Below are 230,686 nucleotides of genomic sequence, written 5' to 3' on the forward strand. Positions count from 1 at the left end.
TATTCTTCAACCACCATCACACCAGCGCCATCACCGATAACAAAACCATCACGGTCTTTGTCCCAAGGACGGCTAGCTTTGGTTGGTTCATCGTTACGGGTAGACAATGCTTTCGCAGCACCAAAACCACCCACACCGAGCGGGCAAGTCACATCTTCAGCACCGCCAGCGACCATGACATCGGCATCGCCGTAAGCAATAGTCCGTGCGGCAAAACCGATGTTGTGCACGCCTGTGGTACAAGCCGTAGTTACCGCAAAGTTAGGGCCGGTCATGCCATACATGATCGACAAATGGCCAGCAATCATGTTGATGATGGTGCTTGGCACAAAGAATGGGCTCACTTTACGTGGGCCGCCGTTCATCAGCGCGGTGTGGTTTTGTTCAATCAACCACATGCCGCCCATACCAGCACCAATAGCGGTACCAACACGGCTTGGGTCTTCTTGCTCCATATCCAAGCCAGAATCAGTGATAGCTTGAATACCAGCGGCCATGCCGTATTGGATAAACAGATCCATTTTGCGAGCATCTTTTTTGCTCAGATACTGTTCAACGTCAAAATCTTTGACAGAACCGCTAAAACGGGTAGTAAATTCACTGGCATCAAATTTGGTAATGGGAGCAATGCCGCTCTTGCCAGATAACAATGCTTTCCAAGTGCTATCGACATCATTACCGACTGGCGTAACCAGGCCAAGCCCGGTGATCACAACTCGACGTTTAGTCACTTTAGTCACCTTTTCGTAGAATAAACCTGCGTCAGCAGCGTGGGTTAGCTCAGAAATAAGTTAAGAGAGGCTGCCGGCGGGGGAACACTATAAAAATAGTGGCGAAACAAAAACAGGCGGCAAAGTTGCCGCCTGTTTTCTAGAATTCAGTATTACTGATTTTTTGAAACGTAATCGATCGCTGCTTGAACAGTAGTGATCTTTTCAGCTTCTTCATCAGGAATTTCGGTGTCAAACTCTTCTTCCAGAGCCATAACCAACTCAACGGTGTCCAGAGAATCTGCACCCAGGTCGTCTACGAAAGAAGCAGATGCTTTAACGTCTTCTTCTTTAACGCCCAGCTGCTCAACGATGATTTTCTTTACACGTTCTTCGATGTTGCTCATTAGTTTTCTTTCCTATTCAAATTACGCACTTGCGTAAGATTGCGAGTAGTTTATTCGATTCGACCAACATTGCAAGTCCAGTTTTCGTGGTCTAACCACGAATTAGACTCCAATGGCTTAGGATTTAGCACAATCCTGACTATATTAATACGCCAATAAGCCCTTAAACCATATACATCCCGCCGTTTACATGCAAGGTTTCCCCTGAAATGTAAGCAGCAGCATCTGAGGCTAAGAACAATACCGCGTTAGCAATCTCTTGTGCCTGTCCCAGACGTTCCATTGGAACCTGCGACATGATGGCCTTTTGCTGATCTTCTGTCAGTTCGTCCGTCATATCAGTCTGGATAAAGCCAGGTGCCACCGCATTGACGGTGATCTGGCGTGATGCAACTTCACGAGCAAGCGATTTGGTAAAACCAATCAAACCGGCTTTAGCCGCTGCGTAGTTCACCTGACCGGCGTTGCCCATAGTACCCACTACAGAACCAATGCTGATAATACGTCCATGACGTTTTTTCATCATGGCACGTAACACTGGCTTAGAGAGGCGGAACAGCGATGTCAGGTTAGTATCAATGATATCTTGCCATTCATCATCTTTCATCCGCATCAACAGGTTATCGCGGGTAATACCAGCATTGTTGACCAGAATATCAACATCACCAGCTTTTTCCTTGATCGATTTAAACAATTCATCGATAGATGCTGGATCTGTGACATTGAGCACTAAACCGTGGCCGTTGTCACCCAAATATTCGCTAATTGCGGCAGCGCCTTTCTCACTGGTCGCAGTACCAAAAACGGTCGCGCCTGCAGCAGCCAAGGTGGTTGCAATTGATTTTCCGATGCCGCGGCTAGCGCCGGTCACCAGCGCTACCTTGCCAGATAAATCGATAGCAATACTCATGTAAACTCCTGTTATTCAGTAATCGCCGTCAGCGATGCAAAATCGTTGACTGACTTAGCGCTCAGCGCTTTGCTGATACGTTTTGTCAGACCAGCCAATACCTTGCCTGGGCCAACTTCGAGTAATTCTGTGACACCATCGGCGGCCATCAGTTCCACAGTTTCCGTCCAACGTACTGGGCTGTATAACTGACGCACCAAGGCATCTTTAATTTCGGCGGCAGTCGTTGGCGCGGCAACGTCCACGTTATTAATCACACGGATGTTTGGAGCGTTAAAGCTGATCTCAGCCAATGCTTGTGCCAACTTATCGGCCGCAGGCTTCATCAGTGCGCAATGCGACGGTACGCTTACAGGCAGTGCTACTGCCATTTTGGCGCCCGCTGCTTTACAGGCTGTTGCGGCACGTTCTGCAGCGGCTTTTTCACCAGCGATAACCACTTGACCTGGGCTGTTATAGTTCACAGGGCTAACCACAGCACCTTGCGCTTGCTCTTCACAAACGTTGGCAATGGTATCGTTATCTAAGCCGATAATCGCGAACATTGCGCCAGTGCCTGCTGGTACAGCAGCTTGCATCAACTGACCACGCAGCTCGACCAGTTTTACCGCATCTTTAAAGGCAATCACACCCGCACACACCAGCGCTGAATACTCGCCCAAACTGTGCCCTGCCATTACTGCTGGTGCAGCTTTACCGCTGGCTTGATACACGCGCCATAAGGCCACGCTTGCCGTCAGCAATGCAGGTTGAGTTTTGTCGGTTTCATTCAATGTTTCGGCTGGGCCATGTTGCACCAATTGCCACAAATCGTAACCCAATACTTCACTGGCTTCAGCGAAGGTGTCAGTCACAATAGAAAAATGTTCCGGCAAATCGGCTAACATGCCTACGGCTTGTGAGCCCTGCCCCGGAAATACGAACGCAGTAGCGGTCATCTTTTTAACCTTATTATTTGAAAATGAAATCTTTTAGAAGCGAACCAATGCACTGCCCCAGGCAAAACCTGCACCGAAGGCTTCTAGCAATAATAGTTGGCCGCGTTGAATTCGTCCGTCACGTACCGCCTCATCAAGTGCAATGGGTACTGACGCTGCTGAAGTGTTACCGTGCTTACCCACAGTGACAACCACTTTATCCATACTCATATCGAGTTTTCTGGCAGTGGCGGCAATGATGCGTAAGTTGGCTTGATGTGGCACTAACCAGTCGAGTTCTGAACGATCGACCTGGTTGTGTTCTAAGGTTTCTGTCACTAGGTGTGATAGCTGTGTTACGGCCACCTTAAACACATCGTTACCTTTCATCGTCATAAAACTCACCGCTTCGGCAGTTTCGCCTACGCGCGGAGGAAAGGCACATTTTAATAGATCACCTTGACGGCCATCCGCATGCAGATGGGTAGAAAGGATACCCGGAGTATCGCTAGCACCAACCACGGCCGCACCGGCACCATCACCAAATAGGATGATAGTACCGCGGTCAGCGGGATCGCACAGACGCGACAGTACATCGGCACCAATCACCAATACTTTTTTCGCGGTACCAGCTTTAACAAACTGATCAGCCACAGACAGCGCATAGACGAAGCCAGAGCAGGCTGCTGCGATGTCAAATGCAGGAATGTTATTCACCCCAAGCATGGCTTGAATTTCACAAGCAGCCGCCGGGAAAGCATTTGTAGCACTGGTTGTGCCGCAAATAATTAAATCGAGTTCAGTAGGATCAATCCCCGCCATCTCAATTGCATTGAGGGCGGCTTTGTGTCCCATAGTGGCGACAGACTCGTCACCACCGGCGATGCGGCGCTCAGAGATACCTGTACGTTCAACAATCCACTGGTCGCTGGTTTCCACCATCTGTTCCAGATCTTGATTGCTACGCACCTGCGCCGGCAAATAACTGCCAGTACCAAGAATTTTTGTGTGCATAAAGAGAAATCAGCTGTTTATGTCTAAGAGAATCGACTCGAGACGAGAACTAATCTGGTCAGGAAGACGACGTGTAGCTTCGGTCACAGCCAGGCTGATTGCCTGCAAGTATGCGGATTGATCCGCATTCCCATGGCTCTTGACAACTATTCCGCGCAATCCTATCAGACTTGCACCATTATAGTGGTCGGGGTTCATTTGTCGCAGTACTCGCGAAATGCTGGGTGCTAATAATTTCGCCAACAATCTGACAAAGAAACCCTGTTTCAACCCTTGCTTTAATTGATGTACCAGCAGTCGGGCTATCCCTTCTGAAGTTTTCAGGGTGATGTTACCAACAAAGCCGTCACAAACAATGACGTCCACTTTGCCAGTGTATAATTCATCGCCTTCAATAAAACCTTGGTAGTTAATTTCAGGTGTGTGTTGCAGTAATTGGGCGGCCTGTTGCACCGGTCCATTACCCTTACACTCTTCACTGCCAACATTAAGCAGCGCCACGCTTGGCCGCTGTTGTTTGTTGACCACCTCACACAATACCGACCCCATCACCGCGAATTGAAATAGAATGTCGGCATCGCAGCTAACATTGGCCCCTAAATCGAGTAGATAAAGCGGTTTGTTATTCACGGTAGGTAAACGGGTTACCAATGCTGGACGTTCAACTCCCGGTAACGTACGCAGCACCACTTTTGACATGGCCATTAACGCACCGGTATTACCCGCGCTGACGCAAGCATCCGCTTCACCGTCTTTGACACATTCCAACGCTAAACGCATCGAACTTTGCTTTTTGCAGCGCAAAGCCACCACTGGACGTTCGTCCATGGTAACGCATTCATTAGTGTGCTTGATGGTAATTCGGCTACGGTAAGAGGCACCGCATTCTGAAAGAAGAGGTGTTATCTGGTGTTCATCGCCAACCAGAACGAGTTTGAGGTGTGGATATAATCGAAGTGCCTGCATTGCAGCAGGCACTGTAACGTGGGGGCCATGATCGCCACCCATCACATCCAACGCAAGCGTCAGATCTGTCATAAGACAATCAACAAATTACTTGTTGATTACCTTTTTGCCACGGTAGTAACCGTCAGCAGTCACACAGTGACGACGATGAATCTCACCGCTGGTCGCATCTACTGACAGCTGAGCAGTGCTCAGAGCATCATGAGAACGACGCATTCCGCGCTTTGAACGTGATTTTTTATTCTGTTGAACAGCCATTGATCTGTCTCCTGGATTACTTGCTCTTCAGTTTTTCTAACACTGCAAACGGATTCGGACGCTCTTGCTGAGCTTCTTCGATCTCGCCTACGGCCATATCTTTTGAACCAAAATGACATTCTGCAACGTCATGAGTTGGTACCAAAGGTACGGCCAGCATTAATTCATCTTCAATCATTCGATGAAGACGAATCTCACCAATCTCATCGCACTCAATAGGATCGTACGCATCCGGGAGCTCATCGATTTCTGCCTGTGTCCGACAAGGACTAAAGCAAAATTCAACCGCAGCCTCAGTGGTAAATAGTGTCATGCAGCGTTGACATAACAGAGTGAGCTCCGTCACAGCCTTCCCTTTCAGGTAGACTATCCCCTGTAAATCTACACCACACTCAAGTGACACTGCCACGTCGGAACAGTTGCCGGCACATAACTCAGCCAATCTTTTCAGCGTTTGCCCCGGGACAACACCTTGATAAACAAGGCGGCTCGTGGCAGCGCGGAGAGGATCAATTGAAACCGGTATCTTTACTGTTTGCATAAGCAGGCGCGCATCTTATAGTTTGACGCCCTTTGAGTCAAAGAAAATCTCGCGTGTCCACTCACAATTATCAGTGAATACGCTGATCCGCGACTTCAAGGGCCGAAATTGACGGAGGCTAATTTTACTCAAGCGAGTAGGCCCATACAAGCGCCAATCGAGCAAAAACAGTGCAATTAATGTTGATCGGACGTCATTTATACTGATGTTTGCATTCAGCTATCACTCAAGCAACAATAGCGACTTTAGCTCATTGCCTTGATTAGCATATGTCAGCCTCACATTCACCTAAGCTCGTATTAGCCTCTACGTCCAAGTTCCGCCAAGCACTATTACAGAAACTGCTACTGCCATTTGAGTGTTGCGCCCCCGATGTGGATGAAACCCCTAAGGCCAATGAATCTGCCGTTGAGTTAGTGACGCGTTTAGCGGCCGCCAAAGCACAAGCCGGTGCCAACCAATATAATGAAGCGGTTTTAGTGATTGGGTCTGATCAAGTGGCGGTGATTGATGGGCAAATTGTTGGCAAGCCGCTGACCGAAGTAAAAGCAGTGGCGCAGTTACAGGCAGCCTCGGGCAAAGCCATCACCTTTTATACTGGCTTGGCGCTATATAATAGTGGCACCAAACAAACCAGCACGCAGGTGGATACATTCACCGTGTATTTCCGCCAGTTAACTGAGGCGCAGATCCGCTATTACGTCGCGACTGAACAACCACTGTACTGCGCTGGTAGCTTTATGTGCGAAGGCTTAGGTATTGCCCTGTTCGAACGTATGGAAGGCAAAGATCCCAATAGTCTGATTGGTCTCCCGCTCATCAGCTTGATTGAGATGCTCGGCCAACAAGGAGTTGATGTGCTCGATCCTGCCAGCTTCCACGCCTAGCCAGCACAACGGGGACGCTATAAAACAATAAAGCGTGCCACAGCACGCTCTATCTCATCAGTCACACAATACGATTAAATGTGTGCCAACAACTCTAACGGTTGATGGATCACCGCTTTGGGTTGGCAGCTCAGTAACTTTTGCTCGCCGTGGGCGCCATACGATACACCAACGGCTGCCAAACCTGCGCTATTAGCCATCGACAAATCAAGCAGTGAATCGCCCACCATCATGCTGTGCTTGGCGGCAATACCGGTCACGCCTAACAATTGCTGCAACATATCTGGATGCGGTTTAGATTGTGCTTCGTCAGCGGTACGGCTATGGCTAAAGAAACGCCCTAACCCCGTTTGCGCCAACATACGGTCTAACCCTGCGCGAGACTTACCAGTAGCAACCGCCAGTTGAATGTCACGCTGCTGCAATTCAGTCAATAACTGCTCTACCCCAGCAAACAGCGGCAACGGCTCATCGGCGCGACGGGCAAAGTGATGGCGATAACGCATCTGCAATGCTTCTTGTGTCGTGGAGCCAACGCGAGGAAACAGCTGATTGACCGCCGTTGACAGCGATAGACCAATTACATCGCGGCACGCTTGTTCACTTGGCGTTTCCAAATCCAAGTCGTGTGACATATCGCGTAGACAATCGATGATACGACCGATGGAATCCATCAGCGTGCCATCCCAATCAAACACAACTAATTGATAGGCGCTTTGACTATTTGAGGCGTACGACACAATCCGCTCCTAACACTTCTTCAATTTATCGAGTAACTGTTGCAACTCATCATCTAATGGCGCTTGCACTTCCATCACCTCTTCGGTGTCTGGATGGGTAAAACGCAACTGCGCCGCATGCAGGAATAAACGGTTCAGTCCTAATGCTCGCATGCTGTCATCAAATGCTTGCTCACTGTATTTCTCGTCGCAAGCAATCGGATGCCCCGCATATTGGCAATGCACCCGAATTTGGTGAGTACGGCCCGTCACTGGGCTGGCTTTAATCAACGTCGCTTGTTCGTATCGTTGCAAAATACGGAAGTGGGTTTCCGACGGCTTACCTTCGGCATTAACTCGTACAATGCGCTCGCCATGTGGCAAGGTGATTTTCAGCAGTGGCGCTTTCACAACGCGATCATGCGCCTGCCAAGCACCACGCACTAATGCTAAATAATCTTTCTGCATCTGTTTATGACGCAGTTGCTCATGCAGATGCCGTAACGCGCTGCGCTTCTTCGCCACCAACAACACGCCAGAGGTTTCTTTGTCGAGGCGATGCACTAGCTCCAGAAACTTCTGTTGTGGTCGCAATGACCGCAGACCTTCAATCAAGCCGTAATCCACGCCGCTACCGCCGTGCACGGCGATACCCGCAGGCTTGTTCATCACAATAAGATGTTTATCTTCAAACAGAATGCGGTCTTCGAGCTGAGCCACACGATGCAAATGCGGTGACGGCGCCGTGCGCGGATCGCTCTCACTCACACGCACTGGCGGTACACGCACCACATCGCCATCCTGCAGCTTGTACTCAGGCTTGATGCGTTTTTTATTGACCCGGACTTCCCCCTTACGCACGATGCGATAGATCATGCTCTTAGGCACGCCTTTTAACTTCGCTAACAGGAAGTTATCGATACGTTGGCCGGTATTGTCTTCGTCGATGGTCAGCATTTGTACTTGCTGAAACTGAGAGTCGTTGTTGGTCATCTTTTTCACTGAGGAACGTAAAGCGCAATATTGTACATGAAGTCGCGTGATTTCATTGCCCTAATTTTCTAATTCGGCTATATTTCAGCAGCAAACAGAAACGCGACTGCTTGATTTTTCAGCATTCTAATCTGTTTTGCGTTGTGAGCAAGAGAAGTAAAGTTTAAAAACTATGGTCGCATGTCATTGATATGCAGGCTGTCGCTGAACACAAATGACATTTATACCTGTGTTGGCAGTCAAACCTGAAAAACAACTAGCATTTCATACTTTTACCTGCGCTTGCTAAGCACTGAAACGAATATATTAATGTTAACCAGTTATCGAACGACACTTATCGCCTTTGGCATTACTGGAACAATTTAACGAATTTATGGGGTTGGTTGACGTTTAACAACGAATTCCTTGTTTTTGTCATTATTGAAAATAAGCCATAAATAGGAAGCTACACGCAGCGACTGCGTCTAACAGCAATGAGCTCCTTAGCCTGGGTTCCAACCGTGAGGTTGCGAGCAGAGTCCCAAGGCCCGTAATGTAGCGCTAAAGTGCCGTTTAGATGACCAAATAGAAGATTATTGTCATCATGAAACGGATGCTTATTAATGCAACTCAATCTGAAGAGTTGCGCGTTGCCCTTGTCGATGGGCAGCAACTATATGATTTGGATATCGAAAGCCCAGGTCACGAACAGAAAAAAGCCAACATCTATAAAGGTAAAATTACCCGCGTAGAACCTTCCCTAGAAGCCGCTTTTGTTGACTATGGCGTTGAACGTCATGGTTTTCTGCCTCTGAAAGAGATCGCCCGCGAATACTTCCCACAAGGTTATAGCTTCCAAGGCCGTCCTAACATCAAAGATGTGGTCAAAGAAGGCCAAGAAGTTATCGTACAGATTGATAAAGAAGAACGTGGCAATAAAGGCGCTGCGTTGACTACCTTTATCAGTTTGGCGGGGTCATATTTGGTGTTGATGCCAAATAACCCACGCGCCGGTGGTATCTCTCGTCGTATCGAAGGCGATGAACGTACCGAACTGAAAGAAGCGTTGTCAGAGCTGGAAATACCTAACGGTATGGGCCTGATTGTGCGCACAGCGGGTGTAGGCAAAGCCTCGAGTGAACTGCAATGGGACTTAAAAGTTCTGCTGCACCATTGGAACGCCATTCAAGAAGCGGCTAACAGCAAATCTGGCGCCTTCTTGATCCACCAAGAAAGTAACGTGATTGTGCGTGCTATCCGCGACTACTTGCGTCGTGATGTGGGCGAAATTCTGATCGATCACCCACGCATTTATGAAGATGCCAAACAACACGTGTCTCTAGTACGCCCTGACTTTGTCGAGCGCGTTAAGCTGTACAAATCCGAAGTGCCGTTGTTCACTCATTATCAGATTGAGTCACAAATTGAGTCAGCCTTCCAACGTGAAGTGCGCCTGCCATCTGGTGGCTCAATCGTTATTGACCCAACTGAAGCATTGACCTCTATCGATATCAACTCCGCCCGCGCCACTAAAGGCGGTGATATTGAAGAAACCGCGCTGAACACTAACTTAGAAGCTGCTGACGAAATCGCACGCCAACTGCGTTTGCGTGACCTCGGTGGTTTGGTGGTTATCGACTTCATCGATATGACGCCTGTGCGCCACCAACGTGAAGTAGAAAACCGTCTGCGTGATGCCGTACGTCATGACCGTGCTCGCGTGCAGATTGGCCGTATCTCACGCTTTGGTTTGATGGAAATGTCACGCCAACGTCTGCGCCCATCGCTGGAAGAATCCGCCGCGCACATCTGCCCCCGCTGTCATGGTCAAGGCACCATTCGTGGTACTGAATCATTAGCGCTGTCGATTTTGCGCTTGATGGAAGAGGAAGCGATCAAAGAAAACACCGCACAAATCGAAGCGATTGTGCCGGTAGATGTTGCCGCATTCCTGTTGAACGAAAAACGTAAAGCGATTCGTATCACTGAAGAACGTCACGAAGTTGAAGTATATATCATCCCAGATCCAAACATGACCACGCCGGATTACCGTGTGGTGCGTCATCGTACTGATGATGAGATTGATGAAGCTAGCTACCAACGTGCGGAAAAACCAGAAGCGAAACTGTACGAGCCACGTAAACTGGAACGTGCTGCGGCACCTACGCCAGCATTGAGTGGTTTTGCAACGCCAGCCAAAGCGGACGTTGAAGCCAGTGCCGCGAAAGCGCCTGTTGCCAACACAGCTAAACCTGCGGCCAAAGCGCCAACTGCTGAAGCCAAACCGGGTCTGTTAGCACGTCTCTTTAGCGCGCTGTCATCTCTCTTCGCTAGCGAAACCAAAGAAGAAGAGCAACCACAAGCTAAACCGCAAAATACCCGCAACAACAATCGTAATCGCAACAACAATGAGCGTAACGATCGTCGTCGCAAGAACAACCGTAACGGCAACAACAAGCAAGCTGCTGACGTTGATAACAACGATAAATCAACCGAAGAAAGCAAAGCGTCAGACAAGCCAAATAACAACAGAAGACGTAATCAGAAAAATGATAACGTCAAAGCTAACCGCAATGAGCGCAAGGCTAAAGTTGCTGAAGTCACTAACACAGATGCAGTAGACAACACTGAAGACAACGCACAACCACAAAAAGAAGTGGTCCGTGAGCGTCGTCAGCGTCGTAACATGCGTCGCAAAGTGCGCTTAGACCAAGATGCACCAGCAAACACTGAAGTATCGGCCGCTGACGTAACACCAGCGAGCAAAGACGACGTCGTTGCTAAAGCACCGGAAAAAGCGACTGAGAAGGCACAAGACAAACCGCGTCGTAACAACCGCCGTAACAACGATGACAAGCGTCAAGAAAAAGCCGCAAGCGCTGATGATGCCAACATCGAAGTCACCGCAGTTGCAAGCGAAGCGCCAGCGACTGAACTTAACGGTGCTGCAAGCGAAGTTGTTAAAGCCCAAGCTGAAGTAGCAACGGCTGTTGAAGATAACAACGCTGCCGTAGTTGACAGCACCGAGACAGCTAACGCCGAAGATGCAGCGGATAACACTGATGAAAACGGCCGTGAAAAACGCGAAGGCCGTCGTAATCGCCGCAGTCCACGCCATCTACGTGCAGCGGGTCAACGTCGCCGTCGTGAAAACGATGAACAACAAGGCGAAGAAACAGCTGAAGCCGCTGCTAAAACGGCTGCTGAAGAAACTGCCGTCACTACTGAAGCAGCACCAGTGGCTGAAACAACTGCACCAGCCAAAGCTGAGGCTGACGTGGTTGCTAAACCTGCCGCAGAAGCAACGCCAGTGGCTGAACCTGTAGCAGCACCTGTTGAAGTAAAAGCCGAAGTTGCCGTGAAAGCAGATGCCGCGGTTGCGACCGCCGAAGTTGTCACCGCTCCAGCGGTCGACACTGCCCCAGTCGCAGCGGAAGTTAAAGCGGAAGCGACAGTTGAAGCCGCGGCACCAGCAGCTAAGCCAGTGGTCGAAGCAGCGCCAACGGTAGAACCTGTTGCAGCAGTTGCTGAAACCCCAGCCGCCGCGCCTGTTGCCGTTACTAACGAAGTGAAGGCCGAAGCACCTGCTGTGGTTGCCAGCGAAGCGAAAGCAGAAGCTGCACCGGCTCCAGCTAAAGCGGAACCGGCTGAGAAATCAGCGAGCAACGCTTCTGCCCCAATGGCTAAACCTGCGCCAGTAGCGGTTGCGAGCAAACCTGCAACGGCAGTCGCTGCGCCCACCGTTGAGCCAGTAGCCAGCGCACCTGTTGCTGCCAAAGCACCACGTGCTAGCCGCTATCAATCAATGATTGGTGCGCAAATGACTAAACCTGAAGTTGAACAACGTGAAAACGTTGCCGTGCCTCAAGGTCATGAATACAGCTCTAGCGGACAACAAGTTGCACCAAAAAGCCCACGAGCTAACAGTGCATCGTCAGATATGGCTAAGCCTGAATAACTGACCCGCTAAACTTGAAAAGCCATGCCTCGCGGCATGGCTTTTTTATTTGATGCTTTTCACACTTTTTAAACATTCGTCAATCTGCTAGTATGCGCGCCCCTAACTTCCCCTTTCAGATTGGAAACCCTATACGGCATGTTTGAGTTAAATCGCCACAAATCTGCGAGCGTACGCGCCGACGTACTCTCTGGCCTTACCGTTGCAATGGCCTTAATCCCAGAAGCAGTCGCTTTCGCTTTTGTCGCCCACCTGGCGCCAATGGTTGGCCTATATGGCGCCTTTATTATGTGTTTGGTGACCGCCGTATTTGGTGGCCGTCCCGGCATGATTTCGGGTGCAACAGGCGCGATGGCGGTCGTGATGGTTGATTTGGTAGACAGCCACGGTCTGAGCTATTTGCTGGCGGCAGTCGCCCTTGCCGGTGTATTCCAGCTGTTAGCCGGTGCATTTAAGTTGGGTAAATTTATTCGCATCGTACCTACGCCGGTGATGATTGGTTTTGTTAACGGCTTAGCGATTGTGATCTTCCTTGCGCAGATTGGCCAATTTAAAACCAAAGGTTTAGACGGCGAGATGCATTGGCTCACCAGTGGTGACGTGCAACTGATGTTGCTGTTGGTGCTGATCACTATGGCGATTGTGCACTTTTTGCCAAAGCTCACCACAGCGGTACCTGCATCACTGGTCGCCATTCTCACCGTCACTGGCATTGTGCATGGATTAGATTTGGATACCCGCACCGTAGTCGATTTCCTGCGTAATATGAGCGGTGATGAAGCCGCCACCATTGCCGGCTCACTGCCGAGCTTTAGTATTCCCGCGATCCCGATGAATTGGGACACCTTGTATGTGGTACTGCCCTACTCGATCATTCTCGCGTCGGTGGGGCTGATTGAATCATTGCTGACCCTGACCGTGGTTGACGAGATGACCCAAACACGTGGTCAAGGTAACCGCGAATGTTTAGCCCAAGGCGCCGGTAACGTTGTTAGTGGTTTCTTTGGTGCCATGGGTGGCTGCGCCATGATTGGTCAATCGATGATCAACGTTAACTCTGGTGGTCGTGGCCGTTTGTCTGGCATCACTGCGGGCTTAATGCTGCTGGTATTTATCCTATTTGCGGCAAGCTTCATCGAGATGATCCCACTGGCTGCCTTGGTCGGCGTGATGATGATGGTAGTACTGGGCACCTTTGAATGGGCCACTTTCAAGATGATGCGCAAAGTGCCTAAACACGATGCGTTTGTGATCGTGTTAGTCACCGTAGTGACCGTATTTACCGACTTGGCGATTGCGGTGTTTACTGGCGTGATTGTGTCAGCGCTGGTGTTTGCTTGGGAGCATGCCAAACACATTGAAGCGAAACGCACTGATACCGATGGCCGCACCTTGTACCAACTGAAAGGTCCGCTGTTTTTCGGTTCTACCTCATCGTTCCTTGAGCTGTTTAGCGCTGAAGACGACAGCGATGATGTGGTGATCGATTTCGGCCGCTCCCGCGTGTGTGACCACTCCGCCTTGGAAGCGATTGATACCCTCGCTGAGCGCTACTTAAAACTCGGTAAAAAGCTGCACCTGCAACATCTGTCGGAAGACTGTAAAAAGCTACTGACCAAAGCCGGTGACTTGGTAGAAATCGATCTGGTGACTGACCCCACCTATCGTGTGGCGGATGATAAACTCGCCTAAGCTGTGCCGATAACGACAAAGGGAAGCCACTGGCTTCCCTTTTTGTTGCGTCGTAAAACTCACGCTTTCAGGTAACTGCGATACTGCTGGCGGATTTTCGCGACTTTCGGATTAATCACCACGGCACAATAAGGTTGTTGCGGATGGCGAGCAAAATAATCGAGATGCTCCTGCTCAGCACGATAAAACGTTTGATAAGCACTAATTTCCGTCACAATCGGTGCATCAAACACCTGCTCGGCGGTGAGGTCGGCAATCACTTTATTGGCAATATCCGCCTGCTCAGCACTATGTACAAAAATCACCGAACGATATTGCGAGCCAATGTCATTGCCTTGGCGATTCAGCGTGGTTGGGTCATGGCTGGTGAAGAAGATGCGTAAGATCTCTTCGTAGCTGATCACCGTATCAATAAACTTAATCTGCACCACTTCGGCATGACCAGTATCGCCGCCACAGACTTGTCGATAATCGGCAGTTTCAGCCGCCCCACCGGCGTAACCCGGCAGCACTTCTAACACGCCGTCGATCTCTTTAAACACCGCTTCGGTACACCAAAAGCAGCCGCCGCCCAAAGTGGCAAGATTGTCGGTCGTGGTGGTTTCATCCGTCAACGCCTCAAACGTCATCGATACAGAATTGACGCAATGACGAATATTTTTATCGGTAAACTGCTCACCTTCAAACACATGGCCTAAATGGCCGCCACAACTGCTGCAAGTGATCTCAACCCGCATTCCGTCAGCATCTGGTGTACGCGTTACCGCACCGGCAATTTCATCATCAAATGCCGGCCAGCCGCAGTGCGCCATAAACTTGTGTTCAGACAAAAACAGCGGCGCACCACATTTACGGCACAGATAACGGCCTTTGGCATTGTGGTGATAATACTCGCCGCTAAATGGTCGTTCCGTGCCTTTTTGCTCAATGACATACTGCTCAAACTCATTTAGAGGTGGCATGGATTTCATGAGGACTCCTGCTATAAAACATTAATTACCGAGCGAAAGTTAACTGACTCACAAGATCAACGCTGCTCGATGTGATGCAGATCACTTTACGTTGCCGCGCAGCGGACATCAAGGTAGACTTGCGCCGCACTCACGCCCCGACTAAACCTTGTTCAGTCGTTGCCCAAGATGGTGGCTTACCACCACAGCCGTGAATGGCACTTTTTAGAAGAGTATGACAATGAAACTAGAAACCATAGATTACCAAGCGGCCGATGCGCCACAGCGTTTTGTTGAGTCACTGCGCAATACGGGCTTTGGCGTACTGAGCAACCATCCGATAGCCCAACCTTTGGTTGAGCAGATTTATCGAGACTGGCAGGCGTTTTTCCTCTCGGAAGAAAAACAGCAATATCAGTTTAATCCGAGCACGCAGGACGGCTTCTTCCCTGCTAGCGTGTCGGAAACCGCCAAAGGCCATAGCCTGAAAGATATTAAAGAATACTTTCACGTGTATCCTTGGGGGCAAATTCCACCACAGCTTAAAGCCAATATTCTGAACTATTACCAGTTGGCCAATGAATTAGCCGCTGAATTGTTGGATTGGGTCGAGCAGTATTCTCCGGCAGAAGTAGCGCAGCACTATCGCGAACCACTGTCGAAGATGATCGCCGACAGCCAAAAAACCTTGCTGCGCATTTTGCATTATCCGCCACTGACTGGCGATGAAGCGCCGGGGGCCATTCGCGCCGCTGCGCACGAAGATATTAACCTGCTCACCGTACTGCCAGCCGCTAATGAGCCCGGCTTACAGGTGAAAGGTCGCGATGGCGAGTGGATTGATGTACCGAGTGATTTCGGCAACCTGATCATCAATATCGGTGACATGCTGCAAGAAGCCTCCAATGGTTACTTCCCGTCGACCACGCATCGAGTGATCAACCCAGAAGGCGCCGATATGAGCAAGTCGCGCATCTCATTGCCGCTGTTCTTACATCCTCGGCCAGAGGTTGAGTTATCGGCACGTTATACCGCCGACAGTTACCTGATGGAGCGCTTGCGCGAACTTGGGGTGATTTAACGCCAAACAGCGCCTGCGGGCGCTTTTTTTTATTAGCTTTGCTAAAATATGGCAGTTAACAGATTTAGTAGGAAAATTAAACAGATGGCGATTCAATGGTATCCGGGTCACATGCATAAAGCCCGTAAAGAGATCGAAAAGGTGATGCCGCAGATCGATCTCGTTATTGAGGTGTTAGATGCCCGCATTCCGTACAGCAGCGAAAACCCGATGGTGGCGCAACTGCGTGGTGATCGTCCCTGCATCAAACTATTAAACAAATCCGACTTGGCCGACCCGGAAATCACCGCACGTTGGATTGAGTATCTTGAACAGGAACAAGGCGTTAAAGCCCAAGCGATTACTACCCTGCAACCGGGTATGGTGAAAAAGCTGCCCGATTTATGTCGCAAGTTAGTGCCGATAGAAGAAGGCAGTGTGAAGAACATTCGCACCATGATCATGGGCATCCCTAACGTGGGCAAATCCACCATCATCAACTTGTTGGCTGGCCGCGTTATTGCTAAAACCGGTAACGAACCGGCAGTCACCAAAACGCAGCAACGCATCAATCTCAATAACGGCATTGTATTGTCGGATACCCCGGGGATTTTGTGGCCGAAAGTGGATAACGAAGCCAGCAGCTACCGTTTGGCCGTCACCGGCGCCATTAAAGATACCGCGATGGAATACGACGAAGTAGCGCTGTTTGCCTGTGAGTATTTCCTCAACGCCTATCCAGAAGCAATGTTAGAACGTTTTAACCTGCCAGAATTACCGCAAAGCGATATTGAACTACTGGAGGAGATTGGCCGTCGCCGTGGCGCATTGCGTGCCGGTGGTCGGGTTGATCTGCATAAAGCCTCCGAAGCCGTACTGCACGACTATCGCTCCGGCAAGATTGGTCAGTTGTCGCTAGAAACCCCAGAGATGGCCGCCGCAGAAAAGATTGAAGTTGCCCAAATGCTCGCGGAAAAAGAAGCGGAAAAAGCGCGCCGTAAAGAAGAGATGAAGCTCAAACACTCCGGCAAACGCCATCAAGGCTAGCCTGACTGAACCACAGTATTGATGTCGTTAATACATGCAAAAAATAGCGGATAAATTCAACGATTAGCGTTTAAATCTTGTGTTAATATCGGGCGGTACACTTTTCAAGGATGAATAAGGAACCGCCATGTCTTCGGACACTCCATCACCACGTATTACACTGCAAGGCATCACCTTTAACTATTGGCTACGCTTCCAATTGATTGCAATCGCCATTGCTGTTGTAAGCTATTGGCTCAGCTATAGTGCGGGCCCCTCCGATAGTGCAGATATCCACAAAAACTATGTCTATGAGTATCCAATACTGTGGGGCATCATCTACCTATTCAACGCACTGTGTTTCCCATTTGGCTACTATGTTTACCAACAAGTCGTGCCGCGAATATTTGACCGTTATAAAATTAAAGTGCAACTGCCGCCAAATATTTTTAAAGTCGCCGCAGTGCTGATGGTACTGGCCTTTTGGAGCCTCTATTGGTTTTTGGCGCTAGCGGGTTATATCTCAGACAAAAGAGCCAAAAAACATCAGGCTGAATCTCGCTTTCAGCAACATCATCACTAGGCGATAAGCAGTTAGCGATTAACGCGCGGCCTGTATCTCCGAGAGCAGGCCGTCAATCGCCTGCTCTAGCAAATCAAGCACCTGCTCAAAGCCATCACCACCGCCGTAGTAGGGATCGGGCACCGCGGTGACATCGTTGTTAGCAAACGCCATGATTAACGCCAACTTGTGTTGCTGCTCCGCAGGACAACGCGCCTGTAAATCCGCCAAATTCTGTTCGTCCGCCGCCAAAATCAGGTCGAATTCAACAAAATCCGCTTGGGTCACTTTGCGGGCGCGAATACCACTAAAATCAACCCCGCGACGTTCACCCGCCGCTTGGGCGCGAATATCGGGTTGCTCACCTTGGTGATAACCAATGGTGCCCGCCGAATCGAACTCCAGAGCCAACCCCGCCACTTGCGCCTTCGCCCGCGCCACCGCTTCCGCAGTGGGTGAACGACAGATATTGCCCATACAAACAAATAAAATACGTTGGGTTGCAGCGGTGATAGGTGGCAGCAAGTTAATTCTCTCCGTCAGCGGGTTTAGCAGGCGAGATAATAGTATCTCGGGACAGTTCGTAGTCAGATCTTACGCGAATGAAACGCGCAAACCTAGGTTTACCACCTGAAGTGTAGCCGTTATGGGCAAAGGTGATCCAACTACCAATAGCGGGAGGATGACTACGCTGTTCGTCTGAAAAACCGGTGCCAATTTTGAAGCGCACACCCTCGCTGGTTTCCACCAGCAACGAGCCCATCATCTCTTGATATTTCCCTTGGCCGGGCAATATCGCCAACACTTTCGCTTCGGCATCATCTATAGGCTTCAGTTTAAACAGGTAAGGACTGCGACCACTAACTAACGGCGCATCACGTCGATGTAACACTAACCCTTCGCCGCCGCGCTGCACCACTCGCGCCAATTGCTCCTGTAGTAGCTCAACACTCTGCCCCACTTGTTGTGGGATCACTTTCAGATACGGTGTCATACCGTCAAAGGTCAGAAAGTGGCGATAGCGCAGCTCGAAATGGCCTTGCGCCGCAGGTGCGTCAAACAACCAATATTGCACGCTGCGCCAGTCAGCTTCATCGCCTAAATCACGCGCCAGCAGTGAGACTTTATCAAAGCTGTTATAACCGCCCCACAACTCACCTTCTAAAGGTTCGTGCGGAAATCCCGCGGTGAACCAAGCTGGCGCGTTAATACGCATACCAGAACGACTAAATAACTGCTCACCGTCCCAGCGAGCGCGTACGCCATCGAGTTTTTCACTGATCAGATATAAGGAAGGATCTTGCGCTTCGTCGCTTGACCACACCTTGGCTAACTCAGGCGCGGTCAAGGTGGTGGGATAACGTTCGGACTCGGCTGCTGTAGCCACAGCAAATAATGTACAGAAAAACAGCAAGCAATAGCATTTGATAAAACAACGCATCGTCGGCCTCCATGCCTTAATAATTTGTTAAGCCAGTCTCGTTGCAATAGCCGCTAACGAGTTGGCTGTGCAGGTGTATATCCATGCGAGTCACCCACACAGCAACAAAGTGCCAAGCGCTAGCGCATACGTCGCCCATCAGTTGGCACTTGCATTCATACTGCACCAAATACAGGTGTTGTGAAAGTGATGCCGGACCTGCATGGCAAACACATGTTGCTAAATCTCGAGCAATGCAGTGACCGCTGCGTTGCGGCTATTTTCAACAAATTATGGTGCTATACTGGCGCGGCTTGGCGCGCTACAGCGTTAATTTCATTACCACAGGATGTCAGCCATTCATTATGAAACCCGCAAATAATTACGGTATTAAACGCGTTTTTCGCGCCACTGGCTTTTCGATAAAAGGCCTTAAAGCCGCCTGGCAGCACGAAGCCGCCTTTCGGCAAGAGAGCGTGTTGGCATTGATCATGTTGCCCATCGCCTTGCTGGTGCCAGTGCCGACCGTGGAGCGATTATTGCTAATCCTCACTGTGTTTATTGTGCTGATTGTAGAACTGCTCAATTCCGCCATCGAAGCTGTAGTTGACCGTGTTGGTGATGAGATCCATCCGCTGTCTGGCCGCGCCAAAGATATCGCGTCGGCCGCGGTATTTTTCAGTCTGGTGCTGTGTGGTTTAACTTGGGTTACCGTGTTGTGGCCATTGCTGTTCTAACTCGCTCACCAACAATAAAGCCACTCACCTAAGTTGAGTGGCTTTATTTTTTGCAACGACTACGACGCTGCTCATTTAAACCTACGACGTACCGCGCCGTAAAAAATCCACCGCGCGACGAATTTCCGATAACCGTTCGTTGTTGGCAAGATAGCTGATGTACACATTGCGGCTGATGCTCGGTGCATTTTTCACCCAATGTAATGTGCCTTTATCGATTTCGGCCTGCACCATATTTTGTGGTAAAAACGCCGAACCGCCATTGTTAATCAGAAAATCGAGCGCAATACGCGCTGAACCGGTGTGCAGCACCGGTAACGGCAATTGGGCAAAATCTCTGGCGTGCTGGATATTAAACGCCGTGCCCCAATCCACCTTAATATATTGCCGCCCACTGAGCTGTTGCAGATTTTCCGCCGGTTCACTGGCCACCAGCGACAACACCACCTCACCAATCTGCAGTAACTCAAACTCTTCCAACTTGGGCGGATCAAACGAAATAGCGATATCGAGCGTACGTTCCATCAGTTGCCGCGTCAGCACCGATTGGGTCAGCACCTCGGTGCGCAGCGAGATGCCCATCATGCCCTTGTGTAGGTTTTGCAAAAACTCTTGTAGGAAGGCATCCCACAAGTTGGGCGCTGCGCCGATTGCTAATTGCACCGACTGATGTTGGCTGAGCGACACATCTTGCTTGGCTCGCTCCCATGCCATCAACACGGCTTCAGCATGCACTAACATACGTTCGCCCGCCGGTGTAGGTTGAATGTTATTGCGCTGGCGCTCGAACAATTCAACCCCGAGGATCGTTTCTAACTGTTTGACTCGAAAAGAAACCGCACTGCGCGTTAGAAATAGATTATCCGCCGCCTTACCAAAATGGCGAGTATGTGACACTTCCAAAAACGTTTTGAGCAGATCGGTATCCATAAAATTCTTTCAACAAGGGGGTAAAATTTTTTTGATTTATTTACGCATAATACTAGCCAATACTCTGCTTGAAAATCTCCTGCTCAGGTAAATTTTACGAGGAATGAGACTATGTTAAGCACAACTTCTACATCCATGAACACAGCAGTTTTGGTGAATGCAGAAACTGCGACTAGTTTTTCATCTGATCGTCCATTTTACGATGATGCTAACTTCCCCCGTGGTTTCAAACGTTCAGGCGACTTTACCAACAAGGAAGCCGAGCTGTTAGAAACCTACGGCGTTGCGCTACGGGATTTAGCTAAACGTAGCCGTACTGCGATTAATGCCGAAGAGCAACACTTTGTTGACGTTGCCACGGGTCAAGCGGACGCGGAAACCACGTTAGAGAAACTGTGGCTGAAATACACCAAACTGGCGATGGGCAAACCTTTTTATGCCGTGGTTGGTACCACGCTCATCAAAAGCAGTAGCCATGTTGCCGACTCGGTAGAAATGTTAGAAACCGATATCGAGTTAGCAGAAGACAGCGATGAAGCTGAAGTCAGTGAAGTAGACTAGACCACACATACGCCACACAGCAAAAAGGAGACCGACGGTCTCCTTTTTCACTTAGGCGATAGGCGCAATGCGACTAACGATCATCTTGCGCACGGCGCTTTTTAAAGTCTGAGTCTTCCAACCATTTGGGCCAATCACGATTATGGGTCAACGCATCAATCACGTCGCTCATGAGTGACAGATCTTGTTTCACGCCATCCAGTGTCCAGTTTGGATCATAATCATCGGCGGCTTGGTGGTATTTATGCGCGATATAGTCTGGATCGGTATCGCCTAAACTCATAAATAACAAGCCCGGCACGCCCTCTTTAGCAAAGGCGAAATGATCTGAGCGGAACATCAAACCATTTTGTGGACGCGGATCAGGCTTCACATGACGTCCCTGCTTGGCTGCAGCATCGGCCATATATTTTTCTAGCTCCGACACGCCATTACCGTAACGCAAAATGTAATCGACGCTTTGGCCCATGTTCATGCCGTCGATATTCAAAAATGCCACCATCTGCTTGGTCGGCATTGGTGGATTTTCGGCAAAATACTGCGCACCGATAAGACCGGTTTCTTCCGCGGTAAAGGCAGCAAACACCACTGAGCGCTCCGGCGCATCTTTACCGGTCAAACTCTTGAAGTGGCGCGCTAAATCCAGCACACCAGCAACGCCAGAGGCATTATCCACGGCGCCGTTATAAATCACCGGTTTGCCATCAACCATCTCTTTGCCAAGATGATCCCAGTGGGCGTGCATCAACACATATTCATCAGGATATTTGCTACCACGCAATACACCCGCAACGTTGTGCGACTCAGCACGTTCGATACCGTTTTTCAGCGTCAGATTGGCTTTCATATTCAATGGAATCGCTTTGAAGCCAGGCTTTTCCGCAGTGTGTTTGATTTGGTCGAAATCAATGCCCGCTTTGGCAAACACTTTTTGTGCCACACCATGCTGGATCCAGCCCATGATGCCCACTTTTGACATATTGTCGTGGTCATCCACCAAGGTGAAACGTGTGGTAGTGCCACCCGCAGCCACTACATTCCAACCGTAAGCGGCTGGGGCAGTTTCGTGCACGATAAACACAGCTTTAGCACCTTGGCGTGCCGCTTCTTCATATTTGTAAGTCCAACGGCCATAGTAAGTCATGGCGTTACCTTTAAATACGTTGGGATCTTGGGTAGCAAAGCCTGGATCGTTCACCAGCACAATCACGGTTTTGCCTTTGACATCGACACCGGCGTAATCATTCCAGCCATATTCTGGCGCGTTGATGCCGTAGCCAACAAACACGACGTCGCTATCTTTTACGTCCACTTCTTGGGCAAGTTGCTCAGTGCGGGCAATAAAGTCATCACCTAATTTAAAGGTCATATCGCCCATGCTGAGTTGCATGTCTTTGTTAAGCGGTGTAATTTTCGCCATCGGCACTTTTTGTAGAAAGTTTTTGCCAAAAGCGGGGGCAAGACCGATATCTTTAAAGGACTTTTCTAGGTAGGTTAGCGTCAACAACTCGCCTTTAGACAGCGGCGCACGACCTTCAAACTGGTCACTGGCAAGGGTTTTAACGTCGTTGCGATAAGCTTGTTCATTAAACTGATATGGCGCGGCTTGAAGCACAGGTGTCAACATCAACCCCGCCATACCTAACAAAGAACGGAATTTCACTGCATGTTCCTTCACATTGTTATAAATAGGTTTTCATTCTAGCAGCGAATATGCTCGCGGCAATCGCAACTTAGGGCTTGAGCACGAGTAACGCTTGAATTTTTATTCAGAATAAATGCGTTATCAACGCTGGTAGGCCGATGAGACCAGCGAATTAAGCCTGCAGAAATCAGGCAGTGGCCGCCAAGGCAGCTACACTAAAAATTGTAATTTGATGTTCCAGCCCTTTCCGATGGACAAAGAATAAACGTTTAGGAATGTTTTATGGCGTTATCTCTGCTGCAACAAGCGGCACAATATTTAAAAAAAGCACTGCCGTTAATGCTCAAGTACCAAATCCCGATAACGCCGACAAACTATGCGCTGTGGTATACCTATGTGAGTGAGCAAAACTCTCAGCTCAATAGCCAGTTGGATGAAATCGTTAATCAATATCAGACTTGCCCACCCTCTGCGGCAGAGCAGCTTTACCGCGAGCATATTGGCAGCGAGCAAGACCTGAACACGCGTGAACTGCGCCAGAGTGTGGAAGCGATGACAGTGGAACTCAGCCAATCGCTGCGCGACACCAGCCTAGATACCACTACTTTTCGTGAACGTTTAGACAAAAACTTCGGCAAGTTAAATCAGTTGGAGCAGCAAGCCACCAGCCTTGAGCAGATCATGGATATGGTGCGTAACTTGGTGCAGGATTCGGGCGAAATTCTCAACAGTACCGACTATTTCCACCAGCAGCTCGAAAAAGCGCAGAAAGAGATCTCACTGCTACAGCAAAAACTGCAAGAAGCAGAAAAGGACGGTCTGTTCGATGCCCTTACCGGCTGCTATAACCGCCGCGCCTTTGATCTTGATGTCAAACTGCTGGTGAAAGAGGTGCCGAATAAGCTTTGCGTCATCATGGCCGATATCGATCACTTCAAACGCGTCAACGATACCTATGGCCATATGTTAGGCGATCAGGTGCTTAAGGCGGTTTCATCGCGACTACGAGAAACCTGCCGCGACGGCATGAAGGTATATCGTTTTGGTGGTGAAGAGTTTGCCATTGTGGTGCCTAATAGCCAACTGCGCATGGCACGGCATGTCGCCGAATCATTCAGACGCAGCATTGAGAAGGTCAGTGTCAAAGACCGCCGCAAAAATGCCACCATCAATAATATCAGCGCCTCGTTTGGCGTGTCGGAATGGCAGAGCAAAGATAGCCCCGCAAAGTTATTGGAACGTGCTGACGCACAACTTTACGAGGCTAAACGTTTAGGACGTAATCGAGTGATGCCAATCAGCAATGATTAGCCGCAGCCTCAGTGACGGCAACATCATCAGCAACGGAGTTAGCCGCAACGGCTGGCGCTTCATGACGTTGATTCACCACAGGTTTAGCGTACATCTGTTGTAACCGTTCAGCGGTGGCGGCGGATAAACCTTGGCTGCGCTGCGCCAACTGCTGCTGCGCCGCTAACAGTTGGCTATCGGTTAAGGTTTGTCCCTGCAGCTGTTGGTGAGCAACGAGGTTGCTTGGGTGCAGATAATAACGTTGCCAAATCTGCTCATTAATCGCGGCGGCGACGGCTTCCGCCGAATCTAACGGCTGCTGTAACGGCGTACCAAATGACAGATGAATATGACCTTTCTGACCAACAAACCCCGCCACAATACTGTTGATATCTTCGCTATCCCGCTTCTCGTAACACCCTGATTCAGCAATACATTGCAACTCTTTCGCCTTGGCAATATCGCATGGGTCCCATTCATACGAGATGGCTACCGGCACGATATTGAGCGAGGTAATATAGTCGCTAAACGCCATGGTTTTAGGGCGATTTAGCCCCAGCATAGAGATCACCGCAGGATTGGTACGATCATCACCATCTTTGGCACGACCTTCGCGCTGAGCAATCCAGATATGTTCGTTGTCACTGGTGAGCGATTGATGAATAAAGGCGGAGAGTTGTTTTGAGGCTTTCAGCTTGTCACGCGGACTTTTAGCTGAGCGCTTCACCACAAAGCTCTTGTTGACGCGGATTAAGTCTTCCACATATTTTTGCGTCATCAAGTTGTCGCCCACGGCAATGCGCAAGGTGCGTTGCCCGTTTTCGTGCAGGGCGTAGTTGACTAATGCGGGATCTAACACGATGTCGCGGTGGTTACTGATAAACAAACAGGCACGGTCTTTGGGCAGATGTTCCAACCCTGACACGGTTAAATTGCTGACACTGCGGTCGATCATCTGCTGCAAATATTGCAGCACCATCAGCTGTACGTCGTGTACGCAGTTCAGCTTAGCCGCTTTACTTTGCAGGCCACGACGAATCAATGGTCGAATAATCCAAGGCAGATATTTGGCCAATTTGGGAAAACGCAGGTGCGCCATCGCGCGAATAAAATCTGGGCTAGCGACTACACGCGCTAACACCTCGTTGACTTCGGAGTCATCGTAAGGACGAATATCGTCAAAGTTATTATTGTTCATTCAACCCGTTCAGTTACGGCGTGATGGCCTACAACTGACCTACTTGGCAATACAAAAAAGACAGGCAATGCTACCACTGCCTGTGTTTATCGCACAACGCCGACAAGTTAACCTCGCGGCGAAGCTAAGCTGAATGTTGCCACAACGGCATGGCGATTTCGTCCGCCTGCACCACAAAACGTAACTCGGCGCCGCCATTGAGCGCATTGAATGGATAACAGGTGAGCAAGGTCAGCATCGGTGCGCCTTGGTCTTGTAACCACTGAGTTTGCGATTGATGCACAATCATGGTGGAACGAATGCGGTAGTAGTAAATATCCCCGGTCATTGATTGCAGACGGATCTCTTGGCCTTTTTTGGCATGGGCCAGCACGGCAAAGTGCGTATCGCGATGACCGGCTATCACAGTATTACCGCCCTTGCCCGCTGCCGCACTCGACAACACTTGTGCCGGACCAAACGCTAAGTTGCGCCCGCTCGCCCCAGCTAACACGTACAGAGGCTGATTATCACCAACCCACAGTTTTCCAATCGGATGGGTATCGGCCCAAAACCATGGTTTGTGCGCGGCACCATCTTTAATGGTTTTATCCCAGGCTTCCTCAATCAGGTATTGAGCAAACATCGCCTTGGCTTGCATATATCCTCCTTTGGCCATTACGGCCGCGCCAACGAACATCAGCATTAGCGCGGCAAGCTGTACCCACTGACGCCGTTTCATGACACACAACGTTGTTGCTTAGGGTGGCGACTCAACCAGCATAGCGCACCACCAAGTAGCAGCATCAGCGCGCCTAACAGTAGTAACAAACGACTGTTGCTGGCGGTTTGTGGCATGTTGCCTGGTGGCTGCCAACCCGCGGGCATTTTGCTGGCAATCTCTGCCTGCGGTGTGTCGGGGGCATTAGGATTTACCGGCGTCACGTCCACCGCCACTAAACTGGTGTACTGACTGACTAAGTGGTACTTCATCGCTAACGCCGTCACTTGCTGCTCGGTGCGGTCACGATTGCTGTCATCTTGTGCCAGTTCCAGCGCGCCAATTTGACCACGCGCCCAAAGCAGATCGAGTCCACTATCACGCAGCTCTGGCGTCAATGTCAGTTGCTGTTGCCAAAATTGCCCAGCAACATTGCCAGAGATCGTCAAACTACTATGCCGTCCACGAGCTTGCTTGATGCTGACTACCACAGGTTCACCTAGGTAAAGATCAGGAATTTGTGCTGGCCAGTAATCGGGCACGGTGCCGTCGGCAAAACGCAGTTGCACATCAGTCACCACCGGCGCGGCAATTTTTTCGAGCAAAGCGACGGTTTTTGTCGATACATCTTCGCCGTAACCGATGTAAGTAAAGGTGCCACGGCCCGCCTGTGCAGCGCGTTTCATAAAGTAAGCATTGGGCGCGCTGCCAATACCCACGGTGAATAGCCGACTGTCGCCCAAACGCTGATGAATAAAGTTAAAAAGTTGTTTTTCATTGCCTACGGCACCGTCGGTCATGAAGATCACTTGGCGCAACACACCTTGTGGCACTTGATAGTTGCTTGGCAATGCCGCATCCAACGCTCTCCCCATTTCGGTGCCACCATTAGCTTGTAGCTGGGCAACAAACTGCTGCGCGCGGCCAATATTACTGGCAGTTGCCGGGAGACTTTGTGGCGCTAATGCCGATACATCGCTGCTGAAAGCCAACACGTTAAAACTGTCTTGTGGTCGTAAGCTGGTCAGTGCAAAACGCACCGCCTCTTTGGCTTGTTGCATGGAAGCACCGCTCATCGACCCGGAAGTATCCACCACTAACACTAAATCGCGCGGCATCGGCTGCTCTGGTTTACTTTGTGGCGGCATCAGCATTAACAAGCTGTAATCCTGCGGCGCAGCGGCTTGGGTGCCGGTTTCGGCCAGCGGATGAGTCTGCCCTTGTTGGCTAAACAGTGCCGCTTGGGGCGCGCTACCATTCGCTGGTTGCCAGCTAAAGATGAAATCACGGTCAGCCACCATGTTGGCAAACTTAAATTGCTGCTGGTCACCATCATCAGCCAACTTAGTTAACGGATGGCTCGGTGATGTGGCGGTGGCGAGTGGCACACCTGCGCGTAAATCTAAGTTGATGCTGACACTGCCATTATCGGTGGCTGCGGTAACTGGCGCGGGATCATAGCTGAAGTCGCCCATGATGTCGGCGGCGTCATCCACATCGGCATAATCCTGCGGCACGTAGCGTGGTGTGTAGGTCATCGGAAAGCGCACTGACAACGCCCCTTCGCGATATTCCACTTGCTGCTGGTAACTAAATTGCACCTTGATGGTTTGCCCGGGGCCAAGGTTGGCTACCTCAGCGGTGAACAGATTCGGCCGTTGCTGGCTCAGCAGCGATGCTTGTTTGCCTTGGGCTTTGGCTTGTTCAAACATCTGTTTGGCTCTCTGTTTCGGTTGGATCTGTCCTTCAATTACGCGCTCACCAATCTGCATGTTGAGTGAATCAACCGCGGCATTTTCTGGCAGCGGGAACAGATAACGCCCGTGCAACCATTGTTCGCTGGCGTTGGTGTAACTTTGGGTGACAGTGACCCGATTGGTCCATCCGTTGATCTGCATATCCACTTGAGTCGTCAGCTTCGGCGGTGCGACTTCACCGGCATCGTTGAACAGCTGCATCGTGCCACTGCCCGGCCAATCGGGATTCAACCGTAATGGGCTATCGGCCGAAGCCATGGCACTGACCGAATTCAGTAGATTGAGCAGCAGTAAACCGAGCAGTAGTAATCCCGCGGTGGCAAGGCTATTGGCCAACCATAATGGCGGCCGAATTAGCGCTGCCAGCGCGCAAGGGCGCTGGCGGGATGGGTAGTTCATTTCCATTGACTTGACCATCAGCTAAGTTCTCCGCCATTAGTTACGATTAGCGGTCATCGCTGCTTCTGGGTTTTGCAAGCGTAACGATACGCGGCGGTCAAAGAAGTTGCCTTCTGCAGATTGCTCAGCCATCAACGGCGCAGTGTCACCATAAGCTTGAGTATTCAAGCGTGATGCATCAACACCGTGGTCAACTAAGTAGCCTTTTACTGCGGCCACACGTTGTTCAGACAAGGCCAAGTTAGTATCTGAGTTACCACTGCGGTCGGCGTAACCTGACAGATCTAAGGTCAACTCTGGTGCCATGCTCATGGCAAAGGCGATATCGTCCAACTGTTTGGCAAAGTGCGGTTCGATATCGTAAGTACCAGTGCGGAATTGCACGTCCATGCCGATGGTCAACTCTTCCAACTTGGCAGAGCGAGCGGTTTGCACTGCTTTCAACTGGCGTTGTGCATCAGCATATTGTGCTTGCAGGGTTTCAAGGGATTGTTGACGTTCATTCAGCGCCACAATCTGTGCTTGTTGCTGCTGTACGGTTTTATCTTGCTCTTTGATGTAATCATCATCCGCCACCGATTTGCCCATCAAGGCACCGGCAAAACCACCGACGATGGCGCCAATTGGCCCACCGACCAACGCACCAGCCGCAATACCACTGCCCAGACCGATGGCGGTTTCTTTATCGCCGTGATTGGCGGCATTTTCGGCGGCCATGGCTGGAGCAACTGACATAACTAAAGTTGAAGCGATTAAAGTAGCGACGATGTGCTTTTTCATATTGAGATTCCTTGTTGTTTAATGTGTTCCGCAGTAGCTGCGTCGTTTCGATGGAGTCATTAAACCGTGCCCAAATGGCAACTAAGGGGAGCAAAAGTGGCACTTCGCCGATGAATTGTGGCAACAAAATGGCAAAGCACCTTGGCCGCTTTTTTCAGACGCAAATTGTTGTATAGTCTGCGCTAACTTATGAATAGGAAGTTGTCACCACTATGAAACGGATTGCCATCGTTGAAGATGAAGCCGCTATTCGCGAGAACTATAAAGACGTATTACAAAATCAAGGCTACAGCGTGCAAGCCTATGCCAATCGCCGACAAGCGATGCAAGCCTTCAATACACGCCTGCCTGATTTAGCCATTATTGATATCGGTCTCGAAGATGAAATCGACGGCGGTTTTACCTTGTGCCAAGCGCTGCGCGCCATGTCGAGCACCCTGCCGATTATCTTTTTAACCGCGCGCGATAGTGACTTTGATACCGTATGTGGCTTGCGTCTGGGTGCCGATGACTATTTGAGTAAAGATGTCAGCTTTCCACATTTGCTGGCGCGTTTAGCGGCACTGTTTCGCCGCAGTGAATTGGCCGCCAACGAAACACCATCGGACACCCAACTGATGGAACGCGGCCCGCTATCGATTGATGTGAACCGCATGCAAGTGAGCTGGAATCGACATCCGATTGAACTGACCGTGACCGAGTTTTGGATGGTACACGCCATGGCAAAACATCCGGGCCATGTGCGTAGTCGCGGCGATTTGATGCAAGAAGCCAAAATCTACGTTGATGATTCCACCATCACCTCACACATCAAACGCATTCGTAAAAAATTCATCGCCACCGATGCCAATTTTGATTGCATCGACACGGTATATGGCATGGGTTATCGCTGGGACGCACACGGGTGAAATTAACTATGTATCATCCGCCTATTGGCCTGCGCACCAAAACGCTGGTGTTGTCGATGTTTCTGCTCGGGCTGCCGTGGTTAGGCTATAAGTATGTGTGGGAGATGGAAAAATACCTGCGCTATGGTCAAGAAAAAACCCTCGAAGGCACCACTCAGGCGGTAGCAACCGCCTTGCACGAACGTCCAAAACTATTTGATAAACAAGCCAGTTTTCTCAAGCAGGTAGAAAAAGGCCGCGACTTATACGCCTACCCGCTCAACGGCCCAATCCAACTCGACGGCAAATTGTCCGACTGGGACGAATACAGCCACAAAGCGATGGAATATGGCAGCGATAACCGGCTATTTTTGGCGCAAAATAGCGATTCAAAACTGCACTTTCGCCATATGGTGGGTAAATATTCCGGCTATCTGTACGCCTTTTTTGAAGTAAGCGATGCCAACGTGGTCTATCGTGGCCGCAACAGCTTGGCGGTTGATCGCAACGACATGTTAGCCATTGCCACGCTAGCACCAGACGGTAAATTCCGCCGCTATGTGATTGCAAACATGCAAGATGGTTGGCTCAGCGCCTTTGAACTGCCTGAAGACCCGGCACTCGATACGCCCGTAAAACCCGAAATTCGCATTCAAGGCCAATGGGTGAAAACCGATGCGGGCTACAACATTGAACTGCGTATGCCGCTGGAGATGGTCGGCTCCAAACTGGGTTTTGCCATTCATGATGTGAATGACAAAAGCACTCGCCAAGTGGAAGCCATCGTCGGCACCTCCGCCACCGATAGCGCCGATAAACTCGGCACGGTACTGCTGCCGTCACCCGAGATTGAAAGCATCATTAAAGGCATGGGCCACAACAACTCACGCATTTGGGTGGTGGATATTCACGGCCGCGTGTTAGCCAAATCTGGCAATTTACATGATGGTGGCGGTGCGTGGTCGGAGCCCGAAAACGAGCCGCAAACCTTTTGGAGCAAGTTGCAGCAAAAGTATCTTAACCCGCTGTATTACAAGATATTGACTCGACCACCGGATGACTTTGTCGATGCGTTGAAAGACTCAACCGAGTTGCAAGGCAGCCATATTCAGCAAGCATTGGCAGGCAAACTGGCGTCTACCTGGCGACTTACGCCAGACAAAAAAGCCGTGGTGTTGGCCGCCGCCAGCCCGATTTGGATTGACGATAAAGTGATGGGCGCGGTTATCGCAGAGGAAACCACCCACGGTATTCGGACGATGCGTAACCGAGCGCTGGAAAAGCTGTTTAACATCATTCTGATAGTGATGAGCATCGGCACTTTGAGCCTGTTTTTCTTCGCCTCCAGCATCTCAAGTCGCGTGCGCAAATTGCGTGACCAAGCAGAGCAATCGATCGACAGCCAAGGCCGCATCCGCAACGCCATCATACCGTCGCCGGTGCGGGATGAAATTGGTGATCTGTCGCGCAGCTTTGCCAACGTGGTCGGCCGCCTCAGCCAATACACCCATTATTTAGAGAACATGTCGTCGCGCTTATCGCACGAGTTGCGCACGCCCGTGGCAGTGGTGCGTAGTTCATTGGAGCACCTGAGTTTGCAGCCGATTGACGGCGATGCGATGAAATATGTTGATCGGGCACAAGAAGGCGTCAAACGGCTCTCGCTGATCCTATCCAACATGAGTGAAGCAACGCGCTTGGAGGAGTCATTGTCCAATGCCGAGGCCGACCAGTTCCCGCTCAGCAAAGTGGTCAGTGGTTGTATCGCCGGTTATCAGATGACCTACCCTAACGAGCAATTCGCCTTTACCGCGCCCAGCGAGCCGATGATGATGCTCGGCGTGCCAGAATATATTGCGCAACTGATGGACAAACTGATCAGCAACGCTATTGAGTTCCACACGCCCGGCAGCATTGTGCAAGTGAGGTTGATCCAGCAGGCCAAGCACGCCATTCTCAGTGTCGAAAACGTCGGGCCGCAGTTGCCAGAGAACATGGCCGAGGAGATCTTTGAATCTATGGTGTCGGTGCGCAGCCAAACTACCCAGCAGAAACCGCACTTAGGTTTGGGGTTGTATATTGCACGGCTGATTGCCGCGTTCCACGGTGGCAGCATTCGCGCCGCCAACCTCGCCGATGGCACCGGCGTGGTGTTTACCGTGACGCTACCGCTACAATCAAGTTGATCGAGCAACACACTCCCAAAGAAAACGGCGAAGCTGCATGCCTCGCCGTTTTTATCAAATGCTATCAAAGAGCAGTGAGTATCACTTAACCAAAAAAGCAGCCCAGCTCGTCTTGGTTAATAACATCGAAAACTTGCTCAATGGTTTTAACTTGGCTATCCGGCTCATAACTATGCCATTTCAAATCTTGGCGCTGCCAGTAAATTTTCCAAACGCGCTGGCTTTGGACATAGGTGGCTTTTGCCACCTCAATATCCTGATATTGCGATGGATCTTGCCAAAGCGGACGCGTCTCAAAGATAAACACCGACTGTTGTTCCAAACGCCAGCCAATATCCCACTTATCCCTGATACTTGGTGCAGGTCGACGCACCGCGAGAAATGCTTCAGCCGCTTTTTCAATCTTCTTTATTTCAAATTCACTTAAAGCCATAGCTCTCTCAATTGGCCTGCCATTGATGGAGCGGCATATTACCCCAACGTGGTATCAAGAATCATCATCAATGCAAAGCCGACCATCAGCCCTTGGGTGGCTAACATCTGGTGACCATTGCGATGGGTTTCGGGGATCACCTCATGCGACACCACAAACAACATTGCCCCGCCTGCCAACCCCAAGCCGATGGGATAAGCCAACATAAATCCACCCGCTAAGCCTACGCCTAACAATGCGCCTAATGGCTCAAGCAATCCGGTAGCGCATGCCACCAGCACCGAAAACAGTGGCGTAAAACCTACCGCACGTAACGTTAACGCTACAGCCAAACCTTCGGGAATATCTTGTAGCGCAATCGCGGTGGTCAACGGCAAGCCGATAGAAACATCCCCCTGCGCAAACCCCACACCTACCGCCATTCCTTCAGGAAAGTTATGCAACGCGATAGCGAATACAAATAACCAAGCACGGCCACAGCGTTCATTTCCGGGGCCACAGGGGCCAATCTGCGCGTGTTCGTGCGGGGTGAAATGATCTAACCCCATCATCAACGCCACACCAACAGCCATGCCCAAAATCACCAAACCACCACCAGCAATGTTACTGCCGGTGATTTCTGTGCCCGCTTCAATCCCCGGCAGCAGCAGTGAAAACGCAGAGGCGGCCAACATCATGCCTGCGGCGAACCCCAGCATGGCATCTTCTAGTTTTTGTGGAATCGCTTTCAACAGCAATGCGGGAATAGCACCAACGCTGGTACCAACAAAACAGGCTAAACCGCCCCACGCCGCATATTGCATAAATTGGCGCTGTTCGGGAGATTCCAGCAGTAATAGACTTTGCACAAATAACGCAATGACCAGCAATAATGAGCCAAGTAGCGCAGTTGCCATCAACGGATGAGCTTTAGCGTGGTCGCGCAAAATTTCCCACCAAGAACCCTTTGATTGAACACTAAAATCCATAAAAATCCTCGTACAGACAGGTGTCATGCGGCTCATAGCAATACGCTGCGAGCCAAAAAATCGGTCAACTATCGCCGCGAATCACTTCTTATTGAGTGTGTTCGCCACATTAGCTCACCAATGGCGGTTGCGTTGTTTTATAGGCGCGACATTATTGCTAGCCACTCTACCTGCAGTATCGCAAACTGTCATATTGAATCGCTCGATTAAGCTAACCGATAAGCAATATTGTGGCTTATCGCCAATCGTCGGCCCCATCTGGCGGCGACACATGAGCATTTTTCATTAACGCATTTGCTGTTTTTGCGCCGACAAATCGCTAAATAAGGTGTTAAGATGCCAATCCACAAGTGAATCCAAGGTGTGTTGTGCATCTTGCTAACAAACCCTCATTCGTTGGTTGCCGTAATAGAGTCTCAAATGAAAAAAGCCACTCAGATCGTCTCACTCGGACGCGATAAAAAATGGAGTAAAGGGGTTGTAAACCCGCCAGTCGTACGCGCTTCTACCGTGATTTTTGATACGTTAGAACAGATGAGCCACGCTGCGGCCAAACGCGGTGAAGGTGAAATGTTTTATGGTCGTCGCGGCACCGATACTCACTTTGCCTTGCAAGCCGCCATTGCCGAACTCGAAGGTGGTGCAGGCACTGCATTGTATCCATCGGGTGCTGCAGCCATTAGTGGCGCACTGCTGTCATTCCTCAAAAGTGGCGATCACCTGTTGATGGTAGACAGCGTGTATGAACCGACCCGCGACCTGTGCGACAAAATCCTTCAAGGTTATGGCGTTGAAACCACCTATTACGACCCGCTGATTGGCGCGGGCATTGAAGCGCTGATCCGCCCAAATACCAAAGTGCTGTTTTTAGAATCGCCAGGTTCCATCACCATGGAAGTGCAAGATGTGCCCACCCTGTGCCGCATCGCCCATCAGCACGGGCTGATCACCATGCTGGATAACACTTGGTCATCCCCAATCAACTGCCGCCCATTTGAACTCGGTATCGATATCTCTATTCAAGCGGCAACCAAATATATTGTCGGCCATTCCGATGTAATGATGGGCACCGCCACCGCCACTGAACAATACTGGCCACAACTGCGCGAAAACAGTTATTTACTCGGGCAATGTGTGTCGGCTGATGATGCGTACCTCGCCCTGCGCGGCTTACGCACGCTAGGCATTCGTTTAGCGCAGCAACAGAAAAATGCATTGGAAATCGCCCACTGGCTCGATGCCCGTGACGATGTTGATCATATTCGCCATCCGGCTTTCCCATCCTGCCCCGGCCATGAATTTTTCAAACGTGATTACCTTGGCAGCAACGGTTTGTTCTCATTTGTGCTGAAACAAGGCGGCAATAAAAAAGCGATGCAAGCGTTTGTCGAAGGCATGGAACACTTCAAAATGGGCTTCTCTTGGGGCGGCTACGAGAGCTTGATCTTGGCCGAATTTGGCATTGAGAGAATTCGCACTGCGACCCAATGGGACAGCAGCAAACCGATGTTCCGCGTGCACATTGGTCTAGAAGACACTGAAGATTTGATTGCCGACTTGGAAGCCGCCTTCGACCGTTACCACGCCGCATTAGGCGCATAATCGCCTACATAAACGTAGTTCCATAAATCTCGCCGCTGATGGTTAGGCTCGCACCAACTGAGCGCCAACCATCAGCGGCGTTGTCGTAACTGACTGTACCTGCGTTGTTATCCCCGCAACATGCTAGCTTTGCCAACGCCAGTTCAAGTATTTTCGTCAGCACATCAGCACATCAGCACATCAGCACATCAGCACATCAGCACATCAGCACATCAGCACATCAGCACATCAGCACATATTAACTGTGCGCCACATAGCAGCATCAACGATTAATCCACCATAGGGCTTTGCAGCCCGCACCAGCGCTGCTACTCTCGAATGACACTCTCGACAAGGAACGGAGAACGCACTATGAGCAGCCATCGCATCAATGAATTACTCGACATGCTAAATCCCGCTTGGCAAAAAGACCCTAACCTCAATCTCGTGCAATTTCTGCAAAAATTAGCTGATGAAGCTGGTTTTAAAGGCAACCTTAGTGAACTGTCCGACGACGTACTGATTTATCAACTAAAAATGCGAGACATGGACAGCAGCGCCCCAATCCCCGGCATTCAGAAAGATTATGTTGCTGATTTCAAAACAGAGATCCTGCGAGCAAGGGGAATGTTGGATGAGTAACAAGTGAGAAAATGGTGGAAACGAGATGACGAACTCAGCGGTGGCGCATTGATAGCTGATGCGGAACCTAATTACGCATTTGACCACATGTCGGATGCGAAAGAAGACTACATTTTTCTTAAAAAGAGATTGGCCGAAATGGCAATCCCCTTTTAGGAAGTTGTTGACTATTTATCACTCGGCAAGATTGATAGTAAAGATACCGTGTATTACGCCATGTACAAATACCATGGTGCCTTTGAAAAAAAAGTAGTAGCCATTGCTAAATATTGAATCACCACTACTTCACTAGAGAAAAGTGAGACTAAAACGTTAGCGCTATAACACAGTAAACGTCTTTTCTGCGAGCAAGGTGCCATCGGTGCTTACTGCGGAGAAATGATATTGCCCGGCAATGAGTTCATCCGCGGTTTCAAAATGCCATCCAAGAAAAATATTCGTGTTGCTGTAGCCATTTTGTTGCCAGGTCGATGTGTGCATTTTTACGGTTTGGCTATGGGCATCAAACACCGGATGCACCACGTGGACATCATGTACCAACACTCGCGGCGCATTGGCGGGTTCGGTAGCGGTAAACCGAAAGCCAAAAAACATACCAAGCAAAGGCGTGATTTCAGTGGTAGCAACAATACATTGCGGTTCTCTCGCGGTCTTTCGGGTTGAACAGCTTTCTGGGTCGGTATTGCCCGCCATTTCATACACACCAAAATCAACAATATGAAAGGCGGAGTCAGAGTAAGATTTCAACCCATGTTGGGTTATCAGCACCTGCACATGCTGGCGCAGTTTTAACGACTCACTCTGTGCCATACTCAGCACAAACGCGCCATAGCTTGGCTGCTGCGCCAATACTGTCAGCATCGTAATTTGATCAGCGATTTTCTCTTGCGGCACCAGTGAGCGAATATCGATGCGTTGAGCGAGCTGCGCCACACAGGCGATATTGTTGTTGGCCAGCAACATTTTGAGGATCGCCTGCTTATCGACATCAACGCGCATCAATAGCTCAAAATATGCGGTTTCGTTTAACGCCAAATCGAGTTGTAGGCATTGATAAGACACCATCCCGAGTAACCGTAGCGTATTGTGCTGTAGCGTTGGGCTGGTGTTCAACAGTACATCACTTAGTTCCACATCGTGATAACTACGCCGCTCAATGAACCCTCGAGGGTTAATGGCATTGCCCAAGAGATGTTGCGCTTGGTCACTGCTTACCGCTCCGCGGATAAAGTCCAACGCCTGCTGGCGCACGTAGTGTGCAAAATCGGCTTCAGATGCCAAGCGCAGTAGTTCGTCGTAATTCGCTTGTGGGCAACTGCTATCGATGATGATGAAATGAATGTTGGCTTGATCTGAACTATGCTCGCACGCACCTTGTTGAATCGCCCACAACAAGGCATTGCCAAACACTGGCACCAGTTGCGCTTGTTGTTTTTGCAGCACAATATATTGATCACGTTGGCGTTCAAGCTGTTGCTGATAATACTCGACTGGACTGGTGAGATTATCTGGTTGGCCAACGGGTGTCTGTTTAAAAATTTGCTCGATAAGCGCGGGATGGCGATCCCACTCATAGCTGGCAATATATTCACAATACAACTGCTGATTAATGAGCCGATTTTTGAAGTAAACCGGCACATCAAACACAGCCCCTTCGCGTTGCAGTGAGCGGCTGACAATATCCAGTAAAATCTGGTCATAATCGCTGCTGAAATCATGCTCCGGGAACAGTTCGGCAGCATCATTTAATAACGTCAGTTGCTGACTTCTAGGCAGCAACTGCGTCGCCGCCTCCAGTGTTTTACGCTTTTTCAGTTTTTGCGTCGATAGGAAGGTGTTTTTCGGCGCGGGTTGATTTCTGGTAATCCAGTCAGTTAACAGTTGTGCGTAACGTGGCTCTTCGTCAACATCCTCGTAGCGCGCATATTGCTCCATGATAAAAGCCCAATACCCCGCCTCTGACAATCCTTGCTGCATGAATAAATCCAGCATTTGCTGCATCTTGTCATGGTCATCAGTGAGGTATTCATCCTCTTGATATACCTTCGCTAACAAAAGACTTACCCGCACTGGTGCCAGCGCGAAAGTAAGTTTTAACAATCGGCTCAGCGACGCAGCACACGCTAGTTGCTGATGCTGTGCAGCAATATGTGCGACATACAGCAGCTTTTGGGTGTTTTCACTGGTGTTACCGAACCAGCGGATTTGTGGTTGCTGAGCGGAAATTTCATGGCTTTTGCAGGTCAAATGCTTCTGCATGGCGCTAAGCGCGGCGTTATCGCTGGCGTCTGAGCTGAGGGACTCACCATTAACAGCATAAATCCCGGTAGCAATGTAATGACATAAGGCCGACTTAACTGGCAATTTTTCAGCAATTTCTTGCTGATGACGTGGGCTAAGCGTGTTAACGCTGTTTGGCTGCAACATGTCGACTAAGTACTGCTGCGGCAAGTCAGTGCTTTGCCATAAATCCTTTAGCAATTGCTCAACAGCACAAGTATCCAGATATACTGCCGCAGCCTTAGCCAAGGCATTGTTGTGAGGTTCGCGTTGCAAAATAAGCGCCGCCAACACGAGGTTAGCCACAATCAGCTTGTCATCTGGCTCGTCGTCATCCGCAATATTCAGCAATGTGGCTGGCACAAGCGTTAGCGCTTCTGCATGGTTGCCGACAATCAGTTGATACCACTCGTTCAAATCATCAGCTTTAACGGTGTCGCCATAAAGGCCAAAGCCTTCAAGTTCTCGAGTTAGCTTTCGTAGCCATTCGTGATGATAGTCCTCACCCAAGCTGATGTTTGGCGCTTCATCCGGCACTAGGTCAGCAACAGGTGCTGTTTTGCGCAACCGAGTTTCGCCTTGCGGAAAGTCCAGCAACCCGCGACCCAGTTGCTGTTCTACGTAAGTTGTTAGCTCAAGCAGCGCCACTTCAGCGGAGCTGTCGATGAATTGCTGAGTCAGGTACAAGTCAGGGTCGAAATCGTCATCCCAAGAGTTGTACGGATAGTGCAGTAACATCATGTCCATCAGCATGTTCTGCAACGGATTGTCGGTAAGAAGATTGCTGGAATATTGCAAAAAGGCTTGCTGTTGAAAACGTTCCACCAGCAAATCTTTAAACAGCTGGTAGTTGCTATCGCTCTCTCTGAAAAAGCTAATTAAATCAAAAGAACGTTCCGCAGCGGCCAGCGGTTTAACCTCTTCACACTCGACGTCATATCCCAACATAGCAGCGCGCGCGTTGCTATTATCACAGTAACAAAAAGCTTTGAGCGTATCGGCGGTGATCCCTAGCGACGCACGCCACTGTTCAAGCAAAGACAATGGCTCGGGCATATGTTCATCATCCCAATAAGGGATCAAATAGCCCGCGAGTAAATAGCCATATTCAGGGTATAACGTGGCGGTGAGTAATAGCGGTGTTAGGCCAAATGGATCTTCGTAGGTTAGCCACATTTCTGCCGAATCGTTGGTTTCTCTCGCAAAACTGACAATGTCTTCACAGGCTTGTTTTACATCATCTTTTAGCTCTGGATGCTGTAACGCACAGGCAAAAAATAGTGTTTCGGTCAACGTTACCTCAATGAGATTAACACCTTTCTTTGCCGTATCATCGCCAAGGCCCTGTGCCAGAAACTGCCAGATGGTGTTTTGCGCTGAAAAAAAATCTAGCGAGATAACATCTACATCAGGCGCAAAAGCCACCAGACAAAAATCGTGTTCAAATCCTTTGCCAGTAGCAATGAGCTCGCCGTATGCACGCAGCGCCGCACGGATAGATGCCACATCAGTGGGAGAGTAAGCAATGGTGTACTTGGCCGCTTTCGCTTCAAATGCCATGACAAGGTCCTTTTTTCAAAATATCCGTATATCTTTCAGGCGCAAGCTCGACAAATAGCTGCCAACCTTATTACTGCCTAACAATAGTGCGTCACGGCAGTAATTTACCTGTGTAATGAGAGAGTTACTAAAAATTTCAGAGGCGCGATGATAACGAATTTTGCCGCAAGGTGCATGCGTTAAAACAGGTAATTGGGAAATAGAAAAACCAATTATCGCGATACTTCACATAGTCGAGGTAGGCTAGTGGCTTCTCGGGCGCCACCATAACCATTAGCGCTACCACTGAAGCCAAAGACCAATAATTTTGTCTCATTCAGCCACAAGCGGTAGTCGACGCTCGAGTGCATTAAACGCCCTATCTTGATAAGCTCAGCTGCCTTATTTAGGAATCCTAAGCACACAATTAACTAGGAGTAATCATGGCGATGGAGAGTCAAACACCCAATGCAACCAGCGAAGACCCTATGGTTGAGGTCTTTGTTCCCGCATTGGTGGCACTACTCACGCGAGCAGAAGAATTAGCCGGACGGCCGCTCACCGAAAACGAAGTGAATAATATCCGTGATAAAGCAACCAAAGTGAGTCAACCGCAAACCTTGATACCTGCGCTGATCCAACAGCGCGGTTACCACGACCTGTATGCGCCCGAAGCTTGGTTGCAATGGCAGCTATATAAAGCAGGACAACTCGATCTGAGTGTTATTCAGACCGACGAGCAGTAAGGGCTCGCCCAACAAAAGTCCAAGAGTCATTGCGAGCGTGAATAGAATGCGACAGCGCCTCCGCCAGTTTGTACTTACCGCCCCAAATAAAGGATTATTTGCCGAGATGAATTACCGAGAGCAGGACTTTAACGCGCTGAATATCGCCGTCAGGTGGTTAGATAAAACGCATGCGAAACACGCTTATGAGTTCGCCTGTCACTACATGGCAACTGGCAGCCATAACCTGCATAGCGATTCTGTTACTAACATCATCGAACATCGCATAACCAGTGATTCGGTAGCAAGTCACAGACTAGCGAGCCATTTCCCTAGCGATGGTACAGTGTAAATCATCTACGGGCCTAGCAGCATTTGTGTAGTGAGCACGCATGATTTTTTACTGCATTGGACTGAGTTATTTATGCCCAGTCGCGATGATGCGATTGTGCTACATAACCCTAGCCGCACGGTAATGTGCTACTGCCACGACCAAATACTCTCCATTGGCGAGCGCATTGAATAACGGCGGTTGCAACATATCGGCCAGCATCTCAAAGAGAGCAGCAACAGAAGGACTCAGCTTTGCAAAAGACAGCAATTATCACTGGCGGCAGTCGCGGCATTGGCGCGGCAACCTGCCAACTATTAGCCAAACAAGGCTACAACGTAGTGGTTAACTATCTCAGCAATCATTCCGCCGCACGCCAAGCTTGCCAAGAGATAAAGGCGCTCGGTGGTCAAGCGATGATGATGCAAGCCGATGTCGCGGTTGAGTCTGAAGTCATGCGCTTATTTGCAACAGCGCAAAACGCGTTTGGGGCGGTAACGCACCTAGTCAATAATGTCGGTATTTTGTTTGAGAAAACGGACCTGAGCCACATCAGTGCCGAACGTTTTATGAAAGTGATGACCGCCAATGTGCTCAGCACCTTTCTGTGCACTCAAGCCTTCGTTAAGCAATGCAGCAATGGCGGTGCTATCGTCAATGTCTCTTCTGCCGCCGCACGTTCCGGCGCGCCGTTTGAATATCTCGACTATGCCGCATCAAAAGGGGCGATGGATTCACTGACTAAAGGGCTGTCACTGGAATTGGCCGCCAAAAATATCAGAGTCAACAGCGTGCGGCCGGGGTTTATTGAAACGGATATTCACGCCGATGGTGGCGAACCAAATCGCGTACAACGTTTGAGCCCACAAATTCCGCTACAACGCGGTGGCACACCAGAGGAAGTCGCCAACGCCATTGCCTTGCTATTATCGGACGAGGCGTCCTATGTCACCGGTTCATTTATTGATATCGCAGGCGGTAAATAGCAGCATCAACCATGACGGGCTGTTGCTGTTTTGTTTTTGTTCAACATCAACGCACTATGAATGGGACACGACCAGTGATGCCTCGTCCACTTTAAAGGCTACAGTCCCTAGTTAGCCCACTCGCAAAAACCTAAGCTAAACCGATGAATGTTGGTACGCCCTTACGCTGATTGCGCGAAGAGAATATGCTAGATTGAATTTTTTGCATTCAGCGTTGTCAGAGCACATAGTCTGTAAGAAAGTCATAAATAACAACCCTATGCCACCCGAACAACTAGAAACAATTAAGATGTCGAACGCAGATTTAATGGCGGCAATGTCCTGCTGTAATACGGTAAGTGCGAGTGATCTCGGTAAACTGATCACCTCGTTACGCAATCAAATGATGGCAAAATTAGATGAGGCGTTAAAACCGTTCGATCTTACCGCCGCCCAGTTCGCTGCCATCAAACTTATCGCCAACGGCCAAGCAGATACCTTGGCAACCCTGTGTGACATAATGCAACACGATAAGGGTGCCATGAGCCGCATGTTATGTCGCATGGAGGTGAAAGATCTTATCGTAAGAAAGCCGTGCCCTCATGATGGCCGCCAGTTTAAGTTGGCCCTTTCAGAAAAAGGCGCAAGCCTGTTTCCGCAGACAATGCCCGTTGCTAATAGCGTATGTGAACTGGCATTTGCCGGTATTTCAGAAGCAAAGCGTACTGAATTTTTAACAATGCTGGTTCATTGTCGTAAGAATCTTGACTAATTAACCCCCAACCAAGCGCCTTCTCACGCCAACATAGTTGCCTAGTCAAGCATATGGGGTATCATGTGTTGCTTAAGCAATTATTAACGAGAGGGCAAAATTGCAAACTGTCATCGATTTCCTCTCTGCAAAGATTCTAGGGCACGATTTTAATCAAGAACATTTGCAGATTCTTCACGAGGGAAGATTCGCCAATGCGGTGGTGTATCGCTATCAGGACGATAGTTACAATTTAGTAATCAAAGACTTTTCCAGTCGAAACTGGCTCGTAAAAAACACTATGGGGCGGTTATCTATTCGACAGGAATATGCCGCTATGTCTGCGCTGCAAGGCATCGAAGGTATCACGCCTGAGTGCTATCTGCTGACAGACTACACCATCGCCTATCGCTACTTTGAAGGGGACACCCTCAAAGGTTATGCCAAAAAAGGCCACCAATTGCAGCCAAGTTTTTTACACAAACTTGAGCAGATGATCCGTGAAATCCATGCCAGAGGCTGGGTACACCTAGATCTACGCAACATGGAAAACATTTTGATCGACGACCATGGCAACCCTGCCATCATCGATTTTCAATCTTGCATGCGCTGGCACAAGTTTCCGATATGGCTGCAAAAATTCATGCGTTATGCCGATATCACCGGTGCTTATAAGGCGTGGACGCGCTATGGTGCCACACAATTGCCACGACATAAGCAAACCTTCCTTACGAAGTACAATGCCACGCGCAAACTCTGGGTGTTCCGCGGTTACCCAATTCACCGCATGAATTTGAAGCTCAAAGCCATGGCCGCGAGTATTTTGAGTATGGATTTGGTGCGTAGTTTTATGGAGCTGTTCTGATAACTCAGTTATCACTATCGTTCCGCTAGGCTGGCTCTCTCCGCTCTTCCTCATTAAATCAATATCGTGACAGTTGCTGCATTGGCATTAACTGCGATGGGCAATGAAGAAAACGGAGTGAGCTTGCCGCGTACCGCCCTCTTTCCATAGCAACCAATGCCCCTCTTCGTTGTCGGCCAACGAACTCTCACCGCGCCGATTATCCAGCAAAGTAAAACGGCTACACCTTGCCAATATTACGCGTTAGAATGCCTGCATCTTGAAATACTCAGCGCTGACTGATTTTCAAATTGCTATTTTTCTCAAAGATATAACTCACATCATGAAAGCAACAGCACGGAATTGGATTATCCAAGCAAAGATCGGTTTACTCACTGAACAGGAACTTATTCAGTTAGCCGATGATTACATCAGAGATCATGACGAGTTCCCCGATTGGATGATTGCAATCGCCGCCAATAAATCTTTGCGTGGTGAAGAGCAACTCGACTTAATCTTAACCCCGGTGACAGAACACGACAGCGTGATAATCGCCAATGAGATGCTAACGTTGCTCAGTAGCGGTAAGCGGAATATCGACCAAATCGCCGTCGCTAGCGAGCAAATGTATCTGTTACTCGATTGGGGCAGCCCAATGTTTAATCAGTTTATCTGGATTAGCGATGAGCACGCCTTAATCAAGCTTGGGGTTAAATCGGCTGATGGCTATCAAGAGCAAGTGATGCAAATACTCAATAACATCGCCACATCGTAAACTCAGCCCACCGCAAATCGGACTGTTGCACTGCAATACAGGTCAAGGACTTACATTATGGAACCGCTGATCCAAATCTTAAAACGGGCCCCAAACGGCTTAGCACAAGGGTGGTTGTATCTTCCGGCCAAGCAACCGTGGCAGCCAGACACGCTTGGGCAAATCATTGACGTCGATACCTTGCCAGATGACCAAATTGATGAAGATGAGGAGCCGCTAATTGCCGCCGAGTTGGGGCTAGTTGCTACGTTAGAGTCAGCTATGATTGAGAGTATTGTGGCATCCGCAAGTCAGTTAGCCGAACCGCTCACTGACGAGCTGCTACTGGAATCTTTTCAGTATTACTACGATTACGATGCCTTTCTGCCCTATTCAGGTTATCAGCCTCCATCACTTGAAACCTGGCAACAACAACGCGACCGCGACTTTTACGACTGTCTCGGGCAAGAACGCATAGATCAGCCATGCAAAAACAGCACTTGCCAACGCGGCGCCATTGAAGGCAGCGTATTTTGCAAAGTTCACCATTTTGAAATGATCCAGCATAAGCCCTGCCCGTTCTCAGATTAGCCCGCCGAATGTGACTTGTGCATATTAGTCATAATCTTAGCCACAAATGCTCCGCCCTAACCCACTGGTGCAACATTTATTGCTATCGCGAACTGTACAAAACGCCACCTTATCACTATGTTGAAATAACAGCAGCATGGATGCCCAAAGCCGTTATCTAAAACAGGATAAGCTAGTCCTCACCGCACCCACCTGCTCGACTATTGCTATCCACTGAACGAGTAAGGAGTGCTCATTCATGAAAACCTTGTCATTCGAAGAAGTGAAGCAAGTACGAGGGAAGGTGCGAACAAGTCTTCGCGACACTCTGGATTCGTAAGCGATTGCAGTTCAAGGCAGCTAACTGCTGACATGCTGGAGCATGGCAAAGTTGGCTAACGAAGAAATGCTTTAGCTTACAAATCCCCGTAGGGCGTGGCATACCACTTCATCTGCTACGTTGCAGTTTTTGCAAAGGGCTCACCATTCGCGGCAAACTGCGCCTTGCATCTGAAAGCGGTATGCCAACGCAGAGCACGCACGGGACTTATTTGCACCTTCCCTAAATATCGTTGAAAACTCTTCACTGGTGCATCAACAATGGTACGATGAATTGGTGCGTATATTACTGTGCCGCCTGCCGATACAGCACAAGTATATTGGCACTAAGTCTCATCAAAGCTGTGAGTTTGGCCGCTGGCTTTACAGTGAAAACAGTAAACATTTACGCAAACTGCCAGCCTTTGTAAAAATGGAACAGCTCCATGCCAAAATGCATGAAAGTGCGCGTGAGATGTGTATGAAAATGCAGGCCACAGGTCTGGTCCAAGAGCAAGATTACGATTACTTCATGCGCAACGTGACCTTTTTCCGCAAAGATTTGAGCGAGTTTAAATTTCGCGTACTATCGACGCTATCCCATGTAGAAAAACAACAATCTACCACGTCGGAATAAGATATCAGCTTGGTTAGGCAACGGCGCCACTTAGTTTTGTATCCTTGGGCGCCGCTGCGCTGACCACCGACAATCCAATCCTTCCCCCTCTATTAGCAAAAAATCGTCACATCACATCCTCATGCAGCAACTTATAATCAGCCGCATACGCATGACTCGATAGCCAATAACCCGCAATGTTAGGCATTGCCTTAGTGCACATTTCCGCCTAAGGTGACGCAATATTTTTCAGCGATAGACACTTGGTAATGAATGGATTGATTGCATTAGACCAGCTCTATTTTCCTCAAGAAGCGATCCACTGGCCAGAACACTGGTGGGTACTTAATGACGACAAAGACCAAGACTTCCGCATGCGGATGCAGCATCTGCTAAACGGTGAATTGAGTGAGCAACACCCGCTGTGGGGCTTGCAACCCGTCGTGCTCGCCAAAGATGACGATGATCTTGTCGTACATCTTAACGATGGACGTTATGCGGTTGTGCACATCGTTGGTAGTGGCAAGATTGATCAATACCCGACACGTTTTCCCAGTTGTTATATTTTTGGCAATGTCACAGAGTTACAGCAGTGGTTGGAAGACCCATTTGGCAGTTAAAACATGTAGGATAAATCAGGTGTCGCTGGCTGTGGTTAGTGAGTCGCGATAGACCAACAGATTAATTTTTAAGGAGATCATCATGAGTTTGCACGGAAGTTGTTTATGCGGCAGTATTCACTATCAGATTGATGGTGAGTTAGGCGATGCTATGTTTTGCCACTGCCAAAAGTGTCGCAAAGCCAACGGTTCAGCGTTTGCCTTTAACGCAGCCGTTACGGCTAGTCACTTCAAACTGCTAAGCGGTGCAGATTTGCTCCAAAGTTATGCGTCATCCCCCGATGCTCAGCGTTATTTTTGTAAGAACTGCGGCTCACCGCTTTATAGCCAACGTAATTCTGCCCCTGAAATATTGCGCTTACGCCTTGGGACCTTGGATGATGATGTTGCCGTCAATAAAACCGCCCATATTTTTGTTGGCAGTAAGGCAACATGGGATGACATTCACGACGACCTACCACAATTTGTCGAACGCCCTGAATAACATTGCGACGGCGTTACACCTAACCACACGCACGCTCAATTACACCATTTATTTATGCGAAAATTCTTAAATCTTAATAAAACGGATAATGCCAAGCTCGCAGCCAAGTTTGGCTTTTTGCTGCGTGGCAACGATGAGTGCAGCAAAGAGGATTGTTGCTGGGCAGCCATCACCATCTTTGACCATTGGTTACATCAAAGCCATTCCTTCCACCGCATCAAAGAAGCCTCAGCGGCGCAGCAAAGCCAATGGACCGACACCATCAAGCAATTTTTACGAGCATTGGTACAGATAGAAGCCCCACTCAAATATCGCTTTAAAGGGCGCCACAGCAAGCAACATTTGCAGTTTGCGCGCTATGTTGGCAATCAAGATATCAGCAATCACTTAGCCAACCAGTTTGACGATATTTACTACCCGAATGTGGTGTTTGAGCAACTGGGGGTTGAGCTGTGGTTTGAAGACTATTGGACGTTGCACTTTAAATACAAAAACCAGCATGATTGCCTACCGTTGCTGCAACTCGCCACTGAGATGGGGCTATATATTTTACCGGTAAGCTGTGCTGACAACCTCAACGACTATCCGCAGCTGTCACAGTTTATGCGCGACCACGGGCTAGCTAAATCACTGTACCGCCCAGTGCATGCGCCCACCGATATCGAATAACTGAGATTCAACATTAACGAATTAATCATCAGCAGTAGGAAACAGCATGAGCAATCTAGTGATACGCGCAGCGCAAATAGAAGATGCGGCAACAATTCTTAAGTTTATCATTGAGTTGGCTAGCTACGAAAAAGCCGCACATGAAGTAACCACCAACATAGCTGCCATTGAACGCAGTTTGTTTTCGCCTGAAGCCACCGCCTATGCTTTGCTGTGCGAAGTTGATGGTCAAGCCATTGGTTTTGCCGTCTACTTCTTCAACTACTCAACTTGGTTAGGCAAAAATGGCCTCTATCTGGAAGATCTCTATATCGCACCAGAACACCGAGGCAGCGGTGCCGGTAAAGCCATTCTAAAATATTTGGCAAAATTGGCTGTCGCCAACAATTGCGGTCGGGTTGAATGGGCCGTACTGAATTGGAATCAACCCGCCATCGACTTCTATCAAGCCATTGGCGCCAAACCGCAAGATGAGTGGACAACTTACCGCCTGACAGGCGAAGCATTAAGTAAATTTGCCGCCGACTAGCGGCTGCTTATCTATATATAATGTTTATTTTTTGTTCAGATTAAATACGTCATGAACGAGGCGCGGTCTACGACGCTTAGTCAACTAAGCAAGCTGGACGCGACAAAGTTTAGGAGCCGTTTAAATGGCCCCTTCGGGCAGCGGCAACACAACCAGCAAAGAGACACAGCCCCTAGCGGCGATGAGTAAACGATGACGACAGTGACAAACAAACTGAACAGCATCCTTGACCGCCATAGCGACAGCTTAGTTTGCGCGGCGGTGATTGATGCCGAGGGCGAAGTTTCCAACAAAACTGGCGATTTCAGCATGCTAGAACATCAAGGTTTAGTGAGTGCAGTGCTCGGCCCTTACGGCTCCCCACTCGCCCACTTTGATGAAGCTACCAAATATCAAAATGACCGCAAGATGCTGCCACGTTCGCTCGCACAAGGCCAACAATTTGCGCTCATTGATAAACCGTGTGACCAATATGCCGTGGTGGTATTTGGTAAGAAACACACCAGCTTTGTACAGCACATTGCCAACTGCCACAAAATTGGCGACACCATACTCGCACTCTTTAGCAAGCCAAACTGAATTCCCCAGCCTCCTATCACGCGAGGCTCGCTTAGCAAGCACCGAAAGTTTAAGGATGAATATGTTTAACTCAACCAATGCGATGCAAACCTTCTGGACTAGCGCCATCCTTATGAGTGCCGCCTACCTGTTTTGGGGTTGGGACGGCCAAACCTCACCCGCGTTTCCAGTATTGCAGATCATTTTAGGTGCCGTTGGCGTTGCTAGAGAGCGCTATCTATCTCGTGCCGAGCGGGAAGTCCCCAACGACGCCGATATCTAGGCAAAACAGCCTCAGATCTAACAGGCAATCAACTGCGCTTCTACCTAGCTCACAAACTGCACCGTTTTCTGGCATATCCCAAAAAAATGGGACTATGCTTTATCACATGTTTAAAGCAACTGTGAGCGGGTAACAATGGACGATACCACCGATCTCCATATTGATTTACGGCAGATGATTTTGGCAATTGAAACTGCGGTTTCATTAGTAGGGATGAACGATACCAATCACGGAAAGCGAGTGGGTTACATCGCCAGTCAACTCGGCCATGAACTAGGGTTTAGCGAGCTGGATATTCAGTATGCGTTTGACTTGGGGCTACTGCATGATTGCGGCGTATCTACCGAGCAGATGCACAGTAACTTAGTCAATCAATTTGACTGGACCGACGCGCAGTTGCACTGTGATATTGGCTATAAGCTGCTAAATTCATTCGCGCCACTTGCCAAATTTGCGACACCAATCCGTTATCACCACACGCCTTGGCAGCAGTTGCAGCAGATGGAGATCAGCCCGCATGATGCCTGTATGGCGAATCTCATTTTCCTCTCTGATCGCATTGATGTGATGGGTGCCAGCCATTACGGCAAAGACATCCTGTTAGCGCGGCAAGATATTCGTCAATCCATCTGCCAACATGCGCCACATTACTTTTCACCAGAGTTAGTCGCGGCCTTTGTCACTATTGAGCAGCACGAGGCGTTTTGGATTGCATTAGAAAACCGCCATGTGACACGCTATACATGGGATATGAGCAACATTGCCAGCCCGCAACAATTGACCTTGCCGCAGATAAAGCAGCTATCACTTATTTTGTCTTACATCGTTGATCAAAAAAGCCCATTTACCGCGCAGCACTCGCTCCTCGTCGCTGATTTAGCCAAGTTTATTGCTAAATGCTACGGTCTGTTTGATGAACAATGCGACAAAGTCGAAATAGCCGCGTTGCTACATGATCTCGGCAAACTGCATACGCCAGATGACATTTTGGAAAAGCCCGGCCCACTTAACAGTGTGGAGCGCGCCATCATGAACCAACACAGCTATGAAACCTATGAGATTTTACGCCACATCAAAGGGCTAGAAGATATCGCCCGCTGGGCAGCGTTCCACCATGAAGGGATTAATGGCGCGGGCTATCCATTCCATCCTAATCAACGGGATTTCAGCATAGAGTCACGCATTATTGCGGTGGCCGACGTGTTTCAGGCGTTAGTGCAAGATCGGCCTTATCGTGACGGCATGCCGCTGGAGCAAGTGTTGCAGATCCTTGACCAAGACGTCACCAAAGGCAAACTGGATGGCGAAATTGTGCAGTTACTGCATCGTCTAGCAAATGACTGTTTCAGTATTGCCAAAGGTTTAGTCGCCAGCGACAACAATTTACGCATGCATCAACTTACCGCTTAAAATAATATGTCACAGAGACATATATAATGTGTTACTATGGCGTTTTACGCGAGTCTGCGCTGGTATTTACGGCAGGCTCGCTGCTTTTAACATGCCTAATCGCAAATGGAATTTGCCCGCACAAGCTACCGTATCCACACTGCGATTGCCGTTAACGAGAGAGGATCTGATGTCGATAACGTCAAACCAACAACTTATTGATTATATGGCCGTAAACCCGGTCAAATTTATTCTATTCTGGGGTCATCAACCGGCTAAGTCTGGCGTCAGCAAAACCTGTTTTAGCCAATGGTATGAAGCGGCATTCACCGACGGCGAACATCAGTTTGCGACCGCAGAACACTACATGATGTACCACAAGGCGATGTTGTTCGATGATATTGACACCGCCAAACAGATTCTTGCCTGCCGTCATCCCAATGAAGCCAAACAATGGGGCCGCAAAGTGCGCCATTTTGATGAGGCAAAGTGGAATGCGGCGCGGTTTGATATCGTGGTACAAGGCAACCTGCTGAAGTTTGCTCAACAGCCAAAGTTACAAGATTTTCTGCTACAAACGGGCGACCGTATTCTGGTAGAAGCCAGCCCAGTCGACAATATCTGGGGCATCGGCTTAGCTGCGGATGATGAACATAGCCAGCAGCCACAACACTGGCGTGGCCTTAATCTGCTCGGTTATGCACTTATGGTGGTGCGAGAACGGCTGCAAGCGCAATAGTCGTCAAATCGAAATATCCGTTAACTATGCCAAGCCCCTAGCATAGTTGACGGCATCTCAGTTTGGCTCAGTGCTCAACCACACCAATATAGACTTCCCCACTACAACAAGTAGTTACCGCATCGCAAAGATTGCTACAGCGATTTTACTTTTACCCGCATATCCGATTAAAGTTGCTTCAGTTCATGGTCGCTTTAATAACAACGACCCGCACCTGTTTTTAAAAAAGCCTGCTGATGTACCACCCAGTTGGCAGAACGTTGGTTAACTGGATGACGCGACAAAATATACTAGTTCAGACACTCCCCGCTTTTTTATTACTACTCCTTGCCAGCATTGCCGCAATGTTTCAGGACAAGCTGCAAGCACAATGGATTACGCCATTAGTGTGGGCGCCATATATTTTAGTGGTGATTGGCGCAGCATTGGCGCTGCAATTTGCCAAACGGCAGTTGCTGCTAAGCGTGCTGCTAACGCTGATTAACTACCTACTCATTCGTCATTATCTACAAGCACCGATAGATCAACCGCTGGTGCGCTATGTGTATACCCTGCTGGTCATCGGTTTACCCTTGATAATGTTACTCAACCAAGGCTTAACTGAACGGGGATTAAGCCATACCAATGCCACCGCGCTTTACGGACTGGCGATAATCGTGTTCGGCCTATCAACGTCGTTTTATATCCTCAATGCCGCATATTGGGTCAATCTGTTAGATAGCTATTTTGCACCGCGCAGCTATGACCTGTTCGTGATCAGCAGTAATGGCCTAATCTGCTCCTTGCTGATACTCACGCTGAGTTTAGCGCTCTATCTATGGCAGCGAACCAGTATTCAAGCGGGGCTGTTTTTTGTCATGCTGGCCAATTTAGTGCCGCTGTACTGCTTAGATGTGCCGTATATCTCCAGTATTTTCTGTACGGCTGCTATTCTCATCGCCTTAGCCACCGGCATAAAAACCTCACACGATTTAGCCTATCGCGATCCACTCACCGGCCTAAATGGCCGCCGTAAACTATTTGAACGCCTTGCGGGACTATCACGCCCTTATGCCTTAGCCATGCTGGATATCGACCACTTTAAAAAGTTTAACGATACCTATGGTCACGATGTGGGTGACGATGTGCTGGCGATGGTGGCGAGTAAAATCGCCGAAGTGCGCGGCGGTGGCGAAGTTTTCCGCTATGGCGGCGAAGAATTCACGCTTATTTTTAGTGCGTTAAACAAGCAAGATGCCAAAGCCTATCTCGATGAAGTGCGCGAGTTAATTGCATCAACGCCGTTTGTGGTGCGCGATCGCAGTAAACGCAAAACCTCGTCTGCACAGCGGCGCAGTAACAGCAAACAAGCACATAAAAAAGTGCAGATTACTGTCAGTATCGGTGTAGCGGAATACGGCGCCGAGCAAACGAAAGCAGAACAGATTATTAAAGCCGCTGATAAAGCGCTGTACCGCGCCAAAGAACAGGGCAGAAACTGCGTTATCGTCGGCTAAGTTTGATGTTAAGCTATTGTCTCTTGTCGAATTTACTCACTTGTTAGCCGCAACGCGCCACTGAGCAGCGTATCGCGCTAACACACTCAGTGATTTCGCCGTTGGCGATGGAGGTTGATGTGTATAGCGAGCAGTTGCAGATGCTACTGGCGGTGCTGGAACGCGCCGCATTAATGTTAATGGCGTTGTTTTTTCTAACCAGAACCAGTCACTTCCAACGTATTTTTCAAAATCAAAATCGCCATCCGTTCGAGTTAGCGGTTATCTCGTTGATGTTCATCCTGTTCGCCGTATTTAGTACCTATACCGGTATCGATGTAGAAGGTTCGCTGGTGAACGTGCGCATCATCGCCATTGTCGCCGGTGGTTTGCTGTTTGGCCCCGCCGTGGGCATCCCTGCGGGAATCGTCTCTGGCGTCCACCGTTATTTGATTGATATTGATGGGCCAACCTCCATCCCCTGCTTAATCACCAGTGTGATCGCCGGTTTACTGTCAACTTGGATGTACTTTCGCTGTCGCCGCGAACGCTTGTGGATTTGGGGCATCGCCTGCGGCATGTTGTGTGAAATGCTCACCATGTTATTGATTGTATTGATGGCCGATAACCGCCAGCTCGGCTGGGAAATTGTCGAAGCGATCGCCTTCCCGATGATTATCGGCACCATCAGCATCGGCCTTATCGTCCAGTTAGTACAAAGCCTAGATAATGAAAACGACCGCATTGCCGGTCAGCAAGCCAAACTAGCACTGGATATCGCCAATAAAACCCTACCCTACTTCCGCGAAAACAGCCGCAGCGCACTCAGCAGTGTATGCAATGTTATTCGTGAGCATATTCAGGCTGATGCCGTAGCCTTTACCGATACCGACAACGTGTTAGCCTATGTTGGTCACGCCGAAGCGGATTATTGGCAACACTATCGCGGTATGAGCAGCGTTACCCGCAAAGTGGTGGAAACTGGAGAGGTGATTATCAGCAACCGCATCGACTACGCCGATTTTCATTCGCTGCTGATCATTCCGCTGCATGAAAACAACAAGATCATCGGCACCCTGAAAATCTACTACATCCACCAGAATCGTATTACCGACTCTTTGAAAGAGATGGCGATTGGTCTGTCACACGTGATCTCTACTCAGATTGGCGTATCGCGCATCGACAACTTGCGCCAGATGGCCGCCAAAGCGGAATTCTCAGCGTTGCAGAACAAAATCAATCCGCACTTTTTGTTTAATAGCCTCAACGCCATTTCTTCGCTGATCCGGCTACGCCCCGATGAAGCCCGCCAGCTGATTTCCAATCTGGCCGACTTTCTACGCTACAACCTCAAGCGCAATGAAGAGCTGATCGACATCCACGAAGAACTGACGCAAGTGCGCGATTATGTTGCCATTGAAAAAGCCCGCTTTGGTCATAAACTGACGGTGAATTTTGATGTGGATGATGTGCACCCGAAAGTGCCAGCACTGCTGCTGCAACCGTTAGTCGAGAATGCCATCTTACACGGTATTCAACCGCTCAAAGGGCCCGGCGAAGTTAACATTGCCGTTAAGCAGCAAACCGATGGCAGCATCGACATTAGCGTCACCGACACGGGTACCGGCATCGACAAACAGGTGATTGATAGCCTCTACAACGACCAAGTGCCGAGCGACCACATCGGCCTGATGAACGTGCATGAACGGGTAAAATTGGTCTACGGTCACGGCCTCAATATTGAGCGGCTCGAACCCGGCACAAGGGTGTCATTTACTATCGCACAGGATAAAGCATGACCATGAAAGCGATTATTGTGGAAGATGAACCTCTAGCGATGGAGGAACTGCTGTACATCATTCAAAAGCACAGTCAGCTTGATGTGGTAGAAACCTTTGAAGATGGTCTCGATGCCTTCAAATACCTGCAAACGCAGCAAGTCGATGTGGTGTTTCTCGATATCAATGTGCCCTCAATCGACGGCATGTTGTTGGCGCGCAATATCCATCAATTTGCGGTGAAACCGCGCGTAGTATTTACTACCGCGCATAAAGACTTTGCCGCCGAAGCCTTTGAAATTGAAGCGTTTGATTACATCCTCAAACCCTTTAATGAACAACGTATCAAAGGTGTACTCAGCAAGCTAGAAGCACTCTCAGCTCCAGCACCAGCAAGTCCTGCAACCGAGCCAACGCCTGCCGCACCCAAAGCGCCCACCAGCAGCAGTAACCCAAAGGTGAATCTCACCAAGGGCGAACGCATCTTTGTTACCGATGTCAGCGCCATTTACTACGTCGCGGCCGATGAAAAGCTAACGCACGTCTACACCAAAGACGACGAGTTTGTACTCAATATGACCATCAGCGAATTTATCGACAAGTTACCCGAAGAGCAGTTCTTCCGTAGCCACCGATCCTACTGCATCAACTTAAATAAAGTGCAAGAGATCATCCCGTGGTACAACAGCACCTATCTGGTAAAACTGTTTGATGTTGATACGCAAATTCCGGTCAGCCGTAGCCGCATTAAAGCGTTTAGAGAGTTGATGCAGTTATAACACTCTGCATTGAGTAAAAGTGAGATTAGGAAATTAGCTGTACTCGCTACCAGCATTAGATGCTAATAAGCTCACTTTTAAGTTCATGATAAAGGTAAGCAAACGCACTGAGCGGTCATCTAGTGGCCTCTGCCGGAACTCGTTGCTGGACAAAAGCGTGTTAGGACATCGGCTTTATCAGGTGAATTTCGGATAAAAATTTCTATGGGTTAACGCCCAAAGCAGCGGACCAAAACCAGAGCGAAGAGGCAGCTTTGAGGTCCGCAGCCTTTGTTTGTTAGTGCTTTTTTCATGACAGTGTGCGGTGGCTGACAGTGAAAAACTGATTTATTGCTCCAAGGTCTTGATTACAATCCTTATCTATATTCCCGTGTAGGTTAAGCATTTCGGAATATGCCCAGTGAGCCATATGGTGATGCTTATTCATGAAGTCTTGAAGAATATCACTTTGAACACGGTTGTCTGTGCAGTGGAAGGAACACTTATTCCTTGCCTTTCTTAAGTCCGATGCAAAATCGGGATCAAGAGATAAAGACACATGGCCATTAGGATCAATTTTTCCAGCTTGAACTAATGCATTGAACCTATTTAAAGATTTCTGCGCCTCAAATTGAATTTCTGGATCCGTGACATCCCACCTTGAGTTTTCAGAGACAAAGTTTTGATCTTCTATTTTGACTAGAGCCAGTAATGACTCATAAAGGTGGCCAACCCATCTTGCATAAGCGTCAAATATCTTTATCTTGGCAAGGACATTAGAGTCATCAAATTTTTCTGTAATAAACCCGCCCGCATAACCAAAGAACTCATCAAAGGCCAGCTTTGCTCTTACGAGTTCGAATTTTATGCTTTTTCTATATTCACTTACTTTGCTCGAATCCATGACGCTCTCCTGAGCACTAACGCCCCGCTTATGGGCAAAAATACGTGGGATATAATAACGAGCGAAGCGAGGACGGCCCACGTGTTTTTGTCCCAGCAAACTCCGCTTTCGTCTACAGCGGTTTGTTATGCATTTATTCTCTCGAAACCAAATTTGTATTCACTACGATGTAATTTAACTAAAAACAGTTTCAGATTATTGTTAGCTACCGCGAATGTCATAATGCTTTGTTTTAACCAGTTGGGCGCATTTTCTGAGACATATATTGCATTTATGGTATCTGCAGAGTATTTATGTTTTCCTGCAGCTGTAGAGATAAACCTTACTTCGTTTTCGTAAACCCAGCTCTGCTCTTTTTTTGTAAATGAATCTATAATCTCGAACGAACTATCTTTACTGTCATCGATAGTTGATTGCATAAAGGTTTTCATATTTACGACGGGGAGTTTACCGTCAGTGGCATACTCAACCTGAGAAGTGCCAAGTTCAAATTCCATGTTAGTTTCTATGCTCTCTTTCAGCTTTTCAAAATCGAACTCTATACAAAAGCCTTTAAATCCATTCGCATAATGCGACCACATGAGCATGTTATTTAATGGCGCGGGAAACTCATGCTGCTCCTTAGCCAATGAAAGAGAAAATATTTTGAAATCATTCTTATGCTCCTCATAGTAGCTATTTATTATCTGAGCAGTTTTTGAGTCCACATATTCAGAAAAGCTATCACCTTGGAATTCTTTTCGAAATTTCGAAGCCTCTTTCTCTGGGGTTATTTCTCTTTTAGGTTCCTTTGAATAGACAGCGGCTAAATATTTCTCTCTGAAATCATCGTCAATATTTTCATTCGAAAGTGAAGCAAAGCCTTCGTAAGGATCATTCAAAGCTGACAATCCAGCAAACCAAACGTAGCTTTCGAAAAGAGCATCAAGGTCATTAGCGTTTCCGGCTCTAAATTTAAAAACTCTATGATTTCTCATTAAACCTCAAAGTTCTGATTAAATGCATAACGATTGAATTCAGCGGCTGCCGTAGGCAGTCCGCTGGAATGATGGGTTAGGCCTTGCCATCGAAGGGATCGATCCAGCCCATGCGAGGCATCTTCGGCATTCTTGGCATAGGAGGCATCGGGGGCATAGGTGGCATTGGCGGCATCTTGGGCATCCGGGCCATCGGTTCCATCTTCATCGAATTCCTCAGGATATACTGTCCTTCGATCAATTCCCCGACATATCGACCATTGCTATCCCACACGGAGCCATCCGGTTCGATCCAGCCCATGTATGTGCTGTCACTGCCAAAGAGATACCCATTATTGATAAAGCCGAGGTGCTGCCCGTCCCACTTGAAGATGTGATTCATTGTTCGATTCCGTTGTTGGTGTACTGAGATCCGGCCCGTGTCCGCTGATTTAACTTGTTAACTGCTTTTGCAGACATCATAAATTCCATTTGTATCAACAGACTTATGCACTTGTGACCAATTCTGTCCATCGTAATAATTAACGACTATTCCATGTTTTTGTACGTAAATCATAATTTTTTCTGATTTATAAAAATACCCAGGAGCCGGAGTTGCTACATAGTTTTTCCAGTTTGAACTATTTAATTTCAACCACTTATTGAGTCGATCATATTCAACTGAGTTCTTGTCAATTTCTCCATCACATGTAACCCAAAAATCGGGTTGATAAACAGCGAAATCTATATCTTGGGAACGGTCAAACCACAAAAGCACAGCGCTAACTAAAACAGCTACAACGATAAGAACACATGCAATGACTTTCAGGAACTTGGCCATGCTACTCCATGCAGTTAACATTTTATTAGTGCGCATGCACATTTACCTCATTAGACCAGCGAAAACGTGCACAGTTAACTATTTGTATGTAATGAACTTATCAGCATTTTGCCGCTTTTCATATAAGTAATACCATCTGGAAAAACGCGCATTCGCGTTTCCCAAACCTACTATCTAACCCATAGGTTTTATAATTGCATGATTTTAATAATATTTATCCACATTAGAATGTGAAAATGCGCACGAAGTTTGGACAAAAATCGTCATGATTTCAATATGACTGTATACCCGTCCAGCTTTTAGGCACTTCAAAGAAGGGCAACATTTGAGTGATATGGATGAAAACTTCTAGCCGAGAAGGTTGCTTTTGAGTGCTCAACAGACAGCTTGCTAACTCACGTTCGGACACAGAACTGAATAGAGCAACATATCAGTGCCACCTTCCGACTTTATTTCCACCTTAATGTTGTTCACATGACTTGCGCACAACCTTTTTGCTGTTTGCTAGCGCGTTAAAGCTCACAATAACTATTGGGGGTTTTCGTACAACGCAAAAAAGCCCCGTGGGGAACGGGGCAAACATTGGCTTAACTGCTGGGGTTTAAGTTCTACAACTTATATTCCTACGCGTGCTGAGTTTGAAGCTGCGGCGCTTTAATGATTAACGAAATCATCAGCGACAGCGCTAGCAGGCCAAAAATCAAGTAAAACGTGGCAGTAAACCCACCGAATGCGGTGGCGACCAACGAGCCGAGTAAACTACCAATACCGAAGCCAAGATAGATAACACCGTAATTTTTAGCCATGTTATTGAGGCCGAAGAAATCACTGACCAACGATGGATACACGGTGATGGTGCCGCCGAAGCTAAAGGCGATACAGGCGACAGCTGCATAGAAGTTGTTCATATTCATTGGCATAAACAGCAGTACTGCAATGCCTAACAAGCTTGCCAGCAGCGCGATTGATACCACGCGGATACGTGCCATTTTATCGGACAACACACCCAGCACTAAACGGCCACTCAAGTTTGCCATGGCAATTACGGCCACCGCGTTGGCGGCAATGGTGAGTGACAAGTCGGCATATTGCTGACCAATATCTTTTGCCACCCCAATCACATACAAACCACTCATACACACGGTGAGGAAGATGACTGCCAGCATCCAAAACTGGGGTTTTCTCATCGCTTCTGCGGTAGTGAAATCTTTATTGTTACTGGCTTGCGCGGCACTGGCTTGTTGCGCTGGTGCGTCTTGCATCAATAAACCACCTACAACCACCATCACTGCCGCCAACGCCCCCCACACCACAAAGGTATGAGTCAGCCCGCTGTTTTCTAGCAATGACATGTTGATGTATTTAAAACCTAAGCTGCCGAGACCATACGCACCGATGGCTAACGCTGAGATGGTGCCTTTGCGTTCAGGGAACCAACGCACACAGTTGCTCATGGTCATCAGGTAACCGGTACCGTCGGCGGCACCGAGTAAGAAGCCAGCGCAGATATACAGCATGGCGATGTTGCTAGTGAATGACGTCAGCAGTAGTGCCAACCCCATCATGATGCCAGCGGCGATAGTGACGCGTCTTACGCCAAAACGTTCTTGCAAACGGCCAGAAACGGATGACGCCAGCGCCAGCGATAAACTTAAAATACCGAATGAGAACGCCACATTATCGACCGGGATATTCAGCTTATCTGCCAGCCCCGCATTAAACAGACTCCAGGTATAAACCGACCCCAGCGCAAACTGGGCGATGATGGTTCCGATCAAAGTTAGAATACGTGTACGTTGAACTGAAGACACACTGCCTGTGTCACTTGCGTAGTTTTCCAGAGAGATTGTGTTATTAACGCTCATGGTTGACACCCCTCAACAGCTTTTAAATGGGTTAATTTCTGTGTTCACAAGGTCAATAAACGCCGATTTAGTTTGTCATACAATAGCTGTCACTAAACATAAAATGAGCTGCAACGCTGCTGGCATGAAATGCAATATGGCGGAATAAAATGCAGCGCTAAATTTGACGCCAAAATGAACTGTGGAGCAGATCACACATTGATTTCACGGCGTTTTCGCCGCCTAGCGACCCCGTAAATACGCCCGCATTGCTGAATGAATTTCGCGCAACCTTCTGACATAAACTGTCATTCCTTGCTGATGTACGTTAAAGTGCGTCGCAGATGTTATGGAAGGGATACCAATGAAAAGTCACGCCATAGTCGCCAGCCTGCTGCTGAGCCTTACTCTCACCAATATCAGTTTCGCCAATACTGATGACGCCACGCTTAAACGCGCGGTGAAGCAGATCCATAAAGACATTTATGATTGGAAATTAGACGAAGCACAGCAACTACTGCACCAGATGATACCGCGCTATCCCAACTCGGCCGAGCTGGCGTTGCAACAGGGCAAGTATTACTACATTAAAGAGCCGCGGCAGTTTGCCAAAGCGATTGCCGAATTTGACCGCGCCGAACAGTTAGGGCTCAAAGATCCTGAGTTGTACTTCTATCGAGCATCGGCCAAATCCCAACCCACTGAATCCTATTTAAAGAAACAGCATCCAGATTATGCTGGCGCATTGGATGATTTTCGCCGAGCCCAGCAACTGCATAGTGAGCGCGACCTGCGCTTCAATATCGTTGGCGTACTTTATGAGGACGGAAAATATCAGCAAGCGTTAGCAGCCGTGGACGATTTGATATACGACAAGCCGAACGCACTGCTAAAGCCTGATTTTTATATGATGCGCGGCAATATTCAGGCGCAACTCGGTCAACATGAAGCCGCGCTAACAAGCTATGACGTTGCCGCGAAGCAATACAGCTATTTAGATCGCTTGTACCAATTTAAAGCGGTCAGCCTGCTAGCCTTAAGGCGCACCGACGAAGCGCTAGCGGCGGTATATACTGGCTTGAGTAAGAACAAAGGACGCAACAAACGGCAACTGTACTTTGTACGCGGCATGATTCATTACCAGCGCCGAGAGTTTAGCGATGCGTTGAGCGATTTCAGTATGAGCTGGCGGTACGACCAACAATGGGCGCTGCCATTGCTGGGCTGCTACAACAGCGTTATGCAATCTGAGTATCCCGCCGAAGCCGACAAGTTTTTAGAACTGGCCCTCACGCTAGACCCCAGCGTGGTGCTCGATTTTAACCAGCAAGATCTGCTCAAACTCTAACAGCTGTTGCCCTTGCTGGTGACTTGCAAAATAGATAAGGCGTGATTTAGGCCGGTGATGCCTCGTGTAGTTATCTCCAGCAACAACGGCTCATCACGCCCCACCACACTCTCTCTGATCAGGCTGGTGCTGGCCCAGCGTCATCGGGACCCACATCATCGGGGGCTTTATCAAAGGTTACCGGTACTGGCGCTTCCACATACAACGACCGCGTTGGATAGGCAAACACTATGTCATGCTCAGCAAACTGGCGCACTAACGCCAAATTTATCGCTTGCTGGGTATCCATATAGACGTTGTAATCTGCCGACTGCACATAATACACCACTTCAAAATCCAATGATGATTCGCCAAAACGGAAAAAGTGCGCGCGGTCGAACGTCGTTAGCTCCAGCCCTTCAATGATCTCACGTACCATAGTAGGAATTTTGGCTAACTGGTCGGCGGTGGTTTGATACAGCACACCAAAGCCAAATACCACCCGCCGCTGCTGCATACGTTTGTAGTTACGCACCCGTGAGGCGAGTAAGTCGCTATTGGAGAACACAATCTGCTCACCGCCCAAACTACTGATGCGGGTTGTTTTCAGGCCAATGTTTGCCACCACGCCCATAAAATCCCCCACCACGATGAAGTCACCAATTTCGAACGGTTTATCAATGATGATCGACAAGCTCGCAAACAGGTCGCCAAGAATATTCTGAATCGCCAACGCCACGGCAATACCGCCGACACCTAAGCCCGCCACCAACGCCGTCACATCAATACCGATGTTATCTAAGGTGAGTAACAGTACGATGGCCCAAATCACCAAGCGGCTCAAAAACGACACTGCCGCCAAACTGGTAGCGGCCGCCGCGTTAGTAGCTAGCGCATGTTGGCGTGAGTGCTGAATAAACGTAGAGGCCGCCGCCGACAGCCAGATCCCCACTTGGATAAAAAACGAGATGGTGGCCAATACGCTCAGGCTTTTTGATAAGGGGGCTGGCAGTTCAAGCCAACTGGCGGCAAACAATAGCCAAGGAAAAAACAGTAAAAACAGATAGGTTTTGTCGAGTGCGACCGAAAGCGCATCTACAAAGGTCAATTTCACCCGTTTAGATAACGCCGCTAGGCGATTCACTAACACCCATTTGACCAGCATTGTCAGCGCCAGCGTGAGCAATAAAATCCCCGCCGCCAAGGTCCATTGTGCCAAGGAGTTTCCCAACAGGGGAAAGCCCAACTGCTCTGTAATCTGCGCCATTGATAGGTTACTTACCATCACGTCGACATCCTCTTCGCTAGCAAATTGAGCTAGTTATGTTGGCACAAAAGCAATGCCAGACGCAAAAAAGCGCTCAAATTAGCAACAAACGCCTAATTGGCTCATGTCACATTTATCAGCCCTGCTACTTAAGTTTTTTATCACACAATTGTAAATGATAATGATTTCCATGTTCACCATGCCCATAATGTCGGCCCTTTGTTAATTGTCTATTTTCTATCACGTCCCCGGGAGAGCACTTGACTATGACTATGCGCCGTTTCCACCTTGCGCCGTTAGCCATCCTTTGCAGCCTAAGTCCACTAGGTTATGCCGCCGAAAAACCGTCGACCGAATCAGCCGATAAGTCTATCGAGCGAATTAAGGTTATCGGCACCAACCCACACCGCTATCAAACCTCGAGTGGCAACAGCTTATTCGGTCAAGAACTCGATTATTTAGAGATGCCGCGCGTCATCGACGTATTGCCAGAGCAGTTGCTGTTAGACCAAAAAGTGACTGAGCTAGAAGATGCACTGCGTAACGTGCCCGGGGTGAGCCTCTCTGACGGCTTTGGTGGCAGCAATAACGATTACTTGATCCGTGGTTTCCGCCGCAACACTATCTATCGTGACGGCTTACGCATCGCCTCTGACTTCCGTGTGAACACCAGTAACCTCGAAAGCATTCGGGTGATCAAAGGCCCCGCCTCGATCACTTATGGTCAAGTAGAGCCAGGTGGTCTGGTGGATGTGATCACTAAAAAGCCGTTGGATGAACGCCGCTTATATACCGAAGTACGTGCAGGCTCTTGGGATAACTACATGTTCCAAGGCGACTTCTCCACGCCGATTGGCGACAAAGCCGCCGTGCGCGCCAACGTATCGCTGCAAGATTCTGGCTACTTCCGCGATAACTTTGACATCAAGCGCAATGTGGTTTCTCTGACAGGCCGTTACGATCTATCCAGCGACACCCGTTTAACCGCGTCCTATGAATACCGCGATGAATTTCGCACGTTTGACCGTGGCACCATGACAGCCCCTACCGCCAATGGCCGCGAAATCGTTAACCGCCTGTTGGATATTCCGCTGTCACGCCGCTTTGGTGATGAAGCTGAAGAGATCGATACTCGCTTTGAGTTTGTTACCGTTGGGCTCAACCACATGTTTGCTAACGGCTGGCAGATAGATTTGCTTGCCGCATGGGAAAACGCCTACTCCAACGATCTACAGTCGCGGCCAGCTGCAGCGGTCATTACCGATGCCTCAGCGCCGATTGTGGATGGTTTCATTACCTCACCAGATTTTGCCGACCACGTTAAAGCGTTCTATGAAGACGGCGACCGCATCTTTTTGGCACGCCGTACCGACGGCAACCGCGAATATCAACGCCATGCCGATTACCAACAGCTGCGCGTGACGGGCGACTGGCAATTTGCGGGTATGAACCACAGATTAGCCTTTGGTGCAGATCGCCGTAGTTACGACGATGCTCGTTATTTTATCGCCACGCCAATCACCCAAGGCACCGCCGCAACTGGCGCGCTATTTGATATCGCCAACCCGATTTACGACATGTTACCTACGGAGCTATCAACCGAAGGTGCAGAGCGTATCAAAGCCGCCACCGATGATTATGGCTTCTTCGCCAATGATTATGTGGAATTGACCGAGCAACTGAGCGTGCTGTTTGGCGGTCGTTGGGACTTTTCCGATGTGGATGGTGATGGCCCAGCAAAAACCGTTAATGAGTTTTCGCCGCAGGTCGCGCTGAATTATCGGGTGCTCGACAATCTGTCTGCCTTTGTCAGTTACTCAGAAGCATTTTCACCGAATACCACCTTTAAACTGGAGCCTAACGGCCAAAGCTCGGACACCGAGCTATTCCCGCCCGAAAACTCTAAGCAGTATGAAGTGGGTGCCAAAGGCCAATTCTTCGAAGGCAAACTCAACAGCAGCTTGGCCTTGTACAAGATTGAAAAAGAAAATGTGTTAACCCAAGTGGATAACGAATTTCAGTTGGTCAAAGGCCAACAATCACAAGGCGTAGAACTGAATATCAATGGTCAACCGCTACCGGGCTGGACCGTAATGGCGGGTTATGCCTACACCGATGCCGAGATCAGCAGCGGCGAAAACGCCGGTAATCGTCCACGCAACGTGGCGGAACACACCGCCAGCCTGTGGACCAGCTATGAGTTCCATGAAGGTACATGGCAAGGCGTTGGTGCGGGTATCGGTGCCTTCTACATGGGCGACCGCTTCGGCGATGACATCAACAGTTGGAGCTTAGGCAGTTACACCACGGTCGATTTGTCGCTGTGGTACACCCTGCCAACGGTTTATGACGGCAACATTCGTCTGCAACTGTCGGCTAAGAACCTGTTTGATGAAGAGTACTACAGCGCCAGCGGTGGTGACTTACGCGTCAGCATTGGTTCGCCACGTAGCCTGTTTGCGTCGATTTCGGCCACCTTCTAAGGAGCAGTTATGCAGTGGCCATCGAAGAAACAATGGCTGGCATGGCACACCTTTATTGGGGTGCTCTCCGGTATGATGTTGTTCATCATCTGCTGGAGTGGCACCTTTGCCACCGTATCCCATGAACTGGATTGGTTAACCAATCCAGCATGGCGCAGCGACGCCAGCAACGTCAGCCACCAGCAGTTGGTTGATGCCTATCGGCAGGTGCAAACCACCATGCCGCAGGCGAAAATCATGCAGCTCGAATCCGCTAGCAGTGCGGGTTACGCCATCAGTGTCATCGTCAAACCGCCGCAAGCCGCGCCAGAATATGTGTTAGTCGATCCGCAAACCATGCACATCAATGGTAGCTATTCTGCGCTGACCATTGCGCGTTTCTTTCGCGACTTTCACATGGCGCTGTTTAATCCACTCGGTATTGGCAAATATCTGGTGTGCATATTTGCCTTACTGCTGCTCACCTCGATTGTTACCGGCCTGATGTTTTATAAACGCTGGTGGCAGAAGTTTTGGAGTTTGCCCTCAGGTAACAGCGCCAGAGCGCGCTGGAGCAGTTGGCATCGCTGGTTAGGTTTATGGTCACTTTGGTTTAGTTTGTTAATTGGTGTGACCGGCACTTGGTATCTGTATGAGCAAACACGCTTCAGCTTGTTTGATGGCCTGTTTTCCTATACCGATAGTGCCGCTGGCGCCGAGCGGCCATTGCCGCAACTCAGCGCACAAAAGGCCACAATCACGCCGGATCAACTCGCGCAAGCTATCGCGATTACTGAGCAAGCGCTGCCGGAATTAACCATTCACCAAATCAGTTTAGATCGTGGTGGCTATCTGTTTATTGCCGGGCAAACCTCATCGCTGTTAGTTCGTCACCGCGCCAACAAGGTCTACATCGACCCAAGCACAATGCAGTTGGCGTACCGCCAAACGGCGGCCGATCTCAGCCCGTATTGGCGTTGGTCCAATATGGCCGACCCGCTGCACTTTGGTGATTTTGGCGGCTTGTACAGCAAGCTAATTTGGGTGGTATTTGGCTTAGCCTTGAGTGTGATGGCGTTTAGCGGTACGTGGATGTACGTCAAACGCCTTGCCGCTAAAGCGTCACCAAGCAGCATCAAAAGTTTACGCTTTGCCGTGTATTTGAGCTGGTTGAGTCTGGTGGCGGCACTGGTCATTGCCGCGCTGCATATTATTGCGCTGGCACAGGGGCCTGATGGATGGCATTGGCTACCGATGCCACTCGGCTCGGCGCTATTTTTATTGGCGTGGAGTGTGACCACATTAGTGGGCTGTATTTGGGGTGGCTATGGATTAATTAAGCGAGTTAACAATGACTTCAGTTTGATTTAATCACCTACTGAGATACTTCGTCTCGGTTAGTTACCAGCCTCTGTTTATTTTATTTTCTTTTTCACAGTCGCTTCATTTGAGCCTGCTTGCAGGCTCTTTTTTTTGCATCAGCTATGCTTAATTGAGTTATCTCAAGGAGAAGAGACTGATGGAAAATCTCGCGTCCCTACCGCCCGAAATATTGCTCGGAATCGTTAACGAAAAACTGCGCCTGTTTTGCGATGATCGCCAAGAGTTGTTTTATGAACTGGATGTCACGCCACAACTATTGGAACGCAAACTGGCTCAGCTTGGCTACCAATACGATCTGGTCAGCAATCAATATAAACGCCTGTAACCGTTAGCTCGATTTCGCCGTGGTTTTGCGGCGCGTACTGCTGCCTTTCGCCGCTTTAGTCGCCGTTGCAGATTTACTGCGGCTGCTACTGCCCGAGGCACTTTTACGTGAACCACTGCTGCGGCGCCGTTTGGCAAATGCTGGCTTATTGGCTTTCACCCCCGCTAATGCGGTAGGTAACTGCTGGCAGGCCTCATGCACCAATTGCTCAATGGTTTGCAGCAGCGGTGACATAAAGTGTTGATAATTAATTTCGCGCTGACAAATCGCCTCTAGGCGGTTTTCCCACTGCGCGGTCATATCTGGCAACGTCGCCGATAATGGCAAGCTGTGGATCAGCCCTTTGCCCGCATCGGTCGCTAGAATGGTTTTACCCTGTCGCTGCAAAAAGCCGCGCTTAAATAGCAGTTCAATAATGCCGGCTCTAGTCGCCTCGGTGCCTAAACCGTCGGTGTCTTTCAAGATTTTACGAATATCACTGTCGCTAACGTAGCGGCTAATGCCGGTCATCGCCGCCAGCAAGGTGGCATCGGTAAAGTGTTTTGGTGGTTGAGTAATCTTCTCCACCACTTCACCGCGATCACACCACAACGCTTGACCAACCGTCAGTTTGGGCAGATTGCCGCTGCTGTCTTCATCGTCGTTATCACTTTCTTCACCGCGATTGCTGCGGAACAGTTGCTTCCAACCGGCTTGCTGCTCGCGTTTACTGCTGGCGTTAAAAATACCGCCAGCAATCTCCACACTAACGCGGGTGTCCCAATACAGATAATGCGGATAAAACTGCGCTAAATATTGCCGCGCCACTTGCAGGTATACCTGCCGTTCACGGTTGGATAGTGCGTTGAGATTAGCCACTTTTTCGGTGGGAATAATGGCGTGGTGCGCATCAACTTTGCTGTCATCCCACGCTTTGGATTTAAGCTTGGCATCGGGTGCATCAACGCCCTGCAATAACTCGGTCGCGCCTTGGCTAATCGCTTGCAGCACTTTGGGGGCATCACTGAACTGTGCTTTGGGCAGATAGCGACTATCAGACCGTGGATAGGTCAGCAGTTTGTGTTTTTCGTACAACGATTGCGCGGTATCCAGCACCTCTTTGGCACTCATGCCAAAGCGTTTGTTGCAATCAATCTGCAACGCCGACAAGTTGTACGGCAGCGGCGGCGCTTGCCGTTTTTGCTTTTCTTCCACGCTGAGCACTTTGGCGGCTTGATTGCTAATGCGCCCCGCAACGTTTTCAGCCAAGCCTTTGGCGAGCACCCGTCCTTCCTCATCCTGCCACTTAGCGCACGCTTCACTCGGTTGCCACTTGGCGGTAAATGCCGAGTTATCTGGCACATTGGGATCATGCAGATGGGCTAACACTTCATAGAACGGCTTGGATTGAAACGCGGCGATCTCTTCATCACGGCGCACCACCAATCCTAATACTGGTGTTTGCACCCGTCCGACCGATAACACACCTTGATAGCCAACTTTACGGCCTTGCAGCGTAAAGGCACGGGTCATGTTCATGCCATAGAGCCAGTCGGCGCGACTGCGCGCCAACGCCGATGTCGACAACGGAATAAACTCGCGGTTACTGCGCAATTGTTTGAGCGCTTTTGTCACCGCACTTGGGTTCAAGTCGTTAATCAGTAACCGTTGTGCACTGGCGAGTTTACTTTGGCTGACTTTGAGGTAGGACAACACTTCATCCACCAGCAGTTGCCCTTCTCTATCGGGGTCGCCCGCATGTACCAGTTGCTGTGCTTGCCCGACGAGCTTTTTCAACACCGTCAGTTGGCTGCGGGTATTGGCTTTAGGTTTGAGTTGCCACTGCTGCGGCACAATCGGCAAGTGCTCTAGCTTCCATGATTTATATTGCGCGTCATAAGCATCCGGCTCAGCTTGCTCCAGCAGATGCCCCACACACCACGAGACACAATCGCCATTGGCGGCCTCAAGGTAACCGTCATGTTTTTTCAGCGGTTTAGGCAACACATCGGCAATGGCACGGCCAAGACTGGGCTTTTCGGCAATATAAAGGATCATAACGCTTGGATACTGTATAGAATTACAGTGAATTTAACGCACGGCTTGGCAAAGTGCAAATACTGCGGCTTGCTGTTGTCATAAATTGCGCGGGCGTCATCAAGCGGCACACTCACTACAATCCGCCGAGCGTAAACGTCATACTCCCATGACGCCTTAGTCAAAATGTTTTTAATTAGTTAAATAATTGCTAAACAAACAAGCGAAATAACGCGTCTATCTCGGCTTGATAGCAAGATTTCACCCCGAATAGCTATACTCCAGCGGTGCCAGCCATGAGGGCTGAGCACGACCAAATGGAACTTGATTCGAGGTGACTGCTATGGCTTTAAAAATTGGTAAATCCATGATCGCCGCCGCATTAGTGAGTGCTGGCGTATCTTCGATGGCTTACGCCGACGTGCCGCCGCTGACGGTAGAGAATGGCCAAATTCTGAGTGGTGGTGAACAGAAAAGCTTTGCTGGTAATAGCTTCTTTTGGAGTAATACTGGCTGGGGCCAAGAGAAAATGTATAACGCCAATGTCGTTTCTTGGCTAAAACAAGATTGGCACAGCACCATTGTTCGGGTGGCATTAGGCGCCGATGAAGGTGGCTCCTATATTGATGATCCCGCCAGTAACTTGGCGCGCATCCGTACGGTGGTTGATGCGGCGATTGCCAATGATATGTATGTGATTATCGATTTCCACTCACACCACGCCCAAGATAAAAAAGCGGCGGCGATTCAATTTTTCACTCAAATGGCCGAGCAGTATGGCGACCATAACAACGTGATCTATGAGATTTATAACGAGCCGCTGCAAGTCAGTTGGTCAAATGTGATCAAACCCTATGCGGTGGATGTGATTAACGCCATTCGTGCCATCGACCCCGACAACTTGATTGTGGTGGGTACACCAACGTGGTCACAAGATGTGGATGTGGCGTCGCAAGACCCAATCGCTGGCAGCAACATCGCCTACGCACTGCACTTTTACGCCGGCAGTCACGGCCAGTTTTTACGTGATAAAGCACTGACAGCGATGAACAATGGTATCGCCTTGATGGTCACCGAATGGGGCGCGGTCAATGCCGATGGCAACGGCAATGTCGCCACTGCTAGCGTCAACGAATGGATGAACTTCCTCGCCACCAACCACTTAAGCCATGTGAACTGGGCGGTGAGTGATAAAGCCGAAGGCGCTTCTATCATCAATCCCGGTGCCAACCCTAACGGCAATTGGTCAGCCAGCGATTTAACCGCCTCAGGCACTTTCGTAAAAGATATCATCAGCAACTGGGGCAGCAGCATTGATGTTCCCGATGATGGCGATGACCAAGGCGACGGCGATAACGGCGGCGGAAGCGGCAATGGAGGCTCACAACCGGGAGATGGCGACACCAATCCGCCGTCAGCGGGCATGGCGCAATGTGAGTATCTGGTCAGCAACCGTTGGCAAGGCGGCTTTCAAGCCACCATCAAAATCACCAACGTGTCGAGCCAGCCGATCAATGGTTGGCAAGTGAACTGGAGTTACGCTGATGGCTCGCACGTCACCAGTTTGTGGAATGCGGTGCTAACCCAACAATACAGCGCCAGTAACCTTGATTGGAACGCTAGCATCGCGCCAAATCAAAGTGTTGAGTTCGGTTTTATTGGCACCGGCAACGGCGCCAGCAGCAACCTCAGCGGCAGCATCTGCCAGTAAGCTAGTGTGAATCCAACCCATGAAAAAGGCGCCAATAACGGCGCCTTTTCTGTTTAACGTGAGCGGTTAGCGATAAAACTTACGCTGCTCGCTCGCCATCAACTCTAACATTGGCGCTGGCGCAAAGCGCTCGCCGAAGTGTTGTTGGTAACCTTTCAAAATGGTCACTAAGTTGGCCGCGCCCAAGCTGTCGATATAACGGAATGGACCACCGAGGAATGGCGGGAAGCCGATACCAAAAATCGCGCCGATATCACCATCACGCGCCGAGCTGATAATGCCCTCTTCCAAGCAGCGCACCGCTTCGTTAAGCATTTGCACCACGCAACGCTCGGCCAGATTGCCGTATTCGCTGCTAGTACCTGGGGTGATCCCCAACACTTTGTACACCGAAGTATCGACTTGCTTCTGCGGCTTACGTTGCAGACGATCCAGCAACTTAGGCTTGCTGTAGAGATAAAAGCCACGGCCATTTTTGCGACCTTTGCGATCATCGCTCAACAGCCGATCAAACGCGGCGGGCGCTTTAAAACGTGGGCCTAATTCCGCTTCTAAAATCGGCGCGATTTTGGCACCCACATCAATGCCAACTTCATCCAGCAAGGTGATTGGCCCGACCGGGAAACCAAACTTCACTAAGCTGCGATCTAACGCTTCCACCTCGTTGCCTTCCAGCAGCAGTTGTGCCGCTTCGTTCATGTACAACGCCAGAATGCGGTTGACATAAAAACCCGCGCCATCTTGCACCACAATCGGTGTTTTGCCTTGCTTGCGGGCAAAGGCCACCGTGGTAGCAATGGTTTCTGGCGAGGTTTTCTGGTGTGCAATCACTTCCACCAGCGGCATTTTTTCTACGGGCGAGAAGTAATGCAGGCCGATAACGTTTTCTGGGCGGCTGGCCACCGAGGCAATCTTACCGATGGGCAGCGATGAAGTGTTTGAGGCAAACACTGTGTGCTCGCTACACTCGCGCTCGATATCTTGCACCATCTGGTGTTTCAAGTTGAGGTCTTCAAATACCGCTTCCACCACGATGTCGGCATCTTTCACGCCAACATAATCTACCGTCGTGCTCATGAGTGACAGCTGCTGATCACGCTGAGTCGGCGTCATATGACGGCGTTGCACGCCCTTGCTGAGCAGCTTGTAAGCATACGATAGCGCGTTCGATAAGCCTTGTTGGCTGATGTCTTTTACCCGCACAGGTATTTTGGCTTTGGACACCGTCACCGAGGCAATACCGCCGCCCATCAACCCACCGCCCAACACCACGGCTTTATTGAGTGCCCGTGGTTTAGCATCAGCGGCGCCGGTTTCTTTCTTCATCTCCGTGGTAGCGAAGAAGATAGAACGCAGCGCGGCAGATTCTGGCGTCATGACCAACTCGCCAAAATAACGCGATTCAGTCGCTAAGCCTGCGGCCATGCCCTCATCGGCACCGATACGCACGGTTTCGATGATCCGCAGCGGCGCGGGATAATTGCCTTTGGTTTTGCGCTCAACTTGTTTGAGTGCTTGGTCGAACAAAATATTGCGGCCGACGTGGCTGGTTTCTAACGCCAGCTCCTGCATATTGCGTTTACGTGGCTTACGGCTTTTGCCAGATTGCACCAGCTTGATGGCCGCTTCTAACAAAATGGTGTTAGGCACTACATCGTCAACTAGCCCCAGTTTCAGCGCCTGTTTCGGGCGTAACTGTTTGCCGGTGAGCATCATGTCTAACGCTTTGGCGATGCCGATCAATTTTGGCAAACGTTGGGTGCCGCCACTGCCGGGCAACAACCCGAGTTGCACTTCGGGCAAGCCCAATTGGGTTTTGGCATCATCGCTACAGACCCGTTTATGGCACGCCAGCGCCAACTCTAAACCGCCGCCCAAGCAGGCACCATGAATCGCCGCCACTACCGGCATCGGCAGTGCTTCTAACTCGGCAAAAACTTTATGGCCTGCGGCTGACAGTTCACTGGCTTTTTCGCTGGTATCACAGGCATCCAGCATGGAGATGTCAGCGCCGGCGACGAACGAGTCTTTTTTGCCGGAGATCACTACCAAGCCTTTAATGCTGCTGTCGTTGCGGATCTCGGCCAGCAGTTCAGTCATCTGTGGCACAAACTCGGCTTTGAGCGTGTTCATGCTCTCGCCGGGCACATCCATCGTCAGCAAGGCGATACCGTCTTCGCGGCGGGTTAAGCTAAATGTGTTGGTTGAGGTCGTCATATTACTCCACCTCCAAAATCATCGCGGTGCCAAGACCACCAGCCGCACAGGCGGTGGTCAGTGCTGTGCCGCCGCCACGGCGTTTCAATTCGTGACACACTTGAGTGATCAGGCGCGTGCCGGTCGCCGCAAATGGATGGCCGTAAGCCAAGGAACCACCGAGCACGTTAAATTTGTCCATATCGATATCGCCAATGGCGCGCGATTGCCCCAGTTGCTCGGCGGCGAATTTTTTCGAGCCGAACATCTTAATATTGGCTAGCGTTTGCGCCGCAAAGGCCTCGTGCATCTCAATCAAGTCGAGATCTTCCAGTTGCATGCCGGCGCGTTTCAGCGCTAATGGCGTGGCGTAAGATGGCCCCATCAGCATGTCTTGCCACACATCGATGGCGGTAAAGGCATAACTTTTGATGTAACCAATCGGCTGATAACCGAGCGCTTTGGCTTTGCCTTCGCTCATCATCAACACCGCTGAGGCACCATCGGTGAGCGGCGTACTGGTCGCGGCGGTAACTGAGCCGTGTTTACGGTCAAACACCGGTTTGAGCTTGGCGTATGATTCCAGCGTGGAGTTGTCACGAATATTGTTATCGCGCTCGATAAACCCTTTGTACGGCGGCACATGCGCCACCATCACTTCCTGCTTGAGCTTGCCTTCGCTCCAGCTTTTGCTCGCCAGCGTGTGCGACCGATGCGCTAATGCATCTTGGTCAGCACGGCTGATGTTGTGGGTTTTCGCCATCTGCTCGGCGGTTTGCCCCATCGACAAGCCAGTGGAGTATTCAGCTACCGCAGGTGGTACGGGCAGCAGATCTTTCGGGCGAATGCTGCTGATAATTTTCAACCGTTGTGACAGGCTGCGCGCCTTGCTCAAATCCAGCAACGCAATCGCCAGCTTTTTACTTACACCTACTGGCAATAACGAAGACGAGTCAGCGCCACCGGCAATGCCGATATCAATATTGCCGCACATGATCGCTTCGGCCACGTTAACGGTCGATTGGAAACTGGTCGCGCAAGCGCGGGTCACGCTGTAAGCATCGGTGCTCACTTGCATGCCGGTGCCGAGCACGATTTCACGCGCAATATTGGGCGCGGCAGGCATCTGCACCACTTGACCATAAACCAGCTGTTCAATCATGGCAGGGTTGAGTTCGCAACGTTGCAGTAGCTCTGCTACCACCATTTTGCCTAAGTCGAGCGCTGACATGCCGTGGTAGGCCGTCGCTTGGCGGGCAAACGGTGTGCGTAAACCGGCCACAATGGCAATACGTTCGCCGCGCGCGTTGGTTACCTGTTGTTTGTCACTCATTCGTTGTCCTTCTCCACTGAGTGTTCCCGGTTTGAGGAACAAGTGAATCTATGCGATGCATCGATGGCCGCGACGCGTCTATAACAGGTCTGACCATCAAACTGTGAGCTGATTCTAGCTTTTTATTAATAGGTTTTAAACAGTCGTTTAGATTTTTTGATGAGCAATTAGTCGACAGTCAGCATAAGTTGATGAAATTAAAAATCACTTAAGCTGTCGAAGCCTACAATGCCCGCCAGTAAAGGCATGTAAAAGCACCCGCTATATGGACGTGATAAGTTTGGCTTTGGTTCCCTTAGACATCTGCGCGCCAGTGCAATATGGTACAGAGTCTGGAATCACAATCACGCCGCGCCTATGTGCTATCTAGCGCCAAAATACAATGGCAATTTGGCGGCCATAGACGGGTGTTAAACCCGACGAGATTCCTGAAAAAAGTTTAACTTTTAATTTAAAGTGTTTTGTACTTCAATCGGCTAACGCAAGGCACAGTAACATGATTTCGAGCTGCGATGCTCGTCCAATGCAAGAGAATAATTCATATGCCACTCAGCAGTTTTCATGCGCTTAGACGCTATCTCGATAAAGTTATTTTGGGGCAACCCACGCTCACCGAAAACCTGTTAATCGCCCTGATTGCCGATGGTCACTTATTAGTGGAAGGCCCTCCAGGTTTAGCAAAAACCCGCGCAGTAAAAGCGCTGTGTGATGGCATTGAAGGTGATTTTCACCGTATCCAATTTACCCCAGACTTGCTGCCCGCCGATTTGACCGGTACCGATATTTACCGTGCGCAAACCGGTACTTTTGAGTTTGAAGCTGGCCCCATATTTCACAACTTGATTCTGGCCGATGAGATCAACCGCGCCCCAGCCAAAGTGCAATCGGCGCTGTTGGAAGCGATGGCCGAAGGCCAAGTCACCGTAGGTAAACACTCCTACAAGTTGCCCGAGCTGTTCTTGGTCATGGCCACACAAAACCCGCTGGAAAACGAAGGCACCTATCCGCTGCCCGAAGCCCAGTTAGACCGTTTCTTAATGCACTTGAACTTGGATTATCCATCGGCAGAAACTGAGCTGGAAATCATGCGCCTGTCGCGCACTGAAGCCAAAACCAAGCAGATTGAACGCATCACGCCCATTCCACAGACAGAAGTATTCTCCGCCCGTAAGCAAGCGTTGGAGATCTATCTGGCCGAGCCGCTGGAACGCTACATTGTTGATATCATCAGCGCCACCCGTCAGCCGCAGCGCGTAAGCGACAAGCTGGCGAAATGGTTGGAATACGGCGTCAGCCCGCGCGCCACCCAATCGATTGAACGCTGCGCCCGCGCCCGTGCTTGGTTGAAGGAACGTGATTTTGTCGCGCCAGAAGATATTCAAGCCGTGGTGCCAAACGTGTTGCGCCATCGTTTACTACTGAGCTATCAAGCACAAGCGGAAGGCATCAGCCGTGATGAAGTGATCAACCATATTCTTAGTCAGGTGGCCGTGCCCTAATGAATGCAGCAATCAATGAACGACTGCCGCAGTTTGCTGATGGTGTTCATCTGACCGAAGCCGAATTGTTAGCCTGCCGCGGCTTAGCGCGCGCCCTGCCCGACCGTAAAGCACGGGCTCGGGCGGCGATGTCTGGCCATCGCAGCAGCTTGATTAAAGGCCGTGGCATGGAGTTTGCCGAAGTGCGGCATTACCAGCAAGGCGATGATATTCGTACCATCGACTGGCGCGTAACCGCCCGTACCGGCAAAGCACACACCAAACTGTTTGTGGAAGAGCGTGAACGGCCGGTATTGCTGTTAGTCGATTTGAAACACAGCCTCTATTTCGGCTCCACCTTATTGCTGCAAGCCGTGCAAGCGGCACACTTAGCCGCCACCTTGGGCTGGAATGCCATTCAACAAGGTGACCGTTTAGGTGCCTTGATTGTGTCCGACAAACAGCAGCGCGAACTCAAACCTCGCGCCCGCGACAACGGCATTCTGGCGCTGATTTCTGCGCTCACCAGTGTGCACAACGCCCAGCTCAACCACCCTAACAGTCAACCGCCTGAGCAGTTGATGGCGCACAGCTGCCGCCAACTGGCCCGTATCGCCAAACCGGGTTCGCTGGTGTGGATTATCACCGACGGTCTCGGCTTTGGTGATGATTGTTTGCAAGCGCTAACCACCATTAAACGCCATAGCGATATTGCCGCCTTTGTGGTGTCTGATCCGCTGCGCACCGGCGAGTTGAGCTTGCCCAAGCGCTTTGCCCTACCAGTGAAAGACAATGGCCAATCGCTGTTATTAGATCGCCACAGCTATGATGCATGGCGCGATCGGCAACAACAGCAGATGCAACAGTTTGAGCTGATGATGCAATCGTTAGGCGCGACAGTACGCCGCATTGATGCGGGTATTAACCTTAATCAACAACTGAATTTGTTACGATGAGTGTGAGTTCTCCCTCTGCTAATCCTGCCCTCAGTGGCATGCAAGATATTCAGCTACCCGCCGACATCGGCTGGTGGCCGTTAGCGCCCGGTTGGTGGGCGTTGATCGTGGTGGCGTTGCTGCTGCTGATTATCGCTATCGTCTGGTCAATCCGAGTTTTACGCCGTCGCCGTCAGCATGCGGCCGCAGCGAAATCGGCGTTGCAGATGCTGCAACAGCTGGACAGCCAAGAGCCACAACTGGCGGTACACGTGAGTGCGCTACTCAAGCGCACCGCCATCAGTTACGGTGACCGCCAACAAGTGGCAGCATTAACTGACGACGCGTGGTATCGCTACTTAGATGCGGTATTGCCCGCCGCCGAACGCGGCCAATTTGCTGAGCTGCTGGCAAACCGCTATCGCCGTCCCGGCAGTGAAGTGGATGGCAGCACACTGATCGCCTTGTGCCACCGCTGGCTCAAACATGCGCCAGCGTATTACCAACAACCGTTGGCACAACGCATGGCGCAGGCGAGCAGTGAGTCAGCCGCGATGAATGCCACCAATCAAGCCAACAGCGATGCTGCCGCTAAGGAGGCCACATGCTGACCTTAGCTTGGCCTTGGTTGCTGATCTTACTGCCGCTGCCGTTGATTATTCGCCGTAAGCCGAAAAAACTGGCGGGCGGCCAACTGCATCTGCCCGGTGTGGCGGGTTACGCCGGTAACGCCAGCCACACACAGCAGAGCAAACGGCCGTGGTTATTGTGGCTGCTGTGGTGTTTGGCGGTTATCGCCATTGCCCGCCCACAATGGTTGGGTGATCCGATTGAGCTGCCGACCAAAGGCCGCGACTTGATGGTGGCGGTGGATCTATCTGGCAGTATGCAGATTGAAGATATGGTGCTAGATAACAAAACCGTGGATCGCTTTACCGTGATCCAAAACGTGGTGAGCGACTTTATCGAGCGCCGCGCCGGTGACCGTATCGGCTTAATCCTGTTTGGCGATGCCGCTTATCTGCAAGCCCCGCTAACGCAAGACCGCCGCTCGGTAGCGCAGTATCTCAAAGAAGCGCAAATCGGCTTAGTCGGTAAACAAACCGCCATCGGTGATGCCATCGCGCTCGGGGTAAAACGCTTTGACCAGATGGAAAAAAGCAATCGCGTGTTGATTTTGCTGACTGACGGCTCAAACAACACCGGCCGTATCTCACCCGATCAAGCCAGTGCCATTGCCGCTAAACGCAATGTCACCATTTACACCATTGGTATTGGTGCCGATGTGATGGAACAACGCACCCTGTTTGGTGTGCAGCGGGTTAACCCATCGGCCGACTTGGACGAAGAGCAACTCAAACGCATTGCCGACACCACCCACGGCCGTTATTTCCGCGCTCGTAATCCAAAAGATTTAGCAGCCATTTACCAAGAGATTGATAAGTTGGAACCTATCAGCCGCGATCCACTCAGCTATCGGCCACAGTCAGAACTGTTCTACTGGCCGCTCGGCATCGCCTTGTTATTGCTGATGTTACAAGGATTAGCCAGCATGCTACCCGCCTCTGCGCGTTTAGGGAGTCGCTCATGAGTTTGCATTTTATGCGCCCTGAATGGTTTTGGGCACTGATCCCGCTGGCACTGCTGCTGTACTTTTTCGCCAAGAAAAACCCAGCACAATCCAGCTGGAACCGGTATATCGCACCGCATCTGGCCGCCAATCTGATTGACGATGGTGTTGCCGAAAAGCGCTCGCATCTGCCGTGGCTGGCCGCCAGCTGTCTGGTCGCTATTGTTGCACTGTCAGGCCCGGCGCTGTTTCAAAAACCGCTGCCCGTATTTGCCAGCAGCGAAGGCCGCGTGTTACTGATGGATATGTCGTTGTCGATGTATGCCACCGATGTCACCCCCAATCGGCTGACCCAAGCGCGCTTTCGTGCCACCGATCTGTTGAAAGGGCTAAAAGATGGTGAAACGGGCCTGATTGCCTACGCCGGAGATGCGTTTGTGATCAGCCCGCTAACTCGTGACAGCAACACCTTACTCAACCTGTTGCCGACCTTAAGCCCTGACATCATGCCAGTGCTCGGCTCTAATCTCCCCAAAGCCATCGACAAAGCCAAAGAGTTGTTGGCGCAAGGCGGCCATATCAAAGGCGACATCATACTGGTCACCGATGGTGTGAATACTGATCAACTTAATGCCGCAGAGTCCGCCTTAGCAGGCAGCCAATACCACTTAGATATTTTGGCAGTTGGCACCGCTCAAGGCGCGCCAATCAAGTTGCCTAACGGCCAACTGATGCGTGACAGCAAAAATGATCTGGTGGTGCCCAACACCGATTTTAGTCAGCTCAACAAACTCGCCAACGCTACTGGCGGCCGCTTATTCCCGTACAGTAATGACGGCAGTGACCTAAACAAACTGCGCACTTGGCTTGAACAAGGCGATAAAGCCGCAGGCGCGGCAGCCACCTCGTTGGCAGGTGATACTTGGATTGATCTGGGACCCTATCTGGCGCTGCTGTTATTGCTACCGCTGTTATTAGCATTTCGTGTCGGCCTACCGCTAATGGCGCTGCTGTTACTGCCATTAACACTAGGGCTGGTCCCCAAACCTGCCCAAGCCAACACTTGGGATGATTTGTGGCAAACCAAAAACCAGCAAGGCGCGCAGGCGTTTAATCAAGGTGATTACAGCAATGCCGCCGAGCAGTTTGAAGATAGTGCATGGCAAGGTGCGGCAAAATATAAAGCCGGTGATTACCAAGGCGCGTTGGATGCGTTTGAGCATGATAAATCCGCCCAAGGTTACTACAACCAAGGCAATGCGTTGATGCAGTTAGGTAAATACGATGAAGCTGCCAAACGCTACAACCAAGCGCTGGCGCAAGACCCGAATATGCCGGAAGCTAAGGTCAACCAAAAACTCGCTGAACAGTTGGCTAAGCAGCAAAAACAACAGCAGCAAAACGGTCAAGATGGCAAGGACGGTGATAAAGGCCAAAATGGCAAAGACAACCAAGACGGCCAAAACAACCAAGACCAGCAGGACAAGGACCAGCAAAACGCTGGTGATGATCAGCAGCAAAACAGCGATCAATCGCAGCAAGGTGATAAACAATCGGGCCAAGATGGACAGCAGAACCAGCAGAACCAGCAGAACCAGCAGAACCAAGATGGTAAAAATGGTCAGCAAGGTCAGCAAGGTCAGCAAGGCGACGATAAATCATCCGAGCAGCAGGACGGTGCTAATCAGCAGCAACAGGCGCAGCAATCAAACGATAGCGCAAACGACGAGTCTCAACAGCAGCAACAAGCCTCAGCGACCAATCAAGCTGATGATGCCACCGGCGATGAGCAACAACCAGCGCCACAGATGCAAGCACAGCCTGAAGCTGGTGAGCAGCAAGCAGCAAACGGCGACGACCAAGCCCAAGCAACCGCCAGCAGCGCAGCAGAGACTAACCCAGCCCCCGACGCTAACGAGCAAAATCCGGATGCGGGTACGGTGCAAGCTAAACAGATTAGCCCTGACGACCTGCCAGAAGATATGCGCCGTGCACTCAAAGCCGTGGTAGACGATCCATCCGCTCTGCTGCGCAATAAAATGGAATTGGAATATCAACAACGCCGTCAACGCGGCCAGTTACCCAAGGAACAACAACAGTGGTAAAAGTCGAACGATACCTTTTACTCATGGCAGTGTTACTGCTGCCATTCAATGCTTTTGCACTTAGCGCGTTACAAGCCTCGGTCGACCGCAATCCGGCCATGGAAAACGAATACTTAGTGCTGACCGTCACGGCGGATGATGAACTGGAAAGCAATGCCTTAGATACTTCGGCGCTGCTGCACGACTTTGTCGTTGGCCGCACCACCGTCAGCCGTAGTACGCAAATTGTTAACTTTGATACCCACAAAGAGACCAATTGGCGCGTGCTGCTCAAAGCCAAACACCAAGGCATAGTGACCATCCCCGCCTTTGAGATTAACGGCGTTAAATCAGAACCGATTGATTTGAAAGTAGTTGATGGTGCCAGCCAACCGGCCACCGAAGAGTCAAACCTGTTTATCAAAGCCAGCATTTCCAACAATGAAGCTTATGTTGGACAACTGCTGACGTACACCATCAAACTTTACTTAGCGGTCGATTTTCAACGCGGTGTGCTCTCCACACCTAAAGCTGATGGCGTGCAGTTCAAACAGATCGGAGATGACAAAGACGGCAACGAAATTGTCAACGGTCGGCGCTTCCGTGTGATTGAACGCAACTACAGCATGGTGGTTGACACTCCAGGCAAGATTGAGATCAACGGCCCCGTATTCTCGGGCGATATTTTGGTGGATGCGCCGACACGCAACAGCATGTTCTCATTCCAACAAAGTCGACCAATGGACGTGCACGGTGAGACCTTGTCGGTCAACATTCTGCCTAAGCCCGCCAGCTACGTGGGCAACTGGCTGGTGGCAGACTTAGTCACGCTGGACGAAAACTGGCAAGATCAGCAAACCTTTGAGGTGGGTCAACCCATCACCCGCACCATTACCCTACTTGCCTCAAACGCCGATGAAACCAGCCTGCCAGATCTGCAGCTTTCACTGCCTGAAAGCATGAAAAGCTACCCAGAAAAACCGCAGCGCAAAACCATGGCGCGCAGCGGGCAATCGGTGGCGCAACTGACGCAGACCGTGGCGGTTGTTCCATCCAAAGCGGGCGAGTTTACGCTGCCCGAAGTCAAAGTGGCTTGGTGGAACCCGCATCTTAAAAAACAAGAAGTGGCCACCCTACCGGCGCGCCATCTCAAAGTGAAAGCGGCAGCCAACGCGCCAGCGCCGATTATCGACGGTGGCCCCCAAACGGCGTCAGCCGACCGCGGTATCTGGCCATGGACCACGGCACTGTTTGCCCTGCTGTGGTTAGGCACTGTGCTACTGTGGTGGCGGGCGCGCCAACGGCCGGCGCACGTGCACGTACACAGCAACGTCAGTGGCGGCGCGCGCAACAAACAACCACACTCGCTCGATAGTGCCATTGCGGCGCAAAATAGCGGTGAAGTGCTCAGTGCGCTACTGCGAGATTTAACCGCGTTTACTGGCCGAGAAGTGACCTTGAACAATCTGCCGCACATTGCCCCTGAGTTGGCGCAAACCGTGAGTGATATTCAAGCCGCGCAATACAGTCGCCAGCAAGTGGATACCGCCGCGCTGTTCCAACAGTTAAAGGCACAACTCGCCAGCTTTAAAAGCGCTAAACAGCAGCAAAAATCCAGCGACTCCTTGATGTCGCTCAATCCCTGATACATTGTGAGTGAAACATAAAAGCCACCTCGTGCAGAGGTGGCTTTTTTATAGAAAACTGCCGTCAATAATGGCTGAGTAATACGGCGTTAAGCAGATGCTAATAGCGCCACGCCTGCCGCTTCCGAGATGGTTTGTGCATCGGTTCGCTCGATGATTTTGACAATCACCGTCTGAATATTTTCATCATGTCTCACATCGGTTTTAGCGTTAAACTTTTGCACTTGCGGTTCTGCCCCCTCTTCCGCCACAAAGGAGATAACCACATGAGTGGCTAACGCTGGCGTGTCACCAAAGTACGCAATCGACACTAACGGGTAACCTTTAAAACCTCGGCTGACCAACTTGGCAATACGCTTTTTTGCTTTATCTAGGTTCATCTATTTCGTTCCTGATAGTGATACTGATTAACGCCTCAAACAGCGGCTGAATTTAGAAAAACTTGCCCGTGATATTTGTGCCACGCTGCGTTGCTGTAAAACGTAGGCCCAGCAGGCGCATAGCGTAAACCCGCTACTCAGCGTCTTGTTTTGGCATCATCTCACGACTATACGCGAGATTGCGCCAAAGTATTGCAGTAACAATGCCGCAAGCCATTTCAATACTGGGAGAGATACGCAGCGAAAGAACAGTGCCAAGCCACTTAGCAGCGAATGGCGAGCCTTCCGCAAAAAGATGAAGCCGTAGTCCACGCCCCACCGAGATGGATAAGCTAAGTGTTGGCCGTGCCGCATCATCCAGTTGACGATCAAAAACTACATTGAATCATCTTCTTTAGCGATAAGTTGCCAACAACTGTCTAGCTGCTGAAATTTATACCGAATTAACACGCCAGTCCCAGCAGTAAAAAACCGGATTGTTAAGGGGTCTTCAATGACATAGAGATACCCCAATTGCGTTCTTGTTGCGTGATTTTCAACAATGGGAAAATCGAGTTGTGCAGCGGTCATCATCTCTTCTGTGGGCGCAATATCTGGATCGCCAGAGCCCTGCACAACCCGCAACGGCAATTGGGTGTAACGTTTTTGAATATCAGCATGTTCCATAAAGTCATAGGCAAAATCTTCAAAATTTTGCGCCGGACATTCTGCGCCGATGGCAGGTAAGCTGAGCGCGGAAATAAACATTAAGGTGCTGTATGCTGTTTTCATATCGCTGCTTTAAGAATTGTTATACAAAGTGCCGAGGCAATACGCCCCGCCTGTTATTTGCCCTGTGTGTCTGGCGGACCAAACAGCGTTAACTCCCAGTCTTCAAAAGGTGGCGACACCACAAATGCGGGGTCGCAATAAGACTTGATATAATCCGTGGCTCGTCTTTGTGCATGAGTGAAGTTGACCACCTGACCTTGCGCATCCATCTCTAACACATTGGCAAAAATGGCAAAAGCCATTTCAATTGCGCTAGGTTCTTCGCCATAAAGATCGAGATATTCAACATCTTTGAGCATGTAGTGGCTGCCGCTTGCCATAAAGTAGGCAAAGGTTCTGAATGCGCCACTAACATCATGACTTAATTTCATTTTTATTTATTACCCTAACATTCGCGCCTTAGTTGCAATCCATTGTTCAGCAACTAAGGCAAGTGCCCAATCGCATATCTACCGCGATGGTATTTTTTGATACGTCATATTGTCAGAAGTGGAAATCAACAAATCGTTTTCCACAGTAAATTCCAGTCGCTCAAATGGCTGCTTGGCGGCCCACTGCGGATCGGTAACCCAAAAGGCGGCCGTTTTCTTGGCAACTTGTCGCTCGGGCACATCAAACCAAGTGTAATCCGCACTATCATTGATCCAACGTAAGCCCACTCGCGCTAATTGCTCGCCGTCGTCTTTAAATACCGTCGCAAGGCCATTGAGTTCAGTGGTTGCTTGATACTGTTTATGGTCGCGAGTCTCCACCACCACCGCAATATCGGCTACACCGCCAACGCCTTTGACAGCCACAACCACTTGCCAAAAATTACTGGGAACTTGCCGTATCCTTTTCATATCATCATCAGTAAACGGCACAAACTCAGGTGAGCCAGTAAGCGCTGGTCGCTCAGGCGTTTTAATCTCCAACACGCCATCGTTAACTGACCAAGTGCCGTTGGCCTTAAGATCCGCACTGCCCACAATCATGCCCCATTGAAAGGTGTGATCTTGCTTGAGCGACAGTTCCGCTGCCGCCTCCATTTGATTCACAAGGCGATAGCGGCCAACGACGTCAGCATCGTCATTCGCCATCGCGGCAGTGGAAGTCATAAGCAGTAAGGCGGTCAATAAGGGTTTAATCATAATGAATACTTTTAGTCAGACTGATGAAAACGCAGCTTGCATGACGAGTGCACATGCAACGCCCGCAGCGGCTTAAACAGCGTTATTACGCATCGAGGTAATGATTGGATTCAGCCCAGCGGCCGCATCCAAAGCAAGCGCCTCATTTGGGCTGAGCGCCGATAGGCCGTGTTGCCACGGAGTCATCACCATCGCGGGGATTCGGGTATCGCATGCGCGGCACTGCTCACACTGCTTAATCTCAGCCCGATTTGACCAAACATGATCTTGCAGTGCTGGTTCAAGCGGTGGCTGTTGTTGGTAGGAAAATCCATTGGGGTTATTCACCGTGTAAAAATCCTTTTTAACTTAAACACATCAAGTTATTGCTATTGAAAGCCGATGTGTAACCGCGTGCTAGACGGGCAATTTAGCAGCTTACTGGCAGATACGCCATCCGCAAACGGTTGCCAACCAGACTCCCATAAACAACAGTGAAGCGATAGCGGCCCGTAGCAATCCCGCAGAGGCAAGATTATCGCTTAATCTGCCTTTCTAAAGTGCCTACTTCAACCGCCACTCATAACGCCTCGACACGCACAGCAAATGTTACAAACCCAGTTGCTTGGTAATACATTTGTTAACAATTCTCTTTATACTCTGCCGCCGCGCTTCTTTAGAATCCACTGATGATCAACAGCCCCTAAGGAAGTCTGAACATGCCAATAAAAACCAACATCAGTATTATTGCACTCGCCCTCTCGACCTTAGCGACCCTGCCAGTTTATGCCGCAGCGCCAACGGCAACCGACAGCCAGCAGTCACTCACCGCCGCGGCGCAAAGTGAGTCAGAAAAAGCCAACGCGTTGTTTGATGCCATCTTTATGGAAGACGTGATGGCCAGCCCAGTGTCACAAACCTATATGGGCATCAAACAGGATTACGACAAATGGGATGATATCGGTGACAGCGCCGATGCCGCCAAGCTGGCGCGCGATAAACAGCACCTTGCACAGGTCAACCAAATCGACGCCAGTAAGCTCGACGCGCAAACGCAGCTCAGCCTGCGGTTAATCAAACAAAGCCTTAATGATGCCATCAGCGACTATCAATGGCGCTATCACAACTATCCGGTAAATCAGATGTTCGGCGGCCACTCAATGATCGCCTCATTCCTGATTAACCAACATCAAATCACTAACGTCAGTGATGCGAAGGCCTATATCAGCCGCTTGAACGGCGTTCCCAAACGCCTGAAACAGTTGCAACAATCACTGGAAGTGCGGGCCGACAAAGGCATCATCGCCCCTAAATTTGTGTTTGCTTACGTGCTTTCCGACAGCCAGAACATCATCACCGGTGCGCCATTTGATGACGGTGAAGACAGCACATTGCTGGCCGATTTCCGCAAAAAAGTCACCGCACTGGATATCAGTGACCAAGAGCAAGCCGCTTTACTCAGCCAAGCCACAGCAGCATTGCAGTCGCAGGTAGCCCCTGCTTATCAAGCACTCATCGCTTACATTAAAACGCTGGAGAGCAAAGCCGATACCCGTGATGGCGCGTGGAAACTGCCAGACGGTGAAGCTTTTTATAACCGCGCACTCGCACGTACCACCACCACTGACATGACCGCCGCAGAGATCCACGCCCTCGGTCTCGCAGAAGTGGCTCGCATCCATGATGAAATGCGCGCCATTATGCACAAAGTGAATTTTAAGGGGTCACTGCAACAATTTTTTGCCTTCATGCGCGATGACCCGCAGTTTTATTACCCCAACACCGCCGAGGGCAAAGCCGAGTATCTTGCCAAAGCCACGTCAATGATTGACGACATGCGCACTCGTTTGGATGAAGTATTTAAGGTCAAACCCAAAGCGGCGATTGAAGTCAAAGCCGTTGAGGCCTTTAGAGAAAAATCCGCTGGCAAAGCCTTCTACAGTCGCCCCGCGCCCGATGGCTCACGCCCCGGCATGTACTACGCCAACCTTTATGACATGGCGGCCATGCCAAAATATCAGATGGAAGCACTGGCCTACCACGAAGGTATTCCGGGGCATCACATGCAGATTGCCATCGCCCAAGAGCTTACTGGCATTCCTAAATTTAGAAAATTCGGCGGCTACACTGCCTACATTGAAGGCTGGGGGTTATATAGCGAAGCATTCCCGAAAGAGATGGGACTGTACGATGATCCCTATTCCGATTTCGGCCGTTTAGCCATGGAACTGTGGCGCGCCTGCCGCCTCGTGGTGGATACCGGTATTCACGCACAAAAATGGACTCGAGAACAAGGCATCGCCTACTACGAAGCAAACACGCCCAACGCCAAATCAGATGCCGTGAAGATGGTTGAACGTCATATCGTTATGCCATCGCAAGCCACCGCTTATAAAGTGGGCATGAACAAAATCATCGAGTTGAAAAACAAGGCCAAAGCCAAGCTGGGCGATAAGTTTGATATTCGTGAATTTCACACCGTGGTGTTAGCCAACGGCGCACTGCCGCTGGATGTCCTAGAAGACCAAGTGAATCAATGGATTACCAGTGTAAATAAGGTGTGAGGCGATAAGTAAGTAACCACAATCTTTCATCAGTGAGTATCACCGCAAAGTCGTCTGCTGTGTCGATGCGGTGATACTGCTTCGTCGACATCAAACACAATCCCGCCGACACCGTTCACTGCATAATTGGGATGGATCATTCCACCAGATGGGTTCGCCGATAACCTCATTTAAAACGTTGGGCAATCGTGCTGCAAACAATACATCGTGGGTAGCAACATATTAGCCACGTTGATATCGCCAAACATACAGATGAACGTTAGCGCCAAAAGCGGTGAAACTGGGTACAGATATCTCAGCATAATGCCGTGGGGTTTAGGCTGGAATAAGGTGCAATTACCGGACAGTTCTGCCGAGCAGATGCCTGCAATAGAACAACGAGAACAATGGTCAATAAAGCTTAGTTAGTCGGTTATTAATGAGAGAAAAAACCACACGTTATTAATAAGTTGACCTAAGAGAATTTATCTTTATTTAATCAAGTTGGTGATCATATTTGCTTAAAATAATGTCCATGGTGCCATCTTGCTGCATCTCGGCCACGATTTTATCAAACTGCTCCACCAGCGGAATATTTTCTGGCTTTCGAGAAAACACAAGATAACTCACCGCAGATTCACTGGGTGGTCCACTAATGGTCACGCGATCAAGTCCATTAAGCTGTTTAAGTATGTGAATACCAACCAAACGGCTACAGATAACCGTGTCCATTCTGCCCGCCAACAATTTTTTAAACGTCAGTTCATAACTTACCGCTACATCTAGGTGTTTAAAGGTGTTTTCTCTAACGGCGGTATCAAATCTATTGCCATAGGAGGTTCTATCAACCACACCAATGCTGGCATTCGCCAGCGAGGCGTAATCGCCATCAAATTTGACTTTAGAGCCTTTTAAGACAAAAAACACATAATCTTGAGTGAGCAACGGGTGCTTGGGAAACAGCATTGTTTGTTCACGCTCGTCGGTCTTTTTTATGGTAAACAAGCCATCAACTTGCTTATTTTCAACAAGATATAAAGACCTAGCCCAAGGGTAAAACCGATATTGAATCGGTTGATTCATTCGAGAGAATATCTCGTTGACCATATCAATGGTGAGCCCTTGCACCGTCGCACCAGTTTGCTGCATATAAGGGGGATACTGCATCGTAGCAAACTCTAACCGAGTTTGACTCCACGTGAGGTTGCTATGCAGCAAAATGAACGTGAAGAGCAGAAGATATCTCAAATTACGCATGCATTTGATTGGTTGAAACTCATGAGCTAAGTCTTACCCGCCGTAGATGCTTTGTCAAAAGCCATTGGTCAAATCAGCCGATTAAACCAAATCCTAATGTCATGCCAAACATACAAGGCGTAATTAACTATCACTGCGTGATTGCAAACTGCGTTTGCGAAAGTCGTGGAACTACTCGTTCCACACCAGAGGACAAGGGGACTGACCAGCCTCGAATGACGTCCATGTCTAACGGCCAGCTCGCCATCCGTGGCTCGCGCTCATAAGCACAATCATCGTAGATGAGTATTCGCCCTTCTAAATCCCCATGCTGCCCCGACGGCGCGAAACACTACGGCGCTTCTGGTTTGCCATTTTCGCAAACCGCTCTGATTCGCGGTCCATCGCTCACCATCGCTGCTCGATATCCATATCTCGCTTGCTCAATGTCTGCCCAACGCACCTTCGTCGCGCCGAGGGGAATTGGTGTTACTCGAAAATTCAGTGCGTTAGCTGGGTTAAATTGGTGAGTGCTCCATTTGATACGGAGTGAATTTTCGAGTATTACCATAGTACCGACTGCTGCACTCATCGTAGCTGATGTCACCTGTTCGATTCCTCGACGAGAGCGTGAGCGGGTGATGTGAGTAGTGCTGAACTTAGCAGAGCGATGGATAGGTAACGACTCATCCCCCAACCATTTAACTTCGTGAAAGATACTTTGCTAATGAGATATAAACCAATTGTTAGTCAAACAGCTACGCGCTATGTTTCCCTACACAGTAGAAGACATTTTGAGCTTTAACCTAGTGGCTCGTTTCGATATAAAAGTAATGGCTCCTCGACTCACGTGATGAAAATTTAAAGTGATTTTTTATGTAATTAAGGAATGGAAAGTTGAACCAAAAAACACCTAGCGAGCAGATTGTGGACTTTCTGAAAGATCCGAGTTTCCCCACTATCGTATTACTTTCAGGAGCTTGGGGAAGTGGCAAAACTTACTTGGCAAAAGAAAAATTAACCCCATTACTAAGAAGATATGACAGTAAGAAAAGGGTCCACTACGTTTCCGCATATGGATTAACTAGCCTAGATGACTTTAGAGATAAAATTTTATCACTATGCTATTCAAACAACTCAAATACCTCTGCATGGGCATCTTCCGCAAAGAGTATAGTCGGTGGCGCGACTCGAATTTTGGGTGACGGCGGCATCACTAATACTGTAATGGGAGCCCTAGCTAAACCTGTAAAACATAAACTTTTGAAAGCGATAAATAATGTAAACATTATTATCGACGATCTCGAAAGAGCATCCAGTGAAAAATTGATAAATGAAATTCTTGGTGAGAGTTTAAACTTTGCAGAGAACAACACAAATGTTTGGATTATTGCCATAGCAAACATTGAACAAATCAAGAACTTACAAACATTAGAAAAAACCTTTTTAAATAGAGTCTCAATCAACCCAACAGCAGTTGACCTAATAAATTTTGTCGATAACAAATATCAAGACCTGTTATGTGATGTGGTGAGAAAAACATTAACCAATACCATCGAAGAACTACAATTAGAAAATTTTCGCGTTGTACAACGCATTTTGCAAGTATATACTACTGTACAGCATTACGTTAATAAAGCAGATTCAATAGATCGCCCCAATGCTCTCGCAGCCCTAATTGGTAATATCACTCGCATTTGCTATGCTCATTTTGTATGCGGGCTTCCAGCAAAAGTTTTGCAAGCTTATGCTGAAAATAAAACAAATCAAGCCGACGATGATGTATATAGCGATCAATCACCTGAAAATAACAGTACCCCTACTGAGTTATTAGATAATGAAAAATCAAATATACTCGTTAGAACAATGAGTCGTACTCCTATTAGTATCACAAAATCTTTAGTGAACTATAGCCTCGGGTTGACAAGATTACCTGAACATTTTATTGAAGAATTCAATATTCCTCTTTTAACAAATCCCATAGACAGCATAATTAATTTTCATTTTATGAATGGGAATATGAGTGCAGAGTACTTTGGTTCCGCAATTGGAAAAACAAAGGAATTTATCGATAACCCTCAGGATAGAACGTACTTCGATTGGATCAGAGCTCTCGACGCATACTGTTATTTGATTAACAATTGCTACATAGATGGAAATATCGAAAAGATAATATCTAACGCCAGAGAGATTGCAGCCAAAAAAGATGACTTTAAAACATTCAACGACGCTGACGAAATAGTACATAGATATTTCATGCGTAACATTGAGGAACGCCTATCGAGCAACGAAGTAAAAAATCTACATAATGAGATATTCCCAATTATCGAAAAATTTGATAAGAAGAATAAATCATCAAAATTAGAAAACATGTTCATTCAGTCATGGGACGCTGTTAGCTCAGATATTTATCGTAATTATGATTACAAGCCTTTTTTAAACACATTTAACTTGGGCAAAGTTTCATCTGGAATCAAAGAGAATTGGTCCATTACTGAATCTATTATTTTTGGGCAACACTTAGCTGAAAGATATAAGGCAAATAATATCTATCAATACCTATCTCCAGAATTCAGCAGCATTAAGAAATTAAGAGTAAAAATAGAAGAAATAACTGATAAAATGGATAGTTCGATAGATAAAGGGAAACTAATGGAATTATTATCCTACATAGAAACAGCCATTAAAGCGATCGAGGAGGCTGAAACTAGGGAGAAGTTAGCTAAGCAAGCTACGGAGTAAACGAGGAAGAGGATTAGATGGAAATGTTACTAAAAAGGTTAATATAAATCTAACACCAATTTAAACTCTTTTATGTATCAATATTAGATCTTTCAATTAAACATCTAACTCAACTCTACACAGAAGTAAAAAATTTAAAAGTATGATTTTCAGACAACACCAATTCCCCTCGGCGCGGCGAAGGAGCGTTGGGCAGACATTGAGCAAGCGAGATATGGATATCGAGCAGCGATGGTGAGTCACGGATGACGAATCAGAGCGATTTGCGAAAATGGCAAACCAGAAGCGCCGTAGCGTTTCGCGACGTCGGGGCGTCCTCGGGGATCCAAGGGGTAAGGGACGAGCATTACCCCTTGGCTCTGGTGTGGAACGAGCAGTTCCACGACTTTAGCAAGCGACAGCTTGCAATCACGCAGTGATAAATCTTTTCAGCCAAGAACTGTGCAACGTTCAAAAACAAACCTGACAGGCAACACCATTCCCCTTGTCCTCTTGCGTGGAACGAGCAGTTCCACGACTTTCCAAACGAAGTTTGGGTATGGCGCCAGCCATAAATCTCTGCAAGCGACAGCTTGCAATCACGCAGTGATAAATCTTGACGCAGTGTGAGCGCGAAAGCTCACGATGTTGGCAAACGCAGTTTGCAAGGCGCAGCCGCAAAAAAAATGCCGGCATAAATGCCGGCATTGCGTTCCAGTTCGCTGAGATTATTTACCCAGGATTTTCTCTGGAGTACGGCCGTCGTCATGACAAGCTTCACAAGTAGGGTGTTGACCTACGTTCATATCGTGTGGAGCGTGACAATCAGCACATTTCAGCATGCCATCGTGTGGTTTATGAACTGCGTCCATATCAGCCAGACCGCCGTGACAACCTTGGCATTGTTCAAATTCGTATTCACCATCTGCAGATGGAGAACCATCTTTGTGGCAAGAATCACAACCGCCGTTCATTTCTACGTGGAACTCAGCCAGTTTTTGTTCTTCTGCGAAAGCACCTGTAGACAGGGCCATTGCAGCTAAACCTGCACCGAACAGAGCGCCAAGAATTTTTTTGCTCACCATATTAATCCTCCGGTAATACAACATGGCGGAGTTCTTTTACTCACGTTGACTCCAGTCCAGTTGTAGTTGAAAGCACGACTTTTACACATTTTTCTTGCCCGCTCGGAGCAAGTAACGAAACTAAATATCAGTCCGCGATACTTTAACAACTTATAAAAAACCAAAATGTGCGCTAAATCAACTTAATGCCGAATTCGATTTGGCATTTACAATAAATTTAGCTGATAAAACAGATAGTAATGCTTTTTTACATGGTTTACTAAATTACAACAAAAAAAGAAGGCCTGGATAGGCCTTCTTCTGGTAAGCATAGCTTAACTTAGTGGTTATGCTGCATTTTTAAGCGCGGCAATACGTTTTTCTAACGGTGGGTGGCTCATTAACAATTCCGCCATTGAACGTTTACCGTTGATACCAAAGGCTGACATGTTCGCTGGCATTTCACCGGTTTCAGGGCCATTACGCAGGCGTTCCAGTGCGGCAATCATTTTGCTGCGTCCAGCGAGTGTAGCGGCGCCAGCATCGGCACGGTATTCACGAATGCGTGAGAAGTACGCCACGATGATAGAGGCCAGAATACCGAACAGAATTTCCAGTACGATCACTACCGCAAAGTAAGCCAAGCCGCCTAAACCTTCGCCCTCTTCCTCGTCATTTGACAGGAAGTTGCTGATGATATTTGCCACCACGCGCGCCATGAAGATCACGAAGGTGTTTACCACGCCTTGGATCAAGGTCAGGGTCACCATGTCACCGTTCGCCACGTGGCTCATTTCATGCGCTAGCACCGCTTCTACTTCATCGGCATTCATGCCGTAAAGCAGACCAGAGCTGACAGCCACTAATGAGTTGTTTTTACTCGGGCCGGTCGCAAAAGCGTTCATTTCTGGCGATTGGTAAATAGCCACTTCTGGCATCTTCACCCCAGCTTGCTGCGCTTGACGTGCCACGGTTTCCAACAACCAACGTTCAGTGTTATCACGTGGGTTGGTGATAACCTCTAACCCCATGGAGCGTTTTGCCATCCATTTGGACATTGCCAAACTGATAAAAGCACCACCAAAACCAAAAATTGCTGCGAACACCAGTAAACCACCGGTAGTACGCGTATTGACCCCAAGTACTGACATAACAATCGACAGTACCACCATCACGGCCAAGTTAGTTATCAGAAATAGCACTACACGTTTCATATAAACTCCTATGGAGAATATTCACCACGACTTAATCGCCTTGAAAGACATAATATGTCTAAATTGCAGTAATTCAAGGTGTGTTTAATTAAATATTATTTAAGCGGGGTGATGCTCAGAATTAGGCGCAAGTCTAGGGTGTACAACTTAATCCAAGCTTAATGCTAACCGCCTGAACCGCAAGTGAAGATTGAGCCTGATGGCCGCTGTTTGTTAGTATGGTTCGACCTTTTGACCAGCAAGGAAATTAGCATGACAACTAATGCGCTTTTATTGAGTAGTTCTCGCGCTGGCGCGACTCCCTATTTGGAACATGCGCTGCCGTTTATTGCACCTATGACGAATCTAACCAAGAAGTGGTTATTCATTCCTTATGCCGGTGTAAGTAAACCCTATGAACAGTATTTAGAAACCGTTGCCGCAGGCTTAGCACCGCTGCAATTGGATATTTCGTCGATTCACCAATACGGTGACCCAAAACAAGCAATTAAAGATGCTGGTGGCATTTTGGTGGGAGGAGGCAATACTTTCCACCTGCTGCATGAGCTGTATCGCTATGATTTACTGCATCTTATCCGCGAAGAAGTCGCAGCAGGCAAACCCTATATTGGCTGGAGCGCGGGTGCTAACATCGCCGGACAAAGTATTCGTACCACCAACGATATGCCAATTATCGAGCCACCATCGTTTACCGCTTTGGGATTGGTACCGTTTCAAATCAATCCGCACTACAGTAATGCGACCATTGCCGGCCACAATGGTGAATCGCGTGCGCAACGCATTTTAGAGTTCACTTGTGTTGATCCGAGCACCCCAGTGATTGGTTTACAAGAAGGTACGGCGTTGCAGTTACAGGGCGATAAGCTGACATTGTTGGGTGAGCTGCCTGCCTATCTATTTAGTGGACAAGAGCAGGAGATCCCCGTGCCAGCGGGCAGCGATTTGTCCAAGTTATTGAACAACTAATCCAGCACTGCCGTAGAAAATGCCACTCGCTTTGAGTGGCATTTTAGTTTGCATTAACTTACTAGCCGCGACTTTGCAGCAATGGCGTAAGATCCAAATATTCAGCGATGGCTGCGGGTGTCGGCTTCGCGAGATGTGGCACCTCCCCAAGAAACGGCACTTCCATCATCTGTTTGAGACTGGCGAGGTTTTCATCATAACGCGCCATCTGCTCACCGGCGGTATTGGCCACCCAGCCCGCCACTTCAAGGCCATCCATCCGAATCACATCACGCGTTAGCAGTGCATGGTTTAGGGCACCTAAGCGCATGTTAACCACGATGATCACCGGTAACCCTAATGCGGCCACGACCTCGGACAGATAACGGTTATTACCCAACGGCAAACGCCAGCCACCAGCGCCTTCCATTAAGCAGAAGTCCGCCATGGCGTATTGGGTAAAATCTAACGCCGAGATCACCGTTTCCGGGCTGATATCAACCCCGGCATCGGCCGCGGCGATATGTGGCGCAATGGCTGGCTCAAAGGTGAATGGGTTGACGCGATCATACTCGAGCGTCAGCGTGGATTCGCTCATTAACAATTTGGCGTCGCTGTTGCGCCAACCATCCGCCGTGTGCTCACAACCAGAAGCGATAGGTTTAAGCCCAAGTGTGCGCCATTTTTCCACGGTGCGCGCTTTATGTAACAGCGCTGCGGCGATGTGTGATTTACCGCTATCGGTATCCGTACCCGTTACAAAAAAAATCATCTAGTCACCTTCAGCAATTAACGAAATCGTTATTTCATCGCGCGCAGGTAAGCCACGCGATAACTTAGCGGAATGCCTGCCGCTTGACGTAACGCCTCTGCGCGCGCCTGCAACGCTAACCAATGTTGTTTGCCCTTGAGTCCCTGCTGTTGCGCCGTGAGTGATGCCCCCACCCCTTTGATGGAATAAAGCAGTTGCCGCAGATCGGCAAAATGGCATTGGTGGCGAATGGTCTCACAGTGCAGTTGTTGCCACGGCAGCGCGGCAAACGCTGCTTGCAGCTGGTGTTCATCAATAAATTGGCGCTTGTTAAGCGCTAAATCGTCCAGCTCGGGCAAGCTGCCTGCCACCACTAGCGCAATCAACAGTTGTCCTTGGGGACGCAGCACGCGATACGCCTCGTGAGCTACCAGCGACATGTCAGCGCACCACTGTAATGCCAAATTAGAATAGTAACTATCGACGCTCGCGCTTGATAGTGGCAGTTGCTGCGCATCGGCACACATCACTTGGTAATCAGCATATTGCTGCTGTAGTTGCTGCAACATACCGCTGGCAATATCCACTGCAATCACCTGTTGCGGCTGATATTGGCTAAAATCGGTGCCCGGCCCAGCACCCACATCGAGTAAGCGCGCTACCGCCGTTGGCAACGATTGCAGCAGTTGCTGCTGCGTCTGCCGTTGGATCACATTGTGTTGCTGATAATGGCTGGCGGCATGAGAAAAACGCTGCGCCACCGCGTGGTCAGTGTTTAGTTCAGCCCGCATCAGCAAGCACCTCAACTAAGGCGGCAATCAGGGCAGAGATTTGGGTTGTGCTATGCGCCGCACTCAAGGTAATGCGTAAGCGGCTACTGCCCTGCGGTACGGTGGGGGGGCGAATCGCTCCGACTAAAAAACCACGTTCACGCAGTTGTTGCGCCACCTGCATCACTTGCTCACTGGCACAAATCAGCAGCGGTTGAATGGCGCTAGCAGACGCCAACAACGGCAATTTGGCTTGCTGCGCGAGTTGCCGAAACAAGGCAATATTTTGTTGCAGTTGGGCCACTAAAGGAGGTTCAGTGGCTAATTGCAACGCTTGTTGCGCCGCTACGCAACAGGCCGGTGACAGCGCGGTGGAATAGATATATTCGCGGCAATTAGCCACCAAAAAATCAATCAGCTGTTGACTGCCGACAATCGCAGCGCCTTGGCAGCCCAAGGTTTTGCCAAAGGTGATCAAGCGCGCGAACGGCACAACTTGCAGAGTATCGGCTAACAAAAAGCCGTGGGCATCATCGACAATTAACGGGCAATCGTATTGCTGGCACAACGCCGCCAGCTCATGCAGCGGTGCGCAATCGCCATCCATACTAAAGATGGTTTCGGTCAGCAGCGCGGTAACCTTGCCCTGACTTAATAAACGTTCCGCCGCCGCTAGATCGTTGTGTTGATAGCGTTTGAGTTTGACCTTGGCATCGCGCAGACCATCGATCATCGAGGCGTGAACCAGCTTATCGGCAACCACGGTGTCATCGCCGTTAAACAAAGTTTTAATTAATGCACTATTGGCGCTAAAGCCCGAGCTGAACAGCAGTGCGGCTTCGGCGCCGGTTGCTGCACACAAGGCGTGCTCTAACTGCTGATGCGCCGAGCTATAACCACACACCAACGGCGATGCGGTGCTGCCAACGCCATATTGCTGCGCACCAGCAAACAAGGCGGCGGCTACTTGCGGCGCTCGACTCAAACCGAGGTAATCATTACTGGCAAAGTTGTGCAGATTAGCGTTATCGGCCGTGACCGTCGCCGCAGTCGCGGCATCCATCAACCGCCGCTGCCGCAGCAAACCGCTATCGTGCAACTGCTGCTGACGGGCGGTTATTCGTGCCAATAAAGGGAGTTCGCCCAATTACAGCGCACCTGCATCGTAAAACGCGCCAGCAGCTTTGGCTTGTTTCGCTTGCTGATGTTGTACTGCTTGCTTCAGTGCGTCGCCCTCTTGTTCCAACACGGCCGCTTGCCCTTGCTCTGGGTTCAAGCCCAGCCGTTGGAACAGCGCCATATCAGTGTTTTCCTTCGGGTTGGCCGTGGTCAGCAATTTGCAGCCGTAGAAAATCGAGTTCGCACCGGCAAAGAAACACATGGCTTGCAGCTCATCGGTCATGTTCTCGCGGCCAGCAGACAAACGTACCCGCGACAACGGCATGATAATACGCGCCACCGCGATGGTGCGGACAAACTCCAATGGGTCCAGATCTTCCTGCTCGGCCAGCGGCGTACCGGCGACTTTGACCAACATGTTGATCGGTACCGAATCTGGGTGTTTTGGCATATTTGCCAGTTGTTGCAATAAGCCCGCACGGTCAGTAGCGGTTTCGCCCATGCCAACAATCCCGCCAGAGCAGACTTTCATGCCTGCGGCACGCACGTGATCCAGCGTATTTAAACGGTCTGCATACGTGCGGGTGGTGATGATGTCACCGTAAAATTCTGGCGAGGTGTCGAGGTTATGGTTGTAGTAATCCAGCCCCGCAGCCGCTAGCTCGTTGGCTTGTTGCTGATCCAGCATACCGAGCGTCATGCAGGTTTCCATGCCAAGCGCTTTAACCTCTTTCACCATGTCGGTGAGATACGGCATATCGCGCGCTTTTGGATTACGCCACGCAGCGCCCATACAAAAACGGGTCGCGCCAGCGGCTTTGGCGCTACGTGCTTCGGTGAGCACTTTTTCAATCTCAAGCAGCCGTTCTTTTTCAAGGCCAGTATCGTAACGGGCGCTTTGCGGACAGTATTTGCAATCCTCTGGGCAGGCGCCGGTCTTGATCGACAGTAAGCGACTTACCTGCACTTCGTTGGGATTAAAATGTTGGCGATGAATAGTATGTGCTTGAAACAGCAGATCATTCATCGGCAGCGCAAACAGCGCTTCAATCTCTTGTCGTTGCCAGTCGTGACGCACTTGCGTGTCAACCATAATATGTCCTGTAAAAGCTCTGTAGCTGCGTTCCACCAAGTCAGCTTGCTCACTGCGCCTTGATGCGGTTTTTAATTTTGGCTAGCATACCCGTGCCCAAGCCGCTGTCAACACAGTGAGCTACAACAAGTTTACCTTTGGTTATTATATGAGCAATTTAGACTACTCGTTCGACCAGCAGCATATCTGGCACCCTTATAGTTCTATGCGTTTTCCGACACCAACCTTTGGCGTGACGGCGGCGAACGGAGTGAGACTGACACTGGATAGCGGCGAACAGCTGGTGGATGGTACTAGCTCTTGGTGGGCGTGTATTCATGGTTACGGCCATGCCGACATCGTGGCGGCAATGCAGCAACAGCTACAGCAACTGAGTCATGTGATGTTTGGTGGCATTACCCATCAGCCTGCTATCGACCTGTGCAAACAGCTGTTGGCGTTGGCACCAAATAATCTCACCAAAGTATTTCTGGCCGATTCTGGCTCCATCGCGGTAGAAGTCGCCATGAAGATGGCGCTGCAATATTGGCAAGGCCGCAGCGCTAACACTAAAAGTAAAATCCTCACCGTGCGCCGTGGTTATCATGGCGATACCTTTGCAGCGATGAGCGTGTGCGATCCCACCGAAGGGATGCACAGCATGTTCGGTGCTAACGTGGCCCAGCAACTGTTTGCCCCAGCACCGAAAACGCCATTTGGTGAGCAACTGATTGCCGATGACACTGCGGAGCTAGAACAAATGCTAGCCGAGCAGCATCAGCAGATCGCCGCGCTGATTATTGAACCCATCATGCAGGGCGCAGGCGCGATGTGGTTTTATAGCGCGGCCTACCTCAAGCGGGTGCGTGAGCTGTGCGATAAGTACCAAGTGCTGCTGATCTTAGATGAAATCGCGACCGGTTTTGGCCGCACTGGTAAGTTGTTTGCGTGTGAACACGCCGATATTCAGCCCGATATTATGTGCGTGGGTAAAGCGCTGACTGGCGGTTATATCAGCCTAGCGGCAACGCTATGTAGCGATGAAGTTGCCAGCGGCATCAGTGATTCGCCTGCCGGAGTATTCATGCACGGGCCGACCTTTATGGCCAATCCCCTCGCCTGCGCGGCGGCCAATGCCAGCTTAACCCTGATCAGCCAAGGCACATGGCAACAACAAGTGGCGGCGATTGAAACACAAATGCAGCGGGAATTGGCGCCAGCAGCAGCGTTTGAGCAGGTAGTTGCAGTACGGGTGCTTGGTGCCGTGGGGGTTATCGAACTTAATCACACGGTCGATACCGGCAAACTGCAGCAGGAGTTTGTTAAACGCGGCGTGTGGGTGCGGCCATTTAGCCGCTTTATCTACATCATGCCGCCGTACGTGATTAACAGTGAAGATCTCAGCCAGCTCACCGCCGCCATGGTAGAAGTTGCCAAGCTGACGCGAGCGCCGACCACATCGCAGTTTATCAGCCACGGCTAATCAGGTTTTGCCCCAACAAATAACGCGCCACAGCATCAAGCTAACGGCGCGTTATTTATCTAATCGCGTTAATTTTATGGCGCACTTACAAGGTGTCGCCTGCTAGAATCCGCTGCACCAACGCAGGCAGCGTCACGCTAGCACTGCCTTGGTAATGCGCTTTAAACATACTGTGTTCATCGGCTTCGGCAAGGTTTACCTCAATGGTCATCGCACCATGGTGATTGGCGATATCGACAAAACCAGCCGCCGGATAAACCGTGCCAGACGTACCGATAGCGATGAACAGATCGCACTCTTCCAACGCATCGTGAATGCGGTCCATGCCGATAGGGATTTCACCAAACCAGACGATATGTGGCCGCAGCCGTTGTGCTGGAATACAGCAAGTACAACCGTTATCGGGACCGAAGGGTTCATGTAGCGAGAAAGTTTGCCCAGAACGTGGGCAACGGCCTTTATTGAGTTCGCCGTGCATATGTAGCAGCTTTTTGCTGCCAGCACGTTCATGCAGGTTATCGACGTTTTGGGTCACGAGCAGCAATTTGCCAGTAAATGCTTGTTCAAGCTGGGCTAACGCCTCGTGGGCGGCATTAGGCGTTACGGCAGGATTTTTGAGTTGTTGCCAACGTTCGTTGTAGAAGTTTTCCACCAATGCTGGATTACGGGCATAACCTTCTGGCGTCGCCACATCTTCAATACGATGATCTTCCCACAGTCCATTTTGATCGCGAAACGTGCGTAATCCCGACTCTGCTGAAATGCCCGCGCCAGTGAGCACCACTATGTGCTGATACATGCACAACCCCTATGATTTTTTGCCCATACTGCCCAGCGGCAGTTATTTGAACAATAGTTCCTTGGTATAACCCTACAAAAAATAATGCCAATCCATTTGTTTTCATTGGGATATGCTTCAATAAAATACATTTACGTACAAGATAGAGTCAAAAACACTGACTAAGGTTTAAGTTTACCAAAACTGCTCATATAATGAGTTCCAACACCCACTGATGAGCCCATGATCTGCGTAATGGGTTCTGCAATCAAGAGATTCACCATGACCGATGGAAATCAAGCACTAAAGAAAGCGGGTTTAAAAGTTACCCTGCCACGAATCAAGATTCTGGAATTGATGCAAGAACCAGAAAATCAGCATATCAGCGCGGAAGACTTATATAAGAAACTGCTAGATATTGGCGAAGAGATTGGTTTGGCGACCGTGTATCGCGTACTGAACCAATTTGACGACGCTGGCATTGTGTCACGTCATCACTTCGAAAGCGGTAAAGCAGTATTTGAGCTTTCTACCCAAGATCACCATGACCACCTCGTTTGTCTTACTTGCGGTAAAGTGATCGAGTTTACCGATGAAGTGATTGAACGCCGCCAACATGAAATTGCGGTAAAACATAATATCAAACTGACCAACCACAGCTTGTACCTGTATGGTACTAGCGCTGATGGTAAATGCGATCACGGTGACGAAGAAGCATAAGCAGCCACAGTGATAATAAAGCCGACTTAGGTCGGTTTTTTATTGCCTAATCACAGGCAACCGTGACAAAAAAGGCGCCATCAGGCGCCTTTTGCATCATGAACAGAATGGCTTACCAGCCAGTCTTTTCACGCAGTGCTTTACCGATGTCTGCCAGAGAGCGCACGGTAGTGACTCCGGCAGCTTCCAGTGCGGCAAACTTGTCAGCCGCAGTACCTTTACCACCAGCAATGATAGCGCCAGCGTGGCCCATACGTTTGCCCGGAGGTGCAGTCACACCGGCGATGTAAGACACCACAGGTTTAGTAACGTTGGCTTTGATATAAGCCGCGGCTTCTTCTTCTGCAGTACCACCGATTTCACCGATCATCACGATAGCTTCAGTCGCAGGGTCGTTCTGGAACATTTCCAGTACGTCGATGAAGTTAGTGCCTGGGATTGGGTCACCACCGATACCAACACAAGTAGATTGGCCGAAACCTTCGTCAGTAGTTTGTTTTACCGCTTCATAAGTCAGTGTACCTGAACGTGAAACGATACCCACTTTACCCGGTTTGTGGATGTGACCAGGCATGATACCAATCTTACATTCACCCGGAGTGATAACACCTGGGCAGTTAGGACCGATCATGCGAACGCCAGTTTGCTCCAGCTTCACTTTGACCTGCAGCATATCCAGTGTTGGGATACCTTCAGTGATACATACAACCAACTGAATGCCGCTGTCGATCGCTTCCAGAATCGCATCTTTACAGAAAGGTGCTGGCACATAGATAACAGATGCAGTCGCACCAGTTTCAGCTACGGCGTCTTTTACAGTGTTAAACACTGGCAGACCTAAGTGAGTGGTACCGCCTTTACCTGGCGATACACCGCCAACCAGTTGTGTACCGTAAGCCAAAGCTTGCTCGGAGTGGAATGTACCTTGTCCGCCAGTAAAACCCTGACAGATGACCTTGGTATCTTTATTGATTAATACAGACATTATTTGCCCTCCGCAGCTTTTACTACTTGCTGCGCTGCGTCAGTCAAGCTGCTCGCAGCAATGATATCCAGACCAGACTCCGCCAGTACTTTTGCGCCCAGTTCGGCGTTAGTACCTTCCAGACGTACCACTACTGGTACCGCCACACCCACTTCTTTCACAGCACCGATGATACCTTCAGCGATCATATCACAACGCACGATACCACCGAAAATGTTCACCAATACCGCTTTTACATTCTTGTCAGACAGAATGATTTTGAACGCTTCAGATACACGCTCTTTAGTCGCGCCGCCGCCTACGTCCAAGAAGTTAGCTGGTTTGCCACCATGCAGGTTTACGATGTCCATAGTACCCATCGCCAGACCAGCACCGTTCACCATACAACCTACGTTACCGTCCAGCGCAACGTAGTTCAGTTCGAACTTAGCCGCGTGCGCTTCACGTGGGTCATCTTGTGAAGGATCGTGCATGTCTTTGATTTTTGGCTGACGGAACAAGGCGTTGCTATCAACACCAATTTTGCCGTCCAAGCAATGCAGGTTGCCTTCAGTGGTGATCACTAATGGGTTGATTTCCAATAGAGCAAAATCATGTTCGAGGAACATGTTAGCTAAGCCCATGAAGATCTTAGTGAACTGTTTGATTTGGTTAGCGTTCAAACCCAGTTTGAAACCGAGGTCACGACCTTGGAAAGGTTGTGGGCCGGTGATTGGGTCGATAATCGCTTTGTGGATCAGCTCTGGGGTTTCTTCGGCGACTTTCTCAATCTCAACGCCACCTTCGGTAGATGCCATAAACACTACGCGACGGCTACCACGGTCTACAACAGCGCCCAGATACAGTTCGTTAGCGATATCGGTGCAGCTTTCTACCAAAATTTTAGCAACTGGTTGGCCTTTTTCGTCAGTCTGGTAAGTCACCAGATTTTTGCCTAACCATTTTTCAGCGAAAGCGCGGATCTCTTCTTTATCACTGGTTACTTTAACGCCACCGGCTTTACCGCGGCCACCAGCGTGTACCTGACACTTAACAACCCAAGTGTCGCCACCGATGCGGCCAGCCGCTTCTACAGCTTCTTGAGCTGTGTCGCAAGCGTAGCCTTCTGAAACTGGCAAACCGTATTCTGCAAATAAGGCTTTTGCCTGATACTCATGCAAATTCATGATTGATTATCCGTAAACTACGTTTTTGGACAAACTGGCCCTCACCCGAAGGCCAGTCACGAGGAATAGCTTGCTGCCCTTACAGGTCCAGCAGCAAGCGAGTTGGGTCTTCAAGTAGATCACGAATGGTCACCAAGAAGCCCACTGATTCACGACCATCAATAATGCGGTGATCGTATGACAGAGCTAAATACATCATTGGCTGGATTTCGACCTGGCCGTTGACCGCCATTGGACGATCTTTAATGGCGTGCATGCCTAAAATGGCACTTTGTGGCAGGTTGAGAATCGGAGTGGACATCAAAGAGCCAAACACCCCGCCGTTGGTTACTGTGAAGTTACCGCCAGTCATGTCTTCCACGGTCAGCTTGCCATCACGGCCTTTGATGGCCAGTTCGCGAATGGCTTTTTCCATGTCCGCTAATGTCATGGTATCGGTGTCACGCAGTACTGGAGTTACCAGACCACGTGGAGTAGATACGGCGATACTTACGTCGAAATAGTTGTGGTAAACCAGATCGTTACCATCAAGAGAAGCGTTCACTTCTGGGTAGCGTTTCAACGCTTCAGTCACGGCTTTCACGTAGAAAGACATGAAGCCCAAACGGATGCCGTGTTTCTTCTCAAACTCATCTTGATACTTCTTACGAATGTCCATGATTGGTTTCATGTTCACTTCGTTGAAAGTGGTCAACATCGCGGTTGAGTTTTTCGCTTCCAACAGCCGGGTAGCAATGGTTTTACGCAGACGAGTCATTGGAACGCGTTTTTCACTACGTTCACCGCTCAGCGCCACTGGCGCAGGAGCCGCTGAGGCTGCTGGTTTTCCGGCAGATTTTACAAACGCTTCCACGTCTTCTTTAGTGATGCGGCCACCTACGCCAGTGCCTTTGATTTTGCTGGCATCAACGTTGTGCTCTGCCACCAAACGGCGCACTGATGGGCTTAAAGCATCGTTGCTTTCAGTCGATGCTTCGGCAGCTTCCGCTTTAGGTGCGGCGGCTTCTGCTTGCTCTTTAGAGACTTCTTGTCCTACAACGGCACCAGCAACAAAATGAGCAATCACTTGCTCGCCCAAGACGGTATCACCTTCTTGGAACAGCAGTTCGCTGATTGAGCCATCTTCTGGCGCAACCACTTCCAACACCACTTTGTCAGTTTCAATATCCACCAGGTTCTGATCGCGTGTAACAGCCTCTCCTGGCTTAACATGCCAAGTGGCGATAGTTGCATCCGCTACCGATTCTGGCAGTACAGGTACCTTGATTTCGATACTCATGGAAAGCTTTCCTTTTATAAAAATTTATTACTACAGTTTTAATGCGCTTGCGATCAGAGATTCCTGTTGGCGCGCGTGTAATTCTGGATACCCACAAGCTGGTGCGGCAGAGGCTTCTCTACCGGCATAACTCAGTTGGGCACCTTGAGGAATAGAGCTCCAGAAATGGTGTTGGCTGCAATACCAAGCGCCTTGGTTCTGAGGTTCTTCCTGACACCAAACGAAATCAGTTACATGCTGATAATCAGCGAGCACTGCGTTTAATTCCTCATGTGGGAATGGATACAGTTGCTCAATACGCACAATGGCTACGTTGTCGATATTTTCTTTGCGGCGGCGATCTAACAGGTCGTAGTAAACCTTACCGCTACAGAACACCACGCGATCCACTTTGCTAGCATCGAGTGTGTCCACTTCACCAATCACATTACGGAATCCACCTTCTGCCAGCTCTTCCAGTGAAGACACTGCCATTGGATGGCGCAGCAACGATTTAGGTGACATCACCACCAGCGGACGACGCATAGGACGCACCACTTGGCGGCGCAGCATGTGGTAAACCTGTGCAGGTGTTGAAGGAATACACACTTGCATATTGTGGTTAGCACACAGTTGTAGGAAACGTTCCAAACGCGCCGATGAGTGTTCTGGGCCTTGGCCTTCATAGCCATGAGGCAGCAACATGGTCAAACCGCACAAACGGCCCCATTTCTGCTCACCTGATGACAAGAATTGGTCAATCACGACTTGGGCGCAGTTAGCAAAGTCACCAAATTGCGCTTCCCAAATGGTTAAACCGGCTGGCTCGGCGGTAGCGTAACCATATTCAAAAGCCAATACTGACGCTTCAGACAATACTGAGTCATTGATATCAAATGGCCCTTCTTTGTCGGCCACATGGCGCAATGGCAAGTAGGTAGTGCCATCTTTTTGGTTATGCAATACCGCGTGACGGTGGAAGAAAGTGCCGCGACCAGAGTCTTGACCAGTGATACGCACCCGTTTTTTGGTTTCCAAAATCGTGGCGTAAGCCAGCATTTCAGCAAAGCCCCAGTCGAGCAGTTTCTCGCCTTTGGCCATAGCATCACGGTCGTTGTAAATCTTGGCAACACGGCTTTGCAACTGATGAGTTTCTGGGACATAACTGACTTTAGCCGCCAACTCTTTCAGATGGTCTAAGCCAATTGCAGACTCATATTGCTCATCCCACTCGCGGTTGAGATACGGGGTCCAATCCACGGTGTGCAGCGTCATTGGACGCCACTCTTTCACTACGCAATCACCTTTATCTAAAGCATCGCGGTAGTCGTTGACCATGCCAGTAATATCTTCAGCAGACAGCGATTGCTCTGCAACCAAACGATCAGCGTAGATTTTACGAGTGGTCGGATGTTTTTTGATTTTGCCGTACATCACTGGCTGAGTTGCACTTGGCTCGTCAGCTTCGTTATGGCCGTGACGGCGATAACATACCAGCTCAACAACAACATCACGTTTGAAGGTGTTGCGATAGTCCACCGCCAGTTGCGAGATAAAGGCAACCGCTTCAGGATCATCACCATTCACGTGGAAGATAGGCGCCTGTACCATCTTGGCGATATCGGTACAGTATTCTGTTGAACGGGTATCATGATGATTTGAGGTAGTGAAACCAACTTGGTTGTTCACTACGATACGAATCGAACCGCCCACTTTAAAGGCGCGGGTTTGTGACATGTTGAAGGTTTCTTGCACGATACCTTGACCAGCAATGGCCGAGTCACCATGAATGGTAATTGGCATTACCTGCAAGCCATCATCACTGCCACGGCGGTCAAGACGAGCACGTACAGAGCCCATCACCACAGGGTTAACAATCTCAAGGTGTGATGGGTTAAAGGCGAGTGCCAGATGCACATTGCCGCCTGGTGTTTCGAAATCTGAGGAGAAACCTTGGTGGTATTTAACGTCGCCAGAGCCTAAACCGTCTTCGTGGTGTTTACCGGCGAATTCGTCAAACAGCTCTGCTGGGCGTTTACCAAGGACGTTGACCAGTACGTTCAAGCGACCACGGTGGGCCATACCAATCACAATCTCTTTAGTACCGGCTTCACCACTGCGATAGATGATTTCGCGCAGCATAGGTACTAGAGAATCACCACCTTCGAGGGAGAAACGTTTCGCACCGGGAAACTTTGCACCAAGATATTTTTCCATCCCTTCAGCGGCGTTAAGGCCTTCCAGCAAGCGGCTTTTCACGTCCTTGCTATAAGCTGCGCGCCCCAAAGTGGGTTCTAATCTTTGTTGGATCCAGCGCTTCTCTTCAGTGTCGGTAATGTGCATATACTCGGCACCGATAGATTCGGTATAGGTGGCTTTCAGCGCTTTGACCAACTCTTTGAGTTTCATGGTGCCGTTGCCATAAGCAAACGACCCCGTATTAAACTCACGATCCATATCTTCAGCGGTTAAGCCGTGGAACGCTGGGTCCAACTCGGCCACTGCATCACGCTTCCACAGTGCCAATGGATCCAGATTAGCATTTTGATGACCACGGAAACGATACGCATTGATCAGCTGCAATACTTTAACTTGCTTAGCGTCAAGCTCTGGGTCACTTACGCGCCCTGTCGTCTTAGTACGACTGTCCTGCGCCAAAGAACGAAAATAATCGCGGATCTTTGAATGAGCGGGCTCTGGAGAGTGGGTATCGTTACCATCTACTGGAGGGAGATTATCAAAGACGGCACGCCAGTCGTCAGAGACTGCACTGGGGTCTTCTTGATAGGCTTCATACATCTCTTCTACATAGGTCGAGTTCGCGCCACTTAAGTGGGACGATTCGAGCCAAGCTTTCATGATGCCTTGGTGCATGTTTATTCCTTTCAATCTTGGTATATGTGCATCACTACTTCAACGTTACGTTGAATCTTGACCACATGAATTTAATTCCATTTCCTGCGGTCAGTATGTCGTCCGTTACACACGAAAGAGAGTCACTTTCTGCACATGAGAAAGTGACTCTCGCACGAGCTAGTTCATTATGTATGATTGCTCGCCGTCTTGCATTTATACCGCCCGATTCAACAGCATAGATTTGATGTGACCAATAGCCTTGGTAGGGTTAAGACCTTTAGGACATACATCTACGCAGTTCATAATGCCGTGGCAGCGGAATACGCTGTAGGCATCATCCAGTCCATCCAAACGCTCTTCTGTAGCGGTATCGCGGCTATCAATCAAGAAGCGATACGCATGCAACAAGCCGCTAGGACCGACGAATTTATCGGGATTCCACCAAAATGATGGACAAGCAGTTGAACAACAAGCACACATAATACATTCGTAAAGACCGTCTAAATGAGCCCGTTCTTCTGGCGACTGTAAGTGTTCGCGCGCTGGTTGCTTGTCATCATTGATCAAGTAAGGTTTGATTTTTTCGTACTGTTTGTAGAACTGTGACAGATCCACAATCAAGTCGCGTACTACTGGCATCCCAGGCAATGGGCGAATTTCGAGCTTTTTGCCTTTAAAAGTCGATACCGGCGTAATACAAGCCAAACCGTTTTTACCGTTCATGTTCATACCGTCGGAACCACACACACCTTCGCGACATGAGCGACGGAATGCAAGCGACGGATCTTGTTCTTTCAATCTGATGAGAACATCAAGCATCATCATGTCAGAACCGTCAGGAATTTCCAGTTGGTAATCCTTCATGTACGGCTTTTTGTCTACATCAGGATTATAGCGATATATCGCAATATCTAGTTTCATGTCGCAGCTCCTTAGTAGGTACGTTTCTTAGGTGGAAACGCTTCACGTGATTTCGGTGCCATGTTAACGGCACGGCGATCCATTGACTCAGAGTTAGGATCAAACAAGCTGTGGCACAGCCAGTTTTCGTCATCACGTTCAGGATAGTCTTCACGACTATGTGCACCACGACTTTCGGTACGGAAATTGGCCGCATATGCTGACGCAATTGCAGTTGCCATGAGGTTGTCCAACTCTAGGCATTCAATACGTTGAGTGTTGAACTCTTTAGAGTTATCAGACAGCTTAGCATTAGCTAAACGGGCACGAATGGCTTTCAGTTCTTCCAAGCCTTCTGCCATAGCTTCACCGCTACGGAATACCGAGAAGTGCAGTTGCATACACATCTGCATATCTTTACGGATCTGTACTGGGTCTTCACCTTCTTTGGTGTTTTCCCAACGGTTGAGGCGTTCTAGCGACTTAGCAATCTCGGCTTCAGAGGCTGGTTTTGGCGTTGACATCTGTTCCAGCGCGGCACCTAAATGCTGACCCGCTGCACGGCCGAATACCACCAAGTCGAGCAGTGAGTTACCGCCCAAACGGTTAGCACCGTGTACCGATACACAAGCAATCTCACCTACCGCGAACAAACCAACTACGTCAGTTTCAGTACCGTCAGCGTCTTTATGAATCACCTGACCAGTTACGCGAGTTGGCAAACCACCCATCATATAGTGGCAGGTTGGGATCACTGGGATTGGACCATCGGCTGGATCAATGTGCGCGAAAGTACGTGACAGTTCACATACACCCGGCAGACGTGCTTCTAGGGTTTCTTTACCTAAGTGATCCAGTTTCAGCTTGATGTGTGGCGGTAAGCCACCATCAGTGCAACCGCGACCTTCACGGATCTCAGTCATCATTGAACGTGCTACCACGTCACGTGATGCCAAATCTTTCGCGTTTGGCGCATAACGCTCCATGAAGCGTTCGCCATCTTTGTTCAGCAGGTAACCGCCTTCACCGCGGCAACCTTCAGTAACCAGTACACCAGCACCCGCAATACCGGTTGGGTGGAACTGCCACATTTCCATGTCTTGCAGTTGCACGCCAGCGCGTGATGCCATGCCAACGCCGTCGCCGGTGTTGATGTGTGCGTTGGTGGTAGAAGCGAAGATACGACCGGCACCGCCAGTAGCGAGCACAGTTGCTTTAGCTTTGAAATAAACGATGTCACCGGTTTCAATTTCCAGTGCGGTACAGCCCACAATGGCGCCGTCTTCGTTTTTCACTAAATCCAGTGCATACCACTCAGAGAACACTTGGGTTTTGTTTTTAACGTTCTGTTGGTAGAGACAGTGCAACAGTGCGTGACCGGTACGGTCTGCCGCAGCAGCGGTACGAGCAGCTTGCTCTCCGCCAAAGTTTTTTGACTGACCACCAAAAGGACGTTGATAAATTTTACCGTCATCGAAACGTGAGAATGGCAATCCCATGTGCTCAAGTTCGATAATGGCTTCAGGGCCCGTTTGACACATATATTCGATGGCGTCTTGGTCACCGATGAAGTCAGAACCTTTTACGGTGTCATACATGTGGTATTCCCAGTTGTCTTCATGGGCATTGCCCAGCGCAACAGTGATACCACCTTGGGCAGACACAGTATGAGAACGGGTCGGAAATACTTTAGACAGAAGCGCACAGCTTTTGCCTTCCTTAGATATTTGCAGTGCAGCGCGCATACCGGCGCCACCAGCGCCAATCACTACTGCATCAAACTCTCTTACCTGAATATCCACTTATACCCCCCACACGATCAAAATGCCGCTCGCCAGATATGCAAAGGCGGTCACGACAAACACAAACTGAAGCACACCACGCAGTGACACACACTTGACGTAGTCAGTCAGTACCTGCCAAATACCAATCCAAGCGTGGATCAGCAGCGCAATCAGCGCCAGCAAGGTAAACACTTTCATTGGCAGTGCGGCAAAAAGGCCGTGCCAAGCTTCATAAGTGAGGGGAGTACTGAATGCGGCGAACGCCACGAGGAATACTGTATAACAGGCTAAAACGACTGCACTGGCGCGCAGCATAATAAAATCATGTACACCGCTTCGGCCAAACGATGCTGCATTAGTTACCATACCCAAACCCCCGCCAGAATCGAAAAGATGATGGCAAGTACAAACACTGCCTTGGCTGACGCTTTACCTGACGCCAACTCTTCCCAACGACCGGTATCCATTACTAGGTGACGTAAGCCGCCCAATAAGTGATAACCTAACGCGGTGAGAATTCCCCATACGACAAACTTCAATAGGAAGCTATCTAACAGCGATTGAACATACTGAAAACTTTCTGGCGACTTGAGGGATGCGTTCAGCAACCACAAAAGCACGCCAACGGCAAACAGCATAATGACACCGGATACCCGGTGGAGAATGGACACGATTGCAGTCGCAGGAAAGCGAATCGTCTGCAAGTCTAGATGGACAGGTCTTTGCTTTTTCACGTTCTGCTCACTCAGCTCCATTGAGCATTATTGTTGTGCGAACCGTATTTTGGAATACGGCTTGTGACTTTAGTCACATTTTATTTTTGGCAATCGGACTAGATGTTGCAATCAGGTAACTGATTGACTGACTTAGTAATTCATCAGCAGATCACAGGCAATTTTGACCACCTGAATGCAGCCCTTTTGAACCCGAGCAAGTATACGCGCCGCAAAAGTCAAATACAAACATCACATTATGAGAAATTTATTTTTATTGGAAACTTTTGAACGTAAGTATAAGTAGATACAGGGAAATTGGTCAGACCTATACCATTGTCTAACAAGTTCAAACGGGTATTTAAATTGAAATGTGATCTAGATTACTTGTAAAGTAAGGCGTTTTTGTTATGCCGCACTCACAAATAAAATCAAGTAAGGAGAACGGGTTATGGCTGAAAAAATAGCCAAATTGGAACTTCCAGGAAATGACTCGATCGAGCTGCCAGTTAAACAAGGAACCGCTGGTTACGATGTAATTGATATCAGCAAACTTGGCAGCAAAGGGTACTTTACCTTCGACCCAGGTTTTCTTGCCACCGCATCATGTGAATCGGCCATCACCTATATTGATGGCGACAAAGGTATTCTGCTTCACCGTGGATATCCGATTGATCAACTTGCAGTAGATTCTAGCTATCTCGATCTTTGTTATCTGCTGCTGTACGGCGAGCTGCCTTCTAAAGCGCAATACGACAAATTCGTTAGCACAGTACGCAACCACACCATGGTGCATCAACAAGTCGAATTTTTCTTCCGTGGCTTCCGTCGCGACGCGCACCCAATGGCAATGCTATGTGGTGTAACTGGCGCCCTTGCCTCTTTCTACCAAGATTCGTTAGATGTTGCCGATCCAAAGCACCGTGAAATCGCAGCGTTCCGCTTAGTGTCTAAAATGCCAACACTGGCAGCAATGTGTTACAAGTATTCTGTTGGTCAGCCATTCCAATATCCACGCAACGACTTGAACTACGCTGGTAACTTCCTGTCGATGATGTTTGGTGTACCATGTGAACCATACGTGGTAAACCCAATCATCGAACGCGCGATGGAGCGTATCTTTATTCTACACGCTGACCATGAGCAAAACGCTTCGACTTCTACTGTGCGTTTGGCGGGTTCATCTGGCGCTAACCCATTTGCCTGTATCGCTGCGGGTATTGCTTCGCTGTGGGGACCAGCTCACGGTGGTGCTAACGAAGCCTGCTTGAAGATGTTGGAAGAGATTGGTTCGGTTGACCGTATCCCTGAATACATCGAAAAAGCCAAAGACAAGAACGATCCATTCCGTCTGATGGGCTTTGGTCACCGCGTGTATAAGAACTTTGACCCACGTGCCAAAGTGATGCGCGAAACTTGCCATGAAGTATTGAGCGAGCTGAAAGTGGATGACCCATTGTTAGATGTAGCGATGGAACTGGAACGCATTGCACTGGAAGATGAATACTTCATCTCTAAGAAACTGTATCCAAACGTCGATTTCTACTCAGGCATCATCATGAAAGCCATCGGCATTCCAACCAGTATGTTCACCGTGATCTTCGCGCTGTCACGTACTGTCGGCTGGATTGCGCATTGGAAAGAGATGCTGGATCAACCAGGCCACAAAATTAGCCGTCCACGTCAGCTTTATACTGGCGAAGCGGAACGCAATTTTGTCAAACTACAAGATCGTTAATCGAGGTTACTCGAACTCTAAAGGCGCCGCTGGCGCCTTTTTTATTGCCTGTACAACCCGCACGCCGCATTTAACCATCAGTTCGCCCGCCGAGAGTGATGCTGCGTATTTGTTTCAACACACTGTAACCCCCCCATTCTCACAGCCGCCAATTAACGCCAGCAACTTTATACGCCACAAAGACTAGACTTACTAAAATTTAACCAATAAGTCGCAAAATAGTAAAAAACACTAACAACTATAAAAGTTCACTATTATGAAGTGGTGAATAACACCACTCAACAAACAAAAAAATAAAGCAACCAACTGAATTTAATGAAATTTTAAAATTGGCATCGCATTTGCTTTAAGCGGTTAACGAGTTTAAAAGGGACTATCTCATGAAACGCTACACCGCAATATTAAAACCACTTACTAGCGCCATGTTACTCACTGCCATGTTAACGGCCTGTAGCCAACCGCAATTAGCCAAACAGGATGAAGTGTTTGCGATTCCCGTGGAGACCACCCACGTCGCTCAAGGTCATATCTCATCGTTCTACAACACCACGGCAACGCTAGAAGCCCCAGAAGAAGCTGGCGTATCCACCCGCATTGCTGGCGTCATCCAAACTATTTATGTGGAAGAAGGCGACCATGTTGAAAAAGGCCAACTGCTCGCCAAAATCGACGCCCGTCGACAACAGTTTGAGCTGGAACGCTCTATCGCCGAGGTGAACATCATCGAACAGGAACTGAATCGCCTCAATAAAATGAGCAACCGTGAGTTTGTCAGTGCCGATAGCTTGGCGAAACTCGAATACAACTTACAAGCGGCACGCGCGCAACGCGATCTCGCCCAGTTACAAGTGACCGAAAGCGAAATCCGCTCGCCTATCACTGGGGTGATTGCCACTCGTCACGTTAAACAAGGCAACATGGCCAAAGAGTTTGACCAACTGTTTTATGTGGTCAGCCAAGATGAGCTGTATGGCATTGTGCATCTACCAGAGCAACAACTCAGCAGCTTGCGTCTCGGACAAGAAGCGCTGGTAAAAACCGATAAACGTAGCGATGTATTTGCCGCTACCGTATTGCGTATCAGCCCTGTCATCGACAGTGCCAGTGGTACTTTCAAGGTGACCTTAACAATTCCTAACAAAGCGCAGCGTTTAAAAGCTGGCATGTACACCAACGTGCAGCTGAAATACGACACGCATACCGATGTGGCCGTGGTGCCATTTAACGCCATTGTTAACCAAGACGATGTGCAAACCTTATATGTGGTTGAGGAAGGCAAAGCGCTGCGTAAAGAGGTGGCTCTCGGCTATCGCGAAAACAACCGTGTCGAAGTGATCTCTGGCATCAAGGTAGGTGAGCAGATTGTGGTGCGCGGCCAACACAATCTGAAAGACCAATCGGTAGTGGAAGTGCTCAGTCCGTTAAATCTGACCGCTGCCAAATAACTGCTAAGGAATAGCTCACATGTCATTGATTAACGTATCGGTGCGCCGTCCCGTCACCGTGTGGATGTTTATGCTCGCAATCATGCTATTTGGCATGGTGGGCTTTGCCAGACTCGCGGTGACCTTGCTGCCCGATCTCAGCTATCCAACTTTAACGATTCGCACCCAATACGATGGCGCCGCACCAGCAGAAGTGGAGCAACTGGTCAGCAAACCGATTGAAGAAGCGGTCGGCATTGTCAAAGGCTTGCGCAAACTCAGCTCGGTCTCACGCTCTGGTATGTCAGACGTGGTAATGGAATTTGAATGGGGCACGCAGATGGACATGGCGGGCCTCGAAGTGCGCGAGAAACTGGATACCATCGAACTGCCGCTCGATATTGATAAACCGCTGCTACTGCGGTTTAACCCTAATTTAGACCCCATCATGCGCCTCGCTTTACCCGCCAAATCAGCGGGTGAAGATGAGTTAAAGCAACTGCGTACCTACGCCGAAGAGGAACTCAAGCGCGAATTAGAATCGCTGCCCGGTGTGGCATCGGTCAGGCTATCCGGTGGTTTAGAGCAAGAAGTACACATTCTGATGAACCAGCAAAAACTGGCGCAGCTTAATATCTCATCCGATGATATTCGCCGTCGCATTGCGGCTGAAAACATCAACTTATCGGCTGGTAAAGTGGTACAAAGCGGCCGTGAATATTTAGTGCGTACCGTTAACCAGTTTCAGTCACTGGCTGAAGTGGCCGATATCATCATCTATAAAGATGGCAACACCTTGGTACGTTTGGGTGACATTGCCACGGTGACCGACGGCTTTAAAGAGCGCAGCGATATCACCCGCATCAACGGCAAAGAATCCATCGAACTGGCGATCTACAAAGAAGGCGATGCCAATACTGTCGCCGTAGCCGAGCAAGTGCGTAACCGACTAGCCAAAATGAACGCCGATGCCAACAGCGACCGCCATCTGCAACCGCAAGTCATTTACGACCAATCGGAGTTCATTCAAAGCGCAGTGAGTGAAGTCACCTCCTCCGCCTTGATTGGTAGCATCTTAGCCATGCTGGTGATCTACCTGTTCCTCCGCGATATTATCCCGACGCTGATCATCTCTATCTCGATTCCGTTTTCGGTTATCGCCACCTTTAACATGATGTATTTTGCTGGCATTAGCCTCAACATCATGTCGCTCGGCGGTATTGCCCTCGCCGTCGGCTTATTGGTGGATAACGCCATTGTGGTGCTCGAAAACATCGACCGCTGCAAAAGCGAAGGCATGAACCGCGTCGATGCCGCGATTAAAGGCACCAGTGAAGTGGCGGGCGCGATCACTGCCTCCACCCTAACCACCCTTGCGGTGTTTGTGCCGCTGATCTTTGTCGATGGCATTGCGGGCGCACTGTTCGCCGACCAAGCATTAACCGTTACCTTCGCACTGCTGGCGTCGTTAATTGTGGCGATGACCTCGATTCCGATGTTGGCGTCACGCCAAGGCTTTCAAGGCCAAGCAGAGGTTGAAATGCCAGCTACGATGACTCCGCCAACAACTCGTTGGGGCAAGCTGCGTTATTACAGCGCGAAAATATTCGGCTGGCCGTTCTACTTACTGTTTAAATTGCTACCGCAGTTGCTGACCACGCTCATCGTCAGCTTAACCCGCATCATCGCATGGCTGGCCTCATGGGTGATGAAACCACTCACCAGCGGTTTCAACTTAGCGTATCGCGCAGTAGCAGCGTTGTACCGTCCACTACTCGAAGGCGCACTGCAACGCCAAGGGCTAACGCTTGCCATCGCTATTGTATTTACCGCCTCAGCCGGATTACTGCTCTCGCGTTTAGGCACTGGCCTGATCCCACCGATGAACCAAGGCGAATTTTACGTGGAAGTGCTGCTGCCACCGGGGACTGAAGTGTCACAAACCGATGCCATATTGCAGCAACTCGCCAGTGATATTGCGGAAAACAGTGCAGTAAAACATGCCTACACTCAGGCTGGCAGTGGCGGCTTGATGACGTCCGACACCAATCGTGGCGGCGAAAACTGGGGCCGTTTGCAAGTGGTGTTGGCCGACCCGCAGGCGTTCGATAGCGTCGCGCAGCAATTGCGCGACAAAGCCCGCACCATTCCCGAACTGGAAGCCAAAGTGAAGTTTCCTGAACTATTCACGTTCAAAACGCCATTGGAGATTGAACTCAGTGGCTATGAGCTGGATCTGCTAAAACAGAGTGCCGACCGCTTAGTGGATGTGCTAAGTGCCGATCCGCTGTACACCGACGTCAACACCTCACTAAAAGACGGCCAACCGGAGATCAGCATTCGCTTTGATCATGCGCGTATTGCCGCTTTAGGCCTAGATGCGCCAACCATTGCCAACAGTATTGCGCAACGCGTTGGCGGCACAGTGGCCAGCAAATACACCCTGCGCGAACGTAAGATTGATATTCTGGTACGCAGTGAAGAGAGCGAACGCAGCAGCATTACCGATATCGATTCGATGCTGATCAATCCCAATAGCGCCCACCCGATCTCATTGGCAGCGGTCGCCGAAGTGAAATTGACCATTGGTCCATCCGCCATTAACCGCATCAGCCAACAACGGGTTGCCATTGTCTCGGCTGATATCACCGGCGGCGACTTAGATGCGGCGGTGGTCAAAGCGCAACAGCTCGTGGCGCAGATGGGTTTACCTAGCTCAATCCATGCGCAATTTGGCGGGCAAAATGAAGAGATGCAAAGCTCATTTGACTCACTAAAAATCGCCTTGGTGTTGGCGGTATTTCTGGTGTATTTGGTGATGGCGAGCCAGTTTGAGTCGCTACTGCATCCGTTGCTGATTTTGATGGCGGTGCCAATTGCGGTGTCTGGCAGTATTTATGGTTTGTACCTCACTGGCAGCCAGCTATCGGTGATTGTGTTTATCGGCCTGATCATGCTGGCGGGGATTGTGGTCAACAACGCCATCGTGTTGGTGGACCGCATTAACCAACAACGCGCCAACGGCATGGAAAAACTGCAAGCAATTAAAGAAGCGGGTGCCTCACGCCTGCGGCCGATTTTAATGACCACCTTAACCACCAATCTTGGTTTGTTGCCGATGGCCTTAGGTTTAGGCGATGGTGCCGAGGTGCGCGCGCCAATGGCGATTACCGTGATATTTGGCTTGTCGCTATCGACCTTACTGACCTTAGTGGTGATCCCGGTGCTTTACGCCCTGTTCGATAAAAAGCAGTTCGCGCCAGCGCCACAACAACATAGCAACGCAGCGGTGGAGGCAAACGTATGAACCTCACCCGTTTAGCGCTCAAGCGCCCGGTCACTACCAGCATGTTTTTCACCGCCATCTTGCTGTTTGGCATGGCGGCATCACGGCTGTTGCCGCTGGAGATGTTTCCCGGCATTGATATTCCCGAAATCTACGTGCAAGTGCCGTACAAAGGTTCATCACCCGCCGAAGTAGAACGGGATATTACCAACGTACTGGAAGAATCACTGGCGACCATGGGCGGCATCGAAACCCTCAAATCCTCCTCCAATCAGAACGGCAGTGAAATTGAGATTGAGATGAAATGGGGCGAAAACGTTGCCACTCGCAGTTTAGAGGCGCGCGAGAAAATCGACCAAGTGCGCCATCTGCTGCCCGATGATGTCGAGCGGGTATTGATCATGCAGTTTTCTACCGCCGATATGCCGGTGCTGAATATTCGCATCGCCAGCGACCGCGAGCTGTCCAACGCTTTTGACCTATTAGATAAACAATTGCGGGTGCCACTGGAGCGGATTAACGGTGTATCCAAAGTAACCCTGTACGGTGTTGACCAAAAACAGATTGAGATCCGCATTGATGCCGACAAACTCAACGCCAGCGGCATCGACTTAGTCACCCTACGTCAGCAATTACTGCGGGAAAACTTCACCATCAGCGGTGGCACCTTGCGCGATAACGGCACCGTGTACCAAGTGTCGCCCAAGGGGGAGTTTCGCGACTTAGACGAAATTCGCGCCTTTAACATCACGCCGTCGCTGCATATCGGCGACATCGCCGAAGTGCGCTATGCCCTGCCGGAGCGCACCGAAGGCCGTCATCTGGATCAGAAATATGCGGTCGGTTTGGATGTGTATAAAGAATCGGGCGCCAACTTAGTCGACGTATCCAACCGCGTGTTAAAAGTGATTGAGCAAGTAAAACAAGATCCGCAATTTCAAGGGATCAAGTTGTTCATCATGGATAACCAAGGCCAGAGCGTAAAAAGCTCACTCAATGATCTGCTGATGTCAGGGCTTATCGGTGCGCTGCTGTCGTTTGCGGTGCTGTATCTGTTCTTGCGGAATCTGCCGATGACGCTGATTGTGGTGTCGTCGGTGCCGATCTCCATCGGCTTAACGCTGGCGGGCATGTATCTGCTCGGCTACACCCTCAACGTGCTGTCGATGATGGGCTTGCTACTTGCGGTGGGGATGCTGATTGATAACGCGGTGGTGGTCTCAGAAAGCGTGTTGCAAGAACAGCAAATTGCCGATCATGGCGATGACACTGTGCTGCTCGGCGTCGATAAAGTCTCGCTCGCCGTGATGGCGGGCACCTTGACCACGGCGATTGTATTTTTGCCGAATATCTTCGGCGTTAAAGTCGAATTAACCATTTTCTTGGAACACGTGGCGGTGGCGATTTGTATCTCGCTGGCGGCCAGTTTACTGGTGGCTAAAACCTTAATCCCGCTGCTGCTGTCGCGCATTCACGGCAAAATCAAACTGCAACAGCCTAAGGCCAGCCGCATGCAGCACGGTTATCAGCGCTCACTCAGTTGGGTGCTGCGCCATCCGAAGATCTCTGGTCTGCTAGCGCTGCTGATTTTACTCTCCACTGCGCTGCCGTTATCGCAAGTGTCACAAGATAATCAGGACAGCCAAAGCACTGAGCGTATGTATATCGATTATCAAGTCGAAGGGCGCCACAGTTTGGTCGAAACTGAGGCCATGGTGAATCGCTTGGAGGCTTATCTTTACGCCCATAAAGCCGAGTTTCATATCGATTCCGTCTACAGCTTTTACTCTGCGGAAGAGGCCAGTTCTACCGTGTTACTGCTGCCGGAGTTACCGATGCCAGTTGCCGAGCTGAAAAAGAAAATTCGTGACGGTTTTCCTAAATTTGCTGCGGCAAAACCCCAGTTTGGCTGGGGCGATGATAACTCTGGTGTACGCGTTACCCTCACCGGCCGCTCTACCAATGAGTTGATCCGCTTGAGTGAACAAGTCATTCCGCTGCTATCTCACATTGAGGGGCTGCAAGACGTACGCTCAGAGTTAAACGGCGAACAGCAAGAAGTGGTCATCAGCTTTGACCGTGATTCAATGGCGCGCCTTGGCCTGAACATTACCGACGTTGCTAGCACGGTCGCCACCGCCTTAAGAGGCTCGCCGCTACGCTCGTTCCGTCACGATGCTAGCGGTGAGCTGCGCTTGGAGCTGCTGTTTGAGAAATCGTGGCAACAATCATTACAGCATCTACGCGAACTGCCGGTTGCCCAGCAAGATGGCCGCATCTATTCATTGTCGCAACTCGCCAGTATCACCATTCAGCCGCGCTTTGATGCTATCCGCCATTACAACCGCGAGACCGCCCTGTCCATTGGCGCCAACCTCGAAGAGTTGACGATGGAACAGGCGCAGCAGCAGATCAAACAAGTGATGCAGCATGTTAACTTTCCTGCGGGATACGGTTATTCACTGCGTGGTGGCTTTGAAAAACAAGATGAAGAGCAAGCCGTAATGCTCGTCAATATGGCGCTAGCGGTGGCGATGATTTACATCGTCATGGCAGCGTTGTTTGAATCGCTGCTGCTACCGAGCGCCATCATCACCAGCATTTTATTCTCCATCACTGGGGTGTTTTGGGCGCTGCTATTAACGGGCACGCCGATGTCAGTGATGGCGATGATCGGTATTCTGGTATTATTGGGGATTGTGGTGAACAACGGCATTGTGTTGGTGGATCAGATTAACCAGATGACACCGGCGTTAGCGGAACTCTCCAGCACCATTACCGCCGTCTGCGCCACCCGTTTGCGGCCAGTATTGATGACGGTAGGCACCACCATTTTAGGTTTAGTGCCGCTGGCGATGGGCGATACCCAATTAGCTGGCGGTGGCCCGCCCTACTCGCCAATGGCGATTGCGATTATTGGCGGCCTAGCCTTTTCGACGTTGACCAGCCTCTACTTAGTGCCGCTGTGTTACCAAGCCTTCTTCCGTTTGCGTCATCGCTCGGCGGTAGGCTATCAGCGGGCACTCAATCAAAGCCAACGGTTATTACCGTGGCTGAGCCGATAACCCCTTGATGATGAAACACAAAGAGCAAAGCCAGTGGCTTTGCTCTTTCATTTCCAGCACCCGCTTAGGCGAAAAGATATAAATCTTTAGGTGCTTGGCGGAAATGATGCAGTAGCCAAAAAATCGGTTTGATATCGCTACCACCGCGATGACGCAACGGTTTCAGCAAATAATACAACCACTGCCAACTGCTTAAAAAAGTCCGACACTGCTGCCAGATGTGCTCGCCGCCGCATTGGCGATACTTCGCAATAACTTCGGCAATCAACGCATTTTTAGGCCCAAGATAACGATACAAACTGTGCATATACACCAGCAGATCCCGCATGTGTTGGTACGGCAGCCCTTTGCCCGTGGCGGTAGCTTCAAAGTCGATAAACTTGATCTGCCCATGCTGCCAACTGATATCACGTAACGCTGGGCGCCCATGTGCTAATCCCAATTGATGCAGATTGGCCAGCGCTTCGGCACTGTCGAGTAAAATCTGCCGCCGCATGGCGATGGAAATATCCCGCCGAGCAATCCACTGTTTGAGCGTTGGTCCCACATCTTCTAACACCAAACAACCTTGCTGCTCGAAGACAATTTTTGGCACTGGTGCATGTTGTTGCGCTAGCCGCTGTAGGCAGTGTTTTTCTTGCTCAAATGAAGATTCGGGGTGGGCTTTTAGCAAACGCATGCGGCCATGCAATTGCTCGGGTTGTTTTAGCCAGTATTTTCGTCCTGAAAAATCAAAGCTGATAATCCTTTCGCCTCGATGTTCAACAAGCAGTTGCTCAATCTTTTGCTGGAGTGAGATATCCATCTTGTTACTCCGTGGTCGTTCAGTGCAATTATTATCCGCCCCCCGCCATAGCCACTCAAATAAATTATAGTTAACCTTATGATTGCCAACTTGTTTTTAAACTTTTATGCAACAAGAATAACAATTTGTTTCGGCGTTAATTCGCTATACCCGCTACCAATAAAACGCAAAAAAAATGCCGCCTCTTGGCAGCACTCTTTAATTTAACCAGCGGTTATTCAGCCGTTTGCTGTAAGTTTTCCGCACGTTCAGCCAACAATACTGGAATACCATCAACAATCGGATAAACCAGACGATCAGCTTTACAGACCAACTGTTGCTGCTCTTTGTTGTACTCCAGCTTACTTTTGCATACTGGGCAAGCTACGATATCGAGAAGTTTTTTATCAAACGCCATTGGTCCGTCCTTCAATTTTTAGCAATCTGTTTTTGAGCAACTGCTTCGGCCACTTTCGCCAGCAATTGCGCTGAAAAGGTAGCTGATAACTTAGCATCGACTGGCAAGTACCAACAGTTAGCAGCTGTAAATGTGCGACACTTGATCGCATCTTTTTCGGTCATGATGATCGGTAATCCTGCAGCGGCATCGCTAAAATCGGCGGCGCTATACGGATGATGATCAGCAAAACACTGAGTCTGTGCCACATCATACCCCAATTGCTGCAGGGTATCGAAAAAGCGTTGTGGATTACCAATACCGGCAACCGCTTTAACTTGTGTCGCCGTGAGTTCGACTTGCCCGTGCAATGGCTGCGGTTTAGCCGCCTGCAACTGCATGGCAAAACGTTGCGCACTGTCTTGCTGGGCGCCATTTTCCACCACAAAGTCCACACTCTCCAAGCGCCAAGCGCCTTCACGTAATGGTCCAGCTGGCAGCAGCATGCCATTACCAAGCTGGCGCTGTCCGTCAATGACCACCAGCTCAATGTCACGACCTAAGCGATAATGCTGCAAACCATCATCGCTAATAATGATGTCAACTTGATGCTCAGCTAATAACAGTTTGGCGGTGGCGATGCGGTCTTGCCCGACGGCCATCGGCACTTGCGTGCGCTGTACGATCATGGCGGGTTCGTCGCCAACATCGCTGGCTGAACTGCCCACCTTGACCAAGCGCGGATGCAGCTGTTGGCTACCATAACCCCGACTAATCACGCCGGGGTGATAACCGTGTTGCCGCAGCAGTTCCACCAGATAGATAACCATCGGCGTTTTGCCACTGCCACCAACGGTAATATTGCCCACCAGCAGCACTGGCACGGGCAACTGCTCAACCGGTTTTATGCCATGTCGAAACAGCTGACGCCGCACAGCGCTGATCAGCGCAAATAACCATGACAACGGCCACAGTAACCATTTAGCCCAGTGATTCTGGTACCAAATGCGGTTAACCAGCGCTTCCACTTAGCCCCCAAACTGCATCTGATACAGCTTGGCATACATGCCATCGCGTTGCAGCAGTTGGTGATGGTCGCCCCGTTCAACAATACGGCCTTGATCGATAACCAAGATTTCATCGGCGTTTTCAATGGTCGATAAACGGTGCGCAATCACAATCGAGGTGCGGTTACGGCGCAGGTTGTCTAAGCCTTTTTGAATCGCTTTTTCGGATTCGGTATCGAGTGCGGAAGTAGCTTCATCGAGAATCAATACTGGCGCATCACGCAAAATGGCGCGAGCAATGGCGATACGTTGACGTTGCCCACCAGAAAGCATCACGCCATTTTCACCAATTTCGGTGTCCAAACCTTCTGGCAGACGTTCAATAAACTCCATGGCATACGCCAAACGGGCGGCTTCTTCCACTTGTTCACGGGTCACTTTACCGGGATAAGCATAAGCGATGTTATTGGCGATAGTGTCGTTAAACAGCGTCACTTGCTGAGACACCAACGCCACTTGGCTACGCAAACTCTTCAAGGTGTAATCTTGAAGATCGATGCCGTCGAGGGTGATTTTGCCTTGCTCTAACTCACTATAAAAACGAGTAATTAGGCTGGCGATGGTTGATTTACCCGAACCTGAGCGGCCAACCAAGGCCAAGGTTTTGCCTTGTTCCACCGATAAAGAGATACGGTCGAGAGCCAATTTTTTATGGTCAGGATAGTGGAAACTGACGTTATCAAAACGCAAATCGCCTTTAACGCGTTCCACTTCCACTGTACCTGTGTCTTTTTCAGCAGGTGTATCAATCAGTTCAAACACGGTGGCGCACGCTGTCATACCGCGTTGGAACTCGGCATTTAGACGGGTCAAGCTTTTAATCGGCCCTTGCATCGCAATCATGGTGCTCAAAATCGTGGCAAAGATACCGGCGGTCAGTTCGTTGTGTAAGCTTTCAAAGCTGGCGGTATAAATCACTCCGCCTAATGCTAGCGAGCTAATCACCATCACCACCGGTTGGCTAATCGCCTGTACCGTTGCCAACTTCATATTTTGGTAACGGTTGTATTTATTCACCTTCGCGAAACGCTCTGATTCGGTTTTTTGACCACCAAACACCAACACGTTTTTATGGCCTTTAATCATCTGCTCAGATGCGGATGTAACGGTGCCCATGGCATTTTGGATCTGACGCGACACTTTACGCAGACGACGGTTAACCGTGGCAATCACAATACTGATCAACGGTACGATGATCAGAATACACAGCGACAGTTTCCATGAGTAATAGAACATCACACTCAGGTAAGCGATCACCGCCACCCCATCACGGATCAACGACACCAAGGTGTTGCCGGAGGCGCGCGCAATCTGCTCGGTATCGTAAGTGACTTTAGAGATCAGCTCACCGGGGCTGACTTTATCCATGTAGCGCACTGGCAGCGCCAAAATATGGTCAAACACTTGTTGACGCATAGTTTGCACTACATGGGCACTCATATAGGACACGCCATAAGTGGCGATAAAGTTGAATGTGCCACGCATGGCAAACAGTCCAATCACGATAAATGGGGCAATTTTTAGCACATCACTACCGGACTGAAATCCTTTCGAACTGGCAATTTCGATACCGCCAACCGACGAAGGATGCGGCGTGCTGGCAAAGCCTTCGTCAATAAAGGGTTTAATAAGATACAAAAAAGTGGCATCGACCAAGGCATAGGCCACCAGCGCAAGGGCTGAAATGATGAAGATGCCTTTCAGGTGAGAAACGTAGGTTAGTAATCGCTTAAAAATGTCGCGATTTCGCGTAGTCGGCTGTGGCGTCATTGATGCAGGCATATTTTTAGTAACAAAACAAAGATGGCATTCTACTCTGGATTGGCGGTGTAACCAAATGCTATCAAGCGGTTATACCAATAGGGGGCAATTTGCTGTCGATAACTACGCACTTCGGCTCGCTTTGGCCCAATCTCAATGCTGATCTGACCAACCTCGCCGGTCGTTAACGTGCTGATGTGCCGCTGCTGGTATTTCTGTAGCACTTGAGTTTTAGGAAAGCCCCAACGATTCGCCGTCCCTGCGGCAAATATCGCCCATTGAGGCTTAACCGCATCGAGCAAGTCTTGTGTTGATGAGGTCGCACTGCCGTGATGGGGCGCAAGTAACAACTCACTTTGCAGCAATGGCCGCCCATTATTGCGCTGCTCAGCGTACTGCTTGGTCAGCATGATTTCCCCCGCCAGCTCAATGTCTCCGGGTAACAAGGCGCTAAACGTTGCATCACTAATTTGTACCACGCAAGAACCGTTGTTGCCCGCCGAGGCTTGATTCGGCCCGAGTATACGCACCGTCAACTCGCGCCAGATAAACTGATGCGGTCGGCAGTTATCAACCGCAGGCAGCGTGGGAATATCGGAGATCAACTTAGTAGCGGGAAACTGCTGTAAGATTACCGCCGCGCCACCAGCATGATCATTATCGCCGTGGCTGACAATAAAGTAATCCAGTTGGCGAATCCCCTGATAACTCAGCAGCGGCAGAATGGCTTGTTTGGCATAACTGAAATCGTCAAACTGAGCGCCAGTATCATATAACAGGCCGTGACTTCCTTGCTGTACTACCACCGCTAAGCCCTGCCCCACATCCACCACGTGAATTTGCCACTTGGCAGGAGCCACCAACTCCAACAACAACGCCAGTTGCCACAGCAGTGGCATACACGGTAGCACTAACCAGCAGCGTTGCCGACCACGCAACAAATAGCGGCCCAACAAGGTGGCGGCTAACGCCAAAGCGCCAGCCAGCAACATTGGCGCAGCGATTGGCAACCATGCGCCCGGCAAGCTATCGCTGCGCTGCCACAACTGCTCGGCAGGCCATAGTAACCCGCCGACAAGGTGCCACAGAGAGGTCGCAAGCTGGATAAAACCAGCCATATCCAACAACATGCCAACCACAAATGCCAGCATGGTCACAGGGATCACCACCAGCGAGAACCACGGCACCAGCAATAAGTTAATCCAAAAGCTGTGCAGCGTTAGTCCACCAAACAGCATGCCCTGCAACAAACTCATGCCCAAACATAAACGCCATTGGATCTGCCACAAACTGCTAAACCAATGACGCAGTTGTTGCCCGCGCGTTTCGGCCTGCAGCTGGGTGGAGTGACTTTGCCAACTGAGTAAAATCAGTGCCAAAGCAAAAAACGATAACCAAAAGCCGTTGCTCAGCGGCGCCAGCGGATCGAGCAATAACACCAAGGCAAGCGCCCATAGCAGCCGTTCCCAAGGCGAAGCAAAGCGCATCGTCGCTAGGCTCAGCACTAACACCAACAACATCAGTAACGCGCGCTGTACCGGAATACCAAACCCTGCCAACCATGCATAAGCGGCGGCGCCAATAATTGCAGCGCCGTATGCCAGCAATAGATTGCGCCGTGACTGACTCGGCAACAGCCGATTGAGCAGCCAATTGACGATGGCAAACAGATAGAGCGAAATCACTGACAGGTGCAAACCTGAAATCGCTACTAAATGCGCGGTACCGCTATTACGCAACTGTTGCCAACGCGCGGCGCTAATATCGCTGCGTTGCCCCATCGCCAGCGCCATCAGGATGTCACGTTGGTCCACATCTTCCAGTTGCTGACGCAAGTGCTGCAGCAGTTGTGCTCTAATGCCGCTGGCTAGCGCAACACGCTGCGCCTGATTGACTCGCGCTCTAGCACTGATATGTTGACTCAATAGATAGCGTTGCTGGTTAAAACCACCTTGATTCACAATCGAAGAAAATGCGCGCGGCGTTAGCTCAAACTGCCAGATTTCACCTACCTGCGGCAGCGCAATAATCGAGGGGGTTTTGGCAAGCTCCCAACTCAAGCGCCACTTGTCACCACCGTGCCAATTGGGAGACCTGTGCAATTGCTGTACATCCACACTAATCCAGTCGCCGTTTCTAGAAACTAGTGTTATGATTTCAGCCCTCACTGTGAGGGGTGTAGTGTTTCCCCGGTCAACGGATTGCTGTGACGCTGCGATATTTGGCAGTAATAAGTGGCAATATGCAGTTACCCACATGACTCCCGCCAGCACGCCAGATAGTCCAACGACCACCTTTTGTAAGCGCTGCTGTCGGTATACCAAAACACATATGAGTAAAGCGCCTGCAATAATTGGCAACGATAATAGCGGTAGCAAACTGGGCCAACAGAGCGCGGAGATAATCGCGCCACTGAAGCCGAATAGAAAAAGATTCATATTATTAGTTAAGACAGCAGTTGAATCCTATGCCAAAAAAACTTCTCAAACGTCTCACTCCGAAACCGGAAACGCTAAGAGACCATAAATATTTACGCATCTTTGGTGGATTGCTGAACAATCCAAATATTTGGGCGTTAAGCCGCCGTTCGACGCCTGGGGCTTTTGCTGTAGGTATGTTTGCCGCGTGGGTGCCGATGCCGTTTCAGATGGTGCTAGCCGCCGCATTAGCTATTGTTTTTAATGTGAATCTACCAGTAGCCGTGGCGCTAGTATGGATCACCAACCCCATCACTATGCCACCGATGTTTTATTTGGCCTATCGCCTTGGTGCAAAAATACTCAGTGTGCCACCACAGCATTTTCATTTTGAGTTGAGCTGGAGCTGGTTGGAGAGTTCGTTCACCACCATCGCCCCGCCGTTCCTACTCGGCTGTTTTGTGATTGGTTGTTTCAGTGCCGCCCTCGGCTATTTTATTGTGCAAGGCGCGTGGAAATACTCCATCTACCGCCACTGGAAGAAAAAACGCCAGCACCGCATCAACAAATAGAACCTTAAAAAGACCGCTAACCAGCGGTTTTTTATTAGCTAAATTCTGGAAAGGTCATGTAAGCAGCGATGCGTCACATATTTGCCAAAGGTTGAGGTGTCAGCCTCGAAAGGCATTGCGGAAGTGGTAAACTTGGGCTTTGGCTTGTTTTTTCATAGGCTAAAGCAGATGGGTTTCGGCCAAAAAAGTTCTATGGGTTAACGCCTGTCACACTGGCTACGCGTAGCGAGATCCAGCCAGTTTTTCTGGCGATGCTGCACGGCCTTGTTATGTAATTTATAAATCAATTTTTCCGACATTGTTCATTGGTGGCTTTAACTGTCTTATGAGAAATACTTCAAGAGCAGCAGCTAGGTATGAATCGCTATAATCGAATCCTATCGCCCCAATACCCGACACTGATGCCCATTTTTTTCTGGGCGCATAGGTTCTTTTTTTAGTTGGATCTTTTTTAATAACATGAGAAAGAAGACGGCGTGACACTCCATGTTCTTGATATTTAACCGAGCGAACTGAGGCACCAAGTCCAATATAAAGCAACCTGCCAGACTCATCGAAAAGAGCATAGACACCGGCCTTGTTGTGATACGGGACCGAGCTTGACCAATCCCACCTATTCTTCCATGCAGGATAATTTTTTTCGTCATTCCAGTGCTTATGGAAAAACTCTTCTGTTTTAACTATAAGCTCATTGATATACCATAAACGCCGCAAGCAAAGGCACACGTTAGCGCGTCCAGCCCGCAGGGCGAATTTTCCTTGCCTTGTTAAATTTAAGGCCTGCATTCTAGCCATACCCTTTCATTAGGATGATGCTCTGCAATTGTTGCGAGAGCATCATCTAGCTCTTCGTTATTTGCAGGATCTATCTCGTAGCTGAAATTTGTAATGTCGAGGTCCATTTTCCTATAGCTAGCAAGTTCAGATTCACTCAAAACGTTACTACCTATCCAAACAGGGTACTTGCCTGTTGTAATTACTGACTCAAGCTCTAGAAACCCTTTTTTTGTAACTGCGAATATGATCATAAGAATTTAACGCCTCAAACACCAGTTTGACCAAGTCAGAGTGCTTTGATTTGTTAGAACTTTCACTTGCCCAATAACTCAAGAGCATATGTTCTTGCCGCACCATCATCGACCTTTATGACTCTTTTCAATGCTAGGCGATCCAAAAAACCGAGCTTATTAAGCTTTTTTAGTGCCAATACTGCGTAGGTTCTTGTTGTATAATATTCATCCAGCATTAATTCTCTAATAACTTTTATATCCTCACCATATTCTAGTGGCATGTTCTCTAGCACCAATGCAACGCGCCAGCGCACCTGCGCATCTGCATGTTTTGATAGCGTCTTAATCTGTTGTTTATTATTTATAAATTTTGACGAGTTTTGCCACATGTAATACAAAAGTGTTGGCAAGTACTTGCAGTTTTGCGTAAGTGAATTAGCCACTATGGCTACCACTTCTTCACTTTCAATTAACGCCTCCGCTAATACTTGCAGAATCCATTCTTTTACTTTCTCGCTTTTTGTCGAGTAGAAAGTATCTATAAGTTCCTTTTCTCTCTCGTGAATAAACTTTTGACTTATTGGGTGATCTTCAAAATGGCCTAAATCGAGAGCGTCAAGTTCTTCACATGTAGCAATTCTTTCTGCCTCGTCATTTGAAATAAGTTTTTCGATTTTTAGTTTATCGGCGTTGAGCATGATTGAGTTCTAACAACTTATTAGCGCTGCGCATTTACCTTGTGAGACAAGTGAAAAGCGCACAGTTAACTATCTGTATGTAGAGAACTTATCAGCATTCTGCTGAATACACCATCAGGCAAAAGGTGCATATTCGTTTCCCAAACCTATTATCTAACCCATAAATCATATAAATTTATGATTTTAAATATATTTATTCACATTTAAATGTAAGAACACGCACGAGGTTGGGATAAAAATCGTCATAATTTGAATATAACTGTATGCCGTCCCGCTTTTAGGAATCGCGGGAATAGCAACATTTGAGTTATGTGGATGAAGATTTGTAGACGAGAAAGTCTGCTTGTGACGGCTTCGCGGACAACGAGTCAACTCACGTTGGTACATTGCCGCTGATACAAGATGGCAGCGTTGGTGCGGAACGCTGCCTCTAACATAGAACGGAGAGACTAGATTCGTGAACTAACGCCCAGCCAATGCTTCTGCTGGGGCGATACGGCTGGCGCGATATGCGGGGTAAATGGTTGATAACAAGCTCATGACCAATGCAGTGGTGATCACTAGCACGATATCGTGCACTTCGATGCGCGATGGCAGAAAGTCGATAAAGTACACATCGGCAGACAAGAACTGATGCCCGGTAAGTTGCTCGATTTTACGTGCCAGCACCGACAAGTTATCTGCTAACAGCACGCCAGCCACACCGCCGATGAAGGCGCCAACCACACCATTCATGGCGCCTTGCACAATAAACACTAACATCACGGCACGGCGCTTTAGCCCCATGGTCATGAGGATAGCAATCTCCGCGGCTTTATCGCGTACCGCCATCACTAAGGTCGACACAATATTAAAGCACGCGACCGCAATCACCAGTGCCAATACCAGATACATCAGGGTGCGTACCATTTGAATATCTTGATAAAGATGGCCTTGAGTACGGGTCCAATCACTGACGTACATCAGTTGCTGTTGTTGGCGACCGAATAAACGGATGAGCGATGGTGCTTCAAATACGCGAGCGACACGAATACGCACGGTGTTAACCGCATCACCTAGTTCCATCAATGATTGGGCATACTTCAGCGGCACGTAGGCGTTGCCATAATCCAACTCGCCACCGATGCTAAAACTGCCTGTGATAGTTAACGTGTGGCTGCGAGCGCGACCAATTTGCCCAAGCCCTTGCGACTTAGGCGGCGGCAGATAAAAGGTTACCGCATCGCCGACTTTGAGCCCCATCTTGTCGAGCACGCCCTGCCCCATCACAATATTGGCTTGGTCGCCCTGCAAACTTTGCCACGCTTCGTCTGACATAAACTGTGGCAGGCGCGAGACTTTGGCTTCTAAATCAGGATCGATACCTGTGATCTGCACACCTGCAAAACCACCCGGTTTTTGCAGCAAACCCTGAATTTTGACGTTAGGCGCGGCGGCAACAATGCCTTCAATGCCGCTGGCTTGTTCTACCATCTGCGGCCAGGTGGTGAATGGCGTATCGGCAGCTAATAATTCACCATGCGGCACCACGCCTAACAGACGTTTTTCCAATTCAGTTTCAAAGCCGTTCATGGCTGACAGCACCAGAATCAGCACCGCCACGCCCAGAGCGATCCCCGAGGTGGAGGCAAAAGAGATAAAACTGACAAAGCCACTGCGCTCGCGAGCGCGATAAAAACGCCAGCCAATGGTTAACGGTAACGGCCAAGACATCAGTTTTGCTCCAGCGCGCCAACAGGCTGCAGATGACCATCAACCATATGCAGTTGCCGATCCATCCGTGCCGCCAACGTTTGATCGTGAGTCACCACCACAAACGCGGTGTTGTATTGTTTGGCTAGCTCTTGCACCAGTTGGTATACCGCTTCGCCGCTGGTTGCATCCAGGTTACCGGTCGGCTCATCAGCCAACACTAAACGTGGTTGATTGATCAACGCTCTGGCAATGGCAACGCGCTGACGCTCGCCGCCCGATAGTTCAGACGGCAGGTGCTTTAAGCGGTGGCTCAATCCGACGCGATCTAATAATTCCGCAGCGCGCTCAGCCACCCGCTTTTTGTTTTCTCCGGCAATCCAGCCCGGCATAGATACGTTTTCCAGCGCGGAAAACTCAGGCAATAGATGGTGGAATTGATAGATAAAGCCCAACTGCTCGTTACGCATTTTGGCTTGTTTGGTCACTGAGAGGCGATACAGATCCTCACCATCCAACAACACTTTGCCAGCGGTGGGTTTATCGAGCGTACCCATAATATGCAATAAAGTACTTTTACCTGAGCCAGAGCTACCGACAATCGCCAGCTGCTCACCAGCATTCACGGTAAGTGACACTTCATGCAGTACCGGTGTACTGACTTTGCCTTCTTGATAGCTTTTGCTTACGCCTATCACTTGCAACAACGGCGGCTTTTCCATGTAACTTTCTCTTTTTATTCGTAACGTAACGCATTAGCAGGTTGAACTGCCGCAGCTCGCACAGCGGGATATAACGTCGCCAGCAAGGTCAGCACTACCGTGCCAACCGCAATTAAGCCCAGTTGGCCGAGATCTAACATCACTGGCAACTGCTGCCCTGCGCCCAAAATATGCAGTCCAAAAGCACTCATGATCGGATTGATATACAGTGTGGCAGACACGCCGACCACCAGCCCTAAAATCAGCCCAACTAACGCATTCATCGACCCTTGGCTGATAAACACTAACATGACGGCGGCCGGACTCAGCCCTTGCGTTTTTAGCACGGCAACATCGGCAGTTTTGTCCACCACCATCATCACCAGCGCCGACACAATATTAAACGCTGCCACGGCGATGATCAGGCTCAGCAGCAGTGACATCATGTTCTTTTCCATCTTCACCGCGGCGAACAGGTGCCCATAGCTATCACGCCAATCGCTCACTTTGGCATCAATGCCTTGATCTTGCAGTAATTGTTCAACTGGCTGCGCCAGCTCCGGCGCTAAAAATGGGTCGGTGAGGAACACACGTAAATCTTCAATATCCGCGCTAGTCTTGCGCATCAAGCGGCGCGCATCACTGTAGTGCAGATAAGCGACGTTGGCATCCACCTGCGAGCCCATTTCAAACACCCCCGCCACGGTAAATGTGCGTTGGCTCGGCACTGGGCCAAATGGCGAGTACACCACGCCTTCACCACTGAGCAAGCGTACTTTATCGCCGGGCACGACGCTAAGCCGCTGGGCCAGTTCGTTGCCCAGCAGCACGTAATAGCCACTGTCCTTTAACAACTTAAACGCTTCATTAAAGGTATGTGCCGCGAGTGGAGAGAGCGACTTATCGGTTTCAGGAAATACGCCATACACCGCTACCGCCTGAATATTGCTGGCGGACTGCACCATGGCTTGGGTAAAAATAGACGGCTCGACGCCTTTCACTCCGGGCAATGCATTAAGGCGTGTTTCTAGTTGATGCCAATCGCTCAGCGGCGCGGCGGTATGGATCGTCAACTGAGGAATAGCACCGAGAATACGTTGTTTGAGTTGGCCTTCGAGGCCGTTCATCACCGAGCTGACAACAATCAGTGCCGCCACCCCGAGAAAGATACCGCTCACGGCAAAAAAAGTGATAAATGAGGCAAAAGCGTTGGACTTACGCGCGCGCCAGTAGCGATAGCCTATAAAACAGGACAGGGCAGGATTCATGTGAAGCGCCGCATCTCCCTTGCTAAATCATTGAAGTGGGCACGATAATAGGTGGATTACCCCGTTAATTACAAGAGGCATCGCCCTTGAATACCGACACTAACGCTTATTTCAGTGTATTGCACCCGTTTGATGCCTATTTGTCGCTCTGGCCTGCAGGTAAACCACTGCCTAGTGAAGCTGAGTTGCACCGACTGAAATCAAAAGGCATGCAGCTGATCAGTGAAGTCAAAGCGCTTGAAGGCAGCTACATTTTGCAGTTGCGTCATCTCGGTGACGATGCTCGCGCGATTGCCGACTACATGAAGTTGCAATCACGCAAAATCGATTTGGTATTGCAGCATCTGCTGGAGCAAGAAACCAAAGACGGTGTGCACTGTAGCGGCTTGCAGTTTGGTGGCAGCAATTGCCAAGTGCACAGCGAGCAACCGTTTGACGTGCACCAACTGGTTAAACTCACGCTGTTTATCCGCGAAGAAGTGCTGAGCATTCTATGTTTTGCCGAGGTGATTGATTGCCGCCCCGATCCCGATAACCAAGCCGCCTATTTAGTGGATTTGGCCTATCGCGTCATCAACGATGCGGAAGTCGAGCAATTGGTGAAGGCCAGTCTCAACGTGCAGCAAAAACAGCTACAAAGTCGCAAAGCCAATCGCTAATTCTGCCGTCGGCTGACATGCGCCACACTGGCACTGTGTGGCACAACTCTCTACAATGATGCGCAATTTATTGGCGAGCAGTTGAATACCTCAGTTAATGACCGTTTTTTCCGTTATGGCGCCACCGAGCGCCAGTAAAGCCGGCGACGTCCGCTACCTTAATACACCCGATGGCGTTGCTAGAGCGCTGACATTGGCGCAATTAGCCAAAAGCCACGAGGGTATTTCGGTACTGATCACGCCAGATACGCCGAGCGCCATGACGCTGGAAGCTGAACTCAGCTACTTGCTGGCAGACAGCTTACCAGTGTGGTTATTCCCTGACCGTGAAACCTTACCGTTTGATAGTTTTTCGCCGCACCAAGATCTGATTTCACAGCGATTAGAAACCCTATCGCGGCTGCCAACGGCGCAAAAAGGGCTGTTGATTGTGCCCATCAGTACCTTGATGGTGCGCCTGCCGCCAAAGTCTTTCCTATCCGCCAATGTGATGTTGCTAAAAAAAGGCGACAACTACCCGCTAGAGCAGATGCGCCAATATCTGGTCGATGCTGGTTATCACAACGTTGGTCAGGTTTATGAGCACGGCGAGTTTGCCATTCGCGGTTCCATCATCGATATCTTCCCGATGGGTTCCGCCGAGCCGCTGCGTATCGAACTATTTGATGATGAAGTGGAATCGATCCGCTTTTTCGAAGCCGACAGCCAGTTGTCGAAAGCGCCAGTCAATGAAATCCGCATGCTGCCAGCGCGCGAGTTTCCCACCGATGATGCCGCCATCGAGGGCTTTCGCCAACGCTACCGCCGCTACTTTGAAGTGGTGGTCAAAGAGCCGGAATCGGTCTATCAACAGGTAAGTCGCCACTTACTTCCAGCCGGCATTGAAAACTATCTGCCGCTGTTTTTTGATGAAACCGCCACGCTGTTTGATTACCTCACCCCAGCGGTGCAACTGCTAACTGTTGGTGATTTAGCGACCGCGGCCGATGAACATCTCAAACAAATTCAACAACGGTATGAAGACCGCCGCGTTGACCCGCTGCGGCCACTGTTAGCGCCGCAAGATCTGTATCTGCTCACCGACCAACTTTTTGCGGAACTCAAATCTCGGCCACGGGTACAACTGGCGCAGACGGAGCAGAAGCATCAACTTATTGCCGAATTAACCCCGCTGCCAGAACTCACGGTTAACCATAAATTACGCCAACCGCTGGCGGCACTGGCCGATTACCTGCCAAATGCTGGCCGCGTATTGTTTAGCGCCGAGTCAGAAGGCCGCCGCGAAGCCTTGTTAGAGCTGCTAAGCAAAATCAACGTTAAGCCGAATCGCTTTAACAATGTGGCAGAATTCATTAACGCCAAAGACAACGTCGGGTTAATTGTGTCGCCGCTGTCGCAAGGTTGCCGGTTAACTCAGCCAGATATCAGCATCATCTGCGAAACAGAGCTGTTTGGCGCGCGCATTTCGCAGCAACGCCGCCGCGATAAACAACGCCAAGTGAGCCAAGATGCGCTTATTCGCGACTTAGCCGAGCTAAAAGTCGGCCAAGCGATTGTGCATATCGAGCACGGCGTGGCGCTGTATCAAGGCTTAGAGACCTTAGATACCGGCGGCATGGTGGCCGAATACCTCAAGCTGGAATACGCCGGTGGCGACAAGCTGTACGTGCCGGTGTCATCACTGCACCTAATCAGCCGCTACACCACTGGGCCAGAAGAGGAACCGTCACTCAACAAGCTAGGCAATGAAAGCTGGGCGAAAGCACGTAAGAAAGCGATTGAACGCATTCGCGATGTGGCCGCCGAGCTGCTAGATGTGTACGCTCGCCGTGAAGCGCGCCCCGGGTTTGCCTGTGAATTGGATGACACCGAATACGCGCAATTTGCGCAAAGTTTTCCGTTTGAAGAAACCGTCGACCAAGAAAACGCCATCGACGCGGTACTGCACGACATGCAAGCGCCTAACGCGATGGATCGTTTGGTGTGTGGTGACGTCGGTTTTGGTAAAACCGAAGTAGCGATGCGCGCCGCCTTTGTGGCAGTGAACGCCGGTAAACAAGTGGTGGTGTTAGTGCCCACTACCCTGCTGGCGCAGCAACACTTTGAAAACTTTAAAGACCGTTTCGCCGATTGGCCGGTACGCATTGAAGTGATGTCACGCTTCCGCACCGCCAAAGAGCAAAACCAAGTCATCGATGCGCTGGCCGAAGGTAAAGTCGATATCGTTATCGGTACGCATAAGCTGCTCAACACCGAAGTGAAGTTTGAAGACTTGGGCTTGCTGATCATCGACGAAGAACACCGCTTTGGTGTACGCCAAAAAGAGAAAATCAAAGCACTGCGTGCCAACGTCGATATTCTTACCCTCACCGCCACGCCGATCCCACGTACGCTGAATATGGCGATGTCAGGCATGCGCGATCTATCGATTATCGCCACCCCGCCAGCCAAGCGCTTAGCGGTAAAAACCTTTGTGCGTGAGTACGATAAAACCACAGTACGCGAAGCGGTGCAGCGTGAAATTCTGCGTGGTGGACAAGTGTATTACTTGCACAACAACGTCGAGAGCATTGAGAAAACCGCCGAAGAGTTGCGTGAGTTAGTGCCTGAAGCACGCGTAGTGGTGGCGCACGGCCAAATGCGCGAGCGAGAACTGGAGCGGGTGATGTCAGACTTTTACCATCGCCGCTACAACGTGTTGGTGTGTACCACCATCATTGAAACCGGTATTGACGTACCGAGCGCCAACACCATTGTGATTGAGCGCGCCGATAACTTTGGTTTAGCGCAGTTACACCAACTGCGTGGTCGTGTCGGCCGTTCGCATCACCAAGCCTATGCTTATTTGATGACCCCACATCCCAAACGGATGACCACCGATGCGCGCAAACGCTTAGAAGCGATTGATGCACTGGAAGACTTGGGCGCAGGCTTTATGCTGGCGACCCAAGACTTAGAGATCCGCGGCGCCGGTGAACTGCTGGGCGAAGAACAAAGCGGCCACATCTCCAAAATCGGCTTTAGCCTGTATATGGAGATGCTGGAATCGGCCGTTAAAGCGCTTAAACAAGGCAAGGAGCCATCATTAGCACAGATGCTGAACGAGCAGTGCGAAATGGAACTGCGCATTCCAGCGTTGCTGCCAGAGGATTATGTCGGCGATGTGAATATTCGTTTGTCACTGTACAAACGTATTGCCAACTGCCATACCGAAGCCTCATTAGATGAACTCAAAGTTGAGTTGATTGACCGCTTCGGCCTGTTGCCTGAGCCGACCAAAAACCTGATGGCGATGACGCTTTTGAAACATCAAGCCACCGTGCTGGGCATCAAAAAGTTGGAGATGCACAGCCGTGGCGGCAGCCTGGAATTTAACGACGACCATGTAGTTGATCCGGGCTTTATCATTGGCTTACTGCAATCACAGCCACAAATCTATCGAATGGATGGACCGAATAAGTTAAAGTTCGCCATGACGATGGAAAGCAGCAAAGAGCGACTAGACACCGCACAACTGCTACTACAGCAGTTAACGCAACACCGGGTGGGAGACCGAGCGTGATAAAACATCTATTGTTAGCAACCGTAGCAAGCCTGAGCACTATGTCAGCACAGGCCGCTAATTATCCTTGGTATGAAGTTGAGGTGTATCTGTTTGAACGCCCAACCAACGTGACCGAGCAATGGCCCTCCACCCCACTGACGCTGAAAACCGACAACGCCATTGATTTGATCACGCCGCAAGTCGCTAACGACATTACTGGCGTGGCGATGGCGCTGAGTGATTGCAATCAAAATAGTTGGGGCGGCAACAGCTTTGGCCTAAACAGCAGCGGTGATAGCAACGCGCAAGCACCGTGCCAAAACCTCAATGGCGGCAGCAAGTTGGTGTTGCCAAAGCAGATCCCAGTCAACATTGTACCCAACGCAGGCAAGCCAGCAGCACAGCCATCAGCCGTGTTGCTCGGTGCCGACAGAGCACGATTTAATGATGAGATCAGCAAGTTAAGACGTTTAGGCATTGAGCCACTGCTGCATATGACTTGGCAGCAAGAGATGCGCCCACGCCGAGCAGCACAACCGGTGCATCTGTTTGCTGGTAAAAATTATGCTGAGCAGTTTCAAGCCAATGGTATGCCAGTGTCAATGGAAGCTAAAAATAACCAATACGGTTATGGGCAGCTCACCGAGCAAACTACCTCAGCGCCAGTCTGGCAGTTTGACGGATTGCTGACGATTTACCTGAGCCATTATCTCTACGTGGAAACCCAGTTTAATTTGCGTGAACCAGAGCAAAAAACGCTGCAAGCCGATGAATCAACGCAAACCGCCGCGACGGTCATCCCTTACCTTGGGGTGATCCCGATGGAGCAGAATCGCCGCATTCGCAGCACTGAGCTGCATTATTTTGATCACCCACGTTTAGGTATGTTGTTACAAGTAAGAAAGATGCAGCAGCCTGTGGCGGGGCCGCTAGAAGATGATGAAGCGCCAGAAGAGGCTGACGAACCAGCAGCCACTAACGAGAATAACCAGTAATGATTACCGAGGCTGAAGTCGTGACACGCGGCTTCAGCCTGTTACTGAGAAGTCGAGGTAGATTTCATCGCCGTCGTCTTCCTCCACCAGCACATCACGCACATCCGCATAAGGAGGGCCGACTTCGCATTCAGCAATCAGTTGATCGACTGCGGGATAAGCGCCCTGCACCAGCAACTCCACACTGCCATTATCCAAGTTACAAACGTAACCCGTTAGCCCCAACGCACGCGCCCGATGCATAGCATAGCGACGAAACCCCACACCTTGCACTTTTCCCGTTATCGTTAACAGCACACGTTTCATGGTTTGCCCCTTGCTCAATAACTAACGTTAAATCAAGCACTCTTGCTGCTAAAAAGCAATGTTCGTCGCAAAATACCTTACGCTTGTTTGAATTGTTTAATCGCCACCATGTGGCTAGAGAGTGAGGGGAACTTGTGCGGTTGCTGCCGATCGATGATCACTTGGTAATATTGCCCAAGTAATGCCTCACTGCGACTACTGTCGAGCAACTCATCTTCGGCAGACAATAAACACAACGCTCGTTGCCGATTCTTAGTTCGAAAGTCAGTCACGCATTTGTGGGCGATGTCAGCGTATTCTTCTGGGCGATCAATTTTATCGCCCATGTTCTCTTCTGGCCACAGGTTGGGGTTAACCAACACAGTACGAATACCCGCTAAAAAGCCGATGCGTTCCGCCCAAAAGCCACCCAGCCCCACGCCTAACAGCAACGGCTGCGGATCATCGGTCAGCCTGAGTTGTTTGTGCACCTCATTGAGCAGATGTTGCATATCGTACTTGGGATAGAGTGTGCTGTAGCTCACCAAGCGCACATCGTCGTCAATAAACTGCAATTGGCGAATTTTTTCATGATTGCCGGGGCTGGTTGCATCAAATCCATGTAGATAAAGAATCATCTGTGCTGTCCTTTTCTGGTTGCCGTCACCATCCAAGCTAACCAAGTTAACGGCTAATTAGCTTGTGCCAAATCAAGTTAACTTTATGCTGCGCTGATTTTCTGGGCAATTTCCATCGCCGCTTGCCAGCGAGTCTCATCCTGCAATGCTTGCATCACTTGCTTGCTATCGGGCTTCAACGCCGCAAATAACGCTGCATCCTTTTGGGGCCAAGTGAAATCATGCAACAAACTACGCGCGCCTTCAGGGTCGTTACAGACTAGCACCATATTACAACCGGCCGCTAATGCCGCTTGCGCACGGGCACGATAATCCCCCGCCACTGCCGCGCCTTTCATGCCCAAATCGTCGGAAAAAATCACCCCGTTAAAGGCCAAGTCTTGCCGTAGTACCTGCTGTAACCAATGTTGGCTGAAGCCCGCTGGCTGCGGATCGACCGCCGAGTAAATCACATGCGCCGGCATCACGCCTTGCAAACGGCCTTCGGCAATCAGTGTTTTAAATGGTGGCATATCGTTGGCTTCAATCTCGGCAAAGCTGCGTGGGTCAACCGCACTGGCAAGATGGGTGTCCACCGCGACACTGCCGTGGCCGGGGAAATGTTTGCCCACTGCGGCCATACCCGCTTGCTGCATACCATTGATAAAGGCACGGGCAAGTTCACTCACTTCCGCGGCTTTGGGTGAAAAACTGCGAGTGCCAATCACTTGGCTCACACCGTTAAGGTCGAGCACTGGCGCAAAACTTAAATCGATATCGCAGGCTAGCAGTTCAACCGCCATCAAAAAGCCTAACTCCTGCGCCCATGCTTTTGCCTCGGCCAGTGAACTCGCCGCCGGCAGAATATCGCCCATGGCAGGAATCGCGGTAAAACCTTCACGAAAGCGCTGCACTCGGCCACCTTCGTGGTCGACAGCGATAAGCAGGTCTGGTCGCACGGCTCTGATAGATTTAATCAGGCTTTGCAGCTGTGCCCGATGCTGATAATTACGGCTAAACAAAATCAAACCGCCCACGGCGGCATGTTGCAGCACCTGCGCTTCTTCTGGCTGAAGTTGCACACCTTCAATATCAAGCATCAGATAACTCATGCAGTTTCCTTATCAGATAAAAATTAGTGAGGCCATCAAGCGCAGCACAATCCCCACGATTGACTATAATGAATGCCCCGCCGACGCCTTGTTTTAGTCAGGCTAATGCGATGAGTTATTGATAAAAATAACTAATGCAAACTCGGGGCATTTTTGTGGGATACTGGCGCGCAAAGCACTTGGATATCGCCACATCCTAACGATATTTAACTGGCGGTAACAGCCCTTTAAAGGCTACCAAGCACCAGACGCATAATAATAAAGCTGAAATCAAGGTTGCATGATGATTAGCGTTTTCGACATGTTCAAAATTGGTATTGGTCCCTCCAGCTCCCACACGGTTGGACCAATGAAAGCGGGCAAATTCTTTATTGAGCGCTTAGCTGAGCAACAACTACTCACGGAAGTAGACGAGTTGCAAGCGGAGCTATTTGGCTCGCTAGGGCAAACAGGTAAAGGCCACGGCACCGGTAAAGCGGTAATCCTCGGCTTAATGGGCGCATCCCCTGAAACGGTAGATACCGATAGCATTGACGCCACGTTGGCTGAGGTGGAGCAACAGCAGCAGTTGTGCTTAGCCAATCAGCAGCGAGTCAAGTTCACTCGTGAACACGGCATCACTTTTCATCGCCGTAAAACGCTGCCTGCACACGCTAACGCCATGACCTTATATGCACTCAAAGCGGGTCAAGTTATCGCACAGCGGACTTACTACTCTGTCGGCGGCGGTTTTATTTTGGATGAAGAAGAGATCCTCGCCAAAAACGCCTCCCCCGCCACCCCGATGAAACGTGCGCCGTATGACTTTGATAGCGCGGCCGAACTGGTCAGTTTATGCAACGACAACGGGCTAAGCATTGCGGCACTGATGATGGCGAATGAAACCAGCCAACAACCCGAAGCCAAAGTACGCGAACAGTTGTGGCACATCTGGCAAACCATGAAGCAGTGCGTGGATAAAGGCTGCAAAAAAGAAGGTATTCTGCCCGGCGGCTTAAAACTGCGCCGTCGTGCCGCCGCGCTGCATCGCCGTTTAAAAGCTGAAAGTAAAAATAACGTCGATCCGCTCAACACCATGGATTGGGTGAATCTGTTTGCTATGGCAGTCAACGAGCAAAACGCTGCGGGTGAGCGCGTCGTCACGGCACCAACTAACGGCGCGGCGGGGATTATTCCGGCCGTGCTGTGTTACTACGACACCTTTGTAGAAAAAGTGGATGAAGACACGTGCTGTCGCTTCCTGCTTACTGCCGCAGCGATTGGTATTTTGTACAAGAAAAATGCCTCGATTTCTGGTGCAGAAGTTGGCTGCCAAGGTGAAGTGGGCGTGGCCTGCTCGATGGCAGCTGCGGCGTTAGCGGAAATTATGGGCGGCACAGTATCCCATGTAGAGAACGCCGCAGAGATCGGCATGGAGCACAACCTCGGCCTGACTTGCGACCCGGTTGGCGGCTTAGTACAAGTACCGTGTATTGAACGTAATGCCATGGGCGCAGTAAAAGCGATCAACGCCTCACGCCTCGCGCTACGTGGCGACGGTAACCATAAGGTATCGCTCGATAAAGTGATCAAAACCATGATGGATACCGGCAAAGACATGCGCAGCAAATATAAAGAAACCGCCAAAGGCGGGCTGGCGGTTAATATCGTCGAGTGTTAAACAGCAAAAAGCCTGCTTCGAGCAGGCTTTTTATTGCACCACTGTCCACCTTAGCGGATAGGCAGCTCAATGTTAGAAAACATCTCTTCAATCAACATCGAATCTTTAATCGCTTCGGCTTTTTCTACCACATCGCGGGTCAGATGTGGCGCAAAGCGTTCGATAAAGTCATACATGTAGCCACGCAGGAAGTTGCCCTTACGGAAACCAATTTTAGTGGTACTGTGAGCAAACAGATGGCTAGCATCAATTGCCACTAAATCGGTATCAACTTCAGGATTGATCGCCATAGAAGCGATAATGCCAACACCAAGGCCGAGGCGTACATAGGTTTTCAGCACATCGGCACTGGTGGCACTGAATACCACTCGTGGCTCAACGCCAGCGCGTTTAAAGCCCTTTTCAATCTCTGACGCTTTATCAAAGCCAAACACGTAAGTGACTAGCGGAAATTTAGCTAACTCTTCAATGCTGATCTGGCTACGTCCCGCCAGTGGATGATTTTTTTGCACCACCACCGAACGGTTCCAGTGATAACACGGCAACATGATCAAATCGCTGTAGAGGTGCATCGCTTCAGTCGCAATGGCAAAATCGGCATCACCTCGCGCGGCGACTTCACTGATCTGCGCCGGGCTGCCCTGATGCATATGCAGGTTCACTTTGGGATAGCGATGAATAAACTGCTGAATGATAGGCGGCAATGCATAACGCGCTTGGGTGTCGGTCGTGGCGATATTTAGGTCACCCTGATCTGGCTTGGTATACTCTTCCGCCACCTTTTTGATACTCTCTACTTTGCCGAGAATATCGTTGGCGATACGGATGACTTGCTGACCAGCAGGGGTAACATGGGTTAAATGCTTGCCGCTACGACCAAAAATCTGAATACCCAGCTCATCTTCGAGCATGCGGACCTGTTTACTGATCCCCGGCTGTGACGTATATAGGTTCTCAGCGGTAGTCGAAACGTTGAGGTTGTGGTTGACCACTTCGGCAATATATCGCAATTGCTGCAGTTTCATGTGTTAGTCCTTGATCGCTAAGTAACAAATTTTTAGCTGTCGATGGCGCGATACTATAATCATTGGTTATAGTGTATAGCAATCAATAAATCAATCTGGAATATAAATCACGCCAGATATTGGTATGCTTGCTTGTTCGCAAAAAAGCGGCGAAAAGATGTCTATTTCACCAATCCGATTTATTATATTATTAACAAAATTATAAAATTAGTAGGACGACTATGGCCTTTTGGTTGGTACTGTTGCTCATCGGTGCTTTGCTGCTAATGGTGATCGGCTTTAATGCTATGCAGCAGCAAAGAGAGCGAACTGAAGCGCTACGCCGTACAGAATTGACACGGCAGCGCGCCATTATCGAAGAAACCGAAGAAGTCCTTGCCAATACGGGCATGTTTCCCTGCTCTCCGAATGTCAGCATTGTGCTGTATCGCCGTATTCGTGAGGCGGCCAAACAGGCGCTGCAACTCGCAGCACCGCAACAACGCGGTGACTATGAGCGCCGTATTCTCGATCTCGATAGCATCATCAATAATCAAAAAGCGGTGGGTGGGCAAGCCCCTTCACTCGAGTCCTTCAAACTGCCTGATAATGATCGCCAAGTGCTGGTGTTGGTACAAACGCTGAAAAAACTCAGAGCGATCATTCGCGACGAACACAATAAAGGCAAAATAGACCCAACAGCATTCGCTAACGAAGAAAGCCGCATCAACAACCTGCAATTGCGCATCAACGTTGACAGCATGCTGTCACGCGCTCGTAGCAGCTGTTACATGAAACAATATGGCTCCGCCCGCCAAATGGTGACCAAGGCACTGAGTACGCTCAATGCGATTAAGGCGCAAACACCGAATGACCCGTTTATCTCCAAGAAAGTCGAAGAAGCAAAGGCGTTACTGGATGAGATTAACGGCGCGGTGAAAAGCAACGCGCCAAGCGCACCCAAACCTAAAGAAGAAAACGATATCGACGTTATCTTCCAGCCAAAGAAGAAGTGGTAATCAGCCACCGACTCTTTCAAACCAAAGGTCAGCGCTTGCTGACCTTTTTAGTCTGTGTGAACGACATAAGGTGAGCATTGCGCAGCATCCAGCAGAAGCGGCGCAATGCTCGCTCTTAAACGCCCTCTCTGGCAACCTCTGGCTACCCTAGCTACCGATAAAACAAAAGCCCCGATATTGGGGCTTTTGCTGTAAACGTTGGTTGATACGCTGTAATTACGCTTTCGCTTTCTTCTTAGCGCTACCAGCTTGCTGCCATTTACCGTCTTGGTAATGGGCCGACCAACCACTGGCTTTGCCATTGACTTCACTAGCAACATACTGCTCTTTAGTCTTACGGCTAAATTTTACCAACGTTGGATTACCGTCATCGTCTTGCTCTGGCGCATCGGCCAGATATTGGTATTTAGACCATAACTGATCGCGGTATTGCTTCAGCTCAGATACCAACGGCGCACGCGTTTCCCGTGAACGTGGGAAGGTACTAGCCGCCAAGAAGATACCGGCAGCGCCGTCACGCAACACGAAGTAAGCGTCTGACTTGGTACACTTCAACTCTGGCAGATGAATCGGGTCCTCTTTCGGAGGTGCCGCTTCACCGTTTTTCAGCAGTTTACGTGTGTTCTTACATTCAATGTTGGTACAACCGAAATATTTACCAAAGCGGCCGTTCTTCAGCTCCATGTCACTACCACAGCGATCACACTCAATCACTGGGCCGTCGTAGCCTTTGATTTTGAACTGCCCGACTTCGACTTCGTAACCATCACAAGCGGGGTTGTTACCACACACATGCAGTTTGCGTGTTTCATCGAGCAGATAGCTGTCCATCGCGGTGCCGCATTTCGCACAGCGGTGTTTCGCGCGCAGCGCTTCCGTTTCGGCATCTTCGCCATCGGCAATGGCTTCTTCGCCTGGCACCAAGTTCATGGTGGTTTTGCAGCGCTCTTTTGGCGGCAGTGCATAACCTGAACAGCCGAGGAACACCCCAGTCGTGCCAGTGCGAATCCCCATTGGGCGGCCGCACGTTGGGCAAGCAATGTCGGTCAGCACCATCTGGTTAGGACGCATACCGCCCTCTTCTGGTGCCTGCTCAGCCTTTTCCAACTGTTGGGTGAAGTCTTGGTAGAAGTTATTCAGCACTTGCTTCCACTGCAACTCACCGTGGGCCACGTCATCGAGGGTTTGCTCCATGCCGGCAGTAAAATCGTAGCTCATCAGTTCACTGAAGTTTTCCAACAAACGTTCACTGACAATCTCACCCATTTTTTCGGCGAAGAAACGGCGGTTTTCCACGCGCACGTAACCACGGTCTTGAATGGTAGAGATAATCGCCGCATAAGTTGATGGGCGACCAATGCCACGTTTTTCCAACTCTTTGACCAATGACGCTTCGCTATAACGCGCTGGCGGTTTGGTAAAGTGTTGCTTCGGCAGCAGTTCATTCAGATTGAGCACATCACCTTCCGCTACAAACGGCAGGGTGACATCCTCTTCATTCTTTTTCTTCAGTGCCGGTTGTACACGGGTCCAACCATCAAATTTCAGCACACGGCCGTTCGCACGCAGTTCATAATCACCGGCGGTCACGGTTAAGCGTGTTGCATCATATTGTGCTGGTGTCATCTGACATGACACAAATTGACGCCAAATCAGCTCGTATAAACGTTGCGCATCGCGTTCCATATCTGACAGCGACGCTGACGAAACTTGCACGTTTGAAGGACGAATCGCTTCATGCGCTTCTTGGGCATTTTCTTTATTGCCGTAACGCAGTGGCTCAGCTGGCAGATACGCGGCACCAAATTCGCTGCCGATCATCTCACGCACACTGTCGAGCGCTTCTTGGCTCAAGTTGGTGGAGTCGGTACGCATATAAGTGATGTGGCCCGCTTCATAGAGGCGCTGTGCCAACATCATGGTTTTCTTCACGCCAAAGCCCAAACGGGTACTGGCCGCTTGTTGCAGCGTGGAGGTAATAAATGGTGCGCTTGGCTTGCTTTGGGTGGCCTTAGTTTCTTTGGCGGTGACGATATACTTTTGCTGCTGCAGCTCGGCAACGGCCGCCATGGCTTGTTGCTCGTTCTTCGGCTCAAAGGCATCGCCCGCATGACGGACCACTTCCATCTGCAATGCCGCTTCTGACGCTTGCAGTGCTGCGTGTACGTCCCAGAACTCTTCTGGCACAAACGCTTTAATTTCCGCTTCGCGTTCTACCACCAAACGTACCGCCACGGACTGCACTCGACCAGCAGACAAACCGCGAGCAACTTTCTTCCACAACAGTGGCGAGACCATAAAGCCCACCACGCGGTCAAGGAAACGCCGCGCTTGCTGCGCGTTGACCATGTTGTTGTTCAGGTCGCCTGGACGACTAAACGCGTCTTGGATAGCGGTTTTGGTGATCTCGTTGAACACCACGCGCTTAAAGCGAGTTTCGTCACCACCAATCACTTGCTGTAAGTGCCACGCGATGGCTTCCCCTTCGCGGTCCAAATCCGTTGCGAGATAGATTTGGTCGGCTGACTCCGCTAAAGACTGTAACTCTTTAACCACCTTTTCTTTGCCTGGCAAAATTTGGTAGTTAGCCTTCCAGTCATGCTCAGGGTCAATGCCCATACGAGACACCAAGCCTTGGCGCTCTTTTTGCTTTTTGTAGGCTGCTTTTTCTTCAGGCGACATCTTGCGCACTTCGGCTGCGGAAACGCTTTTGCCGTTAGACTCGGCAGAGGAAGAGGTTGGCAGATCACGGATGTGACCAACGCTCGATTTAACAATAAATTCTTTACCAAGATACTTGTTGATAGTCTTGGCTTTGGCCGGCGATTCGACAATAACTAGCGATTTTCCCATTATTCAGTGCGCCAAAATTCTCGGAAAGGTAAAATTTGCCACCATATATAGAGGGTTGTTGACTCACTTTCAAGTCAATCCCTCTTTTATGTGGCCTAGGGACTCAATTTTTAAACACAGAAAAATATTAATAAAAATAATTTTGCAGCTAAAAAAATTAATATTTCATAATTTGGCTTTGCGCAAGTCATAGTTATGCACTTAAGTGTGTTTACTATATTCACGCCTACTAATTGAGGGGTTGTCGCCCTCGTTTTCTTCCCTATACTGGATTGCAAAATTTGCGCAGTTATCCACATCTTAGGAGACGGGATGAAACATTTCGAAGCCAACTTCGATGGCCTAGTCGGGCCCACCCACAATTATGCGGGCCTCTCATTTGGCAATGTGGCGTCAAGCCAAAATGCATCCATGCCATCCAACCCGAAGGCCGCCGCCCTCCAAGGCTTAGCTAAAGCTAAAGCACTGGCTGATTTAGGTTTAGTACAAGGTGTTATCGCTCCGCAAGAGCGGCCAGACATTTATACGCTACGCCAAATGGGATTTAGCGGTACTGACATGCAAGTACTAAACAAAGTCGCTAAAACTGCGCCACAGTGGCTCTATGCCTGTGCGAGTGCATCAAGCATGTGGACCGCCAACGCCGCTACAGTGTCACCCAGCGCCGATACTGCTGACGGGAAAGTCCATTTCACCCCGGCTAACCTTATCGACAAGTTTCATCGCAGTATCGAATCAGACACCACCGGCAAAATCCTCAAAGCGATGTTTGCTGATACCCGTTACTTTAAACATCATCACGCGCTACCGCTGCACACGCATTTAGGCGATGAAGGCGCCGCCAACCATACCCGCTTATGTCAGCAATATGGTGCAGCGGGAGTTGAGTTATTTGTTTACGGCCAATCGGTATTCGACCAAGAAAAACCGAAACCACAGAAATATCCAGCACGGCAAACCCTAGAAGCCTCGCAAGCCATCGCACGCTTACATGGCTTAGATGATGACAGCTGCGTATTCCTGCAACAAAACCCGTTAGTGATAGACCAAGGCGTGTTTCACAACGATGTGATTGCCGTAGGCAACCAAAATGTGCTGTTTTACCACCAGCAGGCGTTTTTTAACGGCGCGGAAAAACTGGCCGAGTTACAACAAAAGCTGGGCGGGGAACTGCACTTGATTGAAGTGCCGACCGCGCAAGTATCCGTTAAAGATGCGGTACAAACCTATCTGTTTAATACCCAGATTGTCACGCTGCCTTCTGGCGAAATGGCGATTATCGCGCCTACCGATTGTGAGGAAAATCCCGCCGTTAAGCAGTATTTGGATGAATTGCTTACGCTGGGGACACCGATCAAACAAGTGCGCTATTTTGATGTTAAGCAAAGTATGCAAAATGGCGGTGGCCCGGCCTGCCTGCGGTTACGGGTAGCGCTTAACGACCAAGAGCTGGCGGCGGTTAACCCACAAGTGCTGCTGACCGATGAGAAATATAAAAAACTGACCAAGTGGGTGGAACGGCACTATCGCGACCGCCTCACCCCAGCAGATTTAGCCGACCCAGAACTGTTAAAAGAAACCCGCACAGCGTTAGATGAACTGACGCAACTCCTTAAACTTGGCAGTATCTATCCATTCCAGCGTTGATAGATTGGCATGAAATAGCAAAAGCCCGCGATAACACGGGCTTTTTCATGGTGTGATTAGTAAATATTCACTGCAATATTGACCACTTCGGTGACTAAGCCATTAGGTGAGGTTACCGTCACTGAGAACGTGCCCGAATCGGGCTGATCGGCACCACCAATCGTCACACTGAACTGACGCCCACCGTTATAGTTGGAACTTGGCCAAGTATAACTAGGTGCACTATCGATAGAGCCCGCAGAAGTAGCAAAACTTACCACTGAACCCGCGGGCATCTGCTGATTATGTACGTCAGAGATAGTGAATTGCACCGTCGCCGTGCCGTTGCCATTAATATCTATACTGCCGCCTAAGTTATCGCCATCTCGGTCAATAATGCGAATATCACTTGGATTAGTCGCATAGGCCTCACTGCTCGCCATTACCATCACCAAGCTGCCGCGAACATACACGGATTTAGATTGATTCACCCCATCAGCACAGCCAGCATGACTGGGGATCGCACACAGCACGCCGTTGTATACGCCGTCAGCAGTATCGAAGACACCATTACTGTTGAAGTCGATGAGCACTTCGTTGTCACCGCCAGATTGGCCACCCGCCTGTTGCGGATTAAATATGCCATCTTCGTTGTAATCTCTGAATGCATCAGCCAAATCATACGGCTGACCAGCCACATCGGTGGCCGCAAACGCGGTACGCTCAGACTCATCAAAGCGACCATTGCCATTCAAATCGGGGAACGATTCTTCGCCAATCGCATACGCGGTGATGGTTGCCCGACCGCCAAAGGATTGACCATAGAAGTTGCCACCATTCACCAACTCAGCCCGTGGGTTACGATAAGTGCCATCATTATTTAATAATGACTGTCCGGCTGGGCGGACGTTCTGGCTGGTCCACGTCACGCTACAAGCACCATTTACCGTGACGCACGATGCGCCAATTGCCCCACCCTCAGTAACAAATGAAACTGCAGTGCCATTTCGTACGGGGTTGTTGAAGGCATCTGCCAGCCGCGCGGTAACAACCACTTGGGTGCCGTCAACATTCCACCCTTCCGCATTGACGATTACCGCAGATAAGGAGAATGAATCTTGGTCGGGTATGCCAGTAGAGATGACTAATTGGCTTGATTGGCTAGCGATCAGTGGCACAGAGCCATCCACCGAAGCCGTTACACGGATGGAGGTTGCGACCGTACCCGAGTTGACCACGGTTTGCGCCACACCTTGATCGTCAGTGGTCGCCGTTGTCGGTGCAACAGACAAGCCACCGACGGAAGTATTCAAACTGAATGAGACATTTCGGCCAGCCACAGCATTACCATTGGTATCCAGCACTTGGAACCGCACCACCGAGGTTTCTTGCACTCCGGTACCTAAAATATCGATCTGTGTTGGTGACGCATCAAGAAACACAATACTCCCAGCCGCGGCGGCAAGTACCTCGATGCTGCCTGTCGCCGATAACGTACGACCACCGACATTGGCTGTCACCGAGATCGGATCTGAACCGACACAACCTTGTGCTAAATAGGTGCTACTGGCTACGCCATTGACTGCCGTAACTGGCGAACTCATGCGAGCCTGTGGCGAAGTTTGCGCGGCGCAGCGTGAAGAGAATCTAACTTCGACAGGCTCGGTAAATAGATTGCCATCAGCATCTTGCAACTGCACCGACACCGTTGCTGTACCACCGGCAGATATCGTGGCGGCACTGACTGATGCTTGCTCCGCCGTAAACGGCGTGCCACTTCCCATCAAAATATCGGTCGCTCCCACAACAAAAACGCGTTCGGCAGACTCGCCTGTCGCAATGGTCGCGGTTGCCGTACCGGCACCGGGGTTGCTGCCAGCATAGATAGTCACTGACGCAGCACCATTCGCATCCGTCACGGCAGTTTTAACTGGCAAGTCACCAATATCCGCAGCAAAGGTGACGATGACGGCACGGGAAATACCGGAGACATGCGCAGTCAAGGTGCCCGGCGACGTTGAGTCAATCGTTGAGACCTCATCGCCATTGGCATCAGTCAGCGTGAGTGTCATCTGCGCACCACCGCCAGTTGCCGGGCCACCATCCCCCACCATAGTGAAACCGACAGAAGCCGACTCACCGCTATTGATGGCGGCGGTCACTTGTCCAGCGCCAGCGATATTGGACGTTGCCAGCGACACGGTGGCAACGCCGTTTGCATCGGTGAGTGCGGTGCCGATAGCGGGAACAAAGGTGCCTAAATCGGCATTGTTCAGTTCGAAAGTGACCAGCGCACCAGAAATTGTGCCAGAAATACTATTGCGCACCGTTGCGGTTAAGGTTGCTGGCGTCGCTGCGGAGATAGTGCTGTTAGAAATGGTTAACGTGACTGAAGTGGTACCACTGGGATTTGAGCCATTGCCATTATCAGTCCCCTGATCGAGATTACCGCCACCACCGCAGGCTGACAGCAACAAACACAAAAACGCCCCGAATAAACGCATTGCTGACTGCATTGTCAGCCTCCTTGTTGTCGTAAATCAATCAGAAAATGGTTCTGCTAAAGCTTAGGACACAGCCAAGGATTTCACATAAAAATTACATGATTAACATCTTTATTTTTATGCATTAACGTCAAAAACTCACTCGGCTAACAGTTCCCTCAAATGGGCTTTCTTGCTAGGCTTAGGGAATTTTGCAGAAAATATAAAAATAATAGGAAATATAATGCCGACAAACACTCGGAAGCTCGGGCTGACAGGTAAAATTCTTATCGCCATGTGTTTAGGAATTATCTTTGGCTTCATCGTGAGATATTTTGCCCCCGAGAGCCAATTTGTGAATGATTACGTTACTGACGGCGTACTTAACGTTGTCGGCACCATTTTCGTTAACTGTTTGAAAATGCTTGTTGTGCCGCTGGTGTTTGTGTCACTGGTCTGCGGCACCTGTTCACTCAGTGATCCCTCCAAGCTCGGCAAGTTGGGTGGCAAAACACTAGCGTTCTATCTATTTACTACCGCGATTGCCCTTACCATTGCCATCAGCGCGGCGGTGTTATTCCAACCAGGCGATAGCGGTCAACTAACGACCAACCTCTCCTACGATGCCAAAGAAGCGCCCGGCCTTGCTGATGTGCTCATCGGCATGGTGCCAACTAATCCCATCAAGGCGATGACTGACGGCAATATGCTGCAAATCATTATTTTTGCGGTGATTTTTGGTTTTGCGGTTTCCCATATTGGTGAACGTGGCCGCCGAGTGGCTTCCCTGTTTGAAGACCTCAACGAAGTGATTATGAAAGTGGTCACGCTGGTGATGAGCCTTGCTCCGTATGGGGTATTTGCGCTGATTGCCAAGCTCACCTTGACGCTCGGCATGGATAAACTCGAAGGCGTAGTCAAATATTTTGGATTGGTATTGGCGGTGCTGATTTTCCACGGCATGGTGGTCTATCCAGTGCTGTTGAAACTGTTTTCTGGCCTCAGCCCACTGATGTTCATCCGTAAAATGCGCGATGTGCAACTGTTCGCCTTTAGCACCGCCAGCTCCAACGCGACCTTGCCGGTAACAATGGAAACCGCCGAACACCGTATGGGCGTTAATAACCGCGTAGCGTCATTCACCTTGCCGCTAGGTGCCACCATCAACATGGACGGCACCGCGATTATGCAAGGCGTGGCAACCGTGTTTATTGCGCAGGTGTATAACGTGCCACTGGGAATTACTGACTACGTGAGTGTTGTTATCACCGCCACACTGGCGTCTATCGGCACCGCTGGTGTACCGGGCGTGGGACTGATTATGCTTGCCATGGTGCTAAAACAAGTCGGCTTGCCGGTTGAAGGGATTGCCATGATTATCGGTGTCGACCGTCTGCTAGATATGGTGCGTACGGCGGTCAACGTTACTGGCGATATGGTGGCGACGGTTATCGTGGGTAAATCAGAAAAAGACTTTAATATTGAGATCTTTAATGATTCTGAAGCCGGTAAAACTAAAGGCTTGGATGAACAGTTGAGCAACGCGACAAAGCAACTGTAATAACAACAATAAAGGCGTCCACTGGACGCCTTTATTTATGCAAACCACACGGTTATCTTTCCCAGTACGACTCTTCCAGACTGTCTTCACGCTCAGGCAAACCACGGGACAAACGTGGACTATTTTGCGCCAGCACTTCATACGCTACACGGTTGGCATACTTACAGATTTGTGAAAACGACGAGTAGCACAAACCGCCTTTAGAATGCTTGATAGAACCGGGAACGTTGGTTTTATGGAAGGTATTGGCCGCAAGATCATGCAGCAAGGCGGCTAACGCGCCATCACCTGCACCATTGGTATTGAGGATCTGCTCAGGGCCGCCCATATACGGTGAAATATGGGCATAAACTTTAATCGGCGCATCACAATCGCGGCGGCGTTTCGGACGCGAGAACTCGTAACGGTTAAACTCAGGGATTGCGCCCGGCAACAGCAGATGTGCGGTTTCCCGTTTTTCACTATCTTCAGCAAAACCCGCAGTATACAACCCTGTTGCGCCCGCAGTGGTCAACACCATATCACACCACTCCAGCGCCGCTTCACTGGCTAATAACGGATCTTCAAACCCAGTGAGCGCCAAGCCTTCCTCTTCATTCATGGCGAGTACCGTGACGTTGTCACAAATAAAATCGCGCCAGAATTGTGGATCTTGCTCAATCAGAAAACGCGTGCCTAGGGTCAGTACCACTGGCACATCGGCGGCTTTGGCATATTGAATCGCGGTCATGGCCGCTTCAGTGATGCCATCGCCTTCAGCAGCGCGCATCAGATAAGCAGAAATCACCAAAGCCGAACTGCCTTGCACCAACTCTTTACTGATATATTCGGCACCGAGTTGGTCCATGGCGCCTTTGCTAATGGCGAACGTGCGTTCACCATTTTCAGAGATCAGCGTGAAACAACGTCCCAGCGGCCCGGCAACCGGTTGCAGATGGTTCAAATCCACCTTTGATGAGGTGTCGCACAGATAGCGGTAAGCGTAGCTACCCACTTCGATTTGATGACTCATCACCCCAAATAACACCGAGCGGTCGTCGGCCAGAATCGAGTAGTTGTGCACCGTATTACCAATGGTGCCGCCAGCATATTGGCCGCAGATCATGTTACGTGAACGCAACTCCTCGTACAGCGCCTCAGCTAGGGTTTCCTCCAGCAGCGTAGAGTTGCCTTTAGGCAAGCGATAACGCGCCAATAGCTCATCTTCAACCTTGGCTTCAATATCCACCAAAGTTTGGTCAATACCACAAATCCACGTCCCCGTCGGTCTTGGCTGTTGGATCAGTTGTGCCAACAGCGGATCGCGGTTTTTTACAGGAAAATAGTGTTTGGACTTACGCTGTCCGGGGAATTTCATAGCTGCATCTCATCGGGGCACCGCGAATATCACCGCAACAAACCTTTCGTTGCTCAAGGCAATATTCGCGTCAAACTCAAAGGCGGCAGATTCTATCACACCTTGCACGCCTTGCCAGCGTTGGTTAATGCCAACCTTGAGCGTGCTGTAACGCTAGTTCAGCAAGGAACGCCATATGCTGTTCATCATCATTCAAACAAGGCACAAAACGATAGGATTCGCCACCAGCATGCAGGAAGGTTTCCTTACCGCCAATAGAGATCTCCTCCAACGTTTCCAAACAGTCGGCGGCAAACGCTGGGCTGATAATATCTACCGATTTCACCCCTTGCTGAGGCAAACGCTCGAGGGTTTCATCAGTATATGGCGTCAACCACGGCTCTTTACCAAAACGGGATTGGAAGCACACCATCCACTGCTCTGGCGTTAACTCGAGCGTTTGGGCCAACAGTTCAGCGGTTTTATAACAATGGTCGCGATAGGGATCGCCCTCATTGACATAGCGCTCAGGCACGCCATGGAACGACAACAGTAACTTTTGCGCTTGCCCATGTTGTTGCCAGTGTTGGCGTACACTGTGGGCTAAGGCATCGATATAGCCTTTTTTATCGTGATAATCACGCACAAACCGCAGTTCGGGAATATTTCGACGAGACTTCAGCAGCGCTGCTACCCCATCAACCACACTCGCCACGGTGGAGCAGGAATACTGTGGATACAGCGGCAGCACCAGCACATTTTTCACGCCTTTCGCTTCCAACGCTTTTAAGCCGGTGTCCAACGACGGTTCACCGTAGCTCATGCCCAGCTCCACTGGAATATCTAACCCAGTGCGGCTCAGCAGTTGATTTTGCAGCGCTTGCTGTTGCTTACGACTGATCACCATCAATGGCGAACCGTCTTTCCACCAAATTGATTGATACAATTTGGCAACCTTACCGGGGCGCACATTCAAAATAATACCGTTAAGAATGCACCACCACAGCAGCGGATTAACGTCCACCACACGAGGATCGCTCAAGAATTGTTTAAGAAACGCCCGTACCGCGGCTTTAGTTGGTGCGGCTGGCGTGCCAAGATTGACTAGCAAGACACCAAAAGGAGGTTGGTTAGTTTGCACGTGGGTAAATCCTGTATTTAATCAATGGCGCTAAGTTATCAAAGCGTTAGCCATAAAAAAAGCCTGCTGGCGCAGGCTTTTTCGATTATGAGAATCGTCTCATTATGCTAAGGCGTTAACGATGGCTTCGCTCACAGCGGCAACGGCTTGAGTACCGTCGAATTTGCTGTACTTAACTTCGTTACTCGCGGCCATTTTACCGTAGTATTCTACCAATGGCTCAGTTTGCTCATGATAGATGTTCAAGCGCTTACGCACAGTCGCTTCTTCATCATCAGGGCGGATGACCAGCTCGTCACCAGTCACATCATCTTTGCCTGCCACTTTTGGTGGATTAAATACTACGTGGTATACGCGACCAGAACCTGGATGTACGCGACGACCGCTCATACGTTTAACGATCTCTTCATCTGGCACATCAATTTCAATCACGTGATCAATCTTGATACCGTTCGCTACCATCGCATCCGCTTGTGGGATAGTGCGAGGGAAACCGTCCAGCAGAAATCCGTTAGCGCAATCGTCTTGGGCGATACGTTCTTTGACTAAGCCGATAATCAGATCATCAGATACCAGTTGACCAGCATCCATCACTTTTTTGGCTTCCAGACCCAGGGGAGTGCCTGCTTTCACTGCTGCACGCAGCATATCACCAGTAGAAATTTGCGGAATACCGTATTTTTCCATGATGAATTGAGCTTGAGTGCCTTTACCGGCACCTGGGGCACCCAGAAGGATAATGCGCATACAAGAGTCCTCTTTTCGCATTGGTTTACATAATCAGGGGCGGAATCTTCGCATATTAGGCCGAAATAGAGAAGCCTCTCAGCTTCGACTTTAGCCGACAAAGTCGATTATTGCGTAAAGTGCAAATGCCACTTATCTATTAACCGCGCCAGAGTAATGCTAATTAATACAATAAGCTGTATAACTTACGACGATATTGACTCGCTAACGGATTGCCCTGCCCTAACGCCGACAGAATGGTAAGCAACTGTTGCTTTAATGCACCGTTAGCCGCATTCAAATCTTGCTTTAATGGCGTAAATAGTAGCTCTAACGCTTCCTCATTACGCTGCGCTTGGTGTAGTGCAGAGGCCAGCTTAGCCAACACGTCTAAGTCTTCTGGGTGTTGCTCATAGGCTTGCTGCAGATTACGAATTTCCGGCGTATCTGCAGCTTGCTCCGCCAGTTTGACGCGCGACATGAGTGATTCATAATCACCGCGTTGATCTTCCAGTTTTACCGTGGCAAGTAAGGTTTTGGCAGCTTCCACATCGCCGAGTGCCAATGAGATATCGGCGTACGCCAAAGTGACGTCACCGTTGGGTTGTTCACTATGCGCTTGTTTAATCAGCGGTAATGCGGCGGCCGCGTTGCCCTCAGCCAGCAGAGCTTTGGCTTCGTTTAATGCCAGCTCCCACGCCGCGGGCAGATGTTTAGCCAACATTTCGCGAATTTTTGGCTCTTCTAACGCGCCAGCAAAACCATCAATCGGCTGGCCTTGGCTCAACAGCAACGTGGTTGGCAAGCTCTGAATGCGGAAATAAGACGCCAATTCCATCTGTGTTTCGCAGTTAACCGAGGCCAACTGCAGCAGCCCTTGATAGGAAGCGGCAATCTGTTCCATCTGTGCCAGCAGCGCTTTGGTTTCCGGCATCTGCTCGGCCCAAAACACCAGCGCCACTAACTTCTCTTGGGAGATATCCACCAGCTGTTGGATGTTATCTCGGTTCAATTCCATTGCAGTCATAAAAATCGGCACCTGTTGCTATGGCGAAAAACAAGAAAAGGGCCAAACGGCCCTTTTCGGCATGTTTACTTGAAGCTGTTAAGCAGCAACTTGTTCATCAGACTGACAAATTGCGATGGGTCTGACAAGCTGCCTTTTTCAGAAAGCAGCGCTTGTTGCAATAACAACTCGCTCCATTCTGCAAAGGCGGCCTCATCTTGCAAGTCGTTCAAACGTGCCACCAACGGATGGGTTGGGTTCACCTCAAAAATCGGCTTAACTTCTGGTACCGGTTGACCAGCTGCTTGCATCAATTTGATCATCTGTGATGACATTTCGCCTTCGCCCACCACCACACAAGCTGGAGTGTCGGTCAAACGCATGGTCACTTTCACTTCTTTAACTTTGTCACCCAGCGCGTTTTGTACGCGTTTAACTAAGTCTTCTGCTTCGCTAGCAATCTTTTCTTGCTCAGCTTTTTCAGCCGCATCTTCCAGATCGCCTAGCTCTAAGTCACCGCGAGTGACAGAATGCAGTTGTTTCTCTTTGTACTCGGTCAGGTGGCTAATCAACCACTCGTCGATACGGTCAGACAACAGCAGCACTTCAATGCCTTTTTTACGCAGCAGCTCCAAGTGTGGGCTGTGTGCCGCGGCAGCGTAACTGTCAGCCACAATGTAATAGATGTGCTTTTGGCCATCTTTCATGCGGCTGATGTAATCATCCAGTGATACGTTTTGTGCCGCTGAATCATTGTGCGTCGAGGCAAAGCGCAGCAAACCAGCAATACGTTCTTTGTTGGCAAAGTCTTCTGCTGGGCCTTCTTTCAGCACTTGACCGAACTCGCTCCAGAACTGTTGGTATTTATCGCTATCGTCTTTCGCCAGTTTTTCCAGCATACCCAGTACACGTTTGGTCAGACCGGCACGCATCGCTTGGGTGATTTTGTTATCTTGCAGAATTTCACGCGATACGTTCAGTGGCAGATCGTTGGAGTCGATCAAGCCTTTAACGAAACGCAGATACGATGGCATAAACTGCTCAGCGTCATCCATGATGAATACGCGTTGTACAAACAGCTTGAGGCCGTGTTTGTAATCGCGGTTCCACAAATCCCACGGCGCTTTGGCAGGAATATACAGCAAGCTGGTGTATTCGTTTTTACCTTCAACACGGTTGTGACTCCAGCTCAGTGGATCGCCATAATCGTGGGAGATATGACGATAGAACTCTTTATATTCATCGTCAGTGACTTCAGCTTTGTTACGGTTCCACAAAGCGGTCGCTTTGTTCATCACCTTCCACGCGCCTTCAGTGGCAGGGATTTTTTCACCGTCTTCGCCATCACGCTCTGGCTCGCCCTCTTCCCACATCTCTACGGGTACAGAGATATGATCTGAGTATTTGGTGATGATAGAGCGCAGTCGCCAATCGTCAGCAAACTCTTTTTCATCGTCACGCAGATGCAGCACGATTTCAGTACCGCGGTTTTCTTTAACGATGTCAGTCACGGTGAAGCTACCTTCACCTTCTGATTCCCATTGCACCGCTTTATCCGCCGCTTCACCCGCAGCGCGGGTGCGTACTGTCACTTTATCGGCCACAATAAAGGCAGAGTAGAAACCCACACCAAACTGACCAATCAGTTGTGAATCGCGAGCCGCGTCACCAGACAGATTTTTGAAGAATTCAGCAGTACCAGATTTGGCGATAGTCCCCAGATGTTCGATTACGCCTTCGCGAGTCATCCCCACGCCGTTATCTTCAATGGTGACGGTGCCTTTATCTTTGTCCGCACTAACGCGTACACGCAGCTCACCATCACCTTCATAGAGGGCATCGTTGGTCAGCGCTAAGTAACGCAGTTTATCTGCAGCATCAGCGGCGTTTGACACCAGCTCACGTAAGAAAATCTCCTTGTTGGAGTACAAAGAGTGGATCATCAAATGCAAAAGTTGTTTTACTTCAGTTTGAAAACCATGAGTTTCTTGTTGAGACATGAATTTCTTCCTTAGTTCATCCCGTTGGACAATCAAAAAAACAGTGTGAAACTTGATTGCAAAATAAGATGGGGGTCATTCGGCGCTTTTCAAGCGACAAAGGTGGCAGAATGCACAAAAAGCCAACAATCGGCCAACAAAAAGCCCCGCGAATGCGAGGCTCTTGAAATTAACAACATGATTTTTACGCAGTTACAGCGGAATACGGCCGTTAAACGACAACGCCAAGGTGGTGCTATCCACATATTCCAGCTCACCACCGACAGGGACACCGTGAGCGATACGACTGACTTTAACCTGATAACGGCGTGCAATATCGGCGATGTAATGTGCAGTGGCATCACCCTCAACCGTTGGATTGGTTGCCAAAATCAGCTCGGTAACTTCACCCGCTTGCAGATGTTGCTCAAGTAAGCTCAAGCCCAACTCTTCCGGGCCGACGCCGTCAAGTGGTGACAGATGCCCCAGCAGCACAAAGTAACGACCAGAGAAGTGACCACCCGCCTCAATCGCCAATACATCTGCAGGCGTTTCTACCACGCAGATAGTGTCTGATTGGCCGCGACGGGCGCTGGCGCAAATCGGACATAAACTTTCTTCAGTGAAGGTGCGGCAACTTTGACAATGGCCGACATCACTCATGGCTTTGGTCAGCGCATCAGCCAATTTAAAGCCAGCTTTACGCTCCCGCTCTAACAATTGAAACGCCATGCGTTGCGCTGATTTAGGGCCCACGCCCGGTAAACAACGCAACGACTGGATCAGCTCGTCAACTAACGGACTAAATTTCATGTTGGTAATCGCAACTCAATTAGAATGGCATTTTCATGCCTGGTGGCAATTGCATGCCGCCAGTGACTGCTGCCATTTTTTCTTTTTGCGTTTCTTCAACACGACGCGCTGCATCGTTACAAGCTGCTGCGATCAAATCTTCCAGCATCTCTTTATCATCTTCGAGCAGGCTTGGGTCGATTTCGACTTTACGAACGTTGTGACTGCCAGTCATGGTCACTTTTACCAGACCCGCACCAGACTCACCGGTGACTTCCATGCGGGCGATCTCTTCCTGCACTTTGGTCATACGCTCTTGCATTTGCTGGGCCTGTTTCATCAGGTTGCCCATACCGCCTTTTCCAAACATATTCAGCTCTCTTCGTTAACTTATAGGTGATAGCGAAAACTCGCCCATCTTACCCAAATATTCCCTGTTGGCAATTCTAAAGCCGCTAGCATTGGCTGAAATGCCAATTCGCATCACTTAACTGGCAATCTGCGCTGTTTTTTCCGCCAGCATTTCAGCCGGATAGCTCAAAGAGTCCTCATCCAACTGCGCGCCCATCTGCGCCATCAACCAGCGTACGTTTTGATCCCGTATCAACTCATCTTTGGCGTGAGCTAATAATTCACGATTGAAGCGACGGCGAATTTCGCGTGGCGTTTCACGCTGTTCATCTTGACCCACTTCAATCACCGCATGGCAGCTAACGCCGAGCACGTCGCTCATCGCGGCTTCCATTTGCGCCACCGCGGTTTTGGCCGCTAGGTGTTTTTGATCGGGTTTAAGCAGCAATTTCAGCTCTTCGCCCAATGCGTAACATACGGAGTTGGCCGCCAATTGCCGCACTCGGCCACCTATATCGACACTTGCCACCAGTTTGTACCAACGCAGGTCATCTTGGTGGCCGGTGGGTGCGGCTTGCAAAGCCGTTGGTAGCGCTTCCACCTCGGAAACCGCCGCTGGAGCTGGTTCAGCAACCGGAATGTTCGCTGCCGTGGCCGTGACTGTCGGTGCAACTGCCTGTTGCGCTGCATGCGCGGCGTCATTGGTCGCTACAGGCGCTATAACTGCAGTAGCCATTTCTGGCTCAGATGCACTTTCTGTCTCAGCAACTATGGTTGGCGCTGGTGCTGTCTTAGGCTCAGCAACTGCCGCAGTGTGGTTTGATGGTGGAGGAGACTGCGGCGGTGATGGCTCAGGAAGGGCTCCTCGGGGTTCCTGGGCCACTTTTTTTGGGCCAAGTCCGGGGGAACTCACCACCGAGTCATCATCGCTACTTAACTCTTCAATCTCTTTTAGTAAGCTATCTCGGCTGGCTAGCACCATATCCAGCACATCGTCGCCAAAGCTATCTTCTTTTATCGTTGGCGCGGCTGGCTGGCTTACCGTTGGTGGCGGGACGGCTTCAGCCTGCGCTGGCGCAGTTGGTGCACCAAACATATCGCCGGTTAAATCGTCATGGAACGGCGCTGGCGGCTCTACATCATCATCGGTGATATAACGTTTGGCTTCGCCGACTGGCGCAACGGGTTGGTCAGCTTGCGGTTGATAGCCCATGCTGTCCGCTTGTGACATGATCAAGCTCTGCTCAGCTTGCATCTGTGCCAGTTCATCGTCACTCGCTTGCTGATAATCGCCATCATAGCTGTCGCTATCATCGTCTTCGTCATCGGTGCTAACGGCAATCCCGGCACTCATTCTGGGCTCTGGTGCGGCGGGTTCACCCACAGGCGTTGCCGCTACAGGCTGACTTACTGGCGCAGCAACATGAGTTGGCGTGGTTGATGTGCTAGGAGCGGCTGGCGCAATAGCTGTCGATTGTCCTAATGGTGCCGCTTCACCACCTTGCCAACGTTGTGGCGTGGTGCTGGGCTCAAATGCTACGGCCCGCAACAGCGCCATTTCCAAACCAGATTTAGGATCGGGCGCAAACGGTAAGTCTTTACGGCCATGCAACAGCAGTTGGTAATAGAGCTGCACTTGCTCAGGAGCCAGACTTGCCGCAAAGTGATTAATCTGTTCGGCATACAGCGACAACTGCGCCGCCGCTGGGGCAAATTGTGCCAGCGTAATTTGGTGCAGCAGTTCTAACAAACTACGCAGCACTTCATCGGCATCCGCGCCAAACGCCAGCACTTTATCGGCCTGTGTCATCAACGCAGCGACATCACCATTTACCAGTGCCTCTAACAGTGAGATCACTTGGCGTTCATCCACTGATCCCAGCATCGTTTGCACTTGTGACAACATCACTTGACCAGCGCCAAAGGCTATCGCTTGATCGGTTAAGCTCAGCGCATCACGCATACTGCCGTTAGCCGCTTTAGCTAACAACTGCAATGCTGGCGCCTCGTTCGGCACTTGCTCTTGGGTGAGAATATGGCTGAGTTGCTGGCCAATCTCTTGCTGGCTCAAACTCTTTAAGTTGAACTGCAAACAACGCGACAACACAGTAATAGGGAGTTTTTGCGGATCGGTGGTCGCCAGCAGGAACTTCACATGCTCAGGCGGCTCTTCCAACGTTTTCAGCAACGCGTTAAAGCTGCTGCGCGATAGCATGTGTACTTCGTCAATCAGGTAGACTTTAAAACGGCCACGAGTGGGCCGATATTGCACGTTGTCCAATAGCTCGCGGGTGTCATCGACTTTAGTGCGCGATGCCGCATCCACTTCAATCAAGTCGACAAAACGGCCTTGAGCAATCTCTACACAGCTAGCGCATTTGCCACATGGGGTTGCGGTAATGCCTTGTTCACAGTTGAGGCCCTTAGCAAATAGCCGGGCAAGACTGGTTTTACCCACGCCGCGCGTGCCGGTAAAAAGATAAGCGTGATGCAGGCGCTGCTGACTGAGCGCATTGGTTAATGCATGCAGGACGTGAGATTGACCCACAACCTGTTCAAAACTGGCAGGTCGCCATTTTCTGGCTAATACCTGATATGACATGAAACTCCCCAAATAACATTGGCTTGATATTGCGGGAGCAAGCTCCGCGGATCGTCAAACAATACCATGCAGCTTAGCGACATGCTATTGCTACGATCCGAGGCGTGAGTAATTGCGGAATTAATCCCCTTCGAACTCACATAATTTGGCGATTTCTAAGCCCATATTGACCAAGCGCTGCTCGCCGCCCAAATCAGGCAATGAGATAACAAACGCGGCATGGGCCACTTCACCACCCAAACGGCGGATCAGTTTCACGGTCGCTTCAATAGTCCCGCCGGTGGCTAGCAGGTCATCAACCACCAACACTTTGTCACCGGGTACGATAGCATCTTGATGCATTTCCAGGGTGTCGTGACCGTATTCCAGCTCATAGCTTTCGGCAATAGTGGCACGCGGCAGTTTGCCCGGTTTGCGTACTGGTACAAAACCGACGCCCATTTCCAACGCCAGTGGCGCACCAAACAGGAAGCCGCGGGCTTCAGTGCCCACCACTTTGGTGAAACCAAGATCTTTATACAGATCCACGAATGCTTGAATCGTTACTTGGTAAGCAACCGGATCTTCCAACAGACTGGTGACATCGCGAAACATGATGCCGGGCTTCGGATAATCAGGAATGGTTTTGATACTCTGCTTGATTAGCGCCAACTGCTCGGTATTTGTAGCCATAATTCAATACTTAATTTGACGGGGTTACCGTGTATTCACCAACAAAAAGGCCCACCCAAAAGATGGACCTCGTCTAAAATTCGGCTAAAGCTTAAGCCCCTTTGATTGTGGTTGCAACCGCATTCGGGCGATTGTGCGGCAACGGTTGTTTATTTGGCCGACACCGAACCGGGGGCTACTGTGGTCGCGGAGGTTTCATTTTGACGCCACAAGAACACCATCAAAGCGATAAACATACAAAGCAACAGCAACTTAACCCACCACAGCGGCACAATAAAAATACTAAAAGCAAAGCTTAACCCGGCCACAATCGAGGCACGGATTTTCAACGGCCGACGGATCACTCGATTTTGGTTCCAATCCGCTAACGGCACCTTAAACCAAGGATGCTCATGCAACCAGCGGTGCAATCGCGGGCTGGAACGGGCAAAACAAAAGCCAGCAAGCAGCAGAAAAGGCACCGTAGGTAACAGTGGCAAAAACATGCCCAACACACCTAAAGCGACAGCTAACAAACCGGACAGAAGAAAGAAACCGCGTTTAATCATCGACAACCACCAAATGAAAACTATTCTCAATTGGGGATTCTAACCAACTTGACAGATATACCCAAGTAAAAAGCTCAGATTAACCCCATCGAGCCACACTATCATCCCTTTGGCAATCTTCCCGTTTAGGGTAGAATGCGCGGCCTTTAATTGCTAAACCACCAAGAGTAGTGCCCACGTGAGAGTGATTCTTGCCCCGATGGAAGGGGTTGTCGACCATCTTATGCGCGAGCTGTTATCCAGTATCAATCACTATGATTTGCTGGTGACCGAATTCGTGCGTGTTGTTGACCAACTGCTGCCAGAAAAAGTGTTTTACCGCCTATGCCCTGAGCTACAGCAACAAGGTAAGACCTTAGCAGGCACTCCCGTGCGCGTACAACTGCTGGGACAAGACCCGAGTTGTATGGCCGACAATGCTGTCACCGCGATTAATCTCGGTTCGCATGGCGTGGATGCCAACTTTGGCTGCCCTGCCAAAATGGTCAATCGCAGTAATGGTGGCGCCATCATGCTGCGCTGCCCAGAGCAAGTACACGACGTGGTTAAAGCGATGCGTCAAGCGGTGCCGAGTGATCAGCCTGTTACCGCGAAAATACGCTTGGGCTTTGATGATCGTTCACTCTATATGGAAAACGCCTTAGCAGTGTATGAAGCCGGTGCCAGTGAACTCGCGGTACATGCTCGCAGCAAAGCGGACGGTTACCGTCCACCGGCCTACTGGGAATATATTGCCGATATCAGGCAGAAGCTGCCAATCCCGGTGATTGCCAATGGCGAGATCTGGAATAAAGCCGATGCTGACCGCTGTCGTGAAGTGACCGGTTGTACTGATGTGATGATTGGCCGAGGCGCCATCGCCCTACCCAACCTCGCTAATGCCATTAAAGGCATTGATACACCCTATACGTGGCCGCAAACCTTACAACTGTTACTGCAATACACTGAATACGAACATGAGAAAAACCTCTATTTTCCTGCTCGTATCAAACAGTGGTTTAGTTACCTGAACCGCCAATACACTGAGGCCGATGAGCTGTTCCGCCAGTTACGTTTATTGAAAACCCGTGAAGAGATTGTGGCACTATTACAAGCCACCGCCGCACAGTTAAATTAGCGCGACTTGATCAATGTCATAGTGAGCTTTCATCAGCTCACTAGACTATCGTCTATACGGATGACTTATAGGCGGCCAACGTGAATACTCAACCACTTAGACAAAAATTGTCAGCCATTGAGACGGAACTCAGGCAAGAGTTGACAGCCATCGCACCCAAACTCACCGATTTGTCACTCAGTGATGTTGTCGAACAACTGGCGGCTAGCCCGTTGTGCCAGCAAAGCATTTATCAACGTATCGTCCGCTTAGACGCCGCCATCTGCCAATTAGAGTTGGGATTGTATGGTTTGTGTGCCGACTGCGAAGCCAACATCGAACCGGAAAGATTACGGGCAGATCCCACCGAGCAGCGCTGTCGTGTATGCGACGAGCATTTTCGGCATCAGCATCGCCAAGAGTTGCGATTGAGCCACTGAACTAACATCTGAATGGGTAAATCGCAGGCAATAAAAAAGGCGCATTCAATGCGCCTTTTTTGTGCCTAAGCCTCGAATTAACGAGTACGTGGGCAGATTTCGCCAGCTGCGAAGAAGTAAGCAATTTCACGTTCTGCAGAAGCCAGAGCGTCTGAACCGTGTACTGCGTTTTCGTCGATGCTGTCAGCGTAGTCAGCGCGCAGAGTACCGCGAGCAGCTTGAGCTGGGTTAGTAGCGCCCATGATTTCACGGTTAGCCAGAACAGCGTTTTCGCCTTCCAGAACTTGAACCATGATAGGACCAGAAGTCATGAAGCTAACCAAAGCGCCGAAGAAAGGACGTTCGCTGTGTTCAGCGTAGAAGCCTTCAGCTTGTTCTTTAGTCAGGTGAACCATTTTAGAGGCGATGATTTTCAGGCCAGCGCTTTCGAAACGGTTATAGATTGCGCCGATGTGGTTTTTTGCAACAGCATCAGGCTTGATGATAGAAAAAGTACGTTCAATCGCCATGTTAAAGGTTCCTAAATCAGCGAATTTAAATTTCGCGCGGATTATACGAAATTACTAACGGAAATCCTAATCGAATATCACAAATCCACCGATTTTAGCGTGCTAACGCAGTTTTCTTGGCTAACAGTTTGAGAACATTGACACATTCTCTAGTGCGTCTGCTATTTTTCGTCCAGCCAGCACTGCAAAATCGCCTCTAAAATCTGTTCATTACAGCGCGCGGGATCGTCTTCAAACTCATCCAACGCCAAAATCCATTCATACAAGTCGGTAAAACGAATGGTCTCTGGTGCAACATCGGGATATTCATCCAACAACGCCAACGCTACCTCTAATGAATCGGTCCATTTTAGTGCCATAACCGCCTCCCTATGATTCGGTAAAAATTATTCAGTACAGGCACGCCTATTTAATCACCGCCTAAATAGGCTGATAAAAAAGGCCAGCTTGCGCTGGCCTCTCAATTAACCTTCACTGACCATATTGACAGTGTATTTTGGAATTTCAACCACGAGGTCTTCATCTTCCACTTTGGCTTGGCACGACAAGCGGCTTTCTGGTTCCAAGCCCCATGCTTTATCGAGCATGTCGTCTTCCAAATCATCGCTTGGTTCTAGGTCGTTAAACCCTTCACGCACAATCACATGGCAAGTTGTACAAGCACATGATTTTTCACAAGCATGTTCAATCTCAATACCGTTACGCAGCGCAACGTTCAAAATTGATTCGCCTTTTTCCGCTTCTACTACCGCGCCATCTGGGCAAAGTTCAGCGTGAGGTAAAAATACGATTTGTGGCATTTTTCCACCTATATTTTATCGACCGACTGACCTTTCAGTGCGGCTCTAATTGAATTGTCCATTCGTTTCGCGGCAAATGTCTGCGTCGCAGCATCAACAGCTTCGATGGCGGCTTTGATAGCATCGGTGTTGTTGCCATCAGCAGCTTGTGCCAGTGCTTGCATGGCGCTATCAACAGTTTGACGCTCATCGGCGGCTAACAGATCACCGTCGGCAGCTAAGGCGGCATTGAGTGACTCAAGCACGCGCGCAGCTTCCACTTTTTGCTCGGTTAACATCCGCAGTTCGATATCTTCTTTAGCGTATTTCATCGAGTCTTTGATCATGCCAGCGATTTCGGTATCTGACAGGCCAAACGATGGTTTCACTTGAATGCTCGACTGTACGCCAGTCGATTTTTCCATGGCGGTAACACTCAACAAACCATCAGCATCCACTTGGAACGTCACCCGAATATGTGCCGCACCCGCCGCCAATGCGGGGATGCCACGCAGCGTAAAGCGCGCCAATGAACGGCAGTCAGCCACCAGTTCACGTTCGCCCTGCACCACATGGAATGCCATGGCGGTTTGCCCATCTTTAAAAGTAGTAAATTCTTGCGCACGTGCGACCGGAATGGTGGTGTTACGTGGAATCACTTTTTCCACTAAACCGCCCATGGTTTCAATGCCGAGCGACAATGGGATCACATCAAGCAACAGCAGTTCTGAATCGGGTTTGTTACCCGCCAGAATGTCAGCTTGAATGGCAGCGCCAATGGCGACTACGCGATCAGGGTCGATGCTGGTCAGCGGTGTACGGCCGAAGAATTCGCCCACTAACTCACGTACTAATGGCACGCGGGTTGAACCACCCACCATCACCACTTCTAACACTTCTTCCGCTTCAACAGCGGCATCACGCAGTGCTTTACGGCAGCTTTGAATGGTTTTCTTCACCAGCTTGTTGATCAGTTCATTGAACTGCTCAACGCCAGTGTCACAAGTCACTTCACGACCCTCTACCGTCAGCACAGTCGTGGCAGTGGCATCGTTCGACAGCGCTTCTTTCACGCGACGCGCTTCCATCAACAGTTGCCGCTCTTGCTGCGGCGCTAACTCGCCAAGACCCAAGCGCGTGCGTAGGTCTTCCGCCAGCAGGTGATCAAAATCGTCACCACCGAGTTGAGAATCACCGCCGGTCGCTAATACTTCAAACACACCGCGGTTAAGACGCAGAATAGAGATATCGAACGTGCCGCCGCCGAGATCATAAACGGCGATAACGCCCTCTTGCCCTGAATCCAAACCATAAGCGATAGCCGCTGCGGTTGGTTCATTCAGCAAGCGCAATACTTTTACACCCAGCAAGCTGGCAGCATCTTTGGTGCCTTGGCGCTGCGCGTCATCAAAATAGGCAGGTACAGTAATCACCACGCCTTCGAGCGAGCCGCCTAACGTGGCTTCAGCACGGGCAATCAGCGGCCGTAGAATTTCAGCAGACACTTGCACCGGGTTGAACTTACCGGCATCAGTCACAAATACTGGTAAGCCGTTTTCACTGGCTTCGAATTGGTAAGGAAAACGCTGTGCGCCTTGCTGCACATCGGCCAGTGAACGGCCCATAAAACGTTTGACCGAGACAATGGTGTTCTGTGGGTCAAGGGCGGATTGGGTCAACGCGACTTGACCAACGGTGATGTTGTCTGCGGCAAAATGCACCACAGAAGGCAGAGAATGCACGCCAGCTTCGTCGGCTAAGGTTTCTGCCTTACCGCTACGCACAGATGCCACCAGAGAATTGGTAGTGCCCAAATCGATACCAGCGGCGAGACGATGCTGGTGAGGAGCAGCCATTTGGCCGGGTTCAGCAATTTGCAAAAGTGCCATAAATATCCATTCTTCATTAAAAATTTGGCTCAACCTAAGTGAGCCAAATTGTTAACCGAGTAAGAGACGCTTCACTCAGTATGCTTATTCAAACAACGCATCCTGAATGCGCACCAGTTCATCCTGCAATTTTGCCATAAACTTTAGCTTTCTGACGTGATCTGCTGCATTTTGTATGACAGAAGCATCATCACTTGCTAATAAATGCTGCAATTGTTCAGTGATGGCGGCGCGATATTGCTTAAACGTCTGCTCAAGCTCGTCGGCGGCGTCAGCATCGCGACTGTGCGAGATGTCTTCCAGCGCTTCACGCCATTCCATCTGCTGCATCAGGAAACTGGTGTCTTTTACCGTTTGGGTTTCATTTTTAATATCCACCCCTTTGAGTTCCAGCAGATGTTCGGCACGGCGAATTGGTTCTTTTAAGGTTTGAAAACCATCGTTAATTTGCGCAGTGCGAGAAACGGCTAGCATTTTTTGCTGTTCGCTAGCGTTGGCGAATCTGTCCGGATGAGTTGCTTTTTGCAGCTCACGGTAGCGGGTAGATAGGTCAGCTACGTCGACATCGAACGTAGCTGGCAAGTCAAACAACTCGAAGTAGTTCATACAGCGCTCTATTGCGAGGTAAGTGGGTTATACAGTGAAGCTTTCACCGCAACCACACTCGCCTTTAGCATTAGGATTATTGAACTGAAAGCCTTCGTTAAGGCCTTCTTTGACGAAATCAAGTTCAATGCCCTCGAGGTAAATCAAGCTTTTGGCGTCAATGATGATGTTGACGCCATCGATTGCAAATACCTCGTCGTCTTCGTTAAGTTCATCAACAAATTCGAGGACATAAGCCATACCACTACAACCGGAAGTTTTCAGTCCTAAGCGCAGACCTAAACCTTTGCCTCGATTATCGAGAAAAGATTTGACGCGTTCTGCTGCTGCAGGTGTCATAGAAATTGACATGTTAACTCCCGGCGTTGATTAGGCTTTTTTAGACTTATATTCTTCCAGAGCAGCTTTGATAGCGTCCTCGGCCAGAATTGAACAGTGAATTTTCACTGGTGGCAAGGCCAACTCTTCAGCAATGTCAGTATTTTTGATCGAGGCCGCTTCTTCAACGCTTTTACCTTTCACCCACTCAGTAACCAGTGAGCTTGAAGCGATAGCGCTACCACAACCGTAGGTTTTGAAGCGCGCGTCTTCGATGATACCTGCTTCGTTGATTTTCAACTGCAGCTTCATTACGTCGCCACATGCAGGTGCACCCACCATACCCGTTACCACTGACGGATCGTCTTTTTCAAACGAGCCCACATTGCGAGGATTCTCGTAGTGGTCAATTACTTTTTCACTATATGCCATGATATTGCTCCAAATTTAATACGTCTGCGGGAAATTAGTGGGCTGCCCACTTCACCTGATTGAGGTCAATACCATCCTTGAACATCTCCCACAATGGAGACATCTCCCTGAGTTTACCGATTGAATCCTTGATGGTTGCAATCGCGTAATCAATCTCTTCTTCAGTCGTGAAACGACCGATGGTGAAACGGATCGAGCTGTGTGCCATTTCATCATTAAGACCTAATGCACGCAGAACGTAGCTAGGTTCCAAGCTGGCAGAAGTACAAGCAGAACCTGAAGATACCGCCAAGTCTTTCAGCGCCATCATCAATGATTCGCCTTCTACATAAGCAAAGCTTACGTTCAAGCTACCGCAGAACCGATGTTCCATATCACCGTTAATATAGGTTTCTTCGATATCTTTGATACCGTTCCACAAGCGGTCACGCAACGCACGAATGCGTTCGTTGTCTTTTGCCATATCGGTTTTAGCGATGGCAGCAGCTTCACCCATGCCCACGATTTGATGCGTTGGCAAAGTACCACTGCGCATACCACGCTCATGACCACCACCGTGCATTTGCGCTTCTAAGCGAATGCGTGGTTTACGACGAACATACAGCGCGCCGATACCTTTAGGGCCATACATCTTGTGAGCAGAGATAGACATCAGATCCACTTTGGTGGCTTGTACGTCGATGTCGACTTTGCCAGCGCCTTGCGCCGCGTCAACATGGAACACAATGCCTTTGCTACGGCACAATTCGCCGATAGCGTTGATATCTTGGATCACGCCAATTTCGTTGTTGACCAGCATGATGCTTACCAAGGTGGTGTCATCACGCATCGCATTCTCAATACGCTCCAACGGGATTAGACCGTTGCTGTCTGGATCAAGGTAAGTCACTTCAAAACCATCACGCTCAAGATGACGGCAAGTATCGAGCACCGCTTTGTGTTCGGTCTTGCAAGTGATGATGTGCTTGCCTTTTTTCTGATAGAAGTTAGCTACGCCTTTGATAGCCAAGTTATCAGACTCAGTCGCGCCAGACGTAAACACAATCTCACGAGGATCGGCGTTGATGAAATCAGCGATTTGGTTACGAGCAATATCGACAGCTTCTTCAGCCTGCCAGCCGTAACGGTGAGAACGGGACGCTGGATTGCCAAAAACGCCATCCATTGTCATGTACTGTGCCATTTTCTGAGCAACGCGAGGGTCAACCGGCGTTGTTGCGGCATAATCCAAATAAATAGGAAGTTTCATTACACACTCCGTACTTAGCAGTCTCCGCCGAGGCTACATACCACGTACTTTTATATTAATTTTTAACAGCGGATCAGGCGCTGATCCGTTGCTGTTCCTGATGCATCTTGTCTTGCTTAACCGAGATGTATTGAACATCGCGCTTTTGCATTAATGCAGCAAGGCTGATGCCGTTTAAAAATTCTGAAATCTGCTTACTTAAATCGCCCCACAATGAATGGGTCAGGCAACGCGAACCACTTTGGCAATTAGATTGCCCTTGGCAACGGGTTGCATCAACCGATTCATCCACAGCGTTGACCACCATGGCAACTGAGATATCTGCTGCATCTTTGCCCAGACGATAGCCACCACCTGGCCCACGCACACTGGCAACCAAACCATTTTTGCGTAGTTTGGCAAACAGTTGCTCAAGATAAGAAAGAGAAATTCCCTGACGCTCAGAGATATCTGCCAGCGGTACCGGCCCATTAGCCGAATGAATCGCAACATCAAGCATTGCGGTTACCGCGTAGCGACCTTTAGATGTCAACTTCATACATACACCATGGCGATAAATAAGTGAGTTGAATTGCAACATATCCCACTATTTTAGTCAAGTATAAAACCCAGTAACTTAGTAGGTTATTTTCTCGCCAATTTGTTAAATACCCATACTCATTAGTTGGGTATTAGACGCTTTTGTGCCATCGCTTTCAACGAAAAACAGCCAGATTTAGTTACAAAATGGGCTAGATCTCAGGATCAAACGATTCCATCGCTTGGCGGCGCTTCTCTGCTGCTGCAGTTTCGGCATCGCCAAAGTCACCCACGTCGATTTCTGGCAACTTTTCGGTACAGACCGCACCGCCCATACTTTGAATAACTTTGCACAAATCTTGTACTTTCGAGTCCATCAGATGCATATGGTCGAGCATTTGCCCAATGGCGTTCGCCACAGGGTCAGGATTATCTGGTGACACCGCATAGGCATCAAAGCCATATTTTTTCGCCATCGCGGTACGGCGTTCCGACTTCTCTTTCGATTGCGGTGTTTGTACCGTCACAGCACGGCCGGGAATGCCCACCACTGTGGTATTTTCTGGTACATCTTTTACCACCACCGAGTTAGAACCAACGCGCGCACCACTGTGCATGGTGATAGGCCCCAACACTTTGGCGCCAGCACCAATAACCACGTTATTTTCCAATGTTGGGTGGCGTTTGCCCGCCTGCCACGTGGTTCCACCTAAGGTGACGCCGTGGTACAGCGTGCAATCATCGCCAATTTCAGCCGTTTCGCCGATAACAATGCCCATGCCGTGGTCGATAAAAAAGCGGCGACCAATAGTCGCGCCGGGATGGATCTCGACGCCGGTTAACCAGCGAGAAAAGGTGGACAGGCTACGCGCTAAGAAAAACCATTTGGCTTTCCACAACCTATGGCTAACACGGTGTAACCAAATCGCTTGCATTCCTGGATAATTAAACAGGATTTCGATAGCGCTGCGTGCAGCAGGATCGCGGTGATAGATTGACTGAATGTCTTCTTTAAGCCTGGATATCACACCCATTTACTCGCCTCAAACTACTCTATTTTATTTTTATCAACGGCTTTATCTACGGAGGTCAAAATGCCACGCAGAATATTCATCTCTGGCGCTTCGATACGTGCCTTACTAAATAGGCGACGTAACTTTTGCATAATATGGCCAGGATGGTTTTTGATAATAAAGCCGGTATTGAGCAACGTGCTATGCAGATGTTCATAGAAGCGTTCTTGATCTTCGACTGATGGATATTCTACCGCTGCGTCTTCGGCATGGGTTTCACCACCTTGGGCATCAAGATAGGCCATACGGGTTTCATAGCAAACAATCTGTACCGCTTGCGCCAAGTTCAATGAGCTGTACTCACTGTTGGCGGGAATAGCCAAATGATAATGGCACATCTGCAACTCTTCGTTGCTCAAACCATTACGCTCACGCCCAAATACAATAGCAACTTTTCCGTGTTCACTTTGTTCGACAAGTTTCTTGGCCGCCTCGCGCGGCTCCAGCACTGGCCACTCCAAGGTACGGCTTCTGGCACTGGTGGCAATCACTAACGAACAATCTTTAATGGCTTCTTCCATGCTCTCTACGGTCACGGCATCTTTAAGGATGTCAGAAGCACCCGCTGCAAGTGCGATAGACTGCCCATCAGGCGTCACTTGTGGCTCGGCTAAATAAAGAGAAGACAGGCCCATGGTTTTCATCGCTCGCGCCACCGAGCCAATATTACCTGAGTGAGTAGTGCCCACCAGCACAACACGAATATTGCTAAGCATTTAACGACTTATCACTTGGTTTAGAATTTGGTGGCAGATCGTACCACAGACAGTATCGAATGCTCATACAAAAATCGACATTTGATATAACGAAAAGCTCATGTATAATGCGCACGTTTTTTCGACCGTTCTTTCACATCCAGGGGATTGCAATGCATCCGATGCTTACTATCGGTGTGCGCGCTGCGCGCGCCGCGGGCCAAATTATCATGCGTGGTTTCAGCGAATTGGACCGCGTCCAAGTTGACACCAAAGGCTTAAACGATTTCGTATCAAATATCGATAAAGAAGCAGAAGCTGCTATTGTTCAGCAAATCCGCAAATCTTATCCAGACCACAGCATTGTGGGCGAAGAAGGTGGTGAGAGCAAAGGCTCTAACTCAGATTACTTGTGGATTGTCGATCCTCTAGATGGCACCAACAACTTTGTTAATGGTGTACCTCATTTCGCCGTTTCTATCGCCTTACAAGTAAAAGGCAAAACTGAAGTGGCTATCGTTTATGACCCAGTACGTGAAGAGCTGTTCTCTGCAGTACGTGGTCAAGGCGCAAAACTTAACGATTTCCGTATCCGTGCTAACAACCCAGCTGATCTGAGCCAAAGCTTGGTCGCTACTGGTTTCCCATTTAAAGCACGTCAACACACTGAAACCTACATGAAGCTGTTCGCGGAAGCGTTTGCTAGCTGCACCGATATTCGTCGTGCTGGTTCAGCAGCGTTGGATCTGGCTTATGTGGCTGCTGGCCGTGTTGATGCCTTCTTTGAAATTGGCCTGAAACCATGGGATATCGCTGCGGGTGATCTGATTGTGCGTGAAGCAGGCGGTACTGTTGCTGAATTGTCAGGTGGTCATAACTACCTGCTGAGCGGTAACATCATTGCCGGTGGTCCAAAAGCGACTATCCAGTTAGTGAAGAAATTCCGTCCACTGTTGAGCGAATCACTGAAGAAGTAATTTGCTTAAATGTGTCAAAACCGCCTACGGGCGGTTTTTTTATGCCTGTTTAGCGCTTCCTTGCATAAACTTATCTTCATATATCTGTGATTGTTGTCACGTAAAATTGCCTGCCAGTTCATTGCTGAATTGTTGATAATGAACGGAAAAATAATGTAGGGAGTTCCAATGGAAATCTATCGAAAGTATGGTGCCAAATCGCTCAAAGCGGTCGAGCATATTGTGTTGTTGTTGATCGCTATCGCCACCATAGTGGCCATTGGGCAAGAGGGGCTACACATTTTTGACGCGGGTGAAGTGCAATTAGCCGATCTACTGCTGCTCTTCATCTATCTTGAAGTGCTGGCAATGGTCGCCAACTATGCCGAGTCCGGTAAGCTACCCGTGCGTATGCCGCTGTATATTGCCATTGTGGCATTAGCGCGGTATCTGATCCTTGATATGAAGGCGATGGAAGATTGGCGCGTATTAGCCATATCGCTTTCCACGCTGGTGCTGGCGTCCACCGTCATCGTCATACGTTGGGGCCAACTAAAAATGCCCTACCCACGTAATCAAGAGTACGACAACTAAGTGATGGATAAACCGCGGCGGAGAGACAAAAGCCTTGTGCCAAGACCAGCACTATCTGGTTTATTCGCTGTTTCCTAAAATATATCGCCCAGCTTTTATGCTGGGCTTTTTATATAGACGAACAATTAGCGGCGAGCACCTAAGCATTCTATGCTTGGTTAAGGTTACGCATAATCAGCACGTTATATGTAGGAGCATCTATGAGCGAGGAACTCGATTTATTTAGTGAACGCCGTAAATCGTTGAGGGTCGATTTGGAATTTGAAGCGGTCAGACTCAGTTGGCAAGACGCTAGCGGTGAACGGCGAGCTGCCGATGCTCTGTGTATCGACCTGTCCCGCCGTGGCATCCAGCTAGAATATCGTCAGCCGTTTAAGCTAGGCGAACTGATTGAGGTAACCTTTAATGCAGGCACTGATGCACAAAATACCATTCGCGGCCAGGTATGCCGTTGTAGCCCAATCAATGACGTTTATCGCATCGCCATGCAGCTGTTTTAAGTGGCACAGTGAACCTAACAGAGTGTTCTATACTTGGTGAAACTAAGTAGCTCATGCTGAGGGAGAATTTCTATGATACTGCTCGTCGGTGGCGAGAAAGGCGGAAGTGGTAAGAGCTGCCTCGCACAAAATATTGCGGTGCATGTTACGCAAAAGTATGCCGCGAAGGTGCTGATGGTGGACTGCGACCCGCAACGCACCACGTCAGATTGGATCCAAGCCCGTAATACAGATGAATCACTCCCTGCCATTAACTGTATTCAGCTCTACGGCAAAATCCGCAACGATCTGCTGAGTCTTGATGAGCGTTATGACTACGTGATTGTTGATTGCGGCGGCCAAGATAACCTCGCCATGCGTGCCGCCATGTCGGTAGCAACCTATGTCATGATCCCGCTGCGGCCGAAACGGCGCGATTTAAAAACCCTGCCGCACATGGAAGATATGCTTAGCACCTGTAAAATGGTCAATCCGAAGATGGTTGCCACCATAGTGCTGACCCAATGCCCAGCACTCCCCACCCAAGTAAAACGCATTTTGGAAGCAAAAGAAGTGGTGGAATCATTTGGCTTGCGGGTGCTTAACTCGGTCACCTTCAGCCGTAATATCTACGATGATAGCGAAGAGAAAGGCTCATCAGTCATTGAGCTTGATCCCAGCGGGAAAGCAGCTGAGGAGATCCGCGCCATCGCCGATGAGTTGTTTGCGATACCACCGGAAAACTCTTATGAGCTTAACTGATTTAAAGCGACAACAGATTAAGAAGAAACCTGCTAGCGTCTCCATTGATGATTTTATTGAAGACGCTAACAACTATGCCCAAGGCAAACCCAGTAAAGTGGCGACTGAGACTGCTGAGTCTAAGGCTGAAGCGGCAGAAACCGCCAAAGAAAAAGCCGTGAAGCAGTTTCGTCATGCCACGTTTACCCTTACCGAGCAAAGTATCAGCCAACTAGACGATCTATCGCTGCAAACCGGCATCGCCAAATCGAAACTGTTGCGCATCTTCATCGCTAACTTCGCACAGTTATCGGCAGCCGAGCAAGCGCACCTGCTGGAACTCTGCGAGCAACAGCAGCCCTAGGGGCTGCCTATCTTTAGTGTTTAATTTTTGTCCAAATTAAACACGTTATGAACGAGACGCCGCCTGCGACACTTAGTCAACTAAGCAAACTGGAGGCAACAAAGTTCAGGATGCGTTTAAATGAACCCTTCAGGCACCAGCGATTAATCTTCTGTTAGCAAACGATGCAAACCGCCAACAACGCTGTTGTTGGCAGGCATTAACCGCGTTATATCTCAGTGCTGGCAGATTTTGTCCGCTTGTGTGGTAATACCGGCGCTGGCATCCACAAACTTGCCGCGAGCGGCTAAAAAGGCGATCAGAGCCTCCGCATCCATGTCGCTGGCACTACAGGTATGGTAACGGGCATCAACGCCAAACCGTTGCTGCATCTGCGCTTTGAGTTCAGCTTTGCTGATCCCCTCTGGCTGCGCTAACAACATCTCCAACACTGCGTGCCCATGAACTGATTCGGTCATTTTGCTATCCACCATCAATTAGAATTTGCTGATTTATAGCGGCTTTCGTCAAGGAATACTCTGATTTGACGCAAAAATTCTGGCAATATAACGCGATAATAAAATATTCGCGGTCCTATCGCTCAAGGTGAAATGCAGATGGCGCTGATCCTCGCCCTTACCCAACAGATGTGTCTCTACATGGTAATTGTTTACCTTGTCAGCAAAACACCGATGTTTAAGCTGTTTGCCGAAGCCTCTACCCGCCTACCGCACAAAGTGTATATCTATCTGGTGTTTTCCAGTTTCTGCATCATGGCAACCTATTTTGGGGAACAAGCCCACGGCGCTATCGCCAATACCCGCGCGATGGGCGCCGTGCTCGGCGGTTTGCTCGGCGGCCCCACCACCGGATTACTCGTTGGCCTCACTGGCGGTATTCATCGTTATAGCTTGGGCGGTTTTACCGATCTCAGTTGTGCTATCTCCACCACGTTGGAGGGATTTTCTGCCGGCATGATGAGCTACTACCTGCGCAAACAGGGCCGTAGCGAACTGGTGTACCATCCGTTTCTGGTCGGTTTAGTCACCTTTTACGCCGAGATGATGCAGATGTGCATTATTCTGCTGGTCGCGCGGCCGTTTGATGATGCACTGGCATTGGTTCGGCAGATTGCGCCGCCAATGCTAATGGTCAACTCCATCGGCGCGGCGCTGTTTATGAGCATTATTCGCGACCAAAAAACCATGTTTGATAAGTTGTCGTCGAGCTTTTCTACCAAAGCACTGAAGATCGCCGAACGCAGTGTGGGATTGCTCAGTAAAGGCTTTAACGAAAAGGCCAGTACCCAAGTCGCCAAAATCGTCATTGAAGAAACGGCGGTGGGCGCGGTGGCGATTACCGACCGCGAGAAGCTGCTGGCCTTTATCGGCATTGGCGCCGACCATCATATTCCCGGCACCCCGATATCCTCCAAAATCACCATGGATGCGATTCATCAAAACAAGGTGATGTTTGCTGACGGGGTGGAAACGCCCTACGCCTGCTCCATATCAAGTAGCTGTAAATTGGGGTCGAGCTTAGTGATCCCGCTACGTGCCGACAACGAAGTGATCGGCACCATCAAACTGTATGAGCCGAAGAATAAGCTGTTTCTCAACATCAACAGAACGCTGGGTGAAGGGATTGCCCGGTTGCTGTCCAACCAGATCCTCTATGGCCGTTTTGAGCAGCAGCAAACTATGTTGACGCAAGCGGAGTTAAAACTGTTACAAGCACAGGTCAATCCGCACTTTTTGTTTAATGCGCTCAATACCATCAGCGCCATTGTGCGGCGCGATCCCGCACAAGCGCGGCAACTGCTGCAACAGTTGAGTCAGTTTTTGCGCATCAATCTAAAACGCACCACCGGCGTGGTCACCTTGGGCGACGAGCTGGAACATATCGACTCCTACCTCGCCATCGAGCGGGCGCGTTTTGTCGATAAGCTACAAGTGAATATAGCGATAGATAGCGCGCTGTACGGTATGGAAATGCCCGCTTTTACCCTGCAACCGATTATTGAAAATGCGGTAAAACACGGCACGTCACACCTGCTCGAACAGGGGATTATTAACGTCTCCGCCGAGCGCGATAAACGCAGTGTCACCTTAGTGGTGGAAGATAATGCCGGTTTATACCAAGCGAAAAAAACCAGTGATGGTTTGGGGATGAATCTGGTACATAAACGTATTCAGAATCAATATGGCACGCGATATGGCGTTAACGTCAGTTGTGAGCCTGATGTCTACACTCGGGTAACGATCACGCTACCTTACCGGAACGATTAACATGATAAGTTGCTTAATTGTCGACGACGAACCATATGCCCGCGAGGCACTGGCAGAATTATTAGAACAACAAGCCGACATTGACATTATTGGCCAATGTGGCAATGCCGTGGACGCAATGCAAACCATCAACCGCGAGCAACCCGATTTAGTGTTTCTCGACATCCAAATGCCGCGTATCAGCGGCATGGAACTGATCGCTATGCTCGATCCAGAGCGGATGCCACGGATTGTGTTTGTCACCGCTTATGATGAATTTGCCATTAAAGCGTTTGATAATCATGCCTTTGACTACCTACTCAAACCGTTGGACGAGCAACGGTTACAGCAAACTCTCAGCAAAGTTCGCCGCGATTTAACCCCGCAAATTCTCACGCCTGTGATGCCCGTGCACCTAGAGCACCTGCCCTGCTACAGCGGCAATAAGCTGAAAATTATCGCAGTCAATGAAGTGGAATATGCCTTTAGTGATTTGACTGGCGTGCATATCGCCACCGCCAAAGAGCAAGTGCATACCGAGCTAACACTGAAAGTGCTGGAAGAAAAAACGCCACTGCTGCGCTGCCATCGTCAGTATTTAGTGGCGCCATCGGCGATTGCGGAGATAGAAGTGCTGGAAACTGGCGGCGAAGTAACGACTCACAGCGAAGCGAAAATTCCAGTCTCTCGCCGTTATTTAAAGGTGCTTAAGCAAGCCTTTGGCTTTAACTAAATTAGCGCGATAACCAAGCCAATCAGGCTTGGTTGGCTTGGTTAGCTGATGCCAGAGTGATGGATGTCTGCTAGCATGATGCCTGATGAGCGGATGCCGCTGCTGGCGCTAAATCCCCAGTTACAGCGTTTTGGTTTTCTCCCAAGATACCAGCGCCCAATCCCGTGATGGCGGCATAATCGGCTCACCACTGGCTTGTTTTTGTAGGTAAAACTGCTGCAGTTTTTGCTGCTCGTCATCGGTCAATTTACCTAACGACCAATTAACTGACTCCAAAAACTCCTCAAAGGTTGCGGTTTTATTCTGGCAATTCGGTCCGCGAATATAGTCCACGTTTGGGTGGATCCCGAGTTGGTAAAGAATATTCACCGCAAAGATGTAGTTGGGCAATTCGACCACTGGACGCCCCACCGCCCGCTGAATATTCACATCCACAAATGAGGTGGCGACCGTGTGAGTGGTGTACACCCGCAACTTGGCTTTATTGTTGAGCTTAATCATCGCTTGGCGCAAATCAGCCACCAAGGTTGAGCGGGAAGCGACAGCAATATCGCATTCGGGGATCTCTTGCCAATCATCTTCCCAAGAGTAATTCATCAAGGTGACGTTCTGCAGGCCCATATATTCCGCGCGCCGTGCCGCCACTTGCAACATGCCACGGCTGTAATCAACGCCGTAAACGTGTTTGAGTGAGTCGGCCAAACTTAAACATACGGAACCTGGACCGCAGCCCATATCAAACAGCGTGGTTGCACCGGATAAGTCGATCTTTTGTTTCAGTTGCAACAGATACGGGTCAAGCGGATTGGCACAGGATTCGGCCATCTGCTCCGCGCGTGCATCCCAATGTTCTGGCGCTTTGGTGGTGCGTCCCGCCTGCGCCATCTGTTGTTGATACAGTTCGGCAAAATTTAATTCGTCCAACACCATGACTGAGTTCTCCCTTAGCTTTTACCCATCTATTCCGAGATGATGCCGAATATCGGCTTCTCGCACCTTATACAATGCCGCCAAACGTTGTCCGGTGAGCATCTCTGCGGCAGTGCCCTGCTGCACGCCGGTTTGGGGTGACATCAATACCACCCGATCAGCAATCGCCCGTGCGTGTAGCGGATGGTGAGTAGACATCAACACTGTCATGCCCGCCTGTTTTAACTGCCTAACTTGCTCTAACAAACCAATCTGATGACCAAAATCTAAACTTGCTGCTGGCTCATCCATAATCAACAACTGCGGCTGCTGCTGCAAGGCTCGTGCAATTAATACCAGTTGCCGCTCACCGCCGCTAAGAGAGGGATACAACCGCTGCGCTAAGTGAGCAATACCTAACTGCTCAAGCAGCGCCAATGCTTGCTGCCGTTCTTGCTGAGATGGCGAGGCAAACACGCTTAAGTGCGCACTGCGCCCCATCAACACCATATCTAACACGCTAAACGCAAACGGGCCATCATGCGCCTGTGGCACATAGGCCAACCATTTAGCCAATTCACGTTGGCTCCAAGCGCTAATCGAACGTTGCTGCAACAGAATATCGCCGCCCAACAGCGGCAAATGTCCGAGCAAACTGCGGATCAACGTGGTTTTGCCACAACCATTGGCACCGAGCAGGCAACAGACTTCACCGATAGCGATATCAAAGGTCAGCTGTTGCTGTACCAAATGTTCAGCATAGCCTATGGCAACGCTTTCAAACGCTACTAAGCTCACAAGCGCTCCCTTCGCATCAACAGCAACAAGAAAAATGGCGCCCCAATCATGGCGGTGAGAATGCCCAGCGGCAGTTCAACGTGGCTGATGGTACGCGCCATGGTATCGGTGACTAGCAGCAAAATGGCACCAACCGCCATAGCACAGGGCAATAGCCGCACGTTGTTCGCTCCGGTCATGATGCGGCAGATATGCGGCACCACTAATCCAACCCAACCGATGATGCCGGCAATAGACACCGCACTGGCGGTAACTAACGTGGCCGCCACAATCAACACCCAGCGCAGTTGCGTAACATTAACCCCCATCGCTCGCGCTTCGTCATCGGGTAAGCTCAGCAAATTCATGCGCCAGCGTAACAGCCACAGCGGTAAAATGCCGATAAGCAGCAATGGTGCTGCGGTAGAGAGATCCGCCACGGTAATGGTATTGAGGCCACCGAGCAGCCAAAAGGTAATCGACGGCAGCTCAGTGTAAGGATCGGCCAGCACTTTGATCAGCGAAATAAACGCACCACATAAGGTGCCCACAGCAATACCTATCAGCACCAGCGATAACACCGGATCTTGTCGCCGCGTAAATTGGGCAATCACGCACACTAACGCGACCACCATTAATCCGCCGGCGAAGGCAAATAGCTGAATGCCCGCCATCGACAAGCCGAGTAAAATCGCCAAGCTCGCTCCCGCGCCTGCCCCCGCGGAAACACCAAGAATGTCGGGGGACACCAGCGGATTACGAAACATACCTTGATAAGCCGTGCCCGCCGCTGCTAACGCAGCGCCAATCAATAACGCAGCTAACACCCGCGGCAAGCGGATTTGCCAAAATACTACGGAGGCACTGTGGTTAACGCTGGTCGCATCGCCCCACAATAACTGGCTCAAATCTGTGAGGGATAATGGGAATTTGCCCACGGAGATTGCTAGCAGCAGGCTCGCAAGCAGTAATCCAACTAAGGTGATGGTGGTCGCACGCAGTGTCATCAAGCATTCACCAACTGCGGTTCCACCAGTTGCTGATAGTGCGCATCGCTCAGCTCACTGTGATAAAACGCAGCAAAGAACTGCTGCATTTCCGCTTTAAAACCTGCTTGCAAACTCGGGTCAAGATAAGCTTGTAAACGCCTAATGCCGAGTAAACGGTTGATCCCTGGAGGCGAGTCAAACCAACCGAACGGGAATCTTGCCAGCAACAATACCTGTTGCTGCTGTACCGCCTTTAACCCTTGCCACTGTGGCGAAGTCTGTATGTGCTGCCACGTTGATGGCTCTTGGGTAATGATGATATCGGGCTGCCACAACAACAGTTGTTCCATGGATACTGGCGCCAAACCGCGTTGATGTTCCGCGCTAGCCACATTGCGTAAACCAAGCAACTCTATCGCTTCAGTGTGCAATGAACCCGCAACACCAGTTTCCAAGCCACGAGCGCCACGCGCTGCATAAAAGCTAAGTTGTCGGCCACGAGCATCAGCAAAGTGCGCCGCCTCAGCCAAAATATGCTCGGCGATCTGCGCTAACTGTTCAGCGCGCGCGTCAGCCCCCAGCACTGCGCCGGTTTGGCGTAATTGTGCGGCAGAATCTGCCAGCTTACCGCTGACCAATAGATAAGGAATGCCTGTTTGCGCGACAATACGCTCGGCGGTGGAACGGAAGGTATCGTTGACAGTGCCACAGTCGATAATCAGATCGGGTTTTAACGCCAGTAACTGTTCGAGTGACAGCGTGCTAGAGCGTCCAGCCAAGCGGCCAAGTTTAGGTAAGGCGGTGAGTTTATTGCTCAGCCACGGATAATCGCCGCCAAGGTCGAAGCTAGCAAGGCCCAACAGTCGTTCTGGCGCCAACGCCAGTAGCAACATGTCGGCCGGTGCGCCAGCGCTAATGAGTCGTTGCGCCTTAGCGGCGGACGGCACCTGACCAAACATTGATAGCTGTGATGCTGTGCTCGCCATAGTGAGATTAGGCCACAGGCTGCTGCCCAATAAGCCGCCCAGGCCTTGTAAAATCCGTCGACGCGTTACATCCATCTCAGCTTGTGCTCCCTTAAAAACGCTATATAACCTACTACATAGCGATATTAAATTAAACGTTTACTGATATGCGTTTGCTAAAAACATGACCTCGGTCGACATGTTGCCCTAAAGCTAACGGCAGCCAACCTTTGTCGCTTGTTTTGTCATCACAAAGGGCGAGATTCAGGCAACGCGGATGATGTGCGGTGTAGTTATGCTCCAGCAACAGCACCTAACGCTGAATAAATTCTGCCCCCTATGGATAGATGTCCAGCCGCGCAATAGTGAACTCCACCGCCCCGGTTAAGTAGGTTGCGCCGAACTCGATGCAAAAGCCGTTGACGGAGACTAAGCCGTCCGCACTATCAATCACAGTGCTGCGGCCGCGGTAACGATAAGCGCCGAGCGATTGCAGCTCATCGGCGCCGTCAACCTCCGGCCCATCCGCCAACGCCGCGGCGCACAGTTCGCCATCGAGGATCTGCAAGCGATTATCGACCTTATCGCCCACTTGATAGTTGCCTAAATGGCAAAACACGTCCACCGTGGCTTCGCCGCTATCTAGGGTGAGCGTGGCACTTTCCTCACCAAACCACGCAACCTGACGTACCATTAACTGAGCTTGCATGTCGCACTTATATCCTTATTGTGTTCAGTTGATGCTGCATCATAACAGCGCTGAGTCACTTTACTGAAACGCAACACTCGTCAGGGTTCACCTTGTAGCCGCGGTGTAACATCTCAGCACACCAACCACAAGACAAACTTAAATTAGTAACCGTTGAATCATCCTGTCAGCCGCTCAGGACGCCTAATTACCGCTTACCCTCGTCAACCAACCGCTCACCTAAACTCCCCTTGGCGCTGTTAATAAAACGTTTAAGCTGACCCCAACGCTAACCTGGAGAGCACAAATATGTTGTGGTTTTTACTCTGTGTGGGGCTGCTAATCGGCGGCTATTTCATCTACGGAACCTTTGTCGAAAAAATCTTTGGCATCAATAAAAAACGTCAAACACCGGCGTACGCGCAAAACGATGGTGTCGACTACGTGCCAATGTCTAAATCCAAAGTTTATTTAATCCAGTTGCTCAACATCGCGGGTGTTGGCCCTATCTTTGGCCCCATCCTCGGTGCGATGTACGGTCCTTCAGCCATGCTGTGGATTGTGATTGGTTGTATCTTTGCTGGCGGTGTGCATGACTATTTCTCTGGCATGTTGTCAGTGCGTAACAATGGTCAGTCGGTACCTAACTTAGCGGGCAAATATCTTGGCAAAAACGCTAAGAATTTTATGAACATCTTTGCCATCGTACTGTTGCTGTTGGTCGGCGTAGTGTTTATCTCCGCCCCTGCGGGGCTGCTGGGCAAACTGACTGGCATGAGCGTCGCGATGTTTGTTGGCGTCATCTTTTTGTATTACCTGTTGGCAACTGTGGTACCGGTGGACAAAATCATCGGTCGTTTGTATCCATTCTTTGGCGCCTTGCTACTGTTTATGTCTATCAGCTTGACCATTGCCATCGCAATATCAGATGAACACAGCTTGTTGGCGGGTTTTGGTCCAGCAGATTTCCTGAAAAACCTCAATCCTAACGATGCGCCACTGTGGCCTGCCCTGTTTATCACCATCGCTTGTGGCGCGGTTTCAGGCTTCCACGCGACCCAATCACCATTAATGGCACGCTGTGTGGAAAATGAATCTAATGGTCGCTTTGTGTTCTACGGTGCGATGATTGGTGAAGGGGTTATTGCGCTGATCTGGTGTGCTGTCGCGCTGTCATTCTTTGACGGTGTTGAAGGACTGAACCAAGGTATGGCGGGCAATCCTGCTAACGTAGTGTATAGCGCCTCAACCGGTTTGCTGGGCACTATCGGTGGTTTCATGGCGGTGTTGGGCGTTATCGTACTGCCAATCACCTCAGGTGACACTGCATTCCGCTCTGCGCGTTTGATTTTGGCTGAATACTTCAACATGCCACAAACCAAAATCAGCAAACGTCTGCTGTTGGCGCTGCCACTGTTTGTTATCGGCGGTATTCTGACTCAGGTAGATTTTGGCATCATCTGGCGTTACTTCGGTGTGGCTAACCAAGCCACTGCGGTAATGATGTTGTGGACAGCGGCGGCGTATCTGATGCGTCATAACAAGCTGCACTGGATTTGTACCATCCCAGCCATGTTTATGACCGCCGTAGTGTTTACCTTCCTGCTCAACTCAGCCACGCTGGGCGCAGGGTTACCGATGACCGTGTCCACCATTGCGGGGATCGTGATTACTCTCCTGACCACCGCGCTGGTGTTCTATATCAGCAAAGGTAAAGAAGCGATTAAAGCTGCTGAAATCGAAAAAGCTGAACAAGCATAAACTTCAGCGCAACCGCAACAAAGCCAGTGAATTCACTGGCTTTTTTATTGCTCAAATGGCGCCTGGCCGCAGATGTTTGGCAAAGGGAAACGCGGCTTTTAGGCGGCCAAGTTCCACATCGTCCACCACCAATAATACTCGTTGCCCAGCTTGCCATGCGCTAACTAATTCGCTGTCGGCCATTGGTGCGGCGCGCTCGGCGTCACGGCGCAGCAACTCCTGAAGCTCTGGGGAGATATCAGCCACGGCAACCACTCGATCAATGCGCTGCAACAGCGGCAGTGCGGCGAGTGGTAACAGCTGTGCGGCCGTGGTTTCTGCAATCAACAGCAACTCACCTTGGCTGCTCGCTTCAGTAAAACTCTGCTGATAACGTTGCGGCGTGTTGCTATCAAATCGCTCGCCATTGATGCTAAAAAACCTTTCCCAAAAACGGCGTCGCTCGGCACCGGATGGCAAGCGTTGCTGCACTTCTTCCCGTTTTTCGGCAATAAAATCAAACAGCGGTGCTAATGAATTAGGCAACATAGCTTCTAGCTTGCCGCGTAAGTCGCGAGCGAAAATGGGCGCCGCACCAGCGGTACTGATGGCGATGACTAACCGGTCTCGGTCAACAATTGAGGGAGTAATAAAATCGCAAGCTGCCGGGGTATCGACCACATTCACCCAAACGCCAAGCTCTTTAGCTTTGGCAGCCAAGCTGAGGTTAAGTGTGTGATTAGCGGTAGCGATGTAGATAAGATCGCGTTGTTGCAGATCATCAGTTTCGACCGCGCGTTGCGCCAAAGCAATGCGCCCCTCATCGGCATAACGCTGCACTTCATAGGTGACGTCAGGTGCAATCACTTCAATCGTCGCTTGCGTGCGGCTCAATAGGTCCAACTTACGACAAGCCACCTCGCCAGCGCCGATGATCAGCACTTTGACGGTGCGAGTATCAAGATAAATGGGGAAATATTGCATCTGTCTGCTACCTGCTTGCCGCTAAACTGAAATCACCAAGAATAATACCTTGATAATCAGGCTAATTTGAAGCACTAAGGTTTGTGACATGCCATGAGATGAAACGGCGCCAGCAGACTCCAACTGAAAATAGCAACCTATTAGCGTTAACCAACTAACGCTAACGATTAACCTTTTTGACCCTGGCAGTGCTAACAGCGGGTTGATGCTGCTTTACTACTCATCATCAACCCTTTATTGATGCGTTTCACAACGCTCCGAACTGCAATTCCAACATAGCTCGAAACTGGCTTCATTGTATTCATGGCACTGTAAACATTGCCACTGTGGCCGTTCAACCTGCATGGCCGCGAGCATTTGCTGCGCCTTATCACATTGGCAGTCGGCCACCCACAACTCCACATTTTGCATATCAACGGGCAACTCTCCGACACCGCCCATTAATGCCTCACCACGCAACTCCACTTCAATCCCACTGGTTTCTAGCATTCCCTTCCATGTATGGGCCTGTAATAAATTACCACCCGCCACTAACACTTTTCTCTGTTCCATCTGTGTTCCTACCGCATTCGTCTTGAACCATTAGAGCACGCTAGATTTCTCTGGCGCTATTGGCGTTAGCCAACGACATGCTACCGTCAAAAAATGAGCAGTGTCGAGCGCTCGACCGCAAAAATTTACCTTTTATCAACAAATATTAATAGACTTTAGCCTAATGCAGAGACAAAAAAGCCACTCGTATGGAGTGGCTCTTTATCCAAGCGAGTTAACGCTTAAGGCATGATGTTCGGTTGATCAGCGCCTTCTTTTTCCACTTGTGTTGGCATCATGTGTTCACGATTGATACCTAAGCGAATCGCCAAGAAGCTGGCAACGTAGATAGATGAATAAGTACCTACCACGATCCCCATCAACAGCGCCGTAGCAAACCCGTGGATCATCGTACCGCCTTTAAGAAACAAGGCAATAACAGTGATCAGCGTCGTACCGGTGGTGATCACCGTACGGCTCATGGTTTGCGTAATTGACGCGTTAACCACTTCTTTTGGTTCTGCTTTACGCATCTTGAGGAAGTTTTCACGGATACGGTCAAACACTACGATAGTATCGTTCAGTGAGTAACCTACCACAGTCAACACACCCGCCAATACGGTCAAGTCGAACTCTAACTGCAGCACAGAGAACAGCCCTAACGTCACAATCACGTCGTGAGCCAATGCCGCTACTGCACCTACAGACAAACGCCATTCAAAGCGGAAGGCAACATACAGCAGAATACAGATCAATGCGACCAGTACCGCCATACCGCCCTGCTCTGCCAGCTCTTGGCCTACTTGTGGACCAACGAACTCAACGCTTTTTTGCTCAACGTTAGCATCTTGCTTTTGCGCTTCGGCCATCACAATTTTGACTTGCTCATCGCTCTTGGCACCGTGTGGCGCTTGCAAACGTACCACCACGTCGCGGCTAGAACCGAAGTTCTGTACCACTGCGTTGTCTAATTTGCTATCCAGCGCGTCGCGCAGCGAGGTCAAATTAGCGGGTTGGCTAAAGTTCAGTACCACTGAGGTACCACCAGTAAAGTCCAAACCCCAGTTGATACCTTTAGTGCCCAAAGACACCAGCGAGCCAATCACCAGAATCAACGACATGATGCTGATAGGCGCCGCATGACGCAGGAAGTTTACCGAACTCTTAAAATTGAAAATCTGAAACATCGTCGGTATTCCCCTAAATTGATAACTTCTTGAGACGTTTGCCGCCCCACAATGCGTTCACGATTGAACGTGTACCCACGATCGAGGTAAACATTGAAGTGGCAATACCAATCATCAGGGTTACGGCGAAGCCTTTAATGGCCCCCGTACCAACGGCGAACAGAATCAACGCGGTGATAAAGGTCGTAATGTTAGCGTCAGCAATGGTTGAAAATGCGTTGGCATAACCTTCGTGAATCGCTTGTTGAATTGAGCGACCAGCGCGCAACTCTTCACGAATACGTTCGTTAATCAACACGTTACCATCTACCGCCATACCAACGGTCAACACCATACCGGCAATACCCGGTAACGTCAGCACCGCACCAGGGATCATTGACATCACGCCAACCACCATCACCAAGTTGAATGACAGTGCGAAGTTGGCAATCAAACCAAACGCTCGGTAGTAAACCAGCATGAACAGCAATACCACTGCCATACCCCAGATCATCGCTTGCAGACCGTTTTGAACGTTCTCAGCACCCATGCTTGGGCCGATAGTACGTTCTTCAACAATCGATACTGGTGCAATCAAGGCACCGGCACGCAGCAACAGCGCCAAGTTTTGGGCTTCGCCCGGGCTTAAGCCTGTGATAACAAAGTTACGGCCCAAACGCGCTTGAATGGTAGCAACCGAAATCACCTCTTCCACTTTGTTCATTTTGACTGAGCCATCAGGATTGCGTTGACCGCTGTCCTTATACTCAATGAACAAGGTCGCCATTGGATTACCAATGTTGTCCTTAGTAACATTAGAGAAGATGTTACCGCCTTTGGCATCCAAGTTGATGCTAACTTGCGGGCGGCTGTATTGGTCAAAAGAGGGTTGCGCGCCAGTGATATGATCACCAGTCAGCATCACTTCTTTTTGCAATACTACTTCACCGCCTTCACGACGTTTATACACTTGTGAAGTTGCCGGTAAACGGCCAGCTAACGCATTTTGCAGGTCGGTTTTCTGATCCACCATGTGGAATTCGATAGATGCGGTAGCACCGAGAATTTCCTTGGCGCGAGCAGTATCTTGCACCCCTGGCAATTCAACGATAATACGCTCAGCGCCTTGACGTTGTACCACAGGCTCGGCCACACCCAACTCGTTAACACGGTTACGAATAGTGGTGATGTTCTGTGTCAGTGCGTCTTCCTTAATCTGTTTCAGATAAGGCTCGCTCATCGTCGCCAACAACTTGAAGTTATCGCCTTGGCTAATATCAGAGAACACCATTTCGTTGTTGGAACGTGTTTTGAGGAAAGACTCAGCTTGCGATACGCTTTCTGCATCACGGAAGTTGATCTCAAGTCCTCTTGAGGTGACTTTGATACCTGAGTAGCGAATACGCTCTTCACGCAGCTGTGCACGGAAATCGGCCACTTTGGCTTCTTCCATTTTGCGAATCGCTTCGCTCATGTCCACTTCCATCAAGAAGTGCACACCGCCACGTAAGTCCAGGCCCAATTTCATGGGCGAACCACCAACCTCAGCTAACCATTTCGGTACTGCGGGTGCCAAGTTCAGCGCTACTGAATAACCTTCTCCTAGCTCAGCAGCCACCGCTTCTTTCGCTAACAACTGGTCTTCAGCATTTGTTACACGTACCAATAACTGGCCATTTTCCAGCTCAGAACGTTTAACTTGAATGCCTTTACTCGCCAACAGATCAGTGACTTGTTGTTGAGTCGTTGCTGTGACGGCTACGCCACGAGTACCCACAACTTGTACTGCATGATCCTCACCAAAAAGGTTAGGCAGGGCATAGAAAGCCCCGACGGCGAGAATCACAATCACCATCAGGTTTTTCCACATAGGATATTTATTTAACACGCCTTAAGCCCCCTTGGCTTACAGCGACTGAATAGAGCCTTTTGGCAATACCGCCGCAATATAATCTTTCTTGATAGTGATCTGAGTGGTGTCGTTCAAGTTGAGCAACACGTACTCGCTGTCGTCAGCGATTTTAGCAATCTTACCCACCAAACCACCGTTGGTAAGGATTTCATCGCCTTTAGACAGAGATGACATCAGATTTTTGTGTTCTTTTACCCGTTTAGATTGCGGACGGAAAATCATGAAATAGAACACTAAGCCCATCAGAATGAGCATCATCATCAACTGGAACGTACCACCTGATTGAGGTGCGCCACCGGCGCTGGCGTAGGCATTTGCGATAAACATACTTTCTCTCTTCTTATTTCAGTAGATTTAGTCAAGTAATTCGGGCACTTCACGGCCCTGACGAGTGTAAAAGTCCCTAACAAAGGCGTCTAATGTACCTGTCTCGATGGCACCGCGCAAACCTTGCATCAATCTTTGGTAGTAACGCAGATTGTGGATGGTGTTTAAACGCGCACCGAGCATTTCATTACAACGGTCTAAGTGGTGTAAGTAAGCGCGAGAATAGTGCTTACAGGTGTAGCAATCACAGCCTTGTTCCAGCGGTGAAGTATCATCACGATGACGTGCGTTGCGGATCTTAATCACGCCATCAGCGGTAAACAGGTGGCCGTTACGGGCGTTACGGGTTGGCATCACGCAATCGAACATATCCACACCACGGCGCACGCCTTCGACCAAATCCTCCGGTTTACCCACGCCCATCAGGTAACGTGGTTTGTCTTCCGGAATTTTGGGACAAACATGTTCCAAAATGCGGTGCATATCTTCTTTCGGTTCGCCTACCGCCAAACCACCGATAGCGTAGCCATCAAAGCCGATGTTAACTAAGCCGTCGAGGCTTTCATCACGCAGGTGTTCATACACGCTGCCCTGAATAATGCCAAACAAGGCATTGGGGTTTTTCAGGCGGTCAAATTCGTCGCGAGAACGCTGCGCCCAACGCAGTGACATCTGCATTGATTTACGCGCTTCATCAACAGTGGCTGGGTATGGGGTACATTCGTCAAAAATCATAACTACATCAGAACCAAGCGAGTGCTGAATTTGCATCGATTTTTCTGGGTCGAGGAAGATTTTTTCACCGTTGATTGGTGAGCGGAAATGTACACCTTCTTCGGTGATTTTACGGATATCACCGAGGCTGAATACTTGGAAACCGCCTGAGTCAGTCAAAATAGGACGTTGCCAGTTCATAAAGTCATGCAGATCACCATGCTTTTGCATCACTTCTTCACCGGGACGCAACCATAAATGAAAGGTATTGCCGAGCAGGATATCGGCGCCTGTTTCTCTCACTTCTTCAGGGGTCATACCTTTAACGGTACCGTAAGTCCCCACCGGCATAAATGCTGGGGTTTCTACCGTGCCGCGTTCAAAAACTAAACGTCCGCGACGGGCGCGGCCATCTTTGGTTTGGAGTTCAAACTTCATGTGTTACCTCGTCAGAGAAACAGTCTGACTTGTTGTGGGGCCTCGCCCCGCTAGATTCAAGGGGAAGACAGCGCTCCCCCACATATAATCGCTAAATTATGTGACCGAAATTGTATGCCACTCAGTCTTGCGCCGCCGTTTGACGGGTCACAAACATGGCATCGCCATAACTGAAGAAGCGATAACGCTCATCCACCGCATGGTGATACGCGTTAATCACATGCTCATAACCGGCGAAGGCTGATACCAACATGATTAAGGTCGATTCAGGCAAGTGGAAGTTAGTGACTAACGCATCAATCACTTTCCATTGATAACCGGGATAGATAAAGATGTCGGTATCGCCGCAGAACGGTTTCAGCACACCATCATTAAAGGTCGCCGCACTTTCCAGTGAACGTACCGAAGTGGTGCCTACCGCAATCACTCGCTTACCGGCCGCTTTGGTGGCATTGATGGCATCAACCACCTCTGCCGGCACATTGGCCCATTCAGAGTGCATGTGATGCTGTAGAATGTCGTCCACGCGCACGGGCTGGAACGTACCCGCGCCAACGTGCAGCGTCACAAACGCAGTTTGCACACCTTTGGCTTTTAATGCCGCGAGGATTCGCTCGTCAAAATGTAACCCTGCAGTGGGAGCCGCAACAGCACCGGGCGTTTGGTTATAGACGGTTTGGTAACGTTCTTTGTCGGCATCGTCATCTGGACGGTCAATATAAGGCGGCAAAGGCATATGCCCTACATCGTCTAACATCGCCAGAATTGTGCCTTCAGATTGCAGTTCTAGCTCAAACAGGGCGTCATGACGCGCTACCATTTTCAGTTGATAGCCACCATCTAAAATGATGTCACTGCCCTCTTTCGGGGATTTGGAACTGCGCACATGCGCCAGCATGCGCTTCTCGTCCAGCATACGCTCGAGCAAAATTTCCAGTTTGCCACCAGAAGCCTTTTGACCAAATACACGCGCAGGCACCACTCGCGTGTTGTTAAACACCATCAGGTCGCCTTCGTTGACTAGGTCGAGAATATCTTTGAAATGTTTGTCCTGCAGCGTACCGCTATTTCCGTCTAGGGTTAACAGTCTAGACGCGCTACGTTCAGGCGTAGGAAATTTCGCGATCAACTCTTCCGGAAGATCGAACGCAAAATCTGCAACTCGCATGGGAATGCCTCAGAATAGCTTAAATCGGCGGCTAGTCTATGGGCTTGTTACGGGAAATTCAAGAATCCTTGAGATCGGGAGCTTTGTTATCTTTTGCTGGCGGCATCTCAAACTTTAGTGGTCGAGTGTCAATCTGCTCAAATGGAATATCTATCGGCACCCGTTTCCGTGTTGGCTGCGATGATTTTTGACAAAGTTTTTCAATCCAATTCCACATCATCCATGATCCTTCATGTCGTACTACAACTTACTACAATCGAGTTTAGTGAAGAAAAACACCCCCGTCTGTGGTATTTTTCAAAACTTCGGTGGCAAATAATAGCCACATTTCGCCTTCTGACAAGTACAAATTATGAACTTTTTAGCCCATCTCCACCTCGCCGACATCAGTAACACCTCTTTGGCAGGTAATATCGCGGGCGACTTTTGTCGTGGCAATATTGCAGACCACCCCAAGCATCTTCAGCAAGGGATCTGGCTGCACCGTAAAATAGACACGCTCACCGACCAAGATGAAAGCGTAGTAGCGCTGAAACAACAATTCCCGGCACCACTGCGACGGGTAGCGCCCATATTAATCGACCTCGCCTTCGACCACATGCTGGCGCGTTATTGGGATGAATATCATCACCAATCGTTAGCGCAATTTAGCCAACGCTGTTATCAACAGCTGACCACGACAGCGCAACTGCCGGAAACGCTCAACACGCTGGCGGTGAAAATGCAGCAAGGCGATTGGCTTGGCAGTTATGCCGACACGGATGGCTTTCACCAAGCGGTTAACGGTGTAAGTAAGCGCTTATCTAAGCCTGAGTTATTCCGTGGTGCCACCAAGGCGCTAAGCAAGTTGGATGTGGATATCGAAATCGCCTTTCGCACATTTTATCCGCAATTAATGGCGTATAGCCGCCTATGGACACGGCAAACGCCAGAGCAATATCTGTAGATGACCGGCAGAATTTGGTCTCAGGCCGCGCTTTGTATACAATACGGCGCGGACCGCAGGAGACAATATGCAAATCTTTGAATACCATCCACCTAAACTGCCTTGGCTCGATATTCGTTACATTGACCGCGATGTCATTGTGATCAACAAACCCTCTGGCTTATTGTCTAATCCTGGCCGCGCTGAGGTCACCCATGACTGTGCCCTAACGCGTTTGCAGCAGTTATATCCTGAAACGATTTTGGTGCACCGTTTAGACTGTGACACTTCTGGCATTATGGTGTTTGCCCGTAGCAAGAAAGCCGAATCGCATCTGAAAACTCAGTTTCAAGAACGGCATAACGATAAGTTATATATTGCGGAAGTAGATGGCTGGCTAGAGCAAGACCAAGGCAGCATTAATCTGCCGCTGGCGCCAAATCGTGATAATCCACCGCTGCAAAAAGTGGATAGTGAAGGGAAAAAAGCCATCACCCATTACAGCGTGTTGCAACGCCGTGAAGATGCACAAGGCAAGTCTACGCTGGTATCGCTGCAACCCGAGACCGGCCGTACTCACCAACTGCGGGTACATATGCTGGCGCTGGGCCATGTGATTTTGGGTGATGATTTTTATGGCGATGAACGTGTGCGGCGCGCTAGGCCACGACTGTGCCTACATGCGGCCAGTTTGCTGTTCAGCCACCCTTGGTCAAACAAAGAGATGCACTTTGTCAGCATGGCGGGTTTCTAACGCTTAAGGGCTGTTTATCTTTCAAATTAACCAGTAAAGGTAAACTGCGCCTAAGGGCTGTGTTGAGCCAAGGTTACTTGGCTCAACAGTAAAACTGTGTTAAGCGGCATTCACCTGCGTTGCGGTATAAAAGCAGCCATCATCACGGCAAAATACCAAGGCGCCATTGGCTTTTAACACGAAAAATTCACCAAAAAAGTTACCGCCCTGCTCTTCTAAACGCACACCATCTTCGGTTTCTTGCGCATGCATTTCATCGCAACTATGGCTGCCATCGTTAAACCACGTTTCCATGATCCATTTATCCGCTTCACGGTATAGCAAGATTTCATCGTCAAGGTTTGGCCGTTGATCGCGCCAACTTCCGACTAACTCACCATGCTGATGTTGTTCTCGCACCAACTTACGGCGTTTTTCCGCAGCAGAAACCCCGGATAATTTGCAACAACCCTGCAGTTGCAATGGCAAGTTTTGCTGAATATTCAATAACAAACCCATGGTACTTTTGCCCCCAAAACGCAAAAAGTAAACACTTGGTAAACTTAAACAATCTGATTACATAACAACGGTTTAGCCGCTGCGACAAATTCGGTGACAAGTGTAACGAAGATTAATTATCAAAACGAGATCTAGATCACTTTCAATGACGAACTTTACTTATTAATCCGTAAAGATCATGTTTTGCATTGAAATGTGATCGTGTTTAAAAAACCAGCAGAGGTTAGTCGAGTTGCAACGTCAGGCCCGTTGCAGTGTCGGCCGCTAAGGCGTGTTGCTCGATAAAGACGGACGCCGCCGCAATGAGCTGACCATCGGCATAGAGCAACGGAATGTGTGGCCGCAACCAAGGTGGCACCTTGGCCTCTTGCCACACTTTTTTGAGTTCACGTCCTTGTGCGCGCCAGTGGGGATGACAGCGTTGGCTTCCGACCACACCGTAGCGAATTTCCAGCTTGCCACGCAGTTTAGCCAACGCAATGCGCGGGCCATCGGTAGTCAAGCTGGTGATGAGTTGCTGCCACGGCGCAGCTTGCGGCAGTCGCCAGCAGCCAGCCAGCAGTGCTTGCTGTTGCAGCGCATCCAATACCATGTTGTTTGGTGTTGCGGTTGGTGCGGCGGCGTCGATATACAACGCACCATCAAAACGACGAAACCACACATGACCAAAGTTAAGCGCCACGCTGGCATCAACTTGTGCGCTAAACAGTTGCTGCTGTAACTGCTGTAGTTGCACTTGCGATGGTGGCGGCAATTGCTGCTGTAAACAGAATTGCCGCAGCAATTGCCGTTGCCACGCCGGGCTAACTTGCTGCAAGGCGGCAATATTCAGTGTCGCTTGTTGGGTCAGCGCACAACGCGCCAGTAGTGGCGTTAGTTTCTGCGCTGCCACCTCTTCCAGCAAGGCTTGCTGTTCAGCGCATAACGCCGCACTTCTGGCAGCGGTTTCTGCCACCGACGGCCAACGCTGCTTTAATTCGGGGATGATCAGTTGCCGCAGAAAGTTGCGGTCGTAGCGAGTATCAAGATTGCTATCATCATCAACATAATCGAGATCGAGCTGGTCGACCGCCTGCTCTATCTGTTCGCGACTGATGTTGAGCATCGGCCGCAGTTGCCAACAGTGCTGCGCAAACGACTGTAAAGCGCCCATGGCTGCCAACCCTTTGGGGCCTTGACCACGTTTAAGCGCTAATAATACGGTTTCTAATTGGTCGTCTTGATGATGCGCCGTCAGCAGCACATCGCCCGCTTGCATGAGCCCTGCCAGCACTTGATAGCGCTGTTGCCGCGCCTCGGCTTCAACACTAATCCGAGCGCCACGCTTGAGCGTTACTCGCAGCACGCGGCCATCCAGTTGATATTCGCTAGCGATGGCTAGACAATGCGCCGCCCAGTCGTCAGCGTGGGGATTAAGGCCATGATGAATGTGCACTAAATGCACCCACGGCCGTAATTCAGGCTGCTGGCGTACCAGTAGATTTAACGCATACGCCAGTAAGGCTGAATCCATGCCGCCACTGAATCCGAGCCACAGGTGCCGCGATGGCACCGCCCCTGCTGGCGTTAACTCAGCCAGCAGTTGCTGTAGGCGATGAATAATGGCGTCGGTTAGCGCGCGGCTCATTCAAATAGAATCCTCACCCGATCACTGCCCAGCATGCTTTCCAACGCTAACATCAGCTCATCTGATGGATTGATGCGCCAATCGTCGCTCATGCGGAAGCGTGCTTGGGCATGAGATTGCTGATATTCAATCACCAACGGCACGGCGCCATTACGCCACGGCGCGACAGTTTGCTGCAAATTTTCCAGCCAAGCTGGTGACACTTTGGCAGCGTCCAGTTTCAACTCCACTGCTGAGGCAAAGTGGTTACGCGCTTCACTCATGTCGATAATATTGCGCGCTGTCATGCGGTTACCGCCGGAGAAATCATCGAAGCTCACTTCCCCTTCGCAGATCAAAATGCGGTCTTGCTCCAGCAGATGATTAAATTTCTCAAACGCTTCAGTGAACAGCATCACCTCTAGTCGAGCACTCTTATCATCTAGCGTCACCAGCCCCATTTTTGAGCCGCGCTTGGTGGTCATCACCCGCGTAGCCACCACTAATCCGGCCACTTTGACACTTTTGCCGCGCTCGGTTGGATGCACGTCTTTGAGGCGCGCACTGGTGTATTGCTTCAGCTCGGTCAGGTACTGGTTGATTGGGTGACCAGTGAGGTACAAGCCCAGCGTTTCGCGCTCGCCTTCGAGCCAGATTTTATCTGGCCACGGTGCACAATCGACAAACTGCTGCTTCACATCGGTTGGGTCATCGTTGAGCAAACCGAACATATCGTCTTGCCCCAAGGCTTCGGCCTTCGCGTGCTGATCCGCCGCTTTCAAGGCTTCCGGTAAGCTGGCCATCATCGACGCACGATGTGGGCCAAGGCCATCCAGCGCACCGGCGCTAATCAGTCGTTCAATCACCCGCTTGTTGAGCTTTTTCAAGTCGACACGGGCGCAGAAGTCGAACATATCTTTGAACGGGCCAGATTGACGCGCTTCAATAATCGCATCGACGGGCCCCTCACCCACGCCTTTAATAGCACCGATACCGTAAACGATATTCTGCTCCATATCGACGGTGAACTTGAACAAGCCTTTATTGACATCGGGCGGAATAATCTTCAGCCCCATGCGATCACACTCATCCACCAAGGTCACAATCTTGTCGGTGTTGTCCATATCGGCCGACATTACCGCCGCCATAAACTCAGACGGATAGTGGGTTTTCAGCCACAGCGTTTGATAAGACACCAAGGCGTAGGCGGCAGAGTGCGATTTGTTAAAACCATAACCGGCGAACTTTTCCACCAAGTCGAAGATTTTCATTGCTAGTTCAGGGTCAACGCCCTGACTTTCAGCACCGGCGCGGAAGGTACCCCGCTGCTTGGCCATCTCTTCTGGCTTTTTCTTACCCATCGCACGACGCAACATGTCCGCGCCACCCAAGGTGTAACCAGCCAGCGCCTGCGCAATCTGCATTACCTGTTCTTGGTAAACGATAACGCCGTAAGTGGGCTCCAGAATCTCTTTCAAACACTCGTGTTCAAAGTCTGGATGCGGATAAGCGACCTTGGCTTGACCGTGTTTACGGGCAATAAAGTCGTCCACCATGCCGGATTCCAGCGGCCCCGGGCGGAACAGCGCCACCAGTGCGATCATATCTTCAATGTTGTCGGGCTGCAGACGCTTAATCAGGTCTTTCATGCCGCGCGATTCAAGCTGGAATACCGCGGTGGTTTCGTAGCGCTTCAACATGCGGAACGATGCTTGGTCAGCCAAATCAATCGCCGCGATATCGATAGGATCTTTGCCTTCGCGTTTCTGGCGCGGGTTGATCATATCCAGCGCCCACTCGATGATAGTGAGCGTACGCAAACCCAAGAAGTCAAACTTCACCAGACCGGCGTATTCCACGTCACCTTTGTCGAACTGAGTTACCGGGTTTTTACCTTCCGAGTCACACAGTAGCGGGCTAAAGTCGGTGATGGTGGTGGGCGAAATTACCACGCCCCCAGCGTGTTTACCGGAGTTACGCGTCACCCCTTCGAGTTTGCGACACATATCGATAAGGTCGCGCACCTCTTCGTCGGCCTCATACGCCTCAGGCAGCGCGGGTTCGGCGGCAAACGCCTTTTCCAGCGTCATGCCGGGCTCGGCCGGGATCATCTTCGAGATGCGATCGACAAAGCCGTATGGATGACCGAGCACACGGCCCACGTCGCGAATAACCGCTTTGGCCGCCATAGTACCGAAAGTGATAATCTGCGATACCGCATCACGGCCATACATCTCGGCCACGTGGTCAATTACCTCATCGCGGCGGTCCATACAAAAGTCGACGTCGAAGTCGGGCATCGATACCCGTTCAGGGTTCAAGAAACGTTCAAACAGCAAGTCATATTCAAGCGGATCAAGGTCGGTAATTTTTAGCGCGTACGCCACCAACGAACCCGCACCAGAACCACGCCCTGGCCCGACCGGAATGCCGTTATCTTTACCCCACTGAATAAACTCCATCACGATGAGGAAGTAACCGGGGAAGCCCATCTGGTTAATTACGCCGAGTTCGCGATCCAGCCGCGCATCATATTCTGGGCGTCGTTCTAGCCGTACCGCTTCATCGGGATACAAAAACGCTAAGCGCTCTTCCAAACCGATTTTAGAGCGATGCACCAGATAGTCTTCGGTAGACATATCACCTGTCGGGAAGTTTGGCAGGAAGTATTCATGCAAGCGCACGGTCACGTTACAACGTTTAGCAATCTCGACCGTGTTTTGCAGCGCTTCGGGAATATCCTCAAATAGCGCGCACATCTCCTCTTCCGACTTAAAATACTGCTCGGCGCTGTATTTTTTCGGCCTGCGCGGATCGGCAAGGGTAAAACCATCATGGATCGCCACGCGGATTTCATGCGCGTCAAAATCCTCTTTGCGCATAAACACCACTTGGTTGGTTGCCACCACCGGCAAACCGTGGCGCTCGGCTAAATCAACCGCAAGGTGCAGATAGCGCTCTTCATCAGGGCGGCCTGTGCGGAGTAATTCGAGATAATAACGGTCTTTAAAATGCTGCTGGTAAAAACTCAACAGCTCTTCGGCTTGTTGATTGTTACCTTTAAGCAGCGCACGGCCAACATCACCGTCTTTACCGCCAGAAAGCAACAACACCCCTTCGTTGTGCTCAATCAACCAATCACGGTCGATGGCCGCACGATCGCGCACATAACCGCGCAGATAAGATTTACTGGTGAGCTGCGTGAGGTTTTGATAGCCAGCATTATTCATTGCCAGCGCAGTTAAACAGTAGAACTCGTCTTCAAGCCCCGGTACCACCACCCACAAATCGATGCCGATGATTGGCTTCAGCCCATTATCTTGCGCGCCGCTATAAAACTTCACCAAACCACACATGTTGTTTTGGTCAGTGATAGCCACTGCTGGCATATTTTCGCTAACAGTCTTAGAGATGATAGGTTTCACCTTCGCCAGACCATCGGTCATGGAGAAATCACTGTGTACCCGAAGGTGAATAAAACGAGGTTCGGTCATTCGAATATCTGCTTGTTTTTGAATGAATGATGATTTGCTACTGCGGCCAATTATGGCGGCTAACTAGGCCGCGATGCAACAGCTCTCAGGCTGAGTTTTAGGCTGGTACAAATAGGTCGCTGGCGTATTGAACATCGGCATAAATGCCTGCGCGATAAGCGTTCGGCAGCGACCTAGGGCGCGCGCCGTCTAGCTATGGTGGCAAGCGCCAGCTACTCGCAGTCACTTGCGAGTAGCGCGTATCGGCCTCAGGCCAAACCCAGCGCTTGGCGCACAGGTTTAAAACTGCGGCGATGTTCGGCAAGTACGCCATGAGCAGCAATTGCGTCAAAATGCGCCTTGGTGGGATAGCCTTTATGTTTGGCAAAACCAAATTCAGGATGCAACTTGTCCAGCGCCTCCATTTCGCGATCACGGGTGACTTTGGCAATAATTGATGCTGCGCTAATCGCTGCCACCAGTCCATCACCTTTGACCACCGCATCGGCGGCAATGCCACCAAAATCTGGAGTGCGATTACCGTCAACTAACACGCGCTGAGGGCGCAGCGACAACCCTGCCACGGCGCGCTGCATCGCCACCATAGTGGCATGCAAAATATTCAGTTGATCAATTTCAGCAGGTGATGCGCGGCCCACACTCACCGCCAAGGCGTTAGCCATAATGACGTCATACAAGGCATCACGCTTTTTATCGCTGAGTTTTTTAGAATCGTTGAGGCCAGCAATCGGCTTGGTTGGATCAAGGATCACCGCCGCGGTCACTACGTCGCCCACTAACGGGCCACGGCCTACTTCATCCACGCCTGCAACAACGCCCTGCTGCAACAGCACGAGTTGCTCAGGCGTTATCTGTTTATAAATCGCCATGTCGATTAAACGTCCTTTGATGACTCTTGTTGCAACAGCGCCACCACGGCATCGGCCGCTTTCTCGCTGGCGTTTTGTTTCAGCAGTTGGTGCAACTCGGTAAAGGTTTGCTCCAAGGCACGCGGATCACTATTAAGCTGTTTGGTCACTTCATCTGCCAAGCGCTGTGGATTGCACTCGTGTTGGATAAGCTCTGGCACCAGTTCCCGTCCCGCCAGTAGATTTGGCAGCGAGAAATGGCGAATTTTGATCATCAACTTAGCGATTTGATAGGTGATTGGGCTAACGCGATAACCGACCACCATCGGCCGTTTAACCAACATCGCCTCCAACGTCGCCGTGCCTGAGGCGAGTAGGATGCAATCGGCTGCGGCCATCACTTCTCGTGACTGACCGTCAATCAAACTGATTTCGAGATCTGGCGCGTACTGCTTTAACGCGGCTAAGTATTGTTCACGGCGCTTGGCATTCACCAACGGCGTAACAAACTTAATATCGGGGAAACGCTGCTTGATCAGTTTGGCCGCTTCAAGAAACGGCTCTGCCAACATGCCCATTTCACCACCACGGGAGCCAGGCAGAATCGCCAGATACTCGGCATCGACATCTAGGCCGAGCGTTTGCCTTGCAGCGGCTTGGTCTGACACTAACGGAATATCATCCGCCAAGGTGTGGCCGACAAAGGTACAAGGCACGTGATGTTGATCGTAAAACGCTTTTTCAAACGGTAATAACGCCAGCACCATATTGGTGGCCTTGGCAATTTTGAAAATACGTTTCTGGCGCCATGCCCAGACGGACGGGCTGACGTAATGCACGGTTTTAATGCCCTGCGCTTTGAGCTTTAGCTCAAGGCCAATGTTGAAGTCCGGCGCATCGATACCGATAAAACAATCTGGCTGCAGTGCGGTGATTTGCTCAACCAGCGAGGCACGGATCTTAAACAGGCGTGGCAGATGGGCTAACACTTCGGCAATGCCCATCAGTGACAGCTCTTCCATCGCAAATAGCGACTCAAAGCCGAGCGCTTCCATACGCGGGCCGCCAATACCAACAAAGCGCGCATCTGGATAACGCTGCTTAAGCTGGGCAACTAAACCGGCACCTAAAATATCGCCGGAGACTTCTCCGGCGACTAGGGCAAATACTTTTGGCTGGATTGACTGGGTCATATCAGCGAATAATGCCTCGTTTTGATGAAGTGACGAAATCGATAAACATTTTAACTTGTTCATCGTTAGCGATGTCATCTTGCAGTGCGGCAACGGCTTCTTCTACCGTCATGCTGCTGCGATATAGGGTTTTATACGCACGGCGCAGTGCTTGTTGGCTCTCTTTAGAGAAACCACGGCGCTTCATGCCTTCAAAGTTCAAACCACGTGGTGAGGCTGCTTGACCCGACGCCATCACAAATGGCGGTACGTCTTGCAATACTAAGCTACAACCTGCGGTAAATGCATGCGGACCAATGTGCACGAATTGATGCACACCTGTCATGCCACCGAGGATTGCCCAGTCATCTACGCGGCAGTGACCGGCGATAGAGGCATTGTTAGCCATGATGACATTGTTACCTACCACGCAATCATGTGCCACGTGGACATAGGCCATCAGCAGGTTGTTAGAACCAATTTTGGTTAAACCTTCATCCTGCACAGTACCACGGTGAATAGTCACAGATTCACGAATGACGTTGTTGTCGCCAATCTCCAACCGAGTTGGTTCACCAGCGTATTTTTTGTCCTGACAGTCTTCACCGACAGAGGCAAATTGGTAGATTTTATTGCCTTTACCGATCACGGTTGGGCCTTTTACTACCACGTGGGAGCTAATCCAACAATCGTCACCAATCACCACATCAGGGCCAATGTAGGTCCAAGGGCCAATGGTAACGTTATTTCCTATTTGAGCATCCGGATGGACAATAGCAGTTTCATGAATCACGAACGAATCTCTCTACGGGCACACATGATTTCGGCGGAGCAAGCCAATTCACCATCGACAGTTGCTTCACCATAAAACACGCCAATCCCTCGGCGTTCCTTGATCATTTTCACGTCGAAACGTAATTGATCGCCAGGACCAACGACACGCTTGAAGCGTGCATTGTCGATACCTGCAAAATAATACAGCACATTTGGCGATGGCTTATCGCTCATGGTCTTAAATGCCAACAAGCCAGTAGCTTGCGCCATGGCTTCCATGATCAATACACCCGGCATCACAGGTTGGATGGGGAAGTGACCTTGGAAAAAAGGCTCGTTAATGGTGACATTTTTGATTGCTGTTAACGTTTCACCTGGTGTGAAGTCCAACACCCGGTCGATCAGCAAAAATGGATATCGGTGTGGCAAAAACGCCATAATTTCCTGAATATCCATCGTGTTTAATTCATTCGACATGAATCATCCTCGAGCCGTTGAGTTCGGCGTTATTATTCTTTCGGAGTGACCGACTTTTCCAGTTTACGCACACGGGTGAACAGTTCGTCCAGTTGACGGAACCGCACTGTGTTTTTGCGCCATAGTCGGTTATCCATCGCCACTGTTGCAGATGAGTATAGCCCAGGCTCTTTCACATCATTAGTGATGTTAGTGGCGCCAGACAGATGTACACCGTCAGCAATAGTAAGATGGCCAGAAATTGCACAACTACCGCCAATAATACAGTGGCGGCCAATAGTCACGCTGCCGGCTAAAACAGTGCAGCCAGCAATCGCGGTATTTTCCCCAATAATATCGTTGTGAGCAATCTGTACTTGGTTATCAATGATGCAACCGTCATGAATTTCGGTATGTTCTAACGCACCACGGTCTACCGTTGTGCCAGAACCGATTTCAACACGATTGCCAATGCGTACGCCGCCGGTCTGCGGGATCTTAATCCACTTGCCGCGTTCGTTGGCATAACCGAAACCGTCTGAGCCCAACACCGCACCAGCGTGAATAATACACGCTTGGCCCATATGGACGTTATGATACAAGGTGACGTTGGCCCATAGAATCGACTCAGAACCGATAATACAGTCTTGACCAATCACGGTGCCGGGACCAATCTGGACTTTCTCGCCCAACACCACATTGGCACCAATCACCACGTTAGCGCCTATCGCTACGCCCTCGCCTAATTTGGCGCTGGGGTCGATAATAGCCGACGGATGGATGCTATCTGCCGCTTTTGGCGTGGTATCTAACAGTTGCGCAGTACGTGCAAAACCGACATAAGGGTCGGCTAATACCAGCGCATTACCTTGATAATCATCAGCCATATCGGCTTTCAAAATCACGGCAGATGCTTGCGTAACTTCCAGCTGCTGCTTCAACTTGGGATTAGACAAAAACGCCACCTGTCCGGCGGCGGCTTTTTCTAGTGGAGCCACGGAGGAAACAGTAACGTCACCGTCTCCCCGTAGCTCAGCACCAAGATGCTCAGCTAGCTGTTTTAACGAAACAGCTTTCATCAATTATTGACCTTTGCTCAGTGCTTCAACAACTTTGCTGCTGATGTCTGCGTCAGGTTTTACATAGATCACCGCACCGCGCTGCAATACCATGTCGAATTGCTCTTTTTTAGCAATGTCGTTGATAGCTTTTTGCACTTTCACCAGCAGTTTATTTTGTTCTTCACCTTGGCGACGACGCAGGTCTTCATCCAAAGCTTTGCCTTTCAACTGTAGGTCTGCTTTCGCTTGATCCATCTTACGACCCAGCTCAGTTTTCTGTGCTTCGGTCATCAGTGCGGCATCACGTTGTTCCTTTTCCATGAAGCCTTTCAATTCGTCCTGCAGTTTTTGCACTTCAGCCATACGATCACCAAACTCGCTTTTCAGAGAGTTAGAGATCTGCTCGCGTTGTGGGATCTGCTGGAATACGGTGTTCATATCAACTACAGCCAGTTTCTCAGCTTGAGCAGCTAGAGGAGCACCCGCCAATAATAGGGATACTAGGGCGCCGTTCACTATCTTTTTCAAAGTCAAACTCCTTGTTCGGATTCAGCAATGCTGCCGAGTTTATGTGTTTTTAGAATGTTTTGCCAATATTGAACGAGAAGATCTCCATATCGTCATCATCTTCGCTCTTAATTGGCCATGCGAGGCTGAATACCATTGGTCCCATAGGTGAAAGCCACTGGACACTCATCCCCCAAGACGCCCTAATCCGACTTGCATCACTGTAGTCTGCAAGTTCTGCATAGCGATCGGCAGGCAAATACTTGTATAGGTCGTAGTTAAACTCAGTATCCCAAACGTTACCCGCATCGACGAAGAAGCTGGTACGAACTGAGTTGCTGTATGCTTCATCCAAGAATGGCGTAGGGACAATCAACTCGGCACTGGCGGTTGCCAAGGCGTTACCACCAATGGAACGGTTACTACGCACATACACTTGGTTTACGTCACCTGGCAGAGAGCAGCTGTCGCCTGATGCATCTGGCGAGCAGGATTCGCTACCGCGATAGACGTAGAATGCACGCGGACCAACCGAGTTCGATTTGAAGCCACGCAGGTAACTACTACCACCGGTGTAATAGTTTTCCCAGAACGGCAGGATCTGATCGTTATCGTGGTACTTACCGTAACCGTTGGCGTAGGCCAGACGCGCACGAGTCAAGAACACAAAACTGTGCGAGCGGTTAAGTGGGAAGTAGAAACTGGTTTCGAAGTCCGTTTTGAAGAACTGCAAATCTGAACCTGGCACCGTCATACGACCATTAAGACGCTGTGAGTTACCCGCTGTAGGGAAGGTACCACGGTCCAAGGTGCTGCGGCTCCAGCCTAAGCTCAACTCGAAGTTATCAAAACTCAGGCTATCGTTAGGGTCGGCACCGTTACGGTACAAGTTATAGAAGCGAATCGCTTGCTGATAGCTCGATACGTCAGAAATTTCGTTGTGGCGATAACCGACACCGACGTTGATACGGTTGTATTCGTTGATAGGGAAACCGAGCGACGTTGAAACACCATAGGAGTTGTTTTTATAACGTTCCAAGTATGCGTTGTTCGCATCGAACGCACTCCAGTAGATGGAGCCCCCCAAACTTACCCCATCTTTAGTGAAGTATGGGTCGGTATAGGACAAGTTCACGCTCTTTTGATAACGGTTGGTGTTCAGCGTGATACCGGCTTGGTTACCCGTACCTAAGAAGTTAGATTGCTGGATACCAAACTGCAGGCTCATACCTGAGTAGCTACCATAACCGATACCGGCGTTGAACGAGCCTGATGGTTGCTCTTTCACTTTGAATTGCACGTCCACCAAATCGTCAGCGCCTTGAACTGGCACAGTTTCAGTATCAACGGTTTCAAAGTAGCCCAGACGGTTCAAACGGGCTTTTGATACTTCAATCAAAGCATCATTCAACCAAGCGCCTTCCATCTGACGCAGCTCGCGACGCATCACTTCGTCGGCAGTCACGGTGTTACCAGTGAAATTAATGCCACGCACGTAGACGCGTTTACCCGGTTTAATATTGATGTTCAAGGTCACTTCTTTGTTCTTGTCATCAATTTCTGGGTAGGTTTTGACTTCTGGATTGGCGTAACCGAAACGGCCGAGGTACTTACTGTACATCTCTTCAGTAAAGGTCACATCGGCACCGTTGTACTGTACACCGGTTTTCAATGGCAGAATGGTTTTCAGCACTTGCTCACGGCCCATCAGGTCGCCAGTCAAGTTAACTTCTTTGACCTTATACTGCTCACCTTCTTTGACGTTAATGGTGATGTACAAACCTTTACGGTCTGGCGTCATAGACACTTGGGTGGAAGTGACTTCAAAACGGATATAACCGTTATTGTGATAGAAGGTCTCCAAGCTTTCTAAATCAGCTTGCAGTTTTTGCTTCTGGTAACGGCGTTCACCAAACAGGTTCCACCAAGCAACAAAGTCTTTCAGCTCTAGCAGCTTAGCCAGCTCTTCGTCGCTGTAATGCTCGTTACCAACAAAGTTGATTTGACGAATTTCCGCCGCCAAACCTTCTGTAAATTTGAACTTAAGTTCAACGCGGTTACGCGGCAAGTTGATGATTTGCGCTTCGACTTTTGCGCCGTATTTACCTACGCCGTAGTAGAAGTCTTGCAGGCCTTTTTCGATATCTGACAGCATGGTGCGATCGAGGGATTCGCCCACTTTTACGCCGCTGCTGTTCAAGCTTTCTTGCAGTTGCTCGTCTTTAATATCTTTGTTGCCATCAAAGCTTACCGCACTGATGGTTGGGCGCTCGCGTACTTCAACAACCAGCACATCGCCGTCACGTGCCACCTGCACGTTTTCGAAGTTGCCTGATGCATACAAGCTTTTAATTGCCTGCTGAAGTTTCACTTGGTCAATGGTGTCACCAACTTTAATTGGCAAGTTCAGCAAGGCGGCCCCAAGGGCGACTCGCTGTAATCCTTCGACCTGAATATCCGCCACTTTAAACGGTTGGAAAGTGTCGGCCCATCCATTCCCTGAAAAAGCGGCGCCGACCAGTAACATAGAGGCAAAAAGTTTATTTAATCGCATAGAGCACTTCTAATTATTTGTCAGTCCTTGCTCAGAGTCGGGCAAAATCATTGAACAGCGAGATGCTCATTATCACAATCAGCAACGCCGCCCCGAATCTGAATCCAATTTCCTGAATCCGCTCGGAAACAGGTTTACGGGTGATCACTTCCACGAAGTAATACAACAGGTGTCCACCGTCTAACACAGGTAAAGGCAACAGGTTAATAATCCCGAGGTTTACACTGATTAGCGCAAGAAAACCCAAAAAATATACTAGGCCGATATCGGCACTGCTGCCCGCACCCTGGGCAATTGATATCGGGCCGCTAAGACTTTTAACAGAAACATCACCAGTAAACAATTTGCCAATCATCTTCACGCTGACGACGGCAAGTTGCCAAGTTTTGTCTGCAGCCATAGCCACTGCATTTACAGGTCCATATTGCAGATCGACTTTCATGTCTTCTGGCCACTCAGGCAATTTTGGTGCAACACCAATAAAACCTTCAAGCGTACCGTTATCACTCTCGCGCGCACTGGGCGTAACGGTTAAGTCAACCGCATGCCCATTGCGCAACACCGTCAAAGCAATCGCTTGGTTTGGCGATGCTTTAACTTGCTCAACAAAGGTTTTCCAATCCGTAAATGACTCACCAGCAACCCGTTGGATCACATCGCCTACTTGTAGCCCGGCCGCAGCGGCAGCGCTGTCTTTATTAATCACTGCCAGCTCAGGCACCATATCTGGACGATACGGTTCTAGCCCTAAGGTGGTGATAGGCGATTGTTTGTCTGGATCGAAAGTCCAGCGGCTGATATCGAGTTGGTAAGTCTTGCCTTGCACTGCATCGGCGTCATCAGGTGTCGATAACTGCGATACCGGTGCTAAGGTTAAACTCAAAGAGGCGTCGCCGATGTGACTCACTAAGGCGAGATTCACCTCTTCCCAATTGCGTACACGTTGACCGGAGACAGCAATGATTTGTTGTGGCTGCGACACATTCAACACGGCCGCGGGCGAGTTAGGCAGCACACTTTGCAGTACCGGCTTAACGGCTGGCAGGCCAAGCAGATACATGAAATACAGCGCGATACCGGCGAAAATGAAGTTAGCAATAGGTCCTGCCGCAACCACGGCAATACGTTGCCATACGGATTTGCGATTGAAGGCTTGGTCCAACTGATCTTCGGGAACTTCGTCAACGCGCTCATCGAGCATCTGCACATAGCCACCCAGCGGGATCATACCGATGACATATTCAGTGCCATCTTTGCCGACACGACGCCATAGCGCTTTGCCGAACCCCACAGAAAAACGTAATACCTTTACGCCGCAACGTCGTGCGATATAAAAATGGCCGAACTCATGGGCGGTGATCAAAATGCCCAGCAGTACAACAAAAGCGGCGATATTGCGTAAAAGTTCGATCATCTGTGGTTGTAATTCCTCAATTTAAGCCTTGTAGGCGCTCTGTCGCATATCGGCGGCTCATTTCATCCAGCGCCAGAATATCAGTAATCGAATCCAGAGGCGATTGCGGCACATTATTCAAACAATATTCGTTAACACGCACAATATCGGTATAACGAATTTTTCCTGCTAAAAATGCGGCCACAGCAATTTCGTTGGCGGCATTCACCACCGTTGTCGCCTCTTGACCGCGACGACTGGCTTCCATCGCTAATGCCAAGCAGGGAAAACGATTGAAATCAGGCTCAAAGAAGCTCAATTGTCCGACTTTGAAAAAGTCTAAAGGTTCCACGCCGGAGCGAATTCTTGTCGGATAGGCCATACAATGAGCAATTGGGGTACGCATATCGGGATTTCCGAGCTGCGCCAGCACGCTGCCATCGCAATATTGCACCATTGAATGAATCACGCTTTGGGGATGAATCACCACTTGGATCTGCTCGGCGCTGGCATTAAATAACCAACGGGCTTCGATGTATTCCAAGCCTTTATTCATCATGGTGGCCGAATCGACGGAGATTTTTGGCCCCATCGACCAGTTAGGATGTTTAATCGCTTGTGCGGGGGATACGTCAGGTAAGGAATGAATATCCGCCGTTAAGAATGGGCCACCGGAGCCAGTCAGCAAAATCTTGCTAATGCCAGCAGCGGCTAAATCGCACTTACCGAGATGTTGCTGTGCTTCGGTAGAGAGACATTGATAAATGGCATTGTGCTCACTATCGACTGGCAGCAGCGTGGCGCCAAACTGCGCCACGGCATCAATGAACAGCCGACCCGACATCACCAAGGCTTCTTTGTTGGCGAGTAACACCCGTTTACCCGCTTTAACAGCCGCCAGTGTTGGCTGCATGCCCGCTGCACCAACAATCGCCGCCATCACGGTATCTACCGCGTCACTCATCACTAGCGCTTCGAGTTCATCGGCGCCAGAGGTCACTTCCACCGGCAGATGCGCCACTTGCTGCGCTAACGCTGTCGCCGCCGCTTTATCCACCATGTGTGCAATGGTTGGCTGGTATTGCTCGCACAATGCCACCATTTTATCGACGTTGGTGTTAGCAACCAGCGCATAGATTTTATATTGCTCGGGATTATGTTCGACCACACTAAGGGTGCTGGCGCCGATAGAACCGGTGGCGCCGAGAATAACCAAAGACTGCATGTATTACATCCAGAATATGAGATAGAGCAGCGCAAACACTGGCAGCGCCGCGGTGAGACTATCTATTCTGTCGAGAACACCACCGTGTCCTGGCAAGATAGAGCCGGAATCTTTAATGTTGGCCACCCGTTTGAACATGCTTTCTGACAAGTCACCTAGCGCCGACGCCAGTGCAGTGACCAAGGTAACTATCGCCACCAAGCGCCATTCTTGCTCTGGTGAGCAATACATCACCCCGGCTACCACAATCAAGGTGGTCAACAGTCCACCCAGTAGCCCTTCAACGGTTTTGCCCGGGCTAACGCGGGCAATTAACTTATGGCGACCAAAAGACTTACCCGCGAAATAGGCGCCAGAGTCAGCCGCCCATACCACCAACATCACCAGCAGCAGTAGCGTGCCACCGAGATAGGGATTAGCCAGCGAGTCTTGCGACTTAATCGTGATTAATGCCGCAAAACATGGCAGTAGCGTTAATTGACCAAACATCGATTTGAGCATCGGGCTGTGCTTCCACCAGTTGCTGCTCTTGGGAAAAAACAGCACCAGCAGCAAAGTAAAACACCACCACAGCACGCCAAGGATGATCAATGCCAACATCACTGGATGCAATTGACCACGCATCCAAATTTCATCCGCTGGCACGATAAAGTTGATGGCAACCAGTACCACGGCAACGGTACAGGTAAAACTCCATTTGGTGATATCGCAGCTGGGGTCAATAATCCGCCCCCACTCACGCGCAGCAATAGCAAAAACAGGGACCAAGGCCCAAGCGAAATAGACTGGAGGCAGATAGAAAATAGCGCCTAAAACCAGTGGGATTAACCAGAGTGCTGTAATAATGCGTTGCTTTAGCAAAAGATTTCCTCTTAACGGCCTTGCTTGTGTTTTATTGATTCGATTTGTTTTCCGGTAAGACCAAAACGACGTTGCCGACTATTGAAACTTTCAATTGCCTCGGCAAAGGCCTGTTCGTCAAAATCCGGCCACAAGGTATCTGTGAAGACTAACTCGGCATAGGCAACTTGCCACAGCACAAAGTTACTGATTCTGAAATCCCCACCCGTGCGGATCATTAAATCAACTTCGGGTTGGTTTTGCATGCTTAAATGCTGACTTAAGCGTTCTTCGGTGAACTGTTCGCTGTCAATTTCACCAGCACACAGTTGATCGGCCATCTGTTTGGCCGCTTGTAGGATATCCCAACGCCCACCGTAGTTGGCGGCAACGTTCAAGACCAACCCCTGATTTTCAGCGGTTTGCTCTTCAGCTTTGCGGATTTGACGCTGTAGACGTTCAGAGAATCGACTGGTGTCGCCAATAATATTCAGCCGTACACCGTTTTTCTGCAGCATTTTGATGTCACGCTGCAGCACTGTCATAAACAGTTCCATCAGCAGGCTGACTTCTTTATCTGGACGACGCCAGTTTTCACTTGAGAATGCAAATAAGGTAAGCGACTTAACGCCAATCTTACGCGCCATACTGACCGTGCGCCGTACCGCTTTTACACCGGCATTGTGTCCAAATACACGTGGTTTTCCGCGCGACTGCGCCCAACGACCATTGCCATCCATAATGATGGCCACATGCGACGGGATCGTTTGATTGACCAGATTCGCGAGATGCGCTGGTAACGGTTCAGATGTCTCACTGTCCGAGCTTGATAACACCAAGTGTTCGACAATATCCATGTTGGATGACATCGAATTTAAATCCCTCAAAAAAGAAAAACGCCGCGTAGTATAACGCTACACGGCGCTTTAAAACCAGCTTAACAAGGCAATATCAGACTTCCATCAATTCTGCTTCTTTTGCCGCCAGCAGATCGTCCACTTTCTTAATGAACTGATCGGTCATTTTTTGGATCTCGTCTTCGCTGCGACGAACATCATCTTCAGTACACTCTTTTTCTTTCTCGAGTTTTTTCACTTCAGAGTTAGCGTCACGACGTACGTTGCGTACCGCAATACGGCCGTTTTCAGCTTCAGCGCGAACCACTTTAACGAGGTCTTTGCGACGCTCTTCTGTCAGCGGTGGCAATGGAATGCGGATAGTCGCGCCAGCAGACATTGGGTTCAGGCCCAAGTCAGCGCTCATGATGGCTTTTTCTACCGCTTGGATCATCGTGCGGTCAAACACGTTTACCGCCAGCGTACGGCTATCTTCAACAGAGACGTTGCCCACTTGTTTAAGCGGCGTCATGCTGCCGTAGTAAGAAACCTGAATGGAATCCAACAATGCAGGATGTGCACGACCAGTGCGAACTTTAGACATTTGCGCCTTAGTTGCATCTACACATTTTTCCATGCGGGTTTTCGCATCTTTTTGAATGGTTTCAATCACGTTAGATTTCCTTTTAATTAATATCTATTAGCCTGCTTTAACCAGTGTTCCTTCGGCGGTATCGCCCATGATGACTCGGCGTAATGAGCCTGGTTTGTTCATGTTGAACACCAGAATTGGCATGTTATGGTCACGCGCCATAGTGAATGCCGCCAAATCCATCACTTTTAATTCTTTATCGAGCACTTCGTCGTAGCTCAGCGTTTCATACTTAGTTGCATCAGGGTCTTTCATTGGGTCTGCCGTGTAAACCCCGTCTACCTTGGTGCCTTTTAGCACGACTTCCGCTTCAATTTCAATGCCACGTAAGCACGCTGCGGTGTCGGTAGTGAAAAATGGGTTGCCCGTTCCGGCAGAGAAAATCACTACGCGGCCAGATTTCAGCAAGCTGATAGCTTCGGCCCAGTTGTATGCATCACACACGCCGTTCAGCGGGATGGCAGACATCAAACGAGCGTTAACGTAGGCACGGTGCAACGCGTCGCGCATTGCTAAGCCGTTCATCACGGTTGCCAGCATACCCATATGGTCACCAACAACGCGATTCATACCAGCTTTCGCCAAGCCTTCGCCACGGAATAAGTTACCGCCACCGATAACCACCCCAACCTGAATACCGAGCTCCACCAGCTCTTTAATTTCCTGAGCCATGCGATCCAGTACTTTTGGATCGATGCCGAAACCTTCTTCGCCCATTAGGGCTTCACCACTTAATTTTAATAGGATACGTCGAAAGGCTGGTTTGGGATTGGTACTCATATTTTTCGTTCCTAGTGATAATATAAGACCGCAGCAATTGCCGCGGTCTTGAATGTTGAAGAAAAGCCTTTATTAAGCCTTTTTAGAAGCTGCGATTTGAGCAGCAACTTCAGCTGCGAAATCTTCTTCTTTCTTCTCAATACCTTCACCCACTTCTAAGCGGATGAAGTTAGTGACAGAAGCGCCTTTCTCTTTCAGGAATTCACCAACAGTCTTTTTAGGCTCCATGATGAATGGCTGACCGGTCAAAGATACTTCACCGGTGAATTTCTTCATACGGCCTTCAACCATCTTCTCAGCGATTTCTTTTGGCTTGCCTTCGTTCATGGCGATTTCAACCTGAACTTCACGCTCTTTAGCAACCACTTCAGCTGGTACGTCTTCTGGGTTGATGAACTCTGGCTTAGAAGCAGCTACGTGCATAGCCAGATGTTTCAGAGTTTCTTCGTCAGCGTTACCAGTTACCACAACACCGATACGGTCGCCATGGCGATAAGAAGCAACGTTTTCACCGTCGATGTATTCAACACGACGTACGTTGATGTTTTCACCGATCTTAGCAACCAGTGCAACACGCGCTTCTTCAAACTGTGCTTTCAGGTCTTCAACAGTCACTTTAGCTGCAGCAGCCACTTCCAGAACTTGGTTAGCGAAAGCCAGGAAGTTAGTGTCTTTAGCTACGAAGTCAGTTTGACAGTTAACTTCCAGCAGAGTGGTGAAACCAGCACCTTGCTTGATCAGGATAGTACCTTCAGCAGCGATGTTACCAGCTTTCTTGGCAGCTTTAGCAGCACCACTTTTACGCATGTTTTCGATTGCCAGCTCGATGTCGCCGTCAGTTTCGGTCAACGCTTTTTTGCAATCCATCATACCTGCGCCGGTACGGTCGCGCAGTTCTTTAACTTGGGCAGCAGTAATTGCCATTGTTAAATCCTCAATTGATAATTCGAAAAAGTTACCATAAATACTTATAAAACAGGGGCCAATATGGCCCCTGTTAACCAAAGCATTTTGGTTAATAAGGGAGATGTATTACATCAACCTTATTATTCAGCTTCGATGAAAGCTTCTTCAGCTTGAACAGCTAAGTTTTGGCCACGGCCAGAGTTAACTGCTGCAGCAACAGAGTCTGCGTACAGACGGATAGCACGCATTGCGTCATCGTTACCTGGGATTACATAATCAACGCCAGCTGGAGTTGCGTTAGTATCCACTACAGCAACAACTGGGATACCCAGGTTGTTAGCTTCTTTGATAGCGATGTGTTCATGGTCAGCACCGATTACGAAAATCGCATCAGGCAAACCGCCCATGTTTTTGATACCGCCCAGAGATTTTTCCAGCTTTTCCAATTCGCGGCTGCGCATCAGAGCTTCTTTCTTGGTCAGCTTGTCAAAAGTACCGTCTACAGATTGAGTTTCCAGATCTTTCAGACGTTTGATTGACTGACGAACGGTTTTCCAGTTAGTCAGCATGCCGCCCAACCAACGTTTATCAACGTAGAACTGTTCGCAAGAAATAGCAGCTTCTTTAACAGCTTCGCTTGCAGCACGTTTAGTACCAACAAACAAAACTTTGCCTTTTTTAGAAGCGGTGTTGCTCAAGAAAGCCAAAGCTTCGTTGAACATTGGCACAGTGTGCTCCAGGTTGATGATGTGTACACCGTTGCGAGCGCCGAAGATGAAAGGTTTCATCTTAGGGTTCCAGTAACGGGTTTGGTGACCGAAGTGTACACCGGCCTGCAGCATATCGCGCATAGAAACTGTAGTCATTTTCAATACCTTAAAGTAAAGGGGTTATACCTCCACGTATCCCATGCATCCGACCAATTAAGGCACCCCGGAACATGTGTCGACACGTGTGTGATTTCGTATTTAATTCATTTGCCATATAATGGCCGCCATCTTTTACTCAGTTTAGGTTCAACCCAAGGAAATTTCCTGAGGGAGAACGACAAAACACCGAGTCAAATCTAACGGCGCGCTTTATACCATAACTCGCCTAAAAAGACAAACTGAAACACCGGTTGTTCTTGCCGGACTTTTGGTTGCTCGGATACGGGAAGCACAAAGTTAATCTATTCTAAAGAAAGGCAAAATTTGCCTTTGGCACTATTGAGAGTCGTTATGAGTATCACTATTAAAACAGCGGAAGAAATTGAAAAAATGCGCGCAGCCGGTAAGTTGGCGGCCGATGTGCTTGAAATGATCGCGCCTTTTGTTAAGCCCGGCGTAACGACCAATGAATTGGACGAACGCTGCGCCAAATTCACCGCGGCTGCAGGCGCAATTTCTGCGCCATTGAACTACCACGGTTTTCCAAAATCTATCTGCACCTCAATCAACGAAGTGGTATGCCACGGCATTCCGTCCGAGCGCCAATTGAAAGATGGCGACATCATCAACATGGATATCACCGTGATTCTCGATGGTTACCACGGTGATACTTCAGCGATGTTTTTAGTCGGTGATGTCACCCCCAAAGACAAACGTTTATGTCTGCTGGCACAAGAAAGCTTGTATGCCGCCATTCGTAAAGTCCGTCCGGGTATGCAACTGGGTGAAATCGGCACCACCATTGAAAAGTACGTGAAGAACAGTAAGAGCGGCTTAGAGAAGTTCTCTATCGTACGCGATTATTGCGGCCACGGCATCGGTGCAGGTTTCCATGAAGAGCCGCAAGTGGTGCATTATCGCAACAATGACCGCACTATTTTGCGTCCCGGTATGTGTTTTACCATTGAGCCAATGATCAACGCTGGCCGCTATCAAACCAAGTTAGATCAAGATGATGGCTGGACTGTCTACACTGTCGATGGTAAAAAATCAGCTCAGTGGGAACATACCTTACTGATGACCGAAACTGGCGTAGAAGTATTGACCTTGCGCAGCGATGAGGACTTCCCACGGGTCATCAACCACAAATAGTTTACAAGGATAACAATGAGTAACGCACAAGCGGTTAAAGCTGCTCTGAATGAGCATTTACAGGCTCTGAGTCAGCGTTTTGTGGCCAGAGAAAAAATTAATCACCTCGTGCATGAACGAACCGCCTTTGTTGACGCGTTACTCATTGAACATTGGCAGCAAGCTGGGCTAGCAAATCACGCTATCGCCCTTATCGCCGTTGGTGGCTATGGCCGCGGCGAGTTGCTGCCGCAGTCAGACATCGATCTGCTGTTTCTGGTGCCTCCGGTACTCACTGCGGATGAAGAAACTAAGCTCACAGACTTTATCGCATTTCTGTGGGATACCGGTTTAGAGATTGGCCACAGCGTGCGCACGTTGGAGCAGACGTTAGAACACGGCCGCGGCGATATCACCATCGCCACCAATTTGTTAGAAGCGCGGCTACTGGCTGGCCCTAAGTCCGTGTTTGATGTCCTCTATGACAAAATTCGTGAAAACGATTTTTGGCCGTCAAGTCTGTTTTTCAAAGCCAAGCGCGAAGAACAAAACCAACGTCACGCCAAAGCTAACGCCTTTGATTTAGAGCCGAATATCAAAACCTGCCCTGGTGGGTTACGCGATATCCATACCGTTGCTTGGGTCGCTATTCGCCATTTCAACGCTGCCAATCTGCATGAGTTGGTCGCCCACCACTTTTTAGAACCCGAAGAGTTGGAAGAGCTGCTTGAAAGCCAAAGCTTTCTATGGGAATTACGCTTTTCACTACACATGATTGCCGGCCGCGACGAAAACCGTTTGCTGTTTGATTTGCAGCGGCAAGTCGCCGAGATGATGGGCTACAAAGATGCCACTCAGCTAGCGGTCGAGCAGATGATGAAGCGCTATTACCGCACCGTTCGGCGCATCATGGAACTGAACGAGATGCTATTGCAGCTGTTTAAGCGGGCAACGCTCGGTGAGACCCAAGCGTTAGAAATTCAACCCATTGATGATCTCTACCAACGCCGCGGCCGTTTCCTTGAGGCATTAAAACCCGATATTTTTAACGAACCGCAGCAGATTGTACGTTTGTTTCTCTACGTGGCGCGTAACTCCAATATTCAAGGAATCTACGCCCCCACCTTACGCGCGCTGCGCAACGCTCGCCGTTTGCTGGTTGAGCCGCTAATGGAAAACGTTGAATGTCGCAAAGTCTTAATGGAGATCCTCAAGCATCCACGCGGCATTCAAGCCTTTTCCTTAATGCACAAACACGGCATTCTGTCAGCTTACCTGCCCGCATGGCGCAGCATTGAAGGCCAAATGCAGTTTGATCTGTTCCACGCCTACACGGTGGATGAACACACTCATCGCCTGCTGCTCAATATCGACAAGTTCTCGCAGCAAGAACAACGCGATGAATTTCCACTTGGCGCAATCCTGATCAACCAACTGCCGAAAAAAGGCTTGCTGGTGCTGGCGGCGATTTTCCACGACATCGCCAAAGGTCGTGGCGGTGACCACAGTAAATTGGGCGCGGTGGACGCATTAGAGTTTTGTCGGCTACATGGGCTCAACAGCCATGATGGTCGTTTAGTCAGTTGGCTGGTAGAAAACCACCTCGTGATGTCGATTACCGCACAGCGGCGTGATATTTCCGATCCTGAAGTTGTGGGGACTTTTGCTGAGAAAGTCCGCGATGTTTCGCACCTCAGCTATCTCTATTGTCTAACGGTCGCCGATATCTGCGCCACCAACGAACACACCTGGAATAGCTGGAAAGGTTCGCTGCTGCGCGATCTGTTTTACTCTGCGCAGCGCGTGTTGGCGCGCGGTCAGGAGAAAACCGTCGATATTCGTGGCCGCGTGCGTGAGCATCAAGCTAAAGCCAAAAAAGAACTGCTGCGTAGAGGCATCAAAGAGAAAGTGTTGGATGACTTATGGCACCGCTTTAAGGCGGATTACTTCTTACGCTATCAACCCAATCAGATTGCGTGGCACGCCGAAGCGATTATCAAACACCGCGAAGACGCGCCACTGGTGCTGATCTCTAAGCACATGACCCGTGGCGGCACCGAATTGTTTATCTACTGCAAAGACCGACCCAAACTGTTTGCTACCGTGATGGCGGTGCTCGATAACAAGAACATCAACGTGCACGATGCGGGCATTATGAACTCAAAAGACAATTTTGCGCTGGACAGTTTCGTCATCCTCGAACAAGATGGCGAACCCGTGGCACAGCTATCGCGCATCCAGAGCATCCGTAAAGCGCTGGAAAAGGCGCTAGCCGACGTACCTAAACTGCCAAAATTCCGCAAAATGTCGCGAATTATGAAGCCGTTTAGCGTACCAACACAGGTGGCGTTTTTGCCAAGCAATCGCCAACGTACCAGCATGATGGAGCTAATTGCCCTTGATGCGCCGGGTCTGCTAGCGCGCGTGGGGGAAACCTTTTACCGCTGCGGGGTAACATTACAATCAGCCAAAATCACCACTATTGGTGAACGAGCTGAGGACTTTTTCATTCTGCAAACCGAGGAAGGTAAAGCGCTGAACGAACAACAACAGCAGCAACTGCAGGATGCTTTAATTGCGACTTTGTCCAATCAACCAAATTCTTAACACTAGGGGAGAACACCATGGAGGCTTTACGCCAACGTATTGAGGCGGCTTTTGAAGCCCGCGCGACCATCAGTCCTGCTACTGTAGATGCAGCCCTTAAAGCTGATGTCGAGAAAGTTATTGATATGCTAGATCGCGGCGAAGTCCGCGTTGCCGAGAAAGTTGACGGCGCATGGCAAGTCAATCAATGGCTCAAGAAGGCGGTATTGCTTTCATTCCGTATTTTTGAAAACGGCGTAGTTGAAGGTGCTGAAACTAAGTACTTCGATAAAGTGCCAATGAAGTTTGCTGATTATGATGAAGCACGCTTCCGTGAAGAAGCTATCCGTGTTGTGCCACCAGCAGCGGCACGTAAAGGCTCTTTCATCGCCAAAAACACGGTACTGATGCCATCTTATGTAAACTTGGGTGCCTACGTTGATGAAGGCACCATGGTAGATACTTGGGCCACCGTAGGTTCATGTGCGCAAATCGGTAAAAACGTCCACCTGTCAGGCGGTGTTGGCATTGGTGGCGTTCTGGAGCCACTGCAAGCTGGCCCAACCATCATTGAAGATAACTGCTTTATTGGCGCACGCTCAGAAATCGTTGAAGGCGTGATTGTTGAAGAAGGTTCAGTGATCTCTATGGGCGTTTACATCGGTCAAAGCACCAAGATCTATGACCGCGAAACTGGCGAAATCCACTACGGCCGCGTACCTGCCGGCTCAGTCGTGGTATCAGGTAACTTGCCATCTAAATGTGGTAAATACAGCCTGTACGCCGCAATCATCGTCAAGAAAGTTGACGCAAAAACTCGTGGTAAAGTAGGAATCAACGAGCTGCTGCGCATCGTTGACTAAGCGTAAGTTGCCGTCTTAGCGACTGCGCCACCAGCCACAAAAAACCGCCGACATCGGCGGTTTTTTTATGGTGCTAATTCACCCGTTAACGTAGCACTATTTAAACACCAGCGTCTTATTCCCGTTAACAACCACTTGGTTATTCACCACCAAGGCTAAAGCACGCGATAGTACGCTCTTTTCCACGTCCCTGCCCGCTTTTGCCATATCTTCCGCACTGTAGTTGTGATCTACTGGGATCACGTCTTGCTTGATAATCGGGCCCTCATCGAGGCTATCATTAACAAAGTGCGCCGTAGCACCAATGATCTTCACCCCACGTTCCCATGCTTGGCGATACGGATTGGCACCGATAAAGGCCGGCAAAAATGAATGGTGAATGTTGATAATGCGATTAGGAAAGCGGCTGACAAAGCCACTGGTGAGCACCCGCATAAACTTGGCTAACACCACATAGTCAGGCGTGTACGATTCAACGATTTTCAGGATTTCCTGCTCGTGTGCTTCACGGCTTAAACCTTCATGGCTGACGAAATGAAACGGCACATCAAACTTACCCGCCAATGGCGCCAGCACATCATAGTTGCCGACCACCGCCGCAATCTCAACATCCAGTGCACCATAATAGGCTTTCATTAACAGGTCGCCCAAACAATGCGCCTCTTTAGTGACTAAAATCACCACGCGTTTGCGACCAGCATCAACCAGACGGGTACGGTTTTGTGCGGGCAAGACTTCGGCAAGATCAGCCAAAAAGCTTGCGCTATCCAGTGCACCATCAAATTCAGTGCGCATGAAAAAGCGTTGCTGTTGATTATCAACAAACTCGCTATTTTTGATGATATTTAATTGATGTTTGAAACAGACACCGGTGATTTTGGCAATTAATCCCGGCTCATCAACGCAGTCTGTCAGTAAAACTTTATGTGCCATATTTTTCCCCAAACAACGATTTGGTTGAAGAATATGCCATAAAATTGCCAGTTAAGCTGCATAAACATCAAATTTCGTTGGATGGGCAAAAACATGGACAGAGACTAATTGGCGTTATTTTCTCGAATAACGCTAGGGGCTGTTTATCTTTGTTGGTTGTTTTTGCAGCAGGCAGAGCGTGATTTAGGCAAGGCAGGTGATGTGCCGTGTCGTCATTCTCCACAAACAGCACCTAACGCTGAATAAATTGCGCGCTCTGCCCGAAGGGTTCATTTAAACGCGTCCTGAACTTTGTTGCGCCCAGCTTGCTTAGTTGACTATGCGTCGCAGGCCGCGCCTCGTTCATAACGCGTTCAGCTTGAACAAAAATTAAACACTAAAAAAAGCCCCTAGACCGTACTGCCATCCATGTAGGACTGCATTTGCTGGCGCATATTTTCGGCTTGTGTGCCCAATACAACTTGCACGCCATGGCCGACCACAATCACTCCTTTCGCCCCTAGAGCCAGTAGTTTGGTTTTATCAACATGGTCAGGCGTATACACACTCAAACGCAGCCGAGTCATACACGCTTTCAGTTGTTCGATATTAGCTGCACCGCCGAGCGCATTAATCAATAGCGCTGGTCGCTCAGTGGCGCTGGTGACCGGTGTACTAAAATCCTCAATGCGCCCCGGTGTTTTTAAGTTAAACACGCGGATAGACGAGGTAAACAAGGCGTAGTAAATCAGTGCGGTCATTGGCCCCAAGATCAGGAACCAACTGCTATTGGTGGAGTTATGCCACAACAAGACTAAGTCGATAGCGCCCTGCGAAAACGTCACGCCATAGTGAATATTAAGCAACACACAAATCATGTATGCCAAACCGCACATCAAGGCATGCACAAAGTACAGCACCGGTGCGACAAACAAAAAGGCAAACTCAATCGGTTCTGTCACCCCGGTGAGCCAACTGGTGGCGGCGGCAGACAACATCACCCCGGCAATGCGGTTGCGTTCAGACGGTGACGCACTGCGAATAATCGCCAGCGCGGCCGCTGGTAGCCCCCACATTTTGATCAGATAGCCACCCGCAAGATTACCAGAGGTAGGATCACCCGCCAGATAACGTGCCACTTCACCGCGAACCACATCACCTTGGGTTTGATATTGACCAAACTCCAAGAAAAACGGCGTATTCCAGATATGGTGTAAACCAATGGGCAGCAGTAACCGTTCCACCGTTCCATAGAGTGCAAACGCCCATTCGGGCCGCTGATATACCGCCCAATTGGCAACTCTATCGATGTGCTCCGCCAAACTTGGCCAGATGAACGAAAAGCCCCACGCCACCAACATGGCTAACGGCATAATCAATAACAACGCGCTGCGTCGTCCTTCAAAGAACGACAGCATCTGCGGCAACTTCATAAATTGGCTTAGATACATCGCCAAGCAGCTGACTAAACCCATCAACATGCCACCGGCGATGCCCGTATCTAGCACTTGAAACTCAATAATGGCAGGTTGCAGTGTCGTCTGGGCGTTGGTTAATACCGTCAGAGATGAAGTGAAAACACCAAACCCCAATACGGCTGACAACGCCGCGGTGGCAGGCTCTTTACAGAATCCCGCACTGATAGCCACGGCAAACAGCATTGGCATAATGACAAAGGCAAAATTGCCCACTTGCCACATCAGTGCAGCTAATTGTTCAGGAAGGTAAGGTTTAAGCGAGCTGGAGAGCCCTAGCATCAGCCCTGCGGCGGGCAAAATTGCGATTGGTGATAGCAAGGTTTGGCTTAAGTTTTGCGCAAACTTAAACCACTGGACGGACCACCAAGCAAATGTGCTTCTCATTTAATTAATTTGGACCACTTTTTTAGCCAAGACAGTGCTTCCTTTTCAGGTTCCATCGTTTCACATGCGTCGATTTCAAATACATCACCGAGCCGCTTGGCCCCTAATTCCGTCATGAGTTCATCGAGTTGGTGACCAGCGCCACAGAAATTATCATAACTAGAATCACCTAATGCCACCACCGCATAATTTAGATCAGGCAAATACGGCGCTTGTTGCTTCATAGCGTAAAACCAAGGGAACAGGTTTTCAGGAAGATCACCTTGACCTGTGGTCGAACTGACCAGTAACAGTAGCTCTTGTTGGTTGGGAATATAACCACTTAATGTCTCAGGCCGATGTAATTCAACGCTAACCCCTTGTTGGCTCAAGGCTTGCGCTAACGTACGCGCGACAGATTCAGCACTGCCATAGACTGATCCGAACACTAAGTTGATTTTTTTCATGCTATACTCGGCACCCACAAAATTTGAAGAGACGTTCTTCAACATACTTTATCCCCTGTGCAGCCTGCAACTAGACCAAAGCAGTCGATAAAATCCAAGCTATTCAAGGACGCAAGCCAATGCGACAAAGTAGTCGACAAAAATTGCTCAGACAACACCAACGTATCACTCACGTGCGCCGCGTGTGCTACTTTCGAGCAAATCAGCAGGAAACTCACCATTACCACTATCCATTAGCGGCCTATCAGCCACTGATGGATATGATGGTACGTCTCGCTGATGAAAGCGAACACATTAACAAATAAGCGTCGACGGCTGAGTGGCTAACGCGTCATCTTGCCAACCCAACTCAGCAAATACCGTAGACCACTCCGCTTCTGGTTCAGTGACTATCGACAATGGCGCACCTGTCACCGGGTGAGTCAAGGTCATTTTCTGCGCTAACAACCACAGGCGGTTAATGCCGAAATGCTCGCGGAAAAAACGATTCTGCTTACCATCGCCATGAGTGGTGTCGCCAATAATCGGATGACGCAAGTGCGCCATATGGCGGCGTAATTGATGTTTACGCCCCGTCAACGGCGCTAAGCGCACTAAACAAAAACGACTGGTCGCGTAACGCCCAGAGGGATATGGGATTTCACTATTAAGCAACGGCGCGTACTGGGTTACCGCGTCTTGGGCCTCTTTATCTTTACGTGCATGTTTATCGGCAATGTCATCCAACTCCTCTCTGAGTGGATAATCGAGTTCCCCCGCTTCAGCCATATTGCCGCGCACCAACGCAAGATAATGTTTATGCACATCTCGCCCTTCAAACTGTTGGCACAGCGTCCGGGCGACATCACTGCTTTTAGCAAACAGTAATACGCCAGACGTCGGCCGATCTAACCGGTGTACCGGAAACACATGGCATCCCACCAAATCACGCGTCAGTTGCATGGCAAAGAAACGCTCTTTACGCGCCAAATAAGTCTTATGCACTAACAAACCGGCCGGTTTGTGAATTGCCACGATATGTTCATCTTCGTAGAGGATCTCAATCGTTGGCGCAATTTCTGGCTCATCTAGCTCGGGATTATCGACTGAGTAAGGCATCCACCTGCTCCAAAATAAGGACTATAGCTTCACGTTCTGGCTGCTCAGCCCAAACATATTGCGCCATCGGGGCGATAGCTATATTGCTTGGCAATGCTGCCTGCGCTGCAATCAACTGCTGCATCTTCGGCATGAAAATAAACTGCAACCACTGCTCAAACGGCAACGTATCACAAGCAAACGGTGCGGTACTTGCCAACGCCGCGGCGGAGGGCGCGGTTTCGGCCCATAAATTCTGAGAGATTAGTTGAAATTCAAGCAATTGCAATAATTCTTGAGTCTGTTGATAGCGCATTTGTACTGAACATGACGATTTTTAAGGGGGCGTATCATACCATCTGGCGTCAGATATCCCTATAATTGCGCCCCTTAGCGAATTATGAGAAGTAGGGTTATGAGCAACATCAACACTTTGGGCGAACTGTTAAACGCGGCAAACACACAATATTGGGTGTTTGATTTAGGTCGGCGCGTGCAACCGATCAGCAACAGCGAGTTTGACGCCTTTGAAACACTCACTACCCCCTACCCTTATCCGATTCAAGGCCATGCCCAATTTGCGTTGGTATTTGGCGAAGATCCTCAGCAACCGTTTATTTGGTTTTTGAAATTTCCGCTCGATGAACGCGGCCTACTCAATCCTGCCGCCCGCAGCCAATTTATGCAGATGTTGTCGGATGCCATTGGCCAAGACATCACTAAACCGCTGACAGAGGACGAGCAGCAGCGCATGGCAAGCCACCCATTCCATGCCAAGCCGTCACAAGAGAAGCTTGCTATCTTCAATGCACAGCTGCGCAAATCGCTCAAACAGCCAGCGTCAAGCCAGTATGAATTTGCCTGCCAATATTTGGCGGGGACTGCGGGGGCCGAGATGTGGCAAAGCGTGGGCTTACAAGGTCTGGCAGATATCTGTGCGCGCGCTGGTGATTTTGAACATGCGCAGCTGTTGAGTAATGCGCTAGCCTCCAGCGTTGCTGAGATCCAAATTGCCACCTGCCAGTTGTTAGAACATGTCGTCGCGCCAAGCTCGGTGCAACAGACAATTGCTAAGCTATTTGCAACTATCAACGATGAACGCCGCAGCTACCTACTGCGAGCCAGTGCCTCTGCTGAAGAGGTCACCACGCAATTGCTGCAACAACTTGCTGATCAGCAACAACCTCTGGATGAACAGCAGTTGATTGCCGTCGCCGCACGCTGCTGGCCAGTATTAAAGCGCGACGCCATTCGCAAGTTTTATCTTGAGTCGTTAGCGGCTCAACCTCAGCCCTTTTTTAATCAAATCTTTGCTGATATTGTGGCGATTCCCGAGATCCGTATGCCAATGTTGAGTGAATTGCGTAACCCGGAACGCAGTGCGCAACTCTCAGCCGCTATTGGCGGACTATTTAAGGCCATGACTCAATGATGACCGATTTTTTAATGATTGCGGCACTCGTGTTGATTGCCGCCTTCTTTTGGCAACTGCGCCAAATGGCAGAAATTGCCAAACGTTTTATCGAGCGCGAATGCAGCCGACAACGGGTGCAATTTCTGGCCGTTGCCATGGATAACGCTCGGCCATCATTTGGTGGTACCACCGGTATAGGTTGGCGTGCCAGCTTTATGTTTGAATTCAGCACTGACGGGATTAACCAGTTTAAAGGCACTGTCAGAATGCGGGGGAATCAGGTACAAAAAATTGAGTGGCCTATTTTTCCGGAGCCTGATTGGCAGCAAGCGCCATCTGCGCGAGGTAAATTTGGTGGTGGTTGTGGCGGCAGTAGCTGTGGCTCAGGCGGCTGTCATTAACGCATAAGTGCAACGGCAATTTGGCTAAGGTGCATGAAAATCGCCTGAGGCCAAAAGAGAAAGGGCGCGACAACTAGTCGCGCCCTTCTATTTTTTTGCTAAGCCATCCAGCTATAACTTGTGCTTCCCTGCACCATCCATGCGAATGAATCGATCCTTCACGGTCCTTCTCGTTCCCTGATAATCCCTGTACCTAAGTACACGTCCCTCAAACTGGAGATTCCTTCTACCAGTCTTGCCTCGTCCTGAAGCGTGTCCACATCATCCTTGAAATTCCTTTTCCGATTTCCTTGGTCATCCTGACATCCCAGTCCTCGGGAAACTTTCCATGCTCAGCTAACTTCCTGCTAGCTTACTTTCCATGTATCATCATCGGATTGTGTCCCTACAAGTTCATCTTCCTGATGAATCGTCGTCCTGACGAGTCCCTGTGTGTCCAATCCTTCGATGAGTTAAATATTACTCTAAAGGGGTAATAAACCAAGTATGGCTCACAAAACAAAAATATCGTCTCACACTGTCCCACACCGTTGCCCGACTAAATTATTAATTAATTTTCATTAAGTTATGTAAATCTTTAAGATTTAAACGACGCATTTAAACAATCAATGTCTCACATCCTTGTAAGATATGTCTCACACGACGACAGGGGAAAACGGTAGACCTATATATAACGCAGGTAATATCGGTTGCGGGAAACTTAACCACTGAGCTGTTAACCGCATAGTCAGTTGCTTCGCGCTATACTTAGCGCACCATTAACGGTACAGAAATCAACCAAGGAGCCAGCATGGATACAGTAAACCCGGCGTTCTCGTCATTGTTTTCGCAACTTGGATTAGATAATGATGAGGAGGCGATGCAACAGTTCATTGCCAGTCACCAACTGCCGCCTCATGTCAGGATAGCCGATGCGCCCTATTGGAATGCGGCACAACGTGCTTTTATAGAAGAAGCCATTCTAGAAGATGCCCAATGGGCCGAGGTCATCGGGCATCTCGATAGTTCATTGCATCAATAACATCACAGCTGGCTGTAGGGTTTGTCGCCCCAGCCAGTTAATGTTCCTTCACTAAAAATGAGTGGCGTACATTCATCCCGCGTAGTTTTACCATCACTGTGTTGGTGCTGAGTACGATAAAACAGCACTTGCACCGTCTTCCCTTGCGACTCAAACGCTTCATTGAAACTCGGTGTCCCCATCAGTGCTTGTACTTGGTCAATACTCATACCGAGCTTTAATGAGGCTATCATTTGTTGATTTTGACGCTGTACTTGCTCCCAAGATTCTCTATCATTGGCGGAATCTCCGTGGCCAACGCTGACAACACAGCCCGTTAAACTTAAGCTAGCAATGGCCAGTATAGGCAACAACTTATTCATAACACTTCCTTTGATTGTTATTAGACATCCTGCGAGATATTACAAAAGTTGTGCCAATTAAATTTTCATTACATTTCAATGAATTAATATTTTTCATATACGATTCATTTTCAAAATCATCACTTTTTAAGGAATTTCGCTACATGTCTTCGGTGATTGACCAGATTATTCATACGGCGGCAAAACTGTCGCTGGCAGGTATTACGCCCTCAACCGCTATTGTCAGGGCCAAGCTGGGGGGCAAAGTCCCAATGCCGCAATTGATTGAAGGCATTGCCCGCTTTAAAGCCCTGTCGAGTGATGAAATCGTCCAAGCCGCGCAAGTGATGAGCAGCAGCGTTAGCACGGTTTCAGCGCCACAAACAAGCGAACAAACCGCCGATTTACAGCAACAATTGAAGCAACTACAGCAAGCATATGATGCCTTGAATGCTCGCGTAGCCGCGCTCGAAGCAAGATTGGATGGACATGCCTGATGTACGTTACCGAAGTGAGTTTTGAATGTTTTGCCGATACCACCATCAGCGAAGCAGAACGTGCGATTAATCAACTGTTAGAAGCGTGGCGACAGAATGGGCAAATTCTCGGTCGCGAGTTTGCGGTGGCACTTAAAGACGGCGTGTTCAAAGTGCGCTTGCTGTTACCGGAACAACAAAGTTTAGCGAATCGTTTCAACAGCCCGTGGGCAAAGCAGGCAGTTGATGGCTTAAAAGCCGCTAAATTGCTGCATCCACGTGAAAAACTTATCGGTTTAGATATCAACTCAGAAACCAGTAACAGTGAGCCGCCAAGTTGGCAGTTGTTGTATACCAGCTACGTGCATATGTGTTCACCGCTGCGCAGTGGCGACACGTTGCAACCGATCCCGCTCTACCGCATTCCCGCCACCTTTAATGGTGACCATAAACAGTTAATCCGCTGGCAAACCGAGTGGCAAGCATGTGATGAAATTCAGATGGCATCCGCCTCTGCGGCGGAATTTGCTGCGGTAAATGAATTAGCCAACGTTAATAGTGATCTCTTTCGCCGTGGCTGGGATTTACGTGGGCGAATCGAGTATTTAACCAAGATCCCGACTTATTATTATCTCTACCGTATCGGCGGACATGATAAGCAAGAAGAGTTAAGCCGTTGCTGCCCGCGCTGTGGTAATACTCACTGGCGGCAATCGGAGCCGTTACTGGATCTGTTCCACTTCAAGTGCGACCAGTGCCGCATTGTGTCTAATTTATCGTGGGATTTTCAGTAACGGCTGAAGCACTTATTTACGGCCAAATAGGTTGTGCCACATCCGTTTGAGTGAGGCGAATATGCCCGGATGGTCCACCGAGCTTGCCTCTTGTTCCACATACTCAACGGCGGGCGCCACGCGTGGTTGGATCTGTTGCAAAAAAGCCTCGATAGATGGAGCCAATAAGGTTGATGGCTCCTGCCCTGGCCGTTCAAGCCAAACGCTGCCCTCTTCATTTTTGACACAAATCATGTCGTCGCTGTCAGTCACGCCGATAAACCAGCTTGGCGCTTGTTTGAGTTTGCGCTTCATCATCAGGTGACCAATCAGATTTTGCTGCAAGCGGGCAAAATCGTCCTCGTTCCACACTTGTAGCAACTCGCCGACACCCCACGGAGCATCAAAATGCAGCGGTCCAGCCCAGTGACTGCCATAAAATGCTTCAATATCTTGGTGTAATTCAATCTCGAGCGCTTGACGTACATTGTCAAACGAGCCCGCCTCCGTGCGCGCCACATGGCACCACTGTACTGGCTCGGCATAGTCTTGTTGACGACACAAAGATGGTTCCCCTTGGCTATAATGACGAGGGCATTCGTGAAGTGTTTGTTGATAACGCTGTTGGTATTGAGCTAACCACTGCGACAATGCGACTGCGCAAGACACCTGATCTTTCCTTTATTTACGATATAATCAGGCCCTATTTTGCATGGAATAACTTGAGATGTCACAAAATCCACACACTGATCCTTATCAGCAATCGCCAGCACTAGCCGGGTTAACCCTCGGGAAATCGGTATCTTATCAGCAGCATTATGCTCCAGAGTTGTTGCAGGCGGTTCCTCGTAAGCTCAATCGTGATGCTATTGCTTTAGCAGCGCCTTTGCCATTTCACGGCGGAGATCTGTGGACCGCTTATGAACTGTCTTGGCTTAACAGTAAAGGCAAACCTATGGTTGCTATGGCTGAAGTGCAATTGGACGCCAACAGTGAAAACCTGATTGAATCCAAATCATTTAAGCTGTACTTGAACAGTTTGAATCAGAGTAAGTTCGACAGTGTTGAGGCGCTGCAACAAACATTGAGCCAAGACTTAGCCAAGTGCGCCAATGGTGCAGTGAAGGTGGCGCTTATTGAACCGAAACAGTTTGGCTTGCAACGTATTGTGGAACTGCCGGGCAACAATATCGATGAGTTAGACATTGAAGTGACCGATTATCAATTTTCTACCGCATGGCTGGAAAACAGTACCGATGACAAGCAGATGGTGGCGGAAACACTTAACTCTAACTTGCTAAAATCTAACTGCTTAATTACTTCTCAGCCCGATTGGGGCAGCGTGATGATCCGCTACCAAGGACCTAAGATTAACCGTGAGCAACTGCTGCGCTATTTGATTTCCTTCCGCCAACATAATGAGTTTCACGAGCAGTGTGTTGAGCGGATTTTTACCGATCTCAAGCAGTTCTGTCATTGCACTAAGTTGACCGTCTATGCGCGCTACACCCGTCGTGGCGGCTTAGATATCAATCCGTTCCGTAGCGATTTTGAGCAGGTGCCAGAGAGTCATCGTCTGGCGCGCCAATAATCCGCTAAGGTGCTGGATGGCACCAACTGCCATGAAACAGGAGTTTGTGCGGTGGCTAGCGTCACCGCCAATAACAGTTGCGGTGTCGGTGCCATCAACCAACTCTGCCACACTTGTGTTGTGGTTTCTCGCCAACGATGTACTGACTGTAATCTTGTTGCGCTGACAGCATGTAACTCGGCGCCACTAAAATCATAATCGGCTAACGGTGCGGTCAATCCTACGCCTTTAGCTTTGAGTAACGCCTCTTTTAACACCCACAAGCGATAGAACATCGCCGCTTGCTCGGTGCTTGGTTGTGCCTGCAATAACTGTAATTCTGACGCCGTAAAATATTGCTCCGCAATTTCCTGCCAGCGTCGCTGTGGTTTGATCTGCTCGATATCGATACCTACCGCATCATTACCACTTGCAATGACAATCGCCAGATAATTACCACTGTGGCTAACGTTAAACTGAATCGGTGCACCTTGGTACAAACAGGATAACAGCGGCTTGCCGTGAACATCGGCCTCAATTGGCCAAGCATGTGCCGCCAGCTCAGCATGCTGCAAGCTTAAACACTGGCGCAACCACCAACGGCTTTGCAGCAATTTATCGCGCACTCGCGCTGAGCGAGACAGCGCGATACGCTCTCGCTCTGCCGCACTGAGATCTGCCAACATCGCCATGCGCAGTTCTTCATCCAATGGCTCAAATTGGCGTATATAGACCTGATGACGCGCGTTGGAATTCACCTTAGCCAATCCGATAATCCTTCATAAAAATCTGTTAGTTAGCGATATTGCCACTATCCAACGCCATGAAACCAGCAACTAAAAAGCAACATATGTAAACATGATACAGTCGTGATTCAGCTACAATTGTTAAGGTAATGCTGCAAAATGGAGCTAATGGGAGAGCCCTATGAAACGCCAATATTCATTACCAAGTGCGCTGCTGACAAGCGCTACGATACTGTTACTCACCGGCTGTGGTGGTAGCGACAGCCCCGCCGAACCTGAAGTCGCCATGTCACGGGTATCATTCGCCGTATCCGATGCGCCGGTTGACAGTGCCGAACAAGTCGTGGTCGCTTTTGACCAAATTGAACTCATCAGAAACGGTGAAGAGAATATTGTACTTGATGTGCAAGGTGAAAACGGTGCGACTTTCCGCCAAATTGACTTACTGCAATATCAGGGCAGTGATAGTACGTTAATCGTCAGTAACGAGCCAATTCCAACGGGTAGCTATGACAATCTCATTCTGCATGTGTTGGATGAATCATCTGGCTCAGATCTAAGTTATGTGGTCAACGACAACGGCCAACAGATTCCCCTAAAACAACCCAGCAATCGCTTGCGACTCGGTGGTTTTACCGTTGCCGCTGATAGCGTGCAGCAATTTACTATTGAGTTTAATCTGCGTCAGTCGTTGGTGGAGAATCAAAATGGTCAGCGCTATAACCTCAAGCCGCACGGCGTTACCATCGTCAACAATGCCGAAGTTGCCAGTATTAGTGGTACGGTTGATGTCAGTTTATTCAATACTGAAGGCTGTAGTTTCGAGCAAGGGAACTTCGTCTATCTTTACCCCGGGCATGGGCTAACGAACACCTTAGCCGATCTGTATGATCCAGAGGTCAACACCACTGAGATCGTCGTGCCAGCCGTCATGGCGTACACATCCGCTCCGGTGACTTACGCCGAAGGCAACTTTGCTGATTACCAGTTTGGTTTTATTCCTGCGGGCGATTACACCATTGCCTTCAGTTGCTCACCGATAGCAGATGATCCCGAGCAATTCGATGGTATCAGCATTCCGAATCCTGCGGGTCAAGTGCATGAAATCACCGTAACAGCGGGTCAAACTACCACGCAAAACTTCACACCGATCCTCTAAGCCCTCCAGCGTGCGCAAGATAAGGCCGGTCGTTGTCTTATCTTGCGCTAAGTACAATTTAGCCTCAGCTCAAGCGCATTTTGCCCAACTCAAAGCAGGTAACGATTGCTCAAAATAGTCGCAATCGATAAGCTATGGGGCAGATTTTCCGCAGGTTTACACACGACTTGAGCAAACTTAGCTACTATTAATCTTAAGTCATAAAGTGAGGATTATCAGTTGGATAGCACAGCACTCATGTTAGGTGGCGGTGGCGCGCGAGCAGCTTATCAAGTCGGCGTGCTCAAAGCCTTAGTCCAGCATTATCCGCGCAATCATGCTATTCCATTCAATATCATTTGTGGCACCTCAGCCGGTGCCATTAATGGCACTGCCATGGCAACACACGCCTCTTGCTTTCACTTGGGCGTAAAAAAGCTGGAATGGATTTGGCGCCATATCGACACTGGTCGAGTGTACCAATCATCACTTGCACAAGTGTTAGCACAATTGGCAGGCATTTTTTTAAGAAGCTTACAAAGTGACCGAGCCAATACAACCGCCGGTAGTTTGCTCGACAATGATCCACTGCGGCAGTTATTGAATGAGCTGATCAACTTTGAGCGCATTGACCGTAATATTCAGCGCGGTCATCTCACCGCCTTAAGCATCGATACCTCGTGCTACAACAGCTCCCATTCGGTGAGTTTTTTCCAAGCCAGCGACGAGATTGCCAATTGGAAACGGGCACGTCGCAGCGGTGAACGTTGCCGCCTAAATACTGAACATCTGATGGCCAGCGCCGCCATTCCGTTAGTGTTTCCCTCGATAAAACTCGGTAAATGGTATTACGGTGATGGCTCGGTGCATCAGCTAGCGCCATTGTCTTGTCCCATCCATTTAGGCGCAAATAAGATTTTGGTGGTCAATTTGGAAAGCCCGCATAAACATCGACCCAAAGAGCTGGAGTACCACCCCAAGACTGCAACCGTGGCTGGTCATCTGCTGGATACCATCTTTTCCGACACGCTGAACAGCGATCTGGAGC

The 230,686-nt window shown here is 49.7% G+C and carries 214 protein-coding genes (2 of these 214 running past the window's edge); 85 read left to right on the forward strand and 129 right to left on the reverse strand.

Translation table 11 applies throughout. From position 1 onward, the window contains the following. The 8 genes from fabF to yceD all read right to left on the reverse strand — a co-directional run. Nucleotides 1-731, reverse strand: the 5' portion of a protein-coding gene (gene fabF / locus L9G74_RS09475) for a beta-ketoacyl-ACP synthase II (RefSeq protein ID WP_238896069.1). Its footprint begins 508 nt before the window's first position; only the first 731 of its 1,239 coding nucleotides appear in the window; it begins with the start codon at nt 729-731; the stop codon falls past the left edge of the window. A 152-nt stretch (nt 732-883) separates the two neighbouring features. Then, entirely contained in the window at nt 884-1,117 is a 234-nt protein-coding gene (gene acpP, locus L9G74_RS09480; protein WP_037440015.1) for an acyl carrier protein, read from the reverse strand. 163 nt (nt 1,118-1,280) lie between these two features. Continuing rightward, nucleotides 1,281-2,027 carry a 3-oxoacyl-ACP reductase FabG gene (gene fabG / locus L9G74_RS09485; protein ID WP_238896070.1) on the reverse strand — a complete coding sequence of 249 codons (747 nt, stop codon included), beginning with the start codon at nt 2,025-2,027 and terminating at the stop codon, nt 1,281-1,283. A gap of 11 nt (nt 2,028-2,038) precedes the next feature. Next, complete coding sequence (gene fabD, locus L9G74_RS09490) at nt 2,039-2,965, reverse strand: ACP S-malonyltransferase (protein WP_238896071.1); 927 nt, start codon at nt 2,963-2,965, stop codon at nt 2,039-2,041. Between the two features lie 33 nt (nt 2,966-2,998). Beyond that, nucleotides 2,999-3,958 (reverse strand): beta-ketoacyl-ACP synthase III, encoded by a 960-nt coding sequence (locus tag L9G74_RS09495; protein WP_238896072.1) that lies wholly within the window; start codon nt 3,956-3,958, stop codon nt 2,999-3,001. A gap of 9 nt (nt 3,959-3,967) precedes the next feature. Continuing rightward, the gene (plsX, locus tag L9G74_RS09500) at nt 3,968-4,996 is read right to left on the reverse strand and encodes a phosphate acyltransferase PlsX (protein WP_238896073.1); all 1,029 of its coding nucleotides are present in this window, start codon (nt 4,994-4,996) and stop codon (nt 3,968-3,970) included. A gap of 15 nt (nt 4,997-5,011) precedes the next feature. Further along, nucleotides 5,012-5,182, reverse strand: a complete 171-nt coding sequence (gene rpmF / locus L9G74_RS09505; protein ID WP_238896074.1) for a 50S ribosomal protein L32 — start codon at nt 5,180-5,182, stop codon at nt 5,012-5,014. Nucleotides 5,183-5,198: 16 nt separating this feature from the next. Further along, nucleotides 5,199-5,723, reverse strand: coding sequence for a 23S rRNA accumulation protein YceD (gene yceD, locus L9G74_RS09510; RefSeq protein WP_238896075.1), 525 nt, complete (start codon nt 5,721-5,723; stop codon nt 5,199-5,201). A 269-nt stretch (nt 5,724-5,992) separates the two neighbouring features. On the opposite strand from yceD, the gene L9G74_RS09515 reads away from it, so the two are divergent. After that, nucleotides 5,993-6,610, forward strand: a complete 618-nt coding sequence (locus L9G74_RS09515; protein WP_238896076.1) for a Maf family protein — start codon at nt 5,993-5,995, stop codon at nt 6,608-6,610. 74 nt (nt 6,611-6,684) lie between these two features. On the opposite strand, the gene L9G74_RS09520 is transcribed toward L9G74_RS09515, so the two are convergent. Beyond that, nucleotides 6,685-7,350 carry an HAD-IA family hydrolase gene (locus L9G74_RS09520; RefSeq protein WP_238896077.1) on the reverse strand — a complete coding sequence of 222 codons (666 nt, stop codon included), beginning with the start codon at nt 7,348-7,350 and terminating at the stop codon, nt 6,685-6,687. A 9-nt stretch (nt 7,351-7,359) separates the two neighbouring features. After that, nucleotides 7,360-8,322, reverse strand: a complete 963-nt coding sequence (gene rluC / locus L9G74_RS09525; protein WP_238896078.1) for a 23S rRNA pseudouridine(955/2504/2580) synthase RluC — start codon at nt 8,320-8,322, stop codon at nt 7,360-7,362. Between the two features lie 583 nt (nt 8,323-8,905). Here rluC and rne point away from each other — a divergent pair. Continuing rightward, nucleotides 8,906-12,259: a ribonuclease E gene (gene rne, locus L9G74_RS09530; protein WP_238896079.1), complete on the forward strand. Its 3,354-nt coding sequence runs from the start codon at nt 8,906-8,908 to the stop codon at nt 12,257-12,259. A 138-nt stretch (nt 12,260-12,397) separates the two neighbouring features. Continuing rightward, nucleotides 12,398-13,951: a SulP family inorganic anion transporter gene (locus tag L9G74_RS09535; protein ID WP_238896080.1), complete on the forward strand. Its 1,554-nt coding sequence runs from the start codon at nt 12,398-12,400 to the stop codon at nt 13,949-13,951. 59 nt (nt 13,952-14,010) lie between these two features. Here the strand turns inward: L9G74_RS09535 and L9G74_RS09540 are convergent, their stop codons facing one another. Next, nucleotides 14,011-14,913, reverse strand: a complete 903-nt coding sequence (locus L9G74_RS09540; RefSeq protein ID WP_238896278.1) for a bifunctional methionine sulfoxide reductase B/A protein — start codon at nt 14,911-14,913, stop codon at nt 14,011-14,013. A 229-nt stretch (nt 14,914-15,142) separates the two neighbouring features. Here L9G74_RS09540 and L9G74_RS09545 point away from each other — a divergent pair, with 229 nt between their 5' ends. From L9G74_RS09545 to L9G74_RS09555, 3 genes are all read left to right on the forward strand, one after another. Next, nucleotides 15,143-15,982: an isopenicillin N synthase family dioxygenase gene (locus tag L9G74_RS09545; protein WP_238896081.1), complete on the forward strand. Its 840-nt coding sequence runs from the start codon at nt 15,143-15,145 to the stop codon at nt 15,980-15,982. An 84-nt stretch (nt 15,983-16,066) separates the two neighbouring features. Further along, nucleotides 16,067-17,008: a ribosome biogenesis GTPase YlqF gene (ylqF, locus tag L9G74_RS09550; RefSeq protein WP_238896082.1), complete on the forward strand. Its 942-nt coding sequence runs from the start codon at nt 16,067-16,069 to the stop codon at nt 17,006-17,008. A gap of 127 nt (nt 17,009-17,135) precedes the next feature. Continuing rightward, nucleotides 17,136-17,570 carry a hypothetical protein gene (locus L9G74_RS09555; RefSeq protein ID WP_238896083.1) on the forward strand — a complete coding sequence of 145 codons (435 nt, stop codon included), beginning with the start codon at nt 17,136-17,138 and terminating at the stop codon, nt 17,568-17,570. A gap of 18 nt (nt 17,571-17,588) precedes the next feature. Here the strand turns inward: L9G74_RS09555 and L9G74_RS09560 are convergent, their stop codons facing one another. Then, the gene (locus tag L9G74_RS09560) at nt 17,589-18,074 is read right to left on the reverse strand and encodes a low molecular weight protein-tyrosine-phosphatase (protein WP_275297338.1); all 486 of its coding nucleotides are present in this window, start codon (nt 18,072-18,074) and stop codon (nt 17,589-17,591) included. Between the two features lies 1 nt (nt 18,075). After that, on the reverse strand, nt 18,076-18,990 hold the full coding sequence (locus L9G74_RS09565) for a DNA ligase (protein ID WP_238896084.1): 915 nt from the start codon (nt 18,988-18,990) through the stop codon (nt 18,076-18,078). Between the two features lie 344 nt (nt 18,991-19,334). On the opposite strand from L9G74_RS09565, the gene L9G74_RS09570 reads away from it, so the two are divergent. Next, nucleotides 19,335-19,706, forward strand: coding sequence for a diacylglycerol kinase (locus L9G74_RS09570; RefSeq protein WP_238896085.1), 372 nt, complete (start codon nt 19,335-19,337; stop codon nt 19,704-19,706). 81 nt (nt 19,707-19,787) lie between these two features. On the opposite strand, the gene hdfR is transcribed toward L9G74_RS09570, so the two are convergent. Further along, nucleotides 19,788-20,636, reverse strand: coding sequence for an HTH-type transcriptional regulator HdfR (hdfR, locus tag L9G74_RS09575; RefSeq protein ID WP_238896086.1), 849 nt, complete (start codon nt 20,634-20,636; stop codon nt 19,788-19,790). A gap of 135 nt (nt 20,637-20,771) precedes the next feature. Between hdfR and L9G74_RS09580 the strand changes: the two genes are divergently transcribed. After that, the gene (locus L9G74_RS09580) at nt 20,772-21,197 is read left to right on the forward strand and encodes a MaoP family protein (protein ID WP_238896087.1); all 426 of its coding nucleotides are present in this window, start codon (nt 20,772-20,774) and stop codon (nt 21,195-21,197) included. A 73-nt stretch (nt 21,198-21,270) separates the two neighbouring features. Here L9G74_RS09580 and L9G74_RS09585 read toward each other — a convergent pair whose 3' ends face one another. After that, entirely contained in the window at nt 21,271-22,824 is a 1,554-nt protein-coding gene (locus L9G74_RS09585) for a M28 family metallopeptidase (protein ID WP_238896280.1), read from the reverse strand. Nucleotides 22,825-23,124: 300 nt separating this feature from the next. Between L9G74_RS09585 and L9G74_RS09590 the strand changes: the two genes are divergently transcribed. Then, nucleotides 23,125-24,153, forward strand: coding sequence for a GGDEF domain-containing protein (locus L9G74_RS09590; protein ID WP_238896088.1), 1,029 nt, complete (start codon nt 23,125-23,127; stop codon nt 24,151-24,153). On the opposite strand, the gene L9G74_RS09595 is transcribed toward L9G74_RS09590, so the two are convergent. The 4 genes from L9G74_RS09595 to pdsO all read right to left on the reverse strand — a co-directional run bounded on the left by L9G74_RS09595 (nt 24,140) and on the right by pdsO (nt 28,966). Then, complete coding sequence (locus L9G74_RS09595; RefSeq protein WP_238896089.1) at nt 24,140-25,330, reverse strand: 1-acyl-sn-glycerol-3-phosphate acyltransferase; 1,191 nt, start codon at nt 25,328-25,330, stop codon at nt 24,140-24,142. The genes L9G74_RS09590 and L9G74_RS09595 overlap by 14 nt on opposite strands. Nucleotides 25,331-25,454: 124 nt before the next feature. Continuing rightward, the gene (locus L9G74_RS09600; protein WP_238896090.1) at nt 25,455-26,051 is read right to left on the reverse strand and encodes a class GN sortase; all 597 of its coding nucleotides are present in this window, start codon (nt 26,049-26,051) and stop codon (nt 25,455-25,457) included. After that, nucleotides 26,048-28,186, reverse strand: a complete 2,139-nt coding sequence (locus L9G74_RS09605; RefSeq protein ID WP_238896091.1) for a marine proteobacterial sortase target protein — start codon at nt 28,184-28,186, stop codon at nt 26,048-26,050. The genes L9G74_RS09600 and L9G74_RS09605 overlap by 4 nt, the downstream gene beginning before the upstream one ends. A 36-nt stretch (nt 28,187-28,222) precedes the next feature. Continuing rightward, nucleotides 28,223-28,966 (reverse strand): sortase-associated OmpA-like protein PdsO, encoded by a 744-nt coding sequence (pdsO, locus tag L9G74_RS09610; RefSeq protein WP_238896092.1) that lies wholly within the window; start codon nt 28,964-28,966, stop codon nt 28,223-28,225. A 212-nt stretch (nt 28,967-29,178) separates the two neighbouring features. On the opposite strand from pdsO, the gene pdsR reads away from it, so the two are divergent. Further along, nucleotides 29,179-29,874 carry a proteobacterial dedicated sortase system response regulator gene (gene pdsR / locus L9G74_RS09615; protein WP_238896093.1) on the forward strand — a complete coding sequence of 232 codons (696 nt, stop codon included), beginning with the start codon at nt 29,179-29,181 and terminating at the stop codon, nt 29,872-29,874. An 8-nt stretch (nt 29,875-29,882) separates the two neighbouring features. Further along, on the forward strand, nt 29,883-32,039 hold the full coding sequence (gene pdsS, locus L9G74_RS09620) for a proteobacterial dedicated sortase system histidine kinase (RefSeq protein WP_238896094.1): 2,157 nt from the start codon (nt 29,883-29,885) through the stop codon (nt 32,037-32,039). Between the two features lie 85 nt (nt 32,040-32,124). Here pdsS and L9G74_RS09625 read toward each other — a convergent pair whose 3' ends face one another. After that, a complete protein-coding gene (locus L9G74_RS09625) occupies nt 32,125-32,472 on the reverse strand; it encodes a DUF3024 domain-containing protein (RefSeq protein ID WP_238896095.1) in 348 nt (115 codons plus the stop codon). 38 nt (nt 32,473-32,510) lie between these two features. After that, nucleotides 32,511-33,440 carry a ZIP family metal transporter gene (locus L9G74_RS09630; RefSeq protein WP_238896096.1) on the reverse strand — a complete coding sequence of 310 codons (930 nt, stop codon included), beginning with the start codon at nt 33,438-33,440 and terminating at the stop codon, nt 32,511-32,513. Between the two features lie 420 nt (nt 33,441-33,860). Here L9G74_RS09630 and L9G74_RS09635 point away from each other — a divergent pair, with 420 nt between their 5' ends. From L9G74_RS09635 to L9G74_RS09645, 3 genes are all read left to right on the forward strand, one after another. After that, a complete protein-coding gene (locus L9G74_RS09635) occupies nt 33,861-35,042 on the forward strand; it encodes a cystathionine beta-lyase (protein ID WP_238896097.1) in 1,182 nt (393 codons plus the stop codon). A 351-nt stretch (nt 35,043-35,393) separates the two neighbouring features. Beyond that, complete coding sequence (locus tag L9G74_RS09640) at nt 35,394-35,663, forward strand: YihD family protein (protein ID WP_238896098.1); 270 nt, start codon at nt 35,394-35,396, stop codon at nt 35,661-35,663. Nucleotides 35,664-35,666: 3 nt separating this feature from the next. Then, on the forward strand, nt 35,667-35,819 hold the full coding sequence (locus tag L9G74_RS09645; RefSeq protein ID WP_238896099.1) for a hypothetical protein: 153 nt from the start codon (nt 35,667-35,669) through the stop codon (nt 35,817-35,819). Between the two features lie 162 nt (nt 35,820-35,981). Here the strand turns inward: L9G74_RS09645 and L9G74_RS09650 are convergent, their stop codons facing one another. Next, on the reverse strand, nt 35,982-39,503 hold the full coding sequence (locus L9G74_RS09650) for a DUF3859 domain-containing protein (protein WP_238896100.1): 3,522 nt from the start codon (nt 39,501-39,503) through the stop codon (nt 35,982-35,984). Nucleotides 39,504-39,925: 422 nt separating this feature from the next. Here L9G74_RS09650 and L9G74_RS09655 point away from each other — a divergent pair, with 422 nt between their 5' ends. From L9G74_RS09655 to L9G74_RS09745, 19 genes are all read left to right on the forward strand, one after another. Next, complete coding sequence (locus tag L9G74_RS09655) at nt 39,926-40,228, forward strand: hypothetical protein (protein WP_238896101.1); 303 nt, start codon at nt 39,926-39,928, stop codon at nt 40,226-40,228. Nucleotides 40,229-40,274: 46 nt separating this feature from the next. After that, nucleotides 40,275-40,559, forward strand: coding sequence for a hypothetical protein (locus tag L9G74_RS09660; protein WP_238896102.1), 285 nt, complete (start codon nt 40,275-40,277; stop codon nt 40,557-40,559). 233 nt (nt 40,560-40,792) lie between these two features. Next, the gene (locus L9G74_RS09665) at nt 40,793-41,524 is read left to right on the forward strand and encodes a glucose 1-dehydrogenase (RefSeq protein ID WP_238896103.1); all 732 of its coding nucleotides are present in this window, start codon (nt 40,793-40,795) and stop codon (nt 41,522-41,524) included. A 193-nt stretch (nt 41,525-41,717) separates the two neighbouring features. Then, nucleotides 41,718-42,275, forward strand: a complete 558-nt coding sequence (locus L9G74_RS09670) for a MarR family winged helix-turn-helix transcriptional regulator (protein WP_238896104.1) — start codon at nt 41,718-41,720, stop codon at nt 42,273-42,275. 202 nt (nt 42,276-42,477) lie between these two features. Next, complete coding sequence (locus L9G74_RS09675) at nt 42,478-43,119, forward strand: RIO1 family regulatory kinase/ATPase domain-containing protein (protein WP_326521514.1); 642 nt, start codon at nt 42,478-42,480, stop codon at nt 43,117-43,119. 322 nt (nt 43,120-43,441) lie between these two features. Next, on the forward strand, nt 43,442-43,873 hold the full coding sequence (locus tag L9G74_RS09680) for a hypothetical protein (RefSeq protein WP_238896106.1): 432 nt from the start codon (nt 43,442-43,444) through the stop codon (nt 43,871-43,873). Between the two features lie 57 nt (nt 43,874-43,930). Beyond that, complete coding sequence (locus L9G74_RS09685) at nt 43,931-44,443, forward strand: DUF7716 domain-containing protein (protein ID WP_238896107.1); 513 nt, start codon at nt 43,931-43,933, stop codon at nt 44,441-44,443. A 568-nt stretch (nt 44,444-45,011) separates the two neighbouring features. After that, nucleotides 45,012-45,377 carry a CZB domain-containing protein gene (locus L9G74_RS09690; RefSeq protein WP_326521511.1) on the forward strand — a complete coding sequence of 122 codons (366 nt, stop codon included), beginning with the start codon at nt 45,012-45,014 and terminating at the stop codon, nt 45,375-45,377. A 248-nt stretch (nt 45,378-45,625) separates the two neighbouring features. Beyond that, complete coding sequence (locus tag L9G74_RS09695) at nt 45,626-45,976, forward strand: hypothetical protein (protein WP_238896108.1); 351 nt, start codon at nt 45,626-45,628, stop codon at nt 45,974-45,976. A gap of 82 nt (nt 45,977-46,058) precedes the next feature. Beyond that, nucleotides 46,059-46,460, forward strand: a complete 402-nt coding sequence (locus L9G74_RS09700) for a GFA family protein (RefSeq protein WP_238896109.1) — start codon at nt 46,059-46,061, stop codon at nt 46,458-46,460. 54 nt (nt 46,461-46,514) lie between these two features. Continuing rightward, nucleotides 46,515-47,129 carry a hypothetical protein gene (locus tag L9G74_RS09705; RefSeq protein WP_238896110.1) on the forward strand — a complete coding sequence of 205 codons (615 nt, stop codon included), beginning with the start codon at nt 46,515-46,517 and terminating at the stop codon, nt 47,127-47,129. Between the two features lie 46 nt (nt 47,130-47,175). Continuing rightward, nucleotides 47,176-47,658, forward strand: a complete 483-nt coding sequence (locus tag L9G74_RS09710) for a GNAT family N-acetyltransferase (RefSeq protein WP_238896111.1) — start codon at nt 47,176-47,178, stop codon at nt 47,656-47,658. A gap of 192 nt (nt 47,659-47,850) precedes the next feature. Continuing rightward, a complete protein-coding gene (locus L9G74_RS09715; RefSeq protein ID WP_238896112.1) occupies nt 47,851-48,237 on the forward strand; it encodes a hypothetical protein in 387 nt (128 codons plus the stop codon). A gap of 61 nt (nt 48,238-48,298) precedes the next feature. Beyond that, nucleotides 48,299-48,499 (forward strand): hypothetical protein, encoded by a 201-nt coding sequence (locus tag L9G74_RS09720; protein ID WP_238896113.1) that lies wholly within the window; start codon nt 48,299-48,301, stop codon nt 48,497-48,499. 135 nt (nt 48,500-48,634) lie between these two features. Then, entirely contained in the window at nt 48,635-49,909 is a 1,275-nt protein-coding gene (locus L9G74_RS09725) for an HD-GYP domain-containing protein (protein WP_238896114.1), read from the forward strand. A gap of 169 nt (nt 49,910-50,078) precedes the next feature. After that, entirely contained in the window at nt 50,079-50,627 is a 549-nt protein-coding gene (gene ybiA, locus L9G74_RS09730) for a riboflavin biosynthesis intermediates N-glycosidase (RefSeq protein ID WP_238896115.1), read from the forward strand. 344 nt (nt 50,628-50,971) lie between these two features. After that, nucleotides 50,972-52,123 carry a GGDEF domain-containing protein gene (locus tag L9G74_RS09735; protein ID WP_238896116.1) on the forward strand — a complete coding sequence of 384 codons (1,152 nt, stop codon included), beginning with the start codon at nt 50,972-50,974 and terminating at the stop codon, nt 52,121-52,123. Between the two features lie 119 nt (nt 52,124-52,242). Further along, nucleotides 52,243-53,901, forward strand: a complete 1,659-nt coding sequence (locus tag L9G74_RS09740; RefSeq protein ID WP_326521512.1) for a LytS/YhcK type 5TM receptor domain-containing protein — start codon at nt 52,243-52,245, stop codon at nt 53,899-53,901. Beyond that, nucleotides 53,898-54,659, forward strand: a complete 762-nt coding sequence (locus L9G74_RS09745; RefSeq protein WP_275297340.1) for a LytR/AlgR family response regulator transcription factor — start codon at nt 53,898-53,900, stop codon at nt 54,657-54,659. Before L9G74_RS09740 ends, L9G74_RS09745 begins: the two co-directional genes overlap by 4 nt. A 289-nt stretch (nt 54,660-54,948) precedes the next feature. Here the strand turns inward: L9G74_RS09745 and L9G74_RS09750 are convergent, their stop codons facing one another. From L9G74_RS09750 to L9G74_RS09770, 5 genes are all read right to left on the reverse strand, one after another. Further along, nucleotides 54,949-55,542 carry a hypothetical protein gene (locus L9G74_RS09750; RefSeq protein WP_238896117.1) on the reverse strand — a complete coding sequence of 198 codons (594 nt, stop codon included), beginning with the start codon at nt 55,540-55,542 and terminating at the stop codon, nt 54,949-54,951. A 125-nt stretch (nt 55,543-55,667) separates the two neighbouring features. Beyond that, nucleotides 55,668-56,519: a DUF2971 domain-containing protein gene (locus L9G74_RS09755; RefSeq protein ID WP_238896118.1), complete on the reverse strand. Its 852-nt coding sequence runs from the start codon at nt 56,517-56,519 to the stop codon at nt 55,668-55,670. Between the two features lie 76 nt (nt 56,520-56,595). Continuing rightward, entirely contained in the window at nt 56,596-56,901 is a 306-nt protein-coding gene (locus L9G74_RS09760) for a 4-fold beta flower protein (RefSeq protein WP_238896119.1), read from the reverse strand. 57 nt (nt 56,902-56,958) lie between these two features. Beyond that, nucleotides 56,959-57,339: a hypothetical protein gene (locus L9G74_RS09765; RefSeq protein WP_238896120.1), complete on the reverse strand. Its 381-nt coding sequence runs from the start codon at nt 57,337-57,339 to the stop codon at nt 56,959-56,961. Between the two features lie 623 nt (nt 57,340-57,962). Continuing rightward, nucleotides 57,963-59,204, reverse strand: a complete 1,242-nt coding sequence (locus L9G74_RS09770) for an L-lactate MFS transporter (RefSeq protein ID WP_238896121.1) — start codon at nt 59,202-59,204, stop codon at nt 57,963-57,965. Nucleotides 59,205-59,547: 343 nt separating this feature from the next. Here L9G74_RS09770 and L9G74_RS09775 point away from each other — a divergent pair, with 343 nt between their 5' ends. Continuing rightward, nucleotides 59,548-60,531: a tetratricopeptide repeat protein gene (locus L9G74_RS09775; RefSeq protein ID WP_238896122.1), complete on the forward strand. Its 984-nt coding sequence runs from the start codon at nt 59,548-59,550 to the stop codon at nt 60,529-60,531. Between the two features lie 118 nt (nt 60,532-60,649). Here the strand turns inward: L9G74_RS09775 and L9G74_RS09780 are convergent, their stop codons facing one another. Further along, on the reverse strand, nt 60,650-61,777 hold the full coding sequence (locus L9G74_RS09780; protein ID WP_238896123.1) for a mechanosensitive ion channel family protein: 1,128 nt from the start codon (nt 61,775-61,777) through the stop codon (nt 60,650-60,652). 266 nt (nt 61,778-62,043) lie between these two features. On the opposite strand from L9G74_RS09780, the gene L9G74_RS09785 reads away from it, so the two are divergent. From L9G74_RS09785 to L9G74_RS09795, 3 genes are all read left to right on the forward strand, one after another. Continuing rightward, nucleotides 62,044-64,260 carry a TonB-dependent siderophore receptor gene (locus tag L9G74_RS09785; protein ID WP_238896284.1) on the forward strand — a complete coding sequence of 739 codons (2,217 nt, stop codon included), beginning with the start codon at nt 62,044-62,046 and terminating at the stop codon, nt 64,258-64,260. A 9-nt stretch (nt 64,261-64,269) separates the two neighbouring features. Further along, nucleotides 64,270-65,610 carry a PepSY-associated TM helix domain-containing protein gene (locus tag L9G74_RS09790; RefSeq protein WP_238896124.1) on the forward strand — a complete coding sequence of 447 codons (1,341 nt, stop codon included), beginning with the start codon at nt 64,270-64,272 and terminating at the stop codon, nt 65,608-65,610. 148 nt (nt 65,611-65,758) lie between these two features. After that, nucleotides 65,759-65,947 (forward strand): DUF4250 domain-containing protein, encoded by a 189-nt coding sequence (locus L9G74_RS09795; RefSeq protein WP_238896125.1) that lies wholly within the window; start codon nt 65,759-65,761, stop codon nt 65,945-65,947. Nucleotides 65,948-65,950: 3 nt separating this feature from the next. Here the strand turns inward: L9G74_RS09795 and L9G74_RS09800 are convergent, their stop codons facing one another. After that, nucleotides 65,951-67,984 (reverse strand): DNA topoisomerase III, encoded by a 2,034-nt coding sequence (locus L9G74_RS09800; protein ID WP_238896126.1) that lies wholly within the window; start codon nt 67,982-67,984, stop codon nt 65,951-65,953. Between the two features lie 322 nt (nt 67,985-68,306). Between L9G74_RS09800 and L9G74_RS09805 the strand changes: the two genes are divergently transcribed. Further along, complete coding sequence (locus L9G74_RS09805; protein WP_238896127.1) at nt 68,307-69,674, forward strand: cellulase family glycosylhydrolase; 1,368 nt, start codon at nt 68,307-68,309, stop codon at nt 69,672-69,674. Between the two features lie 66 nt (nt 69,675-69,740). On the opposite strand, the gene fadJ is transcribed toward L9G74_RS09805, so the two are convergent. Together fadJ and fadI are read right to left on the reverse strand one after the other, a co-directional pair. Then, complete coding sequence (fadJ, locus tag L9G74_RS09810; protein WP_238896128.1) at nt 69,741-71,891, reverse strand: fatty acid oxidation complex subunit alpha FadJ; 2,151 nt, start codon at nt 71,889-71,891, stop codon at nt 69,741-69,743. 1 nt (nt 71,892) lies between these two features. Continuing rightward, nucleotides 71,893-73,203 carry an acetyl-CoA C-acyltransferase FadI gene (fadI, locus tag L9G74_RS09815; protein ID WP_238896129.1) on the reverse strand — a complete coding sequence of 437 codons (1,311 nt, stop codon included), beginning with the start codon at nt 73,201-73,203 and terminating at the stop codon, nt 71,893-71,895. 542 nt (nt 73,204-73,745) lie between these two features. Between fadI and L9G74_RS09820 the strand changes: the two genes are divergently transcribed. From L9G74_RS09820 to L9G74_RS09845, 6 genes are read left to right on the forward strand one after another with little or no spacing between them, the layout of a single operon-like run. Continuing rightward, nucleotides 73,746-74,702, forward strand: coding sequence for an AAA family ATPase (locus tag L9G74_RS09820; protein ID WP_238896130.1), 957 nt, complete (start codon nt 73,746-73,748; stop codon nt 74,700-74,702). After that, the gene (locus tag L9G74_RS09825; RefSeq protein WP_238896131.1) at nt 74,702-75,637 is read left to right on the forward strand and encodes a DUF58 domain-containing protein; all 936 of its coding nucleotides are present in this window, start codon (nt 74,702-74,704) and stop codon (nt 75,635-75,637) included. Before L9G74_RS09820 ends, L9G74_RS09825 begins: the two co-directional genes overlap by 1 nt. Before the next feature lie 2 nt (nt 75,638-75,639). Next, entirely contained in the window at nt 75,640-76,227 is a 588-nt protein-coding gene (locus L9G74_RS09830; RefSeq protein WP_238896132.1) for a DUF4381 domain-containing protein, read from the forward strand. Beyond that, nucleotides 76,221-77,207, forward strand: a complete 987-nt coding sequence (locus L9G74_RS09835; protein ID WP_238896133.1) for a vWA domain-containing protein — start codon at nt 76,221-76,223, stop codon at nt 77,205-77,207. Before L9G74_RS09830 ends, L9G74_RS09835 begins: the two co-directional genes overlap by 7 nt. Beyond that, nucleotides 77,204-79,291 carry a vWA domain-containing protein gene (locus L9G74_RS09840; protein ID WP_238896134.1) on the forward strand — a complete coding sequence of 696 codons (2,088 nt, stop codon included), beginning with the start codon at nt 77,204-77,206 and terminating at the stop codon, nt 79,289-79,291. The genes L9G74_RS09835 and L9G74_RS09840 overlap by 4 nt, the downstream gene beginning before the upstream one ends. Nucleotides 79,292-79,314: 23 nt before the next feature. After that, nucleotides 79,315-80,916: a BatD family protein gene (locus L9G74_RS09845; protein WP_238896135.1), complete on the forward strand. Its 1,602-nt coding sequence runs from the start codon at nt 79,315-79,317 to the stop codon at nt 80,914-80,916. Between the two features lie 89 nt (nt 80,917-81,005). Here the strand turns inward: L9G74_RS09845 and L9G74_RS09850 are convergent, their stop codons facing one another. From L9G74_RS09850 to L9G74_RS09870, 5 genes are all read right to left on the reverse strand, one after another. Continuing rightward, nucleotides 81,006-81,296 (reverse strand): hypothetical protein, encoded by a 291-nt coding sequence (locus L9G74_RS09850; protein ID WP_238896136.1) that lies wholly within the window; start codon nt 81,294-81,296, stop codon nt 81,006-81,008. Between the two features lie 375 nt (nt 81,297-81,671). Further along, complete coding sequence (locus L9G74_RS09855) at nt 81,672-82,067, reverse strand: hypothetical protein (protein ID WP_238896137.1); 396 nt, start codon at nt 82,065-82,067, stop codon at nt 81,672-81,674. Nucleotides 82,068-82,120: 53 nt separating this feature from the next. Then, on the reverse strand, nt 82,121-82,438 hold the full coding sequence (locus L9G74_RS09860) for a DUF7677 family protein (protein WP_238896138.1): 318 nt from the start codon (nt 82,436-82,438) through the stop codon (nt 82,121-82,123). A gap of 78 nt (nt 82,439-82,516) precedes the next feature. Continuing rightward, the gene (locus L9G74_RS09865; protein ID WP_238896139.1) at nt 82,517-83,197 is read right to left on the reverse strand and encodes a hypothetical protein; all 681 of its coding nucleotides are present in this window, start codon (nt 83,195-83,197) and stop codon (nt 82,517-82,519) included. 72 nt (nt 83,198-83,269) lie between these two features. Beyond that, a complete protein-coding gene (locus tag L9G74_RS09870; RefSeq protein ID WP_238896140.1) occupies nt 83,270-83,524 on the reverse strand; it encodes a hypothetical protein in 255 nt (84 codons plus the stop codon). Nucleotides 83,525-83,895: 371 nt separating this feature from the next. Between L9G74_RS09870 and L9G74_RS09875 the strand changes: the two genes are divergently transcribed. Beyond that, nucleotides 83,896-85,740: a DUF885 domain-containing protein gene (locus L9G74_RS09875; RefSeq protein WP_238896141.1), complete on the forward strand. Its 1,845-nt coding sequence runs from the start codon at nt 83,896-83,898 to the stop codon at nt 85,738-85,740. 474 nt (nt 85,741-86,214) lie between these two features. Here the strand turns inward: L9G74_RS09875 and L9G74_RS09880 are convergent, their stop codons facing one another. Next, entirely contained in the window at nt 86,215-86,976 is a 762-nt protein-coding gene (locus tag L9G74_RS09880; RefSeq protein ID WP_326521513.1) for a substrate-binding periplasmic protein, read from the reverse strand. A gap of 876 nt (nt 86,977-87,852) precedes the next feature. Between L9G74_RS09880 and L9G74_RS09885 the strand changes: the two genes are divergently transcribed. Continuing rightward, nucleotides 87,853-89,697, forward strand: coding sequence for an AAA family ATPase (locus L9G74_RS09885; protein WP_238896143.1), 1,845 nt, complete (start codon nt 87,853-87,855; stop codon nt 89,695-89,697). Nucleotides 89,698-90,404: 707 nt separating this feature from the next. Here L9G74_RS09885 and cctA read toward each other — a convergent pair. Together cctA and htpX are read right to left on the reverse strand one after the other, a co-directional pair. Further along, entirely contained in the window at nt 90,405-90,758 is a 354-nt protein-coding gene (gene cctA, locus L9G74_RS09890; protein ID WP_238896285.1) for a tetraheme c-type cytochrome CctA, read from the reverse strand. A gap of 329 nt (nt 90,759-91,087) precedes the next feature. Next, on the reverse strand, nt 91,088-91,954 hold the full coding sequence (gene htpX, locus L9G74_RS09895; RefSeq protein ID WP_238896144.1) for a protease HtpX: 867 nt from the start codon (nt 91,952-91,954) through the stop codon (nt 91,088-91,090). 252 nt (nt 91,955-92,206) lie between these two features. Between htpX and pepE the strand changes: the two genes are divergently transcribed. Next, on the forward strand, nt 92,207-92,920 hold the full coding sequence (gene pepE, locus L9G74_RS09900) for a dipeptidase PepE (RefSeq protein WP_238896145.1): 714 nt from the start codon (nt 92,207-92,209) through the stop codon (nt 92,918-92,920). A 61-nt stretch (nt 92,921-92,981) separates the two neighbouring features. On the opposite strand, the gene bioD is transcribed toward pepE, so the two are convergent. From bioD to bioB, 4 genes are read right to left on the reverse strand one after another with little or no spacing between them, the layout of a single operon-like run. Next, a complete protein-coding gene (gene bioD / locus L9G74_RS09905; RefSeq protein WP_238896286.1) occupies nt 92,982-93,668 on the reverse strand; it encodes a dethiobiotin synthase in 687 nt (228 codons plus the stop codon). Between the two features lie 32 nt (nt 93,669-93,700). Continuing rightward, a complete protein-coding gene (bioC, locus tag L9G74_RS09910) occupies nt 93,701-94,441 on the reverse strand; it encodes a malonyl-ACP O-methyltransferase BioC (protein WP_238896146.1) in 741 nt (246 codons plus the stop codon). Continuing rightward, nucleotides 94,431-95,567 carry an aminotransferase class I/II-fold pyridoxal phosphate-dependent enzyme gene (locus L9G74_RS09915; RefSeq protein WP_238896147.1) on the reverse strand — a complete coding sequence of 379 codons (1,137 nt, stop codon included), beginning with the start codon at nt 95,565-95,567 and terminating at the stop codon, nt 94,431-94,433. Before L9G74_RS09915 ends, bioC begins: the two co-directional genes overlap by 11 nt. Then, the gene (gene bioB / locus L9G74_RS09920; protein ID WP_238896148.1) at nt 95,568-96,632 is read right to left on the reverse strand and encodes a biotin synthase BioB; all 1,065 of its coding nucleotides are present in this window, start codon (nt 96,630-96,632) and stop codon (nt 95,568-95,570) included. Nucleotides 96,633-96,780: 148 nt separating this feature from the next. Between bioB and bioA the strand changes: the two genes are divergently transcribed. Beyond that, nucleotides 96,781-98,094, forward strand: coding sequence for an adenosylmethionine--8-amino-7-oxononanoate transaminase (bioA, locus tag L9G74_RS09925; RefSeq protein ID WP_238896149.1), 1,314 nt, complete (start codon nt 96,781-96,783; stop codon nt 98,092-98,094). An 85-nt stretch (nt 98,095-98,179) separates the two neighbouring features. On the opposite strand, the gene cobB is transcribed toward bioA, so the two are convergent. Continuing rightward, nucleotides 98,180-98,893: a Sir2 family NAD+-dependent deacetylase gene (gene cobB, locus L9G74_RS09930; protein WP_238896150.1), complete on the reverse strand. Its 714-nt coding sequence runs from the start codon at nt 98,891-98,893 to the stop codon at nt 98,180-98,182. Between the two features lie 261 nt (nt 98,894-99,154). Between cobB and fur the strand changes: the two genes are divergently transcribed. Further along, on the forward strand, nt 99,155-99,592 hold the full coding sequence (gene fur / locus L9G74_RS09935) for a ferric iron uptake transcriptional regulator (RefSeq protein WP_238896151.1): 438 nt from the start codon (nt 99,155-99,157) through the stop codon (nt 99,590-99,592). 112 nt (nt 99,593-99,704) lie between these two features. Here fur and sucD read toward each other — a convergent pair whose 3' ends face one another. The 8 genes from sucD to sdhC form a co-directional block, all read right to left on the reverse strand. After that, entirely contained in the window at nt 99,705-100,577 is an 873-nt protein-coding gene (sucD, locus tag L9G74_RS09940) for a succinate--CoA ligase subunit alpha (RefSeq protein WP_238896152.1), read from the reverse strand. Further along, nucleotides 100,577-101,743, reverse strand: coding sequence for an ADP-forming succinate--CoA ligase subunit beta (sucC, locus tag L9G74_RS09945; protein WP_238896153.1), 1,167 nt, complete (start codon nt 101,741-101,743; stop codon nt 100,577-100,579). The genes sucD and sucC overlap by 1 nt, the downstream gene beginning before the upstream one ends. 79 nt (nt 101,744-101,822) lie before the next feature. Further along, on the reverse strand, nt 101,823-103,022 hold the full coding sequence (gene odhB / locus L9G74_RS09950) for a 2-oxoglutarate dehydrogenase complex dihydrolipoyllysine-residue succinyltransferase (RefSeq protein WP_238896154.1): 1,200 nt from the start codon (nt 103,020-103,022) through the stop codon (nt 101,823-101,825). Nucleotides 103,023-103,052: 30 nt separating this feature from the next. Then, nucleotides 103,053-105,875: a 2-oxoglutarate dehydrogenase E1 component gene (gene sucA, locus L9G74_RS09955; RefSeq protein WP_238896155.1), complete on the reverse strand. Its 2,823-nt coding sequence runs from the start codon at nt 105,873-105,875 to the stop codon at nt 103,053-103,055. Nucleotides 105,876-106,070: 195 nt separating this feature from the next. Then, a complete protein-coding gene (locus tag L9G74_RS09960) occupies nt 106,071-106,778 on the reverse strand; it encodes a succinate dehydrogenase iron-sulfur subunit (RefSeq protein WP_238896156.1) in 708 nt (235 codons plus the stop codon). Between the two features lie 11 nt (nt 106,779-106,789). Continuing rightward, on the reverse strand, nt 106,790-108,559 hold the full coding sequence (gene sdhA / locus L9G74_RS09965; protein WP_238896157.1) for a succinate dehydrogenase flavoprotein subunit: 1,770 nt from the start codon (nt 108,557-108,559) through the stop codon (nt 106,790-106,792). After that, nucleotides 108,560-108,907 carry a succinate dehydrogenase, hydrophobic membrane anchor protein gene (sdhD, locus tag L9G74_RS09970; RefSeq protein WP_238896158.1) on the reverse strand — a complete coding sequence of 116 codons (348 nt, stop codon included), beginning with the start codon at nt 108,905-108,907 and terminating at the stop codon, nt 108,560-108,562. After that, complete coding sequence (sdhC, locus tag L9G74_RS09975; RefSeq protein ID WP_238896159.1) at nt 108,901-109,296, reverse strand: succinate dehydrogenase cytochrome b556 subunit; 396 nt, start codon at nt 109,294-109,296, stop codon at nt 108,901-108,903. The genes sdhD and sdhC overlap by 7 nt, the downstream gene beginning before the upstream one ends. Nucleotides 109,297-109,705: 409 nt before the next feature. On the opposite strand from sdhC, the gene L9G74_RS09980 reads away from it, so the two are divergent. From L9G74_RS09980 to L9G74_RS09995, 4 genes are all read left to right on the forward strand, one after another. Next, nucleotides 109,706-110,992: a citrate synthase gene (locus tag L9G74_RS09980; RefSeq protein WP_238896160.1), complete on the forward strand. Its 1,287-nt coding sequence runs from the start codon at nt 109,706-109,708 to the stop codon at nt 110,990-110,992. A gap of 380 nt (nt 110,993-111,372) precedes the next feature. Further along, nucleotides 111,373-112,437: an efflux RND transporter periplasmic adaptor subunit gene (locus L9G74_RS09985; protein ID WP_238896161.1), complete on the forward strand. Its 1,065-nt coding sequence runs from the start codon at nt 111,373-111,375 to the stop codon at nt 112,435-112,437. A gap of 19 nt (nt 112,438-112,456) precedes the next feature. Beyond that, nucleotides 112,457-115,723 (forward strand): efflux RND transporter permease subunit, encoded by a 3,267-nt coding sequence (locus L9G74_RS09990; protein WP_238896162.1) that lies wholly within the window; start codon nt 112,457-112,459, stop codon nt 115,721-115,723. Continuing rightward, on the forward strand, nt 115,720-118,767 hold the full coding sequence (locus tag L9G74_RS09995) for an efflux RND transporter permease subunit (RefSeq protein ID WP_238896163.1): 3,048 nt from the start codon (nt 115,720-115,722) through the stop codon (nt 118,765-118,767). The genes L9G74_RS09990 and L9G74_RS09995 overlap by 4 nt, the downstream gene beginning before the upstream one ends. Before the next feature lie 64 nt (nt 118,768-118,831). Here L9G74_RS09995 and L9G74_RS10000 read toward each other — a convergent pair whose 3' ends face one another. The 5 genes from L9G74_RS10000 to L9G74_RS10020 form a co-directional block, all read right to left on the reverse strand. Continuing rightward, nucleotides 118,832-119,572: a lipopolysaccharide kinase InaA family protein gene (locus L9G74_RS10000; RefSeq protein ID WP_238896164.1), complete on the reverse strand. Its 741-nt coding sequence runs from the start codon at nt 119,570-119,572 to the stop codon at nt 118,832-118,834. 214 nt (nt 119,573-119,786) lie between these two features. Continuing rightward, a complete protein-coding gene (locus L9G74_RS10005; RefSeq protein ID WP_238896165.1) occupies nt 119,787-119,969 on the reverse strand; it encodes a Trm112 family protein in 183 nt (60 codons plus the stop codon). Between the two features lie 11 nt (nt 119,970-119,980). Further along, entirely contained in the window at nt 119,981-120,976 is a 996-nt protein-coding gene (gene lpxK, locus L9G74_RS10010; RefSeq protein WP_238896166.1) for a tetraacyldisaccharide 4'-kinase, read from the reverse strand. Beyond that, nucleotides 120,977-122,785, reverse strand: coding sequence for a lipid A export permease/ATP-binding protein MsbA (msbA, locus tag L9G74_RS10015; protein WP_238896167.1), 1,809 nt, complete (start codon nt 122,783-122,785; stop codon nt 120,977-120,979). 41 nt (nt 122,786-122,826) lie between these two features. Next, the gene (locus L9G74_RS10020) at nt 122,827-125,214 is read right to left on the reverse strand and encodes a DNA internalization-related competence protein ComEC/Rec2 (protein ID WP_238896168.1); all 2,388 of its coding nucleotides are present in this window, start codon (nt 125,212-125,214) and stop codon (nt 122,827-122,829) included. A 29-nt stretch (nt 125,215-125,243) separates the two neighbouring features. On the opposite strand from L9G74_RS10020, the gene L9G74_RS10025 reads away from it, so the two are divergent. Further along, nucleotides 125,244-125,765, forward strand: a complete 522-nt coding sequence (locus tag L9G74_RS10025; RefSeq protein ID WP_238896169.1) for a DUF2062 domain-containing protein — start codon at nt 125,244-125,246, stop codon at nt 125,763-125,765. Between the two features lie 276 nt (nt 125,766-126,041). On the opposite strand, the gene L9G74_RS10030 is transcribed toward L9G74_RS10025, so the two are convergent. The 6 genes from L9G74_RS10030 to L9G74_RS10055 all read right to left on the reverse strand — a co-directional run bounded on the left by L9G74_RS10030 (nt 126,042) and on the right by L9G74_RS10055 (nt 131,134). Next, nucleotides 126,042-126,560, reverse strand: a complete 519-nt coding sequence (locus L9G74_RS10030) for a GIY-YIG nuclease family protein (RefSeq protein ID WP_238896170.1) — start codon at nt 126,558-126,560, stop codon at nt 126,042-126,044. Then, nucleotides 126,539-126,793, reverse strand: coding sequence for a hypothetical protein (locus L9G74_RS10035; protein ID WP_238896171.1), 255 nt, complete (start codon nt 126,791-126,793; stop codon nt 126,539-126,541). Before L9G74_RS10035 ends, L9G74_RS10030 begins: the two co-directional genes overlap by 22 nt. Nucleotides 126,794-126,855: 62 nt before the next feature. Then, nucleotides 126,856-127,473, reverse strand: a complete 618-nt coding sequence (locus L9G74_RS10040) for a hypothetical protein (protein WP_238896172.1) — start codon at nt 127,471-127,473, stop codon at nt 126,856-126,858. Nucleotides 127,474-127,935: 462 nt separating this feature from the next. After that, a complete protein-coding gene (gene lolE / locus L9G74_RS10045; protein ID WP_238896173.1) occupies nt 127,936-129,186 on the reverse strand; it encodes a lipoprotein-releasing ABC transporter permease subunit LolE in 1,251 nt (416 codons plus the stop codon). After that, nucleotides 129,186-129,887, reverse strand: coding sequence for a lipoprotein-releasing ABC transporter ATP-binding protein LolD (gene lolD / locus L9G74_RS10050; protein ID WP_238896174.1), 702 nt, complete (start codon nt 129,885-129,887; stop codon nt 129,186-129,188). Before lolD ends, lolE begins: the two co-directional genes overlap by 1 nt. Before the next feature lie 14 nt (nt 129,888-129,901). Next, nucleotides 129,902-131,134 carry a lipoprotein-releasing ABC transporter permease subunit gene (locus L9G74_RS10055; protein ID WP_238896175.1) on the reverse strand — a complete coding sequence of 411 codons (1,233 nt, stop codon included), beginning with the start codon at nt 131,132-131,134 and terminating at the stop codon, nt 129,902-129,904. 86 nt (nt 131,135-131,220) lie between these two features. Here L9G74_RS10055 and L9G74_RS10060 point away from each other — a divergent pair, with 86 nt between their 5' ends. The 3 genes from L9G74_RS10060 (at nt 131,221) to L9G74_RS10070 (ending at nt 136,332) form a co-directional block, all read left to right on the forward strand. Then, complete coding sequence (locus L9G74_RS10060; protein ID WP_238896176.1) at nt 131,221-131,793, forward strand: hypothetical protein; 573 nt, start codon at nt 131,221-131,223, stop codon at nt 131,791-131,793. 97 nt (nt 131,794-131,890) lie between these two features. Then, entirely contained in the window at nt 131,891-135,355 is a 3,465-nt protein-coding gene (mfd, locus tag L9G74_RS10065) for a transcription-repair coupling factor (protein WP_238896177.1), read from the forward strand. After that, on the forward strand, nt 135,352-136,332 hold the full coding sequence (locus L9G74_RS10070) for a peptidoglycan binding protein CsiV (protein WP_238896178.1): 981 nt from the start codon (nt 135,352-135,354) through the stop codon (nt 136,330-136,332). The genes mfd and L9G74_RS10070 overlap by 4 nt, the downstream gene beginning before the upstream one ends. 33 nt (nt 136,333-136,365) lie before the next feature. Here L9G74_RS10070 and L9G74_RS10075 read toward each other — a convergent pair whose 3' ends face one another. The 3 genes from L9G74_RS10075 to nagZ all read right to left on the reverse strand — a co-directional run bounded on the left by L9G74_RS10075 (nt 136,366) and on the right by nagZ (nt 138,346). Continuing rightward, nucleotides 136,366-136,638, reverse strand: coding sequence for an acylphosphatase (locus L9G74_RS10075; RefSeq protein ID WP_238896179.1), 273 nt, complete (start codon nt 136,636-136,638; stop codon nt 136,366-136,368). Nucleotides 136,639-136,715: 77 nt separating this feature from the next. Next, nucleotides 136,716-137,255: an alpha/beta hydrolase YcfP gene (gene ycfP / locus L9G74_RS10080; RefSeq protein WP_238896180.1), complete on the reverse strand. Its 540-nt coding sequence runs from the start codon at nt 137,253-137,255 to the stop codon at nt 136,716-136,718. Nucleotides 137,256-137,338: 83 nt separating this feature from the next. Further along, nucleotides 137,339-138,346: a beta-N-acetylhexosaminidase gene (gene nagZ, locus L9G74_RS10085; protein ID WP_238896181.1), complete on the reverse strand. Its 1,008-nt coding sequence runs from the start codon at nt 138,344-138,346 to the stop codon at nt 137,339-137,341. Between the two features lie 283 nt (nt 138,347-138,629). Here nagZ and L9G74_RS10090 point away from each other — a divergent pair, with 283 nt between their 5' ends. After that, nucleotides 138,630-140,006, forward strand: coding sequence for an L-serine ammonia-lyase (locus L9G74_RS10090; RefSeq protein ID WP_238896287.1), 1,377 nt, complete (start codon nt 138,630-138,632; stop codon nt 140,004-140,006). 50 nt (nt 140,007-140,056) lie between these two features. On the opposite strand, the gene cysB is transcribed toward L9G74_RS10090, so the two are convergent. Further along, nucleotides 140,057-141,031 carry an HTH-type transcriptional regulator CysB gene (cysB, locus tag L9G74_RS10095; RefSeq protein ID WP_238896182.1) on the reverse strand — a complete coding sequence of 325 codons (975 nt, stop codon included), beginning with the start codon at nt 141,029-141,031 and terminating at the stop codon, nt 140,057-140,059. 221 nt (nt 141,032-141,252) lie between these two features. Between cysB and L9G74_RS10100 the strand changes: the two genes are divergently transcribed. Then, nucleotides 141,253-142,029, forward strand: coding sequence for a hypothetical protein (locus tag L9G74_RS10100; RefSeq protein WP_238896183.1), 777 nt, complete (start codon nt 141,253-141,255; stop codon nt 142,027-142,029). Between the two features lie 216 nt (nt 142,030-142,245). Here the strand turns inward: L9G74_RS10100 and topA are convergent, their stop codons facing one another. Next, the gene (topA, locus tag L9G74_RS10105) at nt 142,246-144,882 is read right to left on the reverse strand and encodes a type I DNA topoisomerase (protein WP_238896184.1); all 2,637 of its coding nucleotides are present in this window, start codon (nt 144,880-144,882) and stop codon (nt 142,246-142,248) included. A gap of 312 nt (nt 144,883-145,194) precedes the next feature. On the opposite strand from topA, the gene astB reads away from it, so the two are divergent. Then, nucleotides 145,195-146,529 (forward strand): N-succinylarginine dihydrolase, encoded by a 1,335-nt coding sequence (astB, locus tag L9G74_RS10110; protein WP_238896185.1) that lies wholly within the window; start codon nt 145,195-145,197, stop codon nt 146,527-146,529. A 56-nt stretch (nt 146,530-146,585) separates the two neighbouring features. On the opposite strand, the gene L9G74_RS10115 is transcribed toward astB, so the two are convergent. Then, the gene (locus L9G74_RS10115; RefSeq protein ID WP_238896186.1) at nt 146,586-149,024 is read right to left on the reverse strand and encodes an Ig-like domain-containing protein; all 2,439 of its coding nucleotides are present in this window, start codon (nt 149,022-149,024) and stop codon (nt 146,586-146,588) included. Between the two features lie 211 nt (nt 149,025-149,235). On the opposite strand from L9G74_RS10115, the gene L9G74_RS10120 reads away from it, so the two are divergent. Further along, complete coding sequence (locus L9G74_RS10120; protein ID WP_238896187.1) at nt 149,236-150,552, forward strand: dicarboxylate/amino acid:cation symporter; 1,317 nt, start codon at nt 149,236-149,238, stop codon at nt 150,550-150,552. Between the two features lie 52 nt (nt 150,553-150,604). Here L9G74_RS10120 and L9G74_RS10125 read toward each other — a convergent pair whose 3' ends face one another. From L9G74_RS10125 to L9G74_RS10170, 10 genes are all read right to left on the reverse strand, one after another. Then, nucleotides 150,605-151,909: an inosine/guanosine kinase gene (locus tag L9G74_RS10125; protein WP_238896188.1), complete on the reverse strand. Its 1,305-nt coding sequence runs from the start codon at nt 151,907-151,909 to the stop codon at nt 150,605-150,607. Nucleotides 151,910-152,033: 124 nt separating this feature from the next. Next, nucleotides 152,034-153,029, reverse strand: a complete 996-nt coding sequence (hemH, locus tag L9G74_RS10130; RefSeq protein WP_238896189.1) for a ferrochelatase — start codon at nt 153,027-153,029, stop codon at nt 152,034-152,036. A gap of 102 nt (nt 153,030-153,131) precedes the next feature. Continuing rightward, on the reverse strand, nt 153,132-153,776 hold the full coding sequence (gene adk, locus L9G74_RS10135) for an adenylate kinase (protein ID WP_238896190.1): 645 nt from the start codon (nt 153,774-153,776) through the stop codon (nt 153,132-153,134). A gap of 163 nt (nt 153,777-153,939) precedes the next feature. After that, nucleotides 153,940-154,782: a tetratricopeptide repeat protein gene (locus tag L9G74_RS10140; protein ID WP_238896191.1), complete on the reverse strand. Its 843-nt coding sequence runs from the start codon at nt 154,780-154,782 to the stop codon at nt 153,940-153,942. A 65-nt stretch (nt 154,783-154,847) separates the two neighbouring features. Beyond that, nucleotides 154,848-156,761: a molecular chaperone HtpG gene (htpG, locus tag L9G74_RS10145; RefSeq protein ID WP_238896192.1), complete on the reverse strand. Its 1,914-nt coding sequence runs from the start codon at nt 156,759-156,761 to the stop codon at nt 154,848-154,850. A gap of 192 nt (nt 156,762-156,953) precedes the next feature. Then, entirely contained in the window at nt 156,954-157,553 is a 600-nt protein-coding gene (gene recR, locus L9G74_RS10150; RefSeq protein WP_238896193.1) for a recombination mediator RecR, read from the reverse strand. Between the two features lie 19 nt (nt 157,554-157,572). Further along, nucleotides 157,573-157,902 (reverse strand): YbaB/EbfC family nucleoid-associated protein, encoded by a 330-nt coding sequence (locus L9G74_RS10155; protein WP_238896194.1) that lies wholly within the window; start codon nt 157,900-157,902, stop codon nt 157,573-157,575. A 117-nt stretch (nt 157,903-158,019) separates the two neighbouring features. Next, nucleotides 158,020-160,485 (reverse strand): DNA polymerase III subunit gamma/tau, encoded by a 2,466-nt coding sequence (gene dnaX / locus L9G74_RS10160; RefSeq protein ID WP_238896195.1) that lies wholly within the window; start codon nt 160,483-160,485, stop codon nt 158,020-158,022. 120 nt (nt 160,486-160,605) lie between these two features. Further along, nucleotides 160,606-161,157, reverse strand: coding sequence for an adenine phosphoribosyltransferase (apt, locus tag L9G74_RS10165; RefSeq protein WP_238896196.1), 552 nt, complete (start codon nt 161,155-161,157; stop codon nt 160,606-160,608). A gap of 149 nt (nt 161,158-161,306) precedes the next feature. Next, entirely contained in the window at nt 161,307-161,705 is a 399-nt protein-coding gene (locus L9G74_RS10170) for a YbaN family protein (RefSeq protein WP_238896197.1), read from the reverse strand. A 178-nt stretch (nt 161,706-161,883) separates the two neighbouring features. On the opposite strand from L9G74_RS10170, the gene dusC reads away from it, so the two are divergent. Together dusC and L9G74_RS10180 are read left to right on the forward strand one after the other, a co-directional pair. Continuing rightward, nucleotides 161,884-162,822 (forward strand): tRNA dihydrouridine(16) synthase DusC, encoded by a 939-nt coding sequence (dusC, locus tag L9G74_RS10175; RefSeq protein WP_238896198.1) that lies wholly within the window; start codon nt 161,884-161,886, stop codon nt 162,820-162,822. An 80-nt stretch (nt 162,823-162,902) separates the two neighbouring features. Beyond that, the gene (locus L9G74_RS10180; protein ID WP_238896199.1) at nt 162,903-163,241 is read left to right on the forward strand and encodes a TraR/DksA family transcriptional regulator; all 339 of its coding nucleotides are present in this window, start codon (nt 162,903-162,905) and stop codon (nt 163,239-163,241) included. Between the two features lie 77 nt (nt 163,242-163,318). Here L9G74_RS10180 and ndk read toward each other — a convergent pair whose 3' ends face one another. The 11 genes from ndk to trmJ form a co-directional block, all read right to left on the reverse strand. Continuing rightward, a complete protein-coding gene (gene ndk / locus L9G74_RS10185) occupies nt 163,319-163,750 on the reverse strand; it encodes a nucleoside-diphosphate kinase (protein WP_238896200.1) in 432 nt (143 codons plus the stop codon). Between the two features lie 161 nt (nt 163,751-163,911). Further along, complete coding sequence (iscX, locus tag L9G74_RS10190; protein WP_238896201.1) at nt 163,912-164,109, reverse strand: Fe-S cluster assembly protein IscX; 198 nt, start codon at nt 164,107-164,109, stop codon at nt 163,912-163,914. A gap of 105 nt (nt 164,110-164,214) precedes the next feature. Further along, nucleotides 164,215-164,550 carry an ISC system 2Fe-2S type ferredoxin gene (gene fdx, locus L9G74_RS10195; protein ID WP_238896202.1) on the reverse strand — a complete coding sequence of 112 codons (336 nt, stop codon included), beginning with the start codon at nt 164,548-164,550 and terminating at the stop codon, nt 164,215-164,217. 8 nt (nt 164,551-164,558) lie between these two features. Next, a complete protein-coding gene (hscA, locus tag L9G74_RS10200; RefSeq protein ID WP_238896203.1) occupies nt 164,559-166,418 on the reverse strand; it encodes a Fe-S protein assembly chaperone HscA in 1,860 nt (619 codons plus the stop codon). A gap of 84 nt (nt 166,419-166,502) precedes the next feature. Beyond that, a complete protein-coding gene (hscB, locus tag L9G74_RS10205) occupies nt 166,503-167,024 on the reverse strand; it encodes a co-chaperone HscB (RefSeq protein ID WP_238896204.1) in 522 nt (173 codons plus the stop codon). A gap of 27 nt (nt 167,025-167,051) precedes the next feature. Next, nucleotides 167,052-167,375, reverse strand: a complete 324-nt coding sequence (gene iscA / locus L9G74_RS10210; RefSeq protein WP_238896205.1) for an iron-sulfur cluster assembly protein IscA — start codon at nt 167,373-167,375, stop codon at nt 167,052-167,054. A gap of 18 nt (nt 167,376-167,393) precedes the next feature. Further along, on the reverse strand, nt 167,394-167,774 hold the full coding sequence (iscU, locus tag L9G74_RS10215) for a Fe-S cluster assembly scaffold IscU (protein WP_238896206.1): 381 nt from the start codon (nt 167,772-167,774) through the stop codon (nt 167,394-167,396). A 34-nt stretch (nt 167,775-167,808) separates the two neighbouring features. Further along, nucleotides 167,809-169,023: an IscS subfamily cysteine desulfurase gene (locus L9G74_RS10220; protein WP_238896207.1), complete on the reverse strand. Its 1,215-nt coding sequence runs from the start codon at nt 169,021-169,023 to the stop codon at nt 167,809-167,811. 73 nt (nt 169,024-169,096) lie between these two features. After that, nucleotides 169,097-169,561 (reverse strand): Fe-S cluster assembly transcriptional regulator IscR, encoded by a 465-nt coding sequence (iscR, locus tag L9G74_RS10225; protein ID WP_238896208.1) that lies wholly within the window; start codon nt 169,559-169,561, stop codon nt 169,097-169,099. Nucleotides 169,562-169,754: 193 nt separating this feature from the next. Next, nucleotides 169,755-170,576, reverse strand: coding sequence for a serine O-acetyltransferase (cysE, locus tag L9G74_RS10230; RefSeq protein ID WP_238896209.1), 822 nt, complete (start codon nt 170,574-170,576; stop codon nt 169,755-169,757). 14 nt (nt 170,577-170,590) lie between these two features. Further along, nucleotides 170,591-171,331 carry a tRNA (cytosine(32)/uridine(32)-2'-O)-methyltransferase TrmJ gene (gene trmJ / locus L9G74_RS10235; RefSeq protein ID WP_238896210.1) on the reverse strand — a complete coding sequence of 247 codons (741 nt, stop codon included), beginning with the start codon at nt 171,329-171,331 and terminating at the stop codon, nt 170,591-170,593. 152 nt (nt 171,332-171,483) lie between these two features. Here trmJ and suhB point away from each other — a divergent pair, with 152 nt between their 5' ends. From suhB to L9G74_RS10260, 5 genes are all read left to right on the forward strand, one after another. Next, the gene (gene suhB, locus L9G74_RS10240; protein WP_238896211.1) at nt 171,484-172,287 is read left to right on the forward strand and encodes an inositol-1-monophosphatase; all 804 of its coding nucleotides are present in this window, start codon (nt 171,484-171,486) and stop codon (nt 172,285-172,287) included. Between the two features lie 168 nt (nt 172,288-172,455). Next, the gene (locus tag L9G74_RS10245; protein WP_238896212.1) at nt 172,456-172,860 is read left to right on the forward strand and encodes a phosphate-starvation-inducible protein PsiE; all 405 of its coding nucleotides are present in this window, start codon (nt 172,456-172,458) and stop codon (nt 172,858-172,860) included. A gap of 200 nt (nt 172,861-173,060) precedes the next feature. Next, a complete protein-coding gene (locus L9G74_RS10250; RefSeq protein ID WP_238896213.1) occupies nt 173,061-173,360 on the forward strand; it encodes a PilZ domain-containing protein in 300 nt (99 codons plus the stop codon). A 72-nt stretch (nt 173,361-173,432) separates the two neighbouring features. Continuing rightward, nucleotides 173,433-174,101 carry an AAA family ATPase gene (locus tag L9G74_RS10255; RefSeq protein WP_238896214.1) on the forward strand — a complete coding sequence of 223 codons (669 nt, stop codon included), beginning with the start codon at nt 173,433-173,435 and terminating at the stop codon, nt 174,099-174,101. Further along, nucleotides 174,088-174,444 (forward strand): replication protein RepA, encoded by a 357-nt coding sequence (locus tag L9G74_RS10260; RefSeq protein ID WP_238896215.1) that lies wholly within the window; start codon nt 174,088-174,090, stop codon nt 174,442-174,444. Before L9G74_RS10255 ends, L9G74_RS10260 begins: the two co-directional genes overlap by 14 nt. Before the next feature lie 215 nt (nt 174,445-174,659). On the opposite strand, the gene L9G74_RS10265 is transcribed toward L9G74_RS10260, so the two are convergent. Further along, nucleotides 174,660-174,902 carry a YecH family metal-binding protein gene (locus tag L9G74_RS10265; RefSeq protein ID WP_238896216.1) on the reverse strand — a complete coding sequence of 81 codons (243 nt, stop codon included), beginning with the start codon at nt 174,900-174,902 and terminating at the stop codon, nt 174,660-174,662. A 138-nt stretch (nt 174,903-175,040) separates the two neighbouring features. Between L9G74_RS10265 and L9G74_RS10270 the strand changes: the two genes are divergently transcribed. Beyond that, on the forward strand, nt 175,041-176,711 hold the full coding sequence (locus tag L9G74_RS10270; RefSeq protein WP_238896217.1) for a LytS/YhcK type 5TM receptor domain-containing protein: 1,671 nt from the start codon (nt 175,041-175,043) through the stop codon (nt 176,709-176,711). Between the two features lies 1 nt (nt 176,712). Further along, entirely contained in the window at nt 176,713-177,423 is a 711-nt protein-coding gene (btsR, locus tag L9G74_RS10275; protein WP_238896218.1) for a two-component system response regulator BtsR, read from the forward strand. 120 nt (nt 177,424-177,543) lie between these two features. On the opposite strand, the gene L9G74_RS10280 is transcribed toward btsR, so the two are convergent. The 5 genes from L9G74_RS10280 to L9G74_RS10300 form a co-directional block, all read right to left on the reverse strand. Continuing rightward, on the reverse strand, nt 177,544-178,353 hold the full coding sequence (locus tag L9G74_RS10280) for a class I SAM-dependent methyltransferase (RefSeq protein ID WP_238896219.1): 810 nt from the start codon (nt 178,351-178,353) through the stop codon (nt 177,544-177,546). A 21-nt stretch (nt 178,354-178,374) separates the two neighbouring features. After that, nucleotides 178,375-179,130: an ABC transporter ATP-binding protein gene (locus L9G74_RS10285; RefSeq protein WP_238896220.1), complete on the reverse strand. Its 756-nt coding sequence runs from the start codon at nt 179,128-179,130 to the stop codon at nt 178,375-178,377. Continuing rightward, nucleotides 179,127-180,116, reverse strand: a complete 990-nt coding sequence (locus tag L9G74_RS10290) for a FecCD family ABC transporter permease (RefSeq protein ID WP_238896221.1) — start codon at nt 180,114-180,116, stop codon at nt 179,127-179,129. The genes L9G74_RS10285 and L9G74_RS10290 overlap by 4 nt, the downstream gene beginning before the upstream one ends. Continuing rightward, on the reverse strand, nt 180,116-181,159 hold the full coding sequence (locus tag L9G74_RS10295; RefSeq protein WP_238896222.1) for an ABC transporter substrate-binding protein: 1,044 nt from the start codon (nt 181,157-181,159) through the stop codon (nt 180,116-180,118). The genes L9G74_RS10290 and L9G74_RS10295 overlap by 1 nt, the downstream gene beginning before the upstream one ends. Before the next feature lie 241 nt (nt 181,160-181,400). Further along, entirely contained in the window at nt 181,401-181,772 is a 372-nt protein-coding gene (locus L9G74_RS10300) for a hypothetical protein (protein ID WP_238896223.1), read from the reverse strand. 288 nt (nt 181,773-182,060) lie between these two features. Between L9G74_RS10300 and L9G74_RS10305 the strand changes: the two genes are divergently transcribed. After that, on the forward strand, nt 182,061-183,512 hold the full coding sequence (locus L9G74_RS10305; RefSeq protein ID WP_238896224.1) for a carbon starvation CstA family protein: 1,452 nt from the start codon (nt 182,061-182,063) through the stop codon (nt 183,510-183,512). Nucleotides 183,513-183,563: 51 nt separating this feature from the next. Here the strand turns inward: L9G74_RS10305 and L9G74_RS10310 are convergent, their stop codons facing one another. The 7 genes from L9G74_RS10310 to queA form a co-directional block, all read right to left on the reverse strand. After that, a complete protein-coding gene (locus L9G74_RS10310) occupies nt 183,564-184,475 on the reverse strand; it encodes a precorrin-2 dehydrogenase/sirohydrochlorin ferrochelatase family protein (RefSeq protein WP_238896225.1) in 912 nt (303 codons plus the stop codon). 234 nt (nt 184,476-184,709) lie between these two features. Beyond that, nucleotides 184,710-185,027, reverse strand: coding sequence for a putative signal transducing protein (locus L9G74_RS10315; protein ID WP_238896226.1), 318 nt, complete (start codon nt 185,025-185,027; stop codon nt 184,710-184,712). A 221-nt stretch (nt 185,028-185,248) separates the two neighbouring features. Beyond that, nucleotides 185,249-186,193, reverse strand: a complete 945-nt coding sequence (secF, locus tag L9G74_RS10320; protein ID WP_238896227.1) for a protein translocase subunit SecF — start codon at nt 186,191-186,193, stop codon at nt 185,249-185,251. 13 nt (nt 186,194-186,206) lie between these two features. Continuing rightward, nucleotides 186,207-188,060 carry a protein translocase subunit SecD gene (gene secD, locus L9G74_RS10325; RefSeq protein ID WP_238896228.1) on the reverse strand — a complete coding sequence of 618 codons (1,854 nt, stop codon included), beginning with the start codon at nt 188,058-188,060 and terminating at the stop codon, nt 186,207-186,209. Nucleotides 188,061-188,078: 18 nt separating this feature from the next. Further along, nucleotides 188,079-188,411 (reverse strand): preprotein translocase subunit YajC, encoded by a 333-nt coding sequence (gene yajC / locus L9G74_RS10330; RefSeq protein ID WP_238896229.1) that lies wholly within the window; start codon nt 188,409-188,411, stop codon nt 188,079-188,081. 27 nt (nt 188,412-188,438) lie between these two features. Further along, nucleotides 188,439-189,563: a tRNA guanosine(34) transglycosylase Tgt gene (gene tgt / locus L9G74_RS10335; RefSeq protein WP_238896230.1), complete on the reverse strand. Its 1,125-nt coding sequence runs from the start codon at nt 189,561-189,563 to the stop codon at nt 188,439-188,441. A gap of 121 nt (nt 189,564-189,684) precedes the next feature. Then, entirely contained in the window at nt 189,685-190,731 is a 1,047-nt protein-coding gene (gene queA / locus L9G74_RS10340) for a tRNA preQ1(34) S-adenosylmethionine ribosyltransferase-isomerase QueA (RefSeq protein ID WP_238896231.1), read from the reverse strand. A gap of 352 nt (nt 190,732-191,083) precedes the next feature. Here queA and L9G74_RS10345 point away from each other — a divergent pair, with 352 nt between their 5' ends. Both L9G74_RS10345 and L9G74_RS10350 read left to right on the forward strand, forming a co-directional pair. Continuing rightward, nucleotides 191,084-191,677: an acyl carrier protein phosphodiesterase gene (locus L9G74_RS10345; RefSeq protein WP_238896232.1), complete on the forward strand. Its 594-nt coding sequence runs from the start codon at nt 191,084-191,086 to the stop codon at nt 191,675-191,677. A gap of 67 nt (nt 191,678-191,744) precedes the next feature. Next, nucleotides 191,745-192,410 (forward strand): RluA family pseudouridine synthase, encoded by a 666-nt coding sequence (locus tag L9G74_RS10350; protein ID WP_238896233.1) that lies wholly within the window; start codon nt 191,745-191,747, stop codon nt 192,408-192,410. 99 nt (nt 192,411-192,509) lie between these two features. Here L9G74_RS10350 and L9G74_RS10355 read toward each other — a convergent pair whose 3' ends face one another. From L9G74_RS10355 to rpsB, 18 genes are all read right to left on the reverse strand, one after another. Next, nucleotides 192,510-192,908: a hypothetical protein gene (locus L9G74_RS10355; RefSeq protein ID WP_238896234.1), complete on the reverse strand. Its 399-nt coding sequence runs from the start codon at nt 192,906-192,908 to the stop codon at nt 192,510-192,512. A 223-nt stretch (nt 192,909-193,131) separates the two neighbouring features. Then, nucleotides 193,132-194,535 (reverse strand): tRNA lysidine(34) synthetase TilS, encoded by a 1,404-nt coding sequence (gene tilS, locus L9G74_RS10360; RefSeq protein WP_238896235.1) that lies wholly within the window; start codon nt 194,533-194,535, stop codon nt 193,132-193,134. Next, nucleotides 194,532-198,008 carry a DNA polymerase III subunit alpha gene (gene dnaE, locus L9G74_RS10365; protein ID WP_238896236.1) on the reverse strand — a complete coding sequence of 1,159 codons (3,477 nt, stop codon included), beginning with the start codon at nt 198,006-198,008 and terminating at the stop codon, nt 194,532-194,534. Before dnaE ends, tilS begins: the two co-directional genes overlap by 4 nt. Nucleotides 198,009-198,256: 248 nt before the next feature. Then, nucleotides 198,257-198,877, reverse strand: coding sequence for a ribonuclease HII (rnhB, locus tag L9G74_RS10370; protein WP_238896237.1), 621 nt, complete (start codon nt 198,875-198,877; stop codon nt 198,257-198,259). Between the two features lie 5 nt (nt 198,878-198,882). Further along, nucleotides 198,883-200,049, reverse strand: coding sequence for a lipid-A-disaccharide synthase (gene lpxB, locus L9G74_RS10375; protein ID WP_238896238.1), 1,167 nt, complete (start codon nt 200,047-200,049; stop codon nt 198,883-198,885). Between the two features lies 1 nt (nt 200,050). Then, nucleotides 200,051-200,821, reverse strand: a complete 771-nt coding sequence (gene lpxA, locus L9G74_RS10380) for an acyl-ACP--UDP-N-acetylglucosamine O-acyltransferase (RefSeq protein WP_238896239.1) — start codon at nt 200,819-200,821, stop codon at nt 200,051-200,053. Continuing rightward, on the reverse strand, nt 200,818-201,279 hold the full coding sequence (gene fabZ / locus L9G74_RS10385; protein ID WP_238896240.1) for a 3-hydroxyacyl-ACP dehydratase FabZ: 462 nt from the start codon (nt 201,277-201,279) through the stop codon (nt 200,818-200,820). Before fabZ ends, lpxA begins: the two co-directional genes overlap by 4 nt. 32 nt (nt 201,280-201,311) lie before the next feature. Beyond that, nucleotides 201,312-202,337 carry a UDP-3-O-(3-hydroxymyristoyl)glucosamine N-acyltransferase gene (gene lpxD, locus L9G74_RS10390; protein ID WP_238896241.1) on the reverse strand — a complete coding sequence of 342 codons (1,026 nt, stop codon included), beginning with the start codon at nt 202,335-202,337 and terminating at the stop codon, nt 201,312-201,314. A gap of 3 nt (nt 202,338-202,340) precedes the next feature. After that, entirely contained in the window at nt 202,341-202,847 is a 507-nt protein-coding gene (locus L9G74_RS10395) for an OmpH/Skp family outer membrane protein (protein ID WP_238896242.1), read from the reverse strand. A 49-nt stretch (nt 202,848-202,896) separates the two neighbouring features. Continuing rightward, on the reverse strand, nt 202,897-205,380 hold the full coding sequence (bamA, locus tag L9G74_RS10400) for an outer membrane protein assembly factor BamA (RefSeq protein WP_238896243.1): 2,484 nt from the start codon (nt 205,378-205,380) through the stop codon (nt 202,897-202,899). A 31-nt stretch (nt 205,381-205,411) separates the two neighbouring features. Then, nucleotides 205,412-206,794: a sigma E protease regulator RseP gene (gene rseP / locus L9G74_RS10405; RefSeq protein WP_238896244.1), complete on the reverse strand. Its 1,383-nt coding sequence runs from the start codon at nt 206,792-206,794 to the stop codon at nt 205,412-205,414. 16 nt (nt 206,795-206,810) lie between these two features. Beyond that, a complete protein-coding gene (gene ispC, locus L9G74_RS10410) occupies nt 206,811-207,998 on the reverse strand; it encodes a 1-deoxy-D-xylulose-5-phosphate reductoisomerase (protein ID WP_238896245.1) in 1,188 nt (395 codons plus the stop codon). A gap of 3 nt (nt 207,999-208,001) precedes the next feature. Then, nucleotides 208,002-208,859 (reverse strand): phosphatidate cytidylyltransferase, encoded by an 858-nt coding sequence (locus tag L9G74_RS10415; protein WP_238896246.1) that lies wholly within the window; start codon nt 208,857-208,859, stop codon nt 208,002-208,004. Nucleotides 208,860-208,870: 11 nt separating this feature from the next. Further along, a complete protein-coding gene (gene uppS, locus L9G74_RS10420) occupies nt 208,871-209,707 on the reverse strand; it encodes an undecaprenyl pyrophosphate synthase (protein WP_238896247.1) in 837 nt (278 codons plus the stop codon). 82 nt (nt 209,708-209,789) lie between these two features. Then, nucleotides 209,790-210,311, reverse strand: coding sequence for a ribosome recycling factor (gene frr, locus L9G74_RS10425; RefSeq protein ID WP_275297365.1), 522 nt, complete (start codon nt 210,309-210,311; stop codon nt 209,790-209,792). A 63-nt stretch (nt 210,312-210,374) separates the two neighbouring features. Next, entirely contained in the window at nt 210,375-211,106 is a 732-nt protein-coding gene (gene pyrH, locus L9G74_RS10430; RefSeq protein ID WP_238896249.1) for a UMP kinase, read from the reverse strand. Between the two features lie 72 nt (nt 211,107-211,178). Next, nucleotides 211,179-212,030 (reverse strand): translation elongation factor Ts, encoded by an 852-nt coding sequence (gene tsf, locus L9G74_RS10435; RefSeq protein WP_238896250.1) that lies wholly within the window; start codon nt 212,028-212,030, stop codon nt 211,179-211,181. A gap of 122 nt (nt 212,031-212,152) precedes the next feature. Further along, complete coding sequence (gene rpsB / locus L9G74_RS10440; protein WP_238896288.1) at nt 212,153-212,878, reverse strand: 30S ribosomal protein S2; 726 nt, start codon at nt 212,876-212,878, stop codon at nt 212,153-212,155. A 354-nt stretch (nt 212,879-213,232) separates the two neighbouring features. Here rpsB and map point away from each other — a divergent pair, with 354 nt between their 5' ends. From map to dapD, 3 genes are read left to right on the forward strand one after another with little or no spacing between them, the layout of a single operon-like run. Further along, the gene (gene map / locus L9G74_RS10445) at nt 213,233-214,033 is read left to right on the forward strand and encodes a type I methionyl aminopeptidase (RefSeq protein WP_238896251.1); all 801 of its coding nucleotides are present in this window, start codon (nt 213,233-213,235) and stop codon (nt 214,031-214,033) included. 15 nt (nt 214,034-214,048) lie between these two features. After that, entirely contained in the window at nt 214,049-216,619 is a 2,571-nt protein-coding gene (gene glnD, locus L9G74_RS10450; protein WP_238896252.1) for a bifunctional uridylyltransferase/uridylyl-removing protein GlnD, read from the forward strand. A gap of 17 nt (nt 216,620-216,636) precedes the next feature. Further along, nucleotides 216,637-217,461, forward strand: a complete 825-nt coding sequence (dapD, locus tag L9G74_RS10455) for a 2,3,4,5-tetrahydropyridine-2,6-dicarboxylate N-succinyltransferase (RefSeq protein WP_238896253.1) — start codon at nt 216,637-216,639, stop codon at nt 217,459-217,461. Nucleotides 217,462-217,557: 96 nt separating this feature from the next. Here the strand turns inward: dapD and purU are convergent, their stop codons facing one another. From purU to L9G74_RS10470, 3 genes are all read right to left on the reverse strand, one after another. Then, nucleotides 217,558-218,394 (reverse strand): formyltetrahydrofolate deformylase, encoded by an 837-nt coding sequence (gene purU / locus L9G74_RS10460; protein WP_238896254.1) that lies wholly within the window; start codon nt 218,392-218,394, stop codon nt 217,558-217,560. A gap of 389 nt (nt 218,395-218,783) precedes the next feature. Beyond that, nucleotides 218,784-220,235 (reverse strand): PTS transporter subunit EIIC, encoded by a 1,452-nt coding sequence (locus tag L9G74_RS10465; protein WP_238896255.1) that lies wholly within the window; start codon nt 220,233-220,235, stop codon nt 218,784-218,786. Further along, complete coding sequence (locus L9G74_RS10470) at nt 220,232-220,681, reverse strand: flavodoxin (RefSeq protein WP_238896289.1); 450 nt, start codon at nt 220,679-220,681, stop codon at nt 220,232-220,234. The genes L9G74_RS10465 and L9G74_RS10470 overlap by 4 nt, the downstream gene beginning before the upstream one ends. A gap of 119 nt (nt 220,682-220,800) precedes the next feature. Between L9G74_RS10470 and L9G74_RS10475 the strand changes: the two genes are divergently transcribed. Then, on the forward strand, nt 220,801-220,986 hold the full coding sequence (locus tag L9G74_RS10475) for a hypothetical protein (protein WP_238896256.1): 186 nt from the start codon (nt 220,801-220,803) through the stop codon (nt 220,984-220,986). Here L9G74_RS10475 and truC read toward each other — a convergent pair. Both truC and L9G74_RS10485 read right to left on the reverse strand, forming a co-directional pair. Then, a complete protein-coding gene (gene truC, locus L9G74_RS10480; protein ID WP_238896257.1) occupies nt 220,976-221,779 on the reverse strand; it encodes a tRNA pseudouridine(65) synthase TruC in 804 nt (267 codons plus the stop codon). The genes L9G74_RS10475 and truC overlap by 11 nt on opposite strands. After that, complete coding sequence (locus L9G74_RS10485; protein WP_238896258.1) at nt 221,760-222,074, reverse strand: YqcC family protein; 315 nt, start codon at nt 222,072-222,074, stop codon at nt 221,760-221,762. Before L9G74_RS10485 ends, truC begins: the two co-directional genes overlap by 20 nt. 99 nt (nt 222,075-222,173) lie before the next feature. Here L9G74_RS10485 and L9G74_RS10490 point away from each other — a divergent pair, with 99 nt between their 5' ends. The 3 genes from L9G74_RS10490 (at nt 222,174) to L9G74_RS10500 (ending at nt 224,594) form a co-directional block, all read left to right on the forward strand. Next, nucleotides 222,174-223,190 carry a DUF3549 family protein gene (locus tag L9G74_RS10490; RefSeq protein ID WP_238896259.1) on the forward strand — a complete coding sequence of 339 codons (1,017 nt, stop codon included), beginning with the start codon at nt 222,174-222,176 and terminating at the stop codon, nt 223,188-223,190. Next, the gene (locus L9G74_RS10495; protein WP_238896260.1) at nt 223,187-223,573 is read left to right on the forward strand and encodes a DUF3301 domain-containing protein; all 387 of its coding nucleotides are present in this window, start codon (nt 223,187-223,189) and stop codon (nt 223,571-223,573) included. The genes L9G74_RS10490 and L9G74_RS10495 overlap by 4 nt, the downstream gene beginning before the upstream one ends. A gap of 790 nt (nt 223,574-224,363) precedes the next feature. Beyond that, complete coding sequence (locus L9G74_RS10500) at nt 224,364-224,594, forward strand: DUF2789 domain-containing protein (protein ID WP_238896261.1); 231 nt, start codon at nt 224,364-224,366, stop codon at nt 224,592-224,594. 2 nt (nt 224,595-224,596) lie between these two features. Here the strand turns inward: L9G74_RS10500 and L9G74_RS10505 are convergent, their stop codons facing one another. Next, nucleotides 224,597-224,956 carry a DUF3192 domain-containing protein gene (locus tag L9G74_RS10505; protein WP_238896262.1) on the reverse strand — a complete coding sequence of 120 codons (360 nt, stop codon included), beginning with the start codon at nt 224,954-224,956 and terminating at the stop codon, nt 224,597-224,599. A gap of 143 nt (nt 224,957-225,099) precedes the next feature. Here L9G74_RS10505 and L9G74_RS10510 point away from each other — a divergent pair, with 143 nt between their 5' ends. Further along, nucleotides 225,100-225,432, forward strand: a complete 333-nt coding sequence (locus L9G74_RS10510) for a hypothetical protein (RefSeq protein ID WP_238896263.1) — start codon at nt 225,100-225,102, stop codon at nt 225,430-225,432. After that, nucleotides 225,432-226,205 (forward strand): Zn-ribbon-containing protein, encoded by a 774-nt coding sequence (locus L9G74_RS10515; protein WP_238896264.1) that lies wholly within the window; start codon nt 225,432-225,434, stop codon nt 226,203-226,205. The genes L9G74_RS10510 and L9G74_RS10515 overlap by 1 nt, the downstream gene beginning before the upstream one ends. Nucleotides 226,206-226,217: 12 nt before the next feature. On the opposite strand, the gene syd is transcribed toward L9G74_RS10515, so the two are convergent. Further along, nucleotides 226,218-226,853 (reverse strand): SecY-interacting protein, encoded by a 636-nt coding sequence (gene syd / locus L9G74_RS10520; protein ID WP_238896265.1) that lies wholly within the window; start codon nt 226,851-226,853, stop codon nt 226,218-226,220. 58 nt (nt 226,854-226,911) lie between these two features. Here syd and queF point away from each other — a divergent pair, with 58 nt between their 5' ends. Next, nucleotides 226,912-227,775 (forward strand): NADPH-dependent 7-cyano-7-deazaguanine reductase QueF, encoded by an 864-nt coding sequence (queF, locus tag L9G74_RS10525; protein ID WP_238896266.1) that lies wholly within the window; start codon nt 226,912-226,914, stop codon nt 227,773-227,775. Here the strand turns inward: queF and L9G74_RS10530 are convergent. Further along, entirely contained in the window at nt 227,754-228,512 is a 759-nt protein-coding gene (locus L9G74_RS10530; protein ID WP_238896290.1) for a 4'-phosphopantetheinyl transferase family protein, read from the reverse strand. The two genes, queF and L9G74_RS10530, sit on opposite strands and share 22 nt — an antisense overlap. Before the next feature lie 169 nt (nt 228,513-228,681). Between L9G74_RS10530 and L9G74_RS10535 the strand changes: the two genes are divergently transcribed. Continuing rightward, nucleotides 228,682-229,659: a DUF4382 domain-containing protein gene (locus L9G74_RS10535; protein ID WP_238896267.1), complete on the forward strand. Its 978-nt coding sequence runs from the start codon at nt 228,682-228,684 to the stop codon at nt 229,657-229,659. Nucleotides 229,660-229,896: 237 nt separating this feature from the next. Then, nucleotides 229,897-230,686, forward strand: the 5' portion of a protein-coding gene (locus L9G74_RS10540) for a patatin-like phospholipase family protein (RefSeq protein WP_238896291.1). It continues 317 nt past the right edge of the window; 790 of the gene's 1,107 nt are visible here — the first part of the coding sequence; its start codon is at nt 229,897-229,899; its stop codon lies off the right edge, out of view.

Source organism: Shewanella electrica (genome assembly GCF_022321485.1).
GTDB classification, from domain to species: domain Bacteria; phylum Pseudomonadota; class Gammaproteobacteria; order Enterobacterales; family Shewanellaceae; genus Shewanella; species Shewanella electrica.

What these genes read in the sequence shown, in the direction of transcription:
- L9G74_RS10465 (WP_238896255.1), bottom strand. Translation starts at nt 220,235, where the DNA reads ATGAGAAGCACATTTGCTTGGTGGTCCGTCCAGTGGTTTAAGTTTGCG.
- sucA (WP_238896155.1), bottom strand. Translation starts at nt 105,875, where the DNA reads ATGCACCAAGGCATCATGAAAGCTTGGCTCGAATCGTCCCACTTAAGT.
- truC (WP_238896257.1), bottom strand. Translation starts at nt 221,779, where the DNA reads ATGCCTTACTCAGTCGATAATCCCGAGCTAGATGAGCCAGAAATTGCG.
- L9G74_RS10470 (WP_238896289.1), bottom strand. Translation starts at nt 220,681, where the DNA reads ATGAAAAAAATCAACTTAGTGTTCGGATCAGTCTATGGCAGTGCTGAA.
- L9G74_RS09735 (WP_238896116.1), top strand. Translation starts at nt 50,972, where the DNA reads ATGTTTCAGGACAAGCTGCAAGCACAATGGATTACGCCATTAGTGTGG.
- L9G74_RS09565 (WP_238896084.1), bottom strand. Translation starts at nt 18,990, where the DNA reads ATGCGTTGTTTTATCAAATGCTATTGCTTGCTGTTTTTCTGTACATTA.
- frr (WP_275297365.1), bottom strand. Translation starts at nt 210,311, where the DNA reads ATGGAAAAATGTGTAGATGCAACTAAGGCGCAAATGTCTAAAGTTCGC.
- L9G74_RS09555 (WP_238896083.1), top strand. Translation starts at nt 17,136, where the DNA reads ATGTCTTCGGACACTCCATCACCACGTATTACACTGCAAGGCATCACC.
- L9G74_RS09630 (WP_238896096.1), bottom strand. Translation starts at nt 33,440, where the DNA reads ATGGATTTTAGTGTTCAATCAAAGGGTTCTTGGTGGGAAATTTTGCGC.
- L9G74_RS09705 (WP_238896110.1), top strand. Translation starts at nt 46,515, where the DNA reads ATGCGAAAATTCTTAAATCTTAATAAAACGGATAATGCCAAGCTCGCA.
- L9G74_RS09805 (WP_238896127.1), top strand. Translation starts at nt 68,307, where the DNA reads ATGGCTTTAAAAATTGGTAAATCCATGATCGCCGCCGCATTAGTGAGT.
- L9G74_RS09535 (WP_238896080.1), top strand. Translation starts at nt 12,398, where the DNA reads ATGTTTGAGTTAAATCGCCACAAATCTGCGAGCGTACGCGCCGACGTA.
- L9G74_RS09595 (WP_238896089.1), bottom strand. Translation starts at nt 25,330, where the DNA reads ATGAACAATAATAACTTTGACGATATTCGTCCTTACGATGACTCCGAA.
- L9G74_RS09570 (WP_238896085.1), top strand. Translation starts at nt 19,335, where the DNA reads ATGAAACCCGCAAATAATTACGGTATTAAACGCGTTTTTCGCGCCACT.
- map (WP_238896251.1), top strand. Translation starts at nt 213,233, where the DNA reads ATGAGTATCACTATTAAAACAGCGGAAGAAATTGAAAAAATGCGCGCA.
- L9G74_RS10305 (WP_238896224.1), top strand. Translation starts at nt 182,061, where the DNA reads ATGTTGTGGTTTTTACTCTGTGTGGGGCTGCTAATCGGCGGCTATTTC.
- L9G74_RS10155 (WP_238896194.1), bottom strand. Translation starts at nt 157,902, where the DNA reads ATGTTTGGAAAAGGCGGTATGGGCAACCTGATGAAACAGGCCCAGCAA.
- L9G74_RS09770 (WP_238896121.1), bottom strand. Translation starts at nt 59,204, where the DNA reads ATGAGCGTTAATAACACAATCTCTCTGGAAAACTACGCAAGTGACACA.
- purU (WP_238896254.1), bottom strand. Translation starts at nt 218,394, where the DNA reads ATGGCACATAAAGTTTTACTGACAGACTGCGTTGATGAGCCGGGATTA.
- hscB (WP_238896204.1), bottom strand. Translation starts at nt 167,024, where the DNA reads ATGAACTACTTCGAGTTGTTTGACTTGCCAGCTACGTTCGATGTCGAC.
- uppS (WP_238896247.1), bottom strand. Translation starts at nt 209,707, where the DNA reads ATGTCATCCAACATGGATATTGTCGAACACTTGGTGTTATCAAGCTCG.
- fadI (WP_238896129.1), bottom strand. Translation starts at nt 73,203, where the DNA reads ATGAGTGACAAACAACAGGTAACCAACGCGCGCGGCGAACGTATTGCC.
- L9G74_RS09985 (WP_238896161.1), top strand. Translation starts at nt 111,373, where the DNA reads ATGAAACGCTACACCGCAATATTAAAACCACTTACTAGCGCCATGTTA.
- L9G74_RS09875 (WP_238896141.1), top strand. Translation starts at nt 83,896, where the DNA reads ATGCCAATAAAAACCAACATCAGTATTATTGCACTCGCCCTCTCGACC.
- fabZ (WP_238896240.1), bottom strand. Translation starts at nt 201,279, where the DNA reads ATGTCGAATGAATTAAACACGATGGATATTCAGGAAATTATGGCGTTT.
- L9G74_RS09685 (WP_238896107.1), top strand. Translation starts at nt 43,931, where the DNA reads ATGGAACCGCTGATCCAAATCTTAAAACGGGCCCCAAACGGCTTAGCA.
- L9G74_RS10300 (WP_238896223.1), bottom strand. Translation starts at nt 181,772, where the DNA reads ATGCAAGCTCAGTTAATGGTACGTCAGGTTGCGTGGTTTGGTGAGGAA.
- lpxB (WP_238896238.1), bottom strand. Translation starts at nt 200,049, where the DNA reads ATGACCCAGTCAATCCAGCCAAAAGTATTTGCCCTAGTCGCCGGAGAA.
- L9G74_RS10500 (WP_238896261.1), top strand. Translation starts at nt 224,364, where the DNA reads ATGGATACAGTAAACCCGGCGTTCTCGTCATTGTTTTCGCAACTTGGA.
- rseP (WP_238896244.1), bottom strand. Translation starts at nt 206,794, where the DNA reads ATGATCGAACTTTTACGCAATATCGCCGCTTTTGTTGTACTGCTGGGC.
- tsf (WP_238896250.1), bottom strand. Translation starts at nt 212,030, where the DNA reads ATGGCAATTACTGCTGCCCAAGTTAAAGAACTGCGCGACCGTACCGGC.
- rne (WP_238896079.1), top strand. Translation starts at nt 8,906, where the DNA reads ATGAAACGGATGCTTATTAATGCAACTCAATCTGAAGAGTTGCGCGTT.
- ycfP (WP_238896180.1), bottom strand. Translation starts at nt 137,255, where the DNA reads ATGATTCTTTATCTACATGGATTTGATGCAACCAGCCCCGGCAATCAT.
- L9G74_RS10125 (WP_238896188.1), bottom strand. Translation starts at nt 151,909, where the DNA reads ATGAAATTCCCCGGACAGCGTAAGTCCAAACACTATTTTCCTGTAAAA.
- L9G74_RS09840 (WP_238896134.1), top strand. Translation starts at nt 77,204, where the DNA reads ATGAGTTTGCATTTTATGCGCCCTGAATGGTTTTGGGCACTGATCCCG.
- L9G74_RS10270 (WP_238896217.1), top strand. Translation starts at nt 175,041, where the DNA reads ATGGCGCTGATCCTCGCCCTTACCCAACAGATGTGTCTCTACATGGTA.
- L9G74_RS10025 (WP_238896169.1), top strand. Translation starts at nt 125,244, where the DNA reads ATGCCAAAAAAACTTCTCAAACGTCTCACTCCGAAACCGGAAACGCTA.
- tgt (WP_238896230.1), bottom strand. Translation starts at nt 189,563, where the DNA reads ATGAAGTTTGAACTCCAAACCAAAGATGGCCGCGCCCGTCGCGGACGT.
- L9G74_RS10140 (WP_238896191.1), bottom strand. Translation starts at nt 154,782, where the DNA reads ATGACTGCAATGGAATTGAACCGAGATAACATCCAACAGCTGGTGGAT.
- fabD (WP_238896071.1), bottom strand. Translation starts at nt 2,965, where the DNA reads ATGACCGCTACTGCGTTCGTATTTCCGGGGCAGGGCTCACAAGCCGTA.
- iscR (WP_238896208.1), bottom strand. Translation starts at nt 169,561, where the DNA reads ATGAAGTTGACATCTAAAGGTCGCTACGCGGTAACCGCAATGCTTGAT.
- iscA (WP_238896205.1), bottom strand. Translation starts at nt 167,375, where the DNA reads ATGTCAATTTCTATGACACCTGCAGCAGCAGAACGCGTCAAATCTTTT.
- recR (WP_238896193.1), bottom strand. Translation starts at nt 157,553, where the DNA reads ATGAAATTTAGTCCGTTAGTTGACGAGCTGATCCAGTCGTTGCGTTGT.
- L9G74_RS09715 (WP_238896112.1), top strand. Translation starts at nt 47,851, where the DNA reads ATGACGACAGTGACAAACAAACTGAACAGCATCCTTGACCGCCATAGC.
- L9G74_RS09825 (WP_238896131.1), top strand. Translation starts at nt 74,702, where the DNA reads ATGAATGCAGCAATCAATGAACGACTGCCGCAGTTTGCTGATGGTGTT.
- lolE (WP_238896173.1), bottom strand. Translation starts at nt 129,186, where the DNA reads ATGTCTTGGCCGTTACCGTTAACCATTGGCTGGCGTTTTTATCGCGCT.
- sdhD (WP_238896158.1), bottom strand. Translation starts at nt 108,907, where the DNA reads ATGGTAACTAATGCAGCATCGTTTGGCCGAAGCGGTGTACATGATTTT.
- L9G74_RS10295 (WP_238896222.1), bottom strand. Translation starts at nt 181,159, where the DNA reads ATGGATGTAACGCGTCGACGGATTTTACAAGGCCTGGGCGGCTTATTG.
- pyrH (WP_238896249.1), bottom strand. Translation starts at nt 211,106, where the DNA reads ATGAGTACCAATCCCAAACCAGCCTTTCGACGTATCCTATTAAAATTA.
- hscA (WP_238896203.1), bottom strand. Translation starts at nt 166,418, where the DNA reads ATGGCACTTTTGCAAATTGCTGAACCCGGCCAAATGGCTGCTCCTCAC.
- L9G74_RS09695 (WP_238896108.1), top strand. Translation starts at nt 45,626, where the DNA reads ATGAATGGATTGATTGCATTAGACCAGCTCTATTTTCCTCAAGAAGCG.
- topA (WP_238896184.1), bottom strand. Translation starts at nt 144,882, where the DNA reads ATGGGAAAATCGCTAGTTATTGTCGAATCGCCGGCCAAAGCCAAGACT.
- L9G74_RS09850 (WP_238896136.1), bottom strand. Translation starts at nt 81,296, where the DNA reads ATGAACCTAGATAAAGCAAAAAAGCGTATTGCCAAGTTGGTCAGCCGA.
- L9G74_RS09515 (WP_238896076.1), top strand. Translation starts at nt 5,993, where the DNA reads ATGTCAGCCTCACATTCACCTAAGCTCGTATTAGCCTCTACGTCCAAG.
- queA (WP_238896231.1), bottom strand. Translation starts at nt 190,731, where the DNA reads ATGCGAGTTGCAGATTTTGCGTTCGATCTTCCGGAAGAGTTGATCGCG.
- L9G74_RS09580 (WP_238896087.1), top strand. Translation starts at nt 20,772, where the DNA reads ATGAACACAGCAGTTTTGGTGAATGCAGAAACTGCGACTAGTTTTTCA.
- bioA (WP_238896149.1), top strand. Translation starts at nt 96,781, where the DNA reads ATGAGCAATTTAGACTACTCGTTCGACCAGCAGCATATCTGGCACCCT.
- L9G74_RS10035 (WP_238896171.1), bottom strand. Translation starts at nt 126,793, where the DNA reads ATGATCATATTCGCAGTTACAAAAAAAGGGTTTCTAGAGCTTGAGTCA.
- glnD (WP_238896252.1), top strand. Translation starts at nt 214,049, where the DNA reads ATGAGTAACGCACAAGCGGTTAAAGCTGCTCTGAATGAGCATTTACAG.
- fdx (WP_238896202.1), bottom strand. Translation starts at nt 164,550, where the DNA reads ATGCCACAAATCGTATTTTTACCTCACGCTGAACTTTGCCCAGATGGC.
- fabG (WP_238896070.1), bottom strand. Translation starts at nt 2,027, where the DNA reads ATGAGTATTGCTATCGATTTATCTGGCAAGGTAGCGCTGGTGACCGGC.
- queF (WP_238896266.1), top strand. Translation starts at nt 226,912, where the DNA reads ATGTCACAAAATCCACACACTGATCCTTATCAGCAATCGCCAGCACTA.
- L9G74_RS10040 (WP_238896172.1), bottom strand. Translation starts at nt 127,473, where the DNA reads ATGCTCAACGCCGATAAACTAAAAATCGAAAAACTTATTTCAAATGAC.
- L9G74_RS10255 (WP_238896214.1), top strand. Translation starts at nt 173,433, where the DNA reads ATGATACTGCTCGTCGGTGGCGAGAAAGGCGGAAGTGGTAAGAGCTGC.
- pepE (WP_238896145.1), top strand. Translation starts at nt 92,207, where the DNA reads ATGACAACTAATGCGCTTTTATTGAGTAGTTCTCGCGCTGGCGCGACT.
- L9G74_RS10290 (WP_238896221.1), bottom strand. Translation starts at nt 180,116, where the DNA reads ATGACACTGCGTGCGACCACCATCACCTTAGTTGGATTACTGCTTGCG.
- nagZ (WP_238896181.1), bottom strand. Translation starts at nt 138,346, where the DNA reads ATGAGTTATCTGATGCTTGATATTGAAGGTGTGCAACTTCAGCCAGAA.
- L9G74_RS09650 (WP_238896100.1), bottom strand. Translation starts at nt 39,503, where the DNA reads ATGGCATTTGAAGCGAAAGCGGCCAAGTACACCATTGCTTACTCTCCC.
- secF (WP_238896227.1), bottom strand. Translation starts at nt 186,193, where the DNA reads ATGTTTCAGATTTTCAATTTTAAGAGTTCGGTAAACTTCCTGCGTCAT.
- L9G74_RS09700 (WP_238896109.1), top strand. Translation starts at nt 46,059, where the DNA reads ATGAGTTTGCACGGAAGTTGTTTATGCGGCAGTATTCACTATCAGATT.
- L9G74_RS09755 (WP_238896118.1), bottom strand. Translation starts at nt 56,519, where the DNA reads ATGAGAAATCATAGAGTTTTTAAATTTAGAGCCGGAAACGCTAATGAC.
- L9G74_RS09865 (WP_238896139.1), bottom strand. Translation starts at nt 83,197, where the DNA reads ATGATTAAACCCTTATTGACCGCCTTACTGCTTATGACTTCCACTGCC.
- ylqF (WP_238896082.1), top strand. Translation starts at nt 16,067, where the DNA reads ATGGCGATTCAATGGTATCCGGGTCACATGCATAAAGCCCGTAAAGAG.
- L9G74_RS09980 (WP_238896160.1), top strand. Translation starts at nt 109,706, where the DNA reads ATGGCTGAAAAAATAGCCAAATTGGAACTTCCAGGAAATGACTCGATC.
- L9G74_RS09640 (WP_238896098.1), top strand. Translation starts at nt 35,394, where the DNA reads ATGAGCAGCCATCGCATCAATGAATTACTCGACATGCTAAATCCCGCT.
- iscU (WP_238896206.1), bottom strand. Translation starts at nt 167,774, where the DNA reads ATGGCATATAGTGAAAAAGTAATTGACCACTACGAGAATCCTCGCAAT.
- L9G74_RS09845 (WP_238896135.1), top strand. Translation starts at nt 79,315, where the DNA reads ATGGCAGTGTTACTGCTGCCATTCAATGCTTTTGCACTTAGCGCGTTA.
- L9G74_RS10075 (WP_238896179.1), bottom strand. Translation starts at nt 136,638, where the DNA reads ATGAAACGTGTGCTGTTAACGATAACGGGAAAAGTGCAAGGTGTGGGG.
- L9G74_RS10350 (WP_238896233.1), top strand. Translation starts at nt 191,745, where the DNA reads ATGCAAATCTTTGAATACCATCCACCTAAACTGCCTTGGCTCGATATT.
- pdsR (WP_238896093.1), top strand. Translation starts at nt 29,179, where the DNA reads ATGAAACGGATTGCCATCGTTGAAGATGAAGCCGCTATTCGCGAGAAC.
- L9G74_RS10535 (WP_238896267.1), top strand. Translation starts at nt 228,682, where the DNA reads ATGAAACGCCAATATTCATTACCAAGTGCGCTGCTGACAAGCGCTACG.
- L9G74_RS10475 (WP_238896256.1), top strand. Translation starts at nt 220,801, where the DNA reads ATGCGACAAAGTAGTCGACAAAAATTGCTCAGACAACACCAACGTATC.
- L9G74_RS09750 (WP_238896117.1), bottom strand. Translation starts at nt 55,542, where the DNA reads ATGGATTCGAGCAAAGTAAGTGAATATAGAAAAAGCATAAAATTCGAA.
- sucD (WP_238896152.1), bottom strand. Translation starts at nt 100,577, where the DNA reads ATGTCTGTATTAATCAATAAAGATACCAAGGTCATCTGTCAGGGTTTT.
- sdhC (WP_238896159.1), bottom strand. Translation starts at nt 109,296, where the DNA reads ATGGAGCTGAGTGAGCAGAACGTGAAAAAGCAAAGACCTGTCCATCTA.
- bamA (WP_238896243.1), bottom strand. Translation starts at nt 205,380, where the DNA reads ATGCGATTAAATAAACTTTTTGCCTCTATGTTACTGGTCGGCGCCGCT.
- apt (WP_238896196.1), bottom strand. Translation starts at nt 161,157, where the DNA reads ATGGCTACAAATACCGAGCAGTTGGCGCTAATCAAGCAGAGTATCAAA.
- L9G74_RS10280 (WP_238896219.1), bottom strand. Translation starts at nt 178,353, where the DNA reads ATGGTGTTGGACGAATTAAATTTTGCCGAACTGTATCAACAACAGATG.
- tilS (WP_238896235.1), bottom strand. Translation starts at nt 194,535, where the DNA reads ATGAGCCGCGCGCTAACCGACGCCATTATTCATCGCCTACAGCAACTG.
- acpP (WP_037440015.1), bottom strand. Translation starts at nt 1,117, where the DNA reads ATGAGCAACATCGAAGAACGTGTAAAGAAAATCATCGTTGAGCAGCTG.
- cysB (WP_238896182.1), bottom strand. Translation starts at nt 141,031, where the DNA reads ATGAAACTGCAGCAATTGCGATATATTGCCGAAGTGGTCAACCACAAC.
- L9G74_RS09995 (WP_238896163.1), top strand. Translation starts at nt 115,720, where the DNA reads ATGAACCTCACCCGTTTAGCGCTCAAGCGCCCGGTCACTACCAGCATG.
- pdsS (WP_238896094.1), top strand. Translation starts at nt 29,883, where the DNA reads ATGTATCATCCGCCTATTGGCCTGCGCACCAAAACGCTGGTGTTGTCG.
- rnhB (WP_238896237.1), bottom strand. Translation starts at nt 198,877, where the DNA reads ATGGCGATTTATAAACAGATAACGCCTGAGCAACTCGTGCTGTTGCAG.
- L9G74_RS10245 (WP_238896212.1), top strand. Translation starts at nt 172,456, where the DNA reads ATGGAAATCTATCGAAAGTATGGTGCCAAATCGCTCAAAGCGGTCGAG.
- L9G74_RS09785 (WP_238896284.1), top strand. Translation starts at nt 62,044, where the DNA reads ATGACTATGCGCCGTTTCCACCTTGCGCCGTTAGCCATCCTTTGCAGC.
- L9G74_RS10495 (WP_238896260.1), top strand. Translation starts at nt 223,187, where the DNA reads ATGATGACCGATTTTTTAATGATTGCGGCACTCGTGTTGATTGCCGCC.
- L9G74_RS09680 (WP_238896106.1), top strand. Translation starts at nt 43,442, where the DNA reads ATGAAAGCAACAGCACGGAATTGGATTATCCAAGCAAAGATCGGTTTA.
- pdsO (WP_238896092.1), bottom strand. Translation starts at nt 28,966, where the DNA reads ATGAAAAAGCACATCGTCGCTACTTTAATCGCTTCAACTTTAGTTATG.
- L9G74_RS09800 (WP_238896126.1), bottom strand. Translation starts at nt 67,984, where the DNA reads ATGATCCTTTATATTGCCGAAAAGCCCAGTCTTGGCCGTGCCATTGCC.
- L9G74_RS10170 (WP_238896197.1), bottom strand. Translation starts at nt 161,705, where the DNA reads ATGATTAAACGCGGTTTCTTTCTTCTGTCCGGTTTGTTAGCTGTCGCT.
- L9G74_RS10030 (WP_238896170.1), bottom strand. Translation starts at nt 126,560, where the DNA reads ATGGCTAGAATGCAGGCCTTAAATTTAACAAGGCAAGGAAAATTCGCC.
- L9G74_RS09585 (WP_238896280.1), bottom strand. Translation starts at nt 22,824, where the DNA reads ATGTTGACACCTGTGCTTCAAGCCGCGCCATATCAGTTTAATGAACAA.
- L9G74_RS09725 (WP_238896114.1), top strand. Translation starts at nt 48,635, where the DNA reads ATGGACGATACCACCGATCTCCATATTGATTTACGGCAGATGATTTTG.
- L9G74_RS10020 (WP_238896168.1), bottom strand. Translation starts at nt 125,214, where the DNA reads ATGAATCTTTTTCTATTCGGCTTCAGTGGCGCGATTATCTCCGCGCTC.
- lpxD (WP_238896241.1), bottom strand. Translation starts at nt 202,337, where the DNA reads ATGAAAGCTGTTTCGTTAAAACAGCTAGCTGAGCATCTTGGTGCTGAG.
- L9G74_RS10315 (WP_238896226.1), bottom strand. Translation starts at nt 185,027, where the DNA reads ATGGAACAGAGAAAAGTGTTAGTGGCGGGTGGTAATTTATTACAGGCC.
- sucC (WP_238896153.1), bottom strand. Translation starts at nt 101,743, where the DNA reads ATGAATTTGCATGAGTATCAGGCAAAAGCCTTATTTGCAGAATACGGT.
- L9G74_RS09990 (WP_238896162.1), top strand. Translation starts at nt 112,457, where the DNA reads ATGTCATTGATTAACGTATCGGTGCGCCGTCCCGTCACCGTGTGGATG.
- suhB (WP_238896211.1), top strand. Translation starts at nt 171,484, where the DNA reads ATGCATCCGATGCTTACTATCGGTGTGCGCGCTGCGCGCGCCGCGGGC.
- L9G74_RS10485 (WP_238896258.1), bottom strand. Translation starts at nt 222,074, where the DNA reads ATGCGCTATCAACAGACTCAAGAATTATTGCAATTGCTTGAATTTCAA.
- L9G74_RS09660 (WP_238896102.1), top strand. Translation starts at nt 40,275, where the DNA reads ATGCGACAGCGCCTCCGCCAGTTTGTACTTACCGCCCCAAATAAAGGA.
- cysE (WP_238896209.1), bottom strand. Translation starts at nt 170,576, where the DNA reads ATGGGTGTGATATCCAGGCTTAAAGAAGACATTCAGTCAATCTATCAC.
- hdfR (WP_238896086.1), bottom strand. Translation starts at nt 20,636, where the DNA reads ATGGATACCGATCTGCTCAAAACGTTTTTGGAAGTGTCACATACTCGC.
- cobB (WP_238896150.1), bottom strand. Translation starts at nt 98,893, where the DNA reads ATGTATCAGCACATAGTGGTGCTCACTGGCGCGGGCATTTCAGCAGAG.
- yajC (WP_238896229.1), bottom strand. Translation starts at nt 188,411, where the DNA reads ATGTTTATCGCAAATGCCTACGCCAGCGCCGGTGGCGCACCTCAATCA.
- rluC (WP_238896078.1), bottom strand. Translation starts at nt 8,322, where the DNA reads ATGACCAACAACGACTCTCAGTTTCAGCAAGTACAAATGCTGACCATC.
- L9G74_RS09855 (WP_238896137.1), bottom strand. Translation starts at nt 82,067, where the DNA reads ATGAAAACAGCATACAGCACCTTAATGTTTATTTCCGCGCTCAGCTTA.
- L9G74_RS10260 (WP_238896215.1), top strand. Translation starts at nt 174,088, where the DNA reads ATGAGCTTAACTGATTTAAAGCGACAACAGATTAAGAAGAAACCTGCT.
- mfd (WP_238896177.1), top strand. Translation starts at nt 131,891, where the DNA reads ATGACCGTTTTTTCCGTTATGGCGCCACCGAGCGCCAGTAAAGCCGGC.
- htpX (WP_238896144.1), bottom strand. Translation starts at nt 91,954, where the DNA reads ATGAAACGTGTAGTGCTATTTCTGATAACTAACTTGGCCGTGATGGTG.
- L9G74_RS09625 (WP_238896095.1), bottom strand. Translation starts at nt 32,472, where the DNA reads ATGGCTTTAAGTGAATTTGAAATAAAGAAGATTGAAAAAGCGGCTGAA.
- L9G74_RS09635 (WP_238896097.1), top strand. Translation starts at nt 33,861, where the DNA reads ATGAAAAAAGCCACTCAGATCGTCTCACTCGGACGCGATAAAAAATGG.
- bioC (WP_238896146.1), bottom strand. Translation starts at nt 94,441, where the DNA reads ATGCGGGCTGAACTAAACACTGACCACGCGGTGGCGCAGCGTTTTTCT.
- L9G74_RS10265 (WP_238896216.1), bottom strand. Translation starts at nt 174,902, where the DNA reads ATGACCGAATCAGTTCATGGGCACGCAGTGTTGGAGATGTTGTTAGCG.
- trmJ (WP_238896210.1), bottom strand. Translation starts at nt 171,331, where the DNA reads ATGCTTAGCAATATTCGTGTTGTGCTGGTGGGCACTACTCACTCAGGT.
- plsX (WP_238896073.1), bottom strand. Translation starts at nt 4,996, where the DNA reads ATGACAGATCTGACGCTTGCGTTGGATGTGATGGGTGGCGATCATGGC.
- L9G74_RS10005 (WP_238896165.1), bottom strand. Translation starts at nt 119,969, where the DNA reads ATGGCGTTTGATAAAAAACTTCTCGATATCGTAGCTTGCCCAGTATGC.
- adk (WP_238896190.1), bottom strand. Translation starts at nt 153,776, where the DNA reads ATGCGCATTATCCTTCTGGGTGCCCCAGGTGCCGGTAAAGGCACTCAA.
- htpG (WP_238896192.1), bottom strand. Translation starts at nt 156,761, where the DNA reads ATGTCTCAACAAGAAACTCATGGTTTTCAAACTGAAGTAAAACAACTT.
- L9G74_RS09880 (WP_326521513.1), bottom strand. Translation starts at nt 86,976, where the DNA reads ATGCGTAATTTGAGATATCTTCTGCTCTTCACGTTCATTTTGCTGCAT.
- L9G74_RS09780 (WP_238896123.1), bottom strand. Translation starts at nt 61,777, where the DNA reads ATGGCGCAGATTACAGAGCAGTTGGGCTTTCCCCTGTTGGGAAACTCC.
- L9G74_RS09790 (WP_238896124.1), top strand. Translation starts at nt 64,270, where the DNA reads ATGCAGTGGCCATCGAAGAAACAATGGCTGGCATGGCACACCTTTATT.
- L9G74_RS09765 (WP_238896120.1), bottom strand. Translation starts at nt 57,339, where the DNA reads ATGGCCAAGTTCCTGAAAGTCATTGCATGTGTTCTTATCGTTGTAGCT.
- L9G74_RS09775 (WP_238896122.1), top strand. Translation starts at nt 59,548, where the DNA reads ATGAAAAGTCACGCCATAGTCGCCAGCCTGCTGCTGAGCCTTACTCTC.
- L9G74_RS10345 (WP_238896232.1), top strand. Translation starts at nt 191,084, where the DNA reads ATGAACTTTTTAGCCCATCTCCACCTCGCCGACATCAGTAACACCTCT.
- ybiA (WP_238896115.1), top strand. Translation starts at nt 50,079, where the DNA reads ATGTCGATAACGTCAAACCAACAACTTATTGATTATATGGCCGTAAAC.
- L9G74_RS09590 (WP_238896088.1), top strand. Translation starts at nt 23,125, where the DNA reads ATGGCGTTATCTCTGCTGCAACAAGCGGCACAATATTTAAAAAAAGCA.
- L9G74_RS09545 (WP_238896081.1), top strand. Translation starts at nt 15,143, where the DNA reads ATGAAACTAGAAACCATAGATTACCAAGCGGCCGATGCGCCACAGCGT.
- L9G74_RS10505 (WP_238896262.1), bottom strand. Translation starts at nt 224,956, where the DNA reads ATGAATAAGTTGTTGCCTATACTGGCCATTGCTAGCTTAAGTTTAACG.
- L9G74_RS10220 (WP_238896207.1), bottom strand. Translation starts at nt 169,023, where the DNA reads ATGAAACTTCCTATTTATTTGGATTATGCCGCAACAACGCCGGTTGAC.
- L9G74_RS10310 (WP_238896225.1), bottom strand. Translation starts at nt 184,475, where the DNA reads ATGCAATATTTCCCCATTTATCTTGATACTCGCACCGTCAAAGTGCTG.
- L9G74_RS10510 (WP_238896263.1), top strand. Translation starts at nt 225,100, where the DNA reads ATGTCTTCGGTGATTGACCAGATTATTCATACGGCGGCAAAACTGTCG.
- bioB (WP_238896148.1), bottom strand. Translation starts at nt 96,632, where the DNA reads ATGGTTGACACGCAAGTGCGTCACGACTGGCAACGACAAGAGATTGAA.
- rpsB (WP_238896288.1), bottom strand. Translation starts at nt 212,878, where the DNA reads ATGACTACAGTTTCTATGCGCGATATGCTGCAGGCCGGTGTACACTTC.
- L9G74_RS09760 (WP_238896119.1), bottom strand. Translation starts at nt 56,901, where the DNA reads ATGAATCACATCTTCAAGTGGGACGGGCAGCACCTCGGCTTTATCAAT.
- ispC (WP_238896245.1), bottom strand. Translation starts at nt 207,998, where the DNA reads ATGCAGTCTTTGGTTATTCTCGGCGCCACCGGTTCTATCGGCGCCAGC.
- L9G74_RS10000 (WP_238896164.1), bottom strand. Translation starts at nt 119,572, where the DNA reads ATGGATATCTCACTCCAGCAAAAGATTGAGCAACTGCTTGTTGAACAT.
- L9G74_RS09795 (WP_238896125.1), top strand. Translation starts at nt 65,759, where the DNA reads ATGGAAAATCTCGCGTCCCTACCGCCCGAAATATTGCTCGGAATCGTT.
- L9G74_RS10100 (WP_238896183.1), top strand. Translation starts at nt 141,253, where the DNA reads ATGGCCTTTTGGTTGGTACTGTTGCTCATCGGTGCTTTGCTGCTAATG.
- L9G74_RS09540 (WP_238896278.1), bottom strand. Translation starts at nt 14,913, where the DNA reads ATGCCACCTCTAAATGAGTTTGAGCAGTATGTCATTGAGCAAAAAGGC.
- L9G74_RS09605 (WP_238896091.1), bottom strand. Translation starts at nt 28,186, where the DNA reads ATGAACTACCCATCCCGCCAGCGCCCTTGCGCGCTGGCAGCGCTAATT.
- L9G74_RS09820 (WP_238896130.1), top strand. Translation starts at nt 73,746, where the DNA reads ATGCCACTCAGCAGTTTTCATGCGCTTAGACGCTATCTCGATAAAGTT.
- L9G74_RS09835 (WP_238896133.1), top strand. Translation starts at nt 76,221, where the DNA reads ATGCTGACCTTAGCTTGGCCTTGGTTGCTGATCTTACTGCCGCTGCCG.
- L9G74_RS09600 (WP_238896090.1), bottom strand. Translation starts at nt 26,051, where the DNA reads ATGAAACGGCGTCAGTGGGTACAGCTTGCCGCGCTAATGCTGATGTTC.
- L9G74_RS09655 (WP_238896101.1), top strand. Translation starts at nt 39,926, where the DNA reads ATGGCGATGGAGAGTCAAACACCCAATGCAACCAGCGAAGACCCTATG.
- L9G74_RS09720 (WP_238896113.1), top strand. Translation starts at nt 48,299, where the DNA reads ATGTTTAACTCAACCAATGCGATGCAAACCTTCTGGACTAGCGCCATC.
- odhB (WP_238896154.1), bottom strand. Translation starts at nt 103,022, where the DNA reads ATGAGTATCGAAATCAAGGTACCTGTACTGCCAGAATCGGTAGCGGAT.
- L9G74_RS10090 (WP_238896287.1), top strand. Translation starts at nt 138,630, where the DNA reads ATGATTAGCGTTTTCGACATGTTCAAAATTGGTATTGGTCCCTCCAGC.
- yceD (WP_238896075.1), bottom strand. Translation starts at nt 5,723, where the DNA reads ATGCAAACAGTAAAGATACCGGTTTCAATTGATCCTCTCCGCGCTGCC.
- L9G74_RS09860 (WP_238896138.1), bottom strand. Translation starts at nt 82,438, where the DNA reads ATGAAATTAAGTCATGATGTTAGTGGCGCATTCAGAACCTTTGCCTAC.
- fur (WP_238896151.1), top strand. Translation starts at nt 99,155, where the DNA reads ATGACCGATGGAAATCAAGCACTAAAGAAAGCGGGTTTAAAAGTTACC.
- L9G74_RS10055 (WP_238896175.1), bottom strand. Translation starts at nt 131,134, where the DNA reads ATGAATCCTGCCCTGTCCTGTTTTATAGGCTATCGCTACTGGCGCGCG.
- ndk (WP_238896200.1), bottom strand. Translation starts at nt 163,750, where the DNA reads ATGGCGATTGAACGTACTTTTTCTATCATCAAGCCTGATGCTGTTGCA.
- L9G74_RS09710 (WP_238896111.1), top strand. Translation starts at nt 47,176, where the DNA reads ATGAGCAATCTAGTGATACGCGCAGCGCAAATAGAAGATGCGGCAACA.
- L9G74_RS10115 (WP_238896186.1), bottom strand. Translation starts at nt 149,024, where the DNA reads ATGCAGTCAGCAATGCGTTTATTCGGGGCGTTTTTGTGTTTGTTGCTG.
- L9G74_RS09495 (WP_238896072.1), bottom strand. Translation starts at nt 3,958, where the DNA reads ATGCACACAAAAATTCTTGGTACTGGCAGTTATTTGCCGGCGCAGGTG.
- L9G74_RS10515 (WP_238896264.1), top strand. Translation starts at nt 225,432, where the DNA reads ATGTACGTTACCGAAGTGAGTTTTGAATGTTTTGCCGATACCACCATC.
- dnaE (WP_238896236.1), bottom strand. Translation starts at nt 198,008, where the DNA reads ATGACCGAACCTCGTTTTATTCACCTTCGGGTACACAGTGATTTCTCC.
- L9G74_RS10120 (WP_238896187.1), top strand. Translation starts at nt 149,236, where the DNA reads ATGCCGACAAACACTCGGAAGCTCGGGCTGACAGGTAAAATTCTTATC.
- L9G74_RS10355 (WP_238896234.1), bottom strand. Translation starts at nt 192,908, where the DNA reads ATGGGTTTGTTATTGAATATTCAGCAAAACTTGCCATTGCAACTGCAG.
- iscX (WP_238896201.1), bottom strand. Translation starts at nt 164,109, where the DNA reads ATGGCACTAAAATGGACCGATTCATTAGAGGTAGCGTTGGCGTTGTTG.
- dnaX (WP_238896195.1), bottom strand. Translation starts at nt 160,485, where the DNA reads ATGTCATATCAGGTATTAGCCAGAAAATGGCGACCTGCCAGTTTTGAA.
- L9G74_RS09960 (WP_238896156.1), bottom strand. Translation starts at nt 106,778, where the DNA reads ATGAAACTAGATATTGCGATATATCGCTATAATCCTGATGTAGACAAA.
- L9G74_RS10490 (WP_238896259.1), top strand. Translation starts at nt 222,174, where the DNA reads ATGAGCAACATCAACACTTTGGGCGAACTGTTAAACGCGGCAAACACA.
- L9G74_RS09745 (WP_275297340.1), top strand. Translation starts at nt 53,898, where the DNA reads ATGACCATGAAAGCGATTATTGTGGAAGATGAACCTCTAGCGATGGAG.
- msbA (WP_238896167.1), bottom strand. Translation starts at nt 122,785, where the DNA reads ATGACGCCACAGCCGACTACGCGAAATCGCGACATTTTTAAGCGATTA.
- lolD (WP_238896174.1), bottom strand. Translation starts at nt 129,887, where the DNA reads ATGGAAAAGCCGCCGTTGTTGCAAGTGATAGGCGTAAGCAAAAGCTAT.
- L9G74_RS10250 (WP_238896213.1), top strand. Translation starts at nt 173,061, where the DNA reads ATGAGCGAGGAACTCGATTTATTTAGTGAACGCCGTAAATCGTTGAGG.
- fadJ (WP_238896128.1), bottom strand. Translation starts at nt 71,891, where the DNA reads ATGACGACCTCAACCAACACATTTAGCTTAACCCGCCGCGAAGACGGT.
- astB (WP_238896185.1), top strand. Translation starts at nt 145,195, where the DNA reads ATGAAACATTTCGAAGCCAACTTCGATGGCCTAGTCGGGCCCACCCAC.
- rpmF (WP_238896074.1), bottom strand. Translation starts at nt 5,182, where the DNA reads ATGGCTGTTCAACAGAATAAAAAATCACGTTCAAAGCGCGGAATGCGT.
- dapD (WP_238896253.1), top strand. Translation starts at nt 216,637, where the DNA reads ATGGAGGCTTTACGCCAACGTATTGAGGCGGCTTTTGAAGCCCGCGCG.
- btsR (WP_238896218.1), top strand. Translation starts at nt 176,713, where the DNA reads ATGATAAGTTGCTTAATTGTCGACGACGAACCATATGCCCGCGAGGCA.